The organism is Lonepinella sp. BR2271, from assembly GCF_051851515.1.
GTDB lineage: Bacteria > Pseudomonadota > Gammaproteobacteria > Enterobacterales > Pasteurellaceae > Lonepinella.
This window is the reverse complement of record NZ_JBPDVF010000003.1, coordinates 54,196-217,917: the sequence shown is the minus strand read 5'-3', so window position 1 is coordinate 217,917 and position 163,722 is coordinate 54,196. Positions and strand designations below refer to the sequence as shown.

The 163,722-nt window shown below is 41.9% G+C and carries 172 protein-coding genes and 3 riboswitches (1 of these 175 only partly in view); of the genes, 65 read left to right on the top strand and 107 right to left on the bottom strand.

The window, feature by feature from the left end; translation table 11 throughout:
- Positions 1 to 465 precede the first annotated feature (465 nt).
- Together ACTG7X_RS04335 and ACTG7X_RS04330 are read left to right on the top strand one after the other, a co-directional pair.
- A complete protein-coding gene (locus tag ACTG7X_RS04335; RefSeq protein WP_439257298.1) occupies positions 466 to 810 on the top strand; it encodes a hypothetical protein in 345 nt (114 codons plus the stop codon).
- 54 nt (positions 811 to 864) lie between these two features.
- A complete protein-coding gene (locus tag ACTG7X_RS04330) occupies positions 865 to 1,350 on the top strand; it encodes a hypothetical protein (RefSeq protein WP_439257297.1) in 486 nt (161 codons plus the stop codon).
- A gap of 50 nt (positions 1,351 to 1,400) precedes the next feature.
- On the opposite strand, the gene ACTG7X_RS04325 is transcribed toward ACTG7X_RS04330, so the two are convergent.
- The 7 genes from ACTG7X_RS04325 to gmk form a co-directional block, all read right to left on the bottom strand.
- Positions 1,401 to 1,658, bottom strand: coding sequence for a hypothetical protein (locus ACTG7X_RS04325; RefSeq protein ID WP_439257296.1), 258 nt, complete (start codon positions 1,656 to 1,658; stop codon positions 1,401 to 1,403).
- A complete protein-coding gene (locus ACTG7X_RS04320; protein ID WP_439257295.1) occupies positions 1,630 to 2,001 on the bottom strand; it encodes a PD-(D/E)XK nuclease family transposase in 372 nt (123 codons plus the stop codon). The genes ACTG7X_RS04325 and ACTG7X_RS04320 overlap by 29 nt, the downstream gene beginning before the upstream one ends.
- Positions 2,002 to 2,245: 244 nt before the next feature.
- Positions 2,246 to 3,025, bottom strand: coding sequence for a glutamate racemase (murI, locus tag ACTG7X_RS04315; RefSeq protein WP_439257294.1), 780 nt, complete (start codon positions 3,023 to 3,025; stop codon positions 2,246 to 2,248).
- A gap of 26 nt (positions 3,026 to 3,051) precedes the next feature.
- Positions 3,052 to 5,133 carry an ATP-dependent DNA helicase RecG gene (gene recG / locus ACTG7X_RS04310; RefSeq protein ID WP_439257293.1) on the bottom strand — a complete coding sequence of 694 codons (2,082 nt, stop codon included), beginning with the start codon at positions 5,131 to 5,133 and terminating at the stop codon, positions 3,052 to 3,054.
- A 2-nt stretch (positions 5,134 to 5,135) separates the two neighbouring features.
- Positions 5,136 to 7,010, bottom strand: coding sequence for a RelA/SpoT family protein (locus ACTG7X_RS04305; RefSeq protein ID WP_439257292.1), 1,875 nt, complete (start codon positions 7,008 to 7,010; stop codon positions 5,136 to 5,138).
- 68 nt (positions 7,011 to 7,078) lie between these two features.
- The gene (gene rpoZ / locus ACTG7X_RS04300; protein ID WP_439241198.1) at positions 7,079 to 7,345 is read right to left on the bottom strand and encodes a DNA-directed RNA polymerase subunit omega; all 267 of its coding nucleotides are present in this window, start codon (positions 7,343 to 7,345) and stop codon (positions 7,079 to 7,081) included.
- 63 nt (positions 7,346 to 7,408) lie between these two features.
- The gene (gene gmk, locus ACTG7X_RS04295) at positions 7,409 to 8,035 is read right to left on the bottom strand and encodes a guanylate kinase (protein ID WP_439257291.1); all 627 of its coding nucleotides are present in this window, start codon (positions 8,033 to 8,035) and stop codon (positions 7,409 to 7,411) included.
- A 257-nt stretch (positions 8,036 to 8,292) separates the two neighbouring features.
- Between gmk and gap the strand changes: the two genes are divergently transcribed.
- Positions 8,293 to 9,312: a type I glyceraldehyde-3-phosphate dehydrogenase gene (gene gap / locus ACTG7X_RS04290; protein ID WP_439257290.1), complete on the top strand. Its 1,020-nt coding sequence runs from the start codon at positions 8,293 to 8,295 to the stop codon at positions 9,310 to 9,312.
- 89 nt (positions 9,313 to 9,401) lie between these two features.
- Here gap and ACTG7X_RS04285 read toward each other — a convergent pair whose 3' ends face one another.
- The 16 genes from ACTG7X_RS04285 to fabB all read right to left on the bottom strand — a co-directional run bounded on the left by ACTG7X_RS04285 (position 9,402) and on the right by fabB (position 25,297).
- Positions 9,402 to 10,166 (bottom strand): amino acid ABC transporter ATP-binding protein, encoded by a 765-nt coding sequence (locus tag ACTG7X_RS04285; RefSeq protein WP_439243494.1) that lies wholly within the window; start codon positions 10,164 to 10,166, stop codon positions 9,402 to 9,404.
- 10 nt (positions 10,167 to 10,176) lie between these two features.
- Positions 10,177 to 10,845 (bottom strand): amino acid ABC transporter permease, encoded by a 669-nt coding sequence (locus ACTG7X_RS04280; RefSeq protein ID WP_439243497.1) that lies wholly within the window; start codon positions 10,843 to 10,845, stop codon positions 10,177 to 10,179.
- A 3-nt stretch (positions 10,846 to 10,848) separates the two neighbouring features.
- Positions 10,849 to 11,508 (bottom strand): amino acid ABC transporter permease, encoded by a 660-nt coding sequence (locus ACTG7X_RS04275; RefSeq protein WP_439243500.1) that lies wholly within the window; start codon positions 11,506 to 11,508, stop codon positions 10,849 to 10,851.
- A 190-nt stretch (positions 11,509 to 11,698) separates the two neighbouring features.
- Positions 11,699 to 12,160 carry a hypothetical protein gene (locus tag ACTG7X_RS04270; protein ID WP_439243503.1) on the bottom strand — a complete coding sequence of 154 codons (462 nt, stop codon included), beginning with the start codon at positions 12,158 to 12,160 and terminating at the stop codon, positions 11,699 to 11,701.
- Complete coding sequence (locus ACTG7X_RS04265; protein WP_439243506.1) at positions 12,126 to 12,329, bottom strand: hypothetical protein; 204 nt, start codon at positions 12,327 to 12,329, stop codon at positions 12,126 to 12,128. Before ACTG7X_RS04265 ends, ACTG7X_RS04270 begins: the two co-directional genes overlap by 35 nt.
- Before the next feature lie 151 nt (positions 12,330 to 12,480).
- Positions 12,481 to 14,070, bottom strand: coding sequence for a carbon starvation CstA family protein (locus tag ACTG7X_RS04260; RefSeq protein ID WP_439257289.1), 1,590 nt, complete (start codon positions 14,068 to 14,070; stop codon positions 12,481 to 12,483).
- Positions 14,071 to 14,195: 125 nt separating this feature from the next.
- Complete coding sequence (locus ACTG7X_RS04255) at positions 14,196 to 14,363, bottom strand: DUF5363 domain-containing protein (RefSeq protein ID WP_439243511.1); 168 nt, start codon at positions 14,361 to 14,363, stop codon at positions 14,196 to 14,198.
- Between the two features lie 78 nt (positions 14,364 to 14,441).
- Positions 14,442 to 16,028, bottom strand: a complete 1,587-nt coding sequence (locus ACTG7X_RS04250; RefSeq protein WP_439257288.1) for an AbgT family transporter — start codon at positions 16,026 to 16,028, stop codon at positions 14,442 to 14,444.
- Between the two features lie 80 nt (positions 16,029 to 16,108).
- A complete protein-coding gene (locus ACTG7X_RS04245) occupies positions 16,109 to 17,953 on the bottom strand; it encodes a tRNA(Met) cytidine acetyltransferase TmcA (protein WP_439257287.1) in 1,845 nt (614 codons plus the stop codon).
- A 77-nt stretch (positions 17,954 to 18,030) separates the two neighbouring features.
- Entirely contained in the window at positions 18,031 to 18,498 is a 468-nt protein-coding gene (gene ybeY, locus ACTG7X_RS04240) for an rRNA maturation RNase YbeY (protein ID WP_439257286.1), read from the bottom strand.
- The gene (locus ACTG7X_RS04235) at positions 18,491 to 19,582 is read right to left on the bottom strand and encodes a PhoH family protein (RefSeq protein ID WP_439257285.1); all 1,092 of its coding nucleotides are present in this window, start codon (positions 19,580 to 19,582) and stop codon (positions 18,491 to 18,493) included. The genes ybeY and ACTG7X_RS04235 overlap by 8 nt, the downstream gene beginning before the upstream one ends.
- 187 nt (positions 19,583 to 19,769) lie before the next feature.
- Positions 19,770 to 20,009, bottom strand: coding sequence for a hypothetical protein (locus ACTG7X_RS04230; RefSeq protein ID WP_439243525.1), 240 nt, complete (start codon positions 20,007 to 20,009; stop codon positions 19,770 to 19,772).
- 125 nt (positions 20,010 to 20,134) lie between these two features.
- Complete coding sequence (gene gshAB, locus ACTG7X_RS04225) at positions 20,135 to 22,408, bottom strand: bifunctional glutamate--cysteine ligase GshA/glutathione synthetase GshB (protein ID WP_439257284.1); 2,274 nt, start codon at positions 22,406 to 22,408, stop codon at positions 20,135 to 20,137.
- Between the two features lie 117 nt (positions 22,409 to 22,525).
- Positions 22,526 to 23,104 (bottom strand): hypothetical protein, encoded by a 579-nt coding sequence (locus tag ACTG7X_RS04220; RefSeq protein WP_439257283.1) that lies wholly within the window; start codon positions 23,102 to 23,104, stop codon positions 22,526 to 22,528.
- Between the two features lie 11 nt (positions 23,105 to 23,115).
- Positions 23,116 to 23,784, bottom strand: coding sequence for a hypothetical protein (locus ACTG7X_RS04215; RefSeq protein ID WP_439257282.1), 669 nt, complete (start codon positions 23,782 to 23,784; stop codon positions 23,116 to 23,118).
- Between the two features lie 298 nt (positions 23,785 to 24,082).
- Positions 24,083 to 25,297: a beta-ketoacyl-ACP synthase I gene (fabB, locus tag ACTG7X_RS04210; protein WP_439257281.1), complete on the bottom strand. Its 1,215-nt coding sequence runs from the start codon at positions 25,295 to 25,297 to the stop codon at positions 24,083 to 24,085.
- Positions 25,298 to 25,448: 151 nt separating this feature from the next.
- Between fabB and mnmC the strand changes: the two genes are divergently transcribed.
- Entirely contained in the window at positions 25,449 to 27,458 is a 2,010-nt protein-coding gene (gene mnmC / locus ACTG7X_RS04205) for a bifunctional tRNA (5-methylaminomethyl-2-thiouridine)(34)-methyltransferase MnmD/FAD-dependent 5-carboxymethylaminomethyl-2-thiouridine(34) oxidoreductase MnmC (protein WP_439257280.1), read from the top strand.
- 65 nt (positions 27,459 to 27,523) lie between these two features.
- Here mnmC and dnaE read toward each other — a convergent pair whose 3' ends face one another.
- The 8 genes from dnaE to galT form a co-directional block, all read right to left on the bottom strand.
- The gene (gene dnaE / locus ACTG7X_RS04200; RefSeq protein WP_439257279.1) at positions 27,524 to 31,000 is read right to left on the bottom strand and encodes a DNA polymerase III subunit alpha; all 3,477 of its coding nucleotides are present in this window, start codon (positions 30,998 to 31,000) and stop codon (positions 27,524 to 27,526) included.
- A 137-nt stretch (positions 31,001 to 31,137) separates the two neighbouring features.
- Positions 31,138 to 32,052: a DNA-methyltransferase gene (locus tag ACTG7X_RS04195; protein ID WP_439257278.1), complete on the bottom strand. Its 915-nt coding sequence runs from the start codon at positions 32,050 to 32,052 to the stop codon at positions 31,138 to 31,140.
- Positions 32,049 to 32,924: a HindIII family type II restriction endonuclease gene (locus ACTG7X_RS04190; protein ID WP_439257277.1), complete on the bottom strand. Its 876-nt coding sequence runs from the start codon at positions 32,922 to 32,924 to the stop codon at positions 32,049 to 32,051. The genes ACTG7X_RS04195 and ACTG7X_RS04190 overlap by 4 nt, the downstream gene beginning before the upstream one ends.
- 199 nt (positions 32,925 to 33,123) lie before the next feature.
- A complete protein-coding gene (locus ACTG7X_RS04185) occupies positions 33,124 to 34,212 on the bottom strand; it encodes a 5-methyltetrahydropteroyltriglutamate--homocysteine S-methyltransferase (RefSeq protein ID WP_439257276.1) in 1,089 nt (362 codons plus the stop codon).
- A gap of 42 nt (positions 34,213 to 34,254) precedes the next feature.
- Positions 34,255 to 35,472, bottom strand: coding sequence for an NAD(P)/FAD-dependent oxidoreductase (locus ACTG7X_RS04180; RefSeq protein WP_439257275.1), 1,218 nt, complete (start codon positions 35,470 to 35,472; stop codon positions 34,255 to 34,257).
- Positions 35,473 to 35,480: 8 nt separating this feature from the next.
- Complete coding sequence (gene galM / locus ACTG7X_RS04175; protein WP_439257274.1) at positions 35,481 to 36,536, bottom strand: galactose-1-epimerase; 1,056 nt, start codon at positions 36,534 to 36,536, stop codon at positions 35,481 to 35,483.
- Positions 36,527 to 37,687, bottom strand: a complete 1,161-nt coding sequence (gene galK / locus ACTG7X_RS04170) for a galactokinase (protein WP_439257273.1) — start codon at positions 37,685 to 37,687, stop codon at positions 36,527 to 36,529. The genes galM and galK overlap by 10 nt, the downstream gene beginning before the upstream one ends.
- Positions 37,688 to 37,866: 179 nt before the next feature.
- Entirely contained in the window at positions 37,867 to 38,913 is a 1,047-nt protein-coding gene (gene galT, locus ACTG7X_RS04165) for a galactose-1-phosphate uridylyltransferase (RefSeq protein ID WP_439257272.1), read from the bottom strand.
- Positions 38,914 to 39,209: 296 nt separating this feature from the next.
- On the opposite strand from galT, the gene ACTG7X_RS04160 reads away from it, so the two are divergent.
- The 5 genes from ACTG7X_RS04160 (at position 39,210) to ACTG7X_RS04140 (ending at position 45,488) form a co-directional block, all read left to right on the top strand.
- Positions 39,210 to 40,214, top strand: coding sequence for a substrate-binding domain-containing protein (locus tag ACTG7X_RS04160; RefSeq protein ID WP_439257271.1), 1,005 nt, complete (start codon positions 39,210 to 39,212; stop codon positions 40,212 to 40,214).
- A 166-nt stretch (positions 40,215 to 40,380) separates the two neighbouring features.
- Positions 40,381 to 41,373 carry a galactose/glucose ABC transporter substrate-binding protein MglB gene (mglB, locus tag ACTG7X_RS04155; protein ID WP_439257270.1) on the top strand — a complete coding sequence of 331 codons (993 nt, stop codon included), beginning with the start codon at positions 40,381 to 40,383 and terminating at the stop codon, positions 41,371 to 41,373.
- A gap of 107 nt (positions 41,374 to 41,480) precedes the next feature.
- Positions 41,481 to 42,983 carry a galactose/methyl galactoside ABC transporter ATP-binding protein MglA gene (mglA, locus tag ACTG7X_RS04150; protein ID WP_439257269.1) on the top strand — a complete coding sequence of 501 codons (1,503 nt, stop codon included), beginning with the start codon at positions 41,481 to 41,483 and terminating at the stop codon, positions 42,981 to 42,983.
- Between the two features lie 24 nt (positions 42,984 to 43,007).
- A complete protein-coding gene (mglC, locus tag ACTG7X_RS04145) occupies positions 43,008 to 44,015 on the top strand; it encodes a galactose/methyl galactoside ABC transporter permease MglC (RefSeq protein WP_439257268.1) in 1,008 nt (335 codons plus the stop codon).
- A 183-nt stretch (positions 44,016 to 44,198) separates the two neighbouring features.
- The gene (locus ACTG7X_RS04140; protein ID WP_439257267.1) at positions 44,199 to 45,488 is read left to right on the top strand and encodes an NRAMP family divalent metal transporter; all 1,290 of its coding nucleotides are present in this window, start codon (positions 44,199 to 44,201) and stop codon (positions 45,486 to 45,488) included.
- A 95-nt stretch (positions 45,489 to 45,583) separates the two neighbouring features.
- Here the strand turns inward: ACTG7X_RS04140 and ACTG7X_RS04135 are convergent, their stop codons facing one another.
- The 5 genes from ACTG7X_RS04135 to rbsK form a co-directional block, all read right to left on the bottom strand.
- Positions 45,584 to 45,814 (bottom strand): zinc ribbon domain-containing protein, encoded by a 231-nt coding sequence (locus tag ACTG7X_RS04135; protein ID WP_439243018.1) that lies wholly within the window; start codon positions 45,812 to 45,814, stop codon positions 45,584 to 45,586.
- On the bottom strand, positions 45,814 to 47,013 hold the full coding sequence (locus tag ACTG7X_RS04130; RefSeq protein ID WP_439257266.1) for a Bcr/CflA family multidrug efflux MFS transporter: 1,200 nt from the start codon (positions 47,011 to 47,013) through the stop codon (positions 45,814 to 45,816). Before ACTG7X_RS04130 ends, ACTG7X_RS04135 begins: the two co-directional genes overlap by 1 nt.
- On the bottom strand, positions 47,006 to 47,707 hold the full coding sequence (gene rsuA, locus ACTG7X_RS04125) for a 16S rRNA pseudouridine(516) synthase RsuA (protein WP_439257265.1): 702 nt from the start codon (positions 47,705 to 47,707) through the stop codon (positions 47,006 to 47,008). Before rsuA ends, ACTG7X_RS04130 begins: the two co-directional genes overlap by 8 nt.
- A gap of 101 nt (positions 47,708 to 47,808) precedes the next feature.
- Entirely contained in the window at positions 47,809 to 48,810 is a 1,002-nt protein-coding gene (locus ACTG7X_RS04120) for a substrate-binding domain-containing protein (protein WP_439257264.1), read from the bottom strand.
- A 9-nt stretch (positions 48,811 to 48,819) separates the two neighbouring features.
- Positions 48,820 to 49,749 carry a ribokinase gene (rbsK, locus tag ACTG7X_RS04115; RefSeq protein ID WP_439257263.1) on the bottom strand — a complete coding sequence of 310 codons (930 nt, stop codon included), beginning with the start codon at positions 49,747 to 49,749 and terminating at the stop codon, positions 48,820 to 48,822.
- A gap of 196 nt (positions 49,750 to 49,945) precedes the next feature.
- Here rbsK and ACTG7X_RS04110 point away from each other — a divergent pair, with 196 nt between their 5' ends.
- On the top strand, positions 49,946 to 50,383 hold the full coding sequence (locus ACTG7X_RS04110; RefSeq protein ID WP_439257262.1) for a type II toxin-antitoxin system PemK/MazF family toxin: 438 nt from the start codon (positions 49,946 to 49,948) through the stop codon (positions 50,381 to 50,383).
- Between the two features lie 108 nt (positions 50,384 to 50,491).
- Here the strand turns inward: ACTG7X_RS04110 and rbsB are convergent, their stop codons facing one another.
- Genes rbsB through rbsD form a run of 4 tightly spaced genes read right to left on the bottom strand, consistent with a single transcriptional unit; the run spans position 50,492 to position 54,296 of the window.
- Positions 50,492 to 51,367: a ribose ABC transporter substrate-binding protein RbsB gene (gene rbsB / locus ACTG7X_RS04105; protein ID WP_439257261.1), complete on the bottom strand. Its 876-nt coding sequence runs from the start codon at positions 51,365 to 51,367 to the stop codon at positions 50,492 to 50,494.
- A 19-nt stretch (positions 51,368 to 51,386) separates the two neighbouring features.
- A complete protein-coding gene (rbsC, locus tag ACTG7X_RS04100; RefSeq protein WP_153985478.1) occupies positions 51,387 to 52,355 on the bottom strand; it encodes a ribose ABC transporter permease in 969 nt (322 codons plus the stop codon).
- A gap of 2 nt (positions 52,356 to 52,357) precedes the next feature.
- Positions 52,358 to 53,854 (bottom strand): ribose ABC transporter ATP-binding protein RbsA, encoded by a 1,497-nt coding sequence (gene rbsA, locus ACTG7X_RS04095; RefSeq protein WP_439257260.1) that lies wholly within the window; start codon positions 53,852 to 53,854, stop codon positions 52,358 to 52,360.
- 22 nt (positions 53,855 to 53,876) lie between these two features.
- Positions 53,877 to 54,296, bottom strand: a complete 420-nt coding sequence (rbsD, locus tag ACTG7X_RS04090) for a D-ribose pyranase (RefSeq protein WP_439257259.1) — start codon at positions 54,294 to 54,296, stop codon at positions 53,877 to 53,879.
- A gap of 287 nt (positions 54,297 to 54,583) precedes the next feature.
- Here rbsD and ACTG7X_RS04085 point away from each other — a divergent pair, with 287 nt between their 5' ends.
- The 4 genes from ACTG7X_RS04085 (at position 54,584) to ACTG7X_RS04070 (ending at position 58,586) form a co-directional block, all read left to right on the top strand.
- On the top strand, positions 54,584 to 56,857 hold the full coding sequence (locus ACTG7X_RS04085) for an NADP-dependent malic enzyme (RefSeq protein ID WP_439257305.1): 2,274 nt from the start codon (positions 54,584 to 54,586) through the stop codon (positions 56,855 to 56,857).
- A gap of 160 nt (positions 56,858 to 57,017) precedes the next feature.
- Complete coding sequence (gene sodA, locus ACTG7X_RS04080) at positions 57,018 to 57,659, top strand: superoxide dismutase [Mn] (RefSeq protein WP_439257258.1); 642 nt, start codon at positions 57,018 to 57,020, stop codon at positions 57,657 to 57,659.
- A gap of 173 nt (positions 57,660 to 57,832) precedes the next feature.
- Positions 57,833 to 58,189, top strand: coding sequence for a YgiW/YdeI family stress tolerance OB fold protein (locus ACTG7X_RS04075; protein WP_439239760.1), 357 nt, complete (start codon positions 57,833 to 57,835; stop codon positions 58,187 to 58,189).
- A gap of 34 nt (positions 58,190 to 58,223) precedes the next feature.
- Positions 58,224 to 58,586, top strand: coding sequence for a YgiW/YdeI family stress tolerance OB fold protein (locus ACTG7X_RS04070; protein ID WP_439239761.1), 363 nt, complete (start codon positions 58,224 to 58,226; stop codon positions 58,584 to 58,586).
- A gap of 37 nt (positions 58,587 to 58,623) precedes the next feature.
- Here the strand turns inward: ACTG7X_RS04070 and ACTG7X_RS04065 are convergent, their stop codons facing one another.
- The 8 genes from ACTG7X_RS04065 to epmA form a co-directional block, all read right to left on the bottom strand.
- The gene (locus ACTG7X_RS04065; protein ID WP_439257257.1) at positions 58,624 to 59,787 is read right to left on the bottom strand and encodes an amidohydrolase; all 1,164 of its coding nucleotides are present in this window, start codon (positions 59,785 to 59,787) and stop codon (positions 58,624 to 58,626) included.
- Between the two features lie 33 nt (positions 59,788 to 59,820).
- Positions 59,821 to 60,306 (bottom strand): L-2-amino-thiazoline-4-carboxylic acid hydrolase, encoded by a 486-nt coding sequence (locus ACTG7X_RS04060; protein WP_439257256.1) that lies wholly within the window; start codon positions 60,304 to 60,306, stop codon positions 59,821 to 59,823.
- A gap of 331 nt (positions 60,307 to 60,637) precedes the next feature.
- The gene (locus tag ACTG7X_RS04055) at positions 60,638 to 61,390 is read right to left on the bottom strand and encodes an amino acid ABC transporter ATP-binding protein (protein ID WP_439257255.1); all 753 of its coding nucleotides are present in this window, start codon (positions 61,388 to 61,390) and stop codon (positions 60,638 to 60,640) included.
- Positions 61,391 to 61,770: 380 nt separating this feature from the next.
- Positions 61,771 to 62,382 carry a YfgM family protein gene (locus tag ACTG7X_RS04050; protein WP_439257254.1) on the bottom strand — a complete coding sequence of 204 codons (612 nt, stop codon included), beginning with the start codon at positions 62,380 to 62,382 and terminating at the stop codon, positions 61,771 to 61,773.
- A 3-nt stretch (positions 62,383 to 62,385) separates the two neighbouring features.
- The gene (gene hisS / locus ACTG7X_RS04045) at positions 62,386 to 63,663 is read right to left on the bottom strand and encodes a histidine--tRNA ligase (RefSeq protein WP_439257253.1); all 1,278 of its coding nucleotides are present in this window, start codon (positions 63,661 to 63,663) and stop codon (positions 62,386 to 62,388) included.
- Between the two features lie 9 nt (positions 63,664 to 63,672).
- Positions 63,673 to 64,779 (bottom strand): flavodoxin-dependent (E)-4-hydroxy-3-methylbut-2-enyl-diphosphate synthase, encoded by a 1,107-nt coding sequence (gene ispG, locus ACTG7X_RS04040; RefSeq protein ID WP_439239764.1) that lies wholly within the window; start codon positions 64,777 to 64,779, stop codon positions 63,673 to 63,675.
- 11 nt (positions 64,780 to 64,790) lie between these two features.
- Positions 64,791 to 65,807, bottom strand: coding sequence for a RodZ domain-containing protein (locus ACTG7X_RS04035; RefSeq protein WP_439257252.1), 1,017 nt, complete (start codon positions 65,805 to 65,807; stop codon positions 64,791 to 64,793).
- 88 nt (positions 65,808 to 65,895) lie between these two features.
- Positions 65,896 to 66,867, bottom strand: coding sequence for an elongation factor P--(R)-beta-lysine ligase (gene epmA, locus ACTG7X_RS04030; RefSeq protein WP_439257251.1), 972 nt, complete (start codon positions 66,865 to 66,867; stop codon positions 65,896 to 65,898).
- A gap of 308 nt (positions 66,868 to 67,175) precedes the next feature.
- Between epmA and frdA the strand changes: the two genes are divergently transcribed.
- The 9 genes from frdA to manA all read left to right on the top strand — a co-directional run bounded on the left by frdA (position 67,176) and on the right by manA (position 75,208).
- Positions 67,176 to 68,984: a fumarate reductase (quinol) flavoprotein subunit gene (gene frdA, locus ACTG7X_RS04025; RefSeq protein WP_439257250.1), complete on the top strand. Its 1,809-nt coding sequence runs from the start codon at positions 67,176 to 67,178 to the stop codon at positions 68,982 to 68,984.
- The gene (locus ACTG7X_RS04020) at positions 68,977 to 69,747 is read left to right on the top strand and encodes a succinate dehydrogenase/fumarate reductase iron-sulfur subunit (RefSeq protein ID WP_439239769.1); all 771 of its coding nucleotides are present in this window, start codon (positions 68,977 to 68,979) and stop codon (positions 69,745 to 69,747) included. The genes frdA and ACTG7X_RS04020 overlap by 8 nt, the downstream gene beginning before the upstream one ends.
- 8 nt (positions 69,748 to 69,755) lie before the next feature.
- Positions 69,756 to 70,148 carry a fumarate reductase subunit FrdC gene (gene frdC, locus ACTG7X_RS04015; protein ID WP_439239770.1) on the top strand — a complete coding sequence of 131 codons (393 nt, stop codon included), beginning with the start codon at positions 69,756 to 69,758 and terminating at the stop codon, positions 70,146 to 70,148.
- Between the two features lie 12 nt (positions 70,149 to 70,160).
- Positions 70,161 to 70,505 (top strand): fumarate reductase subunit FrdD, encoded by a 345-nt coding sequence (gene frdD / locus ACTG7X_RS04010; RefSeq protein WP_439257249.1) that lies wholly within the window; start codon positions 70,161 to 70,163, stop codon positions 70,503 to 70,505.
- Between the two features lie 187 nt (positions 70,506 to 70,692).
- Entirely contained in the window at positions 70,693 to 71,676 is a 984-nt protein-coding gene (gene manX, locus ACTG7X_RS04005; protein WP_439257248.1) for a PTS mannose transporter subunit IIAB, read from the top strand.
- A 10-nt stretch (positions 71,677 to 71,686) separates the two neighbouring features.
- Complete coding sequence (locus ACTG7X_RS04000; RefSeq protein ID WP_439239773.1) at positions 71,687 to 72,487, top strand: PTS mannose/fructose/sorbose transporter subunit IIC; 801 nt, start codon at positions 71,687 to 71,689, stop codon at positions 72,485 to 72,487.
- 14 nt (positions 72,488 to 72,501) lie between these two features.
- Positions 72,502 to 73,338: a PTS mannose transporter subunit IID gene (locus ACTG7X_RS03995; RefSeq protein ID WP_132302907.1), complete on the top strand. Its 837-nt coding sequence runs from the start codon at positions 72,502 to 72,504 to the stop codon at positions 73,336 to 73,338.
- Positions 73,339 to 73,520: 182 nt separating this feature from the next.
- Positions 73,521 to 74,018, top strand: coding sequence for a DUF986 family protein (locus ACTG7X_RS03990; RefSeq protein WP_439257247.1), 498 nt, complete (start codon positions 73,521 to 73,523; stop codon positions 74,016 to 74,018).
- Positions 74,015 to 75,208: a mannose-6-phosphate isomerase, class I gene (manA, locus tag ACTG7X_RS03985; protein WP_439257246.1), complete on the top strand. Its 1,194-nt coding sequence runs from the start codon at positions 74,015 to 74,017 to the stop codon at positions 75,206 to 75,208. The genes ACTG7X_RS03990 and manA overlap by 4 nt, the downstream gene beginning before the upstream one ends.
- A gap of 73 nt (positions 75,209 to 75,281) precedes the next feature.
- Here the strand turns inward: manA and nhaA are convergent, their stop codons facing one another.
- The 11 genes from nhaA to rplU form a co-directional block, all read right to left on the bottom strand.
- A complete protein-coding gene (gene nhaA / locus ACTG7X_RS03980; RefSeq protein WP_439257245.1) occupies positions 75,282 to 76,448 on the bottom strand; it encodes a Na+/H+ antiporter NhaA in 1,167 nt (388 codons plus the stop codon).
- A 169-nt stretch (positions 76,449 to 76,617) separates the two neighbouring features.
- Positions 76,618 to 77,787: an Obg family GTPase CgtA gene (cgtA, locus tag ACTG7X_RS03975; RefSeq protein WP_439257244.1), complete on the bottom strand. Its 1,170-nt coding sequence runs from the start codon at positions 77,785 to 77,787 to the stop codon at positions 76,618 to 76,620.
- A gap of 113 nt (positions 77,788 to 77,900) precedes the next feature.
- Positions 77,901 to 78,605, bottom strand: coding sequence for an amino acid ABC transporter permease (locus ACTG7X_RS03970; protein WP_439257243.1), 705 nt, complete (start codon positions 78,603 to 78,605; stop codon positions 77,901 to 77,903).
- Positions 78,606 to 79,373 carry an amino acid ABC transporter permease gene (locus ACTG7X_RS03965; protein WP_439257242.1) on the bottom strand — a complete coding sequence of 256 codons (768 nt, stop codon included), beginning with the start codon at positions 79,371 to 79,373 and terminating at the stop codon, positions 78,606 to 78,608.
- A gap of 19 nt (positions 79,374 to 79,392) precedes the next feature.
- On the bottom strand, positions 79,393 to 80,244 hold the full coding sequence (locus ACTG7X_RS03960; RefSeq protein ID WP_439257241.1) for a transporter substrate-binding domain-containing protein: 852 nt from the start codon (positions 80,242 to 80,244) through the stop codon (positions 79,393 to 79,395).
- Between the two features lie 25 nt (positions 80,245 to 80,269).
- Positions 80,270 to 81,109 (bottom strand): transporter substrate-binding domain-containing protein, encoded by an 840-nt coding sequence (locus tag ACTG7X_RS03955; protein ID WP_439257240.1) that lies wholly within the window; start codon positions 81,107 to 81,109, stop codon positions 80,270 to 80,272.
- Positions 81,110 to 81,170: 61 nt separating this feature from the next.
- Entirely contained in the window at positions 81,171 to 82,022 is an 852-nt protein-coding gene (locus tag ACTG7X_RS03950; RefSeq protein ID WP_439257239.1) for a transporter substrate-binding domain-containing protein, read from the bottom strand.
- Positions 82,023 to 82,042: 20 nt separating this feature from the next.
- A complete protein-coding gene (locus ACTG7X_RS03945) occupies positions 82,043 to 83,038 on the bottom strand; it encodes a uroporphyrinogen decarboxylase family protein (protein WP_439257238.1) in 996 nt (331 codons plus the stop codon).
- Between the two features lie 258 nt (positions 83,039 to 83,296).
- Positions 83,297 to 84,229 carry a DMT family transporter gene (locus tag ACTG7X_RS03940; RefSeq protein WP_439257237.1) on the bottom strand — a complete coding sequence of 311 codons (933 nt, stop codon included), beginning with the start codon at positions 84,227 to 84,229 and terminating at the stop codon, positions 83,297 to 83,299.
- A gap of 104 nt (positions 84,230 to 84,333) precedes the next feature.
- Positions 84,334 to 84,591, bottom strand: a complete 258-nt coding sequence (rpmA, locus tag ACTG7X_RS03935; RefSeq protein ID WP_005634356.1) for a 50S ribosomal protein L27 — start codon at positions 84,589 to 84,591, stop codon at positions 84,334 to 84,336.
- 20 nt (positions 84,592 to 84,611) lie between these two features.
- Complete coding sequence (gene rplU, locus ACTG7X_RS03930) at positions 84,612 to 84,923, bottom strand: 50S ribosomal protein L21 (protein ID WP_439257236.1); 312 nt, start codon at positions 84,921 to 84,923, stop codon at positions 84,612 to 84,614.
- Between the two features lie 243 nt (positions 84,924 to 85,166).
- On the opposite strand from rplU, the gene ispB reads away from it, so the two are divergent.
- The gene (gene ispB / locus ACTG7X_RS03925; RefSeq protein WP_439257304.1) at positions 85,167 to 86,138 is read left to right on the top strand and encodes an octaprenyl diphosphate synthase; all 972 of its coding nucleotides are present in this window, start codon (positions 85,167 to 85,169) and stop codon (positions 86,136 to 86,138) included.
- A 1-nt stretch (position 86,139) separates the two neighbouring features.
- The gene (locus ACTG7X_RS03920) at positions 86,140 to 86,865 is read left to right on the top strand and encodes an epoxyqueuosine reductase QueH (RefSeq protein ID WP_439239781.1); all 726 of its coding nucleotides are present in this window, start codon (positions 86,140 to 86,142) and stop codon (positions 86,863 to 86,865) included.
- A 53-nt stretch (positions 86,866 to 86,918) separates the two neighbouring features.
- On the opposite strand, the gene ACTG7X_RS03915 is transcribed toward ACTG7X_RS03920, so the two are convergent.
- The 3 genes from ACTG7X_RS03915 to mpl form a co-directional block, all read right to left on the bottom strand.
- Positions 86,919 to 87,215: a HigA family addiction module antitoxin gene (locus ACTG7X_RS03915; protein WP_439257235.1), complete on the bottom strand. Its 297-nt coding sequence runs from the start codon at positions 87,213 to 87,215 to the stop codon at positions 86,919 to 86,921.
- Between the two features lie 11 nt (positions 87,216 to 87,226).
- On the bottom strand, positions 87,227 to 87,505 hold the full coding sequence (locus ACTG7X_RS03910; protein WP_439257234.1) for a type II toxin-antitoxin system RelE/ParE family toxin: 279 nt from the start codon (positions 87,503 to 87,505) through the stop codon (positions 87,227 to 87,229).
- A 233-nt stretch (positions 87,506 to 87,738) separates the two neighbouring features.
- Positions 87,739 to 89,103 (bottom strand): UDP-N-acetylmuramate:L-alanyl-gamma-D-glutamyl-meso-diaminopimelate ligase, encoded by a 1,365-nt coding sequence (gene mpl / locus ACTG7X_RS03905; protein ID WP_439257233.1) that lies wholly within the window; start codon positions 89,101 to 89,103, stop codon positions 87,739 to 87,741.
- A 191-nt stretch (positions 89,104 to 89,294) separates the two neighbouring features.
- Here mpl and fbp point away from each other — a divergent pair, with 191 nt between their 5' ends.
- From fbp to priC, 5 genes are all read left to right on the top strand, one after another.
- Entirely contained in the window at positions 89,295 to 90,305 is a 1,011-nt protein-coding gene (fbp, locus tag ACTG7X_RS03900) for a class 1 fructose-bisphosphatase (protein WP_439239784.1), read from the top strand.
- Between the two features lie 76 nt (positions 90,306 to 90,381).
- Positions 90,382 to 90,789, top strand: a complete 408-nt coding sequence (gene gloA, locus ACTG7X_RS03895) for a lactoylglutathione lyase (protein WP_439257232.1) — start codon at positions 90,382 to 90,384, stop codon at positions 90,787 to 90,789.
- 55 nt (positions 90,790 to 90,844) lie between these two features.
- Positions 90,845 to 91,504, top strand: coding sequence for a ribonuclease T (gene rnt, locus ACTG7X_RS03890; RefSeq protein WP_439257231.1), 660 nt, complete (start codon positions 90,845 to 90,847; stop codon positions 91,502 to 91,504).
- Positions 91,505 to 91,658: 154 nt separating this feature from the next.
- On the top strand, positions 91,659 to 93,014 hold the full coding sequence (locus ACTG7X_RS03885; protein ID WP_439239877.1) for a Na+/H+ antiporter family protein: 1,356 nt from the start codon (positions 91,659 to 91,661) through the stop codon (positions 93,012 to 93,014).
- Positions 93,015 to 93,060: 46 nt separating this feature from the next.
- On the top strand, positions 93,061 to 93,633 hold the full coding sequence (gene priC / locus ACTG7X_RS03880) for a primosomal replication protein PriC (protein ID WP_439257230.1): 573 nt from the start codon (positions 93,061 to 93,063) through the stop codon (positions 93,631 to 93,633).
- A gap of 97 nt (positions 93,634 to 93,730) precedes the next feature.
- Here priC and panF read toward each other — a convergent pair whose 3' ends face one another.
- The 18 genes from panF to ACTG7X_RS03790 form a co-directional block, all read right to left on the bottom strand.
- Entirely contained in the window at positions 93,731 to 95,215 is a 1,485-nt protein-coding gene (gene panF, locus ACTG7X_RS03875; RefSeq protein WP_439257229.1) for a sodium/pantothenate symporter, read from the bottom strand.
- Positions 95,212 to 95,502, bottom strand: a complete 291-nt coding sequence (locus ACTG7X_RS03870; protein WP_439257228.1) for a YhdT family protein — start codon at positions 95,500 to 95,502, stop codon at positions 95,212 to 95,214. The genes panF and ACTG7X_RS03870 overlap by 4 nt, the downstream gene beginning before the upstream one ends.
- Positions 95,503 to 95,550: 48 nt before the next feature.
- Complete coding sequence (accC, locus tag ACTG7X_RS03865; RefSeq protein ID WP_439257227.1) at positions 95,551 to 96,897, bottom strand: acetyl-CoA carboxylase biotin carboxylase subunit; 1,347 nt, start codon at positions 96,895 to 96,897, stop codon at positions 95,551 to 95,553.
- Positions 96,898 to 96,962: 65 nt separating this feature from the next.
- Positions 96,963 to 97,427, bottom strand: coding sequence for an acetyl-CoA carboxylase biotin carboxyl carrier protein (gene accB / locus ACTG7X_RS03860; RefSeq protein ID WP_439257303.1), 465 nt, complete (start codon positions 97,425 to 97,427; stop codon positions 96,963 to 96,965).
- Positions 97,428 to 97,611: 184 nt separating this feature from the next.
- Positions 97,612 to 98,073, bottom strand: a complete 462-nt coding sequence (gene aroQ / locus ACTG7X_RS03855; protein ID WP_439257226.1) for a type II 3-dehydroquinate dehydratase — start codon at positions 98,071 to 98,073, stop codon at positions 97,612 to 97,614.
- Between the two features lie 81 nt (positions 98,074 to 98,154).
- On the bottom strand, positions 98,155 to 99,150 hold the full coding sequence (gene menC, locus ACTG7X_RS03850) for an o-succinylbenzoate synthase (RefSeq protein WP_439257225.1): 996 nt from the start codon (positions 99,148 to 99,150) through the stop codon (positions 98,155 to 98,157).
- Positions 99,137 to 99,460: a nucleotidyltransferase domain-containing protein gene (locus ACTG7X_RS03845; RefSeq protein ID WP_439257224.1), complete on the bottom strand. Its 324-nt coding sequence runs from the start codon at positions 99,458 to 99,460 to the stop codon at positions 99,137 to 99,139. Before ACTG7X_RS03845 ends, menC begins: the two co-directional genes overlap by 14 nt.
- A complete protein-coding gene (locus ACTG7X_RS03840) occupies positions 99,442 to 99,858 on the bottom strand; it encodes a nucleotidyltransferase substrate binding protein (RefSeq protein ID WP_439257223.1) in 417 nt (138 codons plus the stop codon). Before ACTG7X_RS03840 ends, ACTG7X_RS03845 begins: the two co-directional genes overlap by 19 nt.
- Before the next feature lie 56 nt (positions 99,859 to 99,914).
- The gene (gene menB, locus ACTG7X_RS03835) at positions 99,915 to 100,772 is read right to left on the bottom strand and encodes a 1,4-dihydroxy-2-naphthoyl-CoA synthase (protein ID WP_439239890.1); all 858 of its coding nucleotides are present in this window, start codon (positions 100,770 to 100,772) and stop codon (positions 99,915 to 99,917) included.
- A gap of 40 nt (positions 100,773 to 100,812) precedes the next feature.
- Positions 100,813 to 101,574: a 2-succinyl-6-hydroxy-2,4-cyclohexadiene-1-carboxylate synthase gene (menH, locus tag ACTG7X_RS03830; RefSeq protein WP_439257222.1), complete on the bottom strand. Its 762-nt coding sequence runs from the start codon at positions 101,572 to 101,574 to the stop codon at positions 100,813 to 100,815.
- Between the two features lie 59 nt (positions 101,575 to 101,633).
- Positions 101,634 to 103,016, bottom strand: coding sequence for an alanine/glycine:cation symporter family protein (locus ACTG7X_RS03825; RefSeq protein WP_439257221.1), 1,383 nt, complete (start codon positions 103,014 to 103,016; stop codon positions 101,634 to 101,636).
- Between the two features lie 97 nt (positions 103,017 to 103,113).
- A riboswitch (glycine riboswitch) is annotated at positions 103,114 to 103,219 on the bottom strand.
- A gap of 2 nt (positions 103,220 to 103,221) precedes the next feature.
- A riboswitch (glycine riboswitch) is annotated at positions 103,222 to 103,318 on the bottom strand.
- A 97-nt stretch (positions 103,319 to 103,415) separates the two neighbouring features.
- Complete coding sequence (locus ACTG7X_RS03820; protein WP_439257220.1) at positions 103,416 to 103,682, bottom strand: GNAT family N-acetyltransferase; 267 nt, start codon at positions 103,680 to 103,682, stop codon at positions 103,416 to 103,418.
- Between the two features lies 1 nt (position 103,683).
- Positions 103,684 to 103,884, bottom strand: coding sequence for a DNA gyrase inhibitor YacG (yacG, locus tag ACTG7X_RS03815; protein ID WP_439257219.1), 201 nt, complete (start codon positions 103,882 to 103,884; stop codon positions 103,684 to 103,686).
- On the bottom strand, positions 103,881 to 104,495 hold the full coding sequence (gene coaE / locus ACTG7X_RS03810; protein ID WP_439257218.1) for a dephospho-CoA kinase: 615 nt from the start codon (positions 104,493 to 104,495) through the stop codon (positions 103,881 to 103,883). Before coaE ends, yacG begins: the two co-directional genes overlap by 4 nt.
- Before the next feature lie 26 nt (positions 104,496 to 104,521).
- Positions 104,522 to 105,220, bottom strand: coding sequence for a prepilin peptidase (locus ACTG7X_RS03805; protein WP_439257217.1), 699 nt, complete (start codon positions 105,218 to 105,220; stop codon positions 104,522 to 104,524).
- Entirely contained in the window at positions 105,217 to 106,437 is a 1,221-nt protein-coding gene (locus ACTG7X_RS03800; protein WP_439257216.1) for a type II secretion system F family protein, read from the bottom strand. Before ACTG7X_RS03800 ends, ACTG7X_RS03805 begins: the two co-directional genes overlap by 4 nt.
- 133 nt (positions 106,438 to 106,570) lie before the next feature.
- Positions 106,571 to 107,974, bottom strand: a complete 1,404-nt coding sequence (locus ACTG7X_RS03795; protein ID WP_439257215.1) for a GspE/PulE family protein — start codon at positions 107,972 to 107,974, stop codon at positions 106,571 to 106,573.
- Between the two features lie 7 nt (positions 107,975 to 107,981).
- Entirely contained in the window at positions 107,982 to 108,440 is a 459-nt protein-coding gene (locus tag ACTG7X_RS03790; protein WP_439257214.1) for a pilin, read from the bottom strand.
- A 124-nt stretch (positions 108,441 to 108,564) separates the two neighbouring features.
- Between ACTG7X_RS03790 and ampD the strand changes: the two genes are divergently transcribed.
- On the top strand, positions 108,565 to 109,107 hold the full coding sequence (gene ampD, locus ACTG7X_RS03785; protein ID WP_439257213.1) for a 1,6-anhydro-N-acetylmuramyl-L-alanine amidase AmpD: 543 nt from the start codon (positions 108,565 to 108,567) through the stop codon (positions 109,105 to 109,107).
- A gap of 104 nt (positions 109,108 to 109,211) precedes the next feature.
- Here the strand turns inward: ampD and bamE are convergent, their stop codons facing one another.
- Both bamE and yejK read right to left on the bottom strand, forming a co-directional pair.
- Complete coding sequence (bamE, locus tag ACTG7X_RS03780; RefSeq protein ID WP_439257212.1) at positions 109,212 to 109,625, bottom strand: outer membrane protein assembly factor BamE; 414 nt, start codon at positions 109,623 to 109,625, stop codon at positions 109,212 to 109,214.
- Positions 109,626 to 109,691: 66 nt separating this feature from the next.
- A complete protein-coding gene (gene yejK, locus ACTG7X_RS03775; protein WP_439257211.1) occupies positions 109,692 to 110,711 on the bottom strand; it encodes a nucleoid-associated protein YejK in 1,020 nt (339 codons plus the stop codon).
- A gap of 108 nt (positions 110,712 to 110,819) precedes the next feature.
- On the opposite strand from yejK, the gene ACTG7X_RS03770 reads away from it, so the two are divergent.
- Both ACTG7X_RS03770 and ACTG7X_RS03765 read left to right on the top strand, forming a co-directional pair.
- Entirely contained in the window at positions 110,820 to 111,041 is a 222-nt protein-coding gene (locus ACTG7X_RS03770; RefSeq protein ID WP_439239795.1) for a YejL family protein, read from the top strand.
- An 18-nt stretch (positions 111,042 to 111,059) separates the two neighbouring features.
- Positions 111,060 to 112,859: a DUF3413 domain-containing protein gene (locus ACTG7X_RS03765; protein WP_439257210.1), complete on the top strand. Its 1,800-nt coding sequence runs from the start codon at positions 111,060 to 111,062 to the stop codon at positions 112,857 to 112,859.
- A gap of 40 nt (positions 112,860 to 112,899) precedes the next feature.
- Here the strand turns inward: ACTG7X_RS03765 and pflA are convergent, their stop codons facing one another.
- Complete coding sequence (pflA, locus tag ACTG7X_RS03760) at positions 112,900 to 113,640, bottom strand: pyruvate formate lyase 1-activating protein (protein ID WP_439257209.1); 741 nt, start codon at positions 113,638 to 113,640, stop codon at positions 112,900 to 112,902.
- A 194-nt stretch (positions 113,641 to 113,834) separates the two neighbouring features.
- Between pflA and lexA the strand changes: the two genes are divergently transcribed.
- Entirely contained in the window at positions 113,835 to 114,473 is a 639-nt protein-coding gene (lexA, locus tag ACTG7X_RS03755; RefSeq protein ID WP_439257208.1) for a transcriptional repressor LexA, read from the top strand.
- Positions 114,474 to 114,561: 88 nt separating this feature from the next.
- Here the strand turns inward: lexA and menD are convergent, their stop codons facing one another.
- Together menD and ACTG7X_RS03745 are read right to left on the bottom strand one after the other, a co-directional pair.
- Complete coding sequence (gene menD / locus ACTG7X_RS03750; protein ID WP_439257207.1) at positions 114,562 to 116,271, bottom strand: 2-succinyl-5-enolpyruvyl-6-hydroxy-3-cyclohexene-1-carboxylic-acid synthase; 1,710 nt, start codon at positions 116,269 to 116,271, stop codon at positions 114,562 to 114,564.
- Positions 116,272 to 116,314: 43 nt separating this feature from the next.
- A complete protein-coding gene (locus tag ACTG7X_RS03745) occupies positions 116,315 to 117,589 on the bottom strand; it encodes an isochorismate synthase (protein ID WP_439257206.1) in 1,275 nt (424 codons plus the stop codon).
- 155 nt (positions 117,590 to 117,744) lie between these two features.
- Here ACTG7X_RS03745 and ACTG7X_RS03740 point away from each other — a divergent pair, with 155 nt between their 5' ends.
- The 3 genes from ACTG7X_RS03740 (at position 117,745) to ACTG7X_RS03730 (ending at position 119,745) form a co-directional block, all read left to right on the top strand.
- Entirely contained in the window at positions 117,745 to 117,999 is a 255-nt protein-coding gene (locus ACTG7X_RS03740; protein ID WP_439257205.1) for an antitoxin, read from the top strand.
- An 8-nt stretch (positions 118,000 to 118,007) separates the two neighbouring features.
- The gene (locus tag ACTG7X_RS03735; protein WP_439257204.1) at positions 118,008 to 118,430 is read left to right on the top strand and encodes a type II toxin-antitoxin system VapC family toxin; all 423 of its coding nucleotides are present in this window, start codon (positions 118,008 to 118,010) and stop codon (positions 118,428 to 118,430) included.
- 100 nt (positions 118,431 to 118,530) lie between these two features.
- A complete protein-coding gene (locus tag ACTG7X_RS03730; protein WP_439257203.1) occupies positions 118,531 to 119,745 on the top strand; it encodes a pyridoxal phosphate-dependent aminotransferase in 1,215 nt (404 codons plus the stop codon).
- 189 nt (positions 119,746 to 119,934) lie between these two features.
- Here ACTG7X_RS03730 and proC read toward each other — a convergent pair whose 3' ends face one another.
- Positions 119,935 to 120,753, bottom strand: a complete 819-nt coding sequence (gene proC, locus ACTG7X_RS03725; RefSeq protein WP_439257202.1) for a pyrroline-5-carboxylate reductase — start codon at positions 120,751 to 120,753, stop codon at positions 119,935 to 119,937.
- A 259-nt stretch (positions 120,754 to 121,012) separates the two neighbouring features.
- Between proC and ACTG7X_RS03720 the strand changes: the two genes are divergently transcribed.
- The 10 genes from ACTG7X_RS03720 to tmk all read left to right on the top strand — a co-directional run bounded on the left by ACTG7X_RS03720 (position 121,013) and on the right by tmk (position 129,256).
- A complete protein-coding gene (locus ACTG7X_RS03720; protein WP_439257201.1) occupies positions 121,013 to 122,017 on the top strand; it encodes an ornithine carbamoyltransferase in 1,005 nt (334 codons plus the stop codon).
- 9 nt (positions 122,018 to 122,026) lie between these two features.
- A complete protein-coding gene (arcC, locus tag ACTG7X_RS03715) occupies positions 122,027 to 122,956 on the top strand; it encodes a carbamate kinase (protein WP_439257200.1) in 930 nt (309 codons plus the stop codon).
- Between the two features lie 50 nt (positions 122,957 to 123,006).
- Positions 123,007 to 124,533 carry a YfcC family protein gene (locus tag ACTG7X_RS03710; protein ID WP_439257199.1) on the top strand — a complete coding sequence of 509 codons (1,527 nt, stop codon included), beginning with the start codon at positions 123,007 to 123,009 and terminating at the stop codon, positions 124,531 to 124,533.
- Positions 124,534 to 124,666: 133 nt separating this feature from the next.
- Positions 124,667 to 125,155: an Lrp/AsnC family transcriptional regulator gene (locus tag ACTG7X_RS03705; protein ID WP_439257198.1), complete on the top strand. Its 489-nt coding sequence runs from the start codon at positions 124,667 to 124,669 to the stop codon at positions 125,153 to 125,155.
- Positions 125,156 to 125,314: 159 nt separating this feature from the next.
- The gene (locus ACTG7X_RS03700) at positions 125,315 to 125,584 is read left to right on the top strand and encodes a type II toxin-antitoxin system RelE/ParE family toxin (RefSeq protein WP_439257197.1); all 270 of its coding nucleotides are present in this window, start codon (positions 125,315 to 125,317) and stop codon (positions 125,582 to 125,584) included.
- A 42-nt stretch (positions 125,585 to 125,626) separates the two neighbouring features.
- Positions 125,627 to 125,923, top strand: coding sequence for a helix-turn-helix domain-containing protein (locus tag ACTG7X_RS03695; protein ID WP_439257196.1), 297 nt, complete (start codon positions 125,627 to 125,629; stop codon positions 125,921 to 125,923).
- 27 nt (positions 125,924 to 125,950) lie between these two features.
- The gene (gene rdgC / locus ACTG7X_RS03690) at positions 125,951 to 126,856 is read left to right on the top strand and encodes a recombination-associated protein RdgC (RefSeq protein WP_439257195.1); all 906 of its coding nucleotides are present in this window, start codon (positions 125,951 to 125,953) and stop codon (positions 126,854 to 126,856) included.
- Between the two features lie 128 nt (positions 126,857 to 126,984).
- Positions 126,985 to 127,581, top strand: a complete 597-nt coding sequence (gene plsY, locus ACTG7X_RS03685) for a glycerol-3-phosphate 1-O-acyltransferase PlsY (protein WP_439257194.1) — start codon at positions 126,985 to 126,987, stop codon at positions 127,579 to 127,581.
- A gap of 9 nt (positions 127,582 to 127,590) precedes the next feature.
- Positions 127,591 to 128,619 (top strand): endolytic transglycosylase MltG, encoded by a 1,029-nt coding sequence (gene mltG, locus ACTG7X_RS03680; RefSeq protein WP_439257193.1) that lies wholly within the window; start codon positions 127,591 to 127,593, stop codon positions 128,617 to 128,619.
- A 1-nt stretch (position 128,620) separates the two neighbouring features.
- Entirely contained in the window at positions 128,621 to 129,256 is a 636-nt protein-coding gene (gene tmk / locus ACTG7X_RS03675) for a dTMP kinase (protein ID WP_439257192.1), read from the top strand.
- On the opposite strand, the gene ACTG7X_RS03670 is transcribed toward tmk, so the two are convergent.
- Positions 129,198 to 129,542 carry an addiction module antidote protein gene (locus ACTG7X_RS03670; RefSeq protein ID WP_439257191.1) on the bottom strand — a complete coding sequence of 115 codons (345 nt, stop codon included), beginning with the start codon at positions 129,540 to 129,542 and terminating at the stop codon, positions 129,198 to 129,200. The genes tmk and ACTG7X_RS03670 overlap by 59 nt on opposite strands.
- Positions 129,539 to 129,874: a type II toxin-antitoxin system RelE/ParE family toxin gene (locus tag ACTG7X_RS03665; protein ID WP_439257190.1), complete on the bottom strand. Its 336-nt coding sequence runs from the start codon at positions 129,872 to 129,874 to the stop codon at positions 129,539 to 129,541. The genes ACTG7X_RS03670 and ACTG7X_RS03665 overlap by 4 nt, the downstream gene beginning before the upstream one ends.
- Before the next feature lie 254 nt (positions 129,875 to 130,128).
- Between ACTG7X_RS03665 and ACTG7X_RS03660 the strand changes: the two genes are divergently transcribed.
- The 10 genes from ACTG7X_RS03660 to ACTG7X_RS03615 all read left to right on the top strand — a co-directional run bounded on the left by ACTG7X_RS03660 (position 130,129) and on the right by ACTG7X_RS03615 (position 139,184).
- On the top strand, positions 130,129 to 131,106 hold the full coding sequence (locus tag ACTG7X_RS03660) for a DNA polymerase III subunit delta' (RefSeq protein ID WP_439257189.1): 978 nt from the start codon (positions 130,129 to 130,131) through the stop codon (positions 131,104 to 131,106).
- 8 nt (positions 131,107 to 131,114) lie between these two features.
- The gene (locus tag ACTG7X_RS03655; protein WP_439257188.1) at positions 131,115 to 131,897 is read left to right on the top strand and encodes a TatD family hydrolase; all 783 of its coding nucleotides are present in this window, start codon (positions 131,115 to 131,117) and stop codon (positions 131,895 to 131,897) included.
- 201 nt (positions 131,898 to 132,098) lie between these two features.
- Positions 132,099 to 132,968, top strand: coding sequence for an Rpn family recombination-promoting nuclease/putative transposase (locus tag ACTG7X_RS03650; RefSeq protein ID WP_439257187.1), 870 nt, complete (start codon positions 132,099 to 132,101; stop codon positions 132,966 to 132,968).
- Between the two features lie 72 nt (positions 132,969 to 133,040).
- Positions 133,041 to 133,562: a DUF1523 family protein gene (locus ACTG7X_RS03645; protein WP_439257186.1), complete on the top strand. Its 522-nt coding sequence runs from the start codon at positions 133,041 to 133,043 to the stop codon at positions 133,560 to 133,562.
- 4 nt (positions 133,563 to 133,566) lie between these two features.
- The gene (gene folA, locus ACTG7X_RS03640) at positions 133,567 to 134,058 is read left to right on the top strand and encodes a type 3 dihydrofolate reductase (RefSeq protein WP_439257185.1); all 492 of its coding nucleotides are present in this window, start codon (positions 133,567 to 133,569) and stop codon (positions 134,056 to 134,058) included.
- A 41-nt stretch (positions 134,059 to 134,099) separates the two neighbouring features.
- Positions 134,100 to 134,201, top strand: a riboswitch (TPP riboswitch).
- Positions 134,202 to 134,252: 51 nt separating this feature from the next.
- A complete protein-coding gene (gene thiM / locus ACTG7X_RS03635) occupies positions 134,253 to 135,050 on the top strand; it encodes a hydroxyethylthiazole kinase (protein WP_439257184.1) in 798 nt (265 codons plus the stop codon).
- Complete coding sequence (thiD, locus tag ACTG7X_RS03630; RefSeq protein WP_439257183.1) at positions 135,043 to 135,852, top strand: bifunctional hydroxymethylpyrimidine kinase/phosphomethylpyrimidine kinase; 810 nt, start codon at positions 135,043 to 135,045, stop codon at positions 135,850 to 135,852. Before thiM ends, thiD begins: the two co-directional genes overlap by 8 nt.
- Positions 135,842 to 136,510 carry a thiamine phosphate synthase gene (gene thiE / locus ACTG7X_RS03625; protein ID WP_439257182.1) on the top strand — a complete coding sequence of 223 codons (669 nt, stop codon included), beginning with the start codon at positions 135,842 to 135,844 and terminating at the stop codon, positions 136,508 to 136,510. The genes thiD and thiE overlap by 11 nt, the downstream gene beginning before the upstream one ends.
- 1 nt (position 136,511) lies before the next feature.
- Complete coding sequence (gene folB, locus ACTG7X_RS03620) at positions 136,512 to 136,859, top strand: dihydroneopterin aldolase (RefSeq protein WP_439257181.1); 348 nt, start codon at positions 136,512 to 136,514, stop codon at positions 136,857 to 136,859.
- A gap of 225 nt (positions 136,860 to 137,084) precedes the next feature.
- On the top strand, positions 137,085 to 139,184 hold the full coding sequence (locus tag ACTG7X_RS03615; RefSeq protein WP_439257180.1) for an autotransporter outer membrane beta-barrel domain-containing protein: 2,100 nt from the start codon (positions 137,085 to 137,087) through the stop codon (positions 139,182 to 139,184).
- Positions 139,185 to 139,238: 54 nt separating this feature from the next.
- Here the strand turns inward: ACTG7X_RS03615 and ACTG7X_RS03610 are convergent, their stop codons facing one another.
- From ACTG7X_RS03610 to thrA, 10 genes are all read right to left on the bottom strand, one after another.
- The gene (locus tag ACTG7X_RS03610; RefSeq protein WP_439257179.1) at positions 139,239 to 140,753 is read right to left on the bottom strand and encodes a DHA2 family efflux MFS transporter permease subunit; all 1,515 of its coding nucleotides are present in this window, start codon (positions 140,751 to 140,753) and stop codon (positions 139,239 to 139,241) included.
- A gap of 11 nt (positions 140,754 to 140,764) precedes the next feature.
- Complete coding sequence (locus tag ACTG7X_RS03605; RefSeq protein ID WP_439257178.1) at positions 140,765 to 141,931, bottom strand: EmrA/EmrK family multidrug efflux transporter periplasmic adaptor subunit; 1,167 nt, start codon at positions 141,929 to 141,931, stop codon at positions 140,765 to 140,767.
- Positions 141,932 to 141,979: 48 nt separating this feature from the next.
- Positions 141,980 to 142,660, bottom strand: a complete 681-nt coding sequence (locus tag ACTG7X_RS03600; protein ID WP_439257177.1) for a M15 family metallopeptidase — start codon at positions 142,658 to 142,660, stop codon at positions 141,980 to 141,982.
- Between the two features lie 272 nt (positions 142,661 to 142,932).
- Entirely contained in the window at positions 142,933 to 144,063 is a 1,131-nt protein-coding gene (gene dapE, locus ACTG7X_RS03595) for a succinyl-diaminopimelate desuccinylase (RefSeq protein ID WP_439257176.1), read from the bottom strand.
- A gap of 49 nt (positions 144,064 to 144,112) precedes the next feature.
- Positions 144,113 to 144,406 (bottom strand): BrnA antitoxin family protein, encoded by a 294-nt coding sequence (locus ACTG7X_RS03590; protein WP_439239806.1) that lies wholly within the window; start codon positions 144,404 to 144,406, stop codon positions 144,113 to 144,115.
- Complete coding sequence (locus ACTG7X_RS03585) at positions 144,369 to 144,641, bottom strand: BrnT family toxin (protein ID WP_439239805.1); 273 nt, start codon at positions 144,639 to 144,641, stop codon at positions 144,369 to 144,371. Before ACTG7X_RS03585 ends, ACTG7X_RS03590 begins: the two co-directional genes overlap by 38 nt.
- A 173-nt stretch (positions 144,642 to 144,814) precedes the next feature.
- Positions 144,815 to 145,162, bottom strand: a complete 348-nt coding sequence (locus ACTG7X_RS03580; protein WP_439257175.1) for an ArsC family reductase — start codon at positions 145,160 to 145,162, stop codon at positions 144,815 to 144,817.
- A 66-nt stretch (positions 145,163 to 145,228) separates the two neighbouring features.
- The gene (thrC, locus tag ACTG7X_RS03575) at positions 145,229 to 146,503 is read right to left on the bottom strand and encodes a threonine synthase (RefSeq protein ID WP_439257174.1); all 1,275 of its coding nucleotides are present in this window, start codon (positions 146,501 to 146,503) and stop codon (positions 145,229 to 145,231) included.
- 141 nt (positions 146,504 to 146,644) lie between these two features.
- Positions 146,645 to 147,595: a homoserine kinase gene (gene thrB / locus ACTG7X_RS03570; RefSeq protein ID WP_439257173.1), complete on the bottom strand. Its 951-nt coding sequence runs from the start codon at positions 147,593 to 147,595 to the stop codon at positions 146,645 to 146,647.
- 11 nt (positions 147,596 to 147,606) lie between these two features.
- Entirely contained in the window at positions 147,607 to 150,057 is a 2,451-nt protein-coding gene (gene thrA, locus ACTG7X_RS03565) for a bifunctional aspartate kinase/homoserine dehydrogenase I (protein ID WP_439257172.1), read from the bottom strand.
- Between the two features lie 325 nt (positions 150,058 to 150,382).
- Between thrA and ACTG7X_RS03560 the strand changes: the two genes are divergently transcribed.
- The 8 genes from ACTG7X_RS03560 to ACTG7X_RS03525 all read left to right on the top strand — a co-directional run bounded on the left by ACTG7X_RS03560 (position 150,383) and on the right by ACTG7X_RS03525 (position 156,474).
- Entirely contained in the window at positions 150,383 to 151,087 is a 705-nt protein-coding gene (locus ACTG7X_RS03560; protein ID WP_439257171.1) for a YggS family pyridoxal phosphate-dependent enzyme, read from the top strand.
- A gap of 67 nt (positions 151,088 to 151,154) precedes the next feature.
- Entirely contained in the window at positions 151,155 to 151,757 is a 603-nt protein-coding gene (gene lptC / locus ACTG7X_RS03555) for an LPS export ABC transporter periplasmic protein LptC (RefSeq protein WP_439239800.1), read from the top strand.
- Entirely contained in the window at positions 151,735 to 152,256 is a 522-nt protein-coding gene (gene lptA, locus ACTG7X_RS03550) for a lipopolysaccharide transport periplasmic protein LptA (protein ID WP_439257302.1), read from the top strand. Before lptC ends, lptA begins: the two co-directional genes overlap by 23 nt.
- Before the next feature lie 11 nt (positions 152,257 to 152,267).
- Complete coding sequence (lptB, locus tag ACTG7X_RS03545; protein WP_439239799.1) at positions 152,268 to 152,993, top strand: LPS export ABC transporter ATP-binding protein; 726 nt, start codon at positions 152,268 to 152,270, stop codon at positions 152,991 to 152,993.
- Between the two features lie 11 nt (positions 152,994 to 153,004).
- Positions 153,005 to 153,499, top strand: coding sequence for a PTS sugar transporter subunit IIA (locus ACTG7X_RS03540; RefSeq protein ID WP_439257170.1), 495 nt, complete (start codon positions 153,005 to 153,007; stop codon positions 153,497 to 153,499).
- A 20-nt stretch (positions 153,500 to 153,519) separates the two neighbouring features.
- Positions 153,520 to 154,383 (top strand): RNase adapter RapZ, encoded by an 864-nt coding sequence (rapZ, locus tag ACTG7X_RS03535; protein WP_439257169.1) that lies wholly within the window; start codon positions 153,520 to 153,522, stop codon positions 154,381 to 154,383.
- Between the two features lie 14 nt (positions 154,384 to 154,397).
- Positions 154,398 to 155,288: a LysR family transcriptional regulator gene (locus tag ACTG7X_RS03530; protein WP_439257168.1), complete on the top strand. Its 891-nt coding sequence runs from the start codon at positions 154,398 to 154,400 to the stop codon at positions 155,286 to 155,288.
- A 136-nt stretch (positions 155,289 to 155,424) separates the two neighbouring features.
- Entirely contained in the window at positions 155,425 to 156,474 is a 1,050-nt protein-coding gene (locus ACTG7X_RS03525) for a VOC family protein (RefSeq protein ID WP_439257167.1), read from the top strand.
- Positions 156,475 to 156,637: 163 nt separating this feature from the next.
- Here ACTG7X_RS03525 and dmpG read toward each other — a convergent pair whose 3' ends face one another.
- From dmpG to ACTG7X_RS03480, 9 genes are all read right to left on the bottom strand, one after another.
- Positions 156,638 to 157,651 carry a 4-hydroxy-2-oxovalerate aldolase gene (gene dmpG / locus ACTG7X_RS03520; RefSeq protein ID WP_439257166.1) on the bottom strand — a complete coding sequence of 338 codons (1,014 nt, stop codon included), beginning with the start codon at positions 157,649 to 157,651 and terminating at the stop codon, positions 156,638 to 156,640.
- Positions 157,652 to 157,654: 3 nt separating this feature from the next.
- Entirely contained in the window at positions 157,655 to 158,596 is a 942-nt protein-coding gene (locus tag ACTG7X_RS03515; RefSeq protein ID WP_439257165.1) for an acetaldehyde dehydrogenase (acetylating), read from the bottom strand.
- A 14-nt stretch (positions 158,597 to 158,610) separates the two neighbouring features.
- Positions 158,611 to 159,387, bottom strand: a complete 777-nt coding sequence (locus ACTG7X_RS03510; protein WP_439257164.1) for a 2-keto-4-pentenoate hydratase — start codon at positions 159,385 to 159,387, stop codon at positions 158,611 to 158,613.
- A 3-nt stretch (positions 159,388 to 159,390) separates the two neighbouring features.
- Positions 159,391 to 160,206 (bottom strand): 2-keto-4-pentenoate hydratase, encoded by an 816-nt coding sequence (mhpD, locus tag ACTG7X_RS03505; RefSeq protein ID WP_439257163.1) that lies wholly within the window; start codon positions 160,204 to 160,206, stop codon positions 159,391 to 159,393.
- Positions 160,203 to 160,412, bottom strand: coding sequence for a tautomerase family protein (locus tag ACTG7X_RS03500; RefSeq protein WP_439257162.1), 210 nt, complete (start codon positions 160,410 to 160,412; stop codon positions 160,203 to 160,205). The genes mhpD and ACTG7X_RS03500 overlap by 4 nt, the downstream gene beginning before the upstream one ends.
- Positions 160,413 to 160,600: 188 nt before the next feature.
- Positions 160,601 to 161,563, bottom strand: a complete 963-nt coding sequence (gene lipA, locus ACTG7X_RS03495; RefSeq protein ID WP_439239829.1) for a lipoyl synthase — start codon at positions 161,561 to 161,563, stop codon at positions 160,601 to 160,603.
- Positions 161,564 to 161,602: 39 nt separating this feature from the next.
- The gene (gene lipB, locus ACTG7X_RS03490) at positions 161,603 to 162,274 is read right to left on the bottom strand and encodes a lipoyl(octanoyl) transferase LipB (RefSeq protein WP_439257161.1); all 672 of its coding nucleotides are present in this window, start codon (positions 162,272 to 162,274) and stop codon (positions 161,603 to 161,605) included.
- Positions 162,275 to 162,287: 13 nt separating this feature from the next.
- On the bottom strand, positions 162,288 to 162,593 hold the full coding sequence (gene ybeD / locus ACTG7X_RS03485) for a DUF493 family protein YbeD (protein WP_439257160.1): 306 nt from the start codon (positions 162,591 to 162,593) through the stop codon (positions 162,288 to 162,290).
- A 94-nt stretch (positions 162,594 to 162,687) separates the two neighbouring features.
- Positions 162,688 to 163,722 carry the 3' portion of a serine hydrolase gene (locus ACTG7X_RS03480; RefSeq protein ID WP_439257159.1) on the bottom strand. It continues 147 nt past the right edge of the window, so 1,035 of the gene's 1,182 nt are visible here — the last part of the coding sequence; the start codon falls outside the window, past its right edge; it ends in the stop codon at positions 162,688 to 162,690.

Genomic DNA, 163,722 nt, shown 5'->3' with positions numbered 1-163,722 from the left:
CTTTTAAATCGTACTTTCTAAAAAGAAAGTTAATGAATTTCTAAGTTAAGCACCTATTAAGACTTCAAGTTTTATTTAATTTTTTAAAACAAGTCAATCAACAAGTGCCCACACAGATTGTCTGATAAATTGTTAAAGAACAAAAAACAACGACGCACGCTAGAAATTTCGATTTTCACAACAGTGCGTCGTTGTGTGGAGCGTATTATAGTGATCTGAGAATCCTTTGCAAGTGTTTTTTGCAAAAAAAGTGAAAAATTCCTTTATTCGATTGCGATTTAACCAAACTACGTAAAAAAAGCACCCAAATGCTATTGGGTACTTTTGATTACTGGAGTTTTGCTCAAAAATAGAGCGGTCAAAATAATATCAGATTGTACAAAAAAAAAACAATGTTATTATGCGTTCGTTTTAGCCTTTTGCGTTAAAACCTATCATTTATTCCACAACATAAAGGATATACCTATGAAAAAATTAATCGCCACTACCTTATTAACAGCGTTCTTTGCACTAAGTAGTTCTTCCGTATTCGCAGCCCAAAATTTGCAACAAATTGAAAAAGCAATTAAAAATCATACACCAATTGCCGAATATTTAAGGGATCTGATGGAGCTTGCTAATGAAGGCAATATAGATGCTCAAATATATGTTATGTCTCTTTCAACTTTCGTAAATCAAGGGGTCGATAAAGAATTGATGATGTCGCTTCTTGTAGATTTAGTCGAGATGAAAGAAAGTTGCAACAAAAAAGAGCCACATCTTTACTGTATTAAGTGGCTTAAAATGAAGAAAAAGGTTTCAGGGGAATAACCTAAATAATATGAGTACCTTTATCATTTCAAACGACATCCAAGGACAAACTATATGTGCAAAACCTATCAAGAAGAACTTTCTTCTAGAATCAGTGAAATTTTTTCAATTTTACTTTCGGAGTTTGACAGTGCTGAAAGTCATCCCACCGACTTTGTCGAAATACCGACTAAAGGAGCTAAACTAGAGAATTTAACTATTGTGGTATTAGATAAAGAAAATAATACGATTGAACTCCAACAAGAAAATGATCCCTATTATGTCGATATTGATGTAGGCGATCTAAATCATCTTCTTAATTGCGTCATTGATATTGATGATAAAAACCATCTCAATGATGGATTTATAAGAGTTTCAACAATATTAAAAGTCAATATCACTGGAAATTTGAATGAAGAATGGTTTGATCAAATATCGGAATTTCACTTTCACAAAGATCTTACTGTCAACTACCAAAACAATCAAATAATTTTTAGAGATGATTGCCCAGCTGGAGATATTGGCGTTTGGGATAAAATTCTTATCTCAAAAAAGGCTTAATAAACAAAATGGGGGATAGGATAGGCTCGTCTCCCCCAATTCCACGCCTATCACTGCAATTTTTTGATTTCTTCAACCGACAAACCAACCGCTTTAGAAATAAGCTCTACATCCAAACCAAGGGAAAGCATATTCCTTGTTACCGACTTCATATTTTCTAGCTTGCCTTCTTGAATTCCTTCCTGTAAGCCTTCTTTTTTCCAATACTGTTTTACGGCGTATTCGTCCCATTTGCGTTTTAAGCTAACATCATACATTTCCTTTTCCCCTTTACTTAGGTTACTGTATTCGGCAATCGGTAATGGCATACGCCCATTCTTCTCGTTTACCTTTAAGTGCTTGGTCGCTGATAAGTTTACTGCCGTAATAAATGATACGTTCTTTGAAATTCTCTTGACGACTACGTTGGACTTCAATAATAAATTGACTATCGTCATCTGCGGTACAAATCAAATCAAAAATCACTGTACCTAATTTGGACGTATCGCCCACCTGTTCATTTTTGTTGTAAACCAAATCTTTAATGATTTTTCTACCTTGAAATAAATCATTAAGAAAATCAATCAATATATCTTTGTTCACATCCGTACCAAAAACACGTTTAAAGCCGTAATCGGTAGTCAGATCTATATAGCGAGAAGTTTGCTGCATTGTGTTGCTCCCTTTTGAAATAAGTAGGAGCATTATTCACTGCAGTGTAAAAATCACAAGATTTGATGTTTCATTTTGGAATCAAGATCACAAAAATACTTATTTTAAAGAGAGAAACCTTATGTATTTTCCATAAAAAAGCACCCAACCGTCATTGAGTGCCTTTGATTACTGGAGTTTTGCTCAAAAATAGAGCCGTTAAATAATAGCAGATTGTCATTCCATCGCCCCAAGGCGTGTTTTTTTACACCGCCAACAATCGCAACGCCACAAATCCCCAATCCTTTAACACTTTTTCTTTCTGCTGGAAATCATCAGGGCGTTGGGTACAAAAAGCGATATTGTCTGCAGTTGCATCACTCACGTCCGCCAATAAACTGGCGACTCGATTGGCAATGCCTTCGGCTGGGTCGACGAAGTATTTCACTTGCGGTAATAATTGGTGTAATTCGTCTTTCACTAGGGGGAAATGGGTGCAGCCTAAAATCACGGTATCTAGTGCGGTGATTTTTTGCCAAGGTTTAATTTCATTGGCTAAACGGGCTAAATCCAGTTTGCCGGTTTGTTGTTTTTGCTCTGCCATTTCCACTAACGCAGTGGAGCCGATTTTTTCCACGGTGCAATCGGGGGCGTATTTTTCAATAAGATCTGTCACATAATCCCGTTCTACCGTGCCTTTAGTCGCCAATAAACCGATGACTTTAGTTTGCGATAATTTGGCGGCAGGTTTAATGGCAGGAACCGTCCCCACCACAGGAAAAGCAAATTTGGCTCGCAAAGCAGGCAATACCACGGTACTAGCGGTATTGCATGCCACCACCACCATATCAATAACGAACTGTTCGGCTAATGTCCCCACGATTTTTTCCGCTCGCTCAATTAATAATGGCGTGGATTTTTCAGAATAGGGAAAAAAGGCGTTGTCCAAGCAATACAAATAGCGTGCGTTAGGGAAATGATGGCGAACGGCGTCATAGATGGTTAAGCCGCCCATTCCAGAATCATATAAAAGTATCGTTGTCATAAAATTTTCTCAAAAAGCACCGCACTTTAAGCGTTACTATATATTTCTTTATTATTTAACCAGCGTTTAATCAACGCATCTGCCACATCGGGGTATTTTACAATCATCTGTTTCGCATAATGTTGCACGGTGGGGATCATTTTGCGATCTCGCATTAAATTGGCGACTTTAAATTCTGCCACGCCCGTTTGTTTGGTGCCTAGCACTTCCCCTGGCCCCCGAATTTCCAAATCTCGCTCAGAAATCACAAAACCGTCTTGACTATCACGCAACACTTGCAAGCGTTTTTGCGAAATTTTGCCCAACGGCGGTTTATACATTAGCACGCAAAAAGACGCCGTACTACCGCGCCCAACCCGTCCACGTAATTGGTGCAACTGCGATAAGCCCAATCGTTCAGCATTTTCAATAATCATCAGGCTCGCATTAGGTACATCCACCCCCACTTCTATCACCGTGGTTGCCACCAACAAATCCAGTTCGGCCTCTTTAAATGACTGCATAATCTGTTGTTTTTCGGCAGGTTTTAGCCGTCCGTGAACTAAGCCAATGCGTAATTGTGGCAAAGCATTACGCAAATCTTCCGCAATGGCTTCGGCGGCTTGGGCTTCTAACACTTCGCTTTCATCAATCAAGGTACAGACCCAATAGGCTTGGCGTTTTTCCTGCGTACAAGCATGATGCACCCGTGCCACGATTTCCGCGCGGCGTTCTTCGGACATCACCACCGTAGTAATTGGCGTTCGCCCGGGGGGGAGTTCGTCAATAATCGACGTATCCAGATCGGCATACACCGTCATCGCCAAGGTTCTTGGAATTGGGGTCGCCGTCATAATTAATTGGTGCGGATAAAAGCCCGCTTTTTCGCCTTTTTCTCGCAACATTAAACGTTGATGCACGCCGAAACGGTGTTGTTCATCAATAATCACCAAGGCTAAATTGGCAAATTCCACCTCTTGTTGAAATAAAGCGTGTGTGCCGACCACCATTTGCACCGCCCCTGTTTGGATTTTTTCCAACTCAGCGGTACGAGCTTTGCCTTTCACTTTGCCAGCCAGCCAACCCACTTCAATCCCCAACGGCTCAAACCAACGGCGGAAATTTTGGGCGTGTTGTTCGGCTAAAATTTCTGTGGGTGCCATTAAGGCGACCTGTTTGTCATTATCAATCGCCAACAAAGCAGCAAGGGCTGCCACTAAGGTTTTGCCCGATCCCACATCGCCTTGTACTAACCTCATCATTGGATGATCTAAGGCTAAATCTTGTTCAATATCTGCCGTGACTCGCTGTTGAGCGTTAGTCGGTTTAAACGGCAATTGTGCCAAAAAACGTTGTTTTAAATCCGTTTGATAGTGCAACGGCAAGGCATAATGCTGTTGCGTCCCCAAACGGACTTTTTGCATTGCCAAATTATGCGCCAATAATTCTTCAAAAATTAACCGCACTTGAGCGGGGTGTTGTCCTTTTTCGAGCATGTCTAGGGAAATATCAGGCGGTGGGCGGTGCAAAAAGCGAATGGCGTCTTTTAGGCTAAAGGGATTTGGGTTAAATTCGTTGGGTAAAATTTCCGCAATTTGAATCTTATCTAATAATTCAAGGGCTTGATCGGTGAGCTTGCGCAAGGAGGTTTGTTTTAGCCCCTCCGTGGTAGCATAAATGGGCGTGAGCGTTTCATCTAATTGCAACGGCTGATTATCCCGAATAATTTGGTATTCGGGGTGATGAATTTCCGCCATAAATCGCCCCCGTTTTACCTCGCCAAAGGCTTTGACACGGCAGCCAAGTTGAAAGCTGTTTTTCATGCCTGCGTTGAAATTGAAAAAACGCAACATGATTTTCGCCGTTCCGTCGGACAGGCTCACCGTTAAGATCGGACGACGACCGAATTGGACGTCGCAAGTTTGTACTACGGCCTCAATGGTGGCATATTGCTCAGGACGAAGATCCGCAATCGGTGTAATGCAAGTACGATCTTCATAACGAGTGGGTAAATGAAATAATAGGTCTTGTAAATTATTAATACCTAAACGGCTTAATTTGGCAGAAACTGCCGCCCCCACACCCGATAAAGTGGTTAAAGGAACGGCATCAAGAAGTTGTAGGCTCATGATTACACAGCATTAATATTGCGTTCAACACGCACTACGCCAGCAAGGTGCTGAATTTTACGCACCATTTTGGCCAAATGTTTGGTATTTTGTGTCGTAATCACTAAAACGGCAAACGAGCTATCGCCATCTTCTTCTGTCCAGACACTATGCACCTGACTTTGCAAGGTAGACAAGGCCGTCATGATTAAACCTAACGCCTGTTGTTCTCGCATCTCAATGCGTAATTCCACTTCAAAATGTTGATCTGCAATATGATCTGTCCAATCTAATAACGCAAAATGCCCTTGATGGCAAGTTAAGGTTGCACAGTTTTTATGATGAACCACCAAACGATTGTGTTCATCTTCATAGGCACAAATAGGATCGCCCCAAATTGGATGGCAACAATTCGCCAAAATACGGGCCTTGACCGACGGTGCAGAAACTGCGGTATTTTCTGCCCAATTTTTTAATTCTTGGCGAATTTTTGCTCTGGCTCTCCCCGTTACCACGGAATTTAACCAGTTTTCTTGCGGTCTGGCATTGTCGTCCGTCACAATATCCACCGTTTGTCCTGAAGATAGCGGTTGATAAAGCGGATAATCTTCCCGATCCACTTGTGCACCAATACATTTATTGCCCACATCTGTATGTACCGCATAAGCAAAATCCACAGCGGTTGCCCCTTGTGGCAATTCAATAATCCGGCCTTTCGGTGTGAACACATAAATTTCGTGCGAGAATAAATCGGACTTCACGCTTTCAATAAATTCAAACGAATTGCCCGCACTTTGCTGTAATTCAATCAAACTTTGGAGCCAACGTTGCGCCTTAATTTGTGCGGTGGTGCTGTCGTTTTTGCCGTCTACTTTATAGGCCCAATGAGCGGTAATCCCCATTTCCGCCATATTGTCCATTTCTTCGGTGCGGATCTGAATTTCCACCAACACACCTTTCGGCCCAATCGTCGAGGTATGCAAAGCCTGATAACCATTGGCTTTTGGCACCGCAATATAATCTTTAAACTGGCCAGCACGAGGTTTATACAAGGCATGCACCACGCCTAAAGTGCGGTAACATTCATCAACGCTGTTGACGATAATGCGGAAATCATAAATATCTAAAATAGAACGAAATTCTTGATCACGTTGTTTCATATTTTGATAAATATAAAACAGCGGTTTTTCACGCCCAAATACTCGAGCGGTAATCGGAATATTTTTTAGACGAGTTTGTAATCCATCTAAAATCGGTTGAATTAATTCTTGCTGACGGCTGCGGGCCAACTGAATGACTTTTTGTAACACCGCATAACGTTGCGGGTGCATGGCCTGAAAGCACAGATCTTCTAGTTCATTTTTAACATGTTCAATGCCTAAACGATGAGCCAAAGGACTGTAAATTTCAAGGGTTTCTTTGGCAATGCGACGACGCTTGTCAGGACGTAACGCCCCTAAGGTGCGCATATTATGGGTGCGGTCAGCGAGCTTGATTAACACCACACGAATATCTTTCGTCATGGCTAAAATCATCTTGCGGAAACTTTCCGCATGGGCTTCTTGGCGAGTACGGAATTTCAGTTTGTCCAATTTCGACACACCGTCTACAATTTCCGCCACCGATTTACCAAAGGCTGCTGTCAACTGTTCTTCCGTATAAGGCGTATCTTCAATCACATCATGCAACAAGGCGGCCATCACGGCCTCATGATCCAAGTGCATGTCTGCGATAATACAGGCCACCGCCACGGGATGGGTAATATAAGGCTCACCACTTGAACGAAATTGCCCCTCATGACCGTCTTTAGCCATCAAGAAAGCACGTTTAATCAACTCAATTTGTTCAGCGGGTAAATATTCCTGAATAATCTTTTCTAACGGTTCAAAAAAAAGCATATTTACTTACCTTATACTTACTTTAGATGTCAAACAGCGAACCTAAAATGCCAGAAAATGAACCGCATTTATTCCGTCACAAAGGCCGTTGCTTGGGTTTCTTTTTCCGCATAAGCAAAGGCATCATGACGTTCTTGCTGATTCATAATTTCATCATTAATCAACCCTTTTTCAATCTCTCTTAAAGCGATCACCGTCGGCTTATCATTTTCTTCTGGCACCAAAGGTTCAGATTGATTTAACTGTAATTGTCTTGCACGACGAGAGGCCGTTAAAATCAAGTCAAAACGATTACCAATTTTTTCCACTGCGTCTTGTACGGTTACACGCGCCATATTTTACTCCAATAATAATTCACATTTTTTGCTATAAAGGGAAATATAATACTAAACTGCAGGCTATTTTGCTAGTAATTCATGAATTAAGCGTTGATTTTCCTGTTTTTGATAGCCTAAAGTCAGTTTTTCGGCTCGCAAAATGCTTTGCAAGTCCACTAATGCTTGCTCAAAATTATCGTTGATAATCACATAATCATATTCATCATAATGGGAAATTTCCGCTTTGGCCTTTGCCATCCGATCTGCAATCACCTCAGCACTGTCCTGTCCTCGCCCAATTAAACGGCGTTCTAGCTCAGACAAAGATGGAGGCAAAATAAAAATACTTTTTACTGACCGCACTTTTTCTCGGATCTGTCTGGCGCCTTGCCAATCAATATCCAAAAAGACATCTATGCCTTGCGCCAGATTTTTTTCAATGGCCGGTAACGACGTGCCATAATAATTGCCACCGAACACCTTGGCATATTCCAAAAACGCCCCTTGTTCAATTAAGGTTTCAAACTCTGCTACCGAAACAAAATGATAATGGACACCGTCCACTTCCCCGGGGCGTGGCTGACGGGTGGTGTGCGACACTGACACCATTCTGTTTTTCCCTTGTTCCTTGTCTAACAAAGCCGAAATCAATGATGATTTCCCTGCGCCACTGGGTGCCGATAAAATATATAAATTACCTTGTGCCATATTTCCCCCTGATGATGATATTTTTCCTTATTATGCCCTTAAGGCTGATAAAAAGCATTATAAAGTGCGGTGAAAATTTTAATAATAATTTAATTCAAAAATTTGATCGAGATCACAAAAGTTTCGCACAACGGCATGCCGATTATTTCGTTATTTAAAAAAATCGTGCTATAATCGCCGACTGTCAGGTAGTTGACTTAACCAAAGTCATGAACTGTACAAATTTTGTTTAACTTTAAATAATAGGTGAAAATCTTATGGCAATTAAAATTGGTATTAACGGCTTTGGCCGTATCGGTCGTATCGTATTCCGTGCTGCACAAAAACGTTCAGACATTGAAGTGGTAGGTATCAACGACTTAATCGACGTTGATTACATGGCTTACATGTTAAAATACGATTCAACTCACGGTCGTTTTGACGGTACTGTTGAAGTACGTGATGGCAAATTAGTGGTAAACGGTAAAGAAATCCGTGTGACTGCTGAACGTGATCCAGCCAACTTAAAATGGAACGAAATCGGCGTAGATATCGCTGTTGAAGCCACTGGTTTATTCTTAGATGACACAACTGCGCGTAAACACATCATCGCAGGTGCCAAAAAAGTGGTATTAACTGGCCCTTCTAAAGATGCCACCCCGATGTTTGTAAACGGTGTAAACTTCAAAGATTACGCTGGTCAAGATATCGTGTCTAACGCGTCTTGTACGACTAACTGTTTAGCACCATTAGCACGTGTTATCCACGAAACTTTCGGTATCAAAGACGGTTTAATGACAACCGTTCACGCCACTACAGCAACCCAAAAAACTGTGGATGGTCCATCTGCGAAAGACTGGCGTGGTGGTCGTGGTGCATCTCAAAACATCATCCCATCTTCAACTGGTGCTGCTAAAGCGGTTGGTAAAGTATTACCAGCATTAAACGGCAAATTAACTGGTATGGCGTTCCGTGTTCCAACCACTAACGTTTCTGTAGTTGACTTAACGGTTAACCTTGAAAAACCAGCAAGCTACGACGAAATCAAAAAAGCCATCAAAGATGCCGCAGAAGGTAAAACATTCAACGGCGAATTAAAAGGCGTGTTAGGTTACACTGAAGATGCGGTTGTTTCTACTGACTTCAACGGTGCCGTTGAAACTTCAGTATTCGACGCTGACGCAGGTATCGCTTTAACGAATACTTTCGTGAAATTAGTGTCTTGGTATGACAACGAAACTGGCTACTCAAACAAAGTATTAGACTTAGTGGCTCACGTTTATAATTACAAAGGCTAAGTTCTCGTCTAGATGACAAACTTTAATTTAACCCTACCATATCACTATGGTAGGGTTATTTTTTATACCGCACTTTGTGTCATGTTCAGTTAAATATTTTCCTCATAATCCACCCCTTTTGGCTCATAATTGAGAATATTCAAAAAAGCCTTAGCACGATCTGTGCTTGGATTGGAGAAGAAAAATTCAGGTTTGGATTGTTCGATAATTTCGCCTTTATCCATAAAAATAATCCGGTCAGCCACCTGTTTAGCAAAATTCATTTCGTGGGTGACGATTAGCATGGTCATGCCGTCTTTGGCTAACCCCAAAATCACATCCAACACTTCACGCACCATTTCAGGGTCAAGGGCGGCGGTGACTTCGTCAAATAACATAATGTCAGGGTTCATGCAAAGGGAACGGACAATGGCGATTCGCTGTTTTTGTCCGCCAGATAGCTCACGAGGAAAAGCATTTTTACGCTCAAATAACCCCACGCGTTTTAACAATTCATCCGCTTGTTTTTCCACATCTTCCCGTTTGCGTTTTTGCACTTTCATGGGGCCGAGTAAAATATTGTCGATCACTGACATATGGGAAAATAATTCATAACTTTGGAACACCATACCGATTTTTTGACGTGCTTTGACCCATGAAATATCTTTCCCCAAAAGGCCGAGGTTTTCTAAAATAATATTGCCACTTTTGATTTCTTCTAAGCCATTTAAGCAACGTAATAAAGTACTTTTACCACAACCTGATGGCCCAAGAATCACCACTACTTCGCCTTTTTCAACGGCTAAATCAATGCCGTGCAGTGCGGTTACTTCACCGTAATTTTTAACTAATTGTTGAATCGCTAATAATGCCATAATTTCAATCCTAATTGCTCCATTTCGCTTCTAAATATTTGGAAAATAATGATAACGGGTAACAAATTGCAAAATATAAAAAGAAAATCACACCGTAAATCCATAATGCCGCTGAGGGGTCAGTAAACAGCGAGGTTTCAATGATCTGCTGCCCGACTTTAATCACTTCTAACACGCCAATTAACATGGCAAGGGAACTGGTTTTTACCATACGCGTAAACAAATTAATGGCCCCTGGTGTCACACGTTTTAAACTTTGCGGTAACAAAATATAGTAAAAAGTTTGCCATTTATTTAATCCCAACGCATAAGCGGATTCGGTTTGGTGTTTCTCAATGGAGGTCAAAGCCCCACGCACTAAGTCGCCCATTTCTGCTGCGCCCCAGAAAATAAACACAATAATACACACCCACACCCCACTCCAGTGGATATTAAACCATTTTGCAAAACCAAAATAGACCAAAAAGAGTAACACTAACAAGGGGATAATGCGCACCACTTCTAAATACAACTGACACAAAAACTGCACCAGTTTATTTTTACTGGTCATCAGTACGCCGAACAACACGCCTAAAATACAAGCAAAGAACACTGAAACAAACGCAATTTCTGCGGTAATCCACAAGCCACTGAATAAGCGTTCGAGGTTACTGCCTTGAGAAAGAATAGCTAATCCCATTTTCTACGCTCCATATTTTGCTTGACGTAAACGGCGTTCAAGATAGCGGATATACAAGGACACAGGCAACAAAATAATCAAATAGAACACCATCAATAAAAATAAGGCCTCGTTAGTTTTGTAATCCATACCGATAATATCTTTTGCCAAAAACATCAGTTCTGCCACCGCAATGGCGCTGATTACAGAAGTTTCTTTCATTAAAAACAAGCAATTTGCCCCGATAGCCGGTGTAGCAATGGCAAAGGCTTGCGGGAAAATCACATAGCGAAAGGCTTGTAACGGGGTCAATCCAATGCTTAAAGCACTTTCAATTTGCCCTTTGGACACCGCCTCCAATCCGCCTCGAATGGCTTCCGCCATATAGCTCCCGCCCAGAAAAGCCAGTCCGATAATGCCACAGGTAAAGCCATCCATTTTGATGCCTAATTTGGATAAACCAAAATACAGGAAAAACACTTGAATCAGTAATGGCGTGTTGCGAGACAGCTCAATATAGCTTTTTACTAGCCATTGAAAGCCACGAATTTTATAGGTCAGCACCACCGCACAAAGCAACCCGACCAACACCGATAGCACAATCGCCCAAAGGGATAAATGCAAGGTTAGCCAAGTGGCATCAATAAAACGGGGAACGGCGTTCCAGATATATTGCCAGTTCATAGAATTATCACGTTGAAATTGAAATGAGGAAAATTATAAGTAAACTATAGGGATTCTGAAAGCTCGATTTTGTATAAATTAGATCATTTAGCTATAAAGGCAAGGCTACCGGCGATTAAATGTGCTACGTTTTTAAAAATCTTCGCATTTTCAGCGCACTTTAAAAAAATAATATTGCGATACTGCCTTTTTAACCGCTATATTCCTCATTTTTCTCGATCAACGAAATAATGAAATTTTTTAATAAATCATTGTCTTTTACATCAAACATTTTATCGTGTTTTGATAAGGCTAAAAATTTCACCACCACTTCACCTAATTGCTCAGGATCATTTTCAAATCGGCATATTAAAATAGGATCAACATCTTCGCCATTGTTGCCAATTCGAGTATGGTAGATGCCTTGATATTGATTGGGATATTTATTGGAATCTTTGGCGACACCAAAAGCTCTAAAGCCTTTGGCTTGTGAATCAACGATCTCAATAAACCCATCTTCACGCCATTTTCCTAACAGCTTGGCGAGTTGATAATTGAGTTCGTTACGTTGAGAAAAAATATAATCAGGATAACCTAAAAAATGCGTCAACTGCTCAAATTTATTATTTCGAACAAATTTAGATACATACAGTCTTTTTGTAACTTTCTTCATAACCCATCTCTTTTGTATCTACATCCAATGGATTAAAACCAAAGAAATGAGTTAAAAATTCTTCTTTTGTCTCACCCGTCACTTCCGTATAATCTGTATTTTTATCAACAAAATTGAGCAATGCTTCTAACTGAGATGATTCCAGTTTTTTAGTTTGATATTTTTTCATTGCATAACCTCTGTGTATATGCTTTTAATAGGTCATATCCTACCACAATGCGATAATGAGTACAACTTCACGCCCAAAATGATCCCAAAAAACACCGCACTTTGGCTCTCTCCAACCAAAGTGCGGTGTAAAATAAAGGCATTTTTATTGATTATTCGGTGACTAAAGCCTCAGGATCGCCATCACCTAATGGTTTAAGCAAGGCGAAGAATAAGACAATACAGAATACCGTTAGACCTAAACCGATATAGCAAGATAATTCATAATCTAAACCAAAACCGATTTTGTTGTAGGCTAAATAGGTAAAGCAAACCGTACTAATAAACCATGCTGGAATGGACGCCACCCAGTGGAATTTATTGTAACGATATAAATAACCTGCAGCGGTCCATAACATCACCATGGCGGTCATTTGGTTTGCCCATGTGAAATAACGCCACAATACGCTGAAGTCCATTTTAGACACCACAAAACCTAAGGCAAATAACGGCACGGCAATCAATAAGCGTTTACTTAATGAATGTTGCTCTAATTTGAAAATTTCAGCAATTTGTAAACGTGCAGCACGGAATGCGGTATCTCCTGAAGTGATTGGCAACACCACTACGCCTAACACCGCAAAAATACCACCGATAAAGCCTAAGAAATGTAACGAACTGTCATACACCACTTTAGACGGTGAACCGGCAGAAATTGCATCTTGTAAGGCTTGCGGATTTTCATAAAATGCCAATCCGACCATACACCACACTAAGGCAATCACACCCTCGGTAATCATGGCACCGTAGAAAATAAAACGACCTTCCGATTCATTTTCTGCACAACGTGCCATTAATGGCGTTTGGGTGGCATGGAAACCAGATAATGCGCCACAAGAGATGGTTAAGAATAATAATGGCCAAACAGGCACGTCCCCTTTCACTTGGAAGTTTTGGGTGAATTTCGCCCAAGTTAAACCTTCACCGTCTGTATTGACCGCACGGAAGAACTCAATCGGATCCGTGGCACTGAAATGTGACGTAATTAAACCGTAAATCATGCCCACGGACATAAACAATAATAACGCCCCAAATAATGGGTAAACACGGCCAATAATTTTATCAATCGGTAATAGGGTCGCAAAAATATAGTAAGCGAAGATCAACATGGTCCAGACTGTCACGACCGTTGGTTTATCCATACCCCAGACAGTTAAATCTTTTGCGGTTTCAACCGCATGGTGAATTTCTTCTGGATTCCCCAAATTCATGGCTACCGCACTGGAACCGAATAAATCAAAGGTGATGGTGCTTAATAATTGCGCTGGACTGGCGACAAACACCACGCCCACCAACAATAACAAAATTAATGCCATCACGTTAATAAAGAATTTCACGGGTTTGCCAAGGAATTTACCCGCTAAATAAGGCATTGTTGCCCCACCGTGGCGAATACTTAACATACCGCAGAAATAATCATGCACTGCGCCAGCAAAAATACAGCCAATCACAATCCAAAGCATCGCAACAGGCCCATATAAAGCACCTAGAATCGGGCCAAAAATCGGGCCAGTTCCAGCAATGTTAAGTAATTGAATTAACCAAATTTTGGTTTTTGACATTGGCATATAATCCACGCCGTCATTCATGGAAAGCGCAGGCGTAGTACGTTTTGGATTGATAACAAAGATTTTTTCAATAATCTTGCCATACACAAAATAACCGGTTACTAAAACCGCAACACAGAAAAAGAACCATATCATAGGAAAAATCCCCTTTATAAAGAAAAAACGATTACATAATCAAGGCGAATTTTATGCAGTTGTTAAACTAAAGTAAATGAACATTTTCATTTTTGCTGATTAAACAGTTAAAAATGTGACAGAGATCACACTTTTTCCTTGGTTTTCTTTTTGGGTTCTGGTTCAGGATCGAATTTCACCACCGGCACACAACCACGACAAGCGCCTTGATTCACACCTAATTCATCACAAAAACGATCATATTTCTCTAATGCCTTGCGAAACCAGCTTTTGGGTTTGATTTGTTCAGTCATATTTGACTCCCTTCTCTATTTTTGAAACCTTGATGAAAAAAGACAGTTCGAAAAAACTGCCTTTTATTGTATAACGAATTAAGGGGTATAGAAAGTGGCTGCACTTGGCCCCACTGGCAAGCCAAATACGAACACCCAGATATAAAAGAGCAATGACCAACCCACTAAGAAAATCATCGAATAAGGTAACATCATCGCCATTAAAGTACCGATACCTGTATCTTTCTTATAGCGAATGGCCATTGCCATAATTAAACCAAAATAACTCATCATCGGGGTAATGATATTGGTGGTACTGTCTCCAATACGATATGCGGCTTGAATCATTTCAGGGGCATAACCAGTTAACATCAACATTGGGACAAAAATCGGTGCGGTAATTGCCCATTGTGCAGAGGCGGAACCGAGCATCAGATTGATAAACGCACAAACTAAAATAAATCCAACTAATAATAATGGGCCAGTTAATCCAATATGTTGTAAGAATTCCGCCCCTTTTACTGCCGTCACAGATCCTAAATTGGTCCAGTTAAAAAATGCCACAAATTGTGCCGCAAAGAAAACCAACACGATATACATAGAAAGCGATGACATGGCTTTGCTCATGGCATCAATGGCATCTTTGCTACTTTTCATGGAACCAGTGATACGTCCATAAACATAACCTGGTACGGAAAAGAATACAAAAATAAAGACCACTATACCATGCAAGAAAGGAGAACCCGCCACGCCACCTGTTTTAGGATTACGCAACACACCGCTTTCAGGCACAATCGTCCAAGCAAGCAATAGACTAAAAATTAACATGCTAATCCCTGCCCAAAGCAAACCTTTTTTCTCAATCGCAGTTAATGGCTCAATTTTCGAGTCTAATACGCTAGGGTCATCCGCATCATTTGGATTATATTTACCTAAACTTGGCTCAACAATTTTTTCCGTAATAAGATAACCTAATCCACTAATTAAGAACGTACTCACAAACATGAAATACCAGTTTGCCTCTGCCCCCACCACATAATCAGGCGAAATAATTCGAGCCGCCTCTTGGCTAATACCTGATAATAATGGATCGACGGTACCTAATAATAGATTCGCACTGTAACCACCAGAAACCCCCGCAAAGGCAGCGGCTAGACCGGCTAAAGGATGACGACCTAGTGAATGGAAAATCATAGCGGATAAAGGAATTAAGACAACATAGCCAAGCTCTGCGGCAGTGTTTGACATGATCCCCGCAAATACCACCACTAAGGTGACTAATTTGCGAGGTGCGTTAATCACCAAACCACGCAAACCTGCAGAAATCATACCAGAGCGTTCTGCAATGCCGACCCCTAATAATGCCACTAATACCGTTCCTAAAGGCACAAAGTTGGTAAAATTCTTCACTAAATTATCAACAATGCGAGCAAGTCCTTCCCCATTTAGCAAATTGACCACATAGATCATCCCATCTGCACTGTGCCCTTTCGCCCCTTCAGGTCGAGGATCCACCACAGAAACATCAAAGTAAGATAGCACCGCTGATAAAATCAATAACAATACGCACATCCACATAAACAACATGACAGGATGTGGTAATAGATTACCTAGCCACTCGACACCTTTTAAGAAACGCTGCATTTTGCCTTTGCCGACGTTTGGTTGATATTGGTTATTTTGCATAAATAGCCCTCTTTGTTAGATAAATCACAATTAATCATGACTGAATTTAACCATAATTTAACATTAAAGCCAATATTTTATTACATAATTTGATCAAGTGAACTTGCTACTTCTAGTCGACATTGTGTTAACCAATGTTTCTTACCACCGACTAACGTTTTATCAATATTTTTCCCTTGGCAATAGGCAGTTAATAATGGGCAACATTGCCTATCTGACGTTGCCATTAAACGCCGAATTGCGCCAATGCTTGCAAATAAAGTGCGGTGAAAAAACGCAACGTTTTGCAAAATCTGAAAATCTTCATCAGTGAGTTGCCAATCTAACGGAAAGGGAAATTGTGCTTTTAGCGGATGAAAAGAAAAGGAAAAATTACGCTGAAAATGGCGTTGTGCTTGTGCCACCAATTTTTCCCCTGCTATTGAAATTGGGCAGAGCATAATAACAGAATAACAACCGCTGCTGGCTTCTTGATACTCACTGATTTGCACTAAAATAAAACCGCACTTTTGCCAAAACGCATACAATTCTGCGGTATAGCCAAAGCTAACAGAAAGAAAATCCACCTCGGCTTGTTGAATTAAGGTGTTGATTAACTTTTGCCCTAATCCATGGTTTTGCCAGTTAGGTTGTACGGCAATACGAGAAATCCGCAAAGATTTTAAGGCACAAGCCTGTGGTAAATTCCCTTGAAAAGCTAACGCTTGAGCCACCAAGTTACCTTGTGGACGGCGTTCCCCCCGACAGATTTTTTCGATTAAATCCAGTGATGTCAAGCCACCCTCTTCCATTAACCACACGCCCCCCAATAAAAACGAACCACTTTCTGCGAGATAAAATCGTTGTTGTGGGGCATCAAATAAACGGCGTAAATCAAGGGGACTGGTGCGATAATGGGCTAACGTCAATAAAGCATAAAAATCATTTATTTTTTCTACGATGGTTTGTTGTGAAACTTGACGAATTTGCACCGCAGTTTGCGGATCGTAATCGGGTTGCACAAGGCGGTCTTCGGCTTCCAATAACAATAATTCATCAATAAAAACTTCTAATTTATCGTTCTTTGCCCAACGCAAAGGTTCGGTTAATTCAAACTGTTGAAAAGTGCGGGGTAAATTGGTTAAGAATTTAAGTAAAAATCCCCGTCCCGTCCCCTCGTAGCTATGAATGGTGGTACTAATAACAATACGTTTAAAGGTACGGATAAATTGGTTTAATATGGGTAACGGTAACATTGCCGCTTCATCAATCAATAACCAATCTTGCTTAAACTGTGTCGGAGCTTGTTGAATTTGTTGGGTTAATTCATCAGGGGCAATAAAATCAATCGGTTGTTCAGCAAAATCTTGCAGTGTTTGCACCGCACTTTTATTCGGGGCGGTGAGCCAACATTTTTGCCAACATTTCTGAGTGTTGAGTTGATTAGCTAACATACCTAATAACGCAGATTTTCCCCGACCTCGTTTGGCGGTGAGAATGGCTATATCGGTGGATAAACGTAGGATTTGTTGAATGATCCGTTGTTGTTCTGCTGTTGAATTTTGTTTTTGATGTAGGGGCGGATCGATGTATCCGCCCTTTGAAAACGGAGCGTAGTTTTCGGGCGGATACATCGATCCGCCCCTACGGTTAATAAAAAATGATGATAATAAAGAATAAAAATGCTGATTAAAATTTGGGGTCAAAATACCATTTGCCACCCCTGACCAGCGGCGACTGTCTAAATCAATATGCTGATTGGGATTTAACCATAAAACGAGCGTACCCCCTGTTCGCAATGTACCAATCGCAATGGCGAGTGCATCTAAATTTAGCGTTGTTCTGGCATCAAATAAAATCGCAGAAAATTCTTGTCCGAGCAGATTTTTGGCTTTGGCAAAATTTTGTGAGTTTAATATTAATGGTACGTTTTCGGGCGGACACATCTGTCCACCCCTACGGTTTTGGAATAGGAAAAGCGGTTCTTCTTTGTCAAAATAAGGAATTAACTGGCGTTCACACATTATTCTTCATCATAAGAATAAGGATCTTCAAAACCGAGTCCGAGCATAATTTCCGTTTCTAGGCTTTCCATTTCCTCGGCTTCATCTTGTTCAATATGGTCATAACCTAATAAATGCAAACTGCCGTGTACGACCAGATGAGCCCAATGTGCGATCAACGGTTTGCCTTGCTCAATGGCTTCTTTTTCCACTATTTGACGACAAATCACCAGATCCCCCAATAACGGCAATTCCACTTCATCAGGACATTCAAAAGGAAAGGACAACACATTGGTCGGACGATCTTTGCCACGATAACGCAAATTTAGCTCGTGACTTTCTGCTTCATCGACAATGCGAATTGTCATTTCTGGCTCAAGGCTTTCGGCTCGCACTGCTTGCGTTGCCCAGTGGCTAAATTGTGTTAATGTAGGTAAATTTTGTTGGTTTTCGGTGGCAATTTGTAAATCAACAATCACATTATTCATTTTCTGCACTCGCTGTTAATCGTTCACGTTCCAAGCGTTTTTTTTCCGCTATTTTTTGCTTACGAATTTCATCTTCCGCTTCCCATTTTTCATAGGCTTGCACTACTTTCGCTACCACTGGGTGTCGCACAATATCTTGACTATCAAAATAGTTAAAACTTAATTCAGCCACGTCTGATAACACTTCAATCGCGTGTTTTAAGCCTGATTTTTGCGAACGAGGCAAATCCACTTGGGTCACATCGCCCGTAATCACCGCTTTGGAATTAAAGCCGATACGGGTTAAAAACATTTTCATTTGCTCAACGGTGGTATTTTGGCTTTCGTCTAAAATAATAAAACTGTCGTTCAAGGTGCGACCACGCATATAAGCCAGCGGAGCAATTTCTATCACATTGCGTTCCATAAGTTTTTCCACTCGCTCAAAGCCAAGCATTTCGTATAAGGCATCATAAAGCGGACGTAAATAGGGTTCAATTTTAGAACCAAGATCCCCTGGTAAAAAGCCCAATTTTTCGCCTGCTTCTACGGCTGGACGGGTCAGTAAAATACGGCGAATTTCTTGTCGTTCAAGAGCTTCCACCGCAGCCGCTACGGCTAAAAAGGTTTTCCCTGTGCCTGCAGGCCCAATGCCAAAACTAATATCATGGGTCAAAATATGATGCAAATACTCAATTTGATTTTTGCCTCGTGGTTTAATTAAGCCTCGTTTGGTTTTGATCGTGGTGGCATATACCTTGCTTTCCGTACGTTCATCAGGATCAATCTGTGCCAACATTCGGCTTTCTTGAATCGCAAGATGGACATCTTCCAAATCTAACTCTTTAATTTTGCCTTTAATCGGTGCGGTTTCTACATATAAATGTTGAATTAATCGCACCGCACTTTGCAATAAATGGGCGTGATGTGGTTTTGCCTGTTCATCATTAGATTGAATGGTAAAATCAAAATCACGGCGAGCAATAGAAAGATTAAATTCTTTTTCAATCAGCTTTAAATGATCATCAAAAGCACCACAAAGGGATTGCAAACGGGCGTTATCCGTTGGGGCGAGGGTGAATTGTTGGGTTAATTTTTCGGTCATGGTTTTATATAAAAATAGGATCTAGTGAACTAGATCCTATCAAGATTGAGTGCTTAATGCTAGGGTTTTATCGTCTAACCTTTCTTTTCTGGCAAGGACTTTAGGGCATAAATTGCAAATGCACATAATCCCATTGCCATAAAAACGAGAATCCAAATACCAATTGTTAACCACATAATAATTCTCCTTATGCAACCGATAAACGCAATTTATATTGACGGAGCAATCTCCCTGCAAGCAACAACAAATAGGTTAACATTGCAAGCCCAATACAACTGGAGATTTTAAATACCATTCCACCTTGCCCGAATATTACCACAGGCAACGCCAAAATGGCAACCTTTGCAATATCTTCAATAATCTTTACCCATGCTTCTAAGGTATCTGTTTCTAGGGGAAGCTTAAATAAATTCAACAACGTAATCATTTCATTTCCTTATTTACATTAACGAATAAAGAAATACTAAACAATGTTGTTTATCTTTCCAAGATTGCAATGTTAATTTTGGAATCAAGATCACAAAATTTAAGATTTACCCCCTACCCACCCAGTTATAAAACTTCAGGAAACAGCATTTTAATCACATTCTGCGTCAGCCGTCTGGATTTTCCTTGATAAGGGAAAATGTGCATCATCATCATCGGATTGAAATTCGCCTCAATCACGCCCCAAGATTGCAACGTCGATTCGGCAGGTTTGGTTAAATCAGGGATAATTAAATCCACACCACAAACTGCGGCGCCCATGGCTTTGGCAATGCCTACTGCTAATTGCTTGTAACTCGGGTGCATTTCGTCTGTCATATCAATGCTGTCGCCGCCCGTGCTGATATTGGAATTGGCACGCAACTGCACAATTTGCCCTTTAGCGGGCGTGCTTAAAATATCCATGCCTTGCTCTTTCAGTTGCAACTGTTCAATTTCACCCAAGGCAATGCGTTTTAACGGCGTACGACTGCCATCACCTCGTAATGGATGATTATTTTTATGGGCGACCAATTCCGCAATGGTGCGTTCACCGTCACCGACCACATTAGCAGGCACACGCAACAACACCGCCAAGGTTTCTTCTCCCAATACAAAAAAACGGTATTCCGTACCAACCAAATAATCTTCCACCATGACTTCTTTATCTTCACGAAATGCTATTTCTATGGCTTTCGCAAAGTCGTCCCGATCCTGTACGCCTTGTTGGAAAATGGTAATGCCTAGGCCGTAGTTGGTGGATTTCGGTTTAATCACCACGGCTCGATTTTCAAATAAGGGATAACTAGCGACAGCCTGCTCTACATTGGTAAATTCAAGGCTTTGTGGCACATTAAAGCCAGCTTTTGCCAACACTTTTTTGGTAACTACTTTATTTTCCATAATCAACGGCGAAATATAGCTGTCGTGGCTGGTCATATTGCCGTTTTTCACATATTCAATACGCTCGCCGTGTTGCAAACATAAGAATTGATCATTTTCGTCTAAAATTTCGGTTTTAATGCCTTTTTGAATTAAATCAAATAACAAGGCTTGAGTGGATAATTCCATATTATCAAAGGCTGACAAGGCATAAAAACGCTCAAAGGCTTGGGCTTTGTATTGTTTAGCTAATTTTGCCCCTAATTTTTGGTAACCACCCGCTTTAATAATTTCGTTCACCATGTTGGCACAAAGCGTGTTATGCGGTTGTGCAAATAAGGTTAATTTTTCTTGCACAATTTGCACCGCAGTTTGCTCTGCGCCAATCTCTTTTAACATTTCTAGCAAGGCAATCAGTAATAGCTCCCCTTCTTCAGCATAAGCGGTCACTGAAAACGGATCTTCCAACGCCACTTCAAATAAACGTTCCTTACCAAGTTCCACATCCTCTTGATCGGCGGTTTCCTCTAGCCATGCCATCAGTAAAATAAAATAATGGATAAATTTAGCGTCATTTAGGCTAATACCATAAGGTTCGAACGGATTTAAATCAAATAGACGAAACTCCAAATATTGCACACCAGTTTGCAAGAAATCCCGAGCTTTATTTGCTCCTTTTAAACGCACATTAGAATAAAATTCCTTTTCCGCAATGAGTTTGCCCGTATTCACCCAATGTTCAAGGCTTTCCACATAATCATTTAAGCTGTCAAAAGACACCTTGACTTCAGGATCATTCACATAGCCATACTGACTAGAACGCAGACTTCGCACAATCGGACTTAAATCTTCTGGTACGCCATCTCTAAAATAGTCATCATCTACCATAGGGCTAGCAGACAACAAATATAACAACACCCATTGATAACGCAGAAAATTTTTGGCAATTTTCAGATACAAATTATTCTGAAATTCCACCGCACTTTTTATCTCACTTTGCGCATTAAATAACGCCTTGAGCAATTCTTCATCTAATTGAAAATTATAGTGAATACCGCTCACCATTTGCTTATTTTTGCCATAAGATTGCACCAAATGCTCACGATACGCCACATCTTCAGGGTTTTCTAATTGCGCCACTTGAATTTGATCCGCTGAAGGCAAACCAGCGGGCATACTTAATGGAAAAAGAAATTCATCTTCAGGCAAGGTGCGTAATACCACTTCGTGAATGGCGGATAACCAACGCAGGCTATCTTCTAATTTTTTATTGGGTGGGGTAATCAATTCAAGCTGGCTTTCTGCGAAATCCGTTTGAATATAAGGGTGATAAGTGCGGTTGCCAAAGGCTTGGGGATGTACTGTTGTGACTACCGATCCATTGGCATAAACACGCTGACTTTCTTTTTCAAGGCCAAAAGATCCTTGTTGGAACAACAACCCTAAGCGGTTTTGTTTAATAGTTTGCTGTATTTCCATGAGATTTCCTTATTCATACAAATCGTCAAAATTTTTGACTACCATACCATTGTTTGTGGTTTTTCGCTACCCATAAAAAAAGAGCATAACGCTCTTTTTTATCATATTTCAAACCAACTAATTTTTCTCAAAACGTTGCAGTTCTTTTTTCGTATGATTTTTTACACCCTGTATGTTAAAAAAATCACAAGTGAGCTGTTGCTTAGAAAAAACAAACCAAGTTTCTTTCGTTGATGGCTCCTCTACGTCGTAATAAACATAAGTCATCACATGTAAAATATCACCTGTTTTCAACGTGAATCTATAAGGCGTGGCTTTACTTTCACCGCTGTAACAATAGTTACCTGATATATCAACCTTAGCCTCATTTTTATTTAGCTTCAGCAAATTATAAAATTGTTTTTGAGTGACAAAATTATAGGCTTTATTAAACCCGACAATAAGCACTGGCGCAGCCATTTTATTGCCTTGTAAATCATCATAGGAAAGTGCCGTCCAAGCAAAATTGCCCTTTGTTTTGCTTTGTATGGGGGCATATTGTTGCTCAAAATAATGTCTAAAATCAGCGCTATTTGCCTTTGCAAAGGTTTCATAGGCGACATAATTAGGCATTTTCTTGCTGCTTAATGTTGAATTTTCTGCCTGTAATGGTGCGCAACCAGTTAACAACAGCAGTAATAATATCAGTTTTTTCATAGATAAAATTCCTATTCTTCGTACATTTTATTTTTCATTGGGCCAGTGCGTTCAAAGTCTTGAAGTGCATTTTTATCAAATTTACCTTGAGAATCCCCGAATGCCTTACAACTCTGTTTATTTTTATAAATAACTAAGTTTGTATACTCTCTAGGACCAGGATTATAACCTCCAGAATAAAATAAATATAACACTTTTCCAGATTTTAGTGTTAATTTATATTGTTCGTCTTCTCCCCAAAAACCAGGACCTCTTTTACATCTATTTATTTTTTCAATACCAATATCATTTGAATCTAATCCAAATACTTTATAAAAGTTATATCGAGTAAAATCTAAATATGAATGAAATTCAAATTCTAATGTAGTTTCTTTTTTTAAATCATTAAACTTATCTCCCACCAAATACACCTTACCTTTGAAATGACTAGGATACTCAAAATCATCAAGATCATAAACAGGAAAGGCTTTTTTGGCCACACTTACATCAGATTTAAAATTATACCCATCAGAACTAGGGTATTTTTGATCAAAATAACGTTTAAATTCAGCACCATTATTTGTACTGGCAAATTTCTCAAAGGTTTCATAATCTGGCAGAACTGTATTCTGGGCAAAACTAAGTTGAGCGCAAGAGGATAATAAAATAGGGAGGGACATCAATAAAGCGATTTTTTTCATACGAAACTCCAATGGATTATTTTTATATGCAGAGGTGTTTTAGTTGTTATGTCAATAACAACTAAAAGGATTATAATCCTTGCGAAAATTGACTATTTTTCAATCTAATGTAGGGGCGTATTGCATACGCCCATGCTCGATCTCTTTTCTTCTCAAATTATGGGAACATTAGGTTTTAGGGCGTATGCAATACGCCCCTACTCATTTTGTTATTACACCGGTGCGGGAGACAGCACGCCGATAAAAAAATAGTTGCTTATGTTCACCATCAGCAACTATCTTCACTCAAACAGGGATTTTATTTATAACGCTTAAACACCAACGTCGCATTCGTCCCACCAAAACCAAAACTATTTGACATCACAGTTTGTAATCCCGCATTTTCTTTGGTTTCTGTCACAATATTTAAGCCCGCTGCTTTTTCATCAAGGGTTTCAATATTAATGCTTGGTGCAATAAAATCATTATGTAACATTAATAAGGTGTAAATCGCCTCATGTGCGCCCGCCGCCCCTAATGAGTGACCGGTCATGGATTTTGTGGATGAAATGGCCGGTTTTTGACCCGCAAAAACATTCGCAATTGCCCCCAACTCTTTCACATCACCAACAGGTGTTGAGGTACCATGTACGTTAATATAATCCACTGGGCTGTCCACCGTAGCAAGGGCTTGTTTCATACAACGTTCTGCCCCCTCACCGCTTGGCGCCACCATATCATAACCATCAGAAGTCGCCCCATAACCCACGATTTCTGCATAAATTTTTGCACCACGAGCAAGCGCATGTTCTAATTCTTCCACCACCACAACGGCGCCACCACCGGCAATCACAAAACCGTCACGGTTGGCATCATAAGCACGAGAGGCTTTGGTCGGGGTGTCATTATATTTGGTTGAAACTGCACCCATAGCGTCAAATTCCGTCGCACATTCCCAAGAAAGTTCTTCTGCGCCACCGGCGAAAACCACATCTTGTTTGCCTAATTGAATCAATTCTAAGGCATGACCGATACAGTGAGCGGAGGTCGCACAAGCTGAACTAATGGAATAGTTTACGCCACGAATTTTATAAGGCGTCGCTAAACAAGCAGAAACACTGGACGCCATGGTTTTCGTCACGGCATAAGGCCCCACTTTTTTCACGCTGCCATTACGCACCGCATCACAGGCTACTAACTGGCTATGTGCCGAGCCGGTTCCTGCGCCAATCACCAAACCTGTACGATCATTAGAAACCTGATCTTCCGTTAAGCCTGAATCTTCAATCGCCTCTTTCATGGAAAGATAAGCATAAGCTGCCGCATCTCCCATAAAACGATAAACTTTACGGTCAATTAATTCCGCTGGATTTAACTTAATCGTCCCCGCCACTTGGCTACGCATGCCCACCTCTGCAAATTCAGGCACAAATTCAATCCCTGATTTACCGGCTTTTAATGACGCTAATACTTCTTCTTTGTTATTACCAATACTTGAAACGATACCGAATCCAGTGATAACTGCTCTTCTCATTACTTATTTTCCTTTGTACGTGAAATTTTTCAAATTTCTGGCTAACTTACTACGAAATCAAAAAATTTCAAGTTAAAATTGATTTGTTCGACCAGTGCCAAAATTTTGGCTATTATAACAAAATAACAGATTGCAAAAAAGGAATAAAACCATGCTACAAGTGAAATCCGCAGAAATTCATTTTAATCAAGAGAATACGCCTGTTTCTCAACAATTTGATGATGTGTATTTTTGTAATCAAGACGGCATGGCAGAAAGTGATTATGTGTTTGTACAAGGTAATCAACTTTGGCAACGTTGGCTTGAATATGAACAAGCCCATTTTGTGATCGCCGAAACGGGCTTTGGCACAGGGTTAAATTTCTTTATTACCACCGCACTTTTTCGCCAATTTAGAGCCGAAAATCCGCAATCTCCGTTAAAAAGACTGTTTTTTATTTCCTTTGAAAAATACCCAATTCCCATTGAATCCTTAAAACAGGCTCACCAAGCCTACGCTCAATTTGCCCATCTCACGCAATCTTTACAAGAGAAATGGCTTGAACCCATCACAGGTTGCCAACGTTTTCATTTTGACGAAACGACCTTAGATCTCTGGTTTGGCGACATTAATGAACAACTTCCGCAACTTGGTGATTATATGCAAAACCGCATTGACGCCTGGTTTTTAGATGGCTTTGCACCCAGCAAAAATCCCGATATGTGGCATGATAATCTCTATACACAAATGTACCGTTATAGCAAACTCAACGGCACTTTTGCGACATTCACCGCCGCAAGTGCGGTGCGAAAAGGTTTAGAAAATGCCGGTTTTGCCGTAGAAAAACGCAAAGGATTTGGCAAAAAACGAGAATGTTTGCATGGTCAAAAACTCACCCAAAATACACCGCACTTTGCTTTTCCTTGGTATCACTGGCAAACCGCCCAATTTGAACAACAAGCGGAAATTGCGATTATCGGCGGTGGCATTGCCTCACTTTTTACCGCACTTGCCCTGTTGCAACGTGGAGCAAAAGTCACGCTTTATTGTGAAGATGAACAACCTGCCTTAAACGCCTCAGGCAACAAACAAGGGGCATTTTATCCGCAATTAAGTGATGATGATATTCGCAATATTCGTTTCTATATTCATGCCTTTGCTTATGGTCAACAGCAACTCAGATGGGCAATCAAACAAGGCATTGAATTTGAACACCAATTTTGTGGGGTGGCATTGTGTGGTTATGATCAAAAAAGTGCGGTGAAATTAGATAAAATTTCGCAATATCAATGGCACGACAGTCTTTATCAACCGCTTAACCAACAACAATTATCGGATATTGTCGGATTGCCACTACCCTGTGGCGGCGGTTTTATTCCACAAGGTGCGTGGCTCAATCCTCGCCAATTTGTGCAAAACACCTTTGCTTATTTGCAAGCATTAGGCTTAACCCTAAAAACATCGCAAAAAATCACCGCACTTCAGCGACAAGAAGATAGCTGGCTGTTAACCAATCAACAGAATGAACAATTTCCACATCAAATTGTGATCCTTGCCAACGGTCATCAACTCAGTCAATTTGAGCAAACCCAACCCTTGCCAACTTACCCTGTACGTGGACAAGTGAGCCAAATTCCGACGAGCGAGAATTTACTGAAACTCAACACCGTACTTTGTTATGACGGCTATTTAACACCTGTGGATCAAGCAAAAATGAGCCATTGTATCGGTGCAAGCCACGTTAGGGATAATGCCACTCGCCATTTTAGCCCAGAAGAACAGCAACAAAACCAACAAAAAATCCAACAAAACATTGTCGAAGATTGGACAAAAGACGTGGATACTTCAAGCAATATTGCAAGAGTGGGCGTTCGTTGTGCCATACGAGATCGCATGCCATTAGTCGGTAACGTACCCAATTTTGAGCAACAACGTATTGATTACAAAAATATCTACAACCTACGCCGCCGCAAACAACCCATTCCACAAGCCGCTCAACACCCAAATTTGTACCTCATTGGTGCATTAGGATCTCGAGGATTAACCTCCGCCCCTTTGCTCGGCGAACTATTGGGTTCATTAATTTACGGCGAACCTTTGCCGTTAAGTGAAGATATTTTGCATAATTTGGTGGGAAATCGGAGTTGGTTAAGGAAGTTGTTGAAAGGGGGTATAATATAAAATGAAATTCAGAATTTAGCCCATAGTCTGACCAATATGGGCTAACAATCTCTAACCTTTCTCACCTAACTAAACTCCAATTCCACCGCACTTTGCCCCAACATTTCCACCAAATCCACTAATAACTCGTCATCAGGTTTGATGTACCATTGCACGCCGAGCTTTAACAATGCTCGTCCTTGTGGGCTGTCATAATAAATATGAATCGGTATCGTGCCACCGCTGTAAGGCGATATAACAGATTGAAATTGCTTAATAAACTGCGGTGTAATTTGGTCTTGTTTTAGCATAATCGCCAGACTTTTCACATAACGACTGCGTGCCTCACTTAAGGTCATCAATTCACGCACCGACATGCGCAAGCCTTGGGTGTATTCATCTTCGCTCACTTGGCCCGACACAATCACAATATTGTCTTTCTGCAAATGCTCACCGTATTTTTCCAAGGCCTCGGAAAATAAGGTAATATCTAATTTCCCCGAACGGTCATCAAGGGTGGCAATGCCAAGGCGGTTGCCTTTTTTAGTAACCGCAAAGCGAGAGGCAATAATCAGGCCGTAAGCCGTGCGGACTTCCCCACGTCGATTCGGCATCAGTTCTTTTAAGCGGAAACGACCATAATGTTTCAACTCGGTCAAATAGCGACTAATCGGGTGGCTGCTTAAATACAAGCCGAGCGTTTCCCGTTCGCCGTCTAAAATTTGTTTATCCGTCCAAGGTGGCGTGTGGGCGTATTTTCGCTCCACGTCTTCATGGCTTTCGGTCAACACGCCAAACATATCCGCTTGGCCAATTTCCTCATTTTTGGCAAATTGGTTAGAAGATTGCAGTGCATCCTCTAAATTTTTCGCTAACGCCGCACGGTGTGGCCCGAGTTTATCGAAAGCCCCTGATTTAATCAGACTTTCAAAAGTACGACGGTTAACTTGTTTCAAATCCACTCTGGCACATAAATCAAATAAATCTTTGAAAATACCGCCTTTGTCACGCACCGACACTAACGCCTCAATGGGCGCCACCCCGACCCCTTTGATCGCCCCAATGCCGTACACAATTTCGCCTTGTTCATTCACGCTAAAATGATGTTTACCCGTGTTAATATCGGGCGGGGTGACTTTTAAGCCCATGCGTAAGCATTCATCATACAGGCCAACAATTTTGTCGGTATTATCCATTTCTGAGGTCATCACCGCCGCCATAAATTCCGCAGGGAAATGGGTTTTCAGCCATAGAGTTTGATAGGACACCAAGGCATAAGCGGCTGAGTGCGATTTGTTAAACCCATAGCCGGCAAATTTTTCCACCAAGTCGAAAATCTTCATGGCTAATTCGCCATCTACGCCGTTTTTAATCGCCCCCGCCTCAAACACCGAGCGCTGTTTTGCCATTTCTTCGGGCTTTTTCTTCCCCATGGCTCGGCGTAATAAATCCGCCCCACCGAGCGTATAACCGGCCAAGGCTTGCGCAATTTGCATGACCTGCTCTTGATACACAATCACGCCATAGGTCGGTTCTAAAATCGGCTTCAGACAATCGTGTTGATAGGTTGAATCTGGATAGGACACTTCTTCTCGCCCATGTTTGCGGTCGATAAAGTTTTGCACCATGCCCGATTCCAACGGACCAGGGCGGAACAAGGCCACCAAGGCGATAATATCTTCAAAACAGTCTGGTTGCAGGCGTTTAATCAAATCTTTCATGCCACGAGATTCCAACTGGAACACCGCCGTGGTTTCTGCGGCGAGCAAGGTTCTAAAGGAATCGGGATCGTTTAATGGAATACTTTCAATGCGAACTGGTGGCTTACCCTCTTTTTCCATGCGAGCATTAATCATATCCAACGCCCATTTAATAATAGTCAGCGTACGCAAGCCGAGGAAGTCGAATTTCACCAATCCCGCATATTCCACATCATTTTTATCAAAATGGGTGACGGGGTGCAGCCCCTCACTATCGCAATAAAGCGGTGAAAAATCCGTAATCAAAGTCGGGGAAATCACCACACCACCGGCATGCTTACCGGCATTGCGAGTCACGCCCTCGAGTTTGCGAGCCATATCAATTAAGGCTTTGACTTCCTCGTCCGATTCATAAATTTCGGGTAATTTCGGCTCGGCCTCAAAGGCTTTGGCTAACGTCATACCGGGATCTGGTGGCACTAATTTGGAAATACGATCCACAAAACCGTACGGGTGTCCCAACACACGTCCCACATCACGGATCACCGCTTTGGCTGCCATGGTGCCGAACGTAATAATCTGCGATACGGCTCCCCGTCCGTACATTTCTGCCACGTGATCGATCACCCGATCTCGCCCATCCATGCAAAAATCCACGTCAAAGTCAGGCATGGACACCCGTTCAGGATTTAAAAAACGTTCAAAAAGCAAATCAAAAGCGAGCGGATCCAAATCGGTAATTTTTAACGCATAGGCCACTAAAGAGCCCGCCCCTGACCCCCGCCCCGGTCCAACGGGAATACCGTTATCTTTCGACCATTGAATAAATTCCATCACGATCAAGAAATAACCGGGGAATCCCATTTGGTTAATCACATCTAATTCAATTTGCAAACGTTCATCATATTCTGGGCGTTTTTCCAACCGCACTTTTTCATCTGGGAATAAAAAGGCCAAACGTTCTTCCAAGCCCTCTTTGGCTTTTTTAACTAAAAAATCTTCTGTGCTTAATTCGCCGGTGGGAAACTGCGGTAAAAAATATTCGCCTAATCGAATGGTGACATTACAGCGTTGTGCAATGAGTAAGGTATTTTCAATCGCCGACGGAATATCCGCAAACAGATCGCACATTTCTTGTTCCGAACGGAAATATTGTTGATCAGTATAAAGTTTCGGGCGTTTTGGATCGTCCAACGTATAACCGTCATGAATGGCCACTCGAATTTCATGTGCCTCAAAATCCTCCGATTTCAAAAAACACACATCATTCACCGCCACCACCGGTAATTGATAACGTTGAGCCAGTTCCAACGCTCCTGCAATGTAGCGTTCTTCCTCCTGATGACCAGTGCGTGCCACACTTAAATAAAAATGATTGGGGAAAAATTCTTGATAAAAAGCCACCGCACTTTCCACCGCCGAGGCATTCTCTTTTAACAATGACAGCCCAATATCGCCCTTGCGACCGCCAGACAGCACGATCACGCCCTCATGATGTTCGGTCAACCATACTTGATCGATATAAGGCAAATCATCATAACCACGCTGATAAGCCTTTGATAATAAAAGGGTAATATTTTTATAGCCGACATTATTCTTAGCAAGCAAAGTCAATTCAAAACGTTCTTCCCCACAAAGCTCGCTTTTCACCAACACATCCGCCCCAATAATCGGCTTAATCCCCGCCCCTAAAGCCTCGCCATAAAATTTCACCAATCCACAAAAATTGGAAAAATCCGTCAACGCCATGGCCACCATATTTTCTGCCGCACAGGCTTTTACTAACGGTTTCACTTTGGCGATACCATCAATCATGGAAAAATCGCTGTGGGTACGCAGATGGACAAATCGTGGGGCTGACATAAGAATTCCTTAAATGGCTATAAAAGTGCGGTCTATTTTACGTTAATTTTGGGGAAAATAAAAATACCGAGTGATTAGCTCGGTATATTTGATTGTATCAAGGCGATTTCTGCCGTAATTGTATAAATTTTCTTATATTAATTGAAAAGTGTAGATTGCCGTTGTTCTATCAGTCTGCTCTTTGCAATATCAACGTAATGATCATCCGCTTCTATACCAATATACTGACGATTTAGATTATTTGCTGCAACACATACTGTTCCAGATCCTGCAAAAGGATCTAATACAATTTGACCTTCACTGGTTACTAAAGAAACTAATATTTCCATTAACTGCAACGGTTTTTGAGTAATATGTTTACCTGTATCATCACTGTTACTGGCTACTTTAATGATGTTAGCGTATGGCATCGCATCATATAAGGATTTATCCAACGCATTTTCATTCCACGCACCTAATCCATATTCCACAATGTTATCAGCCAACGTTCCACCCACTTTATATGGCTTTTGAAACCATAAAATCGGTTCAAATACAGGTCTAAGATTAGCAACACGCCAACCTTGCCACTTTTGCGTATTTTCTATATCTTCTCTGCGTTCAAAAATAGCTGAAACACGTTGAGCTCTATGTGGTGCTTTTGTTTTTTCCCAAGCAATCATATCTTTAAAAGTAAAGCCACTATTCTCTAAAGCGACAATACAACGATGAGCAAATCGTCTGCCAGCAAAAATAAAGCAACTTGCCCCTGGTTTTAATACCCTTAACCAATCTTTTGCCCAATTTTCACACCATTGTTGATATTCTAACGGGATTTTTTTATCCGCCTCACTCCAACCATTTAAAGGCTTACCACGTCTTTTAAATAGGCCACCCGCGTTGATTTGAGCTTGTGACTGTCCGCCTAATGCAGAATTAGTATTCTTGTGTAAAACATCCCAATCATCATAACCGATGCCGTAGGGAATATCCGAAATAATAGCGTGAATACTTTGATCGGGGATTTTTTTTATTTCTTCTAGGCTATTACCACAAATTATTTGATTATTCATAGTGATAATCCTTTAATATATTTATCAATTTGTTTAATCTTACTATGAATCTTTTTGGTTTTTAATAATTCGGTAATTGCTTGCTCTCTTGTATAACCTTTAATGCTATTTTCTTCATTTAACCAAAATGTTTTTTCGATTTCACCACGTTCAACAATAGTACCAATTTGTTGATTTAAGAAGGTATTGAAATGCTCAATATCTTGATTGATTATTTGACAAAAATAACGATTAAAAGCGGAAATAAAGCATTTTTTGCTATCAGCAACCGAACATTTTTCAGCATATTGGCTAGAAAAATTCCATAATTTAGACAAATTAATTTCTTTGCTTTCTTTAACATTACAATGAATTAGAAACAACAAATGTTCCCAGCTTAATAAACAAACATTTTTGTTTAAAGATTGGGCGTAAATTTGGCTTGATGTCGTTGGATATTGAAAATACGGAGAAGATAGCACTGCATAATCACTATTTTTACGCCACAATGATAATGCTTCTACCTTAAAATCTTTTTGATTTTTAGCCGTTCTACTTAAACGAAAGGCTTTAGCATCAGCCACGACTTCGTAGTCATAAATGTTTGATTTTGCAATGACATCAGCAGAATCAGCACGTTCTGTCAATACAGATGATTTTAACCCTAACTCACAAAAAACACGACTTAATAAGGAATCAGAGGCCTTAGAGAAAAGTTTTTCTGCCGATGAATCGTGTTCTATACATTCAGGGATAATACCGATATTTTTTAATAATTCAAAAAAATCGGCTTTAGGGAGCATCCTGATATAGCTATCTAACTGTATAGATGCCTGAACGAAATCACCCAGTTGGCTAAACTCCTCTAATTTTGCAATCAAGCTTTGGAACATAAATAAAATCTCTCTAACTCATTAGCGCTAATGACAGTAAAACGATATTCTATCGTACGGAATAAAATACATCAATGCCATATACTGAACGCAACACCATAATCAGGCAATAATTATAATGAATACATGGCTTACATTTATTTTTGCAAAGATAAAAATACCGAGCAACTGGCTCGGTATTTTTTTCAATGCAAGAATATTAATCTTCGCCCCAAACTTCCTTAGCAATTTCTTCCACATGACGCACTTTCGCCCATTGCTGTGCTTCGGTCATCACGTTACCTTCTTCGGTGGACGCAAAACCGCATTGTGGGCTTAAGCAAAGTTGTGCCAACGGTACATATTTTGCGGCCTCCGCAATGCGAGCTTTGATTTGAGCTTTATCTTCTAATTCAGGGAATTTGGAGCTAATCAAACCTAACACCACACGCCCTTTATTATTAGCAAAATGTCTTAACGGCTCAAAACCGCCTGAACGTTCGTCATCATATTCTAAGAAATAACCGTCATAATTAGTTTGAGCAAATAAACCATCTGCGATTGGATCGTACGCTCCGGTTAATAAATAAGAGGATTTATAGTTACCACGGCAAACGTGGGTCGTAATCGTCATATCCGCTGGTTTATCCGCAAGAATCGCTTGAATATTGGCCACCGCTTGAGCTTTGTCCGCTGCAAAGGTCGGTTGATCGTGGTTGTTACATAAGGATCCCCAATATACATCGTCAATTTGTAAATAACGGCAACCTGCATCATAAAAGGCTTGAATGGCCTCTTTATAGGCTTGTTGCACGTCTTTGGCAAATTCTTCACGCGTGGCGTAAATGCCGTGATCCCATTGAACTGGATACATTAATTGGTTTGGACTTGGAATGGTAAATTTCGCCACCGCACACCCCCCCACAATGGCATTAAATTTTTTAAAATGGGCTAAGAATGGGTGATTTTTATTCCACGACACTTTGCCACAACAGCGAGTATTATAAGGTCGCACCGCCACGCCTTTAAACGCATAGGCTTTTTCTGGCACATAACCTTCAATGCCGTTGAGATTTTCTAAGAAATCAATATGCCACCAAGAACGGTGATATTCGCCGTCGGTGACCACTTGAATGCCAGCGTCAAGTTGTGCTTGCACTAATTTTTTCACTTCTTGTTCAACGATTTCATCACGCTGTTCAAGGGAAATTTTGCCTGCTTTAAAATCAGCGTGAGCTTGTTTCCACGCCTCAGAACGTAAATAAGATCCCACCGTGTCGGCATGAAAAGGTAAGGTTGTGTTTGTCATGGTATTTCCTTCATTATTAATAAAATTAAGCCTAGCTTAAACCTAAATGGCACTTTCTGCAATAGCCTTGGCACAAGCATACGCCGAACTCCACGCCCATTGGAAATTATAACCGCCAAGCCAACCAGTGACATCTAGCACTTCGCCAATAAAATACAGCCCCGCCACCTGATTGGCTTGCATGGTTTTCGAGGAAATAAATTGCGTATCCACGCCACCTAAGGTGACTTCTGCGGTACGATAGCCCTCTGTGCCGTTGGGGTGAAATTGCCATTGATGAATTAACTCGGTTAAGGATTGTAAATCCGCTTTGCTTATTTGTGCCAAGGTTTTATCGCCCAAGGTCAAACGCTGATGTTCAATCCACAATTCCACCAATCGTTTGGGCAACACTTGGCTTAATGCGGTTTTTAATTGCATATTTGGCGAGTGGGCTTTTTGTGCAGTGATCAGATCGACAATAGTTTGATCGGGCAATAAATCAATGTGGACTGGCTCGTTCAGTTGCCAATAATTGGAAATTTGCAACATAGCCGGCCCCGATAACCCTCGGTGCGTAAATAACATATCACCTAGAAATGCCTGATGATCCACACTGGCATTGACCCTTAGCGATACGCCCGAAAGTGCGGTGAAAATTTTGTCATTTTCTAAGTAAGTGAACGGTACAAGGCTCGCTCTTGGCGGAATAATCGGAATAGCAAATTGTTCTGCGATTTTATAACCAAAAGGTGACGCCCCTAATGCCGGCATGGAAAGCCCACCTGTGGCAATGACTAAATTTCGACAGGTCCAATCCACGCCGTTAGCTCGCACCTTAAAACGCACCTTGGGATCGTTTTCAATTCGTTCTACGCTATCAATTTGCTGGCGTAACTGAATATCCACTTTCGCCTTTTTGCAGCGATCTTCCAGTAAATCTACAATATCTTGTGCCGAATTGTCGCAAAAAAGCTGTCCGTCCGCTTTTTCATGATAGGCAATGCCATATTCGCAGACTAGGCTAATAAAATCCCACTGGGTAAATCTTGCTAAAGCAGATTTGACAAAATGGGGATTTTGCGAAAGATAATGGCTCGGGCTAACATCAAGGTTGGTAAAATTACAAAAGCCACCGCCCGACATCAAAATCTTGCGACCAATTTTTTTGCCACTGTCTAAAATCGTGATTTTTTCACCGCCGTATTGCCCAATTTCTGCCGCACAAAACAGCCCGGCCGCACCGGCACCAATGATGATGGTTTGGTTGTGATTATTCATAACGGTTTTTAACGCTTATCCTCAAACTGAAATTTCGTCCATTGATGATAGCTTTCCCCTGCTTTCACCATTCCCCCATATTGCCACCATTCAGGGTGGTTTGGCGTATCAGGCAAGGCTTGGGTTTCAAGGGCAATGCCGGTGTAATCGGCATATTCACCTCCGGCTCGGGTCGGGGTGCCTTGCAAGTAATTGCCGGTGTAAACCTGTAAAGCCGATTGACTGGTCGTCAGAGTTAAACTTAACGATCCATCAGGTGCGGTTAAAATTGCACCCATTTTTTCATGTTCTGTGCCTAATAAAAAAGCGTGATCGTAACCTTTGGTCAGCTGTTGCTCATCTTGTAAAAAGTCCTGTTTAATGGCTTTTGCTTGGCGGAAATCAAAGCTAGTATGTTGTACCGATTTCAAAGGTGCATTGGGAATACCTTGACTATCCACTGGCAAAAATTGTGCCGCATTGAGTTGCAAAAAATGCTCACGAATATCACTGCCCTGTTCGGCATGATGTAAATTAAAATAGGCATGATTGGTTAAATTTAATGGAGTATCTTGATCGGAAATCGCCTTAAATTCGGCGATCAGGGCGTTATCGTCGGTTAAACGATAAATCGCTTGAACCTTAACCGTGCCTACAAAGCCTTGCTCGCCGTCAGGGGAAGTTAAGGAAAAAATCACCCCATTTTCACCGCACTTTTCCGCTGTTTGTTCGATTTGCCAACGTCGTTTATCAAAGCCAATCGGCCCGCCATGTAACTGATGTGAGCCTTGATTGGCAGTGAGTTTAATGGTTTGCCCTTGATAATTAAATTGGCTGTTGGCAATGCGGTTAGCATAACGGCCAATGGTCGCCCCGAAATAGACGCCTTGTTTAGCGTAATCTTCCAACTTGCAACCAAGCAATACTTCACGCTTTTCATCACCCACTGGCACAACACAGGACACCCAAGTGGCTCCCCAATCGATAAATTGTACTCGCATGCCTTGTTGATTGGTTAAGGTCACAAGCTGTAAGGCTTGCTTATCGGGGGCCAACGCCTTGGTAGTTTCAACGCTTACGGACATACCTGTACTCCTTGTGACGCAGTACAGACATAAAATTCTTCTTTAATGCCGGTTTGTTTTTGGTAATTGTCGGCAATCAGTTGACGCACCGCCTCGACTTTTTCTACCGGAGCGACCACCACAATACAGCCCCCAAAACCACCGCCAGTCATTCTGGCACCGCCAGTTTCACCCACGGCCACTTGAGCCAATTCCACCAAATAATCAATTTCAGGAATGGTAATCTCAAAATCATCACGCATAGAATCATGGGATTGTCCCATTAATTTGCCTAGCGTAGAAATATCGCCTTGATTTAAGGCTTGAACGGCATCTAATACACGTTGATTTTCCGTCACAATATGTCTAGCTCGTTTAGCGGTATCTTCATCAAAGGCAATGAGTTCGGCTTCACGTTGTTTAAACTGTTCAATCGACACATCACGCAAGGCTTTTACGCCAAAAAATTCGGCGGCACGTTCACATTGTTGACGGCGTGTATTGTATTCACCGGTGACTAAATCATGTTTCACATGGGAGTTGACGATCATCACGGCAATATTTTCTGGCACTGGCACGGAAACGGTTTCAAGGCTACGGCAATCGATCATCAGTAAATGGTCTTGCTCGCCCAAGGCAGAAATAAGCTGATCCATATTGCCACAATTTGCCCCGACAAATTTGTTTTCAGCCATTTGACCGATTAAGGCAATTTGGGTATTGGTTAACGCTAACTTGCCTAACTGTTGGCAAAATTTCCCCACCGCTACTTCAAGGGCGGCGGAAGAACTTAAACCCGAAGATTGTGGCACATTGCCAGAGATCACTAAGTCTGCCCCTTGTTTAAATTCAGGGCAATGTTGCTGAATAAATTTCACCACACCACGCACATAGCCTGTCCATTTTTTGTCGGCGACTGGGGTGATTTCTTCCGTTAAAGAAAATTGATCGCTATCTTCTAAATCCGCCGCATACACGTTAAACAGGTGATCGTCACGTTTCGCACCACAAACAGCGGTGCCATAGTTAATCGCACAAGGCATCACAAAGCCGTCGTTGTAATCGGTGTGTTCGCCAATAATGTTCACTCGCCCTGGGGCATACACATTTAATTCTGAAGTGCGGTGAAATTTTTGTTCAAATAATTGTTTTGCGGTTTGTTGTGGGGTCATTTTTATTTTCCTTCTTTACTATTCCCCTCATCATCGCAGTATTCTCCCCCTCTCCCTCTGGGAGAGGGTCGGGGTGAGGGTTAAGGTGAGGGTCAATGGTTATTTTACCCTCACCCTAGCCCTCTCCCAGAGGGAGAGGGGACTTTGTTTATCGTTCTTAGGAAGAGGGAATTTTTTATTTATCGTTGTTTATAATGAATTTCACTTAACTCACGTAATCTTGTCGCCGCTTGTTCTGCCGTCAAATCTCGTTGACTTTCGCCTAGCATTTCATAGCCCACCATAAATTTTCGCACTGTGGCAGAACGCAATAATGGCGGATAAAAATGGGCGTGTAATTGCCAGTGATCATTGGGTTCACCATTAAACGGTGCGGCATGAAAGCCCATGGAATAAGGGAAACTGGTTTCAAATAAATTGTCGTATTTGGTGGTCAATTTTTTCAAGGCTAACGCCAGATCGTCCGCTTGTTCTGCGGTTAAATCGGTTAAACGTTTAATTTGTGCTTTTTTCGGCATTAATAGCGTTTCAAACGGCCACACCGCCCAATACGGCACCACGGCTAACCAATGTTCAGTTTCCACCACAATGCGTTCTTTTAATTGTAGTTCACGTTGAGCATAGTCTAATAACATAGGCGAATGATGTGCTGCCAAATAACGGCGTTGGGTTTGATCTTCCCGAACCACTTCGTTTGGCAAAAAGCTATTGGCCCAAATTTGACCATGGGGATGGGGATTGGAACAACCCATAGCCGCACCTTTGTTTTCAAACACTTGTACCCATTGATATTTTTGCCCTAATTCCATAAGTTGTTGTTGCCAAACTTTAATCACTTGGCTAATTTCTGCTACGCTTAATAGCGGCAAGGTTTTGCTATGATCCGGTGAAAAACAAATCACTCGACTTTCCCCCTGAGCTTGCACCGACTGAAATAGCGGATCGCTAGACGTTTCAGGGGCTGGCGTATCTTCTAATAAGGCAGAGAAATCATTTTTAAACACATAAGGCTGCTGATAATCAGGGTTTAATTCGCCTGTAATGCGTTTATTTCTCGGGCAAAGATAACAATTCGGATCGTGACTTGGCTTTTGTTCTTCATTGACTTTTTCCTGTTGCCCTTGCCATGGGCGTTTGGCTCGGTGGGGCGATACTAACACCCATTGGTCAGTCAGCGGATTATAACGACGATGTGGATGTTCAGTTGGATCAAAAATAATACTCATAATATGTCCTTACGTTTGATAAAACGGAAACGGTTACATTTAACTGGGTATAAGATAGCAGATTTTTTGAAATAATCTGTGACGTAGATCATATTTTTGAAAAAAACTTGAAAAATTTATTGTATTTTTGGGTTGAAATGACAAAAATGAAGTGGTAACGTTTTCATTATGTATCTTTGAATGTGGGGCGGAATGTAGGAGCGAAATGTAGGGGCGTATTGCATACGCCCAAAACAGATCGAGCATAAGGGCGTATGCAATACGCCCCTACATCATTGTTATATTGGGAGAAAAGTATGATTACCATTCGTGATGTGGCCAAACAAGCAGGCGTGTCTGTGGCGACGGTTTCTCGGGTATTAAACAATGCCTCTTGCAGTGAAACCGCTCGCCTTGCGGTAGAAAGTGCGGTGCAAAATTTAGGTTATTCGCCTAATGCGAATGCACAAGCCTTGGCCTTACAAAATACCGATACGCTCGGTGTGGTGGTGACGGATGTCTCTGATCCATTTTTTGCGATTTTAGTCAAAGCGGTAGATCAGGTTGCCTATGAATACGGTAAAACCATGTTAATCGGCATGGGCTATCATCAAGCAGAACGAGAACGCCGAGCCATTGAAACCCTTTTGCGTAAACGTTGTAGCTGCTTAGTTGTACATTCGAAAGGGTTGAGCGATCAAGAACTTATTGCCTATTTAGAACAAGTCCCTGGCATGGTGATTATTAACCGCTGTATTGCCGGTTATGAACACCGTTGCGTCAGTTTGGATAACCAACGTGGCACCTTTTTAGGTACAGAATTATTAATAAAATTGGGACATCGTAAAATTGGTTATATCGGTTCAAACCATCAAATTAATGATGAACGAGAAAGAAAACAAGGTTATTTAACCGCACTTCAACAATATCATTTACCCTTAATTGAAAATACTAGCGTACAAAATAGCCCTGATTTTGAGGGAGGCGAAGCGGCAATGGTGGATTTATTGAGCTATCATTCGGATTTAACCGCCGTGGTGGCTTACAATGACAGTATGGCAGCGGGAGCATTATCCGTGCTAACGGAAAATAATATCCATGTGCCACGTCAATTTTCCTTAATCGGGTTTGATGATATGCCAATTGCAAGCCATTTGGTGCCAAAACTTTCAACTATCCGCTATCCTATTGATTTAATGGCAACTTATGCGTCTAAATTAGCGTTAAGTTTGGTCAATGAAAAAATTGATACGCCAATTCATACGCAATTTAACCCAACATTGGTACGACGGTTTTCTACGGATAATTGTTATCCGCAATAATTTTTTTGTAAACGCTTACACTTTTTTTCAAAAGTGTGAGAGAGATCACAGTATTGAGAAAAAAAATAGTGTATCTTAGTCATATTACACAAGGTTGTTGTGTTTTATTTAAACAATTTTGCGGTAATTTCATCATTTTAGTTAATCAATTAATGAGGACATTGTTATGAAAAAAGCAGTATTAAGTGCAGTCGCATTATCTATCGGTTTAGGCTTAGCAAGCAGTGCAGCACAAGCGGCTGACCGTATTGGTGTAACCATTTACAAATATGATGACAATTTCATGGCGTTAATGCGTCAAGAAATTGCTAAAAATGCAGAACCACTCAAAGATGTTGAGTTGTTAATGAATGACTCGCAAAATGCCCAATCTATTCAAAACGACCAAGTGGATGTGTTAATTTCTAAAGGGGTGAAAGCCTTAGCCATTAACCTTGTTGACCCATCTGCCGCACCAACCATTATCAAAAAAGCCCAAGGCGAAGATATTCCGGTGATTTTCTTTAACAAAGACCCAGGTGCGAAAGCCATTGGTAGTTATGACAAAGCCTATTATGTCGGTACCGATCCAAAAGAATCTGGTGAAATTCAAGCAGATTTGATTGCCAAACAATGGAAAGCCAATCCTGCCCTTGACTTAAATAAAGACGGCAAAATTCAATATGTGTTATTGAAAGGTGAACCGGGCCACCCAGACGCAGAAGCACGTACGAAATATGTAGTGGAACAATTAAACAAACAAGGTATCGGCACTGAACAATTATTTATTGATACCGGTATGTGGGATGCGGCACAAGCGAAAGATAAAACCGATGCGTGGCTTTCAAGTGGTAAATCTAACCAAATTGAAGTGATCATTTCTAATAATGACAGTATGGCCATGGGAGCATTGGAAGCCACCAAAGCACATGGTAAAAAATTACCTATCTTTGGGGTAGATGCGTTGCCAGAAGCCTTGCAATTAATCAAAAAAGGCGAAATGGCAGGTACCGTGTTAAACGACGGTGTCAATCAAGCGAAAGTGTTGGTGAAATTAGCCGATAACCTTGTGAAAGGTAAAGCCCCAACGGATGGAGCGGACTTTAAACTTGAAAATCGTGTTGCACGTATTCCTTATGTGGGCGTTGACAAAGACAACTTAGATAAATTCTCAAAATAATTCTTTTATTTTCTTTTAATTAGGGCTTGTGATGGCAATGCTTGTGTCTCTCAAGTGGAACACGCAAGCCCTATTGTTTTATGTAATGATTTAGTGTGAGGTGAGATATGTCAACACAAGAAGTGCTACTCACAATGACCAATGTTAGTAAATCTTTCCCTGGGGTAAAGGCGTTAGACGGTGCTAATCTGGCGGTCAAATCCCACTCTGTCCATGCCTTAATGGGGGAAAATGGAGCGGGAAAATCTACCCTATTGAAATGTTTATTCGGGATCTATGCCAAAGATGAGGGCGAGATTCTCTTCTTAGGCCAACCGGTTAATTTCAAAACATCAAAAGAAGCCCTTGAAAATGGGATTTCCATGGTGCATCAAGAATTAAATTTAGTGCGTCAACGCAGCGTGATGGATAACCTTTGGTTAGGCCGTTATCCACTAAAAGGCATGTTCGTGGATCATGCCAAAATGTACAACGAAACCAAAGCCATTTTTGATGAATTAGATATTGAGATTGATCCTAAAGAAAAAGTGGCCAATTTATCCGTTTCCCAAATGCAAATGATCGAGATTGCGAAAGCGTTCTCTTATCATGCCAAGATCGTGATCATGGACGAGCCGACGTCATCCCTTTCTGAAAAAGAAGTGGAACACCTGTTTAAAATTATCCAAAAATTAAAAGATCGGGGCTGTGGCATTATTTATATTTCCCACAAAATGGATGAAATTTTCAAAATTTGTGATGAAATCACCATTTTACGTGACGGAAAATGGATTAATACCGTGCCAGTTAAAGGTGCCACCATGGACGGCATTGTGGCTATGATGGTTGGACGTGAATTAACCCAACGTTTCCCACCAAAAACCAATCAGCCAAAAGAAGTGATTTTACAAGTAGAACATTTAACTGCCAAAAATCAACCCTCTATTCAAGATGTCAGCTTTGAATTACGCAAAGGTGAAATTTTGGGCGTGGCAGGTTTAGTGGGGGCGAAACGCACGGATATTGTGGAAACCATTTTCGGCGTACGTGAACAACAAAGCGGTACGGTAAAACTCAATGGAAAAATCGTGCAAAATCGCACCGCAGTTGACGCCATTAACAATGGTTTTGCATTGGTAACGGAAGAACGCCGTTCCACAGGGATTTATGCCAATTTAAGTATTGAGTTTAATTCCCTGATTTCCAATATGAAATCCTACATCAGTAAATGGGGCTTATTAAGTAACAAGAAAATGAACAGCGACACCCAATGGGTGATTGATGCCATGAATGTGAAAACCCCATCACACAAAACCACGATTGGCTCCCTTTCAGGGGGAAACCAACAAAAAGTAATTATCGGTCGTTGGTTATTAACCCAACCAGAAGTGTTAATGCTTGACGAACCGACACGGGGTATTGATGTCGGTGCAAAATACGAAATTTATCAACTCATTATGCAGCTTGCTCAAAAAGATAAAGGGATCATTATGATTTCTTCGGAAATGCCAGAATTGCTCGGGGTAACCGACCGTATTTTGGTGATGAGTAATGGCAAAGTGGCCGGTATTGTAGAAACCAGTAAAACATCGCAACAAGAAATTCTACAACTTGCGGCGAAATATTTATAACAGATGTAATAAAGGAAGGTCATTATGGCTATCAAAGACAATAAAACCAAAGATTTCCTAAAACAAAATGCAATCTATTTCATCTTGCTTATTTTGTTGCTTGTGGTTATCGTGCAAGACCCAAGTTTCTTGAGTTTGCGTAACTTTAGTAATATTCTCACCCAATCTTCCGTGCGATTAGTGATTGCGTTAGGGGTAGCAGGGCTTTTAGTGGTGCAAGGTACCGACTTATCCGCTGGTCGCCAAGTGGGTTTAGCGGCGGTAGTGTCTGCCACCATGTTACAAGGCATGGATAATCTGAATCGTGTATTCCCGAACTTGCCTGAAATGCCGATTGTCGGCGTGATCTTGTTGGTTTGCGTAATTGGCGGGATCATCGGTTTACTCAACGGCTTTGTGATTTCGGTCCTCAATGTGGCTCCTTTTATCGCCACCATGGGCACCATGATTATCGTCTATGGGATCAACTCGCTCTATTATGATGCCGTGGGTTCCTCTCCGATTGCCGGATTCACTGAAAACTTTTCCACCTTTACCCAAGGCTTTTTCCGACTCGGTTCATTTAGACTGTCTTACATTACCATTTATGCGGCTATCGCAACCGTGATTATGTGGATGTTATGGGAAAAAACACGTTTTGGTAAAAATATCTTTGCTATCGGGGGTAACCCAGAGGCCGCCAAAGTATCCGGCGTTAACGTCGTGCGTAACCTAATGGCGGTTTACATGCTATCAGGTATCTTCTATGCGTTCGGTGGTATGCTTGAAGCCGGTCGCATCGGTTCCGCCACCAATAACTTAGGTTTTATGTATGAAATGGATGCCATGGCTGCTTGCGTGGTGGGTGGTGTATCATTCGCTGGTGGTGTAGGGACAATCATTGGTGTAGTAACAGGGGTATTAATCTTCACTGTTATCAACTATGGTTTAACTTATATCGGGGTTAATCCTTACTGGCAATATATTATCAAAGGTACCATTATCATTATTGCGGTGGCCATTGATAGTTTGAAATATGCGAAGAAAAAATAACGAAAAAATACCGCAGTTTTTCTGCCCACACACAAAAAACCGAGCTACAGCTCGGTTTTTTATATCTTCTAATCTTCCATTTAAAGATAATTATTTCATTTTTGTTAAAACAATAATGACAAAACATAATTTTATGCTATATTTTAGCTTTCAAACCATAAAAATATCCAAAGGAAGCAAAATATGTCTGAAAATCAAATTAACGACAAGGCTTTTCAGCTATCCACTGAAAAATCCACCTTGAAAAGTAAACTCAATGCCTTAGGCCCAGGCATTCTCATGGCCTCCGCTGCGGTGGGTGGCTCACACATTGTGGCCTCAACCCAAGCAGGCGCAATCTACGGTTGGCAATTAGCCATTATCATTATTCTGGCGAACTTATTTAAATATCCCTTTTTCCGCTTTGGCGCCCAATATACCTTAGACTCGGGAAATTCCTTATTAGAGGGGTATTTGCAAAAAGGAAAACTCTATTTATGGGTATTCTTCTTGCTTAATGTATTTGCGACCATTATTAATACCGCAGGTGTTGGCTTATTATGTGCGGCCATTTTAACCTTTGTGTTACCGTTCCCCGTGCCACTTCCAACCTTAAGCCTAATTGTTATCGGAGGCTGTACGGCAATTTTATTATTAGGGAAATATCGTATCTTAGATGGTTTGTCCAAGCTGATTATGATTGCTCTCACCGTCACCACCGTTGCCGCAGTCATGATTGCTTTTATGCGTAATGGTATTCAAGGTGTCGCCCCGCAAGATTATATTTCCCCAAATCCATGGAGCTTAACCGCATTAGGCTTTATTGTGGCATTAATGGGCTGGATGCCCGCACCGATTGAAATCTCTGCGGTAAACTCCATGTGGGTAGTGGCAAAACGCCGTTTTACTAAGGTCTCTTATCAAGACGGTATTTTTGATTTTAACGTAGGCTATATTGGCACGGCTATTTTAGCTCTTGTATTCTTAGCCTTAGGTGCATTAGTCCAATTTGGTGCAGGTGACACCGTGGAAATGGTCAGCGGAAAATATATTGCACAATTAATCAATATGTATGCGTCCACCATTGGCGAATGGGCAAGAGGCTTAATTGCCTTTATTGCATTTATGTGTATGCTCGGTACCACACTTACCGTGCTTGACGGCTATTCTCGTGCCAATGTGGAAAGTTTCCGTCTTATTTTAGGTAAAAAAGAAAGTCGCCCAAGTATTTTAAATACGGCGATCTTTTTGGCGGCCCTTTCAGGATTAGCGGTTATTTTCTATTTTAACAATGCAGTCGGCCCAATGTTAAAATTCGCCATGATTGCGTCATTTGTATCGACGCCAATCTTTGCGTATTTAAACCTTTCATTAGTCTTAAAAGGGCAACATAAAGTGAGAGGTGGACTGTTCTGGTTATCAATTATCGGCTTGATTTACTTAACGAGTTTTACATTACTGTTTATTGCGAATCAATCTGGTTTATTTAGCTAGCCTAATCAGATAATAAAAAAGGTGCGGTGGAATTGATGAATGTTTTTCAAATTCCACCGCACTTTATCGTTTAAACCAATTAAATTAGCCGTTTATTACCCATTCCACCACGCCGCTCCAGCAATCACTAGCACAAACACCACCAACCAAAACAACTGCACTTTCACATTCTGGCGGTTTAATTGTTGATTATGCAAACGGCGTTGCTCGAGTTTTTGACGATAAATTTCCAAATCTTCCTCTTTAAAAGAAAAACCACAATGGGGACAAATTTCCACACTTTCACTGATTTTTCGCCGACATTCGGGACAACGTTGTAATGCCATTATTGACGACCTTGTAGGGTTTTATAAGTTAAAAAATAATAGGTTAACACGGCGACAATCACACAAGCGGCCATGGAAAATAACATCGGTTTCGCTGTATCTAATTTTAATAATGCCACCAACGAACCGATTGTCGCCCCCAAGCCAAAACGTACCGTTCCTGCAATGGAGTTTGCCGTGCCTGCCATATTCGGGAATTTTCCCAGAATAGATGCCATGGAATTAGATGAAATCAAGGCATTTTGCCCAACAAAAACTGCGACACCAATCGCCATTGACCAAAAACCAAGATCAAACACAGCCACTAAAATTAGCCACATACCTGCGATAAATTGTACCAGCAAGCCGCCTTGTAATAATTTCTCTGCACCCCATTTATGTACAAAACGTCCATTCAGAAAAGATCCGATCGTCATCACGCCAATATTTAGCATAAAGAAATAACCAAAGTTTTCCACCGACACACCGTATAAATCAATATACACAATGGAGCCAAGGGTTAAGAACACAAACATCCCACCAAAACCAAAGCCAGATGAAATCATATAACCCAACACTTCTTTTTGTTTCCAAATAGTCGCAAAATTGCGTGCGATAATATTTAACCGTAATGGGACACGATTTTCTTTTTTATGGGTTTCAGGTACCAAGAAAAATACCAGCAACACACTTAAAAATCCTGCCACGGCAATAATATAAAAAATCATGTGCCAGTTGAAATAGGTGACGATATATCCCCCTAAAATCGGTGCAATGAGCGGAGCGACCATCACGATTAACATAATTAATGACATCATTTTTGATAGCTCATTTTTATCAAACAAATCACGCAACAATGCCCCCACTAACACCACAGGAGCCGCACCAAAAAAGCCTTGCACAAAGCGAAGTGCGGTGAAATGTTGAATAGAATCCACCGCCGTTAAAGCAAGAGCGGAAAATGCCCCGACAATAATACCAAGCAAAATACTCGGCTTGCGTCCATAACTATCTCCAATCGGTCCCCAAAATAACTGACCAATGGCCATGCCAAAGGTAAACAGCGTCAAGGTATAAGGCACTTGCTCGGCATCCACCTTTAGATCTTGGGCGATATTCAAAAATGCGGGCAAATACATATCGATGCCCAACGGCGGTAACATGGATAAAATACCGAGCGTTAAAATAAAAAGCACGCCGGCTTTATAAGGTTTACTCATGTATGACTCCTAAAATTTCCTGTTCGGTCAAGGCTCTAAATTCGCCCTCGGCTAAATCGTCATCTAAAATAATATTCCCCACTCGCCAACGATGCAACCCCACCACTTTATTCCCTAAGGCCGCAAACATGCGTTTGACTTGATGATAACGTCCCTCAGAAATGGTTAAATTCACGTTGTAATCGTCTAAAATTTCTAATTTCGCTGGTTTAGTCGGCTCTTTCTCGCCACGCAATAAAATGCCACTTTCACAGGCTTGTTGATAATTGGCCTCCACGGGATCGGCAAGGGTGACTAAATAAGTTTTCTCACAATGATGTTTCGGCGACGTAATACGGTGCGACCACTGCCCATCATCGGTCAACAACACCAATCCTGTGGTATCCACATCCAACCGCCCTGCACTGTGCAATTTCCCTGCCAACGGATAATCAAAAAATTGATAAATGGTCGAATATTCACCGTCATCATTGGAACAGACCACATCTTGTGGCTTGTTAAACATAAAATATTGTTTCCCCTCCACCCATTCAAGACGTTCGCCATTAAACAAAATTTCATCTTGCGAGGACACTTTTCTTGCCCCACTTTTTTCAATTTCTCCATTAATTTGCACCGCACTTTGTTTTAGGGCTTTGGTAGCTTGCGAGCGGGTTAGGCCGGTTTGTTCGGCTAAAAATTTATCTAATCTCATATTGTTTTCCTATTTTCTTATCAAGCATTGTACTATTCTAAGTAGAAAAAGGCTAAGACTAATGAGAAAAAAGCCAGTAAGAGAAATGAAAAAAGAAAAAATTAACGTTTTATTACCGATTCTCGTAACACCAAACTTGGTTCCAACATCAAAGTGCGGTAATTTTCTGCAGAGTTTTTAATTCGCTGTAACAACGTATCCACCGCCATTTCCGCCAATCGATTTTTCGGTTGGTGAATAGTCGTCAGTGGTGGGCTGAGATATTGAGAAAGAGAAATATTGTCATAACCGATAATCGACATATCTTGTGGCACGGATAAACCCTGTCGCCATAAGGCTTGATAGGCACCAAGGGCGATGGTATCACTACAACAAAACACAGCCGTTGGGCGCTCGTTTTGGTTAAGTAATTGTTCCATTCCCCAAATACCGCCATTAAAATTAAAATGGCTTTCAATGATCCATTGCTTATTGATTGCCAAATTATGCTCTTTTAACGCCTGTTTAAAGCCTTTTAAACGGTTTTGTGCCAACGGTTTTTTTAGGCTACCGGTGATAATGCCAATTTTCTGATGATGATATTCAATTAAGGTTTTTGTCGCAAGATAGCCGCCAAGTTCTGAATTTTCCACGATTTTATCTGCACACACTTCCGTTGGCCACCAGTCCATAATCACACAAGGCAAGGTTAAATTTAACGGTTTAGCTTGTTGGGTCTGAAAATGGCTTTCAGTACACATTAACAATAAACCATCTACTTGCTTTTGAATCAAGGTTTGGATATTTTTTTCTAAGCGTTGTGGATCGTCATCAGTATTGCATAAAATCAGGTTGTAATTCAATCGGTTACAATAACGTTCTACGTTTGCTACCACTTCTGCAAAGAATGGGTTATCACTGGTGGTGACGAGCATTCCGATAGTACGAGTTTCTTTGACTTTGAGACTACGAGCAAGGGCTGACGGTTTGTAATTCAGATCGTTTACCACCGCCATTATTTTAGATCGCATCGCTGGACTGACATTGGGGGCATTGTTAATAACCAGCGACACCGTGGAGGTGGAAACCTGTGCGAGCCGTGCAATGTCTTTCATTGTTGCCATAAAATCACCCTAAAGTGCGGTTAAAAAATCCAAAGTTTCACGTCTTGTGGGAATAGACGGCTGTGCCCCTTCTCTGGTTACACTAATCGCCGCTGCAGCGTGAGCAAAACGAATGGCTTCTTTTAACGGTTTGCCGTCCAATAATGCGACGAAAAATGCCCCATTAAAGGTATCCCCTGCGGCGGTGGTGTCAACGGCGTTGACTTTAAAACCTGCCACGATTTCTTGTTGTCCTTGTGTACTCACAAATACGCCTTTTGATCCTAGCGTAATCAATACAGTTTCAATGCCTTTTTGATGAAAAATTTCCGCAGATTTCACCGCGGTTTCAAGGTCGGTTACTTTCACCCCTGTTAAAATTTCCGCTTCGGTTTCGTTGGGGGTAATCATATTTAAATTTGCCAATAATTCATCAGGCAATTTTTGAGCAGGAGCAGGATTTAGCACCACTTTTACGCCATTATTTTTAGCGATTTGAGCGGCTTTGATCACAGCTGGCAACGGTGTTTCTAACTGCATTAATAACATATCTGCTTGCTCAATTTGGCTTCGGCTTTGTTCGACAATCTTTTCATCTAAACAACCATTCGCACCAGCGGAAATCACAATGCTATTTTCGCCACTCGCTGCCACTTGAATCATTGCAATCCCTGTAGTTTGGTGGGCGATTTGATGAATAAATTGCGTGTTAATGCCGTCCTGCTCAAACGCCAGTTTCATCGTCCGACCAATGTCGTCATCACCAATACAGCCAATAAAATTCACTTGGGTATTTTCATCACTTAACCTTGCCGCTGCCACCGCTTGATTCGCCCCTTTGCCACCGTAGGCAATGTGGTAATGGTGTCCTGTGAGTGTTTCACCGGGTTTGGCGAAATGGGGAACGGAAATGACGTGATCAGCGTTGATGCTGCCTAGGATGGTGAGTGTTTTTTTCATAATAGGTTGCCCTTATCTAATACTCTTTCGAAACGTTTCGATTCAAGGAAAAAAGATACAATAAAACGATTAGGGTAAAAAGCCTTTTTTATAGAATATGTGAGTTGGATCACAAAATTTTTTCCATTTATCAAATTGACTTTCTCCGTGTAAATATATAAACTGTTCTTATAAACAGTAAATAAAAGGAAATAATATGTCTATTGGTCATCATCGTCTTAAAGTCGGTGATATTCTTGAATGTGATTATGGTCTATTGAGCCAAAATATCAACAATTTTGATGGGCATATCCCCCCTGAAATCGTCAAACGCAGAATGGTTGTGGTGTTAAATGCGAAATTACAGGGATTAGCTCTTGTTGTTCCCATTTCGTCAACAAAAAATATTAGCGGTATACAAAACCAATATCATATAGAAATTGATAGCAATCTTATTCAAGAAACGAGCTTTTATGATAAACGACAACGCTGGGCAAAAGCAGAACTTATTCAAGCGGTTAGCCGTCAGCGATTATTTCCTATTTATCATCAAGGGAAACGTATAGATAATCGACTACCCTATACTCTGGTTGAGCAAATACAAAAAGCCGTGATCAAAGCGATAAGTGCCAATATTTTATTAGACAAATCATAAAAATCTGTTATTATGTTCAAGTAACGCCTTAGAGCGATACGCTGAAAAGCGATTTTTTAACGCCTTGAGCGATAAATCCCCTGCAAGAAATTGCAGGGGATTTTGTTATTATTTGGTCACCACTTTCAAATCCACTGGAATTTTCGTTTCCACTTTTTCGCCTTTCAACACTTTGTCAGCGGTTTCCACGCCTAGGCTGCCGATTAATTCAGGTTGTTGAGCCACGGTGGCGGCAAGTTTTCCACTTTCTACGGCTTTCACGCCGTCATCAGTGCCGTCAAAGCCCACAACTAACACCTTTTTATTCGCCGCACTAATGGCACGCAATGCCCCTAATGCCATTTCGTCATTTTGAGCGAATACGGCTTGCACTGCCCCTTTGGATTGCAGTAAGTTTTCCATCACATTCAAGCCTTTGGTGCGGTCAAAATCCGCTGGTTGGCTGGCTAGTACATCAAATTGGTGAGCTGCAATGGCTTGTTTAAAGCCTTCGCCACGTTCACGAGCAGCGGATGTGCCTGCGGTGCCTTCCAGTTGAATAATTTTCACACCGTTGCCCAGTTTTTCGGCAATGAAATCCCCTGCCATTTTGCCACCAGCCACGTTGTCGGACGCAATATGGCTCACTACTTCGCCTTTTGCCGCACTGCGGTCAAGGGTGATCACGGGGATTTTATTACGATTGGCAATCGCCACCGCATTGCCTACGGCTTCGCTGTCGGTTGGGTTGATGAGCAACACTTTTGCCCCACGCACCATTAAATCTTCCACATTGGAAAGCTCTTTGGCAGGGTCGTTTTGCGAATCCAACACCACTAATTTGTAGCCTAATTCTTCGGCTTTTTTCTCTGCCCCTTGTTTTAAGGATACAAAGAACGGATTATCCAGCGTGGATACGGTCAAGGCAATGGTATCTTGTGCCAAGGCTACGCCGCATACGCCACTGAGTAATAAGGCTGATGCTAATGTGGTTAATTTTTTCATAGTGAAATCTCCTATTAATTTACGCTTTTTTAGTACCTAAATAGTTATCCGCTAAAACTGCCACGAGAATAACCAACGCTTTTGCTATCATTTGATAGTAAGATGAAATATCTAATAAATTCAAGGCATTATTTAAGAACCCAATAATCAACGCCCCGATCAATGTTCCCATTACACGCCCTTTACCGCCCATTAAACTAGTGCCACCGACCACGACCGCCGCAATGGCATCTAATTCATAAGAAACACCTGCGGTGGGTTGTGCCGAAGAAAGACGAGATGTGACAATTAAGCCAGCCAAGGCAGATAGAAAACCGCTCACCGCAAAGACAAACACTTTGATTTTATTCACATTAATGCCTGATAATTGGGTAGCCGCTTCATTGCCCCCTAAAGCATAAATATAGCGTCCGATTTGGGTGTGTTTTAGCACATACCACGCCACCAAAAACACAATCGCCATTAACCAAATGGGAAATGGAATCCCGAATAAATAGCCTGTGCCGAGATAAGCAAAGCTGTCTGCGGTATCGGAAAATCCTGTGCTAATCGGGCGACCATCAGTGTAAACCATAGTTACGCCACGCAATAAGGTCATCGTCACCAGCGTAGCAATAAAAGATTGCACTTTGCCTTTTGCCACGATCACGCCACTGATTGAACCCAGCAATGTACCTAATAAAAGCGTGGCTGGCACCACCAATAAGATCGGATATTCCGCTCCCACTAGACTGGCGGCTATCGCCCCTGTTAAAGCCAAAATGGAACCCACCGACAGATCGATCCCTGCAATTAAAATGACAAAGGTCATTCCCACCGCAATCACGGCATTCACGGACGTTTGGCGTAAAATGTTCAAGATGTTATCTAGGCTGAAAAAATCAGGATTAATCGCCGATACAATGGCAATTAACACCAATAATGCTACGATAGACCGTTGTTCTAGCAGAAATTTGCCGAATTGAAATGAATGTTTTTCTGTTGTCATTGTTATTCTCCTTGCTTACCAATCGCCGCCGCTAATAATTTTTCTTGGGATGCTTGCGTACGTGAAAATTCGCCGCTAATTTTGCCTTCTCGCATCACTAAAATCCGATCCGACATTCCCAACACTTCGGGCATTTCGCTGGACACTAAAATAATGCTCAAGCCTTCTTGTTTGAATTTATTGATCAGCTGATAAATTTCCTTTTTCGCCCCCACGTCCACGCCCCTTGTGGGTTCGTCTAAAATCAACACATCAGGACGCGTCATTAAGCCTTTGGCAATCGCCACTTTTTGTTGATTACCGCCTGACAGCAAGCCTACAGGCTGATCGGAACTCGGCGTTTTCACGTTGAACAAATCAATAAAATCCGTCACCACCATTTGCTCCGCTTTGTGGTTAATTTGCCCCAGTTTAGCGAAATGATCGAGAGCAGTGAGCGACATATTTTCTTTCACTGACATCCCTAAAATTAAGCCGTCCCCCTTGCGATCTTCGGAAATATATACAATACCGTGCTTAAGTCCGTCTTGTGGGCAATTGATAGAAATCTCTTGCTGATTTAACCGCACTTTTCCGCTCGTTTTTGGCAACGCCCCATAAATCACTTTCATTAATTCGGTACGCCCTGCCCCCATTAACCCCGACACGCCCAAAATTTCGCCTTTGTGTAGCTGAAAACTGACATCTTCTACGCCACTGCCCGAAAGTCCGTCAACTTCTAACCGCACGTCGCCCAACGGCTGGTCAATATGCGGATATTGTTCTTCCAATTTCCGCCCCACCATCATTTCAATCAGACGATCTTCGTCCAATTCGGCAACCGTTTTTTCGCCGATAAATTGCCCATCACGCAACACGGTCACATCATCGCAAATTTCAAAAATTTCTTTAATACGGTGCGAAATATACACAATCCCCCGATTTTCCGCTTTGAGTTCTCGGATTACGTTAAACAACGCCTCGGTTTCCGTATCCGTCAAGGCATCAGTGGGTTCGTCCATAATAATCACTTTGGATTCAAAGCTCAGAGCTTTGGCAATTTCCACCATTTGCTGCTCGCCAATGGACAACTCGCCGCAACGCTGTTGGCTACTGTGTGGCACGTTCAATCGAGCTAATAATTTATCCGCTTCCGCATACATTTTCGCCCAATCAATCGCTCCCCAATGGGTAGTAAACTCACGCCCCAAGAAAATATTTTCCGCAATAGTGAGATTGCCGACTAAATTTAATTCCTGATGAATAATGCTAATCCCTGCTTCTTGCGACTGTTTTGGATTTTTGAAATGGACTTCTTGCCCCAAATATTCAATCGTGCCTTTATCTTTGCTATAAATCCCTGTCAGCACTTTCATCAATGTCGATTTTCCCGCCCCATTTTCACCCATTAATGCCATTGCTCGTCCTGCATACACCGACAAACAGGCATTAGATAGGGCTTTCACACCTGGGAAGGATTTATCTATTCCGCTAATTTTCAATAAAGGATCGTTTTTCATACTTTCCACCCTTTTTCATCACTTAAAACGGCACGCCCGAATACAAAATCACATTAGCATAAGGGGAACATTCGCCTGTTCGAACAATGGCTTTATTGTTGTGGGTCAGTTCTTTAAAAATCTCGTGAGCCACATAGTTAATCTGAATTTGATTACCTTGTTGATGTTCAAGCTGTTGCAAACGCTCTAAAACTGCGGTGTAAATTTCTGGATTTTTATGCTTAATCTCTTCCGCCAACACCGCACGCTCCACAAACAACTCCGCCACCACCACATCCAACGTCTGCAAAAAACTCGGCACACCAGCGGTTAAGGCTAAATCAATGCGTTCCACATTTTCAGGAATCGGTAAACCTGCATCGCAAATGGTGATTCCGTCCGTATGCCCTAATCTGGCAATGCAATGTGAAAGTTGAGCATTGAGTAAGGTTGTTTTTTTCATTGTTATTTTCCCCTAAATTCCTTATTTAGAACAAAATCGAAACGTTTCGATTTGAATTTGATAAAAAGATAGAAGAAAAATTGAAAAAGGAAAAGGACTTTTTGTTGAATCTGTGAACTGGATCACAAAATTTTTATCTCCTTAAAAATAAGGTTACTTTCCCCCACCTAATTTAACCTTTCCCTAACAATTTCTTTCAAAAACTTGCACTAGATCACAGTTTTTTTCTCAAATTCGTTTTATAATGCGAGAGTTATTATTAAAACCAGTGAATAAAAAGGAAGTATATTATGTCAGATTTACGTCAAGCAGCGTTAGATTTCCACGAATTTCCTGTTCCAGGAAAAATTGAAGTTACGCCAACCAAATCCCTTGCAACCCAACGTGATTTAGCCTTGGCTTATTCCCCAGGGGTAGCAGAACCTTGTTTGGATATTGAGAAAAACCCAGCCAATGCTTATCGTTATACGGCAAAAGGTAATTTGGTTGCGGTGATTTCTAATGGTTCAGCGGTATTAGGTTTAGGTAATATCGGTGCCTTAGCAGGTAAACCGGTGATGGAAGGGAAAGGCGTATTGTTTAAAAAATTCGCTGGCGTGGATGTGTTTGATATTGAGATTGATGAAAAAGATCCTGATAAATTAGTCGAGATTATCGCCTCTCTTGAACCGACTTTCGGCGGGATTAACCTTGAAGATATTAAAGCCCCTGAATGTTTCTATATTGAGCAAAAATTGCGTGAACGCATGCACATTCCGGTATTCCATGATGACCAACATGGTACGGCGATTATCAGCTCGGCAGCGGTTATCAACGGTTTACGCATTGTGGGCAAAAAAATTGAAGATGTGCGTTTAGTCGCATCAGGTGCCGGTGCCGCCTCTATTGCGTGTTTGAATTTATTGGTTTCGCTCGGCATGAAACGAGAAAATATCGTGGTTTGCGACTCTAAAGGCGTGATCTATAAAAATCGTGATGACCGCATGGATGACACCAAAAAATTGTATGCCATTGATGACAATGGCACACGTTCTTTAGGTGATGTGATTGAAAATGCAGATATTTTCTTAGGCTGTTCAGCCAAAGGCGTGTTAACGGCTGAAATGGTAAGATCCATGGCGGCGAGTCCATTGATTTTAGCACTGGCGAACCCAGATCCTGAAATTACCCCACCAGAGGCCAAAGCGGTTCGCCCTGATGCCATTGTGTGTACTGGTCGTTCTGACTACCCAAACCAAGTCAACAATGTCCTTTGTTTCCCATTCATTTTCCGTGGTGCGTTAGATGTAAGTGCGACCACCATTAATGAAGAAATGAAAATGGCGGCGGTACATGCTATTGCGGATCTTGCTCTAGCAGAACAAAACGAAGTCGTGACCTCGGCTTATGGTGGCAACGAAGTGTCATTCGGGCCGGATTACATTATTCCTAAACCATTCGATCCACGCTTAATCGTACGTATTGCACCTGCCGTGGCGAAAGCGGCAATGGATAGCGGTGTAGCCACTCGCCCTATCACTGATTGGGATGCCTATTTGGAAAAATTAAGCCAATTCGTTTACAAAACCAATTTGTTTATGAAACCTGTATTTGACCAAGCGAAAAAAGACAAAAAACGGGTCTTATTAGCAGACGGTGAAGAAACGCGTATTTTGCATGCGGTACAAGAAATTACCAGCCTTGGTATTGCTTATCCAGTGTTGGTGGGTCGCCATGAAGTCATTGAACAACAAATCAAAAAACTCGGTTTAAAAATTGAAGCCGGTAAAGATTTTGATGTGTTAAGTACAACTGATCCAGTAATTTTTGAAAAATGCTGGGGCTTATATCACAACAAAATGAAACGCAATGGCGTGACTGCCGCTATGGCAAAACGTCGTATGATCAATAATTCTGCGGCGATTGGTTCTGCATTACTAGAATTAGGTTATGCTGATGCTATGTTGTGTGGACTAGTTGGTACGTTCTCTTCAAGTCTAAGTTTATTAACTGAGATTATCGGTGTTAAAGAAGATGTTAAGGTTCCAGCCACAGTGAATGGTTTGGTGCTTTCTGATCGCAACTTATTCTTAGCCGATACTTTTGTGAACACCGATCCAAGTGCAGAAGAATTAGCTGAAATTACCTTAATGGCAGCGGATCAAGTGCGTCATTTTGGTATTGAACCGCAAGTGGCGTTAATTTCACATTCTAACTACGGCACTTCCGCTCACCCAAGTGCGGTGAAAATGCGTCAAGTTTTACAATTAGTTAAGGAATTAGATCCGACCTTAATTATTGACGGTGAAATGCACTGTGACGTGGCGTTAACGGAAAGTTTACGTAACGAAATCATGCCGGATAGCCCATTAAAAGGCGCGGCTAATTTATTAATTATGCCAAATATGGAATCTGCACGGATTAGCTTGAACTTGTTGCAAGGTACCCATACGCCGATTACCATTGGCCCAATCCTGATGGGAATGAAAAAACCGGCACATGTGTTGACATCCAAGTCTTCTGTTCGCCGTATTATTAATATGGTGGCCGTGGCTGCGGTGAAAGCACAACAAGAAAAGTAAAATAGCACTTAATATTAGGGCGTGAGTTATCCAATCACGCCCTTTTAACAAAAAATTTACATTTTTACTGATCTAAATCAAATTTTTTGTTAATATGATACTGGAATTTGTAGCAAACCCTACAAAAATACTTCTCAACTTTTCATATAAGGAAAATAGAATGGCTTACACATTACCAGAATTAGGCTACGCCTATGACGCATTAGAACCCCATTTTGATGCACAAACCATGGAAATTCACCACAGCAAACATCACCAAGCCTATGTTAACAATGCCAATGCGGTATTAGAGGCAAATCCTGCATTAGCAGAACTTGCTGCTCAAGGTTGCCCTGGTTCATTTTTGAAAAAACATTTGGCGAATGTACCGGCGGATAAATTTGCGGCATTGCGTAACAATGTTGGTGGACACACTAACCACAGCTTATTTTGGAAATCGTTGAAAAAAGGTACAACCCTACAAGGTACATTAAAAGCCGCCATTGAACGTGATTTTGGTTCAGTTGATGCGTTCAAAGCAGAATTTGAAAAAGCGGCTGCGACTCGTTTCGGGTCAGGTTGGGCATGGTTAGTCGTAACAGCAGAAAACAAATTAGCGGTGGTTTCTACTGCAAACCAAGATAACCCATTAATGGGTAAAGACATTGCAGGTTGCGAAGGTTTCCCATTATTAGGCTTAGATGTTTGGGAACATGCTTACTACTTGAAATTCCAAAACCGCCGTCCAGATTACATTAAAGAATTCTGGAATGTGGTGAACTGGGATTTCGTCAGCGAACGTTTTGAGAAACATGCAAAATAATTTTTACTAAGATATAACAGCAATCGGCTCAAATGAGCCGATTTTTTTTCAAAAAATTCTTCCTTTCTTAATATTTAATTAAGATTTACATGTTCTAATTAACACCAATGAAAGCCAAACAGCTTTCCCAAGCAGTGTACTCGCACGGCAACATATATTAACAAGGAGAAAAAATGAAAAAACTATTAGCTATCGCACTTATCGCAGCATCAACTACCGCCTTTGCTGGATTTAGCAACACAGCGACAACCAATACTGTGTCATCTTCTAGTGGGACAACGACGGTTGCTCAAGCCTTGCAAGCTCGTGATAATAGCGTTGTCACCTTGACAGGCTATATTGTCAGTCAAGTAGATAACGACGAATTTTATTTCAAAGATAATACTGGCAAAATCAAAGTCGAAATTGATGACCATGTTTTCAATAATCAAACCGTGACTCGCAGTGATCGTATTACCATTCGAGGTAAAGTAGATCGTGATTCACATAAAGCAAATGAAGTTGAAGTCTTTGAACTTCGTAAACATTAATTGATAGATCAAGGTATTAAAGGGAGAACAACAGATGAAAAAATTACTCACTCTCGCACTGATTGCGATTTCAAGTACCGCATTGGCGGGTTTTGATAATAACCACAAAGGCGGTTTCGCAGGTGGCTATGCTGGCACGACGATGACCGTTGCTCAAGCATTAAAAGCCAGTGATGATACGATTGTCAGCTTAACGGGTCAAATCGCTAGCCAAATTGATGATGATGAATTTTATTTTAAAGATGCCACAGGCCAAATTAAAATTGAAGTAGATGATCACGCCTGGAATGGTTTTACCATCACCCCAGATGATCGAATTATCATTCAAGGCAAAGTGGATCAAGAAGTGTTTAAACCCGCAGAAATTGAAGTGTTTAGTGTTCGGAAAGCAGACTAATGTCTGAAAAAAGTAAAACGGGCGAAAGCCCGTTTTTTTATGAATGTAATGCCAAATATTCCGATGCCAATGCGGCCAAATAATTCGCCGTTGGGAAAAGTGCGGTATCATCTACACGGAATTTTGGGTGATGCAACGCATAAGGCCCACCCGAACCAATCATAATAAAGACCCCTGCGATTTTTTGTTGATAAAATGCGAAATCTTCTCCGATTGGACTGGCATCCACCAATTTTGTTTCAAAGCCATTTTGACGAGCAATATCTAGGACAAAATCAATCCATTCAGGACTGTTCATTACTGACGGTGGACCGGCGTGCCAATATAACTGAATATCCGCATCAAATGCGAATTTTATGCCATCAATAATCGTTCTAAAACGTTGCTCAATTTGCTCACGCACAGATTGATTGAAACTTCTCACCGTACCTTCTAAATAAGCATTATCAGGAATCACATTCCACGTATTACCACTATGCACTTGGGTAATGGATACCACTGCATTTTCATTAGATGCCACATTACGACTCATTATTGATTGCACCGCATTAATAAGCTGAGCCAAAATAATGATCGGATCATTACCATCGTGCGGACGTGCAGCATGAGCCCCTTTAGCATTAATTTTAATTTCAAAACGATCTACGCCTGCCGTCAGAGCATTTGGCTTCGTCCCTAAGACCCCCACGGGCAAAGTAGGATCATTGTGAATACCAAAAATCACATCGGCATCATTCAGCACGCCTGTGTTAATCACATCCAATGCCCCCAACCCTGTTTCTTCAGCCGCTTGGAACAAAATTCGCACCGTGCCTTTAAGCTCGGCTTGACGTTGCTTTAATAAAATCGCCGCCCCTAATGCGGCGGACTGGTGGAAGTCGTGCCCACAGGCGTGCATTACACCCTCCTTTTGGGAAGCATAATCCACGCCACTTTCTTCTAAAATGGGTAACGCATCAATATCCGAGCGTAGCACCACGATTTTCTCTGTAGGTTCACCTTGAATTTCAGCGACCAATCCTGTTTTAAGCGGTAAATCCAAAATCGTAATTTGATGTTTTTCTAATTCCGCCCGCAAGGCTTTGGTGGTTTCCACTTCCTGATTAGAGAGTTCTGGATATCGGTGACGTTCACGGCGAAATTGGATAAGATATTGGGCTAATTCGGTATGCTGTTGGGTGATCGTTTCAAACGTTTTCATGATATTTTCCCTTATTTTCAATAAAAATGTTTATTATTCTTTAAGTTCAGATTGCAATTGATAACGAAAATCGCAAAACCCATCACCATTCATGACGGTACGTGGACGAGTCAATTTAATATTAGGTGCATAACCTTCGATAAATTTACTATCTCTGTTACAAGACAATAAAAACCCAATCTCTGCCAATCCCATTTTTTGATACATTTCTGCATAACGACAACGATGTACTTTATAATTATACTGGTAGTGATCATTATTCACGACTTCAATTTTGAGTGCATCGTCTTTTTCCCACAAATATTGCAGAGCAACAAAACTTTCTACACTGGTACCATTTGGCTCTTTCTCTGCATATTGACGACCCGCATCCACCGCTGCATTAGAGACGGCTTCCTCAATGATTGACTTTGCTTTTTCCAAGCCGAGTTCACGTTTCATAATTTCATAGATCGGTTTAATAATTTCAGCTTCAATTTTTCGCTGTTGTAATATACTGATTTCAACAAATTCTTGCATAAAATTTTCCTCTGTTTTTCAATAAAATGCTGCATAGATTGCCTCGTACAAGAGCTTGAATATCGCGATAAAGATCATTGCTAATGTGTTGATTTCCTAAGGTATATTCTAGTTTCTTTAACAACGCTGAGCTGTCGTAAGGATTTTGCGGACTCCCTTTGGGATGTGCAATGCGTTGTGATAAAAACTCACCATTTTTCAACCGCAGTTTCACTTCGCCAAAAATCCGTCACCCCTTGCAAAACAACATCAATGAATTTCTGATCGGAAATTATCGAGATGACGAGAATCTTCTCTGCCAGTTGTGTACCTTGCGTATCCTATCCAATGGTTAGATATAAAATTCCACAGGATCCGCAAATTGACGGACAAATCGTTTCGTTAATTCATGCTGTGGCTTGCCGATCACTTGTTTCGCTGGCCCTTGTTCCACAATGCCACCATTTGCCATAAACACCACACGATCGGCGACGTTCTTCGCAAATTCCATTTCGTGTGTCACAATGACCATTGTAATTTTTTGTTTAGCCAATTGTTGGATTACCTGCAATACTTCATTAACTCGCTCTGGATCCAATGCCGATGTCGGTTCATCAAATAACAAAACCTTAGGTTTAACCGCTAAAGCTCGGGCTATCGCTACCCGTTGTTGTTGACCACCTGATAACGTGGAGGGATATTGATTTGCCTGTTGTTCTAAGCCGACTTGTTTCAATAAATTCAGCCCGAGTTGTTTCGCCTCTTCAGGATTCATTCTCTGTGCGACAATCGGTGATAAGATAATATTTTCCAACGCCGTTTTGTTTTTAAAGAGATTATAGCTTTGAAACACCATCGCGGATTGATGACGCAATTGGGTTTCTTCTTTATGTGAATATTTCTCCGCATTCAAAGAAACATCCGCAATGCTAATTTGCCCTGAATTAGGCTTTTCCAGCAAGTTTAAACAACGTAACAAGGTGGACTTACCCGACCCAGAGGGTCCAATAATAGCGACTACTTCGCCCTCTTGAATATGCAAATCAATATTTTTTAACACATGATTTGACCCAAAGGATTTAGAAAGTTTTTCAATTTTAATCATATTTACATCCCTCATGTTTAACGTTTATAAGGTGCAGATAACTTGGTTTCTAGGCTTTTTTGCAACCATGAATTAAAGAATCACGACTAACCAATATACAATGCCCACGGCTAAATAAGTTTCAAAAAATTTATAAGATTCTACGGTCATTAATTTGGCAACACATAACAATTCAGGGGGCTAAAATTCTTGCCAAGAGTTAGAAAATCAATGATATGTGATACCATTATGATAACGCTCCAATTAATCGTAATGGCAAAATTCTATATAAGCTAACTCGTATCAGCCAATAATCTTTTTTGCTATGTTATAGCATTTCGTTATATTTGAATAAAAAAATGGCTCAGTTTTCACCGAGCCATTCATTTATTTCGTTATCATTACAAATTATTCAACAACACTTTCACTTCCTGCTGTTCCAATGCCGAACCATTTTTCAATACGCTTTCAAGGGTTTGTTTAGCCGTGGCGTTATCGCCTTTGGCTAATTGAACCTTTGCCGTAAGTAAATTTTTCCGACTTTCCCATGTTGCGTCTTTGACTAAATTTAAGGTGCTTAATACCTCATCAAATTTGTCTTGTTGTAACTGAATTTCAGCTAAACGAATACCCGCAATAGAGGACAAAATTTCATCTGGTGCTTGTGCCATGGCGTCTTTTAATGCCACTTCTGCTTGAGAAAAATCTTGATTTTGCACCGCACTTTTGGCTTTTTCCAATAAGGCTAAAGTCGCATAACCTGTTTTACTATGTTCTTTCACAAACGCATCAATTTGCGTATTTTTTGTCGTAGCATCCACATTGCTATACACCGCTTGCTCATATTGTGCAGACATTTGTTGCGCTTTGCTTGCTTGATAATCTTGCCAGAAACGCCAACCAAAGACACCGCCAGCGCCAATAATCACGGCAGCAATCAGGCTTTTATAATTTTCTTTCCACCAAGATTTAATTTCATTCAGTTCTTGTTCTTCTAAACTGCTATAAGCCATAATTTATTCCTTAAATGCTTGAGTTAAATAAGCCACTAATTCATCAACAGCAACGGTTTGTTGGTCTGCATTGCCTAATAAATCTTTTACCACCACTTGGTTAGATTGTACTTCAGTTTCACCAATCACAATAGCAAATTTTGCCCCGACTTTGTCGGCACGTTTAAATTGTTTCTGGAATTTGCCTCCGCTACAATGGGTCATAATACGTAAGTGCGGTAATTCTGAACGAAGTTTTTCCGCCAGTTTGAAAGCCGTTAAGGTGGTATTTTCACCAGCAAAAACAAGGTAAATATCTACCGCACTTTGTACTGGAATAGCTTGGTTCACTTCTTGAACTAACAACACTAAACGCTCTAAGCCCATGGCAAACCCTACACTTGGGGTCGCATGTCCGCCTAGTTGTTCGACTAAGCCATCATAACGACCACCACCGCAAACCGTGCCTTGCGCACCTAATGCAGTTGTCACCCATTCAAACACGGTTTTATTGTAGTAATCTAAGCCACGTACCAGTTTCGGGTTGATTTCATACTGAATCCCCATGTTATCAAGTAAAGCACAAAGTTGAGCAAAATGCTCACGGCTTTCCTCGTCTAGATAATCTAACAATTTCGGTGCATTGTTTAACACCTCTTGTAACGCCTGATTTTTGGTATCTAAAATACGTAATGGATTTTTAACTAAGCGTTCTTTTTCTTCCTCGTTCATTAAATCCAAATGATTTTGCAAGAAATCCACTAAGGCAGAACGATAATTTTGGCGAGCCTCTAATGAACCAATGGAATTTAATTGTAATGCGACATGCTGCTCGATCCCTAAGGCTTTCCATAAACGTGCAGTGAGTAAAATCAATTCCGCATCAATTTCGGGATTCGCTATACCAAAAATTTCCACACCTGCTTGATGGAATTGACGATAACGCCCTTTTTGTGGACGTTCATGGCGGAACATCGGGCCGATATACCATAAACGTTGCTCATTATTATAAATCCAACCATGCTCCACGGCTGCACGCACACAACCGGCGGTTCCCTCTGGGCGCAAGGTGAGCTGTTCATCATTGTCCCAAAAGGTATACATTTCTTTTGATACCACGTCGGTCACTTCGCCAATGGCACGTGCAAATAACGGCGTACTTTCCACAATCGGCATACGCACTTCAGCATAACCATAGCTCGCTAACACTTGGCGTACTTGACTTTCTACCCATTGCCATAATGGGCTTTCTGTTGGGGAACAGTCATTCATTCCCCGAATCGCTTGAATGTTTTTTGCCACAATATTTCCTTAAATAATTCTGTTTTTGGGATCTTGTTGAGACACTTTAGCTCGAATTTTAGCCTCAAGCTGATCGATCAATGCGTCATTATCAAAACGTTCTTTCTGACGCTCACCGTCTAAATAATAACCGCTTTTTTTGTTACCACCGGTCACGCCTAAATCCGATACCAAAGCCTCACCCGGTCCATTTACCACACAGCCAATAATCGACACATCCATTGGGGTGATGATATCTTCCAAACGTTGTTCTAAGGCATTCACCGTGCCAATCACATCAAATTCTTGGCGAGAACAGGTTGGGCAAGCAATAAAGTTAATGCCACGCGAACGAATACGTAAGGATTTTAAAATATCAAAACCGACTTTGATTTCTTCCACAGGATCGGCGGCTAATGATACTCGCAAGGTATCGCCGATACCCTCCGCTAAAAGCATGCCTAAACCCACCGCACTTTTGACCGCCCCTGCTCTGGCGCCACCAGCCTCGGTAATCCCAAGGTGTAACGGTTGTTTAATCGCTTTGGCTAACAAACGGTAACTTTCCACCGCTAAAAAAACATCAGAGGCTTTGACACTCACCTTAAACTGATCGAAGTTTAAACGGTCTAAAATTTCCACATGACGCAATGCACTTTCTAACAAGGCCTCGGGGGTCGGTTCGCCATATTTTTCTTGCAGATCTTTTTCCAATGAACCGGCATTCACACCAATACGAATCGGAATATTATTATCTCTCGCACAATCTACCACGGCACGAATACGATCTTCACGGCCGATATTGCCGGGGTTAATCCGCAAGCAATCTACGCCGTATTCTGCCACTTTTAAAGCAATGCGATAATCAAAATGAATATCCGCCACTAACGGCACATTCACTTGTTGCTTGATTAACTTAAAGGCCTCAGCGGCGTCCATGGTTGGCACGGAAACACGTACAATATCTGCCCCGACTCGTTCAAGCGCTTTAATTTGTGCCACGGTGGCATCCACATCCGTGGTTCGGGTGTTGGTCATGGATTGCACCGCAATCGGTGCATCACCGCCCACGGGCACCTTGCCTACATAAATTTTTGTCGATTCACGACGTTTAATGGTTGGTTTAAAAGCTGACATAATTTCCGTGATTATTGTAATTTAATGCGAGCCACTCGCCCATCAATTTTCAATGGGTAATTTTCGCCTTTATAGGTAATTTTCACATTCGACGGCGCCCCAATGGTTAAGGCATAAGGGCCTTTTCCATCTAATGTAATCACTTCACCTTGTTTATATTCTTTTTGTGTCACTAAATTATGACGTTTGCTATCACGCACCGCAATCCAACTGGTGGCGGCGGTTATTTCAATTTGTAAATCCCCTGTCAATGCGCTATCAGCGGTGCTTGACGTATTACTATCGCTCGCTGAATTCTCTGTCACGGCATTGTCTGCGGTGGTATTCTCAACGGTATTATCCGAGGCGCTATGCTGTAATAACATGGCTTGTGCCGTATTACTCGTAACAGTGCTATCCGTTTGCCCCGAAGTTGCGCTAAGATCGTTACTCGTGGCCGTGTTGTTATTTTCTGTCCCCATTTCCACCGCACTTTCCGTCTGAGGTGGAGGGGCCAAGGTTGCCTGATTATCCACGGGTGCTGCTGTGTTGGTCGCTTGGCTTACGGTCGGAGTTGACTCTTGCGCAGGCACATAATTTTGCACTAAATTATCCCGTTCCGCATTGGTTTGTTGGTAATTTTCCCACCACCAAAGTGCGGTCATGCCAATAACAAATAACACCACCAAAGCTGTTAACCAGCCAATCCAACGGCTATGCGAGGAATGCGGATTTACCACTTTTTTGACTTTAACATGCTTATTTAAATCATTTCTTGCGGTGCCACCAAAATCAATCTTGCCATCAGTCCATAATGTGGCGGGTAATTTCAAGAATTCAGCATAATTACGCACATAGCCTTTCATAAAGGTGGCAGGGATATTTTTCTGTACAAATTCATTGTTTTCAATATGTTCTATCACCGACGGGCGTAAATTCACTTGTTCAGCGGCTTGCTCAATCGTTAAATTTAATTGCTGACGCGCCTGACGAAAAACCTCACCGACGGTTGCGGTAGAATTTTCGATAACGTGCTTCTGCGTATCCATAAATAGCCTTTGCTTCCTAAAAATAAAAGATAAAATTAAGCTGTTAAGTTTAAAGTTGTCGCCTTGCTTTTGCAACTGTTATTTAGCGCTAGGCGTTTGTGATCCCAAAGGACATCACATGTTCAATGCGTTCTGCCCCCAATGCAATCATGATCAAACGATCCACACCTAATGCAACCCCTGATGTATTCGGCATGCCAGCTTGTAGGGCGGCCAACAAACGTGTATCAATCGCTCGAGTCGGTAAGCCTAATTTTTGGCGTAATTGATTATCTTGCTCAAAGCGATTAGCTTGCTCATGGGCATCCGTCAATTCATGGAAACCATTGGCTAACTCTAACCCTTTGTAATAGAACTCAAAACGTTCCGCTACTCGGTGATCTTCTGAGCTAATTTGAGCTAATGCGGCTTGACTGGCGGGGAAATGGTAAATCGCCACAGGACGATCTTGGCCAATTTTGGGTTCCACTACTTCACTAAACAGAAATTGTAATAATGTATCTCGTTCTTCCGTTTCATCACAGATAAAATGATGTTGTTTCGCCTTATTAACCAATTCCGCTTTGGAGGCAGACAACGGATCTAAACCCACATATTCTTGAAAAACAAATTGATAGCTTAAACTTTCAGCAGGTTCGCAATCTAAAATATTCTGTAATAAATCATCCACTTCATTAATTAAACGATACATATCGAAGAACGGACGATACCACTCTAACATGGTAAATTCTGGATTATGCCGTTGCCCCGCCTCTTCATTACGAAAAACATGGCAAAGCTGAAAAATGGCGCCTGAACCCGCCGCTAATAAGCGTTTCATATGATATTCTGGGCTAGTATTGAGCCAGAGGGTCTTAGATTGTGCATTAAAAGGCGCAGTAAATTCTGTGCTAAAGGTAGACAAATGCACATCCGTCACGCCAAATTCGCTTAGAATCGGGGTTTCCACTTCTAACACGCCACGTTCAGAAAAAAAGCGGCGGATCTCCGCCATAATTTTGGCGCGCGCCAAGAGGTTTTTAATCGGGGCAGTGGGCTGCCATTGAGTTTCTGTTGACATAAATAGATAATCAATAAATAAAAAGTGTCGCTATTTTAACGTGAATTACCTAAAATACCAAACCCAGAAATACAATAATCCTGCCATAAAAAGATCACTTCCGCCCAGTTAGCCATAAATAATCAACATAAAAGCCCTGAATCTAACCCTATAATAATTCTCATTTTTATTAAAGTGCGGTGTTTTTTATGAGAAATTTGAGCTAGATCACATTTCTAATCATTAGATGAAAAAAGAGATAGTAATTTATTAAAATTTAAGTAACATTATCCTTAATCATTTTATTCCAACTGTGGGGGAACATTATCGTGCAAATAGTCAATGTAGATATTGCGATAGTCGGTGCTGGTGGTGGTGGTTTGCGTTCTGCAATCGCTGCGGCAGAAGAAAATCCGAATCTTAAAATCGCTTTAGTTTCAAAAGTTTATCCAATGCGTAGCCATACTGTGGCCGCCGAAGGTGGTGCAGCGGCGGTTATCAAAGAAGAAGATAGCTACGATAAACACTTTAACGATACCGTGTCGGGTGGTGACTGGTTATGTGAACAAGATGTGGTAGAATATTTTGTTCAACATTCACCCGTAGAAATGACACAACTTGAACGTTGGGGCTGTCCTTGGTCTCGTAAACAAGATGGTGATGTAAACGTACGTCGTTTCGGTGGGATGAAAATCGAACGGACGTGGTTTGCGGCCGACAAAACCGGTTTCCACTTGTTACATACGCTTTTCCAAACCTCTATTCAATATCCACAAATCCAACGCTTTGATGAACATTTCGTGTTAGATATTTTAACCGATAATGGTCATGCTTGTGGTTTAGTGGCAATGAACATGATGGAAGGAAAACTCATCCAAATTAACGCCAAAGCCGTAGTAATTGCCACTGGTGGTGGTTGCCGTGCATTCAAATTTAATACTAACGGCGGTATCGTGACCGGTGATGGTCTTTCTATGGCCTATCGTCATGGTGTGCCATTACGTGATATGGAATTTGTGCAATATCACCCAACTGGCTTACCAAATACGGGTATCTTGATGACCGAGGGTTGTCGTGGTGAGGGCGGCATTTTATTAAATAAAAATGGCTACCGTTACTTACAAGATTATGGTCTAGGCCCTGAAACGCCAGTGGGTAAACCTGAAAACAAATATATGGAATTAGGCCCACGTGATAAAGTATCCCAAGCATTCTGGCAAGAATGGCGTAAAGGCAACACACTCAAAACCGCTAAAGGCGTAGATGTGGTGAGTTTGGACTTGCGTCATTTGGGTGAAAAATATTTACACGAACGTTTACCGTTTATTTGTGAATTAGCTCAAGCCTATGAGGGGGTTAATCCTGTTGAGCAACCAATTCCAGTGCGTCCAGTGGTGCATTACACCATGGGGGGGATTGAAGTAGATTTCAACAGTGAAACTCGAATTCGTGGTTTATTCGCTGTCGGTGAATGTGCCTCTTCTGGTTTACATGGTGCCAACCGTTTAGGCTCTAACTCCTTAGCAGAATTAGTGGTATTAGGTCGTGTGGCGGGTGAATATGCCGCTGAACGTGCCACTGAAAATGTCCAAATCAATCAAGCTGCAGTGGATGCCCAAGCTCGTGATATTGTTAAACGCTTGGAAGATTTATACAACCAAGAAGGTAACGAAAGCTGGGCAGAAATTCGTGAAGAAATGGGCATGTCCATGGAAGAAGGTTGTGGTATTTATCGTGACCAACAAAGCATGCAAGCCACCGTGGATAAAATTGCCGAATTGAAAGAACGTTATAAACGTATTCGTATTCAAGACCGTTCAAGCGTGTTCAATACCAACGTGCTTTATACCGTTGAATTAGGTTACATTTTAGACGTGGCACAATCTATTGCCAACTCAGCGATTGAACGTAAAGAATCACGTGGTGCTCACCAACGTTTAGACTTTGTAGAACGTGATGATGTGAATTACTTGCAACATACGTTAGCCTATTACAATGGCGACAATGCACCTCGCATTGAATACAGCCCAGTGAAGATTACGAAATCACAACCGGCGAAACGTGTTTACGGTGCGGAAGCGGATGCCGCCGAAGCAGCCAAAGCTGCCGCTAACAAAGGGGAGAATGCAAATGGCTAATGAATCTATGATGACCGTAGAAGTGCTACGCTACAATCCTGAAGTGGATAAAGCACCGCACTTATGTACTTACCAAGTGCCTTACGATAACCAAACATCTTTATTAGATGCGTTAGGTTATATTAAAGATAAACTTGAACCTGAGCTTTCTTACCGTTGGTCTTGTCGTATGGCGATCTGTGGTTCTTGCGGTATGATGGTGAATAATAAACCTAAACTCGCTTGTAAAACGTTCTTACGTGATTACAGTGGTCACATGCGAATTGAACCATTAGCGAATTTCCCGATTGAGCGTGATTTAGTGGTAGATTTAAGCCACTTTATTGAAAGCCTAGAAGCCATCAAACCTTACATTATTGGCAACAAAATGCCAGAGTTAGATGGTCAACCACATCCGTCAGCAGAATTGGCAAAAAGTCGTACCAAACAAACACCAAAACAATTGGAAAAATACCGTCAATTCTCCATGTGTATCAACTGCGGTCTTTGCTATGCGGCTTGTCCACAATTTGGTTTAAACCCTGAGTTTGTCGGTCCAGCAGCGTTAACCTTGGCTCACCGTTATAATTTAGATAACCGTGATCACGCCAAAGCACAACGTATGCCAATTATCAACGGTGACAACGGTGTTTGGTCTTGTACGTTCGTAGGGGCATGTTCTGAAGTGTGTCCGAAACACGTCAACCCAGCCGCCGCCATTAACCAAAGCAAATTAGAAAGTGCCAAAGACTATCTAATTTCCATGCTTAAACCAAAAGCGTAGGGGGAATTATGACTGAATTAGTAAGTAAACGTAATAAATACCGCCGTGAAATGACCGCAACTTGGTGGAAAAAATGGGATTTTTACAAATTCTATATGTTGCGTGAAGCCACGGCTTTCGCTGCCGTGTGGTTCTGCTTAGTATTGCTTTACGGTATCATCACCTTAGGCAGTGAAAATGGATTTACCACAAACTTTGTGCCATTTTTACAAAACCCTATCGTGGTTATTTTAAATCTCGTGTCAATCGCTGCCTCCATTCTACACTCGGTGACATTTTTCCATATGTCGGGTGAAGTGATGTCTGGTACCTTAGGCGTAAAATCAGAATTAATCCGCAAAGGATTCTATGTGGTTTTCGCTGTGGTCAGTGTTGTGCTGTTGATTTTAGCGTTCATGTAAGGAGAAATAACGATGGTAGATCAAAATCCAAAACGTTCGCAAGAGCCACCTGTCTGGTTATTGTTTAGTGCAGGCAGTGCCATTAGTGCATTAGCTTTCCCAGCATTAATCTTAATTTTAGGTATTTTATTACCTTTTGATATTATTTCAGCGAATGGCATTATTGCCTTTAGCCATCATTGGTTAGGAAAATTAGTCATCTTAGCGTTAGCTATTTTCCCAATGTGGATGGGCTTACACCGTGTACATCATGGTATGCACGACGTGAAATTACACGTACCAAACGGTGGATTAATTTTCTATGGTTTAGCTGCAATTTATTCTATTGCTGTGATTGCTTTAGTGATTGCTATCTAACGCTAAACTCTCTCAAATACATAATAGGTATCCTTGTGATACCTATTTTTTTGTTTATTTTTACCGCACTTTGTTTAAAAAAACTGATCTTGATCACATATTAATGAAAATATGGTGCTGAAACGTGCAAAGCAATCTAATTCATATTAAAATAGCTCACCTTAATTTCAGACCAAAGGAGTCAACCATGACTATTGCAATTATTATTGCAACCCACGGTGTGGCAGCGAATCAGTTGCTAAAAACCACCGAAATGCTGATTGGTGAGCAAGAAAACGTGGCTACAATTGATTTTGTGCCGGGTGAAAATGCAGAAACCATTATGGGCAAATACCAAGAAAAACTGACCAATGAGCTTGCTCATTGTGATCAAGTGTTATTCTTGGTAGATACTTGGGGCGGTAGTCCGTTTAATGCGGCCAACCGTGTAGCTAACGATCAGGACAATATGAATGTGGTCACTGGCGTCAATGTTCCTATGCTCGTAGAAACATTTATGGCTCGTGATGATAATCCAAGCCTTGAAGAACTCACTGCCATTGCCCTTGAAACAGGTCGTACTGGCGTGCGTGCATTGCGTTTTGATGAACCAGAAGAAAAACCGGTTCAAGTAGCCGCTCCTGTTGCACCAGCAAAACCAGCTGAACCGGCAGTAGTGACTCCGAATGCGGAAGGACATTTAGTTATCGGTTTAGCTCGTATTGATGACCGTTTAATTCACGGTCAAGTAGCCACGCGTTGGACCAAAGAAAGCAAAGTCACTCGCATTGTGGTGGTGAATGATGATGTTGCCAAAGACAGCGTACGTTCCACCATGTTAAAAAGCGTTGCCCCTCCAGGTGTCACTGCTCACGTGGTGCCGGTGGACAAAATGATCCGTGTCTATAACAACCCTGAATATGCCGGTGAGCGTATGATGTTGTTATTCACTAACCCAACGGATGTACAACGTTTATCTGACGCTGGCGTAGAATTTAAGTCCATCAATATCGGCGGTATCTCTTACAAAGAAGGGAAAAAAATGGTGACCAGTGCGGTAGCGGTGAACGACGAAGATATTGCGGCATTCAAAGCCCTTGATGCTAAAGGCATTGAGTTGGATGTACGTAAAGTCTCTAACGATAGCCGTCAATATATGATGGATCTTTTAAAGAAAAATAACTTAATCTAAGGAAATTATTATGGAAATTACAACGTTACAAATCGTACTTGTATTTTTAGTCTCCTGTATCTCTGGTATGGGATCGATTTTGGATGAATTCCAAACTCACCGTCCGTTAATTGCCTGTACACTTATTGGTTTAGTGCTAGGTGATATGAAAACGGGGATCATCATTGGTGGTTCATTAGAATTATTAGCCTTAGGCTGGATGAACATTGGTGCTGCTCTCGCACCAGATGCGGCCCTTGCCTCTGTGGTGTCAACCATTTTGGTTATCGTAGGTGGACAAGAAATCCCAACCGCTATCGCTTTAGCTATTCCATTAGCGGCAGCCGGTCAAGTATTAACCTATGTGGTACGTGCGATTACCGTGGCATTCCAACATGCCGCAGATAAATCCATTGAAGACGGTAATCTTAACCGTTTAGACTGGATCCACTGTTCTGCCTTGTTATTACAAGCCATGCGTATTGCAATCCCAGCCTTAATCGTTGCTTTAACCGCAGGAACAGATACCGTTCAAGCCATGTTAGGGGCGATTCCTGAAGTGGTCACCATGGGCTTAAAAATTGCCGGTGGTATCATTGCCGTGGTCGGTTATGCGATGGTGATTAATATGATGCGTGCAGGTCACTTAATGCCATTCTTCTACGCAGGTTTCGTGGTTGCCGCCTTTACTGACTTCAACCTTGTTGCCTTAGGTATTCTTGGTGCCATTATGGCCGCACTTTACATTCAACTTCACCCGAAATACAACAAATCGCAACAAGTGGTGCAAGTGGTCGCAAACAACAACGATCTGGACAACAGATTAGATTAATGGGGTAAGAGAAAATGACAACTGAAATCAAAAAAGTCACCCAAAGTGATTTAAATTCCGTGGTATTACGTTCAAACCTATTCCAAGGTTCTTGGAACTTTGAACGTATGCAAGCCTTAGGTTTCGCCTATTCAATGGTGCCTGTAATCAAACGTTTATACCCCGATCCAAACTCGCAAGAACGCAAAGATGCGATTAAACGTCACCTTGAATTTTTCAACACCCAACCTTTCGTGGCAGCCCCTGTTTTAGGTGTGACCATTGCGATGGAAGAACAACGTGCGAACGGTAAAGAAATTGATGATGCTGCCATCAACGGTATCAAAGTGGGTCTGATGGGACCATTAGCCGGTGTGGGTGACCCAATTTATTGGGGGACAGCTCGTCCAGTATTCGCTGCATTAGGTGCAGGTGTGGCCTTAACCGGCAGTATCTTAGGGCCTTTATTATTCTTTATTTTGTTCAACCTTGTACGTTTAGGTACACGTTATTATGGTGTAACTTACGGCTACAAAAAAGGCTTGGACGTGGTACAAGATATGAGTGGTGGCTTATTGCAAAAACTCACAGAGGGGGCTTCTATTCTCGGCTTGTTTATTATGGGGGCATTAGTCCAAAAATGGACTAGCATTAACGTCCCACTTGTGGTTTCCACCATTCAAAAACAAGACGGCACTACCGAAATCACCACCGTACAAAGCATTTTAGACAGCTTAATGCCGGGGTTATTACCATTGCTGTTTACCTTTGCTTGTATGTGGTTACTACGTAACCGTGTGAATGCCCTTTGGATTATTATCGGTATTTTCGTTATCGGTATCCTTGGTGCAGCAACAGGGATTTTAGCGTAATCCCCAAAAATCCTCACCCCATAAAATCCCCTCTCCCTCTGGGAGAGGGCTAGGGTGAGGGGTAAAAAGAGGCTGAGGATAAACGATCAACCCTCACCTCCCGAAAATCCTGACGGATTTTCTCCATCCTCTCCCAAAGGGAGAGGCTGTTATCGTTCCAATCTAATTTATCATTCACCGCTATGACCAACACCATTCTCATTCTCTGCATTCTGGCCTTTTTTGCCTACGCATTCTACGAACAATTCGGCTTAGACAAAAGAAAAGGCACGACCCAACTCAAAGTGCGGTTAAAAAAACGCACGAAATTAGACAGCTTAATCTTTGTCGCCTTAATTGGCATTATTATTTGGCAAACTGAGGGAAATATTGCTCCTGATACCTTGTATTTACTGGCTTTTTTAATTTTACTCAGTCTTTATATGGCATTTTTCCGCTCCCCCATGTTGATCTTAAAAAAAGACGGCTTTTTCTTTGAGAACTTTTTCATTGAATTTGCTAAAATAAACCAAATTAATTTAGCCGATGAGTTCAAACTGGTGTTTGATCTCACCAACGGCAAACGCCTTGTGGCACAACTCACCGAACAAACCGATGTGGATCAAGTGGTACAATTTTTCGGTGGCTACAAATCTCATAACCAACAAACTGAAAACAATAAAAAACAGGAACAAAAATGACCGCACTTTACAAACTCACTGGCACCATCCAACAATACGCATGGGGTGGCGAAAACTATATTCCCCATTTAATCGGCTTTACCGCTCAAAAAAATCAACCTTATGCCGAATGGTGGCTTGGTGCACATACTTCTTCGCCAGCTATGCTTGAAGTAGCGGATCAAAAAATACCTTTAGATCAATTTATCCATGAAAATCCAACGGTTCTTGGTAAACAAAGCCGTACTGTTTTCGGTGATGAACTGCCCTATTTACTCAAAATTTTGGATGTGAAACAACCGCTTTCTATTCAACTACACCCAACCAAACAGCAAGCCCAAATTGGCTTTGCCACGGAAAATGAACGTGGTATTGATTTAAAAGATCCGAAACGTACTTACAAAGATAATAACCATAAACCCGAAATGATGATTGCCCTATCCGATTTTTGGCTGTTACACGGTTTCAAACCAAAAACAGAAATTTTGCAAACATTGCGTGAACGTTCATCATTGAAAGCCCTAGCAGATCAGTTAGAAACTCAGGATTTACACCATTTCTATTCAGATATTATGCAAGCAAACCAAACACAATTAGCCAACTGGTTATTGCCAATTTTTGAACTGAATCAGCTTGAAAATTTACGTCCAGAAAATCCTGATTACTGGGTATTATATAGCCAAAAAGAAATGAACATTTCATTAGAAAAATTAGATGCTGGCTTAATGTGTTTCTATTTGTTTAATATCGTTGAAGTAAAACAAGGCGAAGGGATTTTCCAAGATGCCGGCATTCCGCACGCTTATTTACGTGGACAAAATATTGAATTAATGGCCTGTTCTGATAACGTAATCCGTGGCGGTTTAACGCCTAAACATGTGGATATTGATGAATTACTCAAAGTGATTGATTGCCGTGAAGTGATCCCTGAATTAATTCCAACTGCCCCACAACATCATGGATCATTTACCTATACCACACCTGCTAAAGACTTTGCCTTGGCAAATGTACGTTATGATAATGCAGTCCAAATCAATGAGAAGGCAGAAAGTGCGACCATTTTATTGGTCATGCAAGGCAGTCTAAAAATCAGCGATAAAAATACCGCACTTGAACTCAAACAAGGGGAATCTGCCTTTATTTGTGCTGATACGGAATACCAAATTGTTGGACTAGAAATAGGATATTGTGTATTGGCCAAATTGCCGTAACCACGTTTATAACATGTATGAAATGAAATCACCGCACTTTCTACCTAATTAGCTTGAAAGTGCGGTGCATTTTTTAAGTGTTTTTGGTACTTAATCTTAACAACGCATAACCTAAAATAGCCGATAAGCAAGATCCCAATAACACGCCCAATCGAGATAGAGTGTTAATTGCATTATCCACTTCCCCCTCAAAGGCCAGACTGGCTAAGAACATTGACATCGTAAACCCGATACCACATAACACGGCAATGGCAAAAATATGTTTGAGTTGAACGCCCTCTGGCAATTTGGCGACACCCAATTTAATGGAGAAATAGCTAAATCCAAACACCCCGAGTGGTTTGCCTATTAACAAGCCTAAGGTAATGCCGAGCGGTAAAGCGGAAAGCAGCATGTCACGACTAATGCCACCTAAAAATACGCCCGCATTGGCAAAAGCAAACAATGGCAACACAAAGAAAGAACACCAAGGCGCTAAAATATGCTCCAATGTATGCAACGGACTGTGGCCGTTTTTATCTTTTAAAGGAATACAAAAACCAATAATCACCCCTGCCAATGTCGCATGAACACCCGACTTTAACACGGCTGCCCACAAGACTAAACCCACCATAATATAGGCACAGAGATGACCGACTTTAAGGCGATTTAACACCACCAACGACAGAATTGCCACGGCCGAAATCGTTAAGGCAAGGACGCTTAAATCAGAGGAAAAGAACAGCGCAATCACCACAATAGCGCCCAGATCGTCAATAATCGCCAGAGCTAATAAAAATACTTTTAACGGCAACGGCACACGCTTGCCCAATAACGCCACAATCCCCAAGGCAAAGGCAATATCCGTCGCCATCGGAATCGCCCAACCATTACCCAATTCTGGTTGGTGTTGGGTGAGTAACCAATAAATCACAGCGGGAATCACCATTCCCCCAATTGCCGCAAAAGCAGGGAAAATCGCTTGCTGATAACTGGATAAGGATCCCTCTAAGATCTCACGTTTGACTTCCAACCCAACGAGTACAAAAAACACCGCCATAAAGCCATCATTAATCCAATGGATAAAGGTTTTATTAATGGCAAAAGAACCAAATTGTACGCTAACGGGAATATCTAAAAAATCAAAGTAATCCGCTTGCCAAGGGCTATTGGCCAACACCATGGCAAGCACGGCAAACACTAATAGCAATATGCCACTGGCGGATTCCATTTTGAAAAAACGTTGTAATAGATTTAACATAAAATAAGTTTCCAAAAAAGTATAAAGGGAAAATACTAACATAATTATTCGGGCTATGTCAGCCCAAACTGAGGGAAAATTCCTCTCGTCTAGCAAATTCCGTCAAAATTAGCCAAAAAAACACCGCACTTTTTTATGATGAAGTGCGGTGCCTGTCTTTTGTGAGAGATTAACGTTCGTAAATAATTTCGACGCCCTCATCATCTTCTTCTGACCAATCGTCCCAGAAGTCATCATCACTCTCTTCTGCAGTCTCTAAGGCTTGTTGATGATAATCATCCCATTTGAATTTCACTTCCTCAGCTTGTGGATTTTCATCTTCAACTTCTCTTGGGTTCGCCTCAATAAAATCCATGATTTCACGGGTGAGATCGGACACATTTTTACCGGTTGCAGCAGAAATCAAGAAATATTCTTCCTCATACCCGAGACGTTCGACAATATCCTTGGCTAATTGTTGAGCGTCCTCTGCCGACATGGTATCAATTTTATTAAACACCAACCAACGAGGTTTTTCGACTAATTTTTCGCTGTATTGAAATAATTCATTTTCAATAATCGCAATATTATCTGCCGGATCCGATTCATCAATCGGGGCAATATCCACTAAATGCACCAACACTCGGCAACGTTCTAAATGCTTTAAGAAACGAATACCTAAACCCGCCCCCTCTGAGGCATTTTCAATTAAACCCGGAATATCCGCCACTACAAAGCTACGATCAGAACCGATACGAGCCACCCCTAGACTGGGCACTAACGTTGTAAAAGGATAGTCGGCCACTTTCGGTTTTGCTGCCGAAATCGCACGGATAAAGGTAGATTTTCCCGCATTGGGTAAACCGAGCATACCCACATCCGCCAATAACATTAATTCCAGTTGCAAATCCCTTTTTTCCCCTGGTGTACCTAAGGTTTTTTGGCGAGGCGCACGGTTGACCGAGGATTTAAAACGGGTATTGCCCAAACCATGATAACCGCCTTTTGCCACCAGCATTTTAGCGCCATTTTTGGTTAAGTCACCCAAGACTTCTTTCGTATCATTATCAATCGCTCGAGTGCCGACTGGCACACGCAACGTAATGTCTTTGCCCCGTTTCCCCGTACAATCTGAACTACGTCCATTTTCGCCCCGTTCAGCGGCGAAACGTTTTTCAAAGCGGTAATCAATCAAGGTGTTGAGGTTTTCGTCGGCAATTAAATACACATCCCCGCCGTCACCGCCGTCACCACCGTCTGGCCCCCCTTTCGGGATAAACTTCTCACGGCGGAAACTGACGCAACCACTCCCGCCATCACCGGCCTCGACTCGAATTAAGGCTTCATCTATAAATTTCATATTCTTATTCTCCAAATAATGCCCTAATACTATAACAAAAATAGCCATCCCCCTAACAGAATTTTTTATTTCAAATAAAAAATAGCCCTAAATAAGGGCTATTGATTTACAACCTAAATATTGCGATATCTACCCAACCGCTTCTCCGCTGAATTGAACAAAAACTGCACAATGGAGCAGATAATAATGTACACCAAAAACACATCAAAATAGGCTTCTACATAGTTATAACCATAAGAGGCTTCGATTCTGCCGATCGCCGTAATGTCTTTAACCGTCATCAAAAATGCCAAACTTGTGCCTTTAATCAAATTTAAGGTTAAATTCGCCAAGGCTGGCATAGCGATCACCAAGGCTTGCGGGATAATCACACGAGTATAGGTTTGAAAACGGGATAATCCTACGGCAATACCTGCTTCCAGTTGATCTTTAGAAATGGCAAAAAAGGCGGCTCGAAAAATTTCTGATAATAATGCCGTGGTATTCAGCGAGAACACCACAACGGCGTACCAGAACGGATCAATGGCATCAAAAATATTAAAATTACTGCCCATTTGTTTCAGCAATGTATGTAAAAAACTCGGCAATAAGCTATAAATTAATAAAATTTGCAGAATAATCGGCGTACCACGGATAAAAGACACATAAACCGACACGAGTTTTGCCCCAATTTTTCCGCCCCCAAGCCGAACCACTGCCATATAAAGGGCCGGCACAAAGGCAATCAAAAGCGATAACGCCGTGAGCGATAAGGTCACGCCTGCACCTTGCCAAATGGTGAAAAAGGTGCGATACATAAATTCATAATCCAGTTCCATTTATGCCTCCCTTTTACGAATCCAAAAGCGGGTGAGCCAAGGGGATTTTTGTGAATTTGGCGTTTCCGCCAAGGATCTGTCTTTATTGAGTTTATTTTCAACATACATAAATAAACGCTCCAATAAAAACACAATCACCCAATAAATCAAAATACAAGCGGTGTAAATTTCCACCCCATACGCCCCGTAATTTTGGGCAATAATCAAATTGCCTGCTCCAATTAAGTCAATTAAACCAATGGTATAGGCTAAGGCACTGTCTTTTAACAAATTGGTGGTGGAGTTAGCAAAATTCGGCAGTGCGATGACTACGGCTTGTGGCAACATAATTAATAACACTGCTTTAAAAGGCGATAAACCCACGGTAATCGCCGCTTCATATTGCCCATGGGAAACCGCACTATAAGCCGCCCGAAACACTTCTGCCATGTATGCCCCAAACAATAAAACAAAGGTAATAATGGCGAAAATGGCACGATGAAAGCCGTTTATATCGTAATGAAATATCACCGAAATCAGCTGTGGCAAGCCATAAAATACCAGAAATAACAACACGATAGCAGGTGTGCAACGCATAATGTAAATATAGCCTGTTGCTAATGCGGAAAGGATCGGATTTTTGCTTAATTTTGCCCAAGCCAGCAAAATCCCCCACAATGAACCAAACAAGATGCTAAAAAAGCAGACTGCCAAGGTCACATCAAGATAGGCTAATAAACGGGGCAATACGTCCCAGATGACTGAAAAATCAAAAATTCTATTTTCCATAAACACTCCATTTGCCACATCATTGAATGTAACTATTTAAACTTTCACCAAAATATTGTAATTCTAGCTCGGCAATTTTGCCTTCCGCATGGAGTTGCTCAATGGCTTTGTCGTACTCATCTGCCAATTGCTGTTCATGACGATTGAAAATTGGGTAAGTGGGAATGCCTTTATAACGCACATACGCCAAGCGATCGCTGAATTGGTGATAAGGGGCATCGGCTTTTTGAATATTATTTTTATAACTCAATTCGATTTCCAAAAAGCCATCGTAACGCCCTTCTAATACCCAGCTGTAGGCATCGGTAATTTGAAAGGTGTCTGACGGGACGAGTTTAATCGGCTGTTCTGGGTGGGCGTTGTTGTATTCAGTAATCACCATAAACTGTGCGGATTGTGGGGCAATTGGCACCAATTTGCCACTAAATTTAGCAAATTCATCGATATTTTTAATCGCATTGGCATTTTCTTGGCGAATGGTTAAACCAATCACACTGGCGGCAATATTGTGCTTCGGAAAAACGTATTTTTTCTTACGCGATTCCGTCAACCAAATGCCTTTCGTTCCCAAGGTATATTTCCCTGCTTCCACGCCAATTAATAAATCATCATCAGAAACAGGCACAAATTCAAAGTCATATTGTGGCAATTTTTTGGCAACTTCCTTAATCACTGCCACTTCAAAGCCATCGGACTCCCCTTTTTCATTAATATAATCATAGGGAACATAGAAACTTGTGTGTGCGACCGTAATTTTTCGCTTTTCAACCTGATTAGTTGAAGCTGAATGTTGATCGCAACCACTCAGCAAAAAAGGGGTGATAAGGACAATCCCCCCCAATAATTTGCTTATTAATGTTGTTATTTTCATCGCGACTCTCCGCTGTAATAAAAGGTTATTTTAAATAATCACTGAGGCGTTCACCGAAATATTTCAATTCAAGTTCCGCAATTTTCCCCTCCGCATGAAGTGCTTCAATGGCTTTGTCGTACTCATCAGCAAACTGTTGTTCATTGCGATTGAAAATTGGATAAGTTGGAATACCACGATAACGAATATAAGTTAAACGATCATTAAATTGGTGATAAGGGGCATTCTCATTTTGAATATTGTTTTTATAACTCAATTCTATGGAAAGATAAGCATCATAACGTCCCTCCAGCAACCAACTATAGGCATCTGAAACTTGGAATACTTCTGATGGCAGTAACTTGATTGGATTATCGGGATGCTCTTTATTATAAGTATCTACCACCATATAACGGGCATCTTGTGGTGCGATTGGCACAAGTTTTCCACTAAATTTAGCAAAAGATTCCATATCTTTAATTTGATCGGCATTTTCTTTGCGAATGGCTATCCCTATCACACTGGCGGCAATATTATTTTTCGGGAAAACATATTTCTTCTTGCGAGCCTCGGTAATCCAAATCCCTTTTGTGCCTAAGGTATATTTACCTGACTCAACGCCAATTAAAAGATCATCATCAGAAGTGGCAACATACTCAAATTCATACTGTGGCAATTTTTTTGCGACTTCTTTAATTACAGCCACTTCAAAGCCATCGGATTCCCCTTTCTCATTGATATAATCATAAGGGACATAAACACTAGTATGTGCGAGGGTCACTTTTCTCTTTTCAATAGGCTTCGTTGAAGCGACATTTTGATCGCAAGCACTGAGTAAAAAAGACGTAATAAGGGCAATGCTCCCCAAGAATTTTGTTATTCTCATAGCTAATATCCTGCTGTAATAAAAGGCTGTTTTTAAACAGCCTTAATAGAGTGAGATAAGATTATTTCAAATAATCACTTAGGCGTTCACCAAAATATTTCAATTCTAATTCGGTGATTTTGCCTTCCGCATGCAATTCTTCAATGGCTTTATCATATTCATCAGCAAATTGTTGTTCATTGCGGTTGAAAATTGGATAAGTTGGAATGCCTTTATAGCGAATATAAGTTAAACGATCGTTAAATTGGTGATAAGGGGCATTCTCATTTTGAATGTTGTTTTTATAACTTAATTCCACGTCAAGATAGGCATCATAACGCCCCTCAAGCAACCAACTATAAGCATCGGAAATTTGGAAGGCTTCTGATGGGAGCAACTTGATTTGATTGTCTGGGTGTGCTTTGTTATAAGACTCAATCACAAAATACTGTGCATTTTGCGGGGCAATTGGCACAAGTTTGCCGCTAAATCTCGCAAAAGATTCAATGTCGGTAATTTGTTCCGCATTTTCCTTGCGAATCGTCAAACCAATTACGCTGGCAGCAATATTATTTTTCGGGAAAACATATTTTTTCTTGCGAGCTTCGGTGATCCAAATGCCTTTTATTCCCACGGTGTATTTGCCAGATTCCACGCCGATTAACAAATCATCATCGGAAGTTGGCACAAATTTAAACTCATACTGCGGTAATTTTTTGGCAATTTCTTGAATCACTGCCACTTCAAAACCGTCCGACTCGCCTTTTTCATTCACATAATCATAAGGCACATAATAGTTGGTGTGTGCCACCACAATTTGTTTTTTGGCAGGTTCTGCATTGCTAGCTTTGGTTTCTGTTTTATCACCACAGCCTGTGAGCAAGGCTAGTGAAGAAGCCAATACAGCGGTGGTAAAAAGTTTTTTAAAATTCATTTTTTTGTCCTCTCAATTCATTAACGTAACGCTTCGCGTACCCATTCTAATCGTTCCCAAGCAATATCTTTTGGCACAGTGCAATCTGCCCCTAAAAGTACCCCTGTTTTCCCTGCTTCTGCCACAATACGGCGAGCTTCTGCTTGAATTTCTTCTTTTGTTCCCGTATATAAAAGATCGGTTTTCAAATTACCAAAGCCACCAATCACGGAATGATTTGGGAAAATTTTACGCCCTTCCGCAAGGGAAATGCCTTCCACCACTGCTGCCCAGTTAATGGTTTTGACATCATAATCTTTGTACCATTCAAGGCTGTTGCGATGTCCTGCGTAACCACAAATATGCAAAATATTGTATTCACTGGCTTCTTTGGCGGCTTTCAAAATCGCTTTCTCCCCAGGGGCTAAAATTTCTTGGTAAGTTTGCTCATTTACACCCTCGCCCAACAAATTTTGCACACTGAAATAAATGCCTGTGACACCTGCTTCCAAAATCACCCGTTTTGCCAATTTGGCTAAATCGCTGGAAATCACATCTAACGCCTGTTTTACGGTTTCAGGATCTTGTTTAATCCATTCTACTAACAAGGCCTCGCCCTTTGTTGGATCAGGTTGCATAAAACGAAATGTGGAGTTTGCCCCAAAAATATTGTAGAACAGAGCGGTTTCATCACCGTACGCATCTGCCAATTTTTTGGCATAGGCAATTTGATCGGTAAACCAGCGATCATCATCAGCTAAAGGCTGTAAATTTTTTAAATCAGATACTTGTTTCGCATTCGCCACTTGTGGGTGTTTATAATGAAAATAACCATCGGTCATAATTTTGGCAAAATCAGGTTTAAAAGTTTCAATATAGTGCTTCTCGCCTGCTAACACCTGTTCAATTAATTCAGGATTTTCAAAGGCATCCACGCCTGCTTCGTTATCTAAAAAATGAAACCAAAAACTAGACGGAATCCGTTCTACAGGCTTGCCGTCTAATGCGGCTAACACCAGTGCTTTTTTATTTGACATTATCACTCTCCATAAAATAAATAAGTGGTTTTATCTTATGCGGAGAAATGCCATTGTTCAAGCCCTTATAACCAAACATTTTGTTATTACTTATAGCGAAATGAAAAAAGAAAAGAATAAATAAAAATAAATGAACAAAATCAATAAAATAATAATTACTAAAAATGGGTGAAAAATGAGAAATCAGTGTTTTTATAGCAAAATGGAATAATTTATAATTTTTAGGTTGAAAAAATATTTGCTTTTTACACCGCAGTTTTATGCGTTATTCACATTTTCGGTACGATAAAACTTATGTCCAATGGCAGATGACATCACACCCACTATGGAAAGACAAGCCCCAATATAACTTAAGGCGTTAAATTCAGGTCGCTCAAAATCCAGTGGATCAAGCCAGTGCAATAGATGACTAAACAGTAACACAAATAGCGAGCCTAGGCTTGCAACAACACTGACTTTGGACACTTCCCAGCGATTTAAGGCTTCCGCATAAGCACCAAAAGCAAGCGGTGTATTTAAACAACAATAAATAAACCACCCCCAAGCGAAAGGGGTTAGCTCCCTCACTTGTCCAACGCTTGCTTGGGGCAAAAATGTTAGCATGCACGCAAAATAAGATAGCAATAAAATCTGTGGCGTGCTGAAAAAACGCACTAAAATTTTTTGTGCAATACCATATAACACAAAAATCACTGCAGCACTTAAACCGAAAAATATCCCAAGAGAATACAAATTGAGGGTGAAAAATAAGCTAAAGCGTTCATTAAAAAATAAACCTAAACCAATAATTAACAATATCAATCCAATTTTTTGGTGCATGCCTAATTTTTCTTTAAACACCCATACTCCAGCGATAAGCATGCCAAAGGAGGTAATGGGGCTAAAAATCTGCGTAATCGCAGGTTCTACATAAATCAAACTGGCATTATACAAAAAGAAATTACCAGCCAAGCCAACCACGCCAAGTAGAAATAAAACTAACACTCTCGGGTTAAATTGATTTAATTTTGGCAACTGCTTTTTCCATGCGAGAAACACCAACAAAACCAAACTTGCCGTAGCAAAACGGTAGAAAATCGTGGTAGGAGAATCGACTATCGCAAGCACTTGTTTTAACGCTATCGGCGATGCTCCCCACGCCATCGCTGCCGTGAGTGCCAAGAAAAAGCCTAAAATCGGATTTTGTTGCATAGCATTCCTTGTTTGTTGCAATGCTTTCTATTTTACGCTAAAAAAACAAAAACGCCTTACTTTTTTAGCAGAGTAAGGCGTTTTAATTTGGTTTAATTTGAAGATTATTCTGTGACAATGCTCACATATTTACGGCTTTTATCGCCTTTCACTTCAAATTTCACTTTACCATCAGCGGTTGCAAATAAAGTGTGGTCTTTACCCATACCAACATTTGAACCTGCGTGGAATTTAGTACCACGTTGACGAACGATAATGCTACCTGCTAATACAGATTCACCGCCAAAACGTTTTACACCAAGGCGTTTAGCTTCAGAATCACGACCGTTACGAGTTGAACCACCAGCTTTTTTAGTTGCCATCTTCTATAACTCCTCTGAAATTATGCTGAGATCCCAGTGATTTTCACTTCGGTGAACCACTGACGATGACCTTGTTGTTTACGGCTGTGTTTACGACGACGGAACTTAACGATTTTAATTTTATCGCCACGACCTTGCGCTACAACTTCAGCCACTACTTTCGCTCCAGTCACAACTGGGGCACCAATTTTAATATCTTCGCCATTAACGGCCATTAACACTGAATCAAACTCAACATTTGAGCCGACTTCAAGTTCAAGTTTTTCTAAACGAACAACTTGACCTTCGCTTACTCGGTGTTGTTTGCCGCCACTTTGGAAAACTGCGTACATAAATACTCCGCTAAATTTGTGCTGAATAATGTTTTAGTTCATTTTTAGCACATCAAAATCATATAAATAGGTCGCAAATTCTACGGAAAATTCATCAAAATGGCAAGCGTTAATTTGCAATAAAATAAAAAAAGTCGAAATTATGCGAATTTTGCAACGGTTTTATTTTAGTAATCCCAAAAAATCAGGTAAAATCAACCGCACTTTTGGTTAAAAATAAACAATATTATGCAAAACAATTTAATGGATCAACAAGCTATCCAAGCATTGATTGAAGCGGATATGCAAAAAGTCAATGAAGAAATTTTGGCCCAGCTTAATTCTGACGTGCCGTTGGTAAATCAGCTCGGCTTTTATATTATTCAAGGCGGTGGCAAACGTATTCGTCCGACCATTGCCCTGTTGGCGGCAAAAGCGGTGAATTATCAAGGCGATCAAATGCCCACCAGTGCAGCCTTTATTGAATTTATTCACACCGCCAGTCTGTTGCACGATGATGTAGTAGATGAATCTGAGCTACGCCGTGGCAAGCCGACAGCGAACGCAGAGTTTGGCAATGCAGCAGCCGTCTTAGTGGGCGATTTTATCTATACTCGTGCCTTTCAATTAATGGCAAAATTAAATTCATTAAAAATGTTGCGAATCATGTCCGATGCCACGAATGTGTTGGCCGAGGGCGAAGTGCAACAATTAATGAATGTGCATAATCCGGATACTTCAGAAGAAGATTACATGAAAGTCATCTACCGCAAAACCGCACGCTTATTTGAAGTATCAGCTCAAGCGGCAGCGGTGTTAGCGAACGCTAATGAAGAAATTGAACGAGGCTTACAGCTTTACGGTCGCTATGTTGGCACGGCGTTTCAGTTGGTGGATGATGTATTGGATTACAGTGCGAATGCTGTGGCGTTGGGCAAAAATGTGGGTGATGATTTAGCCGAGGGCAAGCCGACATTGCCATTATTACACGCTATGCAACAAGGTACAGCAAGCCAACGTGAACTGATTCGCAACGCCATTTTACAAGGTGGTCAGCGTGAAATTATTGATGACGTATTGGCGATTATGGCGGAACATAAATCCTTAGATCATGCCATGGCACGAGCAAAACAAGAGGCGCAAAATGCCGTAGATGCCATTGCCGTATTGCCTGATAGTATTTACAAACAAGCCTTGATTTCCTTGGCTTACTTATCTGTAGACAGACGTTATTAATATGGAAAATAATCAAATTCACTTTGAACCGAAACAAAGAAAGCGTAAAGAACGTAAGGATCCCAATGCCCCTTTTGTTCGCCCCAAATTAGACCTGCCAAACGGACACAACAAATTGCTGTTGCATTCTTGTTGTGCCCCTTGTTCAGGCGAAGTCATGGAGGCGATTTTAGCCTCGGGCATTGAATTTACCATTTATTTTTACAACCCCAATATTCACCCATTAAAAGAATATATGATCCGCAAAGAGGAAAATATTCGCTTTGCAGAAAAACACAATATTCCTTTTATTGACGTGGATGATGACTACGAAAACGACCGCAAAACCTGGTTCAAAAAAGCCGAGGGCATGGAATGGGAACCCGAACGTGGCATCCGTTGCACCATGTGCTTTGATATGCGTTTTGAAAAAGCCGCTCAATATGCCCACGAAAATGGGTTTCCTGTATTTACCAGTTGCTTAGGCATTTCTCGCTGGAAAGACATGAACCAAATCAACGATTGTGGCCACCGTGCCGCCAGTCATTATGATGACGTGGTTTATTGGGATTACAACTGGCGAAAAGGCGGTGGCTCGGCCCGTATGATTGAAATCAGCAAACGTGAACGTTTCTATCAACAAGAATATTGTGGCTGCGTGTATTCCTTACGTGACAGCAACAAATGGCGTTTAGAAACAGGCCGTGAACGAATTGAGATTGGGAAGTTGTATTATTCGGCGGATTAAAAAAATCCCAAAAACTACCGCAGTTTGAAACTGCGGTAGTTTTTTATGTATTTTTAAGCATAAGCTGGAGCAGTAAACACTGGCTTAATCTGTTGATAAGTAACGTCTTTTGCATTTTTCGCTTGCCATAAATCATATTGATTTTGCAATTTTAACCAGAGTTCATCATGCGTCTCAAAAGCCTTACTTAAACGTAACGACATCTCTGCAGAAATCCCTTTTTTGCATTTTAAAATTTGGCTTAACTCTGAAGCTGGCACGCCTAAATGTTTCGCCATATCGGTTACGCTAATATCACCCATATATTCTTTTAAAATTTTGCCAGGGTGGGGCGGATTGTACATTTCCATTTTTCGACTCCCTAATGATAATCTTGATAATCAACAACTTCGGCATTTCCGCCATTAAATTTAAAGGTTAAACGCCAATTTCCACTTACGCTAATTGACCAATGCCCAGCTAAATTGCCTTTTAACGCATGTAAATTCCAATTTGCCTGATCCATATCTAGCGGTGATGTTGCCTTATGTAACGTTGCCAGTTGAAAACTTAATTTATTTTTATGCTTCGCCTGAATCCCAGCGGTTGAACCTGTCCTAAAAAAGCGTTCTAGCCCTTTATGTTTAAAAGAAATAATCATTGCTCACTCACCTTTGGTGCAGTGTGCTGTTATATTATACGCCCAGCAAAAGGATTTGCAACGACACAGCACGATTGTTATGGTGAGTGAATTTTATGGGGATCTCAGTAGAAACCAAGATAATTTGTTTGCTTTTGGAATCAAGATCACAAAAATTGTAAAAAAATCATTAAAAAGCACCGCAGTTTAGGCCTAAATTGCGGTGCTTTTTGTACTATTTTTATTTAGCGATTTTACTTCGCCAACCCATCCAACAATTTCTGATGAATCCCACCAAAACTACCATTAGACATCACTAAAATATGATCCGTTGGTTGGGCTTCGGCTACCACAAACTCCACCAATTTATCCACATTGGCTGCCCATTTAACAGGTTGAACACAATCGGCGGCAATTTCGGCCACTTCCCATGGGATATTATCGGGTTGCAGTAAAAACACATTATCTGCTCGCACTAACGCTGGGGCGATTTCATCTTTATGATGTCCCATTTTCATGGTGTTGGAACGAGGTTCTAGCACGGCTAAGATTCGTACGCCACCGCCGACTTTGTCACGAAGTGCGGTCAACGTGGCTTGAATTTCTGTTGGGTGATGGGCAAAATCATCATAAACCGTGACGCCATTCACGGTACCTTTCACTTCTAAACGACGTTTGGCATTCACAAAGGAACTCAAGGCTTGGGCAGCATTTTGCACTGAAATGCCAGCATGATGTGCAGCCGCAATGGCCATTAAAGCGTTGTGCATATTGTGTTGACCGACAATGTTCCATTGCACTTCAGCGGCCTTTTCGCCTTTATGAAACACGGCAAAATGGGTGCAGTCATGGCTAATGCGTTCAGCGTGCCATTCTTGATCTTTGCCTAAAAATTGTTGTGCGGACCAACAACCCATGTCTAAAGTTTCTTTCACACTTTGTTCTTCCGCCACCGAAAGCACTAGGCCAGATTGTGGCATGGTACGAATCATATGGTGAAATTGGCGTTGAATCGCCTGTAAATCATCAAAAATATCCGCATGATCGAAACCGATATTGTTGATAATTAAGGTTTTTGGGTTGTAATGGACAAATTTAGAACGTTTATCAAAAAAGGCCGTATCATATTCATCTGCCTCAATCACAAAATAAGGGCTGTCAGTAAAACGTGCAGAAACACCAAAATTACCCGCAATGCCGCCGATTAAAAAACCTGGATTTAAGCCATTTTGCTCTAAAATCCAAGTTAACATGCCTGTGGTAGTAGTTTTGCCGTGCGTACCTGAAACCGCAAACACCCAACGGTTACGCAATAAATGATCATGTAACCATTGTGGTCCTGACATAAACGGCAGTTGATTTTCTAACACATACTCAACACAAGGGTTGCCACGTTTCATGGCATTGCCCACAATCACCATATCGGGGGCCGGTTGCAGTTGAGAAATTTCAAAATGGGGAATAATGTCAATGCCACTTTGCTCTAAAAACGTGGACATAGGCGGATACACATTGGTATCTGAACCGGTGACATGATAGCCCATTTGTTTGGCAATCATAGCGACACCGCCCATAAAAGTACCACACACGCCTAAAATATGAATATGTTGTTTTGTCATTTTTTGCTCTTTAATCTGATTGAAAATAGACAAATAAGACAAAAATTTGTGCGTTAGATCACATATTTGAATATTTGTCATGTTGATAAAACGGGAATGTTGCTATCATAATCCAACAGGGTGGTTTCGTCTATAAACTGCGGTGAAAAATACCTAACTTTTCTTTCTACTATTAAAATGAGATGCTAATTATGAAAACCTTAGATGCGTTTATTATTGAAAAACAAGCCGAATACCCGAATGCCAAAGGGGCGTTATCGGGTATTCTTTCTTCCATTCGTTTAGTGGCCAAAGTGATTCACCGTGACATTAATCGAGCTGGCTTAACCAATGATATTTTAGGTTATGCAGGCAACCAAAATGTGCAAGGTGAAAGCCAAATGAAACTGGATGTGATTGCCAATGACACCTTTAAACATGCCTTAATGGCACGTGAAGATGTGGCCGGTTTTGCCTCCGAAGAAGAAGATGAAATCGTGGCTTTTGACACCGAACGTGGGCGTAATGCACGTTATGTGATTTTAACCGATCCGCTGGACGGTTCATCTAATATTGATGTGAATGTGTCAGTGGGGACGATTTTCTCTATTTATCGCCGTGTGACTCCACTTGGTACGCCTGTTACCTTAGAGGACTTTATGCAACCAGGGAATAAACAAGTAGCCTCGGGGTATGTGGTGTATGGCTCCTCAACGATGTTAGTCTATACGACGGGCAACGGCGTAAATGGCTTTACTTATGACCCAACTTTAGGGGAATTTTGCCTATCCCATGAAAACTTCCAAATGCCACATTCAGGCAAAATTTACTCCATTAATGAGGGGCAATATCTTAAATTCCCACAAGGGGTGAAAAAATACATCAAATATTGCCAAGAAGAAGATCCTGCCACACAACGCCCTTATGCCTCACGTTATATCGGTTCATTGGTATCGGATTTCCACCGTAATATGTTAAAAGGTGGCATTTATATTTATCCAAGTGCAACCAATTATCCGAACGGCAAACTTCGCTTACTTTATGAGGGCAATCCAATGGCATTCTTAGCCGAACAAGCCGGCGGATTAGCCAGTGACGGTTATGGTCGGATCCTAGATATTCAACCAAATGAACTGCACCAACGTGTACCGTTATTTATTGGTTCAAAAAATATGGTGGAAAAAGCCCAAGAGTTTATGGCGGAATATAAAGACGCAGAATAAGCCGATTAAAACCTGATTTTTACGCAAATTTGTGGCATAATTGCCACAAATTTTTTTTAGTAGAAAGGAAAAAATCATGCGAATTTTACACACCATGTTACGTGTCGGTAACTTAGATCGTTCCATTAAATTTTATCAAGACGTATTAGGCATGCGTTTGTTACGCACCAGCGAAAATCCCGAATACAAATATTCCCTTGCCTTTTTAGGTTATGCAGACGAGGACGAATCAGCCGTGATTGAATTAACCTACAACTGGGGCGTGGAACAATACGAACTCGGCACCGCTTATGGGCATATTGCTATCGGTGTTGATGATATTTATGCGACTTGCCAAGCAGTAAAAGCCATTGGCGGTCATGTCACTCGTGAACCTGGTCCTGTCAAAGGCGGCACCACGGTTATTGCCTTTGTGGAAGATCCAGACGGTTACAAAATCGAATTTATCGAAAATAAACAAGCAAAATCGGCCTTAGGCAATTAACCCTCACCCTAGCCCTCTCCCAGAGGGAGAGGGGACTTTTGGTGACTTATTATTTATGACAGAAGAAAATAAAATCCCTGATTATCACTTACTGAAAAATCGTTTTCGTGGTTATTACCCAGTGATTATTGACGTAGAAACGGCAGGGCTGAATTGTCAGACGGATGCGTTGTTAGAATTGGCGGCGATTACCTTAAAAATGAATGATCAAGGTTTGCTCGAAATGGATCAAACCTATCATTGCCATATTAAGCCGTTTCATAATGCGAATATTAACCCTGAATCCATGAAAATCAATGGTATTGATTTAGATAATCCGCTCCGCCAAGCCGTGGCGGTTTCAGAATTAGACGCTATTACAGGCCTGTTCCAACTGGTGCGTCGTGGACAAAAAGATGCCGATTGTCAGCGTTCGATTATCGTGGCGCATAATGCGGCCTTTGATCAGGGATTTATCATGGCGGCAGCGGAAAGAACAGGGGTCAAACGTAATCCGTTTCATCCTTTTAGTACCATGGATACGGCCAGTTTAAGCGGATTAATGTTCGGTCAAACGGTGTTAGTGAAAGCCTGTCAAGTGGCCAAGATCCCCTTTGATAACAAACAAGCCCATTCTGCTTTGTATGATACCGAACGTACCGCAGAATTATTTTGTTATATGGTGAACCACCTTAAACAACTGGGTGGATTTCCGCATATTGTTGATACAAAATAAAAATTCCTTATTTTTTACCGCACTTTATTGAACATTCCTTATTTAATTCAAAAAAGTGCGGTTATTTTTATAAAAATTTTTCAAATCCCCTAGACAAATTCATTTTTTTGAGTACATTTAAATCATTCATTATAAATATAAGGACATAAAATCTATGCTGACCAATCCTGTTGTTATTTCCATCATCGTATTGCTCGTGCTGAGTTTATTACGTATCAATGTCGTGATCGCCTTAGTGATTTCTGCCTTAACCGCAGGCTTAACCGGTGGTCTTGGGTTATCGAAAACCATTGAAGTGTTTACCGGCGGTTTAGGTGGTGGTGCCGAAGTGGCCATGAACTACGCTATTTTAGGGGCGTTCGCCGTGGCGATTTCTAAATCGGGTATCACCGATTTACTCGCCTACAAAGTGATCAAACGCCTTGGCAAACAACCAAGTGGCAGTTCCGTCGCTGGTTTTAAGTATTTTATTTTGGCCGTTTTAGTGGCGTTTGCGATCTCCTCTCAAAACCTGTTGCCAGTGCATATTGCCTTTATTCCTATTGTGGTGCCACCGTTATTAAGTATTTTTAACCGCTTAAAACTGGATCGCCGTGCCGTGGCTTGTGTGTTAACCTTTGGTTTAACGGCTACCTATATGTTGTTGCCAGTGGGCTTTGGGAAAATCTTTATTGAAAGCATTTTAGTCAAAAATATCAACGAAGTGGGGGCGTCATTAGGCGTACATACTAGCGTCGCTGAAGTTTCCATGGCCATGGCGATTCCTGTCACTGGCATGATTTTAGGCTTATTATTTGCTATTTTTGTCAGCTATCGCAAACCGAGAGAATATGCCGTTACTACGGCAGAACCGACCACGGCTGAAATTGAGCAACATATTGCCAACATCAAGCCATTCCACGCTTGGGTCAGCGTGGTGGCTATCGTGGTCACCTTTGCATTACAATTATTCACTAGCTCCACCATTATTGGCGGTTTGGCTGGCTTAATCATCTTTGCGGTATGTGGCATCTTCCGCTTAAAAGAAAGCAACGATATTTTCCAACAAGGTTTACGTTTAATGGCTATGATCGGCTTTGTGATGATTGCCGCCTCAGGTTTTGCCAATGTAATCAATGAAACCGGTGGCGTGACACAATTAGTGGAAGTCTTTAGCCAAGGCCTTGGACAAGATAATAAAGGACTCACCGCTTTCTTAATGTTATTGGTGGGGTTATTTATCACCATGGGGATCGGCTCCTCATTCTCCACCGTACCGATTATCACGTCTATTTATGTGCCATTATGTATTGCTGTGGGATTCTCACCACTCGCTACGGTGTCTATTGTGGGGGTCGCAGCCGCTTTAGGTGATGCGGGTTCACCGGCCTCGGATTCTACTTTAGGCCCAACTTCTGGCTTAAATGTAGATGGCAAACATGACCACATTTGGGACAGCGTGGTGCCGACATTCTTACACTACAACATTCCATTAATTGCATTCGGCTGGATTGCCGCCATGGTTCTTTAACCCCTTTTCCCCCTAATGAATGTTAGGGGGATTTCTCCATAAAAATATGAAAAATCACACCGCACTTTTAGGCCAATTAAATCAATATATTGTTGAATTAGCACAACAATATGTACATCTCAAACAAGAAACCCTTTATAACAAATTCGACCCCATGTTATTTAGTGAGAATTTTCAAACCGTTGATTTCTATTTAAATGAAATGCAACAATGTTTCCAGCAACTGCAACGACTTAGCGAACAGGATCAGGCTCAATTTGCCTTTTTTACGGAAAAACTGGTCGCACAATACACTGCATTACAAGATGCCATTCGCTTATTACAAACCCCACAAACTGCGGTAGAAAAGAAACCTGTTTTAAATAAACGTGATCAGCTACGCCAACAAATTGAATTACTGCCACCACGTGAAAAATTGGTCAAATATTATGAGGCTTTGCATGCTCTGAATGAAAAATTAGCACAGCAAGAAATTGAACTCAGCCTTGCCACCGCAGACCAAAAAATGGTCATTGAGCCACAAATTGCAAGCACCAAACAACGCCGTGAACGCTGTTTAAGTGCGATTGAGTTATTGGAAGAATATTTGGCGTTTAAGGATAGCTTGGAGAATGAATAAGCCCTGCACTTGCGTACAGGGCTAACGAAGTGACGATGTTCCGCATCTTGATACAGCTACGGAGTAGCGTCATAATGCTTAACCTAGTACGTAAGTGCTAGGTTCTTTGGTTTCTCACCCCAAACCGATTACCCACTAAGAACGCAATCAACCCCCACACCAAAGACGGCACGATTTCGTGGAATTTGCTGAATAATTTAATCCCTTGTACCACATATTGCAAAGCCTCAGGCAAGGACGTTAAATCTACGCCTTTTAATTGCACCAATAAAATATAACAAGCCAAACCTGTCACCATAGAACTAATGGCCCCAGTAGCATTGGCTTTATCCCAATAAATCCCGAGTACAATCACCCATAAAAAGGCGGCTTCTAGTCCACCAAAGGCGAACAAGTTTAGCCAAATAATCATATCAGGCGGATTTAAAGCCGCTAGCACCAAAAGCACCGTAATAGTCAGCGTGATAATGGAAGAAAACCAACTGATTTTTTTCTGATTGGTGGCCATTTCTGGTTTGGCGGATAAATACAAATCTTTCACGAAAATCGCTGAGGATTGGATTAATTGCGCATCAATGGTGGACATAATCGCTGACATGGGAGCCGCCAAGAAAATCCCTGCCACTATCGGCGGTAACACTTGCAACATTAGGGTTGGGATCACTTGATCGGGAATGGTTAAATCCGGAATGACGGCTCGCCCTAACGCACCGGCTAAGTGCATGCCTAACATAATCACGCTGAGAATAATGGTGCCAATTAACATGCCACGGTGTAAAGCCTTGCTATCTTTGAACGCCATACAACGCACGGCGGTATGAGGCAAGCCCACCACGCCAAAGCAGACTAACACCCAAAATGATGCCATAAATTGAAAGCCTAGCATGTCATTGGGGCCATAAGGGCTGACTAACTGCGGATCGATTTCAGTCAGTTTTTGCACCGCACTTTCTGGCCCACCGGTGGCATAAATCACCGCACCGAGTAAAATCAATGTACCTAAAATCATCACCGTGCCTTGAATGGTATCCGTCAGCACGACGGCTCGGAATCCGCCGATAAAGGTATAAATACCGACAGTGGCTGCAAAAATTAACAAGGCACTGGTATAAGAAATCCCGATAGTGGTGGATAACAATCTGGCACCGCCGATAAATTGAGTCATCATGGCGGCAAAAAAGGCAATTAATAAGGCAATGCCTGCAATCCAAACAAGGGCTTTATTTTTATAACGATAAAGCAGTAAATCATTGATTGTCAATGCCTTACTTTCACGAGATAACAAGGCGAATTTTTTGCCTAACGCCCCTAAAGCTAACCACACCGCTGGCACTTGGATCATGGCTAACAACACCCAACCCAAGCCATATTTATAGGCCGCCCCCGGCCCCCCCACAAAAGAACTGGCACTGGCATAGGTGGAGGCAATGGTCATGGCTAACACAAAGCCGGTCATGGAGCGGTTTCCCACATAGTATTCGGTTAAAAAATCACCTTTTGACCGTTTTACGTACGCATAAACTGCGGCACCAAATACAAAAGCTAAATAAATAATTAAAGGAAAAATAATCCCTAAGTTCATGATGTGATGTCCTTATCTTGCGAATTTGATAAAGTGCGGTCCTTTTCCGTTGAAATGTCAAGATCAATGTCTTGATACACAATTTTAATCAGCCAATGGGCCACCACAATAAACAAAACAGGCAGATAAATACAAGATAATTCAAACCACAAAGGAAAACCCAAGGGGCCTGCACTGTTATCTGGCAAATAAGCACAAACTGCCCAGCCAATCATGTAAAGAATGGTTAATCCTAACGCCCAACGTGCCTCACGTGCAGCTTGCCGATAACGTTGTTGTAATGTCATGTTCTCTCCTAATAAAAAAGTGGATCCTGACAATCCACTCTCTTTTTACTATTCTGAAATACCCAACTTCTTCTCGAGATAATGAATATTCGCCCCACCTTTTTGGAAGTTCTTATCCTCCAAAATTAAATGATGTAACGGAATATTGGTCTTAATGCCATCAATAATGGTTTCGGATAGAGCATTCTGCATACGGCGAATCGCCCCTTCTCGGGTATCGGCATACACAATTAATTTCGCAATCATGGAGTCATAATGCGGTGGCACGGTATAACCAGCATACACATGGGAATCCCAACGCACACCTAATCCGCCCGGTGAATGCAAATGCACCACTTTACCCGGTGATGGTAAGAATGTTTTTGGGTCTTCCGCATTAATACGACATTCAATCGCATGACCTTTGACTTTAATATCCGCTTGTTTAATTGAAAGTGGCAAGCCAGCCGCAATGCGAAGTTGCTCTTTCACCAAGTCTACGCCCGTGATCATTTCTGTCACAGGATGTTCTACCTGAATACGTGTATTCATTTCAATAAAATAGAACTCGCCATTTTCATACAAGAACTCAAAAGTCCCCGCACCACGATAACCAATTTCCACACAAGCATTGGCACAACGTGAACCAATATCTTGACGAACTTGCTCAGAAATCCCCGGTGCCGGTGCCTCTTCTACTACTTTTTGGTGACGACGTTGCATTGAACAATCACGTTCAGCAAGGTAAACCGCATTGCCGTGGGTATCGGCTAATACTTGAATTTCCACGTGACGTGGGTTTTCCAAGTATTTTTCCATATACACCATATCGTTATTAAAGGCCGCTTTGGCTTCCGCTTTGGTCATGGCAATACTTTCTTCGAGGCTTTCCGCATTACGCACCACACGCATACCACGACCGCCACCGCCACCGGAGGCTTTAATAATCACAGGGAAACCGATACGTTTGGCAATTTCTTTATTTTTCGCCATATCTGAACCCAATGGGCCATCGGAACCCGGTACACAAGGCACGCCAGCTTTTTTCATGGCATTAATGGCAGACACTTTGTCGCCCATTAAGCGAATCACATCAGCGGTTGGACCAATAAAGGTAAAGCCTGAACATTCGACTTGTTCGGCAAAATCCGCATTTTCCGATAAGAAACCATAACCAGGGTGAATCGCATCCGCCCCGGTCACTTCAGCGGCTGCAATAATCGCCGGCACATTTAAATAACTTTTGGTTGAGGGGGCGGGGCCGATACATACGGTTTCATCAGCCAATAAAACATGTTTTAAATCACGGTCGGCGGTAGAATGTACCGCAACGGTTTTAATGCCGAGTTCTTTACATGCACGTAAAATACGTAAGGCAATTTCACCGCGATTGGCAATAACCACTTTTTCTAACATAAGATTATTCCAGATTAAAATTGGGGAAGATAAAAATAATGGGCAATACCGCCCATTAGAAAATATTATTCAATCACGATTAACGGTTCGTCAAACTCAACCGCATCACCGTCATTAATTAAAATGGCTTTCACCACGCCAGCTTTGTCCGCTTCAATGCGGTTCATCATCTTCATGGCTTCCACGATACAAAGGGCATCGCCCACTTTCACCGCTTGTCCCACTTCCACAAAGGCTTTTGCCTCTGGGCTTGGGCTACGATAGAATGTCCCCACCATTGGTGAACGCACTTGGTGACCTGATACTTCTTGTGCGACAGGTGCTGGCGTTGCGGTTGCTGTTGCCGTTGGTGCAACAGGTGCTGGTGCGACTGGAGCCGGTGCGGCGGCTGGGAGCTGATATTGCACCGCAGTTGGTGCCGGTGTACCACGGCTAATACGAACGGATTCTTCTCCCTCGGAGATTTCCAATTCCATAATGCCTGATTCTTCAACTAATTCGATCAATTTTTTGATTTTACGAATATCCATTGCCATAATGTAGATTTCCTGAAAAATAATATAAAAACGAACCGCACTTTACATCACTTTAATAACCCAATGAATCATCAAAGTGCGGTGAAAAAATTCTGCTCTTTTTGAGAAAAACAAGATTACCCGAAAAAGTGGCTTTTGGCGACAATTTTATGCGAATTTATGCAAATTTAGTGAAAATTTAACGATTTTCTGCTTTTTTTGCTAAAAATTGCACGGCAAAATCCAATCCATATTCGTAACCTTTTGCCCCCAATCCACAAATCACGCCCTCCGCCACATCACTAAAATAAGAATGATGACGAAACGGCTCACGTTTATGAATATTGGACAAATGCACTTCCACAAAAGGGATAGCCACCGCTAACAACGCATCACGCAAGGCCACGCTCGTGTGGGTATAAGCCGCCGGATTGATAATAATAAAATCCACTTGCTGAAAACTTTGGTGAATTTTATCAATCAACTTTTCCTCACTGTTGGCTTGAAAACAATCCAATTTTACACCGCAGTGTTGAGCAAGCTGCTGTAAATGCTGTTCAATTTGCGACAACGACAGCGAGCCATAATGCTTTGGCTCTCTCGCCCCTAACATATTCAAGTTCGGGCCATTTAATAACAAAATGCGTGCAGATAGCGACATAATCTTATCCTTTTGCTGTAATCTGAGGCATTATAACGATTTTTTACAAAAACTCAGCTTAATAAAATGTGGTCTAACCTTTTAGACCGTGATTTTCTCAATAAATTCCGAATCCAAATCAATCACAGGCAAGGTTGAATCTGGCCAAGTTCGCACAATTTGATGTTCCATCAGATCTAACGTATCCAACCCTGGCACCATATTTGGCGTATATTGTTGGGCTAAACGTGCTAATTGCGTTAAACCAAAACTGCTTTCAATAGAAGAACTGATCACCGCTTTTAAACCGCAAGCGTGGGCCTGTTCAATCAAACGCACACATTTTTCAATGCTGCCCACCAAGGTCGGTTTAATGATAATCGCTGCCACATTTGGCTCCGCTTGCACCACAAAATCCGGTTCACGCACCGATTCATCCCACGCAATGGCAATGCCTGTTTCAGCCGCAAATTGACGACTTTCCTCACGAGTTTTACAAGGTTCTTCTAAAAATTGAATGCGAGAACGGTATTCAGGTTTGACATATTTCGCAAACATGGCCGCTTTAACTGGCGTCCAACTGCGATTTGCATCAAGGCGTAAATGCAAATCAGGAATGGCCTCCAACAACATATCGGCAATTAATCCGTCCCGATTGGCCTCATACATGCCGACCTTAATTTTCGCCACTTTTTCGCCTTGCATTTGATCCAGTGGCTCATACAATTCATCAGGATCGCCATAACACAGCGGGGCGGTTTGATAATTGCCTTGCTCACCCAATTTACCTTTCAACTCCGCCAACGCACAGCTCAACCCAAAGGCCACAGAGGGATAAACCTCCTCATCCTTTAACGGCAATTTTTCATTGCAAGAACGTGCCTTATCCCAACGGCTTAACCAATCAATGGCTTGCTGTTGAGCCTGTTCCAGCGTTTCTTGGCTAAATTCTGGCAACGGTGCAATTTCGCCCCATCCCTCGTGTTCACCACAAACCACTTGCACCAACAAGCCCTCTCGTTTTTTTAAAAAACGGTTGCGGAGAATTAACTGACTGTCAACGGGAATGCTGTAACGATATAAATTATAACTTCTCATTATTTTCTCTTTGATAAAACACCTGCCCAAACTTGTCAACTTGAGCAATAAAATTAGGATTGGTTAATAAATGATAAACGGAAAGATCAAATAAATAAGGGGAATAAGAATCGTCTAAATCTAGCCAAACTTTACCGCAAGTTTGTTGGGTGACATTTTCGCCCTTTAAAGTTAAATCAACATCCGAACCCTCACGATAATTGCCCATGGCCCGAGAACCGTAAATAATCGCTTGCTCTATTTCGGGATATTTTCGCAAAATATCCTGAATTTGTTTGATTGATTTATCGCTTAATCCAAATTTTGGCATAGGGTTTCTACTTTTTGTCTGAACTCAAGAAGTAAAGGGAAATATTGAGAAATAATTTTATTGAACTCATCTTCTAAAATATCTTCATTATAGGTATGTACTGTAAGATTTCTCGTTTTAATCATTTCCATCCAAACTTCGCCCTGAGAAATATAACCCAAATTAAAGGCTTCACGAGTTGCGGTTCTTGAACCTCCCTCAAAATCCCCCTCATACTGCAAAATATCTTTCATCAATTTCCACGCCAATTCATGGGTAAATTCAAAACGTTGGATCAAGCCTTCTTTGATGATATTTTCTTGCGTATTTGAATATTTCTCAACAGCTTCCATTAACTGAGTCAGTGCTTTTTGATAATGCTCAAAGCGTTGTTTTAGTCGGGTAATTTGTTCAACCATCTTAATCTCCTAAAAATCCCCTCTCCCAATGGGAGAGGGCTAGGGTGAGGGTAAAATTAAGGATTCCGCTTAAACTTACTAAAATCAGGGGCGCGTTTTTCATTAAACGCATTGCGTCCCTCTTGCCCTTCTTCGGTCATATAGAACAACATTGTCGCATTGCCTGCAAGTTCTTGTAAACCCGCTTGTCCGTCACAATCGGCGTTTAATGCCGCTTTTAAGCAACGCAACGCAATCGGGCTGTTACGCAACATTTCACGACACCAACGCACAGTTTCTTTCTCTAAATCCGCATAAGGCACAACCGTATTAACCAAGCCCATATCCAAGGCCTCTTGGGCGTTGTATTGACGGCATAAGAACCAGATTTCACGGGCTTTTTTCTGACCCACAAGGCGAGCCATATAACTTGCCCCCCAACCACCGTCAAAGGATCCCACTTTCGGTCCTGTTTGACCGTAAATGGCGTTATCCGCAGACACGGTAATATCACACAACATATGCAACACGTGACCACCACCAATGGCATAACCAGCCACCATGGCCACCACAGGTTTCGGGCAAGTGCGAATATCACGTTGAAAATCTAATACATTTAAATGATGTACACCGCTTTCGTCTTTATAACCGCCGTAGTCACCACGTACTTTTTGATCACCGCCAGAACAGAACGCTTTTTCGCCTTGACCGGTTAACACAATCACACCAATTTTTTCATCAAAACGTGCGTCTGCAAAGGCGTTAATCATTTCTTTCACGGTTTGTGGACGAAACGCATTACGCACTTCAGGGCGGTTAATGGTAATTTTGGCAATGCCATCAGTGGATTTATGATAAAGAATATCGCTGTAACCGTTGCTGTGATCGACCCATTCAATCGGGGCGTAAAGCACATCATCTTTTGGATTTTGCATAAAAATGTCCTTATATTGTTTTTAATAAAAAGTACGGTCATTATAACGGAACTTTTGCGATCTCAAAAGCAAAACGCTGTAATTGTTCCGCAAAGGCTTGGGGATTTTCTAAATGGGCATTATGCCCTGCTTGTGGAATGGTACAAAATGACAAATTTTTTTGTATCGCTAATTGCGTAAATTTCTGATCTCGTTCGCCCACCATATAATAAATTGGCAATATTTTAGACCGCACTTTTTCACTCAGCTCTGGCTGTTTCGCTAAACTGGTTGCTAATAACATTTTCCCGACATTTTCACCGCAGTTTGTCGCACGTTTAGCAATTAATGCCGCACGTTGTAGGCCAGTCAAATGCGAAAAAACCGGCTGTTGATACCAATCTTGCAACACCGTTTCAGGCAATTCCGTTATAAACCGTTTGGCCCATTGTTGATCGTTTTGCCAACGTTGTTGCTTTTCCTGTTCATTGTTCAGCCCTAAATTCGCCCCCTCTACAATCACCCCTTGTAAATGGCCTTTTGCACAATGGGAATGCAACGCATAATATAATGCTAGCCGTCCACCTAATGAGTAACCCACTAAAATATAAGGCTTATTTTGAATTTTCTGCTGGATTTGCTGTGAAATAAATTGAGCGGTTTGCTCAAAATCCGTTACTTCTACTTGCTTATTTTCACCATGAAATGGCAAATCCAATGCAAAGCAATCAAACTGCGGTGCATTTTTTTGCAATTTTTCGATAATGGCTTGCCAATCGGCTTTGGTGCCAAGTAATCCATGTAAGAAAATTAAAGTTGGCATATTTCGTCCTAATAAAAAAACCACGTTTATCATAACGTGGTTTCAACAAAAAATCAGCTTTATTTCATCGCCGTGGCTAACGCATGATCATGCAATTCACCGTCCTGTAAGCGTCGGAAATAATCCTTTGTTTCATTCACAATCACATGACGCAAACCAATCAATGCCACCAAATTTGGAAACGCCATTAAACCATTCACAATATCGGCTAAAATCCAGATCGTTTTTAATTCAATAAACGCCCCACAAGCGACCAGCATAATAAAAATCGCACGGTAAACTTTAATGCCTCGAATATCAAACAGATACACAAAACAACGTTCGCCATAATAACACCAACCTAAAATCGTGGTAAACGCAAAAAACAGCAAGCCAATCGTCACAATGGTCGCCCCCATGCTTGAACCTAACCCTTGAGCAAAAGCTAAATTGGTGGCTGCTGCCCCCTCTGTGGGACCGTTCCAAACACCTGTTATCACCAACACCAGTCCTGTCATGGAACACACAATAATGGTATCTAAAAATGTCCCTGTCATAGAAATCAACCCTTGGCGTACAGGTTCTTTCGTTTGTGCCGCTGCTGCCGCAATGGGGGCCGAGCCTAAGCCGGCCTCGTTAGAAAAAATCCCCCGAGCAACGCCAGCTTGAATGGCTTTCATCACGGTTAACCCTAATGCCCCACCGATAGCCGCTTGCGGATTAAACGCACTCTGGATAATTAAGGAAATCGCTGCCGGTATTTTATCGGCATTGAACAGTAAAATTACCAACGACGTAAGCACATAAAGTATCGCCATAAATGGCACAATTAAAGTCGATGCCTTGGCAATGCGTTTTACGCCCCCCAAGATAATCGCTGCCACCAACGCCGTCACCACCGCTGCCGTGATGCCGACTGGCACATTGAAAGAATCTTGCATGGCATGGGTGATTGCATTAATTTGCGGAAACGTCCCAATGCCAAAAAACGCCACCAACACGCCAAAAATCGCAAATAATTTTGCCAACCATTTAAGCCCTAGTCCACGTTCAATATAGTACATCGGACCGCCCGCCATAAAGCCATTTTTATCACGCACTCGATATTTGACCGCCAACAATCCCTCGGCATATTTGGTCGCCATCCCTAACAAGGCCACTAACCACATCCAAAACATTGCCCCCGGTCCACCGGTTTGAATAGCAGTCGCTACCCCAACAATATTCCCCGTGCCAATAGTCGCCGAAAGTGCGGTACAAAGTGCGGCAAAAGCAGACACGTCGCCCGCTTGTCCATTACCTTTCTCACGTTTAAACATATAACCCAAGGCACGTGGTAACTGTACAATTTGAATAAAGCCAAGCCGTAGGGTTAAATAAAGCCCTGTGCCAGCTAATAAAATCAGTAGCGGCGGCCCCCAAATAAAGCTATCAATAGCGGATAAAAAATCTGAAATTAACATAATGAATCTCGTAAAAATTTTAAAAAATTTATACAAGGTAGCGGAAAGCATAGAAGAATACGCTGCCAAACAGCGTAAAAACTGGAATAACCTTTCGCCCCTGTCCTTTTGCCTGAGCGTTTGAAGTGGTTGTTTTACAACAACATTCACTCTTTCGCCTTCGGCGTTTCGCCACATTAATCTGTGCGAAATCTCTCCAAGGGTTCGTCCACTAGCAGTCCTCGCTGATTAAATAAACCAGCACCTGAAAGATTTTACCTCGTCGGTATAGGGTCAATTCCCTATTCTCCAACTAGCTTCAACCGAACTAATTTAACTTTCTTTTATAACAAAGAAAGTGCGGTCAATTTTAGCAAAAATTTTGCAAAATTCAACCGCACTTTGGAATTTATGCGTAGACTATTTGTTATCCCGTTCCCACTTCACTGCAATATAACTGCAACTCGGGATTAATTTCAAACCGTTTTCACGAATAAACGCCACCAAGGCTTGATAAAGTTTATCTGCTACCCCTTGCCCACGCAATACTTCTGATACATAGGTGTGATTGGCATTAATGTTTTGATCGTCCACGAGAAAATAGGTCAGTTCAGCAATCTTGTTACCATTTTCGTCTACCACAAAAAATTCGCCTTGATCGTTCTTTTGCTGATGTTGAATATTCATCTTATCGCACCCAATCTTCTGAAAATTCTGCATTTTCTGCAAAATCGGCGGTGTCACAAGGAATGGCTTTTTCTTCCGCTGCCCATTCGCCTAAATCAATTAATTGGCAACGCTTGCTACAAAACGGGCGATAAGCACTTTCAGACGACCAAACCACGGGCTTTTTACAGGTTGGACATGCTACGCTAAAACTGTCTGTCATTTTTTCTTACTCAGGGTTAAATAAAATTGGTGTAATTCTAGCACTTTTTGCCGCAATTCGCTTTCTGTTTGTGCCAAATCACCGTCATTATTAATCACCTCATCCGCCACGCTTAAGCGTGTTTCTCGGCTCACCTGTGCATTGATAATCTGTTGAATTAATTGCCGTTTATTGTTATCTCGCTGGCTGGCACGTTCTAATTGCGTTTCAACCGACACATCCACCACCAACACCCGATCACAAAGTGCGGTCAATTTATTTTCAATTAATAACGGCACCACAAACAACACATAAGGGGCAGTTTGAGCCTGCAACTGAACCAAACATTCCGCCCGAATAGCAGGATGTAACAACTGATTGAGCCAAGTTTTCTCGCTTTCATTGTTAAACACTTTTTCACGCAACACTGCACGATTCAGATCGCCCTGTTCGGTTAAAATTTCCTGCCCAAAATGCACCGCAATTTGCTCCAACAAAGGTGATCCTTTTTCCACCACCTGACGAGCCACCACATCCGCATCCACCAATGGCACGCCCAATTCTGCAAAAAAATTGGCAATCGTGGTTTTACCACTGCCGATACCGCCTGTCAGTCCGATGATGTAGGTCATTTTTTCATCCTGTATGTTATTTTTAATTATCCTACCATATTTAATCCCAATAAAAAAATCTGCCCAATCACTAAAAACGGGGCAAACGGCAAATACGCTACTTTCGCCCCTTTTACCCATTTCCACCCAGCAAACAGCAACCCAGAACAGCACGCCACAAACACCAAATACGGCAGTTGTTGCCACGGGTGAAAACTGCTTAATGCCCCCATTAGCCAATAGTCACCACGCCCAAGGGCGTCTTGTTGATAAAAACAACGGGCGAGATAAAAAATGAGATAGAACGCCACAAAGCCAAAGAATAGGCTTTGCAAGGCTTGTTCAAGGGAAATCGGAGTAAACTGGAAATAGGCTCCCGTGATGCCTAATGCCATTAACAGTTGGCAATGGGTGACGGAAATAAATTGATAATGCCCGTCAATTTTGGCGATTAAAAATAGCAGTACACCTGAGTTTACCCAAAACAACGCTTGTAGCGGTTCGGCAAAATACGCACTATTTACCCCAAAAAAGATCGCCCCTACGCCAAAATACAGCCAAAATCCACCGCACTTGATGGGCGTTAAGCGAGAGTTTTCGGGGCAATTCTGCGGTGCATTTTCGGGGAAAAGATCCGCATAGCTTTGGTAAATTTCTTGCTGAATTTGCATAGCTAAGTTTTGTAAATAATGCCGAACAATAACGCCAAGTAAGCCACCAAACACACAAAATCCGAGTATTATCATTGAATTAACGATCCCATATTAAAGATTGGCAAATACATCCCGAGCATAATCAAGCCAATCAGTCCGCCAATAACCACCATTAACAACGGCTCTAACATTTGCGAAAGCAGGTCAATTTTGTGATCCAGCTGTTGTTGATAGCTGTCGGCGATATGTTGCAACATAGAAGACAACTGCCCCGATTGTTCGCCCACTTGTAGCATTTGCTGGGCTTGCATTGGGAACAAGCCCGATCCCACGGCGGCAGAAAAAGCATAGCCCTGTGCAATCCAGTGCAATATGGCTTGGATTTCTTGAATCAGAGTTAAATCCCCTTGCAATTCTACCTTGCTTTGCCAGCTTTTCTTTTGGGGTAAAAAAGATTGCAAGGCTTGGTTTAATGGCACGCCAGAGGTGAGCATTAAGGCTAATCCCCGACAGAAATTCACCAGCCTTGATAGCTGAACGATAGTGCCAAGAACGGGCGTATTGGCGATCAATTTGGTTTTGAGTTGGTTAAGCCAAAGGGAAGATTTTAATTGCTGTTTAATCAGAAAAATCAACCCTACAATAAACAAAATCAGCAACCAAAAATATTGTTGTAATCCGTCCGATAAGAACAATAACACTTGAGTAAAAAATGGCAATTGAGCCTGATTATTGCCGTACATATCGGCAAATTGTGGCACAATAAAGATCAGTAAAAGGGCGGTTAAAAGTAGCGAAATACCGAGAACGAGCATAGGATAAAGCAGGATCTTCTGTAATTTGCGTTGTAATGCCACCGATTGTTGGCGGTGTTCGGCAATTTGGCTACAAACCGTGGCGAGTTTGCCCGTCATTTCGCCCACTTGAATCAGTTGGCGTTCTTGTAGGCTTAAAAATTTGCCTTGTTGCTGTAAGGCTTGCGAAAAAGACAACCCTGTTTCAATTTGTTCCAGCAGTTGGCGTAACCAGTGATTGAGCTGAATATTGGTACAATTTTGCAATAAAATCAACAGACTATTTTTTAACGGTACGGCAGATTTAAGCAAGATCGCCAATTGCAACAAGGTATCGCAAAGCTCCGCCGAACTCGGTTTTGTCGACAGCTGCCAATTTTGTTGCAACTTAATTTGTTGTAGCCCACGGCTAAATAATTGTTGCCGTGCAGTTTGTTCGGTTTCGGCAATCAACATACCTTTTTGTTTTTGGTTAAGGCGATTGAGGGCTTGCCAGCGGTACATTTTGAGTTTCATTTTATTTTGCTCCACAGTACAACCCCCTCTCCCTCTGGGAGAGGGCTGGGGTGAGGGTAAAATGATTTAATTGAACAGAAAAACCCTCACCCTAACCCTCTCCCAGAGGGAGAGGGGATGGTTTGGATAAATGTTAATTGCCTAGCACTCTTTTAATTTCTGCTATATCCGTAATTCCTTGCTCCACCTTTTGCTCCCCTGCCAGTTGTAACGTCTTGAAATCCAATTGATACTGGTTATCCAAATCAGGTTGTAGAAATTGATAAAGACCAATTCGCCCTTTGTAGCCTTGATGACAATCGCAGGAACTGTCCGCTTTTCCGCCGCACTTTTGGCAACGTTTCCGCACCAGCCGTTGGGCGATCACCAACAATAAACTGTTGTCAATTTCGTGTTGTTTAATCCCTAATTGCAATAAACGTGGAATGGCTGAGGCTGCGTCATTGGTATGCAAAGTTGACAGCACCAAATGCCCTGTTTGAGCCGCACGCAGTGCCATTGCGGCACTTTCTTCATCACGAATTTCGCCGAGCATAATAATATCGGGATCTTGACGCAGAAAGGTTCGCAATAACCGACTGAAATCCAAGCCAATTTGGGGATTAATTTGAGTCTGAATAATGCCTGACAGCGGAATTTCAATGGGATCTTCGGCGGTCATAATATGCTTTTCGGGACGGTTTAAATAGGAGAGTGCAGTGTAAAGGGTGATACTTTTTCCGCTTCCAGTTGGCCCCGTGACCAAAATTAATCCTTGCGGTTGATCCAACGCCTGTTGAAAACGTTGTTGCTGATCGGCGTTCATGCCTAAATCTGAAAATGCCAATTGTACAGGCTTGTTTTGCTGCATCCGCAACACGGCTTTTTCTCCCAACGGGGTCGGCAAGGTGGAAAGGCGGAAATCCAAAATATCGGAAAAGGTGGTTTTAAAATGAAAGCGACCATCTTGTGGCAAACGGGTTTCGCTGATGTCCAATTTCGCCAATAATTTTAAGCGAGAAATCACTCGACTAGACAGGCTCAAGGCAATCGGCGGTTGGTTTTGCAACACGCCATCCACCCGAAAACGCACCTGCAAATGTTGGGGTTGCGGTTCAAGGTGAATATCCGACGCCTGTTGATGAAGAGCGTTTTCAAAAATTTGATTGAGCAACTTGATCACTGGCTCATCACTTTGTTGAGCCGAGTGATGCTTGTCTTCGTTCTCTTGCGGTTGAGCGTGATAAAACACGGGGCTTTCTTGCACCATCAACGCTTGCGGAGCCAAATCTTGCAATAAGCCTTTGAGTACCTTGGTTTCCAATAACACAGGTTCAATCATTTTACCCGTGAGAAACGAGAAAGTTTCACAGGCTGATAAATTCGCCAAACTATCTAGCCCGAGCCAGACGCAATGTTCATCTTCCACCAAGGGACAAGCCAAATAGCGAATTAAAATGGCTTGCTGTTGCTGATTTTGTTGCCATAACTGCGGTGTAATTTGAAACAGTTTTCCATCACAGCTGGTGACATTGGGGCTAAATAGTTGTTGCATCATTTCCGCCTTAGTTACAGAAACCAGAAGGGAAAAGCTCTTTGTTTGTGCCACAATCAGCAGCCCAAGTGACGCCGGCGGTGTTTGAGCCTGCGGCAGTAAGGCTATAACTCACATCACTCACGCTACCTTTACCACTCACGGTGATTTTGCCATCAGACACTGCAATGCTACTCACATATTTCCCCAAGCCACTTGTCAATGCCGCTTGAATGCCGTTAGTGCCAGCACTACAACCTTCAGGTTTACCAATATTATAAACGCACAGCTCCACTTCGGAACGATAAGGCGCAGCCGCCTGCAACAGCTCTGAAATGGCGGCCTTTTTGGTATAATTTTGATAGCTTGGAATAGCAATGGTGGCTAGAATCGCCACAATAGCAATCACGATCATGAGTTCAATTAAGGTAAAGCCTTTTTTGAATGAAAAAGATTGGATGGCATGGTTAAAAGTGCGGTGAATTTTCATAGTGTTTTCCTTTTGTTAAAATAAATTCCGCTACACTTTGCACGCCAAGTCAAAATTTGGCAAAATAAACTGTTCAATTTTGGAATCAAGATCACAAAAATCACTTTTTTAGAGGGCAAAACCGATGGTAAACTCACAGGGTTGGTTGGAAAATATACGACATTTGCCCTCTCCGCATTTTGATCAACGCCCCGATCCTGAAGATATTTCGCTGTTAGTTGTTCATTACATCAGTCTGCCACCAGAACAATTTGGCGGTGGCTTTGTGGATGATTTCTTTCTTGGTAAACTTGATCCGACCGTTCACCCTTATTTTGAAACCATTTATCAAGTGCGAGTGTCTGCTCATTTTTTTATTGAACGAAATGGGCAAATTACCCAGTATGTGAGCTTACAAGATCGTGCATGGCACGCTGGCTTGTCCAGCTTTCAAGGACGGGATAAATGCAATGATTATGCTATTGGGATTGAATTAGAGGGAAGTAATGAACAGCCGTTTACGGAGGCACAATACAAGAAATTAGCTGAAATTACCCGCCAAATTATGGCAATTTACCCGAAAATCACCGCCGATCGCATTGTGGGACATTGTGATATTTCCCCCGAGCGGAAGATTGATCCAGGACAGTATTTTGATTGGGATAAATATATGAAATCCATTGCATAAAGAGTAACAATATACCATGCCATATTGACCAACAAAAAGGCTATTCCCTTATAAGAATAGCCTTTTTGTTGATAAACTGCGGTGAAAATCACACAAGATTTTCCCTATTTCCAGAACTGCCACCAACGTTTAGCACTGCCCTCTGGCGCCTCAATAATGGCGTTATTCACTTCTTGTTTCTCCACATCTGGCAAGGGTTTATCTAAATCTGTACTGGTGACAATACCTTTACTATCGAAATTCACAATAAAGTTGTGTTGCACAGGGTCTTCATAAGAATGTTGTTGTAAATAAACGTAGTACCACGTGTTATTACTAAAGGGATCGATTAACACAGGGGTACCCAGTAAATATTGCACCTGTTCTTTGGTCATGCCCGCTTGCACTTTTTGTACCGTGGAGGATTCCAAATAGTTACCTTGTGGCACGTCAATGCGATAAACAATTTTATTGACAGTTGAACAAGCTGAAACGCTTAAAGCGAGTGCGATCACCGCCGTGATGGATTTTAACTGCATTTTTCTACCTTTTTATTAATCGTTGTTATGATTGTGATAATACCGAATCTGAACACTATTGCCAAATTAATTTTTTATATTCCGCTGTAACTGATCACGCAAATTCGCGGGTAAGCCTTTAATCGTGAGGCTGTCATTTTGTTCGTCCCAAATAATGCGATTATTGATCAACGACGCATCAAAACTCAAGGTTACGCCTTTGCCTGAACCAGAAAATTTGGTTAAGGATTTCAACGCCGTTGGCACCGGTGGAATACTCTCCTCCAAGCCGTATTCTTGCTGTTGGGTAAATTCCACAAAAGGACGCTCATTTAGAGTGGGTAATTCTGCAGAAAGTTCCCGTAATTCAATATCATCACCGCAATTAATTTGTCCTTTGCAATAATCAAACACTTGCTTTTTCACGGCTTGTGTCTGCTCATTGCTCAATTCCCCCTGTTCGCAATAATCACTCACGGCTTGCAATAAGCATTGATTTTGCACTTTCGGATTTAACCCCTCCTCGGCCCCGAGAAAATCCATAAAGAAATCGCTGATTTTGCGACCGACACGGCCTTTGATAAAGGTCAAATATCGGTTTGAGGTGGCGTTCACACGTAAATCCGTTAAATTAATCCGTGCGGCAATATCGAATTGGTTAATGTTCAAATATTGGGTACGGTGAATTTCTAATTGTTCGTCCACTAACATGCTGATCCGACTGTCCAACAGCGCCACAAATAAATAATCTGTGGCCAAGAAATTATACTGACACAACACGAACGTACCGCTTTCTGCAAAGGGATATTTGCCCAATTCATTGACTAAAAGTTGAGTCGATTGATAGCTAAACGGTAAAAAATCCGTTTCTTTTTCCAATAATCGATTGAGTGCCTGTGCAAAAACCGATTGTGCTTGGAACACGCCATAGCCTTTAGCTTTGCTTTGATACACTTGATGTAATTCGAGCATTAATTGCTCCACTTCAGGGGTAATCGGCAGCAGCGTTTCACGTAAAATGCTATCAAGTTTCACCGGCGAAGTTTCGTCCTCACTGGCGGTTTTAATAATTTGATGTAATACAATTTGATTAACGGTAATGCTCATTTTTTCTTCTTTGTTATTTGAAAATAGTAAAATCCTGTTAATTATAACCGCACTTTGGCTAAAAATGTGGTAGTATTTGCAAATACATGATAGAAAATAAATACAATTATGGCTAGCAACTCAAAATATCAAGATAAACAAGTAGATGCAATTTTAAATGAAATGATCGCCGTATTAGAAAAACATCAAGCACCGGTGGATTTGTCTTTAATGGTGTTAGGTAACATGGTGACGAATTTGCTGATCAGTAGCGTGGGCGTACAGCAACAACAGGCCCTCGCCCAAGCCTTTTCTGAGGCGTTAATCAATTCCGTCAAACCCACAAAATAACAAAGTTAAGAGTGCGTTATGTTTTGGATTAAAAATGGCAGACAATACCGTGAACAGACGTCCCAAAAAATTTCTTGGGGGCATTGGTTTGCTTTTTTTAATATTCTCTGGGCGGTCGCCATTGGCTCTCGCTATGCTTTTCTGATTGACTGGCCACACACTTTTCTCGGACGACTTTATTTCTTTATCAGCATTCTCGGCCATTTCAGTTTTATTGCCTTTGGTGCCTATTTATTGGTGCTGTTCCCGCTCAGTTTTATCATTAAAAATGAACGCACTTTCCGTGGCGTGAGCGTGATTATTGCCACCATTGCCACGACGTTATTGTTAGTCGATACCGAAGTCTTTTCACGTTTTAATTTACACCTTTCTAGCGTGGTGTGGAATTTGCTGGTTAACCCTGAAAATGGCGAACTGTCACGAGATTGGCAGATTTTCTTTACGCCTATGCCGTTAATGCTATTGGCGCAAATGCTGTTTTCCCGTTGGGCGTGGTATAAATTACGCAGTTTAGAACGGCAAAAATGGATCCGTGGCGTCGGTGTGTTATTGACGGGGCTGTTTATTACCACGCATTTAATCTATGCTTGGGCGGACGCTTATTTATATCGCCCGATTACCATGCAAAAATCCAATTTCCCGTTGTCTTATCCCATGACCGCCCGCACGTTTTTAGAAAAACACGGCTTATTAGATAAACAACAATACGAAACCACCTTAGATCAAGAGGGGCGTCCAGACACGCCAATGATTCACTATCCGAAACAGGCATTGAGTTACGAACCCGTTGAAAATAAACCTAATTTATTCATTATCACGGTGTCAGGCTTACGCCAAGATGCGGTGCAAAAAGAAAAAATGCCGGCATTAACGGAATTTGCCGAAAAAGCGACGCAATTTACGCACCATTACACCACGGGCAGTAGCAATAATGCGGCGATTACCGGTTTATTCTATGGCTTAAATGCGAACTATACCGATAGTTTGTTAAATCACAAACAAACTTCGGTCTTGATTGAGAAAATGCAACAAGATGGCTATCAATTCGGGTTATTCTCCGCCACAAATTTTAAACCGAGCATTTTCCGCCAAGCCTTATTTCATCAGATGAAATTACCGAAACTGAAGGCGAAAAATAGTCAAATTGATAATCAAAGTGCGGTGAAAAATTGGCAAGTTTGGTTTAAACAAAAATCGGCCGATCAACCTTGGTTTAGCTATTTGAATTTAGATGTTGGAGAACTCACTCGTCAGCAACATTTGCCGACCGAGGCACAAGAACAAGCCTTTTATCAGGCGCAATTAACCCAATTAGATCACCAAATTAGCCTTATCTTAGCCGATTTAAACGCTCAACAGGCATTGGAGAATACGGCTGTGATTATCACAGGCGAGCAAGGTTATTCGTTCCAAAAAACCGAAGAAGCATTGCTTAATTATTTTGCCCCAGAAGAAATTCATGTGCCTATGATTGTGGCGTGGAAAGAGTTAAATACTGGTGAGGAGGACAAACTCACCAGTCATATTGATGTGGTGCCGGCCTTGATGTATAACCTATTTTGGGTAAAAAACAGCAATGCGGATTACACCCAAGGGCATAATTTATTCGACCATACTCAATCACCAAGGGAATGGGCGCTGGTGTCGAATTACCGTTGGAATGTGATTATTACGCCAAATGGCACACAATATCATATTGATAACAAAGGAAACTATCAAAAATACGACCGCACTTATCAGCCAGAGTCGTCTAACCGTCCACCTTTGGGGCTGTTCCTTGATGTGTATCAGCAAAATTCGAGCTTTATGGAAAAATAAGTATAAAAATACCGAGATAACGCTCGGTATTTTTCTTCTTCTAAAACTTCACAATATGCCCATAACCCTCTAAAATCTGTTTAATATGTTCCAGACTTTCTTTTTTCGGGGGCGTCACATCTTCTAGTTCATACTCCACGCCCAAGGTTTTCCATTTGTGCGCGCCTAAACGGTGATAAGGCAAGAGTTCCACTTTCTCAATATTTTGCATGCCTTCAATGAACTGACCGAGCAAATGCACATCTTCGTCCGCGTCCGTGTAACCCGGCACCACCACATAACGCACCCAAGTCGGGATATTGCGTTTTTGCAAATATTTGGCAAATTCCAGCGTCCGTTTATTCGGGACGCCAATCAGATTTTGGTGAATTTTATCGTTGAGCTGTTTTAAATCTAACAACACCAAATCCGTCACATCCAACAGTTCATCAATCACTTCATTATAGGCTCGCACAAAGCCGTTCGTATCCAAGCAAGTGTTAATGCCCGCGGCTTTACAAGCGCGGAACCAATCCCGCACAAATTCTGCTTGCAAAATGGCTTCGCCTCCCGACGCGGTCACACCACCGCCAGTGGCGTTCATAAAATGTTTATAGCTCACCACTTCTTTCATTAATTCGTCCACGCTGATTTCACGACCGCCGTCTAAATCCCAGGTATCACGGTTATGGCAATACTTACAACGCATTAAACAGCCTTGCATAAATAAAATAAACCGAATTCCCGGCCCGTCCACCGTGCCACAAGACTCAAATGAGTGAATACGTCCTAAAACAGACATGAAAAATTCCTTAGATAATCAAAATAATGGTCAAATTATACCAATATTTTCGCTGATTTTCAGTAAAATTCTCCTCTAGAGGCAATTTGCTTGATTTATCTTAATAAAAAATACAACTTTTTATTGCAATTTATCCCAGTCTGTATATAATTTCAAATAACCTGTACGAAATAACATAAAAAGGAAGAGCAACTATGAGAACCCTCAGTAAAAATCTAACCATTCGTCAACAAGAAGTTTATGACTTCTTAAAACATCACCTTGAAACCGCGGGTGTACCGCCAACACGGGCGGAGATTTCCCGCGAATTAGGTTTCAAATCGCCTAATGCGGCTGAAGAACATTTAAAAGCCTTGGCGCGCAAAGGAGCTATTGAAATGGTACCCGGCATGTCACGCGGGATTCGTTTATTGATGTCATCCAATGACGAGGACGAAGTCGAAGGCTTGCCTTTAATCGGCCGTGTTGCCGCGGGCGAACCGATTTTGGCCGAACAACATATTGAAGGCACCTACAAAGTGGATCCTGAAATGTTTAAACCACAAGCCGATTTCTTACTGAAAGTCAACGGACAATCCATGAAAGACATTGGTATCTTAGACGGTGATTTATTAGCGGTTCACAGCACCAAAGATGTGCGCAACGGTCAAGTGATTGTGGCGCGAATTGAAGATGAAGTCACCGTGAAACGTTTGGAACGTAAAGGGGATGTGATTTATTTACACCCTGAAAATGAAGAATACGAACCGATTGTGGTCAACTTGCGTGAACAAGAGCGCTTTGAAGTAGAAGGTATTGCGGTCGGTATTATTCGCAATAATGCGTGGATGTAATCTTCTCTATCAAAAGTAAAAATCAAAAGTAACAATAAAACAAAGGGCGTATCAATATATACGCCCCCTGTTACTTTTTTAGCGAATCTTATGCGCCGATCACAGCGTAACTGATCTGTTCAATTAAACGCTTATAAGTATTGCTACCATCACTCGGATTGACTTTAATTTCAATCACCGTGGTTTCCTTGCGTGAATAGGCTTGTTTTAACACCGAACCGAGATCCGCCCAAGTATAAGGACGGGCATATTTCAAATCAAACATAGCAGCGGCTTGCGCAAACTCGGCTTGATGTGGCAAGCGATAGAACGCATTTTTCACCTCTTGCTCCACGGGTAACATATCAAAAATTGCCCCGCCGTTATTGTTAATGATAAAAATCACCGTCGGTTGATTGACTTTCTTAAATAACGCCAAGGAATTAATATCATGCAACGCTGAAATATCGCCTAACACCACTGCCACCGGTTGATTGCCACCAATACCGACACCCGCCGCCGTCGCTAATAAACCGTCAATGCCACTGGCACCACGGTTGGTGTAAACAGGATAGCTGTCGGACAATTTCGCCAAGGCATCTACTAAACGAACAAATAGGCTGTTGCCAAGGAACAAGGCGCAATTTTTCGGTAAAATCCGTTCGATATGATGAGCTAAAGCCGCTTCGTTTAACCCGCCACCCACTTGTTGTTCAATAAAACTGGCGCAGAAATTGGACAAGGCTAAGGGTTCCAGTAGCCAAGGTTTTTGGCGTAATGCAGGGTGCGCGCGTAACCAATGATGAACCTTGCAATGAAAGCGAATTTGCTGATGATGGTGAGGATCTACCCGCGCTTGGCTGTCATCCACCACCCAATAAGTAGCACGGAAATTGGCTAAAAACTGATGGATACGTTTACTCACAAAACGCGAACCGAACTGTACCACAATATCCGCATGCAGTAATTTTTCTCGCACCGTTTTATTCGCCAACCAAATATCCGCATACGGCAAACTTGGTTCCACATTGGATTGGATATCGGTTAACAAAATCCAACCCATGTTATCCGCCCAAGCGCGAATGCCCATGGCTTGTTCTTGTGGCAACTGCCCCACCACAATAATCCCTTTTTTAGTACGCCATTCGTCCCAATTTTCGTGCATAAGGACTTCTTGTTGTACGTTTTGGTGTTCCGTCCAATGCTTAGACTGACTTAGCCAACGTTGTATAGGCGCTAGCCAAGGGTGACTATCAATATCATTGACCAATGCCTCATAAAGTGGCTCCGCAAAAGGGACGTTAATATGCACCACACCGTTTTGCTCCGCTTGTGTATAACAGGCTTGATCTAAACTGGACACCAACCATTTGACCGGATACTCTTGACTTGGACGAGGTAAATTCAGCGTTGCCACGGGATAAGGGGCGAACATATCGGCTTGTAAAATCGCCTGATTTGCACCGCACTCTAGCAGTTCTTCAGGCCGATCCGCCGTTAATACGATTAACTTCACTGCACTTTGGCGTGCCTCCACAATCGCGGGATACAAATTGGCAGCCGCCGTACCAGAAGTGACAATCACCGCCACCGGTGCCAATGTGGCTTTGGCTAAACCGAGGGCAAAAAAAGCTAATCCCCGTTCATCAAAATGGGCATGACAATAGGCTTTCCCTTGTTCTTGCAAACGTACCGCCTCTAAGGTCAAGGGGGTCGAACGTGACCCCGGCGCAATACAAAAATGTTGCACGCCTTGACGCACAAGGGTTTCTAAAATGACTTTCGACCAACACCGGTTAAAGGTACTCACTGCTGACATATTGCTCTCCGTTTTATCTCTTTTTGGGCTAATGCCATATTATTTATGATTCAATCGTTAATAAGCTCAATAAACTTGAGGCTTTGCGTTCAATTTCTTGCCATTCTAATTGTGGGTCCGATCCTGCCACAATACCCGCGCCCGCAAACACAGAAATTTTTTCCTGCTCAATCATGGCAGAACGAATGGTCACACAAAATTCTGCCCGTTCTTGACACATCACGCCTAAGGTTCCGGCATACCAAGCGCGGTCAAAATTTTCGGTTTTTTGCAAAAATTGCACCGCACTTTGCTGAGGTAACCCCGACACGGCCGCCGTCGGATGAATGGCTTGCAAACAGACGAAATCGGCCATTGGCACAGACAATTCAGCATGAATTGCACGGCGTAAATGTTGCACCTGACGCAATGGTTTAACCTCAACGTCCGCCACATGAATATGCTTGACGTAAGGTGCCAGATTATCACAAATCCCTTGCACCACTAATCGGTTCTCATGATCGTTTTTGCTGTCATGTAATAACCAGTCCGCCTGTTGTTGATTATGGGCGGGGTTATCTCCAATGGTTGCCGTACCGGCCAAGGCTTCCGTTTGCACCTCATCACCTTGACGGGCATACAAACGTTCAGGGCTAGACCCCACAAAAGCCTGTTCAGCTTGTTCCGCGTATAAAAAATGATAACAGCCGGTATTTTGCCGTTCACTTTCCGCCAGAAAATCTTTCGCGTCAATAGGTTGCGTCGCCACAAAATCCGTTTGATTGGCTAATACCACTTTACTCAAATGCCCTTGTTCAATTTCTTGCAAGGCTTGCGTAATCCAATGGGCCCACATAGACTCGCTTGCTTTTGAAGATTGCTTACGAATCACCTGTTTCAGTGGCTGAAGCGCGGTGAAATTTTGCAAAGTTTTCACCGCTTGTAAACAGGCCTGTTGTTCCGAGCTGAAATCCTGCTGGTTATCCCAGTAAACTTGTACTGACCAGCGGTTCCCTTGACATTGCACAAACAATCTTGGCAACCAAAAATGCGCCTGCTTATCAAAGGTCAGCCCGCCCACCAAAGAACAATCATGGGTTAACACAAATTGTTGAGCCAAATTTTCATCAGAAAACGCCCGTACTTTGCCAATCGCCGCCACCGTCATGGGTTCATCACGATAGTTTAAGTAAAATTGCGGATAGCTTTCTTGTGCTTTCAACCAAGCCAACAACGGCACGGCCATTGGCACATCCATGTCAAAATGCGTAATCGCAGAATGCGGTGATAATTTATGGGCTTGAATCTGCTCAATTAAGCCAGCACACAGGTTTTCCATTACATCTTATTTAAAAATTTGCGTTAAAATGACGTTTATTCTACCGCAAATCAAAAAAAATTTTTAGTAAATCTTTTATTATGTTGAAAATCTCCTTGCTGACCAAATAAGATATACTATAATATATACTATCTCGTAAGATAAAAGGAGGTATTATGCAAACTGCAAAGCTCTTTATGAATGGGCAAAGTCAAGCGGTACGATTACCCGCACAATTTCGTTTCCCCGGTGTGGAAGTGTATATTCGCAAAGATGAAGATTCAGGTGATGTGATTTTATCCAAACGCCCGCCCTCTTGGGATGGTTTTTTACAAGCCTGCGCCATCGCCAATCAAGCCAATGAAACGCTTGATTTAGGCGACCGTTCCCAAATCGCTGAACGCGATCCTTTTGATGATTGGCAAGAATAAGGAATCCTATGCAACGTTATTTATTAGATACCAATACCGTCAGCTATGCGATAAAAGGCCATGCCAATGTGCTGTATCAGTTGCAAAACAGACCCATGGCGTCGATTTGTATTTCGTCGATTACCTATGCCGAATTAAAATACGGTTTAGCCAAGCGTCCAGAAGCTAAAAAACTGCATACTGCCGTCAATGAATTTTTAGCGCGAGTCGATATCTTGGCATTTAACCAACAAACGGGGGACGCTTATGCGAAGTTACGCGCAGAAAGTGAATTGTCGGGTAAAAATCTGAGTGCATTGGATATGTTGATTGCCAGTCACGCTTATAGTGTGGGAGCCATTCTGGTCACCAGTGATAATGCGTTTAAACAAATTAGGGGATTACAAGTGGAAGATTGGACACATCAAGCGGAAAATCTACCGATAAATTAATTTTCCCTGAAAATTTTGCTTGTAATCCTTTTATTCTCGCGAAAATAATAGTAAAGTGCGGTTAATTTTCTGTTATTTTTAAGCAAGCCAAGGACATGATATGGACTTTTTCCCAAAATCCGACAAATTAGAACACGTCTGTTATGACATTCGTGGCCCCGTACACAAAGAGGCACTTCGCCTTGAAGAAGAAGGCAATAAAATTTTAAAACTGAATATCGGCAACCCCGCCCCTTTTGGCTTTGAGGCGCCGGATGAAGTGTTAGTGGATATTTTACGCAATCTTCCCTCTGCTCAAGGTTATTGCGATTCCAAAGGCATTTACTCCGCACGTAAAGCCATTGTGCAATATTATCAATCGAAAAATATTCTAGGTGCCACCGTAGATGATGTTTACATTGGTAACGGTGTGTCGGAATTAATCACCATGTCATTGCAAGCCTTGTTAAACAACGGTGATGAAGTGTTGATCCCCATGCCAGATTATCCGCTTTGGACAGCGGCCGCCACGCTTGCAGGCGGTAAAGCCGTGCATTATGTGTGTGATGAATCCTCCGATTGGTTCCCTGATATTGAGGACATTAAAAGCAAAATCACCGCCCGCACCAAAGCCATTGTAGTGATTAATCCAAATAACCCAACAGGCGCCGTATACAGCAAGGAATTACTGGAGCAAATCGTTGACGTGGCTCGTCAACATGGTTTGATTATTTTTGCGGATGAAATTTACGACAAGATTTTGTACGACAATGCGGTTCATCATCATATTGCGGCCCTTGCTCCTGATTTATTAACCATTACGTTCAATGGCTTATCCAAAGCCTATCGAGTGGCGGGTTTCCGTCAAGGTTGGATGATTTTGAACGGCCCGAAAAATCATGCCCAAGGTTACATTGAGGGCTTGGACATGTTGGCCTCAATGCGTTTGTGTGCCAATCATCCAATGCAACATGCCATTCAAACGGCGTTGGGCGGTTATCAAAGCATTAACGAGTATATTTTACCCGGTGGACGTTTATTGGAACAACGCAACAAAGCCTATGACCTCATTAGCCAAATCCCGGGCTTGAGTTGTGTTAAACCGAACGGTGCCATGTACATGTTCCCGAAAATTGACATCAAAAAATTCAATATTTATGATGATGAAAAAATGGTGTTGGATTTGTTACGTCAAGAAAAAGTGTTGTTAGTGCATGGTCGTGGTTTCAACTGGCATGCGCCTGATCATTTCCGTATTGTGACCTTGCCGCATGTCACCACGCTAGAAGACGCCTTAGGCAGATTAGCCAGATTTTTGGATGGATATCGGCAGTAATTTTTACCCTCACCCTAGCCCTCTCCCAAAGGGAGAGGGAACGATATTTGGTATTATAGCCGATCTAACCATTCCCTCTGTACAGCCCCCTCTCCCTATGGGAGAGGGAACGATATTTGGTATTATAGTCGATCTAACCATTCCCTCTGTACAGCCCCCTCTCCCTCTGGGAGAGGGTCGGGGTGAGGGTCACCCCATCAATTTTTCCATCTCTTTCGACCGCTCCACGCAGGCTTGCATAGCCTGTTCTACAATTTGTTCGAGCTGTTTTTCATTAAACACATTTAACGCGGCCGCCGTTGTTCCCCCTTTTGATGTCACATTTTGACGTAATGTCGCCAACTCAACAGTAGGATTTTCCACCACCATTTGCGCTGCGCCCAACGCAGATTGTTGCACCAATAAACGAGCTTGTTCTGCGGTTAATCCCATCTTTAACAAGGCTTGTTGCATGGATTCCATAAATAAAAAGAAATACGCAGGACTGGAACCCGACGCAGCAGTAACAAGGTGCATATCTTGCTCATCTTTTACCCAACAGGTTTTGCCTACGGCTTGCAATAAATCATCGGCGAATTTTTTAAAATTCTCCTTCACGCTGTTTTGGGCAAATAACCCTGACATGCCTTGCGACACCAAAGCTGGCGTATTCGGCATAACTCGTACCACATTATTGGCGTGATGCAAAAGTGCGGTGATTTTTTCCACCGAAATGGCTGCCATAATGGAAATCACTAATTTTTGCGAAAAATCCACCGCACTTAACGCAGAACACACTTCCGCTGCACCTTGCGGTTTCACCGCTAACACCACAACATCACTTGCAGCCGCTGCTTTTACATTATCCGTCGAAACCAAGACGCCTTGTTCGGCAAATAAGGCTCGTTTCGGTGCATTGCGATCACAAACCGTAATCAAATTAGCCGGATAGCCTGTTTTCAACAAACCAAACACGATAGCTTGTGCCATATTGCCACCGCCGATAAAACAGATCGATTTTTGTTGCATTGTTTTTTTCCTTTTTTATTGGGTTAGGAAGATTATACGCAAATTTGCCCAAAATAACACCGTATTTCACGCTGATTTCGCTTTCTCAAATTTAATACGAAAATTTTGTTTTTTCTTCGCATTTTATTGCAAACTTTCTTTTTTTGCCCCGAAAAAAGGCAGCAAATTCTATTCATTTTTACCTATCATAAGCAACATCGTGGGGGCAAGTTTGCACCTTGCGAAGTAAAAATATTCACTTATCAATAGGAGAAACATTATGGCTTTTAATATTAAAAACAGACATTTACTTAGTCTTGTAAATCATTCTGAACGTGAAATTCGTTATTTGCTTGATCTTTCCCGTGATTTGAAACGTGCGAAATACGCAGGTACCGAACAACAAAAACTCAAAGGTAAAAATATTGCGTTAATTTTTGAAAAAACCTCCACGCGTACTCGCTGTGCCTTTGAAGTCGCTGCTTACGATCAAGGGGCAAATGTCACCTATATTGATCCAAATTCTTCCCAAATCGGGCATAAAGAAAGTATGAAAGACACCGCACGTGTGTTGGGACGGATGTATGACGCCATTGAGTATCGTGGCTTTAAACAAACCATTGTACAAGAACTTGCCGATTACGCTGGCGTGCCAGTGTTTAACGGGCTAACCGATGAATTCCACCCAACCCAAATGCTCGCCGATGTGCTTACCATGATTGAAAACTGCGACAAACCGCTCAACCAAATTAGCTATGTGTATATTGGTGATGCTCGCAACAATATGGGGAATTCCTTGTTGTTAATCGGGGCAAAATTGGGCATGGACGTGCGGATTTGTGGTCCAAAAGAATTATTGCCGGAAGCTGAATTAGTGGCCATGTGCGAAAAATTTGGTGCTGAAAGTGGGGCAAGAATTACCGTCACTGACGATATTGATCGTGCAGTCAAAGGGGTGGATTTTGTGCATACCGATGTGTGGGTGTCAATGGGCGAACCGTTAGACAGTTGGGGCAAACGTATTGATTTGTTAATGCCATATCAAGTTACCCCTGAATTAATGAAACGCACCGGCAATCCGAAAGTGAAATTTATGCACTGCTTACCGGCGTTCCACAACAGCGAAACCAAAGTGGGCAAACAAATTGCGGAAAAATACCCCGCACTTGCCAAGGGTATTGAAGTCACCGAAGATGTGTTTGAATCTCCAATGAACGTGGCATTTGAACAAGCGGAAAACCGTATGCACACCATTAAAGCCGTGATGGTGGCAAGCCTTGCTTAGGGGGACAGAATGAGAATTGTAATTGCATTAGGCGGCAACGCCTTATTACGCCGTGGCGAACCACTTACAGCGGAAAATCAACGGCAGAATGTTCGCATTGCTTGCGAACAAATTGCCAAAATTTATCCGCACAATGAATTGGTGATCGCCCACGGTAATGGCCCACAAGTCGGCTTACTTGCTTTGCAAGGGGCGGCTTATAAAGACGTGCCAACCTATCCATTAGATGTGTTAGGGGCGGAATCCGTGGGGATGATCGGCTATATGATTCAACAAGAATTGGGGAATTTGGTACCGTTTGAAGTGCCGTTCGCTACGTTGCTTTCCCAAGTGGAAGTGGATAAAAACGACCCCGCATTCCAGAATCCAACCAAACCGATTGGCCCTGTTTACACCAAAGAAGAAGCGGAACGCTTGGCGAAAGAGAAAAATTGGACCATTGCACAAGACGGTGACAAGTATCGCCGTGTGGTGCCAAGCCCATTACCAAAACGGATTTTTGAAATTCGCCCAGTGAAATGGTTGTTGGAAAAAGGCAGTATTGTAATCTGTGCTGGCGGTGGCGGTATTCCAACCTACTACGACGATCAAGGCTCCTTGCGTGGTGTGGAAGCGGTGATTGATAAAGATCTCTGCTCTGCGTTGTTAGCGGAAAATCTGGAAGCGGATTTATTTATTATCGCTACTGATGTGTCAGCGGTATTCTTAAATTGGGGCAAACCAGATCAGAAAGCCATTGCCAAAGCACACCCAGATGAATTGGCGAAACTCAATTTTGCTGCCGGTTCAATGGGACCAAAAGTGCAAGCGGCCATTAACTTTGTAAAACAAACCGGCAAAGACGCTGTAATCGGCTCCTTGTCTGATATTGTGGACATTGTGAAAGGCACCGCAGGCACACGCTTGAGCACCAAGGTGGAGCAAACCACTTATTACTAATTAACGCTTAAGAATAGGGGGACGCCTCCCCCTGTTCTTGTAAGGAGTTTATGATGAGTAGTACAAAAAAATTTAAATTTCCTACCGCATTTACCATTCTCTTTGCGATTTTGATTATTGCCGTAGGACTCACTTGGATTGTGCCAGCCGGCTCCTATTCCAAATTAACCTACAACAACACCACACAACAATTTGTGGTAAAAACCTATCAACAAGACGATAAATTCTTGCCTGCCACGCAAGAATCTTTGGAAAATCTCAATATTAAAATCAAACTGAATAACTTCCTTGAAGGCACCATCAAAAAACCGATTGCCATTCCAGGGACTTATCAACAAGTCGAGCAACAACCAAAAGGTATCAAAGATATTACCTTGAGCATGGTAGAAGGTACCATTGAAGCCGCTGATGTCATGGTGTTTATCTTTGTGTTAGGGGGGATGATTGGGGTTATCAATCGTACCGGTTCCTTTAATGCCGGTTTAACCGCACTAGCAAAACGCACCAAAGGACGGGAATTTTTCATCGTATTTTGTGTATCCGTGTTAATGCTGATCGGCGGTACCACTTGCGGTATTGAAGAAGAAGCGGTGGCGTTCTACCCGATTCTGGCACCGATATTTATTGCTTTAGGTTATGACGCCATTGTGTGCGTGGGGGCTATTTTCCTTGCCTCCTCCATGGGAACGGCATTCTCCACCATCAACCCATTCTCGGTTGTCATCGCCTCCAATGCGGCAGGGATTCAATTCACTGAAGGGATGGGCTTCCGTTTCTTAGGTTTAGTATTGGGCGGTATCTCTGTTATCACCTATCTTTACTGGTATTGTAAACGTGTTAAAGCGGATCCAACTTTCTCATTCTGTTATGAAGAACGAGAAGAATTTAACCAACGTTATTTGAAAAACTTCCAAACGGATGACAAAACAGAATTGGTATTTACCAAAAAACGCAAAGTCATCTTAACCCTATTCTGTATTGCTTTCCCAATTATGGTCTGGGGCGTGATGGCCGGTGGCTGGTGGTTCCCACAAATGGCCTCTTCCTTCTTAGCCATCACCATTTTGATTATGTTTATCTCTCGTTTATCCGAAGAAGATGTACTCAACGCCTTTACCGCAGGGGCTTCCGATTTAGTTGGCGTGTCCTTGATTATCGGCTTGGCTCGTGGGGTAAACTTGGTGCTAGATGAAGGTATGATTTCCGATACCATCTTAAACTACACCTCAAATATCGTGGCTGGCATGCCAAGTAGTGTGTTTATTCTTGCTCAATTAGTGATCTTCATCTTCTTAGGCTTGTTTGTACCGTCATCTTCTGGTTTAGCTGTGCTTTCTATGCCAATTATGGCACCGCTTGCCGACGCGGTGGGCATTCCACGTCACATTGTGGTTTCTGCCTACAACTGGGGACAATACGCCATGTTATTCTTAGCCCCAACTGGCTTGGTGTTAGTGACTTTACAAATGTTACATATTCCATTTAATAAATGGGTGAAATTTGTCATGCCAATGATTGGAATGTTATTGTTAATTGGTTCCATTTTGTTGGTGGTGCAAGTATCGCTTTATGCTTAACGCATAAGCCCGTGCGACTACTGCCGAAAATGGTGGTAGTCGCTTATTAAGCTGAGTGAAACTGCCTCTGTTTACTTGTTTACAAAGCAGAGCATGACTTGTATCATATGAGTAACCAAACAAGGAATGTAAAATGCCAACCAAAACCCTTGATAATACTGATTTACGCATTTTGCGATCACTGCAACAAAATGGCAAACAACAAAACAATGAACTGGCTGAAACCATTGGTTTGTCCAATTCCGCTTGTTTACGCCGTGTGAATTTATTAGAACAAAGTGGCGTAATTGATAAATACGTTTGTTTGCTCGATCCGAAAAAATTGCAACTCAATGTCACGGTGTATGTGCTTGGCTCCTTTATTGAAGCCGATCTGAAACTCAAAGAACGCTTTATTTTTGAAATGAAGCTGATCCCGCAAATTACCGAATGCCATTTAATGGCCGGCGATTTTGATTTTATCCTAAAAATCCAAACCCATGATTTAGATGAATTTTATAGTTTACAAAAACAATATCTCACCACCTCACTTGGTATCAAAAATCTCAAAACCGAGATTATTTTACAAACCGTGAAAAATACCACGGAATTGCCGTTGTCGTCTTGTCGTTACGGTAAATAATAAGATTTAGTTTTAATTGTCATCATTCAATTCTTTCACCAATTTCTTAGCCTGAATAATCGCATTTTACTTAGAAATTATTCATCTTTTATAATCTTTCTTGATTATAATAAAAAATATGTTAGCATAATCACCTAAGATTAATTAACCGAGTCAGTTATGTTTAACTTACATCTCATCAAACAAGCACAAAAAGAGATTCTAAAAATGCCCGCCTCATTAAAAGATGCGACTTTTGAAGCACTTAAACAGCTTGAACGACAAGGCAATCAATTAAAAGAGCCGAATGTGCGAGATATGGGAAATGGTTTAAAAGAATTGCGAGCGTCGTCAAAAGATGGTATCTCACGCAGTTTTTTCTTTTTTACATTGGCAAACAAATCTATGTTATTCACGCATTACATAAAAAAACACCCAAACAAGATTTAGATCTTGCTAAACAACGAATGAAAGCCATTAAGGAGCAACTCCATGCAAACTGAAACCTATGAATTTGTTACCCTTGCGGAACTTGAACAAGAATTAATGCAAGATCCCGAATTTGTCGAATTGCGTCAAGCGCGTGACGTGCAAAAAAAAATGATTGAAGAACTCAGACAATATCGTTTGAACCAACATCTTTCACAAGGCGAAATTGCTAAACGTACGGGAATTAAAGCGCAAAACATTAGCCGCCTTGAGCGTGGTTTGGTGCGTCCAACCTTGGAAACCATCACCCGTTATGCGCAAGCACTCGGTGGTTCAATTGTTTTTCAACCGAATGCGTAATTCCCAACTTAACTCTAAGAACACCCTATGTACTGGTTCAAAAACGCCATTATTTACCGCTTAACCAAAAATCTGGATTGGTCAGATAGCACGTTGCAACAAAGTTTAACAGCAAATGAATACCACCCTTGTAGCCAATCTGACATGAGTAAATTTGGCTGGACTAAACCGTTGCGCGAATCGGAGGCATTATATTTTTCCAACGACAAACAGATTTTATTGTTGGCACACAAAGAAGATAAAATCTTGCCAAGTCCCGTGATTAAACAAGAATTAGATGAACGTGTGCGTCAGTTGGAAGAAAAAGAAAATCGCAAATTGAAAAAGACCGAAAAACAGGCATTGAAAGATGATGTGGTGGCGATGTTGTTGCCACGAGCGTTTAGTAAACATCAGCAAACAGCGATTTGGATTAACACCGAAACCAATTTAATTTATGTGAATGTGGCCTCTTATAAACGAGCGGAAGATACCTTGGCATTGTTGCGTAAATCGTTAGGTTCGTTGCCGGTGGTGCCATTGGCTTTTGCCAATGAACCTGCTATTGTGATGACCGATTGGTTGGTGCAACAAAAAATACCGTCATTTTTCACCGCACTTGATGAGGGCGAACTCAAAGCGGCGGATAATCAAGGCATTATTCGTTGTAAAAATCAGGATTTAGAAAGCGAAGAAATTTTATCTCATTTGCAAAAAGATAAATTTATCAGCAAGTTATTGTTGGAATGGGAAGAACACTTGAGCTTTGTGTTAAACGATGACGGCACGCTTAAACGCTTAAAATTTGCCGATAATATTCGGGAAAAGAATGACGATATTTTAAAAGAAGATGTAGCACAGCGTTTTGATGCCGATTTTTTGTTGATGACTGGCGAACTTGCCAAGTTAACCGAACATTTACTTGATGAATTTGGTGGTGAGAAAATAAAATAATTGCGCCTTGCAGAAGGTATGCACAACAAATAGACAACAGGGCAAATGATTTTGCCCTAAAAATATCATTAGCCTACTTCCCCTAAATTTAGGTAGAATAGGCATTATTTATTTCAAGAGATCGCCCTATGAGCCTATTTGCCCTTTGCTATATGCTGTTTGCCTATTTACTCGGTTCCATTTCCAGTGCAATTTTAATTTGCCGGCTGGCAGGTTTACCCGATCCCCGCACGGTGGGATCGCATAATCCGGGTGCGACCAACGTATTGCGTTTAGGTGGCCGATGGGCAGCCTTGGCGGTGCTGATTTTCGATATGTTAAAAGGCATGTTACCCGTGTGGGCGGGTTATTATTTAGGCTTAACCCATTTTGAATTAGGTATGGTGGCGTTAGGCGCTTGTTTAGGCCATATTTTCCCGATATTCTTTAAATTTAAAGGTGGCAAAGGCGTGGCGACGGCCTTTGGTTCCATTGCCCCGATTGCTTGGGGCGTCGCTGGTTCCATGATCGGCACTTGGTTGTTGGTCTTTTTAGTGAGCGGTTATTCTTCTCTCAGTGCAGTGATTGCGGCGTTATTAACACCGTTATATGTATGGTATTTCAAACCTGAATATACTTTCCCTGTCGCCTTGGTGTGTTGCTTATTAATTTATCGCCATCATGATAATATTCAACGTTTATGGCGTGGGCAAGAAAGCAAAATTTGGTCTAAATTCAAGAAATAATCAAAAATAATGAAAAAATTTTTACTTCTTCTCGTCATCTTGCTATTGGCTATCAGCGGTTGGGGCTATCGCCAAATGCAGCAAGTTGTGAACCAAGCTGTCACTGTGCAACCCGATCAATTATTAACCGTGAAACGTGGCACCACAGGCAAAAAACTGGCGGATCTTTTTGAGCAAGAACACTTAGTGGCGGACGCAAAATGGTTGCCTTGGGCATTAAAATTACAGCCACAATTCAATAATGTGAAAGCAGGCACCTATTCACTCAATGGGGTAAATACCCTTGCGGATGTTTTAAAAATTCTGAACGAGGGGAAAGAGGCACAATTTAGTTTACGTTTTACGGACGGTGAAACTTGGCGAGATGTAAAGAAATCGCTGCAAAATGCACCGCACTTGGCCTCCTCTATTCAAGCCAAAACTGCGCAAGAATTATTACAACTGCTTGAATTACCTGAAAATAGCCAACATTCTTTAGAGGGTTGGATCTATCCCGATACCTATAATTATGTGCCAGACTCCACCGACTTAGCCCTATTAAAGCGAGCAACTGACCGTACACAAAAATTGTTGGCACAACTTTGGGCGGAACGAGATGAAGATTTACCGTTACAAAGCCCTTATGAAATGCTAATTTTGGCCTCTATCGTGGAAAAAGAAAGTGGCGTACAAGCCGAACGTGGCCGCATTGCCTCAGTGTTTATTAACCGCCTAAAATCCAATATGAAATTACAAACGGATCCAACGGTTATTTATGGCATGGGCGACAATTACAACGGCAATATTCGTAAAAAAGATTTGGAAACCCCGACCGATTATAATACTTATGTGATTGATGGGTTACCCCCAACACCGATAGCCAATCCAAGCGAAAGTGCATTGCAAGCCGTATCTCACCCCGAGAAAACCGATTTTCTCTATTTTGTGGCTGATGGCACCGGTGGACATAAATTTAGCCGAAATTTAGCCGAACACAATCAAGCCGTGCAAGCCTATTTGCGTTGGTATAAACAAAACAAAAAAACGGATAAAAAATAATATGACTGGAAAATTTATTGTACTCGAGGGCTTAGAGGGTGCCGGCAAAACCACCGCACGTCACGCCATTGTGGAACAACTGCATGCTAACGGGATCACCGATTTAGTGTTCACCCGAGAACCCGGTGGCACGCCTTTAGCAGAGAAATTACGCCAACTAATTAAACACGAAACCGAAGAACCTGTCACTGACAAAGCAGAATTATTAATGCTCTATGCCGCACGTATTCAGTTGGTCGAAAATGTGATTAAACCGGCCCTTGCACAAGGCAAATGGGTTATTGGTGATCGCCATGACATGTCCTCCCAAGCCTATCAAGGTGGCGGCCGTCAGTTAGATCAAGATTTTATGCTTAACCTAAAAAATAGTGTCCTCGGTGATTTTAAACCTGATTTTACCCTTTATTTAGATATTGAACCAGAACAGGGCTTAGCTCGAGCCAGAGGCCGTGGCGAATTGGATCGCATTGAGCAACAAAATTTAGATTTTTTCCACCGCACTCGGGAGCGGTATTTGGAATTAGTTGCTCAAGATCCAAATGCTACCACCATTAATGCGGGCCAAGCATTGGAACAGGTTACTGCGGATGTGAAAGTGGCAGTGCAGAAGTTTGTGGCGCCATCACTTTCGGCGTAAATTCAATAGACACGCCCAGTGCCGATGAAATCTTAGCAATGGTTTCAAAACGAGGCTGGCTTGAACCTGACAAAGTACGATACAGGCTTTCTCGCTGAATGCCTGTTTTTCTGGATAATTCTGTCATCCCCCTTGCTCTAGCTACGGTATTTAATGCTTGCAACAATTCTGCCTGATCGCCACTGGCAAAAGAAGCCGTTAAATAAGCGGCAATGGTTTCTTCATCAGTTAATAATTCCGCCGCATCAAAATCACTAATTTCTAAATCACTTGCTGATAAACTCATTGGTTTTGTTCCTTTTGTTTAACTAAATGCCACACATCTTTCGCTAACGTAATATCTTTTTCTTGGCTAGATTTATTGCCACCACAAAGTAACAAGTAAATTTTCTCCCCCATTTTGCCGTAATACAACCTATAACCCGATTTCACGGCAATACGCATTTCAAAAACACCGTCACCCACTGATTTGTGATCGCCAAAATTCCCTTTTTCAGCTCGCTCAATACGTTTGATGATCGCTGATTTGCCAATGGGATCTTTTAATCCATTAAACCACTTTAAAAATAAACCTGTTTTTTTGAGTTGATTTACTTTTTCTTGATTGTCCATTTTCATCTTCTATCCAAGCTATTTTAATGTAGTGTATACCTAAATAATACACATAATCAAGTGTTATATTACTTTTCACTAACACACATAACTATGTATTGTCACGGGCCTACATATCTTAATATAAGCCTCAGCGTGGCGTCATTTGCTTAACCTCGTACGTCAATGCGAGCAGAAACACTTTTTTATATTTTTTGCTATCTCCGAACAGATCAGGTATAGTTTCTTTTCATATAGTAACGGGCATTAATACAGAAAAAATGACAACACTCTACCCTTGGCTCACCCCCACTTACCAACAAATCACCCAGACGTTTTCACAAGGGCGGGGCCATCATGCTTTGCTGTTTAAGGCAGAAATGGGCGTGGGTGTGGAGCAATTAATTGATGCGGTGGCGAAGTTTTTGATTTGTACCGAATCGGAAAAGCCTTGTGGACATTGCCATGCTTGCCAGTTAAGCCAAGCGGGGAATCACCCTGATGTGCATTTGCTAGCGCCTATAGAGAACAAAGATATTAGTGTGGATCAGGTGCGCGAAATTAACGAGATTGTTAATCAACATGCTCAACAAGGCGGTAATAAAATTGTCTGGGTACAGGGAGCGGAGCGGTTGACCGAGGCGGCAGCCAATGCCATTTTGAAAACGTTGGAAGAACCTCGACCCAATAGCTATTTTTTATTGCAAGCGGATTTGGCGTCACCTTTAATGGCGACCATTTACAGCCGTTGTCAAATGTGGTTAGTCAACGTGCCAGAGACGGCGTTGGCGGAACAATGGTTACAAACGCAAACGAATGAAAAAATAGAAGAAATTTCCACCGCACTTCGTATTTGCTATCAACGGCCGTTGTCGGCATTGACGTTCTTACAACAAGGCTTAATGGAAAAACGGCGAGAATTTTTACGCCAATTTTGGGTATTTTATGTGCGTCGTTCGCCATTGGAATTATTGCCGCTATTTGAAAAGGAATTGATTTTTCATCAAATTGATTGGTTATTGGCATTTCTAACAGATGCTTTAAAAGATAAATTAGGCGTTCAAGAAAATTGGATTTGTCAGGATTTAGCCCGAGGCGTGCAACAATTTAACCAAAAACAGACCATGTTGGGGTTGTTGCAAACCAATCAAATTGTACAGAATATGCGGTTGGATTTAATTCAAATTAATGCGGTCAATCAAGAAATTATTTTATTAGACGGTTTAACTAAACTGATTACAGAAGTATTTGAACAATAAGAGGAAATATGTTTATTGTAGACAGTCATTGCCATTTAGACGCACTGGATTATGAAAATATACATCAAGATGTGAATGATGTGATTAACAAGGCAAAAGCCCGTGACGTACAACATTTGCTCACCATTGGCGTCACATTAAGCCGTTTTGAAAAACAGCGGGACAGTTTGGCGCACCGTGATGACGTGTCCTTTGCTTGTGGCGTCCATCCCTTGGATTTAGAGGACGAACCCTATGATGTGGAGCGTTTAATTCAGTTGGCCCAACATCAAAAAGTGGTGGCCATTGGCGAAATCGGCTTGGATTATTATTACAGTGCGGATAATAAAGCCTTGCAACAGGCCATTTTCGCCAGCCAAATTCAAGTGGCCAATCAATTAGATAAGCCGGTGATTATTCATACTCGAGCAGCTGGTGATGACACCATTCGGCTGTTGCAAGACAATCAGGCGGAAAAGTGCGGTGGCGTCATTCATTGTTTTACGGAAACCATGGATTTTGCCAAACAAGCGTTAGATTTGGGATTTTATATTTCTTGTTCTGGCATTGTGACCTTTAAAAATGCCGAGGACATTCGGGAGGTGATCCGCTATGTGCCGTTGGATCGCTTGTTAGTGGAGACGGACAGCCCTTATTTAGCGCCTGTGCCTTATCGTGGTAAACAAAATCAACCCGCTTATACTCGTGAAGTGTGCGATTATGTGGCCACCTTAAAAGGGTTAACGCCAGAACAATTTGCCGAACAAACCACCAAAAACTTTGAGCGTTTGTTTAAAATTCAGGTACAATAACAGCCTCTCCCCTTGGGAGAGGACGGAGAAAATCCGTCAGGATTTTCGGGCGGAGAGGGTTAAAACTCATGAAATTCCCCCTAAAAAAGCACCAAAAAATTTTTATTTTTGTGATCTCGATTCCAGAATTGAATTGAAAATCTTGCCTATTTTCCACCGCACTTGATAATGCTCCCATTCACTCAACACATGGAGCAACCAATGAAACAACCCTCACGCTATATCGATCTCACCACCGACTACGGTTTTAAACGTATTTTTGGCACTGAAGTCAACAAAGATCTCCTGATGGATTTCCTCAATGAATTATTTCAAGGTAAGAAAATCATCAAAGATTTGGTTTACAACAAAAATGAACACGTAGGCGACACCGCAGAGCAAGGCAACGTTATCTTTGATCTCACTTGCACTACGGATGATGATTCGCAATTTATTATTGAAGTGCAACGGAGCAAGCAAACGTATTTTAAAGAACGCACTATTTACTACGGTAGCAAACTGATCAGCGACCAAGCCCCGCAAGGGGGAATCAGTGGTTGGAATTATGCGATTACGGAAGTTTATGTGATCGCCCTGATGGACGGTTTTCATTTTTCCGATACTGATGAATATTTGCACGATATTTGCCTGTTCAACAAAAAGACAGGCGAAATTTTTTATGATAAACTTGGGTTCATCTATATTGAATTACTGAATTTTCACAAAGCTGAATATGCGTTGGAAAGCGATTTGGACAAATGGTTATACGTATTGAAAAACATGGCAAACTTAAAAAAATTGCCTGCTTTCTTAAAAAAGCCCGTTTTTCAAAAACTGTTTAAAATCGCCGAATACACCAATTTAAGCAAGGGAGAAAAAGAAATGTATGACGTGAGCTTAAAACGTAAATGGGATGAATTTTCTGCATTAGAATATGCCACCGAGCAAGGGATTTTGCAAGGAATACAACAAGGCGAATTAAACGGGTTACGGAAGAGTGCTAAAAATATGCTTTCTCTAGGCTTGGATTTAGAGATTATTTCTAAAGCGGTTGGTTTGCCTGTTGATGAAATCAAGAAATTGGGACATTGATTAGAATTTAATCATAGATATGTAAAAACTTTCCCCTCTCCCAAAGGGGGACTTTTAATAGGAACTTTTATTATGCGTAAAACAATCAAATATTTTCTCTTTTTGGTGGTGATTTTATTCCACGTGGTATTATTTTCGGGTATCCATTTTATTTTCCCCCATTACGACACGACCTATATTACAGGTGTAGAAGTCAAACGAGTGGATAAAGACGGCCCGATTACCAAAGCCAATCCAGCAGACGGTCCAACTCGTGATGTGTATTATATTTATACCCAAAAAGCGGGCGAAGAAAAACCCATGGTATACCGCAATGAAGATACCCGTTGGGGTTTTCCGTTCTATTTCAAATTTGGATCAGCGGATTTACAAGCCAAAGCCTCTAACTTTGCAGGCAATAAACAAATGGTGGAAGTGAAATACTATGGCTGGCGTTTAGTGATTTTTGATGAATACCGCAATATGGTTTCCATGAAAGAAGCAACAGACACGAGTCCAAGTATGCCGATTTTAAGCTATATTTTCTATTTCTTAGGCTTGATTACTTTGTTCTTCTCCATTCAATTTATCCGTGGTTGGTTTGATAGCGAATAAGTCTATGGGATTAAGTTTTATTGTCGCCACCACCCTAAATGGGGTGATTGGCAAAGATAACCAAATGCCGTGGCACTTGCCTGCGGATTTGGCGTGGTTTCGCCAAAATACCCAAGGCAAAACGATCATTATGGGGCGGAAAACCTTTGAAAGTATCGGCCGTCCCTTGCCGAAACGCACCAATATCGTGCTTTCACGTCAGCCATTTGAGGCGGAGGGCGTTATTTGGCAAAACAGCCTAGAAAGTGCGGTGCGATTTGCCCGAGATTTAAACCCTGACCAAGAGCTGATGTTGATCGGTGGCGGACAATTATTTCAGCAATATTTTCCCCAAGCAGACAAACTTTATCTAACGCAAATTCAAACCGAACTGGATGGTGATACCTTTTTCCCTGCGATTAACTGGGACGAGTGGCATATTGAAGTGGAACAATTTCGGGAAAAAGATGAACAGAATGCCTATGATCTTCGGTTTTTGGTGTTAACCAGAAAATAGTCAATTTCTGCTTGTTTTAAACTCAAAACCATTCTAAACTAAACTCATAGTCGGGGTGCTGCTATAACGACATAGCGGCTGAGAAAATACCCGTAAAACCTGATACAGCTAATACTGGCGTAGGGAACTATCTTCATTTTATCCGCCCCATTATGCTGCATCTTTTCTTTTCACGGATAGGTAAAGGAAATCCTATGCAATTCAACTATTTAAATCTTGTTCGAGAACATAATCCACTGGTACATTGTATGACCAATATTGTGGTCACCAACTTTTCTGCCAATGGATTACTGGCGCTCGGTGCCTCCCCTTTTATGTCGACCATGTCGGAGGAGGCGGCAGAAATTCAACAATTTTCCAACGCACTTTTGCTCAATATTGGCACCATTCATGATTTTGATGTAAACGCCATGATTATTGCGGGGCAAGCCGCCAATCAACACGGCGTACCTGTGGTGTTAGATCCCGTCGGTGCAGGCGCAACGGCCTATCGTCGTGCCACGGTGCGGAAAATTTTAGATCAGGTTAAGATTTCTGCGATTCGTGGTAACGTGGGCGAAGTGGCGTTTTTGGCAGATGTGGCTTGGCAAGCGAAAGGCGTGGACGCTGGCAAAGGGCAAGGCGATATTGCCGACATTGCCCGAGTCGCCGCTCAAAAATACCAATGTTGTGTCGCAATCAGCGGTGAAATTGACTATATCAGCGACGGCAAACGGGTTGCAAAAATTGCCAACGGCACGCCGCTATTTCCTAAAGTCACGGGGTCAGGTTGCCTACTCGGTGCCGTGGTTGGGGCATTTCTCAGCGTGGCGGAAAAAGACGATGAATTTAACGCTTGCGTTGAGGCTTGCACCGCCTATGCCGTAGCTGGCGAACTCGCCGCCCAAGGATTACACAATCAATTAGGCGATTTTGCCGTACAATTTATCAACCAATTAGCCGATTTAACCCCTGAAAAAATTAACCAATTAGCGAGGATTAACCATGTCTAACGTAGCACAAGCCTTAACCATTGCAGGATCCGATAGCGGTGGCGGAGCAGGTATTCAAGCGGATTTAAAAACCTTTCAAATGCGGGGGGTGTTTGGCACAGTGGCGATTACGGCGGTGACCGCCCAAAATACTTTGGGTGTCTTTGATATTGCCCCGATTCCCCTCGCCACCATTTCTGCGCAAATCAAAGCCGTAGCGGAAGATTTTGATATTCATGCGGTAAAAATTGGTATGCTTGGCAATGCGGACATTATTCAATGTGTGGCAGAAAATTTGGAGCAATATCGTTTTCCGCAAATTGTGTTAGATCCGGTGATGATCGCCAAGGGCGGTGCCTCTTTATTACAACAAAATGCGGTTACCGCCTTGAAACAGTCTATTTTGCCTAAAGCGAAAGTGATTACGCCGAATTTGCCTGAGGCAGAGGCCTTAACAGGAATTAAAGTTGTGGACAATGCCAGTGCAGAAAAAGCGGCTCGCTTATTACAACAATGGGGCGTGGAAACCGTGGTGATTAAAGGCGGACACAGCGGCAATTCACAAAGTGCGGTCTGTTTGGACTGGGTTTTCACCCCGACCGAACAATTCCACCTACAAGCCGAACGTTTCCCCACCGCCCAAACCCACGGCACCGGTTGTACGTTCTCCGCTTGTATTACCGCTGAACTCGCCAAAGGCAACAGCGTTGAACAAGCCATTCGCACTGCCAAAGCCTATATCACGGCGGCGATTAGTCACCCGTTAAATCTCGGTCATGGACACGGACCGACTAACCATTGGGCGTATCAAGATGAACAATAAGCAACAAATTCAACAAATGTTGTCGGTGTATTTTATTGCGGGTACGCAAGATTGCCTACACTTGTCGGGTGATCCCGCTCAAAATCTACTGGAGATATTAAAACAAGCCTTGCAAGCGGGCATTACTTGCTTTCAATTTCGGGATAAAGGTAAACATTCGTTAACACATCTGCCAGAACAACAAAAACAGCTCGCCAGACAATGCTTAGCGTTATGTCGCCAATATCAAGTGCCATTTATCGTTAATGATAATGTCGCATTAGCCATGGAAATAGGAGCAGATGGCGTACACGTCGGGCAATCGGATATGGCCATTCAGCAAGTGTTAGAAAAAACGCAACACAAACTGATCGTTGGCTTATCCACCAATAACTTAGATCAGGTTTTAGCAGCTCAACAACAAGGGGAGATTGATTATATTGGTGTGGGCCCGATTTTCCCTACTGGCTCAAAAGCCGATCATTCCGCTGTGTTAGGTGTAGAATTTGTAGAAAAATTAAAGGATTACGCTTTAAGCAAGCCTTTTGTGGTGATTGGTGGCATAAATCAGTATAATGCTCACACATTAAAACAAGCGGGCGCAGATGGTGTGGCCGTGATCTCCGCCATTACTCAAGCGGAAAATATCCAAACTGCGGTGGAAAAATTGAAGGAATAAGATGACAGATAAAGTATTTATTCATGAACTAACGGCCTTTGCCCGTATTGGCGCCTATGATTGGGAACAGACCATTAAGCAAAAACTGATTTTTAATATTGAAATGGCATGGGATTTTCGCCAAGCTGTAGAAACCGAAGATCTGCAATATTGCTTAGATTATGCGGAAATTTCGCAGAAAATCATTGATTTTGTCGAAAGTCAGCCGTTTAAGTTAGTGGAAACCGTCGCACACAAAGTGGCGGATTTATTGCAACAACAATATGGTATTCAATCCCTGCGTATTGAATTGCATAAACCGAAAGCGGTGGCTCAAGCGCGTTCCGTTGGGGTGATTGTGGAACGTTAGCCTTTTCTCGATTGTCGAAGTAAAAACTTGCGGTTTGAATATTTGGCTGCATTTAGTCCTAAACATCTGCCCTTTCTTCGTCGGTTATAAATCCAACCGTTGCGGGCAGATCACCTGTTCTCACCAATTGATCTGACCAGTTCCAGATAGAATTAGATTGCGTCAACTGCTGATAAAGCATACAATTGGCAAAATATTTTCATTTTTTATCACCGAAGGTAACCTATGTATGACACAATCAATCAATCAATCAATCAATCAATCAATCAATCAATCAAGAATAATGCCGTCTTTAAATTAAGTCCCGTTTTTTTATCTTTATTTTTTGTTGTCCATACCGCGTATGCCGCAGACAGTTTTATTGTGGATGGAGAAACACGGAACGAGGCAATTGGTGTTAATTTATCACAATATGATAGCCATAGCGGGGAGATTAACAATTCTACGATTACGTTACCTGAATACGAACAACCATGGAACACTCCAGATGCCGTAGTAGTGTTTTCTGGGGGCGGAGAAGATGTTTCGCTTACTGTACAGGGGAGTACTCTTGATAGTCACAATGTTCCCTTAGCAAATGGAATTAAATTTTTCTCTTCCCAATCCAATAGAAACGATGGATTTAGTAACACCACCACCCTCAACATTAAAGATAGCTCCATCAATGGGGGGCTCTATATCCGTTCAACTCACTTACCAACTAATCACGATAAGATTAATATCGACGGCAGTACTATTACGAGTAATAGGGGCATTGAATCCAATGTAATCTATCAATCGGGCGGAGACTATGGTAATGGTAATGTGGATATTAATATCAGCAATGGTAGTGTTTTATATGGGTTAATCACCAACGATAACCAGAACAAAGGCAGTGACTACAATCTGACGATTTCAGACAGTGAATGGTATCAACCAAGTTCTTATCGTTACTCTGTATTCAAAACGCTCGCCATGGACAATGCAACCATTGGTTTCAAACAAGAAGAATATGAGCCAAACGACGCATATTGGAATGGCTTTGGACAACTTGTTGTTTATGGCGATCTCAGTGGCAACGGTACCTTTGTTTTAAATACTGATTTTGCACAAGAATTTTCTGATGTGATTGTATTAAAAGATACCGCCTCGGGCGATTACAAGTTAGTGATTCAAAATACAGGCGAGGAAGCCCCTGCTAAGGAAGGGAAAGTCACTGTGGTAGAAGGCAATGCCAATAGTACTGCGGCTAACTTTAGCTTAGCGGGCAACGACTATGTGGATTCTGGCGCTTATCGTTATCGTCTACATACTGACGGTTATAACTGGGTTTTAACCAATAACGGTGAACTTGTACCTGCTCCTATTACGGATCCAGCACCTACACCAGATACAGGAACAGGTGATGTTTCAAATCCAGCACCAAATCCTACACCAGATACAGGAACGGGCTATGTTTCAAATCCAAATAGTTTATGGGAACTCAGCGGTTACAGCAATGCCTTAGTGTCTATTCGCCAAGCAGAATTGCTTCACTTAGAGCAAAGTTTGCAAGATATTCACCACCGTTTAGGCGAATTGAAAGCGGGCAAAAGCGATAATGTTTGGGTGAAATACAATTATTCGCGCTTTAACTTTAGTAACACCGCCGTGTCCGAACGTAGCCGTACCAATGGCTTTGACCAAGATTACAGTGGCGTACAACTTGGGGCAGATTTTGCTGTCAACGAAGATGTACGTTTAGGGGCATTTATCGGTACCGCCTACTCTAGCATTGATTATAACGGACAATACGGTTCCGCCAGCTTGCGCAGTAACAATATCGGCTTATATGGCACTTACCAAAGCGACAACGGTTGGTATTCTGATAACATTGTGAAATTTGAACGTATCAACGTCAAATCTGACTACTTAGATGATCACCACGTTAACGGTTATACCTTGTCAACCGAACTCGGCAAAGCCTTTAAATTTGACGATTGGACCGTCACACCAAATGCACAATTGATTTGGAGCAAAACCCAATCCAATCAAGATCAGCCTGATATTTCAGCTTTCACCGCCCGTGCAGGTGTGCGTGTCGCCAAAGATATCGCGATCAGCCAAGTCACGAGCTTGCAACCTTATGTGGAAGTGAATGGGTTAACCAGCACAAACAGCAACGATGAAGTTTATGTCAATGATGTTGTGTTCAATGTTGCCTCTGCCCGCACTCGCGTGGAAACAGCACTCGGTCTAAACCTCAAATCAGGCAACCACCGTCTTGGTGCAGAAATCAGCACTACCCACGGTAGCCGTTTAGACAAAGATATCGCCGCCCAAGCGGTATATCGTTACCAATTTTAGTTTGAGTTAACGTCATAAGCAAAAGCACAACGCAAGTTGTGCTTTTTTTGTTATTTAATGCTTTCCGCCAAAGGGTGGTCTGGCAAACCATACCACCATCACCAAACTCAAAAACAAAATCGACGATAACCAAAAAATCTCATTGGCGCCAATAATAAAACCTTGTCCGCTAATGTTTTGCGCCAACAGGCTAGAAATTTGCGTATCATTTAAACCCGATTGACCGAGGGTTTGATAATATAGCTGTGAATTATAGTCATAAGGCGTAATCATTTCCGTTAACCGAGTATGGTGTACGGCTTCTCGGCGATACCATAAAAAGGTGGTTAATGAGGTGCCGACGGAGCCGGCCAAGGTGCGTAAAAAGTTAAACAAACTCGAGGCAGAGGCCATTTTTTGTGGTGGCAAGCCGGATAATGTAATGGTGGTGAGTGGCATAAAGAAACAAGCCACTGCAAAACCTTGTACAAATTGTGGTAAGGCGAAATCCCAAAAGGTCGTGGCGGTTTCAAAGGTGACAGCTCGCCAGTAGAATGTTACCGCATACATAATAAAGCTGAACGTCACTAAAATTCGCATATCTATTTTATGCCCGAAACGCCCGATAATCGGCGACAGGAAAATTGGTAACAAGCCCACGGGTGCTGCAGCTAATCCCGCCCACGTGGCGGTATAGCCATACACTTGTTGCAATAGCAATGGAATCAGCACCACAGAGCCGAGATACACCAAGAACGCCAAACTGGAACACAAGCAACCAATCACAAAATTTCGCCGTTGGAACAAGGAAATATCAATAATCGGGTTATCATCAGTTAAGGACCAAATGATTAAGGCAATTAAGGCAATGACAGAAATAATTGTTAACACCACAATTTCAGTGGAGTTAAACCAATCTTCTTCACGCCCTTGGTCGAGCATAAGTTGCAAGCACCCTACCCCAAGCACTAATAGACTTAAACCAATCAGATCAACGGGACTATGTTGAGTTGGAGTTTCACGATCACCAAGGGTTTTCCACGTCATAAACATCACCGCTAAACCGATTGGCACGTTAATAAAGAAAATCCAACCCCAATGTAAATTATCACTAATCCAACCACCTAAAATCGGACCAAAAATCGGTGCCACCACCACGGTCATGGACCAAAACGCCAATGCCATGCCACGTTTTTCTGGGGGATAGTTATTGAGCAATAAACTTTGAGAAAGGGGAACAATCGGGCCTGCCGCCAAGCCTTGCAGAATTCGACATAGGATCAACATGCCAAGACTATGCGAGATACCACACAACCAAGAGGCTACCACAAAGCCAAAAACCGCCCATAAAAATAACCGCACTTCGCCAAAGCGTTTAGCTAGCCAGCCGGTAATCGGAATGGCAATCGCATTCGCCACCCCAAAGGAGGTGATAACCCAAGTCCCTTGACTGCTTGATGCCCCAAGATCACCGGCAATGGTGGGGATCGCCACGTTGGCAATAGTGGAATCTAGCACTTGCATAAAGGTCGCCAATGCCAAAGCAATGGTCATGATCGCAAGTGCGGCCCCATGAACTGGTTTTTGCATCGCCAACCGCCTTAATAGGTATTTTGTGAAATAATCGAATTCACTAAATTTTCCACCGCAGTTTGATCATAAACTAAACTTGATGTGGAATAGCGGGTTTGCTGTTGATTTTGATCACGAGCGGTTCGTAATACTTCACCATCAGTTTGCTGAACATTCACTTCCACTTGAGAAGATAAACCGATACGGAGCGGATATTTTTGCAACTGTTCAGGATCTAACGCAATGCGAACTGGCACACGTTGCACCACCTTAATCCAATTGCCTGTGGCATTTTGTGCGGGCAACAAGGAAAACGCACTGCCTGTTCCCATATCAACCCCTGATATTTTGCCATTAAATTCAACGTTATCACCGTATAAATCTACTTTGATTTTCACCGGTTGACCAAGTCGCATATGTCTTAACTGGGTTTCTTTGAAGTTCGCATCAATCCACATTTGATCCACTGGAATCACCGCTAATAATGCCGATCCAACCGCCACTTTTTGCCCCACTTGCACCGAACGGCGTGCCACATAGCCATCAATCGGACTGACGATTTGACTACGTTGTAAATTTAACCACGCCTGTTTTAATTGGCTGACGGCACTCAATACCGCAGGTTGCTGTTCTAAGGGTACATCAAGCAATAAGGCCTGATTTGCAGCCAACTGATTTTGCGTAGCGAGTAAATCTACTTTGGCTAATTCAACCGCCTCTTTCGCATGTAAATAACTTTCTTTATCAATAGATTGGGTTCTATTTAGCTGTTCACGGCGTTGTAAATTTCCACGTGCTTGTTCAAGACTAACGGTCTTACTTTGTACCGTGGCAGAAAGTTGTTTTATACTATAATTTAATTGTGAAATCTGACGCACCTCACTGGCTAAATGACTTTGTGCTTGTTCAAAAGCAAGCTGTAAATCACTGTTATCTAAAGATAATAACGGCTCACCGGCTCGCACAAAATCCATGTTATCCACATTGATTTGCTGAACATTACCGCTGACTTGTGATGAAATCATCACTTGGTTTCCACTCACATAAGCATCATCGGTCGTTTCATAGCCTTTGACAAAAAAGAACCAATAAAGCCCTGTGGCTAAGGCAATTAACAATAAAATAACGATAAAAATAGAGAGTGCTTTTTTACGGTTTCTTTTTTTGCTGGAAGGAAAGTTTTTTTCTTCTGACATATTATGTTTCCTTATTTGACAGATTCGTTTACAAGACGACTGCCTATTTTAACGCAAAAAGCGGTCAAAAATCTCATTTATCTTGTTGATTAACACAAATTTTCCAGCAATATTCTCTTTTTCCCAACCGGCTAATAAGATTTCTGGGGTAAATTGCTGTTGTGCCACTGCTGCCAAAGGCAAATAGCTAATATGCCAAGGTTCACGCCCGACTTCTTGATATTGTTCGGGTTGCATAAAAGGTAAACTAAAATCAAAGTGCGGTAATTTTTCTTGCAGAAATTGGCTCAACTCAAAGAAATAGCCACCCTGTTGATATTCCCAAGGTTCAAGTTGCAAATTCTGCCCTACTGGCAATAAATCAGGATCAAAAAAATCAATTTCTGTCCCCCAATGATGACGACTTGCCCCCGGCATAGCTGACCAACGCAAGATCGCTTGTGCTTTTTGCCAGTCACCTAATGGGCTTAAATCAAGTGGGTTACCTTGATCGTCATGGACTTTCCGCTCGCCGTTAAATTTACCATTCCAAATTAACTGCTGGCGTTGAAAATCCCGAAAACTACTGGCTGGCTGTAAATTAAAGCCATTTTGCACCGCACTTTGTTGTAACCCTTGAAAGGCTTTCACCGCCTGCGGTTGCAAAAAATGATTTGACGAGTGTGGACAAGGCAATGGCACTAAATGCGTGCGAGATTTACCGGTTAATTGATCGATAGTTAATTTCATATTTTTGTCTTGATTTTTAGTAAACATAACGCTATTATTTAGGAACTGCCTAGCAGTAGTTGCTGCTACTGCTAGGACTTTACGTTAAATCATTAGTAAGCAGGTAGTGCTATAACTAATAAGATAACGAGGATTAGTATTTTAACTAGCATAATCCAGTTCCTTTTTGTAAGCCCCACTCGTCAGCGTGGGGTTTGCTGTTTCTAGCCCCATGCTAGCGAGTGAATTATAGCACAACTGGATTTTAAACCACTATATTTATTTTCACTATTTTAGTTAAGTAAATTCCTCAACATTTCCCGATACACTTCGCCTAATGTCACCAAATCACTGACACTCACACATTCATCCACTTTATGAATCGTGGCATTAAGCGGTCCAAGCTCCACCACTTCACCGCCCATTAAGGCGATAAAACGAGCATCGGACGTACCGCCGCCTGTGTCTAACTGCGGTGAAATTTTCACGATTTTTTCAAGGGCATTGACCACGGCGTTGACTAATTTATCCGGTTTAGTTAAAAACGGTTTTCCCGACAGATTCCACTCAATTCGGTGTTTTAAGCCGTATTTTTGCAACATTTCAGCCACTTTATTTTTTATGAAGTCATCGGTGACTTCGGTGCAATAGCGTAAATTGAATTGCACAAAAAGCTCCCCAGGGATCACATTATTACTGCCTGTGCCAGCTTGAATATTGGCGATTTGCAAACTGGTGGGTGGAAAAAATTCATTACCATTATCCCATTGGTAAGTGGTGAGTTCCTGTAAAAAAGGAACGGCTTTATGCACAGGGTTTTCGGCTAAATGAGGATAGGCAACGTGTCCTTGAATGCCTTGAATATAGAGATTGCCCGTGATCGATCCCCGTCTGCCGTTTTTCACAATATCACCGAGCGTTTTTGAGCTAGACGGCTCGCCCACAAGGCAATAATCAATATTTTCACCACGAGCCATTAAGGTTTCCACCACACGAACGGTGCCGTCTTTGGCGGCAGCCTCTTCATCAGAGGTAATTAACAAAGCAATGGTGCCTTGATGATTTGGGTTAGCTTTGACAAATTCTTCTGCCACCACCACCATTGCAGCCAGCGATCCTTTCATATCCGCTGCCCCACGGCCATACAGCATATCACCCACAATGTCTGCAGAAAAAGGTGGGTACGTCCATTGGCTTTCATCCCCCGCCGGTACTACATCGGTATGCCCTGCAAACGCAACAATCGGAGCGGTTGAGCCGTGTTTTGCCCACAGATTTAAGGTGTCATTAAAGGGAAACCATTCAATGCTAAAGCCTAATTTTTCAAGGCGGTCAGCAATCACCTGTTGGCAATCTTGATCATCAGGACTGATAGAGGGACGGCGAATAAGATTTTGAGCGAGAGAGAGAATATTATTTTTCATTTTATTTTCAATACGTTAACATCTAATGTTATGGGCAAGTGATGTAGCATTAATGACTTGCAATCCATTCAAGCAATGCACTATTCATTCGAGTTTGCCAGCCTTTTCCAGTGGATTTAAAATACTCTAATATCTTATCATCAAGGCGAATTGTTACAGGTTTTTTAGGATTTACCGAATAGGGGCGACCTATTTTCTTTCTTAACTCATTTAAATCTGAACTCATCATCGCATTGTCCCAATCAAACTGTTGCTCAGAGTCATCTTTTACTACCTTATCAGGAGCGTTGGCAAGCAGTACATTTTTATCCATAAATGATGTCAATGAATTTTCTCGTTTCATATTTATCCGCCTTTCTAATTGAAATAATATGGGGAAATTCTCTGTCCACCCAAACCATAAACACAACTTGATGATGTAATATCCCATAGCTTTGTAAGCGTTGTTCACCATAAAAAAGTCTTTTATCTTCAGTGGTTAACATAGGATTATCAAAAATCACTTCACAGCCAATAAAATCAATACCGTGTTTAGCAATATTGATAATTCGTTTATTTTCATCATAGCTAATTAACATCTAAACGCTCACGAATCCTTTAATAATTGTATGTACAAAAAATAAGAATGTCAAATAAGTGAGAGAATACAAAAGAGAATGTTAAATAGCTATATTCCTTTGTCATTTTTGGAATACAGATCACAAAAATGAATTTTATTCAGGGGAAAACCACCTATTATCCCCTGTGATCTTTACAGATTAAACGCGTGTTGATATTCCGTTTGATCAAACCCAATTAACGCCACACCATCTTGCAAAATAATCGGGCGTTTAATCAGTGTAGGTTGCTCAGTGAGCACCTGCAGTGCGGTGGTTTTATCCAGATTTTTTTTCACGTCTTCAGCTAAATTTCGCCACGTGGTGCTACGTTTATTGACTAGATTTTGCCAACCGAATTGGCTTTCTGCTTTAACTAAAAAATCAGGTGCTAAACCGTCCACACGATAGTCGTGTAGTTGATGTTCAATATGATTATCGGTCAGCCATTTTAAGGCTTTTTTTACCGTGTCGCAGTTTTTGATACCGTAAACTTTTATCATCATTTTTCCTTTATAAAATAAAAGTGCGGTTAAAAATTTTCGCTTTTTTCACCGCACTCCATCTGATTATTTCAACAAATACGCTCTTAAAGTAGCAAAATCATTGTCCATTTCATCAGACAATAACGGCAATTTGTTGTGTTTGTCTAAGGCATCGGGCAATGGCAATTCGATACCTAAAATTCGCTCTACGCTTTCTTTAAATTTGGCTGGGTGAGCGGTGCAAAGGAATAAGCCCGTTTCTCCCTCTTGCAACTGATCTTTTAACACTTGGTAAGCGATCGCACCATGTGGTTCGCATAAATAACCTTGGGCGTATTGAGCTTTCAGTGCCGTTTCCGTTTGAGCGTCATTTAATGCCCCTGAACCTAATTCGCTTAAATTCCAGCCATTGCGTTTAAATAATTCTTCTACCCGAGGCCAGTTGTTTGGTCGGCTTACGTCCATGGCATTAGATAGCGTAGCCACGGTTGCATTGGGTTGCCATTCGCCTGTTTGTAAGTAACGTGGCACCGTGTCGTTGGCGTTGGTGGAGGCAATAAAGCGTTTGATTGGCAAGCCTAAGGTTTTAGCGATTAAGCCTGCGGTTAAATTACCGAAGTTACCACTTGGCACGGACACCACTAAATTTTGGCGTTGTTCGGTGTTCAACTGGGCTGCAGCTTCAAAATAGTAGCACACTTGAGCCAGTAATCGACTGATATTAATCGAGTTAGCCGAATTTAAGCCGATAGCTTGACGGAGTTCTTCATCATCAAAGGCTTGTTTAACAAGGGATTGGCAAGCATCGAAATCGGCATTAATCGCAACAGTGCGAATATTGCCACCGAGTGTGCAGAACAGTTTTTCTTGTAACGGGCTGATCTTGCCTTTTGGATAAAGAATCACCACTTCAATGTTTTCAAGACCATAAAAAGCATGTGCTACGGCGGCCCCCGTGTCGCCTGATGTAGCGGTTAAAATGGTAATTTTGCCATCACCACGCACGGTGGCAAGGGCTTGTGCCATAAAGCGACCACCAAAGTCTTTGAATGCCAATGTGGGACCGTGGAATAATTCTAAAGCATAAATATTGTCCGCCACTTTCACCACGGGAGCGGGGAACGTAAAGGCATTTTTCACCATTGCATTGAGTTTGTCCGCAGGGATTTCATCACCGATTAATGCGGCTAAAATTTTTTGGCTACGTTCCACTAAAGACAATGCCAATAATTCGTCAATATTGCTTAATTGCGGAATGGTTGCTGGAAAAAATAAGCCCTGATCTTTACCTAAACCTTGACGGACGGCTTGGGCAAAATTGACTTGTTGTTCTGGGTGTTTGATGTTGTATAAATTCATTTGTTGTTCCGATTTTATTTAAAATGACAGCCTCTCCCTTTGGGAGAGGACGGAGAAAATTTCACCGAAATTTTCGGGAGGTGAGGGTTTTCTCCCTCACCCTAGCCCTCTCCCAGAGGGAGAGGGGACGATTGCATTATTCTACGCCAATTCCCTTGCCCCAGCATTATCCACTTTGCAAATATGCACAAAACCCTCGTTATTTTGTAGATAATGATGTTCAAGGTAATTTGCCACTTTGGTGGCAGTCGCAAGATCAGGGGTAATGCTAAACATGGTCGGTCCTGATCCTGAAATACCACTGACTAACGCCCCTAAATCTCGGCTGGCTTGTTTCACTTCGGCGAAATTTGGCAGTAAGGCGGCACGATAAGGCTCAGCAATAACATCTTTCATCATTAAAGCTGCCAATACATCTTGCCCTGTATGGCAAGCATGCACAAAGCTGCCTAAATGACGACCATGGGCGATCATATCTTGGCGAGTGTAGCTTTTCGGCAAAATCGCTCGAGCTTCGGCAGTGGAGACTTCAATACCGGGGTACGCCAGCACCCAATACCAACTGTCAAAAAAGGGCAATTTTTGGCTAATATTGCCTAGACTTTGCACCATTAATTGCAAGCCACCGAGATAACAAGGGGCAACATTATCATAATGGATGGAGCCTGAAATTCGCCCCTCCAATTCGCCCATCATTTCTAATAATTCCATTTTGGAAAACGGCTCATCATGGAATTTATTTAACGCCACCAAGGCTGCCACAATGGAACAAGCACTGGATCCTAGCCCTGAGCCAATCGGCATATTTTTTTCCAAGGTTAAACGCAAGCCTTTGGTTTTACCACCACGCAATTTAAATCGTTCGCTGAATAATACATAGGCTTGATACACAATGTTTTTTTGCGGCTCTTTTGGCAATTTTCGCACAAAATAGCCCGCACTTTCTAACTCAAAGCCTTGCGGAATCTCTTCAATTTGCACCACATCACCGAGCAATGAGCCATCAATCGGTGAAATTGCCGCCCCGAGGGTGTCAAAGCCCACATTGATATTGGCACTGGAGGCTGGGGCATAAATTCGTAATGTCGTCATTGTGTTTGTCCTTAGGATTTTAAGGTTCTTAAAATATCCGCAAAGATCCCTGCGGCAGTCACCGCATTACCTGCTCCGTAACCACGTAATAAGAGTGGAATTGGCTGATAATAGCGGGTATAGAACGCCAACGCATTTTCACCGTTTTTCACTTTATATAAAGGATCATCGCCGTCCACAGCAACAATAGACACCTTACATTTGCCGTTTTCAATCTGCCCCACATAACGCAAGACTTTACCCTCGGCTTTGGCTTTTGCGACTCGCTCTGCAAATTCCACATCTAATTGCGGTAACATAGCCATAAATTCATCGACATTTTTGCCTTCACTAAAGCCTTTTGGTAGCACACTATCGACTTCAATATCGGCTAATTCAAGGTTTAAACCAATTTCACGGGCTAAAATTAATAGCTTACGAGCAACATCAGTCCCGGATAAATCATCTCTTGGATCAGGTTCGGTAAAGCCTTTTTCACGAGCAAGTGCGGTGATTTCTGATAAGGTTTTGCCAGTTTCTAATTCACCAAAAATAAAGGACAATGAACCAGATAAAATTCCGTTAAATTTTACCACATCATCACCTGCGGCAAGCAGATTTTGTAAGTTTTCAATCACTGGCAAACCTGCACCCACATTGGTGTCATACAAGAATTTACGCTGTGTACCACGTGAATTTTCACGCAGTAAATTATAGTATTCAAGTTCTCGAGTGTTGGCCTTTTTATTCGGCGTGACCACATGGAAACCCTCGCTTAATGCTCGAGCATATAAAGCCGGTACCGAATCGGAAGACGTGCAATCCACAAATACTGGGTTCACCACGTGATGTAACTTAATGAAAGACAATAACACATCAAAATCTGACGGTTGAGTGGCATTGGCTAAATCGTCTTTCCAATTATCCAAATTTAAGCCGTTTTCATTCAATAGCATTTTGTTGGAATTGGCTAAGGCACAAACTCGGATTTCAATGTCCTTTTTTGCCAAATACTCTCTTTGACGTTTGATTTGTTCGATTAATTCGCCGCCGACACCGCCGACGCCGACAAGAAACATGTCCACCACTTTTTTATTATTAAACAAGGCTTGGTGCGTCGCACGCACTGCCTCAATGGCTTTATTTAACGGCACTACGGCAGAAATAGAACGTTCAGAAGAACCTTGTGCAATGGCCACAATGCTGATATTCGCACTGGCTAAGGCGGAGAAGAAATTCGCCGCAATGCCTTTGGCTTGTTTCATGCCGTCACCGACCACGGAAATAATCGATAAATCATGGATCACTTCCACCGGATCTAAGGCTTTAGAGGCTAACTCTTGAGCAAATTCGGCGTTTAATGCGGCTTTGGCTTTCTCCATGGCTTTCGTTGGCACGCAGAAACTGATACTGTATTCGGAAGAAGATTGCGTAATTAAAATCACGGATACGCCGGCTTTTGACATGGTCGAAAATACTCGAGCTGCCATGCCCACCATACCTTGCATACCGGCACCCGATACATTAAACATAGCAACGTTATCTAAATTGGTAATGCCTTTCACTTGTAGGCCGTCTGAAACACGTTCATTGCCATCAATCACTGAACCCGGAGCGTCTGGATTACCGGTATTTTTGATTAAGCATGGAATTTGAGGTTCGACTAATGGTCCAATCGTCCGTGGGTGAATCACTTTGGCCCCGAAATAAGACAATTCCATGGCCTCACGATAAGACAAACTTGGTAACAAACGAGCGTCTGGCACTAAACGAGGATCACAAGTAAACACACCGTCTACGTCGGTCCAAATTTCACATACTGAGGCATGCAAGCAAGCAGCTAAACAGGCGGCAGAATAGTCAGAACCATTACGGCCTAATAACACCAATTCGCCTTTTTCATTTCCTGCAGTAAAACCTGCCATCAGCACCACATTTTTCGCCGGAATAGAACTGGCGTCCACTCGTTTGGTGGATTCCGCAATATCCACACTGCTTTCTAAATAAGAACCATGGGCTAATAATTTTTGCACCGGATCAACTAAGGTCACCTCATAACCGCAAGCCTCAAACCAGGCTTTCATCATAGCAATAGACAATTTTTCCCCACGGCAATCAATGGTCGCTTTGACGCTATCTTCCACTTTACCCGCTTGACGAATTTGGCTATCTAATTGTTTAATTTGAGCAAATTCGGCGTCAATTAATGCTTTCGTCCCTGCCAGATCAAATTTATTATTTTTTGCATGTAATCCGTTAATAATATGATAGAAAATATCAAGGGCTTCACTAAAATGATCTTCGGTAGGTTGATTTAGACTGGCTTTTTCTGAAATAGCGACAAGGTGGTTGGTGATTTTGGCAGGTGCCGATAAAACTCCAGCCGCCTGTTCTTCTAAATGGGCTTTTTCGATCAGCTCGGCGGCTTGTAAAAAACGTTCTGGGTTGGCTAAAGATGTGCCACCAAATTTGAGTACTCGCATAATGTTTCCTTAATGTTGTGAATGTTTAAAATCTTGTATAAAAAAACCCGCACTTTATCGTTGTTGCGGGTTTTGTTGAATTTGATTACGCACTAACCCGCCCCATTCATCGTCATAATGGTGGTGGTCATAATCATGGTAAAAGTGCGGTTTAATTTCATTATTTTTTTTCCGAAATTTTTAACTGACGTTAGAAATACCGAAATTTTATAACATTGTCAAATAGAAAATAAAAAATAATACTAAAAAATTATCTTTGGTGCTTATTTTTTAGAAATCAGCTAAAATAGCGGTTCAAAATTAAGGAAAATTAAAGGCTCTCTATATGCAAATTAAAAATAATTTAGATCAGATTCATCAGCAAATTGAACAAGCCTGTCAACAAGCCAACCGCTCACCGCATTCTGTACAATTATTAGCGGTATCAAAAACCAAAACCGTGGAAGATATTCAGCAAGCAATTGACGCCGGTCAATGGGCATTCGGTGAAAATTATGTGCAAGAGGGCGTGGATAAAATTCAACATTTTAACGCAGTCGGTGTCGCCTTAGAATGGCATTTTATTGGGCCGTTGCAATCCAATAAAACACGTTTAGTCGCAGAACATTTTGATTGGATGCAAACCTTGGATCGTGCCAAAATTGCGGATCGTTTGAATGCTCAACGACCTGAGGGGAAAGCACCGTTAAATGTATTAATCCAAATTAATATCAGCGATGAACAGAGTAAATCTGGCATTCAACCGAAAGACATGTTGGCTTTAGCAAAACATCTCGAAAATTTACCGCACTTACGTTTACGTGGATTAATGGCCATCCCTGCACCAACCGATAAAATTGCGCAACAAAAAATGGCATTAAGTGCCATGCACGCCTTATTCGAGCAACTAAAAAAAGCCTTGCCAACACAACAAATTGACACGCTTTCCATGGGGATGACCAGTGATATGGAAAGTGCGATTCTTTGTGGCTCAACCATGGTACGAATTGGCACGGCGATTTTCGGTAAACGCAATTATTCCGCTAACTAGCGATTGTATTTAGTAAAACTATGTTATAATCGACGAGTTTAACTTTACATGAATTTTAAGAGCAGACATGAATATTCGTTGGACAGCGATTCTCGCTATTATTATGCTGAGTTTATTGGGGTGGTATTATTCCTTAAATCAGACAGATAGCGGATTAACTGAATTAATCAAGAAAGAAGAAAGCCCCGAATACACCGGTGACAAAATGAGCACGGTGGTGTATTCACCTACGGGAGCAAAACAATATGTGGCCATTTCCGATAAAGTAGAATATTACGAAAATGACGGCCATACGGATTTCCAAACGCCGATTGTGTATTTATTCGACATAGAAAACGAAAAAACACAACAAAAAGAAAGTTGGAAATTACAGGCCAATAAAGCCACCTTAAGCAAGGATAATATGTTGTATTTAGAGGGAAATGTACTGGGCGAAAGTTTGTTACCCTTGTCTAAATTACAACGCATTGAAACGGAAAGTGCGGTGGTAAATTTAACCACACAAGACATTCATTCCGATAAACAAGTGAAAATTAACGGCTTAAATTTTACCTCTACGGGGCTAAAATTAACCGGCAATTTGCAACAACAAGTAGCGACATTGAAAGAACAAGTCAAAACACACTATGAGATTAGTAAATCAAATGATGAAACAAAAAATACACCATAAACTTATTTTATTAACGGCAATGATGATGACCTCCGTGTCAGTGTTTGCCTTAAAAGATGATACCAATCAACCGATTAGCATTACCTCTGACAACCAGTCTTTAGATATGGAAAGTAGCGTGGTGACATTCACGGATAACGTGGTAATTACCCAAGGATCGATTTTAATCAAAGCCAGCAAAGTCACCATCACTCGCCCACCGGAAAATTCGGGCAAAAAAGAAACCGTGGAGGCCTTTGGTAGCCCAGTGAGTTTTCACCAGAAATTAGACAACGGCAAACCGGTGGACGGCAAAGCCAATAAAGTGCATTATGATTTAGGCGCTGAATTTTTAACCCTAACTGGCAACGCAGAGCTTAAACAATTAGACAGCAAAATCAATGGTGACCGTATTACCTATGATGTGAAAAAACAACAACTTAAAGCCAATAGCTCAAAAGGTAATCGAGTGAAAACCGTGTTAATTCCAAACCAATTAAACGAGAATAAGAAAAAATAAGGTCACCAATTATGTCTGTGTTAAATGCGGAAAACCTCGCAAAAAGTTATAAAAGCCGTAAAGTTGTGTCGGACGTGAGTTTCACTGTCAAATCTAACGAAATTGTCGGCTTGCTCGGTCCTAACGGAGCGGGCAAAACCACGTCATTTTATATGGTGGTGGGCTTGGTTCGCCATGATGAGGGAAAAATTACCATTGATGGCGAAGACATTAGCTTGTTACCTATGCACAATCGAGCGCAAAAAGGGATCGGCTATTTGCCCCAAGAGGCCTCTATTTTTCGTCGTTTAAGCGTCTATGACAATTTAATGGCGGTGCTAGAAATTCGTAAAGATTTAAATACCGCACAACGCCGTGCAAGAGCCGATGAACTCATTGAAGAATTTAATATCGGCCATATTCGTGATAACTTGGGTCAATCGCTTTCAGGGGGTGAACGTCGCCGTGTGGAAATCGCCCGTGCCTTAGCCGCTAACCCGAAATTTATTTTATTAGATGAACCTTTTGCGGGCGTTGACCCGATTTCGGTGATCGATATTAAGAAAATCATCACTGACTTACGTAATCGAGGCTTAGGCGTGTTAATTACCGATCACAATGTGCGTGAAACCTTAGATGTCTGCGAACGAGCCTATATTGTCAGTGCTGGCCACATGATCGCCACCGGTACACCAAGCGAAGTGATGAATAACGAACAGGTTAAACGTGTTTATCTCGGTGAACAATTTAAATTATAAAGAAGAAAAATATGACAAAATTCACCGCACTTTTAACCCCCGAAACCATTCGTCAAGGCGTTATTTGTACGAGTAAAAAAACCGCACTAGAAATGGCCGCCAACCTCTTAGCCGAACAAGTCAACATAGACGATTTTGGCGAAATAGAATGCTTTGAAAGCCTATTTAATCGGGAAAAATTAGGCTGCACAGCGATTGGTAATGGCATTGCCATGCCTCGTTCACGCATTCCAAGCGGTGATAAAGTGTGTGCCGTATTTTTGCAATTAAGCCACGCCATTGATTATGACGCAGCGGATAAACGAGAAGTGGATCTGATTTTAGCCATTCTTATTCCCGAGGCATTTTGCCCCGATTATACGCCAGTGTTGGTGGAATTTAGCGAAAAATTAAAAGACAAAGCCTTGCATAAACAGCTCCGAGCAGCACAAAGTGCGGAGGAAATTTGGCAAGTTTTCCAACAGTTTGATGAAAAAATAACGGAAGATTCAGATTTACCCACATAACCACATTATTGAGATAAATTATGGAATTAATTATTGTTAGCGGACGCTCAGGGGCAGGAAAATCCGTTGCCCTACGTGCTTTAGAAGATATTGGTTACTACTGTGTCGATAATTTACCCATTGAACTCCTCCCCCAGTTAGCCCAAATTCTCTCTAAAAATCAACAGCTCGCTGCGGTCAGCGTGGACATTCGCAACTTACCAGATTCAGCCGAATCCCTCGAGCAGATGATCAACCTGTTATCCACCCAACATCAGGTTAAAATTATTTTTCTCGACACGGATCAAGATGTCTTAATCCGCCGTTATAGTGATTCCCGCCGCCCTCATCCGCTTTCATCCATTAAAGACATTTCCCTTGAAGTGGCCATTAATGCCGAACGGGATTATTTGGAACCGCTATATCAACAAGCCAATATTATTGTGGATACCACCGAATTATCCACCCACGAACTGGCCGAAAAATTACGTAATTTCTTACGTGGCAATCATAATAAAGAACTGAAAATCGTGGTGGAATCCTTTGGCTTTAAATACGGCATTCCCCTTGACGCCGATTATGTATTTGATGTGCGTTTCTTACCTAATCCCCACTGGGATCCTGCGCTACGCCCGATGACCGGCCTCGATCAACCCGTAATTGAATTTTTGGAACGCCATACCGAAGTCTATAATTTTATTTATCAAACCCGCCATTTTATTGAAACTTGGTTGCCAATGTTGGAAAAAAATAACCGCAGTTATTTAACCATTGCCATCGGCTGCACCGGCGGAAAACACCGTTCGGTGTATATTGCGGAACAAATCGGCAAGTATTTTCAAGATAAAGAAAAAAATGTGTCGATTCAGCATAATTCGTTGAAAAAGCATCAGGTCAAAGACTAAGGGGCATCATTTTTATGAACTTAAAACATTTACGCTCTTTTTTAGCCGTAGCACAAGAAGCGAATTTTGGTCGAGCGGCACAACGTTTGCATATCGCACAACCACCTTTAACTCGCCAAATTCGTGCTTTGGAAGAAGAATTAGGGACAGATTTATTTATTCGCACCACCAAAGGAGCAGAATTAACTGAAGCCGGTGAAGTGCTATTTTCTGAGGTGCCGAATATCCTTGCATTGGTGCAACGTGCCAAAGAGCAAACGCAACTGGCTAGCAAAGGAATGATTGGGCGTTTGGATATTGGTATTTTCAGTTCGGGTGTATTATATGTGATTCCACAATTATTAGCGCGTTTTAATGAACAACGCCCTGGTGTACGAATTGGTTTGCATAGCATGACCAAACATGAACAAATTGAAGCGTTGCGTGAACGACGGATTAGCATAGGGTTTACTCGCTTTATGCCACAAGAGGACGATATCGCCGTGGGAACGATATTACAAGAGCCATTTATGGTGGCATTGCATGAAGATCATCCCTTGTGCCAACAGACTCAAATTCAACTTTCTGATTTAGCCAACCAACCGATTATTCTTTATCCTAATTTTCCTACCCATGGCCTAGCTCAAGAGGTGAGACAGGCCTTTGAACATGAAAGAGTCAACTTAACCGTTGGTTGGGAAACAGAGGATTTTGTGACGGCAATTTCATTGGTTGCAAGTCGTCTTGGTCTTTGTATTACTACGGCTTCTGCAGCAAACCTAAATTTGCCAGGTGTGGTTTATCGTCCCTTAATTAGCCAATCACTACAAAATATTGAGCTTAACTATCTGTATCGAAAAAATGATCGTTCCCCTGCATTACGAGCATTTTTAGAAGTCGTAGAACGATATCAGCATTCATTGTAAATCAGTATAAATCCCTTTCCATTTTGGGTATCAAGACAGACGAAAAAAAGTATTGGATTCATTTTATAATCAAAATTATAGTTGGTTATGCAGTGATTTAAATAGTCTGATTTCCAATACCTAATGGAGGATATATATGAATACTACATCATCTCAAAATACCCCTTTCGCCGAACCTATCTTTGATATTGCCAGTATTTCTGCTTTTGAACTGTTTTCACCCAATGTGGAGGAAACGGTTTGGTTCTTTAAAGACTTACTTGGTATGATCGAGACTGGTCGCAATGGTGAATCCGTTTACCTACGTGGTTGGCAAGATCCCTATAAACATTCCTTGAAAGTCACCTATCGTGAGCAACCGGGAATGGGGTACACTGCTTGGCGGACTACCAGTCCACAAGCGCTTGAAAGACGAGTAAAATCTATTGAATCTTCAGGTTTGGGACGTGGTTGGGTAGATGCAGAGGGCGGTATTGGACCAGCTTATGAATTTACCTTGCCAGATGGTGCGGTGTTACGAATTCATTGGGAAGTGGAATATTATCGTCCTGAGCAAGAAGAAAAAAGTGTAGTACTCAATCGTATTCAACGTCGCCCGTTGCGTGGTATTCCTGTTCGCAGCCTAGATCATATCAATATTCTTTCTCATAGTGTTAGCGAAAATAATCGCTTTTTGCGTGAGCATTTGGGTTTCAAACTTAGTGAACATATTGTGTTTAGTGATAATACTGAAGTGGGTGCATGGTTAAGATGTATGTACCGTTCCCATGATATTGCTTTGGTACAAGATGCCGCAGGACCGGGTGGGCGATTACATCATGTGGCTTTTTTATATGGTAATACGCAACATTTAATGGACATCTGTGAAGTGATTACCGATTACGGTTTAGAAATGGAAGCAGGTATCGCCTCACATGCCATTAGTCAAGCTCAATTTGTGTATGTGTTTGAACCGGGTGGCAATCGCATTGAATTAGTGGGTGTCCCCGGCTATATCATTGATGATCCTGCTTGGGAGCCTGTACTTTGGAGCCAAGACCAGCTGGATAATGCGATTATTTGGTATGGTGCGCCGTTGCCGAAAGAATTTGATACCTATGGCACACCGCATTATGGCCCAACTAACTACCGTACACCGAATCGCTATATTGCCGCCGAAGCTGCACATTTGCTTGGCAAGAAATAAAATTTGTATTCGGTCAACACTAACACTCAAGTCATTGCTTGAGTGTTTTTTTATGTGCTGTCTTTATCACAAATAGCAAAAGTGCGGTATTTTTCACCGCACTTTTTTGCAATAAAAGGACTGAATACCCTAAAAATATTCAGTCCTTATTCCCTATCTAATGTTAACGCTTGTTCAATAAATCCAACGCTACATCCACAATCATATCTTCTTGACCGCCGACCATGTGGCGTTTGCCTAATTCAATCAGAATATCCATGGTTTTTAAGCCATATTGATTGGCGGCACGTTCTGCGTGACGTAAGAAACTGCTGTATACGCCTGCATAACCTAATGCTAAGGTTTCACGATCCACACGTACAGGACGATCTTGTAACGGACGCACTAAATCATCGGCGGCATCCATTAAACGATACAGATCACAACCATGATTCCAACCCATACGTTCTGCTACGGCGATAAAGATTTCTAATGGTGCATTACCTGCTCCTGCGCCCATCCCCGTTAAACTGGCATCCACTCGCTGGCAACCCTCTTCCACGGCCACAACGGCATTGGCAACGCCCAATCCCATGTTATTATGAGTATGGATGCCGATTTGGGTTTCAGGGTTAAGCACATCACGAAATGCACGCACACGTTGGCGAATATCATCCATGTGCATTGCACCGCCTGAATCCACCACATACACACAACTTGCCCCATAGCTTTCCATTAATTTGGCTTGTTGAGCTAATTTTTCGGGTGTGGTCATGTGGCTCATCATCAAAAAGCCCACGGGATCCATACCTAATTCTCTGGCATATTCAAGATGTTGTTTGGACACATCGGCTTCGGTACAATGGGTTGCCACACGCACCACTCTCGCCCCCGCTTGATAAGCATTTTTGAGATCGTGAACCGTACCAATACCAGGTAACAATAAAGTGGTAATACGAGAATGGGTTAGCACATCCGCTGCGGCTTCAATCCATTCCAAATCGGTATGCGCCCCAAAACCATAGTTAAAACTTGAACCTTGCAAGCCATCGCCGTGTGCAATTTCAATGCTATCCACTTTAGCTTCATCTAATGCTCGGGCAATTTGTTGCACTTGCTCAATACTGTATTGATGACGTACCGCATGGCTACCGTCACGCAATGTCACATCGGAAATATAAAGTTTTTCTGTACTCATGGCTTATTTCTCCGTATTAAGTAATGACTGTGCCATACGTTCCGCCGTAGCAAGAGCGGCACTGGTCATAATATCCAAATTACCGGCATAGGCTGGCAAGTAATGTGCTGCCCCCTCCACTTCTATAAAAATAGAGGTTTTCAATCCAGCTACGTGGCCTAAACCCTCAATAAAAACAGGTTTTTCAAGATGTTCAAATTGGACTTGTTGTTTTAGACGATAACCTGGTACATAGCTTTGCACCGCTGTTGCCATGCGTTCAACAGATTCTCGAATGACTTGTTCATCCGCTAGATCGCTTAATGTATACACCGTATCACGCATCATCACTGGTGGCTCGGCTGGGTTGAGTACAATCATTGCCTTACCTTTTGTCGCCCCACCAATAACTTCAATGGCTTTAGACGTGGTTTCCGTAAATTCATCAATATTGGCACGGGTGCCAGGTCCTGCACTTTTACTGGAAATAGAAGCCACGATTTCCGCATAATGCACTTTGGTGACTTGTGATACCGCTGCCACCATAGGAATGGTGGCTTGACCGCCACAGGTAACCATATTCACATTTTGCTGATTGACATGCTGTTCAAGATTCACCACTGGCACACAATAAGGGCCAATAGCGGCTGGGGTTAAGTCAATTAAACGAATATTCGGCTTAACGGCTCGCAAGGCAGCATCATTTTTCACATGTGCTGTGGCACTGGTAGCATCAAACACAATGTCAATATCAGCGAACTCGTCCATTTCAATTAAACCTTGCACGCCTTTGTATGTAGTGGACACGCCTAATTTGCTGGCACGAGCTAAACCATCTGAATTGGGATCAATCCCGACCAATACAGCAGCTTCAAGATGTTTGCCATGACGTAAGATTTTAATCAGTAAATCCGTTCCAATATTGCCGCTACCAATAATGGCGACTTTAATTTTCTTTTCACTCATTTTTTTGCACTCCTTTAAGCTGGATTTTGAGAGAGCGAAAATCCTGCCCGTCCCAAATGTTGCATTTCCACTTCAATATATTGACCAGGTTTAATCCATTCTGCTGGCGTTGCTCCGCCAGCTAATATAATATCGCCTGCTTTTAAAGGTTCACCCGCACCCGCAGCTAAACGAGCGGCAGCCACTAAAGAACGGATTGGATGCCCGAGCAATGCCGCCGTTGATCCTACATGTAGTGGACGACCATCAATGCTCATCACTAACCCAAGATTGCCAAAATCGATGCTTGGTGAATGCCAATTACCGACCACAAAACCACTCGACGAAGCGTTATCCGCAATCACTTCAGGCAAATTAAATTTAAAATCTTTATAGCGAGAATCAATCACTTCCAAGGCTGGAGCAATCGCTTCCACTGCACTTAAGGCCTGAGCGTTGGTGACGTTTGCAGGCAAATCTTTTTTCAGCAAGAATGCCAGTTCAGGTTCAACCCGAGGGTGAATAAAGCGATTTGCCTCTATTTCAGATCCCTCTTCAATTTGCATGGCATCGGTTAAACGCCCCCAAATCACATCAGATAACCCCATTTGTACCATTTTGGCACGGCTAGTGAAACCCATTTTGAAACCGACTTGACGCTCACCTCGAGCTAAACGCCGCCCAATGGAGAGTTTTTGAATATAATAAGCCTCTTCCAAAGTTAGCTTGCCATCACTATCAATCTGTGCAATTTCTTGGCAGTTGAATGCGGCTTGATCCACAATCTGTGCAAAATTTTCTAAATGACTCATAGCTTATTTCTCCCCTGCATTATCGTTTTCAAACACCGCACGTACTGAACCTAAGCCCTCAATATAGGCTTCAAAACGTTCACCGGGTTTCACGGCGGCCATTGGACCTAATGCGCCTGAAAGTACCACATCGCCAGCACGTAATGGTGTGCCTAATTCCGCCATGGTGCGAGCAAGCCATACTACGGCATTGAGTGGATGACCTAAACAAGCAGCGCCTGCCCCAGTAGAAACAGGTTCACCAGCACGGAACATCGCCATCCCTGCCAAACGTAAATCCAAACCACGCATTGAATAAGGCGTACCACCCAATACATAAGCCCCAAAGGACGCATTATCCGCCACAGTATCCACCAAACCGATATTCCAATTCTCAATACGACTACCGACGACTTCAATCGCAGCAACCGCATAATCTATGGATCTCAATACATCAGCAAAGCTCGGGCGTTCATAAGACAAATCACGTCCCAACACAAAAGCAATTTCCGCCTCTACTTTTGGCTGATGTAACAAAGAAAAAGGGATTGGCTGACTATCGCCAAAGGCTAAATCATCAAACAATGTACCAAAATCAGGCTGATCCACGCCTAATTGTTTTTGTACCGCAACGGAGGTTAAACCGATTTTACGCCCCGTAATACGTTTTCCCGCTTGCACTGCATGTTGCGTATTGGCTGTTTGAATGGCATAAGCATCAGCTAAAGTCATATTCGGGTATTTTTCACGCAATGGCGAAATAAAATGCCCCGTATTTGCGGCCTCTCGCAATAACGCTGCTGCCTGTTCAATACTTTGATTATCTAAGGTTAAACTCATTTTACTCCTCCTTTCGCCGCATCACGCTCGGCTTTTGTTTGATTGCCCACAATCCAATGGGTCGCAGGTACTTGATTGACCACCACACGAATACTTTCTAGCGGCGCCCCCAATTTAGCATGTGCAACCTCTGCAATGGCTTTAGCACAATCGGTGACAACTTTCTCATCACGCCCTTCAACAAGGGTAATTTGTATTAATGGCATAACATAACCTCCACGAAATGAAAGAAAATATAAAATACTGATGGGAACATTATTAAGAAAACACTGCACGCTGTCCAATACCAAAATTCCTTTAAGTGATACTAAAGCGGTATTAAATACAACAAAAAAGTGCGGTGGAAAAACTCTTCATTTTTCCACCGCACTTCATTCACTTCTATATAGCCTAATTATTTCACCACGCCACCACTGGCCTGTAAATCTGCATGATAAGACGAACGCACGAAAGGTCCGCAAGCGGCATGTTCAAAGCCCATTTTTTCGGCTTCGTGGCGGAACATATCAAATTCTTCTGGTGGCACATAACGTTCCACTTTTAGATGGTGACGGCTTGGTTGCAAATATTGCCCAACGGTCAACATCGTCACACCGTGATCACGTAAATCTTGCATTACCGCCAAAATTTCTTCGTTGGTTTCACCTAAGCCCACCATTAAGCCCGACTTGGTTGGAATATCGGGAAACTCTTCTTTGAAAATTTGTAACAAGCGTAATGACCATTGATAATCTGCACCTGGGCGAACTTCACGATATAAACGAGGGACATTTTCAAGATTGTGGTTAAACACATCGGGCGGATTTTGTTTCAAAATCGCTACGGCTTGTTCGATGCGTCCACGAAAATCGGGTACCAAAATTTCCACTTTGCAACCAGGATTTAAGGCTTTGATTTCACGCACGGTAGCAGCAAAATGCGCAGCGCCACGATCGGCCAAATCATCTCGGTCAACAGAGGTAATCACCACATATTTTAATTTCATATCTTGCACCGTTTCCGCCACTTTGCGTGGTTCTTCGGGATCCAATGGCAAGGGTTTGCCATGTGCCACGTCACAGAACGGACAACGGCGGGTACAAATGGCGCCCATAATCATAAAGGTGGCGGTCCCATGATGAAAACATTCGTGTAAATTTGGGCAAGAGGCCTCTTCACATACGGAATGCAAGCCATGACGACGCATGCCGTTCTTAATGCTGTCAATCTTGGCTGAACTGGCAGGCAGTTTGATTTTCATCCACGAGGGTTTTTTTAATAATTCCTGATCGGGATCGATGTTTCTCACCTGAATAATAGACGTTTTCGCCGCATCACGGTATTTAACGCCACGTTCCATTTTAAAGGGAGTACCCATTTTATATCCTATGCTGTCTTTTTCAGATTAAAATTATGTTTAATTGTTAAAAATTTGTTGCGTATTATAGCCTAAAATTGCGGTAAAGTGTGCAACTAATTTCGGGGCGACTTTTTCGCATTCTGCTTCAACGGGATCCACAAAATCGGCAAGTTGGCACATTTCAAGTCCTGCATAACCACAAGGATTAATATAATGAAAAGGTTGCAAATCCATGTTGATATTCAAGGCGAGTCCATGAAAAGAGCAACCTTTGCGAATACGCAAACCCAAGGAACAAATTTTTTTCTCAATCCCCTGACAATCTACATACACCCCTGGGGCATCGGGTTTTGGATAAGCGGTCACATGGTAATCCGCCAGCGTTTTCACCACCGACTGTTCAAGCGCCGTCACTAAATCACGCACGCTAATATCATGCCCCTGTGCTTTATGGCGTTTAATATCAATCAACACATACATCACCTGTTGGCCTAAACCGTGGTAGGTAATTTGTCCGCCTCGATCCGATTGCACCACAGGAATATTGCTTGCTTGCAATAGATGTTCAGGTTTGCCCGCTTGTCCTTGGGTAAATACAGCGGGGTGTTGAACCAACCAAATTTCATCTGGCGTATCTGCGGTGCGTTGGTCAGTAAAGGCTTGCATATTATGCCAAACGTCTTGGTAATCTTGCGTGCCAAGTTGGCGGACAATCAAAGGAATATTCATTCAGGCCTCCGCTTTAAAGCACCATTCTGACGCCTTCAATTTTGGCTAATTCGGTATAAAGGGTTTCCACTTGCGCAATATTTTCTGCAATAATATCAATAGAAATGGAATTATAGGTGCCTTTTGAGCTGATATGCTCACGTGGTTTATAATCGCCTTTGGCGTATTTTTGCGTGGTGACCACCACATCATCCATTAAATCAGGGCGGTTTTTACCGACCACTTTAAAGGTAAAGGCACAAGGAAAGTCTAACAGATCTTTTAATTGCTGTTGTGGAATATCTGCTAAATTAATTTCTTTGACATTGATCTCTGCCATGATTTTTCCTTAAATTTGTTAAAAAAGCACCGCACTTCAATAAAAAGTGCGGTATATTTTCTGAAAGTTTTTTGCGAGTAATGCGTGGCTTTAATTAGAATAAGCTCTTAATGGTTAAGATTAGCCAGTCCCATGCACGGCCAAAGATACCCGCCTCGCCGACATCTTTCATGACTTGCACATTGACGGTGGCAATGTCTTTGCCGTCTAATTGATAAATCACTTTTCCGACATTTTGGCCTTTCGCTAATGGCGCCTCTAGGCCTTTGCCATCATATTCTACACGCACTTTTAAATCCGCTTGGCGACCTTTTGGAATGGTTATAAAACCATCTTGCAACATGCCCACAGCGACTTTATTTTCATCACCATAGTAAACGGTTTTTTCTTCAATGGCTTTGCCCGCTTGTAAGGTTTTAATACTTTCAAAGCTGTTAAAGCCCCATTGTAATAATTTTTTACTTTCTACTTCACGGCCTTTCTGCGTTGCAACGCCCATCACCACCGAAATTAACCGCATATCACCGTTATTGGTGGCAGAGGCAACGAGGTTATAGCCAGCTTGATCCGTATGACCGGTTTTCATGCCGTCCACGTGCAGGGTTTTATCCCATAATAAACCATTGCGGTTTGGTTGTTTAATTTTGTTAAAGGTGAAATCTTTCTCGGCATAAATTTTATATTCTTCTGGAAGATCTCGAATAATATGCGAACCAATAATGGCCATATCACGAGCGGAAGAATATTGATTTGGGTCGTCTAAGCCGTGCGGGGTGGTGAAATGGGTGTTTTTCAAGCCAAACTGATCCGCATATTGATTCATCAATTCAATAAATTTATCGGTGGAACCCGCCACATGTTCAGCCATGGCCACACAAGCGTCATTGCCTGAAACCACGATAATACCACGATTTAAATCAGACACCGAGACTTGCTGATTAAGGTTGAGGAACATTTTAGACGAACCTGGGAATTTTTGTCCCCAACTACTTTCCCCAATGGTGACCGTGTCCGTTGGGCTAATTTTCCCCTGTTGAATCGCCGTCCCCACCACATAACTGGTCATCATTTTGGTTAATGAAGCGGGATATTGACGTTGATCGGGGTTTAGGCTTGCTAACACCGCACC

What these genes read in the sequence shown, in the direction of transcription:
- ACTG7X_RS04335 (WP_439257298.1), top strand. Translation starts at nt 466, where the DNA reads ATGAAAAAATTAATCGCCACTACCTTATTAACAGCGTTCTTTGCACTA.
- ACTG7X_RS04330 (WP_439257297.1), top strand. Translation starts at nt 865, where the DNA reads ATGTGCAAAACCTATCAAGAAGAACTTTCTTCTAGAATCAGTGAAATT.
- ACTG7X_RS04325 (WP_439257296.1), bottom strand. Translation starts at nt 1,658, where the DNA reads ATGCCATTACCGATTGCCGAATACAGTAACCTAAGTAAAGGGGAAAAG.
- ACTG7X_RS04320 (WP_439257295.1), bottom strand. Translation starts at nt 2,001, where the DNA reads ATGCAGCAAACTTCTCGCTATATAGATCTGACTACCGATTACGGCTTT.
- murI (WP_439257294.1), bottom strand. Translation starts at nt 3,025, where the DNA reads ATGACAACGATACTTTTATATGATTCTGGAATGGGCGGCTTAACCATC.
- recG (WP_439257293.1), bottom strand. Translation starts at nt 5,133, where the DNA reads ATGAGCCTACAACTTCTTGATGCCGTTCCTTTAACCACTTTATCGGGT.
- ACTG7X_RS04305 (WP_439257292.1), bottom strand. Translation starts at nt 7,010, where the DNA reads ATGCTTTTTTTTGAACCGTTAGAAAAGATTATTCAGGAATATTTACCC.
- rpoZ (WP_439241198.1), bottom strand. Translation starts at nt 7,345, where the DNA reads ATGGCGCGTGTAACCGTACAAGACGCAGTGGAAAAAATTGGTAATCGT.
- gmk (WP_439257291.1), bottom strand. Translation starts at nt 8,035, where the DNA reads ATGGCACAAGGTAATTTATATATTTTATCGGCACCCAGTGGCGCAGGG.
- gap (WP_439257290.1), top strand. Translation starts at nt 8,293, where the DNA reads ATGGCAATTAAAATTGGTATTAACGGCTTTGGCCGTATCGGTCGTATC.
- ACTG7X_RS04285 (WP_439243494.1), bottom strand. Translation starts at nt 10,166, where the DNA reads ATGGCATTATTAGCGATTCAACAATTAGTTAAAAATTACGGTGAAGTA.
- ACTG7X_RS04280 (WP_439243497.1), bottom strand. Translation starts at nt 10,845, where the DNA reads ATGGGATTAGCTATTCTTTCTCAAGGCAGTAACCTCGAACGCTTATTC.
- ACTG7X_RS04275 (WP_439243500.1), bottom strand. Translation starts at nt 11,508, where the DNA reads ATGAACTGGCAATATATCTGGAACGCCGTTCCCCGTTTTATTGATGCC.
- ACTG7X_RS04270 (WP_439243503.1), bottom strand. Translation starts at nt 12,160, where the DNA reads ATGAAGAAAGTTACAAAAAGACTGTATGTATCTAAATTTGTTCGAAAT.
- ACTG7X_RS04265 (WP_439243506.1), bottom strand. Translation starts at nt 12,329, where the DNA reads ATGAAAAAATATCAAACTAAAAAACTGGAATCATCTCAGTTAGAAGCA.
- ACTG7X_RS04260 (WP_439257289.1), bottom strand. Translation starts at nt 14,070, where the DNA reads ATGATATGGTTCTTTTTCTGTGTTGCGGTTTTAGTAACCGGTTATTTT.
- ACTG7X_RS04255 (WP_439243511.1), bottom strand. Translation starts at nt 14,363, where the DNA reads ATGACTGAACAAATCAAACCCAAAAGCTGGTTTCGCAAGGCATTAGAG.
- ACTG7X_RS04250 (WP_439257288.1), bottom strand. Translation starts at nt 16,028, where the DNA reads ATGCAAAATAACCAATATCAACCAAACGTCGGCAAAGGCAAAATGCAG.
- ACTG7X_RS04245 (WP_439257287.1), bottom strand. Translation starts at nt 17,953, where the DNA reads ATGTGTCCGCCCGAAAACGTACCATTAATATTAAACTCACAAAATTTT.
- ybeY (WP_439257286.1), bottom strand. Translation starts at nt 18,498, where the DNA reads ATGAATAATGTGATTGTTGATTTACAAATTGCCACCGAAAACCAACAA.
- ACTG7X_RS04235 (WP_439257285.1), bottom strand. Translation starts at nt 19,582, where the DNA reads ATGACCGAAAAATTAACCCAACAATTCACCCTCGCCCCAACGGATAAC.
- ACTG7X_RS04230 (WP_439243525.1), bottom strand. Translation starts at nt 20,009, where the DNA reads ATGATTACGTTGTTGAATTTATTTAAGCTTCCCCTAGAAACAGATACC.
- gshAB (WP_439257284.1), bottom strand. Translation starts at nt 22,408, where the DNA reads ATGGAAATACAGCAAACTATTAAACAAAACCGCTTAGGGTTGTTGTTC.
- ACTG7X_RS04220 (WP_439257283.1), bottom strand. Translation starts at nt 23,104, where the DNA reads ATGAAAAAACTGATATTATTACTGCTGTTGTTAACTGGTTGCGCACCA.
- ACTG7X_RS04215 (WP_439257282.1), bottom strand. Translation starts at nt 23,784, where the DNA reads ATGAAAAAAATCGCTTTATTGATGTCCCTCCCTATTTTATTATCCTCT.
- fabB (WP_439257281.1), bottom strand. Translation starts at nt 25,297, where the DNA reads ATGAGAAGAGCAGTTATCACTGGATTCGGTATCGTTTCAAGTATTGGT.
- mnmC (WP_439257280.1), top strand. Translation starts at nt 25,449, where the DNA reads ATGCTACAAGTGAAATCCGCAGAAATTCATTTTAATCAAGAGAATACG.
- dnaE (WP_439257279.1), bottom strand. Translation starts at nt 31,000, where the DNA reads ATGTCAGCCCCACGATTTGTCCATCTGCGTACCCACAGCGATTTTTCC.
- ACTG7X_RS04195 (WP_439257278.1), bottom strand. Translation starts at nt 32,052, where the DNA reads ATGAATAATCAAATAATTTGTGGTAATAGCCTAGAAGAAATAAAAAAA.
- ACTG7X_RS04190 (WP_439257277.1), bottom strand. Translation starts at nt 32,924, where the DNA reads ATGTTCCAAAGCTTGATTGCAAAATTAGAGGAGTTTAGCCAACTGGGT.
- ACTG7X_RS04185 (WP_439257276.1), bottom strand. Translation starts at nt 34,212, where the DNA reads ATGACAAACACAACCTTACCTTTTCATGCCGACACGGTGGGATCTTAT.
- ACTG7X_RS04180 (WP_439257275.1), bottom strand. Translation starts at nt 35,472, where the DNA reads ATGAATAATCACAACCAAACCATCATCATTGGTGCCGGTGCGGCCGGG.
- galM (WP_439257274.1), bottom strand. Translation starts at nt 36,536, where the DNA reads ATGTCCGTAAGCGTTGAAACTACCAAGGCGTTGGCCCCCGATAAGCAA.
- galK (WP_439257273.1), bottom strand. Translation starts at nt 37,687, where the DNA reads ATGACCCCACAACAAACCGCAAAACAATTATTTGAACAAAAATTTCAC.
- galT (WP_439257272.1), bottom strand. Translation starts at nt 38,913, where the DNA reads ATGAGTATTATTTTTGATCCAACTGAACATCCACATCGTCGTTATAAT.
- ACTG7X_RS04160 (WP_439257271.1), top strand. Translation starts at nt 39,210, where the DNA reads ATGATTACCATTCGTGATGTGGCCAAACAAGCAGGCGTGTCTGTGGCG.
- mglB (WP_439257270.1), top strand. Translation starts at nt 40,381, where the DNA reads ATGAAAAAAGCAGTATTAAGTGCAGTCGCATTATCTATCGGTTTAGGC.
- mglA (WP_439257269.1), top strand. Translation starts at nt 41,481, where the DNA reads ATGTCAACACAAGAAGTGCTACTCACAATGACCAATGTTAGTAAATCT.
- mglC (WP_439257268.1), top strand. Translation starts at nt 43,008, where the DNA reads ATGGCTATCAAAGACAATAAAACCAAAGATTTCCTAAAACAAAATGCA.
- ACTG7X_RS04140 (WP_439257267.1), top strand. Translation starts at nt 44,199, where the DNA reads ATGTCTGAAAATCAAATTAACGACAAGGCTTTTCAGCTATCCACTGAA.
- ACTG7X_RS04135 (WP_439243018.1), bottom strand. Translation starts at nt 45,814, where the DNA reads ATGGCATTACAACGTTGTCCCGAATGTCGGCGAAAAATCAGTGAAAGT.
- ACTG7X_RS04130 (WP_439257266.1), bottom strand. Translation starts at nt 47,013, where the DNA reads ATGAGTAAACCTTATAAAGCCGGCGTGCTTTTTATTTTAACGCTCGGT.
- rsuA (WP_439257265.1), bottom strand. Translation starts at nt 47,707, where the DNA reads ATGAGATTAGATAAATTTTTAGCCGAACAAACCGGCCTAACCCGCTCG.
- ACTG7X_RS04120 (WP_439257264.1), bottom strand. Translation starts at nt 48,810, where the DNA reads ATGGCAACAATGAAAGACATTGCACGGCTCGCACAGGTTTCCACCTCC.
- rbsK (WP_439257263.1), bottom strand. Translation starts at nt 49,749, where the DNA reads ATGAAAAAAACACTCACCATCCTAGGCAGCATCAACGCTGATCACGTC.
- ACTG7X_RS04110 (WP_439257262.1), top strand. Translation starts at nt 49,946, where the DNA reads ATGTCTATTGGTCATCATCGTCTTAAAGTCGGTGATATTCTTGAATGT.
- rbsB (WP_439257261.1), bottom strand. Translation starts at nt 51,367, where the DNA reads ATGAAAAAATTAACCACATTAGCATCAGCCTTATTACTCAGTGGCGTA.
- rbsC (WP_153985478.1), bottom strand. Translation starts at nt 52,355, where the DNA reads ATGACAACAGAAAAACATTCATTTCAATTCGGCAAATTTCTGCTAGAA.
- rbsA (WP_439257260.1), bottom strand. Translation starts at nt 53,854, where the DNA reads ATGAAAAACGATCCTTTATTGAAAATTAGCGGAATAGATAAATCCTTC.
- rbsD (WP_439257259.1), bottom strand. Translation starts at nt 54,296, where the DNA reads ATGAAAAAAACAACCTTACTCAATGCTCAACTTTCACATTGCATTGCC.
- sodA (WP_439257258.1), top strand. Translation starts at nt 57,018, where the DNA reads ATGGCTTACACATTACCAGAATTAGGCTACGCCTATGACGCATTAGAA.
- ACTG7X_RS04075 (WP_439239760.1), top strand. Translation starts at nt 57,833, where the DNA reads ATGAAAAAACTATTAGCTATCGCACTTATCGCAGCATCAACTACCGCC.
- ACTG7X_RS04070 (WP_439239761.1), top strand. Translation starts at nt 58,224, where the DNA reads ATGAAAAAATTACTCACTCTCGCACTGATTGCGATTTCAAGTACCGCA.
- ACTG7X_RS04065 (WP_439257257.1), bottom strand. Translation starts at nt 59,787, where the DNA reads ATGAAAACGTTTGAAACGATCACCCAACAGCATACCGAATTAGCCCAA.
- ACTG7X_RS04060 (WP_439257256.1), bottom strand. Translation starts at nt 60,306, where the DNA reads ATGCAAGAATTTGTTGAAATCAGTATATTACAACAGCGAAAAATTGAA.
- ACTG7X_RS04055 (WP_439257255.1), bottom strand. Translation starts at nt 61,390, where the DNA reads ATGATTAAAATTGAAAAACTTTCTAAATCCTTTGGGTCAAATCATGTG.
- ACTG7X_RS04050 (WP_439257254.1), bottom strand. Translation starts at nt 62,382, where the DNA reads ATGGCTTATAGCAGTTTAGAAGAACAAGAACTGAATGAAATTAAATCT.
- ispG (WP_439239764.1), bottom strand. Translation starts at nt 64,779, where the DNA reads ATGTCAGCTTTTAAACCAACCATTAAACGTCGTGAATCGACAAAAATT.
- ACTG7X_RS04035 (WP_439257252.1), bottom strand. Translation starts at nt 65,807, where the DNA reads ATGGATACGCAGAAGCACGTTATCGAAAATTCTACCGCAACCGTCGGT.
- epmA (WP_439257251.1), bottom strand. Translation starts at nt 66,867, where the DNA reads ATGTCAACAGAAACTCAATGGCAGCCCACTGCCCCGATTAAAAACCTC.
- ACTG7X_RS04020 (WP_439239769.1), top strand. Translation starts at nt 68,977, where the DNA reads ATGGCTAATGAATCTATGATGACCGTAGAAGTGCTACGCTACAATCCT.
- frdC (WP_439239770.1), top strand. Translation starts at nt 69,756, where the DNA reads ATGACTGAATTAGTAAGTAAACGTAATAAATACCGCCGTGAAATGACC.
- frdD (WP_439257249.1), top strand. Translation starts at nt 70,161, where the DNA reads ATGGTAGATCAAAATCCAAAACGTTCGCAAGAGCCACCTGTCTGGTTA.
- manX (WP_439257248.1), top strand. Translation starts at nt 70,693, where the DNA reads ATGACTATTGCAATTATTATTGCAACCCACGGTGTGGCAGCGAATCAG.
- ACTG7X_RS04000 (WP_439239773.1), top strand. Translation starts at nt 71,687, where the DNA reads ATGGAAATTACAACGTTACAAATCGTACTTGTATTTTTAGTCTCCTGT.
- ACTG7X_RS03995 (WP_132302907.1), top strand. Translation starts at nt 72,502, where the DNA reads ATGACAACTGAAATCAAAAAAGTCACCCAAAGTGATTTAAATTCCGTG.
- ACTG7X_RS03990 (WP_439257247.1), top strand. Translation starts at nt 73,521, where the DNA reads ATGACCAACACCATTCTCATTCTCTGCATTCTGGCCTTTTTTGCCTAC.
- manA (WP_439257246.1), top strand. Translation starts at nt 74,015, where the DNA reads ATGACCGCACTTTACAAACTCACTGGCACCATCCAACAATACGCATGG.
- nhaA (WP_439257245.1), bottom strand. Translation starts at nt 76,448, where the DNA reads ATGTTAAATCTATTACAACGTTTTTTCAAAATGGAATCCGCCAGTGGC.
- cgtA (WP_439257244.1), bottom strand. Translation starts at nt 77,787, where the DNA reads ATGAAATTTATAGATGAAGCCTTAATTCGAGTCGAGGCCGGTGATGGC.
- ACTG7X_RS03970 (WP_439257243.1), bottom strand. Translation starts at nt 78,605, where the DNA reads ATGGAACTGGATTATGAATTTATGTATCGCACCTTTTTCACCATTTGG.
- ACTG7X_RS03965 (WP_439257242.1), bottom strand. Translation starts at nt 79,373, where the DNA reads ATGGAAAATAGAATTTTTGATTTTTCAGTCATCTGGGACGTATTGCCC.
- ACTG7X_RS03960 (WP_439257241.1), bottom strand. Translation starts at nt 80,244, where the DNA reads ATGAAAATAACAACATTAATAAGCAAATTATTGGGGGGGATTGTCCTT.
- ACTG7X_RS03955 (WP_439257240.1), bottom strand. Translation starts at nt 81,109, where the DNA reads ATGAGAATAACAAAATTCTTGGGGAGCATTGCCCTTATTACGTCTTTT.
- ACTG7X_RS03950 (WP_439257239.1), bottom strand. Translation starts at nt 82,022, where the DNA reads ATGAATTTTAAAAAACTTTTTACCACCGCTGTATTGGCTTCTTCACTA.
- ACTG7X_RS03945 (WP_439257238.1), bottom strand. Translation starts at nt 83,038, where the DNA reads ATGTCAAATAAAAAAGCACTGGTGTTAGCCGCATTAGACGGCAAGCCT.
- ACTG7X_RS03940 (WP_439257237.1), bottom strand. Translation starts at nt 84,229, where the DNA reads ATGCAACAAAATCCGATTTTAGGCTTTTTCTTGGCACTCACGGCAGCG.
- rpmA (WP_005634356.1), bottom strand. Translation starts at nt 84,591, where the DNA reads ATGGCAACTAAAAAAGCTGGTGGTTCAACTCGTAACGGTCGTGATTCT.
- rplU (WP_439257236.1), bottom strand. Translation starts at nt 84,923, where the DNA reads ATGTACGCAGTTTTCCAAAGTGGCGGCAAACAACACCGAGTAAGCGAA.
- ispB (WP_439257304.1), top strand. Translation starts at nt 85,167, where the DNA reads ATGGATCAACAAGCTATCCAAGCATTGATTGAAGCGGATATGCAAAAA.
- ACTG7X_RS03920 (WP_439239781.1), top strand. Translation starts at nt 86,140, where the DNA reads ATGGAAAATAATCAAATTCACTTTGAACCGAAACAAAGAAAGCGTAAA.
- ACTG7X_RS03915 (WP_439257235.1), bottom strand. Translation starts at nt 87,215, where the DNA reads ATGGAAATGTACAATCCGCCCCACCCTGGCAAAATTTTAAAAGAATAT.
- ACTG7X_RS03910 (WP_439257234.1), bottom strand. Translation starts at nt 87,505, where the DNA reads ATGATTATTTCTTTTAAACATAAAGGGCTAGAACGCTTTTTTAGGACA.
- mpl (WP_439257233.1), bottom strand. Translation starts at nt 89,103, where the DNA reads ATGACAAAACAACATATTCATATTTTAGGCGTGTGTGGTACTTTTATG.
- fbp (WP_439239784.1), top strand. Translation starts at nt 89,295, where the DNA reads ATGAAAACCTTAGATGCGTTTATTATTGAAAAACAAGCCGAATACCCG.
- gloA (WP_439257232.1), top strand. Translation starts at nt 90,382, where the DNA reads ATGCGAATTTTACACACCATGTTACGTGTCGGTAACTTAGATCGTTCC.
- rnt (WP_439257231.1), top strand. Translation starts at nt 90,845, where the DNA reads ATGACAGAAGAAAATAAAATCCCTGATTATCACTTACTGAAAAATCGT.
- ACTG7X_RS03885 (WP_439239877.1), top strand. Translation starts at nt 91,659, where the DNA reads ATGCTGACCAATCCTGTTGTTATTTCCATCATCGTATTGCTCGTGCTG.
- priC (WP_439257230.1), top strand. Translation starts at nt 93,061, where the DNA reads ATGAAAAATCACACCGCACTTTTAGGCCAATTAAATCAATATATTGTT.
- panF (WP_439257229.1), bottom strand. Translation starts at nt 95,215, where the DNA reads ATGAACTTAGGGATTATTTTTCCTTTAATTATTTATTTAGCTTTTGTA.
- ACTG7X_RS03870 (WP_439257228.1), bottom strand. Translation starts at nt 95,502, where the DNA reads ATGACATTACAACAACGTTATCGGCAAGCTGCACGTGAGGCACGTTGG.
- accC (WP_439257227.1), bottom strand. Translation starts at nt 96,897, where the DNA reads ATGTTAGAAAAAGTGGTTATTGCCAATCGCGGTGAAATTGCCTTACGT.
- accB (WP_439257303.1), bottom strand. Translation starts at nt 97,427, where the DNA reads ATGGATATTCGTAAAATCAAAAAATTGATCGAATTAGTTGAAGAATCA.
- aroQ (WP_439257226.1), bottom strand. Translation starts at nt 98,073, where the DNA reads ATGTCGCTATCTGCACGCATTTTGTTATTAAATGGCCCGAACTTGAAT.
- menC (WP_439257225.1), bottom strand. Translation starts at nt 99,150, where the DNA reads ATGAGAAGTTATAATTTATATCGTTACAGCATTCCCGTTGACAGTCAG.
- ACTG7X_RS03845 (WP_439257224.1), bottom strand. Translation starts at nt 99,460, where the DNA reads ATGCCAAAATTTGGATTAAGCGATAAATCAATCAAACAAATTCAGGAT.
- ACTG7X_RS03840 (WP_439257223.1), bottom strand. Translation starts at nt 99,858, where the DNA reads ATGGTTGAACAAATTACCCGACTAAAACAACGCTTTGAGCATTATCAA.
- menB (WP_439239890.1), bottom strand. Translation starts at nt 100,772, where the DNA reads ATGCAAAATCCAAAAGATGATGTGCTTTACGCCCCGATTGAATGGGTC.
- menH (WP_439257222.1), bottom strand. Translation starts at nt 101,574, where the DNA reads ATGCCAACTTTAATTTTCTTACATGGATTACTTGGCACCAAAGCCGAT.
- ACTG7X_RS03825 (WP_439257221.1), bottom strand. Translation starts at nt 103,016, where the DNA reads ATGTTAATTTCAGATTTTTTATCCGCTATTGATAGCTTTATTTGGGGG.
- ACTG7X_RS03820 (WP_439257220.1), bottom strand. Translation starts at nt 103,682, where the DNA reads ATGAATATTCAACATCAGCAAAAGAACGATCAAGGCGAATTTTTTGTG.
- yacG (WP_439257219.1), bottom strand. Translation starts at nt 103,884, where the DNA reads ATGACAGACAGTTTTAGCGTAGCATGTCCAACCTGTAAAAAGCCCGTG.
- coaE (WP_439257218.1), bottom strand. Translation starts at nt 104,495, where the DNA reads ATGACCTACATCATCGGACTGACAGGCGGTATCGGCAGTGGTAAAACC.
- ACTG7X_RS03805 (WP_439257217.1), bottom strand. Translation starts at nt 105,220, where the DNA reads ATGATAATACTCGGATTTTGTGTGTTTGGTGGCTTACTTGGCGTTATT.
- ACTG7X_RS03800 (WP_439257216.1), bottom strand. Translation starts at nt 106,437, where the DNA reads ATGAAACTCAAAATGTACCGCTGGCAAGCCCTCAATCGCCTTAACCAA.
- ACTG7X_RS03795 (WP_439257215.1), bottom strand. Translation starts at nt 107,974, where the DNA reads ATGATGCAACAACTATTTAGCCCCAATGTCACCAGCTGTGATGGAAAA.
- ACTG7X_RS03790 (WP_439257214.1), bottom strand. Translation starts at nt 108,440, where the DNA reads ATGAAAATTCACCGCACTTTTAACCATGCCATCCAATCTTTTTCATTC.
- ampD (WP_439257213.1), top strand. Translation starts at nt 108,565, where the DNA reads ATGGTAAACTCACAGGGTTGGTTGGAAAATATACGACATTTGCCCTCT.
- bamE (WP_439257212.1), bottom strand. Translation starts at nt 109,625, where the DNA reads ATGCAGTTAAAATCCATCACGGCGGTGATCGCACTCGCTTTAAGCGTT.
- yejK (WP_439257211.1), bottom strand. Translation starts at nt 110,711, where the DNA reads ATGAGCATTACCGTTAATCAAATTGTATTACATCAAATTATTAAAACC.
- ACTG7X_RS03770 (WP_439239795.1), top strand. Translation starts at nt 110,820, where the DNA reads ATGGCTAGCAACTCAAAATATCAAGATAAACAAGTAGATGCAATTTTA.
- ACTG7X_RS03765 (WP_439257210.1), top strand. Translation starts at nt 111,060, where the DNA reads ATGTTTTGGATTAAAAATGGCAGACAATACCGTGAACAGACGTCCCAA.
- pflA (WP_439257209.1), bottom strand. Translation starts at nt 113,640, where the DNA reads ATGTCTGTTTTAGGACGTATTCACTCATTTGAGTCTTGTGGCACGGTG.
- lexA (WP_439257208.1), top strand. Translation starts at nt 113,835, where the DNA reads ATGAGAACCCTCAGTAAAAATCTAACCATTCGTCAACAAGAAGTTTAT.
- menD (WP_439257207.1), bottom strand. Translation starts at nt 116,271, where the DNA reads ATGTCAGCAGTGAGTACCTTTAACCGGTGTTGGTCGAAAGTCATTTTA.
- ACTG7X_RS03745 (WP_439257206.1), bottom strand. Translation starts at nt 117,589, where the DNA reads ATGGAAAACCTGTGTGCTGGCTTAATTGAGCAGATTCAAGCCCATAAA.
- ACTG7X_RS03740 (WP_439257205.1), top strand. Translation starts at nt 117,745, where the DNA reads ATGCAAACTGCAAAGCTCTTTATGAATGGGCAAAGTCAAGCGGTACGA.
- ACTG7X_RS03735 (WP_439257204.1), top strand. Translation starts at nt 118,008, where the DNA reads ATGCAACGTTATTTATTAGATACCAATACCGTCAGCTATGCGATAAAA.
- ACTG7X_RS03730 (WP_439257203.1), top strand. Translation starts at nt 118,531, where the DNA reads ATGGACTTTTTCCCAAAATCCGACAAATTAGAACACGTCTGTTATGAC.
- proC (WP_439257202.1), bottom strand. Translation starts at nt 120,753, where the DNA reads ATGCAACAAAAATCGATCTGTTTTATCGGCGGTGGCAATATGGCACAA.
- ACTG7X_RS03720 (WP_439257201.1), top strand. Translation starts at nt 121,013, where the DNA reads ATGGCTTTTAATATTAAAAACAGACATTTACTTAGTCTTGTAAATCAT.
- arcC (WP_439257200.1), top strand. Translation starts at nt 122,027, where the DNA reads ATGAGAATTGTAATTGCATTAGGCGGCAACGCCTTATTACGCCGTGGC.
- ACTG7X_RS03710 (WP_439257199.1), top strand. Translation starts at nt 123,007, where the DNA reads ATGATGAGTAGTACAAAAAAATTTAAATTTCCTACCGCATTTACCATT.
- ACTG7X_RS03705 (WP_439257198.1), top strand. Translation starts at nt 124,667, where the DNA reads ATGCCAACCAAAACCCTTGATAATACTGATTTACGCATTTTGCGATCA.
- ACTG7X_RS03700 (WP_439257197.1), top strand. Translation starts at nt 125,315, where the DNA reads ATGTTTAACTTACATCTCATCAAACAAGCACAAAAAGAGATTCTAAAA.
- ACTG7X_RS03695 (WP_439257196.1), top strand. Translation starts at nt 125,627, where the DNA reads ATGCAAACTGAAACCTATGAATTTGTTACCCTTGCGGAACTTGAACAA.
- rdgC (WP_439257195.1), top strand. Translation starts at nt 125,951, where the DNA reads ATGTACTGGTTCAAAAACGCCATTATTTACCGCTTAACCAAAAATCTG.
- plsY (WP_439257194.1), top strand. Translation starts at nt 126,985, where the DNA reads ATGAGCCTATTTGCCCTTTGCTATATGCTGTTTGCCTATTTACTCGGT.
- mltG (WP_439257193.1), top strand. Translation starts at nt 127,591, where the DNA reads ATGAAAAAATTTTTACTTCTTCTCGTCATCTTGCTATTGGCTATCAGC.
- tmk (WP_439257192.1), top strand. Translation starts at nt 128,621, where the DNA reads ATGACTGGAAAATTTATTGTACTCGAGGGCTTAGAGGGTGCCGGCAAA.
- ACTG7X_RS03670 (WP_439257191.1), bottom strand. Translation starts at nt 129,542, where the DNA reads ATGAGTTTATCAGCAAGTGATTTAGAAATTAGTGATTTTGATGCGGCG.
- ACTG7X_RS03665 (WP_439257190.1), bottom strand. Translation starts at nt 129,874, where the DNA reads ATGAAAATGGACAATCAAGAAAAAGTAAATCAACTCAAAAAAACAGGT.
- ACTG7X_RS03660 (WP_439257189.1), top strand. Translation starts at nt 130,129, where the DNA reads ATGACAACACTCTACCCTTGGCTCACCCCCACTTACCAACAAATCACC.
- ACTG7X_RS03655 (WP_439257188.1), top strand. Translation starts at nt 131,115, where the DNA reads ATGTTTATTGTAGACAGTCATTGCCATTTAGACGCACTGGATTATGAA.
- ACTG7X_RS03650 (WP_439257187.1), top strand. Translation starts at nt 132,099, where the DNA reads ATGAAACAACCCTCACGCTATATCGATCTCACCACCGACTACGGTTTT.
- ACTG7X_RS03645 (WP_439257186.1), top strand. Translation starts at nt 133,041, where the DNA reads ATGCGTAAAACAATCAAATATTTTCTCTTTTTGGTGGTGATTTTATTC.
- folA (WP_439257185.1), top strand. Translation starts at nt 133,567, where the DNA reads ATGGGATTAAGTTTTATTGTCGCCACCACCCTAAATGGGGTGATTGGC.
- thiM (WP_439257184.1), top strand. Translation starts at nt 134,253, where the DNA reads ATGCAATTCAACTATTTAAATCTTGTTCGAGAACATAATCCACTGGTA.
- thiD (WP_439257183.1), top strand. Translation starts at nt 135,043, where the DNA reads ATGTCTAACGTAGCACAAGCCTTAACCATTGCAGGATCCGATAGCGGT.
- thiE (WP_439257182.1), top strand. Translation starts at nt 135,842, where the DNA reads ATGAACAATAAGCAACAAATTCAACAAATGTTGTCGGTGTATTTTATT.
- folB (WP_439257181.1), top strand. Translation starts at nt 136,512, where the DNA reads ATGACAGATAAAGTATTTATTCATGAACTAACGGCCTTTGCCCGTATT.
- ACTG7X_RS03615 (WP_439257180.1), top strand. Translation starts at nt 137,085, where the DNA reads ATGTATGACACAATCAATCAATCAATCAATCAATCAATCAATCAATCA.
- ACTG7X_RS03610 (WP_439257179.1), bottom strand. Translation starts at nt 140,753, where the DNA reads ATGCAAAAACCAGTTCATGGGGCCGCACTTGCGATCATGACCATTGCT.
- ACTG7X_RS03605 (WP_439257178.1), bottom strand. Translation starts at nt 141,931, where the DNA reads ATGTCAGAAGAAAAAAACTTTCCTTCCAGCAAAAAAAGAAACCGTAAA.
- ACTG7X_RS03600 (WP_439257177.1), bottom strand. Translation starts at nt 142,660, where the DNA reads ATGAAATTAACTATCGATCAATTAACCGGTAAATCTCGCACGCATTTA.
- dapE (WP_439257176.1), bottom strand. Translation starts at nt 144,063, where the DNA reads ATGAAAAATAATATTCTCTCTCTCGCTCAAAATCTTATTCGCCGTCCC.
- ACTG7X_RS03590 (WP_439239806.1), bottom strand. Translation starts at nt 144,406, where the DNA reads ATGAAACGAGAAAATTCATTGACATCATTTATGGATAAAAATGTACTG.
- ACTG7X_RS03585 (WP_439239805.1), bottom strand. Translation starts at nt 144,641, where the DNA reads ATGTTAATTAGCTATGATGAAAATAAACGAATTATCAATATTGCTAAA.
- ACTG7X_RS03580 (WP_439257175.1), bottom strand. Translation starts at nt 145,162, where the DNA reads ATGATAAAAGTTTACGGTATCAAAAACTGCGACACGGTAAAAAAAGCC.
- thrC (WP_439257174.1), bottom strand. Translation starts at nt 146,503, where the DNA reads ATGAATTTATACAACATCAAACACCCAGAACAACAAGTCAATTTTGCC.
- thrB (WP_439257173.1), bottom strand. Translation starts at nt 147,595, where the DNA reads ATGACGACATTACGAATTTATGCCCCAGCCTCCAGTGCCAATATCAAT.
- thrA (WP_439257172.1), bottom strand. Translation starts at nt 150,057, where the DNA reads ATGCGAGTACTCAAATTTGGTGGCACATCTTTAGCCAACCCAGAACGT.
- ACTG7X_RS03560 (WP_439257171.1), top strand. Translation starts at nt 150,383, where the DNA reads ATGCAAATTAAAAATAATTTAGATCAGATTCATCAGCAAATTGAACAA.
- lptC (WP_439239800.1), top strand. Translation starts at nt 151,155, where the DNA reads ATGAATATTCGTTGGACAGCGATTCTCGCTATTATTATGCTGAGTTTA.
- lptA (WP_439257302.1), top strand. Translation starts at nt 151,735, where the DNA reads ATGAAACAAAAAATACACCATAAACTTATTTTATTAACGGCAATGATG.
- lptB (WP_439239799.1), top strand. Translation starts at nt 152,268, where the DNA reads ATGTCTGTGTTAAATGCGGAAAACCTCGCAAAAAGTTATAAAAGCCGT.
- ACTG7X_RS03540 (WP_439257170.1), top strand. Translation starts at nt 153,005, where the DNA reads ATGACAAAATTCACCGCACTTTTAACCCCCGAAACCATTCGTCAAGGC.
- rapZ (WP_439257169.1), top strand. Translation starts at nt 153,520, where the DNA reads ATGGAATTAATTATTGTTAGCGGACGCTCAGGGGCAGGAAAATCCGTT.
- ACTG7X_RS03530 (WP_439257168.1), top strand. Translation starts at nt 154,398, where the DNA reads ATGAACTTAAAACATTTACGCTCTTTTTTAGCCGTAGCACAAGAAGCG.
- ACTG7X_RS03525 (WP_439257167.1), top strand. Translation starts at nt 155,425, where the DNA reads ATGAATACTACATCATCTCAAAATACCCCTTTCGCCGAACCTATCTTT.
- dmpG (WP_439257166.1), bottom strand. Translation starts at nt 157,651, where the DNA reads ATGAGTACAGAAAAACTTTATATTTCCGATGTGACATTGCGTGACGGT.
- ACTG7X_RS03515 (WP_439257165.1), bottom strand. Translation starts at nt 158,596, where the DNA reads ATGAGTGAAAAGAAAATTAAAGTCGCCATTATTGGTAGCGGCAATATT.
- ACTG7X_RS03510 (WP_439257164.1), bottom strand. Translation starts at nt 159,387, where the DNA reads ATGAGTCATTTAGAAAATTTTGCACAGATTGTGGATCAAGCCGCATTC.
- mhpD (WP_439257163.1), bottom strand. Translation starts at nt 160,206, where the DNA reads ATGAGTTTAACCTTAGATAATCAAAGTATTGAACAGGCAGCAGCGTTA.
- ACTG7X_RS03500 (WP_439257162.1), bottom strand. Translation starts at nt 160,412, where the DNA reads ATGCCATTAATACAAATTACCCTTGTTGAAGGGCGTGATGAGAAAGTT.
- lipA (WP_439239829.1), bottom strand. Translation starts at nt 161,563, where the DNA reads ATGGGTACTCCCTTTAAAATGGAACGTGGCGTTAAATACCGTGATGCG.
- lipB (WP_439257161.1), bottom strand. Translation starts at nt 162,274, where the DNA reads ATGAATATTCCTTTGATTGTCCGCCAACTTGGCACGCAAGATTACCAA.
- ybeD (WP_439257160.1), bottom strand. Translation starts at nt 162,593, where the DNA reads ATGGCAGAGATCAATGTCAAAGAAATTAATTTAGCAGATATTCCACAA.